Origin of the sequence: Pseudonocardia thermophila (assembly GCF_900142365.1) — a bacterium.
GTDB classification, from domain to species: Bacteria; Actinomycetota; Actinomycetes; order Mycobacteriales; family Pseudonocardiaceae; genus Pseudonocardia; species Pseudonocardia thermophila.
This window is the reverse complement of sequence record NZ_FRAP01000006.1, coordinates 1-224291: the sequence shown is the minus strand read 5'-3', so window position 1 is coordinate 224291 and position 224291 is coordinate 1. Positions and strand designations below refer to the sequence as shown.

At 72.9% G+C, this 224291-nt stretch carries 225 protein-coding genes, 4 tRNA genes, 1 other RNA gene and 1 pseudogene; 115 read left to right on the top strand and 116 right to left on the bottom strand.

Annotated elements, in window-relative coordinates:
• Nucleotides 1-13: 13 nt before the first annotated feature.
• Nucleotides 14-1075, bottom strand: a complete 1062-nt coding sequence (locus tag BUE41_RS10385) for an AraC family transcriptional regulator (RefSeq protein ID WP_073456811.1) — start codon at nt 1073-1075, stop codon at nt 14-16.
• A 211-nt stretch (nt 1076-1286) separates the two neighbouring features.
• Here BUE41_RS10385 and BUE41_RS10380 point away from each other — a divergent pair, with 211 nt between their 5' ends.
• The 16 genes from BUE41_RS10380 (at nt 1287) to BUE41_RS10305 (ending at nt 14854) form a co-directional block, all read left to right on the top strand.
• Nucleotides 1287-1814, top strand: coding sequence for a DUF1641 domain-containing protein (locus tag BUE41_RS10380; protein ID WP_073456810.1), 528 nt, complete (start codon nt 1287-1289; stop codon nt 1812-1814).
• A gap of 123 nt (nt 1815-1937) precedes the next feature.
• Complete coding sequence (locus BUE41_RS10375; protein WP_073456809.1) at nt 1938-2909, top strand: NADH-quinone oxidoreductase subunit B family protein; 972 nt, start codon at nt 1938-1940, stop codon at nt 2907-2909.
• Nucleotides 2910-2953: 44 nt separating this feature from the next.
• A complete protein-coding gene (locus BUE41_RS10370) occupies nt 2954-4561 on the top strand; it encodes a nickel-dependent hydrogenase large subunit (RefSeq protein ID WP_073456808.1) in 1608 nt (535 codons plus the stop codon).
• Complete coding sequence (locus tag BUE41_RS10365) at nt 4558-5403, top strand: hydrogenase maturation protease (RefSeq protein ID WP_084754703.1); 846 nt, start codon at nt 4558-4560, stop codon at nt 5401-5403. The genes BUE41_RS10370 and BUE41_RS10365 overlap by 4 nt, the downstream gene beginning before the upstream one ends.
• Nucleotides 5400-5651, top strand: coding sequence for a hypothetical protein (locus BUE41_RS10360; protein WP_200803843.1), 252 nt, complete (start codon nt 5400-5402; stop codon nt 5649-5651). The genes BUE41_RS10365 and BUE41_RS10360 overlap by 4 nt, the downstream gene beginning before the upstream one ends.
• Nucleotides 5644-6912 carry a hypothetical protein gene (locus BUE41_RS10355; protein WP_073456807.1) on the top strand — a complete coding sequence of 423 codons (1269 nt, stop codon included), beginning with the start codon at nt 5644-5646 and terminating at the stop codon, nt 6910-6912. Before BUE41_RS10360 ends, BUE41_RS10355 begins: the two co-directional genes overlap by 8 nt.
• Before the next feature lie 30 nt (nt 6913-6942).
• Entirely contained in the window at nt 6943-7881 is a 939-nt protein-coding gene (locus BUE41_RS10350) for a NifU family protein (protein WP_073456806.1), read from the top strand.
• Nucleotides 7878-9080 carry an NHL repeat-containing protein gene (locus BUE41_RS10345; protein WP_073456805.1) on the top strand — a complete coding sequence of 401 codons (1203 nt, stop codon included), beginning with the start codon at nt 7878-7880 and terminating at the stop codon, nt 9078-9080. Before BUE41_RS10350 ends, BUE41_RS10345 begins: the two co-directional genes overlap by 4 nt.
• A 5-nt stretch (nt 9081-9085) precedes the next feature.
• Entirely contained in the window at nt 9086-9337 is a 252-nt protein-coding gene (locus tag BUE41_RS10340; RefSeq protein ID WP_073456804.1) for a HypC/HybG/HupF family hydrogenase formation chaperone, read from the top strand.
• The gene (locus tag BUE41_RS10335) at nt 9334-10050 is read left to right on the top strand and encodes a HypC/HybG/HupF family hydrogenase formation chaperone (protein ID WP_073456803.1); all 717 of its coding nucleotides are present in this window, start codon (nt 9334-9336) and stop codon (nt 10048-10050) included. Before BUE41_RS10340 ends, BUE41_RS10335 begins: the two co-directional genes overlap by 4 nt.
• Nucleotides 10047-10700 carry a D-sedoheptulose-7-phosphate isomerase gene (locus BUE41_RS10330; protein WP_073456802.1) on the top strand — a complete coding sequence of 218 codons (654 nt, stop codon included), beginning with the start codon at nt 10047-10049 and terminating at the stop codon, nt 10698-10700. The genes BUE41_RS10335 and BUE41_RS10330 overlap by 4 nt, the downstream gene beginning before the upstream one ends.
• Nucleotides 10697-11824 (top strand): hydrogenase expression/formation protein HypE, encoded by a 1128-nt coding sequence (gene hypE, locus BUE41_RS10325; RefSeq protein WP_073456801.1) that lies wholly within the window; start codon nt 10697-10699, stop codon nt 11822-11824. The genes BUE41_RS10330 and hypE overlap by 4 nt, the downstream gene beginning before the upstream one ends.
• 14 nt (nt 11825-11838) lie before the next feature.
• On the top strand, nt 11839-12111 hold the full coding sequence (locus BUE41_RS10320) for a HypC/HybG/HupF family hydrogenase formation chaperone (protein WP_073456800.1): 273 nt from the start codon (nt 11839-11841) through the stop codon (nt 12109-12111).
• Nucleotides 12112-12126: 15 nt separating this feature from the next.
• Nucleotides 12127-13263: a hydrogenase formation protein HypD gene (gene hypD, locus BUE41_RS10315; RefSeq protein WP_073456799.1), complete on the top strand. Its 1137-nt coding sequence runs from the start codon at nt 12127-12129 to the stop codon at nt 13261-13263.
• Entirely contained in the window at nt 13260-14024 is a 765-nt protein-coding gene (locus BUE41_RS10310) for a DUF6390 family protein (protein WP_234997142.1), read from the top strand. Before hypD ends, BUE41_RS10310 begins: the two co-directional genes overlap by 4 nt.
• Nucleotides 14021-14854 carry a hypothetical protein gene (locus tag BUE41_RS10305; protein WP_073456798.1) on the top strand — a complete coding sequence of 278 codons (834 nt, stop codon included), beginning with the start codon at nt 14021-14023 and terminating at the stop codon, nt 14852-14854. The genes BUE41_RS10310 and BUE41_RS10305 overlap by 4 nt, the downstream gene beginning before the upstream one ends.
• 127 nt (nt 14855-14981) lie before the next feature.
• Here BUE41_RS10305 and hypF read toward each other — a convergent pair whose 3' ends face one another.
• Entirely contained in the window at nt 14982-17282 is a 2301-nt protein-coding gene (hypF, locus tag BUE41_RS10300; RefSeq protein ID WP_234997140.1) for a carbamoyltransferase HypF, read from the bottom strand.
• A 244-nt stretch (nt 17283-17526) separates the two neighbouring features.
• Here hypF and BUE41_RS10295 point away from each other — a divergent pair, with 244 nt between their 5' ends.
• Nucleotides 17527-18525, top strand: a complete 999-nt coding sequence (locus tag BUE41_RS10295) for a class I fructose-bisphosphate aldolase (RefSeq protein ID WP_073456797.1) — start codon at nt 17527-17529, stop codon at nt 18523-18525.
• Nucleotides 18526-18538: 13 nt separating this feature from the next.
• On the opposite strand, the gene BUE41_RS10290 is transcribed toward BUE41_RS10295, so the two are convergent.
• Entirely contained in the window at nt 18539-19204 is a 666-nt protein-coding gene (locus BUE41_RS10290; RefSeq protein ID WP_073456796.1) for a response regulator, read from the bottom strand.
• A gap of 62 nt (nt 19205-19266) precedes the next feature.
• Between BUE41_RS10290 and rpe the strand changes: the two genes are divergently transcribed.
• The 5 genes from rpe (at nt 19267) to BUE41_RS10265 (ending at nt 24397) form a co-directional block, all read left to right on the top strand.
• Nucleotides 19267-19953: a ribulose-phosphate 3-epimerase gene (gene rpe / locus BUE41_RS10285; protein WP_073456795.1), complete on the top strand. Its 687-nt coding sequence runs from the start codon at nt 19267-19269 to the stop codon at nt 19951-19953.
• On the top strand, nt 19950-21983 hold the full coding sequence (tkt, locus tag BUE41_RS10280) for a transketolase (RefSeq protein WP_073456794.1): 2034 nt from the start codon (nt 19950-19952) through the stop codon (nt 21981-21983). Before rpe ends, tkt begins: the two co-directional genes overlap by 4 nt.
• Nucleotides 21984-22000: 17 nt before the next feature.
• Complete coding sequence (locus tag BUE41_RS10275; RefSeq protein WP_073456868.1) at nt 22001-23074, top strand: class 1 fructose-bisphosphatase; 1074 nt, start codon at nt 22001-22003, stop codon at nt 23072-23074.
• A gap of 13 nt (nt 23075-23087) precedes the next feature.
• Nucleotides 23088-23993: a phosphoribulokinase gene (locus tag BUE41_RS10270; RefSeq protein WP_073456793.1), complete on the top strand. Its 906-nt coding sequence runs from the start codon at nt 23088-23090 to the stop codon at nt 23991-23993.
• A 197-nt stretch (nt 23994-24190) separates the two neighbouring features.
• Nucleotides 24191-24397 (top strand): hypothetical protein, encoded by a 207-nt coding sequence (locus tag BUE41_RS10265; protein WP_073456792.1) that lies wholly within the window; start codon nt 24191-24193, stop codon nt 24395-24397.
• Between the two features lie 86 nt (nt 24398-24483).
• Here BUE41_RS10265 and BUE41_RS10260 read toward each other — a convergent pair whose 3' ends face one another.
• From BUE41_RS10260 to BUE41_RS32870, 13 genes are all read right to left on the bottom strand, one after another.
• Complete coding sequence (locus tag BUE41_RS10260; RefSeq protein WP_073456791.1) at nt 24484-25347, bottom strand: LysR family transcriptional regulator; 864 nt, start codon at nt 25345-25347, stop codon at nt 24484-24486.
• Nucleotides 25344-26339: a CbbX protein gene (gene cbbX, locus BUE41_RS10255; RefSeq protein ID WP_073456790.1), complete on the bottom strand. Its 996-nt coding sequence runs from the start codon at nt 26337-26339 to the stop codon at nt 25344-25346. The genes BUE41_RS10260 and cbbX overlap by 4 nt, the downstream gene beginning before the upstream one ends.
• Nucleotides 26336-26761 (bottom strand): ribulose bisphosphate carboxylase small subunit, encoded by a 426-nt coding sequence (locus tag BUE41_RS10250; protein ID WP_073456789.1) that lies wholly within the window; start codon nt 26759-26761, stop codon nt 26336-26338. Before BUE41_RS10250 ends, cbbX begins: the two co-directional genes overlap by 4 nt.
• Before the next feature lie 11 nt (nt 26762-26772).
• Entirely contained in the window at nt 26773-28203 is a 1431-nt protein-coding gene (locus BUE41_RS10245; RefSeq protein WP_073456788.1) for a form I ribulose bisphosphate carboxylase large subunit, read from the bottom strand.
• Between the two features lie 64 nt (nt 28204-28267).
• Nucleotides 28268-29467 (bottom strand): GAF domain-containing sensor histidine kinase, encoded by a 1200-nt coding sequence (locus BUE41_RS10240; RefSeq protein WP_073456787.1) that lies wholly within the window; start codon nt 29465-29467, stop codon nt 28268-28270.
• Complete coding sequence (locus tag BUE41_RS10235; RefSeq protein WP_073456786.1) at nt 29464-30132, bottom strand: response regulator; 669 nt, start codon at nt 30130-30132, stop codon at nt 29464-29466. The genes BUE41_RS10240 and BUE41_RS10235 overlap by 4 nt, the downstream gene beginning before the upstream one ends.
• Nucleotides 30133-30354: 222 nt before the next feature.
• Nucleotides 30355-31260 (bottom strand): LysR family transcriptional regulator, encoded by a 906-nt coding sequence (locus BUE41_RS10230; RefSeq protein ID WP_200803842.1) that lies wholly within the window; start codon nt 31258-31260, stop codon nt 30355-30357.
• A 54-nt stretch (nt 31261-31314) separates the two neighbouring features.
• Nucleotides 31315-32118 carry an HpcH/HpaI aldolase/citrate lyase family protein gene (locus BUE41_RS10225; protein WP_234997138.1) on the bottom strand — a complete coding sequence of 268 codons (804 nt, stop codon included), beginning with the start codon at nt 32116-32118 and terminating at the stop codon, nt 31315-31317.
• Nucleotides 32115-33275, bottom strand: coding sequence for an acyl-CoA dehydrogenase family protein (locus tag BUE41_RS10220; protein ID WP_073456783.1), 1161 nt, complete (start codon nt 33273-33275; stop codon nt 32115-32117). Before BUE41_RS10220 ends, BUE41_RS10225 begins: the two co-directional genes overlap by 4 nt.
• Before the next feature lie 24 nt (nt 33276-33299).
• Nucleotides 33300-34478: a CaiB/BaiF CoA transferase family protein gene (locus tag BUE41_RS10215; protein ID WP_073456782.1), complete on the bottom strand. Its 1179-nt coding sequence runs from the start codon at nt 34476-34478 to the stop codon at nt 33300-33302.
• Nucleotides 34475-35362 carry an HTD2 family dehydratase gene (locus tag BUE41_RS10210; RefSeq protein ID WP_143172076.1) on the bottom strand — a complete coding sequence of 296 codons (888 nt, stop codon included), beginning with the start codon at nt 35360-35362 and terminating at the stop codon, nt 34475-34477. The genes BUE41_RS10215 and BUE41_RS10210 overlap by 4 nt, the downstream gene beginning before the upstream one ends.
• Before the next feature lie 511 nt (nt 35363-35873).
• A complete protein-coding gene (locus tag BUE41_RS10205) occupies nt 35874-36095 on the bottom strand; it encodes a hypothetical protein (RefSeq protein ID WP_143172075.1) in 222 nt (73 codons plus the stop codon).
• Between the two features lie 78 nt (nt 36096-36173).
• Nucleotides 36174-36440, bottom strand: coding sequence for a maleylpyruvate isomerase N-terminal domain-containing protein (locus BUE41_RS32870; protein WP_143172085.1), 267 nt, complete (start codon nt 36438-36440; stop codon nt 36174-36176).
• Between the two features lie 120 nt (nt 36441-36560).
• On the opposite strand from BUE41_RS32870, the gene BUE41_RS10195 reads away from it, so the two are divergent.
• Together BUE41_RS10195 and BUE41_RS10190 are read left to right on the top strand one after the other, a co-directional pair.
• Nucleotides 36561-37361 (top strand): MOSC domain-containing protein, encoded by an 801-nt coding sequence (locus BUE41_RS10195; protein ID WP_073456780.1) that lies wholly within the window; start codon nt 36561-36563, stop codon nt 37359-37361.
• 52 nt (nt 37362-37413) lie between these two features.
• A complete protein-coding gene (locus tag BUE41_RS10190; RefSeq protein WP_073456779.1) occupies nt 37414-38181 on the top strand; it encodes an SDR family NAD(P)-dependent oxidoreductase in 768 nt (255 codons plus the stop codon).
• Nucleotides 38182-38221: 40 nt separating this feature from the next.
• Here the strand turns inward: BUE41_RS10190 and BUE41_RS10185 are convergent, their stop codons facing one another.
• Nucleotides 38222-38947: a PaaX domain-containing protein, C- domain protein gene (locus BUE41_RS10185; RefSeq protein WP_200803840.1), complete on the bottom strand. Its 726-nt coding sequence runs from the start codon at nt 38945-38947 to the stop codon at nt 38222-38224.
• Nucleotides 38948-39020: 73 nt separating this feature from the next.
• Between BUE41_RS10185 and BUE41_RS10180 the strand changes: the two genes are divergently transcribed.
• On the top strand, nt 39021-40697 hold the full coding sequence (locus BUE41_RS10180) for an acyl-CoA dehydrogenase family protein (RefSeq protein ID WP_073456777.1): 1677 nt from the start codon (nt 39021-39023) through the stop codon (nt 40695-40697).
• Nucleotides 40698-40704: 7 nt separating this feature from the next.
• Here BUE41_RS10180 and BUE41_RS10175 read toward each other — a convergent pair whose 3' ends face one another.
• From BUE41_RS10175 to BUE41_RS10165, 3 genes are all read right to left on the bottom strand, one after another.
• Nucleotides 40705-41064: a winged helix-turn-helix transcriptional regulator gene (locus tag BUE41_RS10175; protein WP_073456776.1), complete on the bottom strand. Its 360-nt coding sequence runs from the start codon at nt 41062-41064 to the stop codon at nt 40705-40707.
• Nucleotides 41065-41074: 10 nt separating this feature from the next.
• The gene (locus BUE41_RS10170; protein WP_073456775.1) at nt 41075-41473 is read right to left on the bottom strand and encodes a RidA family protein; all 399 of its coding nucleotides are present in this window, start codon (nt 41471-41473) and stop codon (nt 41075-41077) included.
• Between the two features lie 81 nt (nt 41474-41554).
• Nucleotides 41555-42280 carry a GntR family transcriptional regulator gene (locus tag BUE41_RS10165; protein WP_073456866.1) on the bottom strand — a complete coding sequence of 242 codons (726 nt, stop codon included), beginning with the start codon at nt 42278-42280 and terminating at the stop codon, nt 41555-41557.
• Nucleotides 42281-42399: 119 nt separating this feature from the next.
• On the opposite strand from BUE41_RS10165, the gene BUE41_RS10160 reads away from it, so the two are divergent.
• Together BUE41_RS10160 and BUE41_RS10155 are read left to right on the top strand one after the other, a co-directional pair.
• Nucleotides 42400-43734 carry an MFS transporter gene (locus tag BUE41_RS10160; protein ID WP_073456774.1) on the top strand — a complete coding sequence of 445 codons (1335 nt, stop codon included), beginning with the start codon at nt 42400-42402 and terminating at the stop codon, nt 43732-43734.
• A complete protein-coding gene (locus tag BUE41_RS10155) occupies nt 43731-44000 on the top strand; it encodes a hypothetical protein (protein ID WP_073456773.1) in 270 nt (89 codons plus the stop codon). The genes BUE41_RS10160 and BUE41_RS10155 overlap by 4 nt, the downstream gene beginning before the upstream one ends.
• On the opposite strand, the gene BUE41_RS10150 is transcribed toward BUE41_RS10155, so the two are convergent.
• Complete coding sequence (locus BUE41_RS10150) at nt 43963-44493, bottom strand: CBS domain-containing protein (protein WP_073456772.1); 531 nt, start codon at nt 44491-44493, stop codon at nt 43963-43965. The genes BUE41_RS10155 and BUE41_RS10150 overlap by 38 nt on opposite strands.
• A gap of 157 nt (nt 44494-44650) precedes the next feature.
• Here BUE41_RS10150 and BUE41_RS10145 point away from each other — a divergent pair, with 157 nt between their 5' ends.
• The 3 genes from BUE41_RS10145 to BUE41_RS10135 all read left to right on the top strand — a co-directional run bounded on the left by BUE41_RS10145 (nt 44651) and on the right by BUE41_RS10135 (nt 47087).
• Nucleotides 44651-45295 (top strand): carboxymuconolactone decarboxylase family protein, encoded by a 645-nt coding sequence (locus tag BUE41_RS10145; RefSeq protein ID WP_073456771.1) that lies wholly within the window; start codon nt 44651-44653, stop codon nt 45293-45295.
• Entirely contained in the window at nt 45292-45657 is a 366-nt protein-coding gene (locus BUE41_RS10140; RefSeq protein WP_073456770.1) for a DsrE family protein, read from the top strand. The genes BUE41_RS10145 and BUE41_RS10140 overlap by 4 nt, the downstream gene beginning before the upstream one ends.
• A 206-nt stretch (nt 45658-45863) precedes the next feature.
• Nucleotides 45864-47087 carry a saccharopine dehydrogenase family protein gene (locus BUE41_RS10135; protein WP_073456769.1) on the top strand — a complete coding sequence of 408 codons (1224 nt, stop codon included), beginning with the start codon at nt 45864-45866 and terminating at the stop codon, nt 47085-47087.
• A 171-nt stretch (nt 47088-47258) separates the two neighbouring features.
• Here BUE41_RS10135 and BUE41_RS10130 read toward each other — a convergent pair whose 3' ends face one another.
• Complete coding sequence (locus tag BUE41_RS10130) at nt 47259-47885, bottom strand: GrpB family protein (RefSeq protein ID WP_073456768.1); 627 nt, start codon at nt 47883-47885, stop codon at nt 47259-47261.
• Between the two features lie 125 nt (nt 47886-48010).
• Between BUE41_RS10130 and BUE41_RS10125 the strand changes: the two genes are divergently transcribed.
• Complete coding sequence (locus BUE41_RS10125; RefSeq protein WP_200803839.1) at nt 48011-48949, top strand: ribose-phosphate diphosphokinase; 939 nt, start codon at nt 48011-48013, stop codon at nt 48947-48949.
• On the opposite strand, the gene pdxR is transcribed toward BUE41_RS10125, so the two are convergent.
• The 3 genes from pdxR to BUE41_RS10110 form a co-directional block, all read right to left on the bottom strand.
• Entirely contained in the window at nt 48930-50375 is a 1446-nt protein-coding gene (gene pdxR / locus BUE41_RS10120) for a MocR-like pyridoxine biosynthesis transcription factor PdxR (RefSeq protein WP_073456766.1), read from the bottom strand. The genes BUE41_RS10125 and pdxR overlap by 20 nt on opposite strands.
• A gap of 120 nt (nt 50376-50495) precedes the next feature.
• Nucleotides 50496-52151, bottom strand: coding sequence for a glycoside hydrolase family 13 protein (locus BUE41_RS10115; RefSeq protein ID WP_234997137.1), 1656 nt, complete (start codon nt 52149-52151; stop codon nt 50496-50498).
• Nucleotides 52152-52205: 54 nt separating this feature from the next.
• The gene (locus tag BUE41_RS10110; protein ID WP_073456764.1) at nt 52206-52730 is read right to left on the bottom strand and encodes a hypothetical protein; all 525 of its coding nucleotides are present in this window, start codon (nt 52728-52730) and stop codon (nt 52206-52208) included.
• 180 nt (nt 52731-52910) lie between these two features.
• Here BUE41_RS10110 and BUE41_RS10105 point away from each other — a divergent pair, with 180 nt between their 5' ends.
• Entirely contained in the window at nt 52911-54050 is a 1140-nt protein-coding gene (locus BUE41_RS10105) for an alpha/beta hydrolase (RefSeq protein ID WP_073456763.1), read from the top strand.
• A 309-nt stretch (nt 54051-54359) separates the two neighbouring features.
• The gene (locus BUE41_RS10100) at nt 54360-55076 is read left to right on the top strand and encodes a maleylpyruvate isomerase family mycothiol-dependent enzyme (RefSeq protein ID WP_084754691.1); all 717 of its coding nucleotides are present in this window, start codon (nt 54360-54362) and stop codon (nt 55074-55076) included.
• A gap of 4 nt (nt 55077-55080) precedes the next feature.
• Here the strand turns inward: BUE41_RS10100 and BUE41_RS10095 are convergent, their stop codons facing one another.
• Nucleotides 55081-55848, bottom strand: coding sequence for a nucleoside phosphorylase (locus BUE41_RS10095; protein WP_200803838.1), 768 nt, complete (start codon nt 55846-55848; stop codon nt 55081-55083).
• Nucleotides 55849-55931: 83 nt separating this feature from the next.
• Here BUE41_RS10095 and BUE41_RS10090 point away from each other — a divergent pair, with 83 nt between their 5' ends.
• On the top strand, nt 55932-56447 hold the full coding sequence (locus BUE41_RS10090; RefSeq protein ID WP_073456762.1) for a VOC family protein: 516 nt from the start codon (nt 55932-55934) through the stop codon (nt 56445-56447).
• Nucleotides 56448-56631: 184 nt separating this feature from the next.
• Nucleotides 56632-57651 carry an LCP family protein gene (locus BUE41_RS10085; protein ID WP_084754689.1) on the top strand — a complete coding sequence of 340 codons (1020 nt, stop codon included), beginning with the start codon at nt 56632-56634 and terminating at the stop codon, nt 57649-57651.
• A gap of 10 nt (nt 57652-57661) precedes the next feature.
• Here BUE41_RS10085 and BUE41_RS10080 read toward each other — a convergent pair whose 3' ends face one another.
• Both BUE41_RS10080 and ku read right to left on the bottom strand, forming a co-directional pair.
• Nucleotides 57662-57925 carry a hypothetical protein gene (locus tag BUE41_RS10080; protein ID WP_234997135.1) on the bottom strand — a complete coding sequence of 88 codons (264 nt, stop codon included), beginning with the start codon at nt 57923-57925 and terminating at the stop codon, nt 57662-57664.
• A gap of 54 nt (nt 57926-57979) precedes the next feature.
• Nucleotides 57980-58918, bottom strand: coding sequence for a non-homologous end joining protein Ku (gene ku, locus BUE41_RS10075; RefSeq protein WP_073456760.1), 939 nt, complete (start codon nt 58916-58918; stop codon nt 57980-57982).
• Between the two features lie 27 nt (nt 58919-58945).
• Here ku and BUE41_RS10070 point away from each other — a divergent pair, with 27 nt between their 5' ends.
• The 3 genes from BUE41_RS10070 to BUE41_RS10060 all read left to right on the top strand — a co-directional run bounded on the left by BUE41_RS10070 (nt 58946) and on the right by BUE41_RS10060 (nt 60772).
• Nucleotides 58946-59857, top strand: a complete 912-nt coding sequence (locus tag BUE41_RS10070) for an ATP-dependent DNA ligase (protein ID WP_200803837.1) — start codon at nt 58946-58948, stop codon at nt 59855-59857.
• Between the two features lie 31 nt (nt 59858-59888).
• Nucleotides 59889-60080 carry an antitoxin gene (locus BUE41_RS10065; RefSeq protein ID WP_073456758.1) on the top strand — a complete coding sequence of 64 codons (192 nt, stop codon included), beginning with the start codon at nt 59889-59891 and terminating at the stop codon, nt 60078-60080.
• Between the two features lie 125 nt (nt 60081-60205).
• Nucleotides 60206-60772: a putative glycolipid-binding domain-containing protein gene (locus BUE41_RS10060; RefSeq protein WP_073456862.1), complete on the top strand. Its 567-nt coding sequence runs from the start codon at nt 60206-60208 to the stop codon at nt 60770-60772.
• A gap of 5 nt (nt 60773-60777) precedes the next feature.
• On the opposite strand, the gene BUE41_RS10055 is transcribed toward BUE41_RS10060, so the two are convergent.
• From BUE41_RS10055 to BUE41_RS10045, 3 genes are read right to left on the bottom strand one after another with little or no spacing between them, the layout of a single operon-like run.
• Nucleotides 60778-61716, bottom strand: coding sequence for a prephenate dehydrogenase (locus BUE41_RS10055; RefSeq protein WP_073456757.1), 939 nt, complete (start codon nt 61714-61716; stop codon nt 60778-60780).
• 20 nt (nt 61717-61736) lie between these two features.
• Nucleotides 61737-62999 (bottom strand): amidase, encoded by a 1263-nt coding sequence (locus tag BUE41_RS10050; protein WP_073456756.1) that lies wholly within the window; start codon nt 62997-62999, stop codon nt 61737-61739.
• Nucleotides 63000-64196 carry a M20 metallopeptidase family protein gene (locus BUE41_RS10045; RefSeq protein WP_234997133.1) on the bottom strand — a complete coding sequence of 399 codons (1197 nt, stop codon included), beginning with the start codon at nt 64194-64196 and terminating at the stop codon, nt 63000-63002.
• A gap of 91 nt (nt 64197-64287) precedes the next feature.
• Between BUE41_RS10045 and BUE41_RS10040 the strand changes: the two genes are divergently transcribed.
• Nucleotides 64288-64806: a tRNA adenosine deaminase-associated protein gene (locus BUE41_RS10040; RefSeq protein WP_073456754.1), complete on the top strand. Its 519-nt coding sequence runs from the start codon at nt 64288-64290 to the stop codon at nt 64804-64806.
• A complete protein-coding gene (locus BUE41_RS10035) occupies nt 64803-65267 on the top strand; it encodes a nucleoside deaminase (RefSeq protein ID WP_327194753.1) in 465 nt (154 codons plus the stop codon). Before BUE41_RS10040 ends, BUE41_RS10035 begins: the two co-directional genes overlap by 4 nt.
• Nucleotides 65268-65390: 123 nt before the next feature.
• Here BUE41_RS10035 and BUE41_RS10030 read toward each other — a convergent pair whose 3' ends face one another.
• The 3 genes from BUE41_RS10030 to BUE41_RS10020 are packed head-to-tail and all read right to left on the bottom strand — an operon-like array spanning nt 65391 to nt 67901.
• Nucleotides 65391-66170 carry an amino acid ABC transporter ATP-binding protein gene (locus BUE41_RS10030; RefSeq protein ID WP_073456753.1) on the bottom strand — a complete coding sequence of 260 codons (780 nt, stop codon included), beginning with the start codon at nt 66168-66170 and terminating at the stop codon, nt 65391-65393.
• Nucleotides 66167-67012, bottom strand: coding sequence for an amino acid ABC transporter permease (locus tag BUE41_RS10025; RefSeq protein WP_073456752.1), 846 nt, complete (start codon nt 67010-67012; stop codon nt 66167-66169). Before BUE41_RS10025 ends, BUE41_RS10030 begins: the two co-directional genes overlap by 4 nt.
• Before the next feature lie 28 nt (nt 67013-67040).
• Entirely contained in the window at nt 67041-67901 is an 861-nt protein-coding gene (locus BUE41_RS10020; RefSeq protein ID WP_234997131.1) for an ABC transporter substrate-binding protein, read from the bottom strand.
• 64 nt (nt 67902-67965) lie between these two features.
• Between BUE41_RS10020 and BUE41_RS10015 the strand changes: the two genes are divergently transcribed.
• Together BUE41_RS10015 and BUE41_RS10010 are read left to right on the top strand one after the other, a co-directional pair.
• Nucleotides 67966-68053, top strand: a tRNA-Ser gene (locus BUE41_RS10015).
• Nucleotides 68054-68217: 164 nt separating this feature from the next.
• On the top strand, nt 68218-68532 hold the full coding sequence (locus BUE41_RS10010) for a hypothetical protein (protein WP_200803836.1): 315 nt from the start codon (nt 68218-68220) through the stop codon (nt 68530-68532).
• On the opposite strand, the gene BUE41_RS10005 is transcribed toward BUE41_RS10010, so the two are convergent.
• Nucleotides 68499-68723 (bottom strand): PLD nuclease N-terminal domain-containing protein, encoded by a 225-nt coding sequence (locus BUE41_RS10005; protein ID WP_073456749.1) that lies wholly within the window; start codon nt 68721-68723, stop codon nt 68499-68501. The two genes, BUE41_RS10010 and BUE41_RS10005, sit on opposite strands and share 34 nt — an antisense overlap.
• Nucleotides 68724-69301: 578 nt before the next feature.
• Nucleotides 69302-69526 carry an SGNH/GDSL hydrolase family protein gene (locus BUE41_RS09995; protein WP_143172074.1) on the bottom strand — a complete coding sequence of 75 codons (225 nt, stop codon included), beginning with the start codon at nt 69524-69526 and terminating at the stop codon, nt 69302-69304.
• Between the two features lie 43 nt (nt 69527-69569).
• Between BUE41_RS09995 and BUE41_RS09990 the strand changes: the two genes are divergently transcribed.
• Nucleotides 69570-70019, top strand: a complete 450-nt coding sequence (locus tag BUE41_RS09990; protein WP_073456746.1) for a phosphatase domain-containing protein — start codon at nt 69570-69572, stop codon at nt 70017-70019.
• Between the two features lie 10 nt (nt 70020-70029).
• Entirely contained in the window at nt 70030-70362 is a 333-nt protein-coding gene (locus tag BUE41_RS09985) for a YnfA family protein (RefSeq protein ID WP_073456745.1), read from the top strand.
• Between the two features lie 135 nt (nt 70363-70497).
• Here BUE41_RS09985 and BUE41_RS09980 read toward each other — a convergent pair whose 3' ends face one another.
• Together BUE41_RS09980 and BUE41_RS09975 are read right to left on the bottom strand one after the other, a co-directional pair.
• The gene (locus tag BUE41_RS09980; protein WP_073456744.1) at nt 70498-71538 is read right to left on the bottom strand and encodes an isopenicillin N synthase family dioxygenase; all 1041 of its coding nucleotides are present in this window, start codon (nt 71536-71538) and stop codon (nt 70498-70500) included.
• A gap of 233 nt (nt 71539-71771) precedes the next feature.
• Nucleotides 71772-71859: transfer RNA gene (locus BUE41_RS09975), tRNA-Ser, on the bottom strand.
• A 54-nt stretch (nt 71860-71913) separates the two neighbouring features.
• On the opposite strand from BUE41_RS09975, the gene ffs reads away from it, so the two are divergent.
• The 3 genes from ffs to BUE41_RS09960 all read left to right on the top strand — a co-directional run bounded on the left by ffs (nt 71914) and on the right by BUE41_RS09960 (nt 76622).
• Nucleotides 71914-72008, top strand: an RNA gene (ffs, locus tag BUE41_RS09970) — signal recognition particle sRNA small type.
• Between the two features lie 84 nt (nt 72009-72092).
• Nucleotides 72093-74480: a cation-translocating P-type ATPase gene (locus tag BUE41_RS09965; protein ID WP_073456743.1), complete on the top strand. Its 2388-nt coding sequence runs from the start codon at nt 72093-72095 to the stop codon at nt 74478-74480.
• 87 nt (nt 74481-74567) lie between these two features.
• Nucleotides 74568-76622, top strand: a complete 2055-nt coding sequence (locus BUE41_RS09960) for a DNA polymerase III subunit gamma and tau (RefSeq protein ID WP_073456742.1) — start codon at nt 74568-74570, stop codon at nt 76620-76622.
• Here the strand turns inward: BUE41_RS09960 and BUE41_RS09955 are convergent, their stop codons facing one another.
• Nucleotides 76623-77411 (bottom strand): N-acetylmuramoyl-L-alanine amidase, encoded by a 789-nt coding sequence (locus tag BUE41_RS09955; RefSeq protein WP_084754683.1) that lies wholly within the window; start codon nt 77409-77411, stop codon nt 76623-76625.
• A 103-nt stretch (nt 77412-77514) separates the two neighbouring features.
• On the opposite strand from BUE41_RS09955, the gene BUE41_RS09950 reads away from it, so the two are divergent.
• Entirely contained in the window at nt 77515-77823 is a 309-nt protein-coding gene (locus tag BUE41_RS09950) for a YbaB/EbfC family nucleoid-associated protein (protein ID WP_234997155.1), read from the top strand.
• A gap of 3 nt (nt 77824-77826) precedes the next feature.
• A complete protein-coding gene (gene recR, locus BUE41_RS09945; protein WP_073456740.1) occupies nt 77827-78444 on the top strand; it encodes a recombination mediator RecR in 618 nt (205 codons plus the stop codon).
• A 47-nt stretch (nt 78445-78491) separates the two neighbouring features.
• Here the strand turns inward: recR and BUE41_RS09940 are convergent, their stop codons facing one another.
• A complete protein-coding gene (locus BUE41_RS09940) occupies nt 78492-78701 on the bottom strand; it encodes a hypothetical protein (RefSeq protein WP_143172072.1) in 210 nt (69 codons plus the stop codon).
• Between the two features lie 180 nt (nt 78702-78881).
• Here BUE41_RS09940 and BUE41_RS09935 point away from each other — a divergent pair, with 180 nt between their 5' ends.
• From BUE41_RS09935 to BUE41_RS09925, 3 genes are read left to right on the top strand one after another with little or no spacing between them, the layout of a single operon-like run.
• On the top strand, nt 78882-79823 hold the full coding sequence (locus BUE41_RS09935; RefSeq protein WP_084754682.1) for a helix-turn-helix domain-containing protein: 942 nt from the start codon (nt 78882-78884) through the stop codon (nt 79821-79823).
• Entirely contained in the window at nt 79820-80011 is a 192-nt protein-coding gene (locus BUE41_RS09930) for a DUF397 domain-containing protein (protein WP_073456737.1), read from the top strand. The genes BUE41_RS09935 and BUE41_RS09930 overlap by 4 nt, the downstream gene beginning before the upstream one ends.
• A gap of 12 nt (nt 80012-80023) precedes the next feature.
• Nucleotides 80024-80644 carry a hypothetical protein gene (locus tag BUE41_RS09925; protein WP_143172071.1) on the top strand — a complete coding sequence of 207 codons (621 nt, stop codon included), beginning with the start codon at nt 80024-80026 and terminating at the stop codon, nt 80642-80644.
• A gap of 75 nt (nt 80645-80719) precedes the next feature.
• Here the strand turns inward: BUE41_RS09925 and leuA are convergent, their stop codons facing one another.
• Nucleotides 80720-82405: a 2-isopropylmalate synthase gene (leuA, locus tag BUE41_RS09920; protein WP_234997130.1), complete on the bottom strand. Its 1686-nt coding sequence runs from the start codon at nt 82403-82405 to the stop codon at nt 80720-80722.
• Nucleotides 82406-82792: 387 nt separating this feature from the next.
• On the opposite strand from leuA, the gene BUE41_RS09915 reads away from it, so the two are divergent.
• The 4 genes from BUE41_RS09915 (at nt 82793) to BUE41_RS09900 (ending at nt 86555) form a co-directional block, all read left to right on the top strand.
• On the top strand, nt 82793-83095 hold the full coding sequence (locus tag BUE41_RS09915; RefSeq protein WP_073456858.1) for a hypothetical protein: 303 nt from the start codon (nt 82793-82795) through the stop codon (nt 83093-83095).
• A 171-nt stretch (nt 83096-83266) separates the two neighbouring features.
• Nucleotides 83267-84532 carry an aspartate kinase gene (locus tag BUE41_RS09910; RefSeq protein ID WP_073456735.1) on the top strand — a complete coding sequence of 422 codons (1266 nt, stop codon included), beginning with the start codon at nt 83267-83269 and terminating at the stop codon, nt 84530-84532.
• On the top strand, nt 84529-85596 hold the full coding sequence (locus tag BUE41_RS09905; RefSeq protein ID WP_073456734.1) for an aspartate-semialdehyde dehydrogenase: 1068 nt from the start codon (nt 84529-84531) through the stop codon (nt 85594-85596). The genes BUE41_RS09910 and BUE41_RS09905 overlap by 4 nt, the downstream gene beginning before the upstream one ends.
• Nucleotides 85593-86555 (top strand): ketopantoate reductase family protein, encoded by a 963-nt coding sequence (locus BUE41_RS09900; RefSeq protein WP_073456733.1) that lies wholly within the window; start codon nt 85593-85595, stop codon nt 86553-86555. The genes BUE41_RS09905 and BUE41_RS09900 overlap by 4 nt, the downstream gene beginning before the upstream one ends.
• A gap of 109 nt (nt 86556-86664) precedes the next feature.
• On the opposite strand, the gene BUE41_RS09895 is transcribed toward BUE41_RS09900, so the two are convergent.
• Nucleotides 86665-87537: an aldo/keto reductase family oxidoreductase gene (locus tag BUE41_RS09895; protein WP_073456732.1), complete on the bottom strand. Its 873-nt coding sequence runs from the start codon at nt 87535-87537 to the stop codon at nt 86665-86667.
• A 103-nt stretch (nt 87538-87640) separates the two neighbouring features.
• Between BUE41_RS09895 and BUE41_RS09890 the strand changes: the two genes are divergently transcribed.
• A complete protein-coding gene (locus BUE41_RS09890; RefSeq protein WP_234997128.1) occupies nt 87641-88498 on the top strand; it encodes a helix-turn-helix transcriptional regulator in 858 nt (285 codons plus the stop codon).
• Nucleotides 88499-88555: 57 nt separating this feature from the next.
• A complete protein-coding gene (locus tag BUE41_RS09885; RefSeq protein ID WP_073456731.1) occupies nt 88556-88921 on the top strand; it encodes a hypothetical protein in 366 nt (121 codons plus the stop codon).
• Between the two features lie 23 nt (nt 88922-88944).
• On the opposite strand, the gene BUE41_RS09880 is transcribed toward BUE41_RS09885, so the two are convergent.
• The 3 genes from BUE41_RS09880 to arsC form a co-directional block, all read right to left on the bottom strand.
• A complete protein-coding gene (locus BUE41_RS09880; protein WP_073456730.1) occupies nt 88945-89931 on the bottom strand; it encodes an endonuclease/exonuclease/phosphatase family protein in 987 nt (328 codons plus the stop codon).
• Nucleotides 89932-89995: 64 nt separating this feature from the next.
• Nucleotides 89996-91435 carry an MDR family MFS transporter gene (locus BUE41_RS09875; RefSeq protein ID WP_073456729.1) on the bottom strand — a complete coding sequence of 480 codons (1440 nt, stop codon included), beginning with the start codon at nt 91433-91435 and terminating at the stop codon, nt 89996-89998.
• Between the two features lie 291 nt (nt 91436-91726).
• The gene (arsC, locus tag BUE41_RS09870; RefSeq protein ID WP_073456728.1) at nt 91727-92077 is read right to left on the bottom strand and encodes an arsenate reductase (glutaredoxin); all 351 of its coding nucleotides are present in this window, start codon (nt 92075-92077) and stop codon (nt 91727-91729) included.
• A 163-nt stretch (nt 92078-92240) separates the two neighbouring features.
• On the opposite strand from arsC, the gene BUE41_RS09865 reads away from it, so the two are divergent.
• Nucleotides 92241-93329 (top strand): ABC transporter ATP-binding protein, encoded by a 1089-nt coding sequence (locus BUE41_RS09865; protein WP_073456727.1) that lies wholly within the window; start codon nt 92241-92243, stop codon nt 93327-93329.
• An 86-nt stretch (nt 93330-93415) separates the two neighbouring features.
• Here BUE41_RS09865 and BUE41_RS09860 read toward each other — a convergent pair whose 3' ends face one another.
• Together BUE41_RS09860 and BUE41_RS09855 are read right to left on the bottom strand one after the other, a co-directional pair.
• The gene (locus BUE41_RS09860; protein WP_073456726.1) at nt 93416-94462 is read right to left on the bottom strand and encodes a GNAT family N-acetyltransferase; all 1047 of its coding nucleotides are present in this window, start codon (nt 94460-94462) and stop codon (nt 93416-93418) included.
• Nucleotides 94459-96330 carry a S9 family peptidase gene (locus BUE41_RS09855; RefSeq protein WP_073456725.1) on the bottom strand — a complete coding sequence of 624 codons (1872 nt, stop codon included), beginning with the start codon at nt 96328-96330 and terminating at the stop codon, nt 94459-94461. The genes BUE41_RS09860 and BUE41_RS09855 overlap by 4 nt, the downstream gene beginning before the upstream one ends.
• Nucleotides 96331-96356: 26 nt before the next feature.
• Here BUE41_RS09855 and BUE41_RS09850 point away from each other — a divergent pair, with 26 nt between their 5' ends.
• Both BUE41_RS09850 and BUE41_RS09845 read left to right on the top strand, forming a co-directional pair.
• Complete coding sequence (locus BUE41_RS09850) at nt 96357-96788, top strand: DUF1707 SHOCT-like domain-containing protein (protein ID WP_073456724.1); 432 nt, start codon at nt 96357-96359, stop codon at nt 96786-96788.
• Between the two features lie 43 nt (nt 96789-96831).
• Entirely contained in the window at nt 96832-97632 is an 801-nt protein-coding gene (locus BUE41_RS09845; RefSeq protein WP_073456723.1) for a PaaI family thioesterase, read from the top strand.
• 3 nt (nt 97633-97635) lie between these two features.
• On the opposite strand, the gene BUE41_RS09840 is transcribed toward BUE41_RS09845, so the two are convergent.
• Complete coding sequence (locus tag BUE41_RS09840) at nt 97636-97923, bottom strand: hypothetical protein (protein WP_073456722.1); 288 nt, start codon at nt 97921-97923, stop codon at nt 97636-97638.
• 210 nt (nt 97924-98133) lie between these two features.
• Between BUE41_RS09840 and BUE41_RS32660 the strand changes: the two genes are divergently transcribed.
• Entirely contained in the window at nt 98134-99042 is a 909-nt protein-coding gene (locus BUE41_RS32660; protein WP_407691656.1) for a sensor histidine kinase, read from the top strand.
• A gap of 154 nt (nt 99043-99196) precedes the next feature.
• Here the strand turns inward: BUE41_RS32660 and BUE41_RS09830 are convergent, their stop codons facing one another.
• The 11 genes from BUE41_RS09830 to BUE41_RS09780 all read right to left on the bottom strand — a co-directional run bounded on the left by BUE41_RS09830 (nt 99197) and on the right by BUE41_RS09780 (nt 113336).
• Nucleotides 99197-99589 (bottom strand): RidA family protein, encoded by a 393-nt coding sequence (locus tag BUE41_RS09830; RefSeq protein WP_073456720.1) that lies wholly within the window; start codon nt 99587-99589, stop codon nt 99197-99199.
• Nucleotides 99576-100769, bottom strand: coding sequence for a vWA domain-containing protein (locus BUE41_RS09825; protein ID WP_073456719.1), 1194 nt, complete (start codon nt 100767-100769; stop codon nt 99576-99578). The genes BUE41_RS09830 and BUE41_RS09825 overlap by 14 nt, the downstream gene beginning before the upstream one ends.
• Nucleotides 100766-101665, bottom strand: coding sequence for an AAA family ATPase (locus tag BUE41_RS09820; protein ID WP_073456718.1), 900 nt, complete (start codon nt 101663-101665; stop codon nt 100766-100768). Before BUE41_RS09820 ends, BUE41_RS09825 begins: the two co-directional genes overlap by 4 nt.
• Nucleotides 101658-102251, bottom strand: a complete 594-nt coding sequence (locus BUE41_RS09815) for a (2Fe-2S)-binding protein (RefSeq protein WP_073456717.1) — start codon at nt 102249-102251, stop codon at nt 101658-101660. Before BUE41_RS09815 ends, BUE41_RS09820 begins: the two co-directional genes overlap by 8 nt.
• A complete protein-coding gene (locus tag BUE41_RS09810; protein ID WP_073456716.1) occupies nt 102251-103087 on the bottom strand; it encodes an FAD binding domain-containing protein in 837 nt (278 codons plus the stop codon). The genes BUE41_RS09815 and BUE41_RS09810 overlap by 1 nt, the downstream gene beginning before the upstream one ends.
• A complete protein-coding gene (locus tag BUE41_RS09805; RefSeq protein WP_073456856.1) occupies nt 103087-105576 on the bottom strand; it encodes a xanthine dehydrogenase family protein molybdopterin-binding subunit in 2490 nt (829 codons plus the stop codon). The genes BUE41_RS09810 and BUE41_RS09805 overlap by 1 nt, the downstream gene beginning before the upstream one ends.
• A gap of 10 nt (nt 105577-105586) precedes the next feature.
• Nucleotides 105587-105991: a hypothetical protein gene (locus BUE41_RS09800; protein ID WP_073456715.1), complete on the bottom strand. Its 405-nt coding sequence runs from the start codon at nt 105989-105991 to the stop codon at nt 105587-105589.
• A gap of 9 nt (nt 105992-106000) precedes the next feature.
• On the bottom strand, nt 106001-107131 hold the full coding sequence (locus BUE41_RS09795; RefSeq protein WP_073456714.1) for an FAD-dependent oxidoreductase: 1131 nt from the start codon (nt 107129-107131) through the stop codon (nt 106001-106003).
• Nucleotides 107132-107180: 49 nt separating this feature from the next.
• Nucleotides 107181-108605 (bottom strand): APC family permease, encoded by a 1425-nt coding sequence (locus BUE41_RS09790; protein WP_234997126.1) that lies wholly within the window; start codon nt 108603-108605, stop codon nt 107181-107183.
• Nucleotides 108606-108669: 64 nt separating this feature from the next.
• A complete protein-coding gene (locus BUE41_RS09785; protein ID WP_073456712.1) occupies nt 108670-110109 on the bottom strand; it encodes an amidohydrolase family protein in 1440 nt (479 codons plus the stop codon).
• 191 nt (nt 110110-110300) lie between these two features.
• On the bottom strand, nt 110301-113336 hold the full coding sequence (locus BUE41_RS09780) for an AfsR/SARP family transcriptional regulator (protein WP_159444886.1): 3036 nt from the start codon (nt 113334-113336) through the stop codon (nt 110301-110303).
• Between the two features lie 99 nt (nt 113337-113435).
• Here BUE41_RS09780 and BUE41_RS09775 point away from each other — a divergent pair, with 99 nt between their 5' ends.
• A complete protein-coding gene (locus BUE41_RS09775; protein WP_073456711.1) occupies nt 113436-114266 on the top strand; it encodes an alpha/beta fold hydrolase in 831 nt (276 codons plus the stop codon).
• 18 nt (nt 114267-114284) lie between these two features.
• Here the strand turns inward: BUE41_RS09775 and BUE41_RS09770 are convergent, their stop codons facing one another.
• On the bottom strand, nt 114285-114866 hold the full coding sequence (locus BUE41_RS09770; RefSeq protein WP_073456710.1) for a TetR/AcrR family transcriptional regulator: 582 nt from the start codon (nt 114864-114866) through the stop codon (nt 114285-114287).
• 49 nt (nt 114867-114915) lie between these two features.
• Here BUE41_RS09770 and BUE41_RS09765 point away from each other — a divergent pair, with 49 nt between their 5' ends.
• Nucleotides 114916-115854, top strand: coding sequence for an NADP-dependent oxidoreductase (locus BUE41_RS09765; RefSeq protein ID WP_073456709.1), 939 nt, complete (start codon nt 114916-114918; stop codon nt 115852-115854).
• Between the two features lie 54 nt (nt 115855-115908).
• Here the strand turns inward: BUE41_RS09765 and BUE41_RS09760 are convergent, their stop codons facing one another.
• The 4 genes from BUE41_RS09760 to BUE41_RS09745 all read right to left on the bottom strand — a co-directional run bounded on the left by BUE41_RS09760 (nt 115909) and on the right by BUE41_RS09745 (nt 119474).
• Nucleotides 115909-117246 carry a DJ-1/PfpI family protein gene (locus tag BUE41_RS09760; protein ID WP_073456708.1) on the bottom strand — a complete coding sequence of 446 codons (1338 nt, stop codon included), beginning with the start codon at nt 117244-117246 and terminating at the stop codon, nt 115909-115911.
• The gene (locus tag BUE41_RS09755) at nt 117243-117647 is read right to left on the bottom strand and encodes a hypothetical protein (RefSeq protein ID WP_073456707.1); all 405 of its coding nucleotides are present in this window, start codon (nt 117645-117647) and stop codon (nt 117243-117245) included. Before BUE41_RS09755 ends, BUE41_RS09760 begins: the two co-directional genes overlap by 4 nt.
• 97 nt (nt 117648-117744) lie before the next feature.
• Complete coding sequence (locus tag BUE41_RS09750) at nt 117745-118293, bottom strand: hypothetical protein (RefSeq protein ID WP_073456854.1); 549 nt, start codon at nt 118291-118293, stop codon at nt 117745-117747.
• A gap of 35 nt (nt 118294-118328) precedes the next feature.
• Entirely contained in the window at nt 118329-119474 is a 1146-nt protein-coding gene (locus BUE41_RS09745; protein WP_073456706.1) for a CaiB/BaiF CoA transferase family protein, read from the bottom strand.
• A gap of 450 nt (nt 119475-119924) precedes the next feature.
• On the opposite strand from BUE41_RS09745, the gene BUE41_RS30720 reads away from it, so the two are divergent.
• Nucleotides 119925-120080, top strand: a complete 156-nt coding sequence (locus tag BUE41_RS30720) for a hypothetical protein (RefSeq protein ID WP_159444885.1) — start codon at nt 119925-119927, stop codon at nt 120078-120080.
• Between the two features lie 75 nt (nt 120081-120155).
• Here the strand turns inward: BUE41_RS30720 and BUE41_RS09740 are convergent.
• Nucleotides 120156-120232 (bottom strand) — tRNA-Pro (locus BUE41_RS09740).
• 34 nt (nt 120233-120266) lie between these two features.
• On the bottom strand, nt 120267-121202 hold the full coding sequence (locus tag BUE41_RS09735; protein WP_073456705.1) for a metallophosphoesterase: 936 nt from the start codon (nt 121200-121202) through the stop codon (nt 120267-120269).
• A 46-nt stretch (nt 121203-121248) separates the two neighbouring features.
• On the opposite strand from BUE41_RS09735, the gene BUE41_RS09730 reads away from it, so the two are divergent.
• The gene (locus BUE41_RS09730) at nt 121249-121719 is read left to right on the top strand and encodes a GatB/YqeY domain-containing protein (protein WP_073456704.1); all 471 of its coding nucleotides are present in this window, start codon (nt 121249-121251) and stop codon (nt 121717-121719) included.
• A 16-nt stretch (nt 121720-121735) separates the two neighbouring features.
• Here the strand turns inward: BUE41_RS09730 and topA are convergent, their stop codons facing one another.
• The 5 genes from topA to BUE41_RS09705 all read right to left on the bottom strand — a co-directional run bounded on the left by topA (nt 121736) and on the right by BUE41_RS09705 (nt 129094).
• A complete protein-coding gene (topA, locus tag BUE41_RS09725; RefSeq protein WP_073456703.1) occupies nt 121736-124498 on the bottom strand; it encodes a type I DNA topoisomerase in 2763 nt (920 codons plus the stop codon).
• Between the two features lie 294 nt (nt 124499-124792).
• On the bottom strand, nt 124793-125386 hold the full coding sequence (locus BUE41_RS09720) for a hypothetical protein (RefSeq protein WP_073456702.1): 594 nt from the start codon (nt 125384-125386) through the stop codon (nt 124793-124795).
• 59 nt (nt 125387-125445) lie between these two features.
• Nucleotides 125446-126030: a hypothetical protein gene (locus BUE41_RS09715; protein WP_143172069.1), complete on the bottom strand. Its 585-nt coding sequence runs from the start codon at nt 126028-126030 to the stop codon at nt 125446-125448.
• Nucleotides 126023-126628, bottom strand: a complete 606-nt coding sequence (locus tag BUE41_RS09710; RefSeq protein ID WP_073456700.1) for a hypothetical protein — start codon at nt 126626-126628, stop codon at nt 126023-126025. Before BUE41_RS09710 ends, BUE41_RS09715 begins: the two co-directional genes overlap by 8 nt.
• A gap of 150 nt (nt 126629-126778) precedes the next feature.
• A complete protein-coding gene (locus tag BUE41_RS09705; RefSeq protein WP_073456699.1) occupies nt 126779-129094 on the bottom strand; it encodes a sodium-translocating pyrophosphatase in 2316 nt (771 codons plus the stop codon).
• A 240-nt stretch (nt 129095-129334) separates the two neighbouring features.
• On the opposite strand from BUE41_RS09705, the gene BUE41_RS09700 reads away from it, so the two are divergent.
• Both BUE41_RS09700 and BUE41_RS09695 read left to right on the top strand, forming a co-directional pair.
• Complete coding sequence (locus tag BUE41_RS09700) at nt 129335-130342, top strand: hypothetical protein (RefSeq protein WP_143172068.1); 1008 nt, start codon at nt 129335-129337, stop codon at nt 130340-130342.
• 79 nt (nt 130343-130421) lie between these two features.
• Nucleotides 130422-132818, top strand: a complete 2397-nt coding sequence (locus tag BUE41_RS09695) for a DEAD/DEAH box helicase (RefSeq protein ID WP_234997154.1) — start codon at nt 130422-130424, stop codon at nt 132816-132818.
• Nucleotides 132819-133032: 214 nt separating this feature from the next.
• Here the strand turns inward: BUE41_RS09695 and BUE41_RS09690 are convergent, their stop codons facing one another.
• From BUE41_RS09690 to ssd, 7 genes are all read right to left on the bottom strand, one after another.
• Nucleotides 133033-133761 carry an Rv3654c family TadE-like protein gene (locus BUE41_RS09690; RefSeq protein WP_073456696.1) on the bottom strand — a complete coding sequence of 243 codons (729 nt, stop codon included), beginning with the start codon at nt 133759-133761 and terminating at the stop codon, nt 133033-133035.
• Nucleotides 133758-134159: a TadE family type IV pilus minor pilin gene (locus tag BUE41_RS09685; protein WP_073456695.1), complete on the bottom strand. Its 402-nt coding sequence runs from the start codon at nt 134157-134159 to the stop codon at nt 133758-133760. The genes BUE41_RS09690 and BUE41_RS09685 overlap by 4 nt, the downstream gene beginning before the upstream one ends.
• Before the next feature lie 26 nt (nt 134160-134185).
• Nucleotides 134186-134404 (bottom strand): DUF4244 domain-containing protein, encoded by a 219-nt coding sequence (locus BUE41_RS09680; RefSeq protein ID WP_073456694.1) that lies wholly within the window; start codon nt 134402-134404, stop codon nt 134186-134188.
• A gap of 94 nt (nt 134405-134498) precedes the next feature.
• Nucleotides 134499-135227: a type II secretion system F family protein gene (locus BUE41_RS09675; protein ID WP_200803835.1), complete on the bottom strand. Its 729-nt coding sequence runs from the start codon at nt 135225-135227 to the stop codon at nt 134499-134501.
• 37 nt (nt 135228-135264) lie between these two features.
• Entirely contained in the window at nt 135265-136065 is an 801-nt protein-coding gene (locus tag BUE41_RS09670; RefSeq protein ID WP_084754666.1) for a type II secretion system F family protein, read from the bottom strand.
• On the bottom strand, nt 136062-137282 hold the full coding sequence (locus tag BUE41_RS09665) for a TadA family conjugal transfer-associated ATPase (protein ID WP_073456693.1): 1221 nt from the start codon (nt 137280-137282) through the stop codon (nt 136062-136064). The genes BUE41_RS09670 and BUE41_RS09665 overlap by 4 nt, the downstream gene beginning before the upstream one ends.
• Nucleotides 137279-138418: a septum site-determining protein Ssd gene (ssd, locus tag BUE41_RS09660; RefSeq protein ID WP_073456692.1), complete on the bottom strand. Its 1140-nt coding sequence runs from the start codon at nt 138416-138418 to the stop codon at nt 137279-137281. Before ssd ends, BUE41_RS09665 begins: the two co-directional genes overlap by 4 nt.
• A 447-nt stretch (nt 138419-138865) precedes the next feature.
• On the opposite strand from ssd, the gene BUE41_RS09655 reads away from it, so the two are divergent.
• Nucleotides 138866-139693: an HAD family hydrolase gene (locus tag BUE41_RS09655; RefSeq protein ID WP_200803834.1), complete on the top strand. Its 828-nt coding sequence runs from the start codon at nt 138866-138868 to the stop codon at nt 139691-139693.
• Between the two features lie 345 nt (nt 139694-140038).
• Here the strand turns inward: BUE41_RS09655 and BUE41_RS09650 are convergent, their stop codons facing one another.
• Complete coding sequence (locus BUE41_RS09650) at nt 140039-140794, bottom strand: Fic family protein (protein ID WP_073456691.1); 756 nt, start codon at nt 140792-140794, stop codon at nt 140039-140041.
• Nucleotides 140795-140979: 185 nt separating this feature from the next.
• On the opposite strand from BUE41_RS09650, the gene acs reads away from it, so the two are divergent.
• From acs to BUE41_RS09615, 7 genes are all read left to right on the top strand, one after another.
• A complete protein-coding gene (acs, locus tag BUE41_RS09645; RefSeq protein WP_073456690.1) occupies nt 140980-142950 on the top strand; it encodes an acetate--CoA ligase in 1971 nt (656 codons plus the stop codon).
• A 28-nt stretch (nt 142951-142978) separates the two neighbouring features.
• A complete protein-coding gene (gene arfB, locus BUE41_RS09640) occupies nt 142979-143410 on the top strand; it encodes an alternative ribosome rescue aminoacyl-tRNA hydrolase ArfB (RefSeq protein ID WP_200803833.1) in 432 nt (143 codons plus the stop codon).
• Between the two features lie 120 nt (nt 143411-143530).
• Entirely contained in the window at nt 143531-144028 is a 498-nt protein-coding gene (locus BUE41_RS09635; RefSeq protein WP_073456689.1) for a phage holin family protein, read from the top strand.
• A 3-nt stretch (nt 144029-144031) separates the two neighbouring features.
• Nucleotides 144032-144934 carry an alpha/beta fold hydrolase gene (locus tag BUE41_RS09630; protein ID WP_073456688.1) on the top strand — a complete coding sequence of 301 codons (903 nt, stop codon included), beginning with the start codon at nt 144032-144034 and terminating at the stop codon, nt 144932-144934.
• A 67-nt stretch (nt 144935-145001) separates the two neighbouring features.
• Nucleotides 145002-146267, top strand: a complete 1266-nt coding sequence (gene purD, locus BUE41_RS09625; protein ID WP_073456687.1) for a phosphoribosylamine--glycine ligase — start codon at nt 145002-145004, stop codon at nt 146265-146267.
• A 186-nt stretch (nt 146268-146453) separates the two neighbouring features.
• Nucleotides 146454-147242 carry a hypothetical protein gene (locus BUE41_RS30715; protein WP_073456686.1) on the top strand — a complete coding sequence of 263 codons (789 nt, stop codon included), beginning with the start codon at nt 146454-146456 and terminating at the stop codon, nt 147240-147242.
• A gap of 162 nt (nt 147243-147404) precedes the next feature.
• Nucleotides 147405-148523: an aminotransferase class I/II-fold pyridoxal phosphate-dependent enzyme gene (locus BUE41_RS09615; protein WP_073456849.1), complete on the top strand. Its 1119-nt coding sequence runs from the start codon at nt 147405-147407 to the stop codon at nt 148521-148523.
• A gap of 3 nt (nt 148524-148526) precedes the next feature.
• Here the strand turns inward: BUE41_RS09615 and BUE41_RS09610 are convergent, their stop codons facing one another.
• Nucleotides 148527-149675, bottom strand: coding sequence for a threonine aldolase family protein (locus tag BUE41_RS09610; protein WP_084754661.1), 1149 nt, complete (start codon nt 149673-149675; stop codon nt 148527-148529).
• Between the two features lie 131 nt (nt 149676-149806).
• On the opposite strand from BUE41_RS09610, the gene BUE41_RS09605 reads away from it, so the two are divergent.
• From BUE41_RS09605 to BUE41_RS09585, 5 genes are read left to right on the top strand one after another with little or no spacing between them, the layout of a single operon-like run.
• Nucleotides 149807-150319, top strand: a complete 513-nt coding sequence (locus BUE41_RS09605; RefSeq protein ID WP_073456684.1) for a SigE family RNA polymerase sigma factor — start codon at nt 149807-149809, stop codon at nt 150317-150319.
• A gap of 25 nt (nt 150320-150344) precedes the next feature.
• Entirely contained in the window at nt 150345-151283 is a 939-nt protein-coding gene (locus BUE41_RS09600) for a hypothetical protein (RefSeq protein ID WP_143172067.1), read from the top strand.
• A gap of 14 nt (nt 151284-151297) precedes the next feature.
• Nucleotides 151298-151900 (top strand): TetR/AcrR family transcriptional regulator, encoded by a 603-nt coding sequence (locus BUE41_RS09595; protein ID WP_073456682.1) that lies wholly within the window; start codon nt 151298-151300, stop codon nt 151898-151900.
• Nucleotides 151901-151911: 11 nt separating this feature from the next.
• The gene (gene purB / locus BUE41_RS09590) at nt 151912-153324 is read left to right on the top strand and encodes an adenylosuccinate lyase (protein ID WP_073456681.1); all 1413 of its coding nucleotides are present in this window, start codon (nt 151912-151914) and stop codon (nt 153322-153324) included.
• 41 nt (nt 153325-153365) lie between these two features.
• Nucleotides 153366-154193: a phosphoribosylaminoimidazolesuccinocarboxamide synthase gene (locus BUE41_RS09585; RefSeq protein ID WP_073456680.1), complete on the top strand. Its 828-nt coding sequence runs from the start codon at nt 153366-153368 to the stop codon at nt 154191-154193.
• Nucleotides 154194-154227: 34 nt separating this feature from the next.
• Here BUE41_RS09585 and BUE41_RS09580 read toward each other — a convergent pair whose 3' ends face one another.
• Both BUE41_RS09580 and BUE41_RS09575 read right to left on the bottom strand, forming a co-directional pair.
• Nucleotides 154228-154851 (bottom strand): MBL fold metallo-hydrolase, encoded by a 624-nt coding sequence (locus tag BUE41_RS09580; protein WP_073456679.1) that lies wholly within the window; start codon nt 154849-154851, stop codon nt 154228-154230.
• A gap of 33 nt (nt 154852-154884) precedes the next feature.
• Nucleotides 154885-155835: an NAD-dependent epimerase/dehydratase family protein gene (locus tag BUE41_RS09575; protein WP_073456678.1), complete on the bottom strand. Its 951-nt coding sequence runs from the start codon at nt 155833-155835 to the stop codon at nt 154885-154887.
• 62 nt (nt 155836-155897) lie between these two features.
• Between BUE41_RS09575 and purS the strand changes: the two genes are divergently transcribed.
• From purS to purM, 7 genes are all read left to right on the top strand, one after another.
• Nucleotides 155898-156131 carry a phosphoribosylformylglycinamidine synthase subunit PurS gene (gene purS, locus BUE41_RS09570; RefSeq protein WP_073456677.1) on the top strand — a complete coding sequence of 78 codons (234 nt, stop codon included), beginning with the start codon at nt 155898-155900 and terminating at the stop codon, nt 156129-156131.
• The gene (purQ, locus tag BUE41_RS09565) at nt 156128-156802 is read left to right on the top strand and encodes a phosphoribosylformylglycinamidine synthase subunit PurQ (protein ID WP_073456676.1); all 675 of its coding nucleotides are present in this window, start codon (nt 156128-156130) and stop codon (nt 156800-156802) included. Before purS ends, purQ begins: the two co-directional genes overlap by 4 nt.
• Nucleotides 156803-156854: 52 nt before the next feature.
• Nucleotides 156855-159113: a phosphoribosylformylglycinamidine synthase subunit PurL gene (gene purL, locus BUE41_RS09560; RefSeq protein ID WP_073456675.1), complete on the top strand. Its 2259-nt coding sequence runs from the start codon at nt 156855-156857 to the stop codon at nt 159111-159113.
• Nucleotides 159110-159454: a sterol carrier family protein gene (locus BUE41_RS09555; protein ID WP_073456674.1), complete on the top strand. Its 345-nt coding sequence runs from the start codon at nt 159110-159112 to the stop codon at nt 159452-159454. Before purL ends, BUE41_RS09555 begins: the two co-directional genes overlap by 4 nt.
• 140 nt (nt 159455-159594) lie before the next feature.
• Nucleotides 159595-161715, top strand: a complete 2121-nt coding sequence (locus BUE41_RS09550; protein ID WP_084754658.1) for a putative bifunctional diguanylate cyclase/phosphodiesterase — start codon at nt 159595-159597, stop codon at nt 161713-161715.
• A 115-nt stretch (nt 161716-161830) separates the two neighbouring features.
• Nucleotides 161831-163360, top strand: coding sequence for an amidophosphoribosyltransferase (gene purF / locus BUE41_RS09545; protein WP_073456847.1), 1530 nt, complete (start codon nt 161831-161833; stop codon nt 163358-163360).
• Nucleotides 163361-163398: 38 nt separating this feature from the next.
• Nucleotides 163399-164493, top strand: coding sequence for a phosphoribosylformylglycinamidine cyclo-ligase (purM, locus tag BUE41_RS09540; protein ID WP_073456673.1), 1095 nt, complete (start codon nt 163399-163401; stop codon nt 164491-164493).
• Between the two features lie 52 nt (nt 164494-164545).
• Here purM and BUE41_RS09535 read toward each other — a convergent pair whose 3' ends face one another.
• From BUE41_RS09535 to BUE41_RS09520, 5 genes are all read right to left on the bottom strand, one after another.
• Nucleotides 164546-164974: a VOC family protein gene (locus tag BUE41_RS09535; protein ID WP_073456672.1), complete on the bottom strand. Its 429-nt coding sequence runs from the start codon at nt 164972-164974 to the stop codon at nt 164546-164548.
• Between the two features lie 10 nt (nt 164975-164984).
• Nucleotides 164985-165443 carry a helix-turn-helix transcriptional regulator gene (locus BUE41_RS09530; protein WP_073456671.1) on the bottom strand — a complete coding sequence of 153 codons (459 nt, stop codon included), beginning with the start codon at nt 165441-165443 and terminating at the stop codon, nt 164985-164987.
• A 20-nt stretch (nt 165444-165463) separates the two neighbouring features.
• Nucleotides 165464-166141 (bottom strand): NUDIX hydrolase, encoded by a 678-nt coding sequence (locus tag BUE41_RS09525; RefSeq protein ID WP_073456670.1) that lies wholly within the window; start codon nt 166139-166141, stop codon nt 165464-165466.
• A gap of 210 nt (nt 166142-166351) precedes the next feature.
• Nucleotides 166352-166513, bottom strand: coding sequence for a hypothetical protein (locus BUE41_RS30710; RefSeq protein WP_159444884.1), 162 nt, complete (start codon nt 166511-166513; stop codon nt 166352-166354).
• 205 nt (nt 166514-166718) lie between these two features.
• A complete protein-coding gene (locus tag BUE41_RS09520; protein ID WP_073456669.1) occupies nt 166719-166922 on the bottom strand; it encodes a DUF3073 domain-containing protein in 204 nt (67 codons plus the stop codon).
• 187 nt (nt 166923-167109) lie between these two features.
• Between BUE41_RS09520 and BUE41_RS09515 the strand changes: the two genes are divergently transcribed.
• Nucleotides 167110-167934 carry a DUF8083 family protein gene (locus BUE41_RS09515; protein WP_073456668.1) on the top strand — a complete coding sequence of 275 codons (825 nt, stop codon included), beginning with the start codon at nt 167110-167112 and terminating at the stop codon, nt 167932-167934.
• Here the strand turns inward: BUE41_RS09515 and BUE41_RS09510 are convergent.
• From BUE41_RS09510 to BUE41_RS09500, 3 genes are all read right to left on the bottom strand, one after another.
• The gene (locus BUE41_RS09510; RefSeq protein ID WP_234997122.1) at nt 167889-169097 is read right to left on the bottom strand and encodes an MFS transporter; all 1209 of its coding nucleotides are present in this window, start codon (nt 169095-169097) and stop codon (nt 167889-167891) included. The two genes, BUE41_RS09515 and BUE41_RS09510, sit on opposite strands and share 46 nt — an antisense overlap.
• 443 nt (nt 169098-169540) lie before the next feature.
• Nucleotides 169541-170590 (bottom strand): CAF17-like 4Fe-4S cluster assembly/insertion protein YgfZ, encoded by a 1050-nt coding sequence (gene ygfZ, locus BUE41_RS09505; RefSeq protein ID WP_073456666.1) that lies wholly within the window; start codon nt 170588-170590, stop codon nt 169541-169543.
• 17 nt (nt 170591-170607) lie between these two features.
• On the bottom strand, nt 170608-171033 hold the full coding sequence (locus BUE41_RS09500) for a Fur family transcriptional regulator (RefSeq protein ID WP_073456665.1): 426 nt from the start codon (nt 171031-171033) through the stop codon (nt 170608-170610).
• Nucleotides 171034-171141: 108 nt separating this feature from the next.
• Between BUE41_RS09500 and BUE41_RS09495 the strand changes: the two genes are divergently transcribed.
• Together BUE41_RS09495 and BUE41_RS09490 are read left to right on the top strand one after the other, a co-directional pair.
• Nucleotides 171142-172032, top strand: a complete 891-nt coding sequence (locus BUE41_RS09495) for a DivIVA domain-containing protein (RefSeq protein ID WP_073456664.1) — start codon at nt 171142-171144, stop codon at nt 172030-172032.
• A gap of 44 nt (nt 172033-172076) precedes the next feature.
• Nucleotides 172077-172601: a hypothetical protein gene (locus BUE41_RS09490; RefSeq protein WP_143172065.1), complete on the top strand. Its 525-nt coding sequence runs from the start codon at nt 172077-172079 to the stop codon at nt 172599-172601.
• Nucleotide 172602: 1 nt separating this feature from the next.
• Here BUE41_RS09490 and BUE41_RS09485 read toward each other — a convergent pair whose 3' ends face one another.
• Nucleotides 172603-174015, bottom strand: coding sequence for an FAD-dependent monooxygenase (locus tag BUE41_RS09485; RefSeq protein ID WP_073456662.1), 1413 nt, complete (start codon nt 174013-174015; stop codon nt 172603-172605).
• Nucleotides 174016-174102: 87 nt separating this feature from the next.
• Here BUE41_RS09485 and BUE41_RS09480 point away from each other — a divergent pair, with 87 nt between their 5' ends.
• Nucleotides 174103-174705 (top strand): TetR/AcrR family transcriptional regulator, encoded by a 603-nt coding sequence (locus BUE41_RS09480; protein WP_234997121.1) that lies wholly within the window; start codon nt 174103-174105, stop codon nt 174703-174705.
• An 83-nt stretch (nt 174706-174788) separates the two neighbouring features.
• Here the strand turns inward: BUE41_RS09480 and BUE41_RS09475 are convergent, their stop codons facing one another.
• The 6 genes from BUE41_RS09475 to BUE41_RS09455 all read right to left on the bottom strand — a co-directional run bounded on the left by BUE41_RS09475 (nt 174789) and on the right by BUE41_RS09455 (nt 181158).
• Nucleotides 174789-175409 carry a heme-binding beta-barrel domain-containing protein gene (locus BUE41_RS09475; protein ID WP_084754653.1) on the bottom strand — a complete coding sequence of 207 codons (621 nt, stop codon included), beginning with the start codon at nt 175407-175409 and terminating at the stop codon, nt 174789-174791.
• A complete protein-coding gene (locus BUE41_RS32400) occupies nt 175406-175537 on the bottom strand; it encodes a hypothetical protein (RefSeq protein WP_268794458.1) in 132 nt (43 codons plus the stop codon). Before BUE41_RS32400 ends, BUE41_RS09475 begins: the two co-directional genes overlap by 4 nt.
• A gap of 9 nt (nt 175538-175546) precedes the next feature.
• Nucleotides 175547-176284 (bottom strand): GNAT family N-acetyltransferase, encoded by a 738-nt coding sequence (locus BUE41_RS09470; protein WP_073456660.1) that lies wholly within the window; start codon nt 176282-176284, stop codon nt 175547-175549.
• The gene (locus BUE41_RS09465; RefSeq protein ID WP_073456659.1) at nt 176284-177345 is read right to left on the bottom strand and encodes a class I SAM-dependent methyltransferase; all 1062 of its coding nucleotides are present in this window, start codon (nt 177343-177345) and stop codon (nt 176284-176286) included. Before BUE41_RS09465 ends, BUE41_RS09470 begins: the two co-directional genes overlap by 1 nt.
• Nucleotides 177346-177408: 63 nt before the next feature.
• Nucleotides 177409-180327, bottom strand: a complete 2919-nt coding sequence (locus BUE41_RS32395) for an ATP-binding protein (protein ID WP_073456658.1) — start codon at nt 180325-180327, stop codon at nt 177409-177411.
• Nucleotides 180328-180375: 48 nt separating this feature from the next.
• The gene (locus BUE41_RS09455) at nt 180376-181158 is read right to left on the bottom strand and encodes an SAM-dependent methyltransferase (RefSeq protein WP_073456657.1); all 783 of its coding nucleotides are present in this window, start codon (nt 181156-181158) and stop codon (nt 180376-180378) included.
• 81 nt (nt 181159-181239) lie between these two features.
• Between BUE41_RS09455 and BUE41_RS09450 the strand changes: the two genes are divergently transcribed.
• The gene (locus BUE41_RS09450) at nt 181240-181986 is read left to right on the top strand and encodes a hypothetical protein (RefSeq protein ID WP_073456656.1); all 747 of its coding nucleotides are present in this window, start codon (nt 181240-181242) and stop codon (nt 181984-181986) included.
• Between the two features lie 58 nt (nt 181987-182044).
• Here the strand turns inward: BUE41_RS09450 and BUE41_RS09445 are convergent, their stop codons facing one another.
• The 5 genes from BUE41_RS09445 to BUE41_RS09425 all read right to left on the bottom strand — a co-directional run bounded on the left by BUE41_RS09445 (nt 182045) and on the right by BUE41_RS09425 (nt 185112).
• The gene (locus tag BUE41_RS09445; RefSeq protein ID WP_073456655.1) at nt 182045-182344 is read right to left on the bottom strand and encodes a DUF1416 domain-containing protein; all 300 of its coding nucleotides are present in this window, start codon (nt 182342-182344) and stop codon (nt 182045-182047) included.
• A complete protein-coding gene (locus BUE41_RS09440) occupies nt 182344-183180 on the bottom strand; it encodes a sulfurtransferase (RefSeq protein WP_073456654.1) in 837 nt (278 codons plus the stop codon). The genes BUE41_RS09445 and BUE41_RS09440 overlap by 1 nt, the downstream gene beginning before the upstream one ends.
• Nucleotides 183177-183623 carry a DUF4395 domain-containing protein gene (locus tag BUE41_RS09435; protein WP_073456653.1) on the bottom strand — a complete coding sequence of 149 codons (447 nt, stop codon included), beginning with the start codon at nt 183621-183623 and terminating at the stop codon, nt 183177-183179. The genes BUE41_RS09440 and BUE41_RS09435 overlap by 4 nt, the downstream gene beginning before the upstream one ends.
• 202 nt (nt 183624-183825) lie before the next feature.
• The gene (locus tag BUE41_RS09430) at nt 183826-184260 is read right to left on the bottom strand and encodes a thioredoxin family protein (protein ID WP_073456652.1); all 435 of its coding nucleotides are present in this window, start codon (nt 184258-184260) and stop codon (nt 183826-183828) included.
• Nucleotides 184261-184329: 69 nt separating this feature from the next.
• A complete protein-coding gene (locus tag BUE41_RS09425) occupies nt 184330-185112 on the bottom strand; it encodes an LmeA family phospholipid-binding protein (RefSeq protein ID WP_159444883.1) in 783 nt (260 codons plus the stop codon).
• A 243-nt stretch (nt 185113-185355) separates the two neighbouring features.
• Here BUE41_RS09425 and BUE41_RS09420 point away from each other — a divergent pair, with 243 nt between their 5' ends.
• From BUE41_RS09420 to pstB, 6 genes are all read left to right on the top strand, one after another.
• Nucleotides 185356-186102: a winged helix-turn-helix transcriptional regulator gene (locus tag BUE41_RS09420; protein WP_073456650.1), complete on the top strand. Its 747-nt coding sequence runs from the start codon at nt 185356-185358 to the stop codon at nt 186100-186102.
• A gap of 37 nt (nt 186103-186139) precedes the next feature.
• Nucleotides 186140-187012 (top strand): mycothiol synthase, encoded by an 873-nt coding sequence (gene mshD / locus BUE41_RS09415; RefSeq protein ID WP_073456649.1) that lies wholly within the window; start codon nt 186140-186142, stop codon nt 187010-187012.
• 182 nt (nt 187013-187194) lie between these two features.
• The gene (gene pstS, locus BUE41_RS09410) at nt 187195-188313 is read left to right on the top strand and encodes a phosphate ABC transporter substrate-binding protein PstS (protein WP_073456648.1); all 1119 of its coding nucleotides are present in this window, start codon (nt 187195-187197) and stop codon (nt 188311-188313) included.
• 37 nt (nt 188314-188350) lie between these two features.
• Complete coding sequence (pstC, locus tag BUE41_RS09405; protein WP_073456647.1) at nt 188351-189433, top strand: phosphate ABC transporter permease subunit PstC; 1083 nt, start codon at nt 188351-188353, stop codon at nt 189431-189433.
• The gene (pstA, locus tag BUE41_RS09400; RefSeq protein WP_073456646.1) at nt 189430-190341 is read left to right on the top strand and encodes a phosphate ABC transporter permease PstA; all 912 of its coding nucleotides are present in this window, start codon (nt 189430-189432) and stop codon (nt 190339-190341) included. Before pstC ends, pstA begins: the two co-directional genes overlap by 4 nt.
• 9 nt (nt 190342-190350) lie before the next feature.
• On the top strand, nt 190351-191127 hold the full coding sequence (pstB, locus tag BUE41_RS09395; protein WP_073456645.1) for a phosphate ABC transporter ATP-binding protein PstB: 777 nt from the start codon (nt 190351-190353) through the stop codon (nt 191125-191127).
• 108 nt (nt 191128-191235) lie between these two features.
• Here pstB and phoU read toward each other — a convergent pair whose 3' ends face one another.
• The 5 genes from phoU to BUE41_RS09370 form a co-directional block, all read right to left on the bottom strand.
• Entirely contained in the window at nt 191236-191892 is a 657-nt protein-coding gene (gene phoU, locus BUE41_RS09390; protein ID WP_073456644.1) for a phosphate signaling complex protein PhoU, read from the bottom strand.
• A gap of 79 nt (nt 191893-191971) precedes the next feature.
• On the bottom strand, nt 191972-194800 hold the full coding sequence (locus BUE41_RS09385; protein ID WP_073456643.1) for an LCP family protein: 2829 nt from the start codon (nt 194798-194800) through the stop codon (nt 191972-191974).
• 159 nt (nt 194801-194959) lie between these two features.
• The gene (locus tag BUE41_RS09380; RefSeq protein ID WP_084754650.1) at nt 194960-195733 is read right to left on the bottom strand and encodes a GGDEF domain-containing protein; all 774 of its coding nucleotides are present in this window, start codon (nt 195731-195733) and stop codon (nt 194960-194962) included.
• Nucleotides 195734-195847: 114 nt separating this feature from the next.
• Nucleotides 195848-196984 carry a tRNA dihydrouridine synthase DusB gene (dusB, locus tag BUE41_RS09375; RefSeq protein ID WP_073456641.1) on the bottom strand — a complete coding sequence of 379 codons (1137 nt, stop codon included), beginning with the start codon at nt 196982-196984 and terminating at the stop codon, nt 195848-195850.
• Nucleotides 196985-197031: 47 nt separating this feature from the next.
• Nucleotides 197032-197598, bottom strand: a complete 567-nt coding sequence (locus BUE41_RS09370; RefSeq protein WP_073456640.1) for a superoxide dismutase family protein — start codon at nt 197596-197598, stop codon at nt 197032-197034.
• A gap of 120 nt (nt 197599-197718) precedes the next feature.
• Between BUE41_RS09370 and BUE41_RS09365 the strand changes: the two genes are divergently transcribed.
• The 3 genes from BUE41_RS09365 to BUE41_RS09355 all read left to right on the top strand — a co-directional run bounded on the left by BUE41_RS09365 (nt 197719) and on the right by BUE41_RS09355 (nt 200150).
• Nucleotides 197719-197794: transfer RNA gene (locus BUE41_RS09365), tRNA-Lys, on the top strand.
• A gap of 380 nt (nt 197795-198174) precedes the next feature.
• Nucleotides 198175-199203: a helix-turn-helix domain-containing protein gene (locus tag BUE41_RS09360; protein WP_143172064.1), complete on the top strand. Its 1029-nt coding sequence runs from the start codon at nt 198175-198177 to the stop codon at nt 199201-199203.
• Between the two features lie 47 nt (nt 199204-199250).
• Nucleotides 199251-200150: an alpha/beta hydrolase gene (locus tag BUE41_RS09355; protein WP_073456638.1), complete on the top strand. Its 900-nt coding sequence runs from the start codon at nt 199251-199253 to the stop codon at nt 200148-200150.
• Between the two features lie 35 nt (nt 200151-200185).
• Here BUE41_RS09355 and BUE41_RS09350 read toward each other — a convergent pair whose 3' ends face one another.
• From BUE41_RS09350 to BUE41_RS09335, 4 genes are all read right to left on the bottom strand, one after another.
• Nucleotides 200186-200977: an enoyl-CoA hydratase/isomerase family protein gene (locus tag BUE41_RS09350; protein ID WP_073456637.1), complete on the bottom strand. Its 792-nt coding sequence runs from the start codon at nt 200975-200977 to the stop codon at nt 200186-200188.
• Complete coding sequence (locus BUE41_RS09345) at nt 200974-202353, bottom strand: phenylacetate--CoA ligase family protein (RefSeq protein WP_073456636.1); 1380 nt, start codon at nt 202351-202353, stop codon at nt 200974-200976. The genes BUE41_RS09350 and BUE41_RS09345 overlap by 4 nt, the downstream gene beginning before the upstream one ends.
• A 154-nt stretch (nt 202354-202507) precedes the next feature.
• Nucleotides 202508-203674, bottom strand: a complete 1167-nt coding sequence (locus BUE41_RS09340; RefSeq protein ID WP_073456635.1) for a CaiB/BaiF CoA transferase family protein — start codon at nt 203672-203674, stop codon at nt 202508-202510.
• Nucleotides 203675-203799: 125 nt separating this feature from the next.
• Nucleotides 203800-205509, bottom strand: coding sequence for a sigma-54-dependent Fis family transcriptional regulator (locus tag BUE41_RS09335; protein WP_143172063.1), 1710 nt, complete (start codon nt 205507-205509; stop codon nt 203800-203802).
• A gap of 245 nt (nt 205510-205754) precedes the next feature.
• Here BUE41_RS09335 and BUE41_RS09330 point away from each other — a divergent pair, with 245 nt between their 5' ends.
• The 10 genes from BUE41_RS09330 (at nt 205755) to BUE41_RS09285 (ending at nt 217838) form a co-directional block, all read left to right on the top strand.
• Entirely contained in the window at nt 205755-206906 is a 1152-nt protein-coding gene (locus tag BUE41_RS09330; protein ID WP_073456633.1) for an acyl-CoA dehydrogenase family protein, read from the top strand.
• Nucleotides 206903-207622: an SDR family oxidoreductase gene (locus BUE41_RS09325; RefSeq protein ID WP_073456632.1), complete on the top strand. Its 720-nt coding sequence runs from the start codon at nt 206903-206905 to the stop codon at nt 207620-207622. The genes BUE41_RS09330 and BUE41_RS09325 overlap by 4 nt, the downstream gene beginning before the upstream one ends.
• 19 nt (nt 207623-207641) lie before the next feature.
• On the top strand, nt 207642-208205 hold the full coding sequence (locus BUE41_RS30110) for an MFS transporter (RefSeq protein ID WP_143172062.1): 564 nt from the start codon (nt 207642-207644) through the stop codon (nt 208203-208205).
• The gene (locus tag BUE41_RS30105; RefSeq protein ID WP_073456630.1) at nt 208202-208951 is read left to right on the top strand and encodes an MFS transporter; all 750 of its coding nucleotides are present in this window, start codon (nt 208202-208204) and stop codon (nt 208949-208951) included. Before BUE41_RS30110 ends, BUE41_RS30105 begins: the two co-directional genes overlap by 4 nt.
• A gap of 135 nt (nt 208952-209086) precedes the next feature.
• The gene (locus tag BUE41_RS31225; RefSeq protein ID WP_073456629.1) at nt 209087-210265 is read left to right on the top strand and encodes a tyrosine-protein phosphatase; all 1179 of its coding nucleotides are present in this window, start codon (nt 209087-209089) and stop codon (nt 210263-210265) included.
• A gap of 419 nt (nt 210266-210684) precedes the next feature.
• A complete protein-coding gene (locus BUE41_RS09305; RefSeq protein WP_073456628.1) occupies nt 210685-213285 on the top strand; it encodes a Z1 domain-containing protein in 2601 nt (866 codons plus the stop codon).
• Nucleotides 213282-214277: a PD-(D/E)XK motif protein gene (locus BUE41_RS09300; protein ID WP_073456627.1), complete on the top strand. Its 996-nt coding sequence runs from the start codon at nt 213282-213284 to the stop codon at nt 214275-214277. The genes BUE41_RS09305 and BUE41_RS09300 overlap by 4 nt, the downstream gene beginning before the upstream one ends.
• Entirely contained in the window at nt 214274-216154 is a 1881-nt protein-coding gene (locus BUE41_RS31220; protein ID WP_073456626.1) for a hypothetical protein, read from the top strand. Before BUE41_RS09300 ends, BUE41_RS31220 begins: the two co-directional genes overlap by 4 nt.
• On the top strand, nt 216151-217044 hold the full coding sequence (locus tag BUE41_RS29595; protein ID WP_084754648.1) for a hypothetical protein: 894 nt from the start codon (nt 216151-216153) through the stop codon (nt 217042-217044). Before BUE41_RS31220 ends, BUE41_RS29595 begins: the two co-directional genes overlap by 4 nt.
• Entirely contained in the window at nt 217041-217838 is a 798-nt protein-coding gene (locus tag BUE41_RS09285) for a DUF6339 family protein (protein WP_073456625.1), read from the top strand. The genes BUE41_RS29595 and BUE41_RS09285 overlap by 4 nt, the downstream gene beginning before the upstream one ends.
• On the opposite strand, the gene BUE41_RS09280 is transcribed toward BUE41_RS09285, so the two are convergent.
• Nucleotides 217823-218248 carry a very short patch repair endonuclease gene (locus tag BUE41_RS09280; RefSeq protein WP_073456624.1) on the bottom strand — a complete coding sequence of 142 codons (426 nt, stop codon included), beginning with the start codon at nt 218246-218248 and terminating at the stop codon, nt 217823-217825. The genes BUE41_RS09285 and BUE41_RS09280 overlap by 16 nt on opposite strands.
• 115 nt (nt 218249-218363) lie before the next feature.
• Here BUE41_RS09280 and BUE41_RS09275 point away from each other — a divergent pair, with 115 nt between their 5' ends.
• From BUE41_RS09275 to BUE41_RS09270, 3 genes are all read left to right on the top strand, one after another.
• Nucleotides 218364-219458 carry a DNA cytosine methyltransferase gene (locus BUE41_RS09275; protein WP_073456623.1) on the top strand — a complete coding sequence of 365 codons (1095 nt, stop codon included), beginning with the start codon at nt 218364-218366 and terminating at the stop codon, nt 219456-219458.
• 60 nt (nt 219459-219518) lie between these two features.
• Complete coding sequence (locus tag BUE41_RS30705) at nt 219519-219668, top strand: hypothetical protein (RefSeq protein WP_159444882.1); 150 nt, start codon at nt 219519-219521, stop codon at nt 219666-219668.
• 434 nt (nt 219669-220102) lie between these two features.
• Nucleotides 220103-220678, top strand: coding sequence for a dihydrofolate reductase family protein (locus tag BUE41_RS09270; RefSeq protein ID WP_073456622.1), 576 nt, complete (start codon nt 220103-220105; stop codon nt 220676-220678).
• On the opposite strand, the gene BUE41_RS09265 is transcribed toward BUE41_RS09270, so the two are convergent.
• The 4 genes and pseudogenes from BUE41_RS09265 to BUE41_RS09250 all read right to left on the bottom strand — a co-directional run.
• Complete coding sequence (locus BUE41_RS09265) at nt 220663-221370, bottom strand: helix-turn-helix domain-containing protein (RefSeq protein ID WP_073456621.1); 708 nt, start codon at nt 221368-221370, stop codon at nt 220663-220665. The genes BUE41_RS09270 and BUE41_RS09265 overlap by 16 nt on opposite strands.
• A 19-nt stretch (nt 221371-221389) precedes the next feature.
• On the bottom strand, nt 221390-222175 hold the full coding sequence (locus tag BUE41_RS09260) for a maleylpyruvate isomerase family mycothiol-dependent enzyme (RefSeq protein ID WP_073456620.1): 786 nt from the start codon (nt 222173-222175) through the stop codon (nt 221390-221392).
• Between the two features lie 145 nt (nt 222176-222320).
• Nucleotides 222321-223976 carry a class I adenylate-forming enzyme family protein gene (locus BUE41_RS09255; protein WP_073456619.1) on the bottom strand — a complete coding sequence of 552 codons (1656 nt, stop codon included), beginning with the start codon at nt 223974-223976 and terminating at the stop codon, nt 222321-222323.
• A gap of 5 nt (nt 223977-223981) precedes the next feature.
• Nucleotides 223982-224291, bottom strand: a pseudogene (locus BUE41_RS09250) (cyclase family protein); the annotation flags it as partial.

Below are 224291 nucleotides of genomic sequence, written 5' to 3'. Positions count from 1 at the left end.
CTCGTGGCGGGGGTCAGCGGCGCAGGGTCTCCGACGGGGACTCCCCCCATCGCTTGCGGTACTCGACGGAGAAGCTGCCGAGGTGGTGGAACCCCCAGCGCTCCGCCACCGCCGTGACGGTGACCCCGTCGGAGGGCATGGCGTCGAGCAGCTCGTCGCGCACCCGGCTGAGCCGGCGCTCCTTGATGAACGCGATCGGGCTGATCCCCAGCTCGTCGTGGAAGGCCTGCTGGATCGCCCGCACCGACAGGTGCACGTTCTGCGAGATCATCTCCATCGTGATGCGCTCGCCGAGGTGTGCCTCGACGTAGTCGGCGACCTCGTTGATGATCCGCCGCGTGCGCGACGGCGCCGGCCGCGTGAGCTCCTCGTGGTAGTTCGACGGCTGCAGGTGCAGCAGGCTGCTCATGAGCAGCTCCTCGATCGCCCCGATGCCCTGGCCCCGCTGGACCAGCGAGCCCGGGTAGTACACCTCGGCGTGCAGCAGCTGCACGGCCGTGTTCCACCGCATGGCGGCCTCGGCGGTGAGGTCGAACTCCGGCTCGAACTCGATCGGCTGCGCCAGCCGCTTGCCCAGCAGCCGCGTCAGGTGCGCCACCATCGGCTGTTCCTCGATCCGCACGACGACCATCGGAGAGTCGTCGTCGAAGCGCAGCCGCAGCGCGGTGCCGGGGCTGGTGACCAGGGCACGCACCGTGTTGGCCTCCATCGGCTCGTTGTCTCCGGCGACGCACTGGACGCGCCCGTTGGTCGGCATGCAGACGGTGAAGTAGGAGCCGAGCTTCGGGATGACGATCTCGGCGGTCACCGTGAGGTCGAGGTAGAGCAGGCTCACGTCACGCAGAGCCACTCCGAACAGGCTGGCGGCGAAGCCCTGTTCGTCCTGCCGGAGCAGCCGCAGCGTACCCGGCGACAGGGCCTTGCCCACCATCGCGGCGGCGGCGCGCACCTCCTCGGTGTAGAAGAGCTCGTGGTCGGCCAGTGCCGGCGGTACGCCTCGTGAGCGGACCTTGCGCCGGACCGGTCCGCGGGTGCGCCGGGTGTCGATGAAGCGCAGACGGGACAGGCGGGACACTGGCTACGTCTTCTGAGGGTCGCTGGGTCGGGTAACGCGAGAAGTACTAGTTCCCCACGCGCAAGCCTGGCAACAAGAACAGCGCATAGCTGCCAGAAGATCTTCGCAATCCTGATAGTCCATGCGCAGAAACGATAGGCCGGGCGGCGCAGTGAGCCTAGGGTGCGGAGCGGGTCACACGGCGTGACCCCTTTCCACGGAGGAGGCTCATGTGTCGGTGAACGGACAGCTCGCCGTACGGTCGCCGGCCGACCAGCTCGTGGAGCGGCTCGAGGACCCCGCGGTCGCGACCGCGCTCGGGCAGATCCTCGACCACGCCGACCTGCTCGCGCTCATGGTCTCCGCGTTCGACGGCTTACTGCGGCGCAGCGACTCGATCGTGGAGGCCGTCTCCGACGGAGTTCGGGAGCTGGGCTCCATCGGCGACCGGCCCGCCGCGCTGGCCGAGGTCGATCTGCAGCAGCTCGCGTCCAGCCTCACGACCCTGTCGGTCCGCGTCGCGAAGGCGACCCCCGGCCTGACAGCGCTGCTCGAGTCCAGCTTCACCGACCCGCGCACGGTGTCGGCGCTGGAGATGGTCGGCTCGGCGCTCGTGGAGGGCCGAGAGGAGGCAGCGAAGAACCCGTCCGCGCCCACCGGCGTCTTCGGCGTCGTCCGCGCGCTGAAGGACGAGGACGTGGCGCGCGGGATCGGGCTCCTCATCCACGTCGCCCGCGCGCTCGGGCGCAAGGTGCGCTAGCTCGCCATCCTCGTCCGACCCCGAACCCACAGCTGGTCCCACCACCACCGACGACCACCGCGGCGGCCGCGCGCCGCCGCGGTCCGGCCCGCCGCGCGCGGTGCCGCATCGAGAGGAGTTCCCATGGCGTCCGTTCTGTGGTTCCAAGGCGGAGCGTGCAGCGGTAACACCATGTCGTTCCTCAACGCCGAGGAACCGAACGTCGTCGACCTGATCGTCGACTTCGGACTTGATCTCATCTGGCATCCGTCTCTGGGCCTGGAGCTCGGCAACAACGCGCAGAAGCTGTTCTGGGACTGCGCGAAGGGGGAGCGACCGCTCGACATCTTCGTGTTCGAGGGCACCGTCATCGAGGCGCCCGACGGCACCGGCCGGATGGACATGTTCGCCGGCCGGCCGATGAAGGACTGGGTCACCGACCTGGCCAACGCTGCGCAGATCGTGGTCGCGATCGGCGACTGCGCCTGCTTCGGCGGCATTCCCGCGATGGAGCCGAACCCCTCCGGCTCCACCGGCCTGCAGTTCCACAAGCGGCAGAAGGGCGGGTTCCTCGGCCCGGACTTCACCTCGCGCATGGGCCTGCCGGTGATCAACATCCCCGGTTGCCCGGCTCACCCGGACTGGATCACCCAGGTGCTCGTCGCGCTGGCCACCGGCCGCGCCGGTGACATCACCCTCGACGACCTGCACCGTCCCGAGACGTTCTTCAAGTCGTTCACCCAGACCGGCTGCACCCGGGTGCAGTTCTTCGAGTACAAGCAGTCCACCTACTCGTTCGGTGAGGGCACCCGCACCGGCTGCCTGTTCTACGAGCTGGGCTGCCGCGGCCCCATGACGCACTCGCCGTGCAACCGCATCCTGTGGAACCGGCAGTCGTCAAAGACCCGTGCCGGGATGCCGTGCCTCGGCTGCACGGAGCCGGAGTTCCCGCACTTCGACCTCGCGCCCGGCACCGTCTTCAAGACCCAGAAGGTGAGCGGGGCGATCCCGAAGGAGGTCCCGGAGGGCAGCGACCACCTGACCTACATGGCCCACGCGGCCGCGGCCCGGATCGCCGCACCGCAGTGGTCCAAGGAGGACATGTTCGTCGTCTGACCCTTCCCGCTCCCACCACACGGTCGTCCTGAAAGGACCCCACCATGACCGCGCTCGACCTGCACGTGAGCCCTCTGGGCCGTGTCGAGGGTGACCTCGACGTGCGAGTGACCATCGAGGACGGCGTCGTGACGTCGGCCTGGACGGAGGCCGCGATGTTCCGCGGCTTCGAGATCATCCTGCGGGGCAAGGACCCGCAGGCCGGGCTGATCGTCTGCCCGCGGATCTGCGGCATCTGCGGCGGTAGCCACCTCTACAAGTCCGCCTACGCCCTGGACACCGCGTGGCGGACGCACATGCCCCCGAACGCGACGCTCGTGCGCAACATCTGCCAGGCCGCCGAGACGCTGCAGTCGATCCCGCGCTACTTCTACGCGCTGTTCGCGATCGACCTGACCAACAAGAACTACGCCAAGTCGCCGCTCTACGCGGAGGCGGTGCGCCGGTTCGCCCCCTACGTCGGCACCAGCTACCAGCCCGGCGTGGTGCTCTCGGCGAAGCCGGTCGAGGTCTACGCGATCTTCGGTGGGCAGTGGCCGCACTCCAGCTTCATGGTCCCCGGCGGCGTGATGTGCGCGCCGACCCTGTCGGACGTGACCCGCTCGATCGCGATCCTCGAGCACTGGAAGGACAACTGGCTCGAGAAGCAGTGGCTGGGCTGCTCGATCGAGCGCTGGCTGGAGAACAAGACCTGGGACGACGTCCTCGCCTGGGTCGACGAGAACGAGTCGCAGCACAACAGCGACCTCGGCTTCTTCATCCGCTACTCGCTCGACATCGGGCTGCACAAGTACGGCGCCGGCCCGGGCACCTACATCTCCCCCGGCACGTACTTCGACCCGACCCTGTACGAGAACCCGACCATCGAGGGCCGCAACGCCGCACTGATCGGCCGGTCCGGGATCTTCGCCGACGGCAAGTGGTACGAGTTCGACCAGGCCAACGTCCGTGAGGACGTGACCCACTCGTTCTACAAGGGCACCGGCGCGCTGCACCCGTTCGACGGCGAGACCGTGCCGATCGACCCGGCCGAGGGTGCCAAGCAGGGCAAGTACAGCTGGGCGAAGTCGCCCCGCTACGAGGTGCCCGGCCTGGGCCACATCCCGCTCGAGGCCGGCCCGCTCGCCCGCCGCATGGCGGCGGCCGGTCCGAACGCTGCACCGCACCAGGACAACGACCCGCTGTTCCTGGACATCTTCCAGAAGCTCGGGCCGAGCGTCTTCGTGCGGCAGCTCGCCCGCGTCCACGAGGCGCCGAAGTACTACCAGTGGGCCCGGGCGTGGCTCGACCAGCTCGACCTGAAGGAGAGCTTCTACACCAAGCCCACCGAGTACGCGGAGGGCAAGGGCTTCGGGGCGACGGAGGCCGCGCGCGGCGCGCTGGCCGACTGGATCGTGATCGAGGACAACAAGATCAAGAACTACCAGGTGATCACCCCGACCGCCTGGAACATCGGTCCGCGCGACGCGTCGCAGGTGGCCGGCCCGATCGAGCAGGCGCTCGTCGGCACGCCGGTCGCTGACGTGGAGGACCCGGTCGAGCTCGGGCACGTCGCCCGCAGCTACGACTCGTGCCTGGTCTGCACCGTCCACGCCTACGACGGCAAGACCGGCCGTGAGCTGTCCAAGTTCGTGATCAACGGAATGGTGTGATCCCGACGTCCAGGGACGAACCCGAGCAGGCCGGGGCGGACCCGGCGGTCGACATCGAGCCGCCGGGCTGCTCCGTCCTGGTCGTCGGCTGCGGGAACCTGCTGCGCGGTGACGACGGAGTCGGCCCGATCCTCGTGCGGCACCTGTGGGAACGCGGGGCGCCGCCCGGGGCTCGGCTCGTCGACGGCGGCACCGCCGGCATGGACGTGGCCTTCCAGATGCGCGGGGCCGAGCGGGTCGTCATCATCGACGCCGCCGCGACCGGCTCGACCCCGGGCACCGTCTTCCGCGTCCCCGGTTCGGAGCTGGCGGAGCTGCCTCCGCTGGACGGGCTGCACTCCCACTCGTTCCGCTGGGACCACGCGATCGCCCTGGCCCGCTGGGCGCTGGGCGACGCGTGCCCCACGGACATCACGGTCTTCCTCATCGAGGTGGCCGGGGTGGAGCTGGGGGCGGAGCTGTCCGAACCGGTGACCACGGCGATGGAGCAGGTGCTCGAGATCGTGGAACGGGAGTTCCTCGCGCCGCTGCGGCCGAAGGCCGCCGACACCGCAGAGGTCGAGCTGACCGAGGACGGCCACCTGCGGCTGGGTGCGGAGCTCGCCGCGGCCCGGTTCCCCTCCGACGCCGCGGTCGCCGCGCTGCAGGACGAGGCGCTCTGGCTCATCCCGCTGCGCGGCCCGCGCAGCGGTGGGCTGCTGCTCAAGCAGCGCAACCCCGCGGGCGACCGCTCCGTGCTCGTGCGGGAGGTGCTCGGCGACAAGGGCGAACCCGGCGTGCGGACCGCACAATGGGACGCGGCGCAGGGAGCACTGCGCATCCCCTTGGAGCGGAAGACGTGATCGCCATGGCGGACGAGGCCACCCCCCGGCAGCTCCCCACCGAGTTCAACAACGAGCACGCACTGGACGTGCAGACGGTGGTGGTTCCGGAGAACGGCCGGTGGGCGGTCGAGATCGTCGTCGTCTTCGCCGACGGCGTCGTCCGCAAGCGGATCGACACCCACCACACCGAGGCCAGGGCGCAGCTGTCGGCTCAGCTGATCAAGCGCGCCGCCGAACGGGAGATCCAAGGACCACTGCATGGATGAGACAGCGCGGGATCAGACAGCGCAGCACCCCGCTCCTGCGCGCCCGCAACCGGTGGGCATGTTCGCGCTGCCCGCGGGCTACCTCCTCGTGCCCGCCGGTGGGCCAGAGGTGGCCGCGGCCCGTGAGCAGCTGCTGGCCGGTTGCACCCCGGTCCGGTGGCCGGAGGCGCTGGCCGCGCACGAGCGCGCGCTGGCGGGCGACCGGGAGGGGGCGCTCTCCGCGCTGGGCACCGCAGGCGATCCGGTGACCCGCTACAACCGCTTCGTCCTCGACCCCGACGGCGAGCCCGACCTGGCCGGGCTCCGCACCGAGCTGGGCGAGTTCGCCGTGCTCGTCGACCTGGTGCAGTTCGCGCTGGGCCGCAGCGACGACCCGCCGTCGGCCGACGGGCTCGACGGTGAGCTCGCCGCGCTCGCCTGCTCCGCGCAGGCCAGCGCCGCGGTGGCCGCAGGCGACCCGGCCACCGCGGTGGCGCTGCTCGACCAGGCCGTCGAGCACGCCCGCCCGGTCGTGCGGCCGCTGGCCGGGCTCATGCAGGGCGCCGCGGCGGCGATCCTGCGCGACCGGGACGAGCCCGGCGACAACGCCGTGGCGGTGACCCGGTTCGAGGCCGCGCTCAAGCTGCTCAAGGACGCCGACGGCCTGCGGGTCGGTCGCGCCGAGATCCACCTCGGGCTGGCCCAGACCCTGCACGAGCAGGCCGAGCAGCACCCGGAGGTGCTGGCCAAGGCCGTGCCGCAGTACCACTCGGCGCTGCAGTTGGTCCGCCGCGAGGACGCCCCGCTGACCTGGGCGGCTGCCCACGCCGGCGTCGCCACCGCGTACCTGACCATGCCGATGGTCGAGGCCTCCAGCCAGCTGCGCCTCGGCATCGCGGCGCAGTCGCTGCGCCAGGCGCTGACCGTCTACACCCGCGAGGAGCACCCCGCCGAGTGGGCGAGCCTGCAGCTCAACCTCGCCAACTCGCTCGTCTACGCACCCAGCAAGCACCGCGAGCAGAACCTCGTCGACGCCGCCGAGATCTACGAAGCCGTGCTCGCCACCCGCGACCGGGCGACCGACCCCGTCGGCCGGGCCCGGGTCCTGGCCAACCAGGGCAATGTCCTCGCCCACCTCGGCATGTTCGACCAGGCGAAGGCCAAGCTGTACGAGGCCCGGTTCCTGTTCGAGGAGCACGGCGACGAGGAGTCGGTCCGTGCGGTGCGCGGTGTGCTCGACGAGATAGCCCGACAGGTGGCGCTGGCCCGCACCGCCGACTGACCGCCGACCCCGACAACGGGAGGACCAGGGATGACCACCACCGTCCCGGCCACACCGACCAGACCCACCACCGCCCAGTCCACCACCTCGTCTCCCGAACCGACCTTCGAAGAGCTCGCCGCCCGCGTCGACGCCGCCTTCGCCGCCGTCGAGGCGCTGGAGCCCGCCGCGCGCAAGGTGGCCACCGAGCTGCGCTCCGCGCTGGAGGCCGTGCACCGCGCCGGGCTCGTCGCGATCGTGCGCCGCCTCAAGGGCGAGCAGGGCGACGACTCCACCCGTCAGGCGCTCTACGACCTGGTCGACGAGCCGGTCGTGCACATGCTGCTGTCGCTGCACGGGATCATCCGGCCCGATCCGCGCCGGGCCGCCGACCGCGCGCTGGCGGCTGTGCGCCCTCAGCTGCAGAGCCACGGCGGCGACGTCACGCTCGTCAAGCTCGAGGACGCCACCGCCTACGTGCGGCTGGAGGGTGCCTGCAACGGCTGCTCGATGTCGTCGGTGACGCTGCGCAACCTCGTGGAGAGCGCGCTGCTCGACGGCGTGCCGGGGCTGCGCGCCGTCGAGGTGCTGCCCAACGAGCCCGGCCCCGCGCTGATCCCGCTGGAGGCGCTGCGGATCGGCCGCGACCCCGAGGCCGAGGGTTGGGTCCGCGCCGGCGCCGCCGCCGAGTACGAGGCCGGCCGGCTGCACCGCGTCGAGCTGATCGTGCCGTCCGACGGCAGCACCGTCGAGGCGATCGTGGTCAACCTCGACAACCGGCTGTCGGCCTTCCGCAACGAGTGCGCCCACGAGGCGCTGCCGCTGGACGCCGCCGTGCTCGACGTCTCCAACGGCACCCTGACCTGCCCCTGGCACGGCTTCTGCTACGACGCCTCGTCGGGCGAGTGCCTCAGTGCGCCCGGCGCCCAGCTGGAACAACTGCCCATGCGGGTGGACGACGGCCAGGTGTGGATCCGGGTCGGGACATGAGCAGGCTGACCGTCCGCCGCGGCATCGCGCCCGTGGTGGGGACGCGCGCCGATCCCGTCGCCGAACCGGGCATCGCCGGTGGCTGGACACCCCGTGTCTGGCTCGGCTCGCCCGCGCCCGGCGGGCTCGCGCTGCCCCCCGCCGCCCCGACGCGCAGCGGCATGTACTCCCCGCGCGGGGTGTTCGTCGGCGACGCCCACGTCGTGGTCGCCGACTCCGGCAACCACCGCGTGCTGGTCTGGCACGGCCGCCCCGGCGCCGACGAGGCGCCCGCTGACGTGGTGCTCGGCCAGCCCGACGCCACCACGGAGGGCCGCGCCGCCGGTGGCCGCGGCCCCGAGCGCGGCATGAACCTGCCCACCGGGGTGCTCGTGCACGACGGCCGGCTGATCGTCGCCGACGCCTGGCACCACCGCATCCTCGTCTGGGACGAGGTCCCGCAGCGCGACGACGCCGCCCCCGACCACGTCCTCGGTCAGCCCGACGCGAGCTCGGTCGAGGCCAACCGGGGCGGGGAGTGCGACGCCGCGAGCATGTACTGGCCGTTCGGCATCGCCGTCGTCGACGGCGTGTTCTGGGTGGCCGACACCGGCAACCGCCGGGTGCTGGGCTGGACCGGCGGGGTGCCCGAACCGGGGCGGCCCGCCGACGTCGTGCTCGGCCAACCCGGGCCCGCCGAGCGCCAGGAGAACCGCGGCGAGGGCGTGGGTCCGGCGAGCTTCCGCTGGCCGCACGCGATCACCGGCCGGGAAGGGCTGCTGCTGGTCGCCGACGCCGGCAACCACCGTGTCCTCGGCTGGAGACCGGCGCCGGACGCCGACCGGCCCGCCGACCTGGTCGTCGGGCAGCCGGACTTCCACACCGCCGACGAGTTCCCGTACGCGCCGCAGACCGGCGACCGGTTCCGCTTCCCGTACGCGGCGTGCCTGACCGACGACGTGTTCGCCGTCGCCGACACCGCGAACAACCGGGTGCTGGTGTGGTCCGACGTCCCCGCGTCGGGCCGACCCGCAGAGCACGTTCTGGCCCAGCCGACCTTCGCCGCGAACGGTGAGAACCGCTGGTCCGCGGTCGCGCATGACACCCTGTGCTGGCCGTACGGGCTCTGGGTGCACGACGGTGTGATGGCGATCGCCGATTCCGGCAACAACCGAGTCGTGCTCTGGGAGCGCGACACGAGCTCGGGCGAGGAGGGCTGAGCAGCATGTGTCTGGGGGTTCCGGGACGGGTCCTGCGGGTGTGGGACGCGGAGTCGGGCGCGCGGATGGCCCGGGTGGCGTTCCCCGGCGAGGAGCGCGACATCTGCCTGGCCTACCTGCCGGACCTGGCCGTCGGCGACTACACGATCGCGCACGCCGGGTTCGCGCTCACCCGCATCGACGAGGACACTGCACGGGTCACGCTCGCCACGATGGCCGAGTACGGCGTGCTCGACGAGATGGGGGTGACGCCGTGACCGAGGCACCCACCGACGTCGGACTGTCGCAGGAGCTGGCCGCTGACCTGGCCGCCGCGTCCCTCGCGCTGGCCCGTCGCTTCGCCGCGGGCGCCACGATGTGGTGCGTCGCGCCGCAGTGGGAGCCGCACGCGCAGCACGTCGCGGTCGAGTTCGTGCACCCGGTGATCGTCGGGAAGCGGGCGTTGCCCGCCGTGGCACTGACCGGGCGCGACCTCGTCGACGCCGCGCGGCTGTCGGTGCGCTCCGGCGATATCGTCGTGGCCATCGCCGACGCCGCCGATCCCGAGGTCACCGCGATCACCGCGCGGGCGCCGGCGTGGGGCGCGACGACGGTGTGGATCGGGCACGGGCCGCGGCCGCCCGCCGGGGCCGCCGACCACGTGCTCTGGCTCGAGGACGCCGATCCCGCCACGCCGGCCACCGGCAAGTTCGTGCTGCTCTACCACCTGCTGTGGGAGCTCACGCACGTCTGCTTCGAGCACCCCGGCCTACTCACCGAGGACGCCGCGGAGTGCACCGACGAGGTGTGCGTGACGTGCAGCGACGAGGGCCGGCCCGCCGAGGTGCTGTCGGTGACCGCTGACGGCACCGCCGTCGTGCGCACCGCGAACGGCCGCGAGGAGGTGGCCACCCTGCTCGTCGGTCCCGTCGCACCGGGTGAGCTGCTGCTGGTGCACGCCGGCACCGCGATCACGAAGGTGGATCGATGAGCGACGACGGCACCGGGTTCCTCTACCCGTTCCTCGACGCCCGCGAGCGCGATCCCGGGCCGCTCCTGGCCGACCTGGCCGCGTCGGCGGTCGCGAAGGCCGCCGAGAGCGCCCGGCTGCGTCGCGAGACGCTGGCCGCGCACGCCGACGCGCTCGCCAGGGCTGCCGACGAGATGGCGCGCCGGTTCGCGGCGGGCGGGCGGCTGTTCACGTTCGGCAACGGCGGCAGCTCCACCGACGCCTCGACGCTCGCGGCGCTGTTCGCGCACCCACCGGTCGGGCCCGCGCTGCCGGCGTGGACGCTGACCGCCGACCAGGCCGTGCTCACCGCGCTCGGCAACGACGTGGGCTTCGAGCTGGTGTTCGCCCGCCAGCTGATCGCCCGGGGCGGCCCGGACGACATCGCGATCGCGATGTCCACCAGCGGTAGCTCGGCCGATCTCACCGCGGGCCTCGCGGAGGCCAAGCGCCGGGGCATGTTCACGATCGGGTTCGCCGGCTACGACGGCGGCGCCTTCGCCACGAGCCCCGACGTCGACGTGTGCTTCACGGTGGCGTCCCAGAGCGTGCACCGCATCCAGGAGTCGCAGGCGCTGCTCGGCCACGAGCTGTGGCGCGCCGTCCAGTCCCGCCGGACGGAGGCAGCATGACCGAGAGACACCACCGCACATCGGTCGAGGAGTACCGGGCGAGCGGCCCGAGCTTCGCCGAGGGCGAGGTCATCGAGCGGATCGAGGCGTTCCGCAAGCGGCGGCCGCGGCTGCGCGACGAGATCGTGACGCTCGCCCACGGCGCGGGCGGTAAGTCCTCCGCCGCGCTCGTCGACGCGGTGTTCGTCGAGGCCTTCCGCAACCCGCAGCTGGAGCTGCTCGGCGACGGCGCCGTGCTCTCCCCGCCGGGCGGCCCGCGGCTGGCGATGTCCACCGACTCGTTCGTCGTGCAGCCGCTGCGCTTCCCGGGCGGCTCGATCGGGCACCTCGCCGTGCACGGCACCGTGAACGACCTGGCCATGGCCGGGGCCACCCCCCAGTGGCTGTCCGCGGCGTTCGTGCTGGAGGAGGGCTTCCCGATCGCCGAGCTGCGCGCGATCGCCGAGGACATGGCGGCAGCGGCCACCGGGGCGGGCGTCACGATCGTCACCGGCGACACCAAGGTCGTGCCGCGCGGCGCGGCGGACGGGCTGTTCATCACCACCACCGGGGTGGGCGTGATCCCGGAGGGGCGCTCGCTGTCCGCGGGTGACGTGCGGCCCGGGGACCGGATCGTGCTGTCCGGCCCGATGGGCGACCACGGGATGGCGATCATGCTGGCCCGGGGCGACCTGGCCATCGAGGCCGACATCCGCTCCGACACCGCCGCCGTCGCATCCGCCGTGGCCGCCCTGCTGGAGGCGGCGCCCAACACCCGCTGGCTGCGCGACCCCACCCGCGGCGGCGTGGGCACCGTGTGCAACGAGCTCGCGCAGGACTGCGGGCTGGCCGTCGTGCTCGACGAGGAGGCGCTGCCCGTGCGCCCGGTCGTGGCCGGGGCGTGCGAGATGCTCGGCATCGACCCGCTCTACGTCGCGAACGAGGGCAAGTTCCTCGCGGTGCTGCCGCCCGACGAGGTCGACGCCGGCCTCGCCGCGCTGCGGGGGCACCCGCTGGGGGCCGAGGCCGCGGTGATCGGCACCGTCGCGGAGGAACCGGCCGCGACCGTCGTGCTGCGCACCGGCTTCGGCGGCACCCGCATCGTCGACATGCTCGTCGGGGACCCGCTGCCCCGGATCTGTTAGGGAAGGACCACCTCATGTGCCTCGGGATCCCGGGCCGGATCGTGGAGATCACCGACCCCGCCAACCACCTCGCGAAGGTGGACGTGAGCGGTGTGCAGCGCACGATCAGCGTGCGCCTGCTGGAGAAGGACATGCCCGAGCCCGACGACTGGGTGCTCGTGCACGTCGGCTTCGCCATGGCGAAGATCGACGAGGAGGAGGCGCGGCTGACGCTCGCCGCGGTCGCCCAGCTCGGTTCCGCCTACACCGACGAGATCGAGGCCTTCGACTCGTCACAGATCATCTGAGCGAGGAGCGACCGGATGCGTTTCGTCGACGAGTTCCGTGACCCCGCAGCCGCCCGCGCGCTGCTTGCCACCATCCGCAGGCTGGCCGACGAGTCGGGGGAGCACCACAAGTTCATGGAGGTGTGCGGCGGGCACACCCACACCATCTACCGGCACGGCATCGAGCACCTGCTGCCCGAGTCGGTGGAGCTCGTGCACGGGCCCGGCTGCCCGGTGTGCGTCATCCCGATGGGCCGCGTCGACGACGCGGTCTGGCTGGCCGAGCAGCCCGACGTGGTCTTCACGTGCTTCGGCGACATGATGCGCGTGCCCGGCAGCCGCGGCTCGCTGCTGGACGCCAAGGCCCGCGGCGCCGACGTGCGGTTCGTCTACTCGCCGCTGGACGCGCTCAAGATCGCCGTCGACAACCCGGCCAAGCAGGTCGTGTTCTTCGCGATCGGGTTCGAGACCACCGCGCCCTCCACCGCGGTGACGCTGGTCCGCGCCCGCGAGCTGGGCGTCGAGAACTTCAGCGTCTTCTGCAACCACGTCACGATCGTGCCGCCGATCAAGGCGATCCTGGACTCGCCCGACCTGCGGCTGTCCGGGTTCCTCGGCCCGGGGCACGTCTCGACGGTCGTCGGCACCCGGCCGTACCAGTTCGTGCCGAAGGTGTACGGCAAGCCGCTGGTGGTGGCCGGGTTCGAGCCGCTGGACATCCTCGCGTCGGTGGCGATGCTGCTCACGCAGCTGCGCGAGGGCCGCTGCGAGGTGGAGAACCAGTACTCCCGCGTCGTCGCGGAGGAGGGCAACCCGGCCGCGCTGTCGCTGATGGGTCAGGTGTTCGCGCTGCGCCCGCACTTCGAGTGGCGCGGGCTCGGCTTCATCTCGCAGAGCGCGCTGCGGCTGCACGACGACTTCGCCGCGTTCGACGCCGAGGCCCGGTTCGACATGCCGGGCGTGCGGGTCGCCGACCCGAAGGCGTGCCAGTGCGGCGAGGTGCTCAAGGGCGTGCTCAAGCCGTGGGAGTGCAAGGTGTTCGGCACCGCGTGCACCCCGGAGACCCCGATCGGCACCTGCATGGTGTCGCCGGAGGGCGCGTGCGCGGCGTACTACAACTTCGGCCGGATGCACCGCGACGCCGCCCAGCTCGTGGGGCAGCCCGCCCGGTGACCGCGGTGCCGCAGGCGGCCGTCGCGACGGGCGCTGTGATGTTCGCCCGCTACGCGTTCGCCCCGAACGACCTGGGCTTCTGCGGGCCGGCCGGGTCCACCGCGCTGCGCTCGGGCACCGAAGCGGAGATCCGGGCCGCCGCGCGGCGGTTCTCCGGCGCCTGGCCGTACCTGCAGGTGCTCGCTCGGCTGGCCGGCGTCGCCGATCCGCTCGACGAGCAGGTCGTGGCGTCGTACTGGCACGGGGGCGGCGTCGGCGCCCGGGTCGATCCGCGCGAGTTCGGTGCCGAGCTCTTGGCCGTCATCGGCCCGCAGGCCGGCCCGTACTGGGCGCACTTGACCGACGACCTGCTCGACGAAGCCGCACCTGATCACGCGTTCCACGTCTTCGGCGTGTACCCGTGGACGCGGCTGCTCGGCCGCGGCATGGACGAGCAGCCGATGCACGTCCTGGACTCCTGCCGGATCGGCTGGGGCACGGTCGTCGATCCGGGTGAGGAGACCGCGCGGGTCGAGACGCGGCCGCTCGTGCTCGCCGACGGCGTGCCGGCGCTCGGCGCGCCCGAGGTGCGCACGGTGGCCGTCGAGCACGAGGGGCACGCGCGGGTCCCTGACCTGGCCGAGGGCGACCTGGTGGCCCTGCACTGGGGACGCATCTGCGACCGGCTCACCCCCGAGCAGGTCGGCGACCTGGAACGAAGCACCGCCCGCCAGCTCGCGGCCACGGCCGCGCGGCTGCGGCGCACGAGGGACGGTTCATGAGACCGCGCATCCTGCAGACCGACGACCGGATCGGCTTCAGCTGGGCCACCCCCGACGGGATGCCGACGACGCTGCCGCAGCTGCTGCGCACCGACGACGAGCCGGACCGGCTGCTCGCCACCCACCTCTCCGCGCTCGACGACGCGCTGATCATCGCCGCGGAGCGGTTCGGCCAGCTGCTCGGCGGCGGCCGCGTCCCGGATGCGGGCGAGCGGGAGCACCTGGCCGAGCTGTACCAGGTGCTCGACCGGCTCTGCGCGGAGTACGCGACGGGCTGCGAGCTGACCGGCATCACCCCCGACGAACGCGCCGGGCAGATCGTCGGCACCGCCGCACTGTTCTCCATCCGGGCCCGCCAGCCGCTGGGCCTGCTCGGGCCCGCCCCGCTGGACGGGCAGCTCGACGAGCCCGGCATCGGTGTGGTCGCCGGGTTCGGCGAGCTGGTGCACGTCGATCCCGACCGGCCGTGGGCGGGCGGGCGCTGGGTGGTGCGGACCGAGGACGGCCGCCGCCTCCCGCTCACCCTGTCCACGCTGCTGTTCGACAGCTCGGGCACGAACAAGGACGCCGCGCGCGAGGAGCACCGCGAGATGCTGCGCGCCGTCGTGGCCGCCGCGGCGCGGCCGGAGGCGGACCCGTTCGAGGCGGCGTGCGCGCTGGACTGGCTGCTCTACGACTTCCTCATGGCGCACCGCGATGGGCCGGACAGCGCCGCGATCGTGTTCGGCAAGGCCGACGCCGACGCGGACGGGCGGCTGGTCGTGGAGGCGGTGGCCGCCTCCGTGGCCGTGCGGTCGGCGATCGATCCGGGGTTGATGCTGCGGGTCTGACGCGGGTCTGAGAGCTCCGGGGGGTTTCACGTGGTGGGTGGAACCTCCCGGTCCTGAATCCTACGAACGGCACTTTCGTAAGCACCATCGCTCACGCAAGTGCCGTTCGTAGCTCCTCGGGCCGGGATCAGGCTGAGCCCAGCTCCTCCGCAGGGCTGAGGGCCGCGATCACCGCCTGGCCGAGTGCCAGCCCGCCGTCGTTCGGCGGCACCACCCGGTGGGTGAGGACCTCGTACCCGGCCGCGGTGAGCCGATCGCGGGCCAGCCTCAGCAGCAGCACGTTCTGGAACACCCCGCCGGTGAGCCCGACGAGCCGGATCCCGTCCGCCACCCGGTCCGTGACCGCCACCACCGCGTCGGCGACCGCGTGGTGGAACGCCATCGCGAGCGCGGCGTCCGGGACCCCGGCGCGGCGGGCGGCGACGATGCCCGCGATCACCGGTGCGGGATCGAGCACGACCTCGCCGCTGTCCGCCGGGGCGATCGCGAACGACGGCAGCTGTGCGGGCTCCCCGGTGGCCAGGAGCTCCAGCTCGATCGCGGCCTGCCCCTCGTAGAAGACCTCGTGCCGCACGTCCAGGATCGACGCGACGGCGTCGAACAGCCGCCCGACCGAGGTGCACACCGCGCCGCGGCCAGCGCGCAAGAGCGACTCGACCAGCGCTGTCCCGGCGTCGCCCGCGGCGGCGACCGGCGGCAGGTCCGCCGCCCACGCCACGTCCGCCGCGTGCAGGTGGGCCAGCGCCGTCCGCCACGGTTGGCGCACCGCTGCGTCCCCGCCCACCAGGGGCACGGCGGCGAGCCGGCCGGCCCGGGTGAACCGGCGGGTGTCGGTGCCCAGCCGCAGCACCTCACCGCCCCACACGCCGCCGTCGGTGCCGTAGCCGGTGCCGTCGAACGCGATCCCGACGATCGGCTCGCCCAGCCGGCCGTGCTCGGCGAGCAGTGCGGCGACGTGGGCGTGGTGGTGCTGCACCAGCTCCAGGGGCGGCTCACCGGGCCCGCCCGCGCGGCGTTCCGCCCACGAGCGGGTCAGGTAGCCGGGGTGCAGGTCGGCGGCGACCCGGGCGGGTGCGGCGTCGGCGAGCGCGCTCAGCTGGCTCACCCCGCGTTCGAACGCCTGCATCGTCTCCCAGGAGCCCATGTCGCCGACGTGCGCGGACAGGTAGGCGCGGTCTCCGACGGTCAGGCAGAAGGTGTTCTTCAGCTCGCCGCCGACGGCCAGCACCGGCGCCACCTCGCGGCCCAGCGCCACCGGCAGCGGCGCGTACCCGCGGGATCGGCGGATCGGCAGCTCGCGGCCGTCGACCACCCGGACCACCGAGTCGTCGCACGGCACGTGGATCGGCCGGTCGTGGTTGAGCACCGCGTCGGCCAGCCGCGGCAGCCGGGTCGCGGCGTCGTCGTCGGTGTAGCAGATCGGCTCGTCGGACAGGTTCGCACTGGTCAGCACGATCACGTCGGGGACGGGCGCAGTGTGGCCCGGCACCGGCGCGAACAGGAGGTGGTGCACGGGGGAGTACGGCAGGAACACGCCCAGCAGCGGGTTGCCCGGCGCCACCTCGTCGGCGACCGGGGCCCCCGGTACGCGGGGCAGCAGGGTGACCGGCCGGGCCGGGGACGTCATCACCCGCGCCGCCAGGTCGTCGATCTCGACCAGCCGGCGAGCCGCGTCGAGGTCGCGCACCATCACCGCGAACGGCTTCCCGCCGCGGGCTTTTCGGGTGCGCAGGTGAGCCACCGCGGCCGCGTCGCCCGCCGCGCACGCCAGGTGGTAGCCGCCGATGCCCTTGATCGCGACGATCCGGCCGGCGGCGAGCGCTCGCTGGGCGGCGGCGATCGCGGCGTCGGTGTCGCTGATGCGGTCGCCGCCGGGGGAGGTCTCGAACCACAGCGACGGTCCGCAGTCCGGGCACGCCACCGGTTGGGCGTGGAAGCGCCGGTCGCCCGGGTCGTGGTACTCGGCGGCGCAGCGTTGGCACATCGGGAAGCCGGCCATCGTGGTGGCGGGTCGGTCGTAGGGCAGGTCCTTGATGATCGTGAACCGTGGCCCGCAGTTCGTGCAGGTCACGAACGGGTGCCGGTAACGGCGATCGGTCGGGTCGAACAGCTCGCGCACGCAGTCGGCGCACACCGCGACGTCCGGCGGGATCGGGGTGCGCCCGGTGTCGGCCTCCCGGCTCTCGACGATGTGGAACCCGGTCTCCTCGGCCAGCGGCAGCTCGCGGCACTGCACCGACGTGATCGTCGCCAGCGGCGGCGCCTGGGTCTCCAGCTGGTGGGCGAACTCGTCCAGCGCGGCAGGCGGGCCCTGGACCTCGACGAACACCGCCGCCGAGTCGTTGCCCACGAACCCGGAGAGTCCGAGTCCGCTCGCGATCCGGTAGACGAACGGGCGGAACCCCACGCCCTGAACGACCCCGGTCACGCGGTAACCGCGCCGTTGCACACCGCGAGCGTAGTGCGGGCCGAGGCGCACCGGCAGGGTAGGTGGTGGCCGCCCTGTCGAGCACGGACTCACGGTGATCAACGAGGCGAAATGATCACCACGAGTTCGTTCTCGACGCGGAGGACGCCCAGCCACACGGGAGATCTCACCCCCCTCCGATCCCCTCCCGCGCCCCCTGCGAGGGGGAGGTGGGCGGGCCCCGTGCTCCCTACCGTCTGGTGCCATGAGCAACTGCCGACGGACCGCCGCCGAGATGGTGTCCCCGGGCCGGGGCATCCTGGCCGCCGACGAGAGCATCAAGACCATGTCCTCGCGGCTGGAGAAGGTGGGGATCGCGCCGACCGCCGACGCCCGACGGGCGTACCGCGAGATGCTCGTGACCACGCCCGGCATCGCCGAGGGGATCTCCGGGATCATCTTCTGCGACGAGACGCTGAACCAGCAGCTCTCCGACGGACGCCCGTTCGCCCAGGCCACCCGCGAGGCGGGCATGCTGCCCGGGGTCAAGGTCGACACCGGGGCCAAGCCGCTGGCCGGTCGGCCCGGCGAGACCATCACCGAGGGCCTCGACGGCCTGTCCGCCCGCCTCGCCGGCTACGCCGCGCAGGGTGCGGCGTTCGCCAAGTGGCGGGCGGTGCTGCGGATCACCGACGACCTGCCCAGCACCACCGCGATCCGGGCCAACGCCCACGCCCTCGCCCGCTACGCCGCGGCGTGCCAGGAGGCCGGGCTCGTCCCGATCGTCGAGCCCGAGGTGCTGATGGACGGCGACCACACGCTGCGGCGCTGCGCCGAGGTCACCGCCCGCGTGCACGCCGCCGTGATGGCCGAGCTGGCCGCGTTCGGGGTCGACATGGCGGGAGTCGTCCTCAAGCCGAACATGGTGGTGGAGGGCGCCGACCACCCTCACCGGGCGACGCCCGAAGAGGTCGCCGAGGCCACCGTCGACGTGCTGCGCGCACTGCCCGGCGATCTCGCCGGCGTAGCGTTCCTGTCCGGCGGTCAGGACCCGGCGCGGGCCACGGCGAACCTCGCCGCGATACAGCTCCACCACACGCCGTGGCCGCTGACGTTCTCCTTCGGGCGGGCGCTGGTCGATCCCGCGCTCACGGCGTGGGCCGCGTCGGGCCGCAGCACGGTTGCCGGGCAGGAGGCGCTGGCCGACCGGGTCGCCGCCAACTCGGCCGCGGTGCGCACCCGCGAGCTGCAGGCGACGGCGTGAGACGAGGGCCCGGCTACTTGAAGATCCCTTCGCGCAGGGCGGTGGCCACCGCGCCGGTCCGGTCGTTGACGCCGAGCTTGCGGTAGATCGAGCGCAGGTGGCTCTTCACGGTCTCCTCGCCGACCACGAGTCGCTCCGCGATCTGCTTGTTGGACAGGCCGTTGACGACCAGCGAGAGCACCTCGCTCTCGCGCTGGGACAGACCGTGGCGGGCGCCCGGCCAGAACTCGTCGCGCTTCAGCCGCGCCGCGGTGTCGACGGCCCGCCCGGCCAGCACGGTGTCGATCACGGTGACCCCGGTGATCGCCAGCTCCAGCTGGCGCACCAGCTCGTCGCCGCTGACCTGCTTGAGGAGGTAGCCGGAGGCACCGGCGCGCAGCGCCTGGAACAGGTACTGCTCGTCGTCGTAGACGGAGAGCAGCACGACCCGGGTGTCCTCGAACCGCTCCCGGATGCTGCGGCACAGGTCGAGCCCGCTCACCCCCTGCATCCGCACGTCGCACAGCACGATGTCGGGCCGCAGTGCCTCGACCGCGTCGAGCACGCCGTCCGCCCCGACCGACTCGCCGACCACGCGGACCCGGCCCGAGAACTGGGCCAGCATCGCCTTCAGCCCGGCCAGCACCATCTCGTGGTCGTCCACCAGCAGGACGCGGATGGGCTCACCGGACGCCGCCATGGCGCGAATGTACGGCCGCCCGCTCACCGCCCCGAATCCCCCCGAGGAGTTGGAGCCAACCCATGCCGTTCACCCGGCCCGTCCCGCCGGAGCCGACGCTGGTCGCGTCGGTGCTCCCGGCGGACTTCGCACAGCTCGGCGCCGAGCTGCAGACCTTGGAGAAGGCCGGCGTCGACCGCGTCCAGTGGGACGTGATGGACGGGCGCTTCGTCCCCAACATGACGATCGGTCCGGACGTCATCGCCGCGACCCGCGGACACGTCACCATGGGCTTCGAGGCGCACCTGATGGTCGCCGACCCGGACCCGATGCTGCACCGCTGGGTCGAGGCCGGTTGCGAGCTCCTCATCGTGCACGCCGAGGCGGTCACCCACCTGCACCGCACGCTCGCCCGCATCCGCGAGCTGGGCGCGCGCACCGGTGTCGCGCTCAACCCGGCCACCCCGCTCACCGCCGTCGAGCACGTGTGGGACATCGTCGACCTGCTGCTGGTGATGACGGTGAACCCCGGCTTCGGCGGGCAGAGCTACCTGGCGTCGATGGAGCCCAAGCTCGCCGCGGCCCGTGCGGAGATCGACCGGCGCGGCCTCGACGTCGAGCTGGAGGTCGACGGCGGCATCGGCCCGGCGACGATCGGCGCCGCCGCCCGCGCCGGTGCGACGACGTTCTGCGTGGGCACGGCGCTGTTCACCGGTCCGGGCACGCTCGCCGACCGGGCCGCCGACCTGCGGAAGGCGGCTGCGACATGACCGCGGCACCGGCGATGGCGCACGACGGCGCCGAGACCGATCTCGACGAGCTCGCGATCACGACCCTGCGCTTCCTCGCGGTCGACGCCATCGAGGCCGCGCGCAGCGGCCACCCCGGGCTGCCGCTCGGTGCGGCGCCGCTGGCGTGGGTGCTGTGGTCGCGCCACCTCAAGCACGATCCCGCCCGCCCGGACTGGCCGGACCGCGACCGCTTCGTCCTGTCCGCGGGCCACGGGTCGATGCTGCTCTACGGGCTGCTCCACCTGTTCGGCTACGACCTGCCGCTCGACGAGCTGCGCCGGTTCCGACAGCTCGGCTCGCGCACCCCCGGTCACCCCGAGGCGGGGCACACCCCGGGCGTCGAGACGACGACCGGCCCCCTCGGGCAGGGCATCGCCACCGCCGTCGGGATGGCGCTGGCCGAGCGGATGCTCGCCGCCCGCTGCAACACCGCCGAGCACCGCGTCGTCGATCACCGCACCTGGGTGCTCGCCGGCGACGGCGACCTCATGGAGGGCATCAGCCACGAGGCGGCGTCGCTGGCCGGGCGCCTGCAGCTGGGCCGGCTCGTCGTCATCCACGACGACAACGACGTGACGATCGACGGCCCGGCCACCCGCAGCTGCGCCGACGACGCCGCGGCCCGCTTCGCTGCGTACGGCTGGCGGACGCTGTGGGTCGACGACGGTAACGACGTCGCCGCGATCGACCGCGCGCTGGCGGAGGCGGCGAGCATCGAGGACCGGCCCACGTTCATCTCGGTGCGCACGACGATCGGCTACGGCGCCGAGGGGGTCGAGGGCACCCCGGCCGCGCACGGCGCCCCGCTCGGCCCGGACGTGCTCGCCCGCATGCGGGAGCGCTTCGGGTGGCCGCAGACGCCGTTCCACGTGCCTGCTGCGGTGCGGCTGACCGCGGCCGACCGCGCCGCCGAGGGCGCGGCGGCCCGGGCCGAGTGGGAGCGGGTGCACGCCGACTGGGCCGCGGAGCACCCCGACCTGGCTGCGGCGTTCCCGCTGGACCGCGTGCCCGGCGGGCCGGCGCCCGGCGCGTTGGCCGCGCTCGCGGACGAGGTGCGGCCCGGCGGCCGGCAGGCGACGCGGGCGGCGTCCGGGGCGGCGCTGCGGGCGGCCGCGGAGGCCGTGCCGGCGCTGGTCGGCGGCTCGGCCGATCTCGCGGCGTCGACCAACACGAAGATCCCCGGCAGCGCCGTGGGCCCGCACGACTACGCGGGCCGCACGATCCACTTCGGGATCCGCGAGCACGCGATGGCCGCGGCGCTGAACGGGATCAGCCTGCACGGCGGCCTGCGCCCGTTCGGCAGCACGTTCCTGGTGTTCGCCGACTACCTGCGGCCCGCGCTGCGGCTCGCCGCGCTGATGAACCAGCCGGTGATCCACGTGTTCACGCACGACTCCGTGCACGTCGGCGAGGACGGGCCCACCCACCAGCCGGTCGAGCACATCGAGTCGCTGCGGATCATCCCGGGGCTCACGGTGCTGCGCCCAGCCGACGCCGCCGAGACCGCGGTGGCGTGGGAGCTGGCGCTGGCCAACACGTCCGGACCGACCGCGTTGGTGCTGAGCCGCCAGGAGCTGCCCGTGCTCGGCGGGGCCGATCTCGACGACGTGCGCGCGCACGGGGCCCGCACCGTCCGCGTCCCGCCCGACGGCGTCGACGTGGTGCTGGCCGCGACCGGGTCCGAGGTGGCGCTCTCGCTGCAGGCCGCTGAGCTGCTCGCCGCCCGCGGGGTGGCCGCGCAGGTGGTGTCCGTGCCGTGGCGGGAGCGGTTCACCGAGGCGGTGGCGCAGGGCAGGTTCGTCCTGCCCGACGTGCCGGTCGTGTGGGTCGAGGCCGGGGTGCGCACCGGATGGGCGGCGCTGGCGAAACCGCGCGACGCGGTGGTCGGGATCGAGCGGTTCGGGGTCAGCGGGCCGGGCCCGGAGGTGGCCGTCCACCTGGGCCTGTCCTGCGCGGACGTGGCCCGCGCGGCGATGGGTGTGCTGGCCCGCAGGACGAGCGAGCGGTGACGGAGGTGGCACGGAGCATGCTGACCAGGCACACGACCCTCACGCAGTTCCTCATCGAGGAGCGCCGCCGCCACCCCGGGGCGACCGGCGACCTGAACGGCCTGATCCTCGACATCGCCGTGGCGTGCAAGGCCATCGCCGAGCGGATCGCCGGTGGCGCCCTGCACGGGGCGCTGGGGGCCACCGCCGCCACCAACAGCCACGGCGAGACCCAGCAGGCGCTCGACGTCGCCGCCAACGAGATCTTCCTGCGCGCGACCGAGTGGGGCGGCCACGTCGCCGGCATGGTGTCGGAGGAGCTGGCCGAGCCGCACCAGATCCCCGCGCCGTACCCGCGCGGCAAGTACCTGCTGGTGTTCGACCCGCTCGACGGCTCGTCCAACATCGACGTGAACGTCTCGGTCGGCAGCATCTTCTCGATCCTGCGCGCGCCCACCACCACGGACGGCCCGGTCCCGACCGAAGCGTTCCTGCAACCGGGCAGCGAGCAGGTGTGCGCCGGGTACGCGATCTACGGCCCGGCCACCCTGCTCGTGATCTCGGTCGGGACCGGCGTCCACGAGTTCACGCTCGACCCGAACCTGGGCGAGTTCATCCTGACCCGGCCGGACATCCGCATCCCGACCGCCACGGCGGAGTTCGCGGTGAACGCGTCCAACAGGCGGTTCTGGGAGCCGGCCGTGGTCCGCTACGTCGACGAGTGCCTCGCCGGGCGCACCGGGCCGCGCGAGAAGGACTTCACCATGCGCTGGGTGGCCTCACTCGTCGCGGAGACCCACCGGATCCTCACCCGCGGCGGGGTCTTCCTCTACCCGCGCGACTCGAAGGACCCGGCCCGGCTCGGCCGGCTGCGGCTGCTCTACGAGGCCAACCCGGTCGCGTTCCTCGTCGAGCAGGCGGGCGGGCGGGCCTCCACCGGCCGGGCCCGCGTGCTCGACGTCGTGCCGGCCGATGTGCACGAGCGGGTCGCGCTGATCTTCGGCGCGGCCGAGGAGGTCGACCGGATCGACGCCTACCACCGCGAGGCGCTCGTCGAGGACCTCGACATCCCGCTGTACAGCACCCGCGGGCTGTTCCGCAGGGCCGGTTGAGAGGGGACGGATCGTGTCCGCCAGACATCCCATCATCGCCGTCACGGGCGCGTCCGGGGCCGGCACCACGTCGGTCATGCGGACGTTCCAGCAGATCTTCCGGCGCGAGGGGCTCAACACGGTCATGGTGGAGGGCGACAGCTTCCACCGCTACGACCGCGCCGAGATGCGCGAGCGGATGGCGAAGGCGCAGGCCGAGGGCGATCACAGCTTCAGCCACTTCGGACCGCAGGCCAACTTGTTCGAGGAGCTGGAGGGGCTCTTCCGCACCTACGGTGAGACCGGCGGCGGGCGGATCCGCCGCTACCTGCACGACGAGGCCGAGGCTGCCCCGTACGGGCAGCCGCCGGGCACGTTCACGCCCTGGACGGAGATCGAGCCCGGCTCGGATCTGCTGTTCTACGAGGGCCTGCACGGCGCAGTCGTCACCGAGGACGTCGACGTCGCCCAGCACGTCGACCTGCTGATCGGGGTCGTGCCGGTGATCAACCTGGAGTGGATCCAGAAGCTGCACCGGGACAAGGCCGAGCGCGGCTACTCCGCCGAGGCGATCACCGAGACGATCCTGCGCCGGATGCCGGACTACGTGACCTACATCTGCCCGCAGTTCTCGCGCACGCACGTGAACTTCCAGCGGGTGCCGATGGTCGACACGTCCAACCCGTTCATCGCGCGGTCGATCCCGACGGCCGACGAGTCGATGCTGATCATCCGGTTCGCCGATCCACGCGGGATCGACTTCCCGTACCTCCTGGCGATGCTGCACGACTCGTTCATGTCCCGGCCGAACACGATCGTGTGCCCCGGCGGGAAGATGGACCTGGCGATGCAGCTGATCTTCACGCCGATGATCTGGCGGCTGATGGAGCGGCGCCGCAAGGCGCTGGCGGGCTCGCCGCAGATCCCCGAGTTCGCATGAGCAGGTGCTGGACGGACCAGCCCGACGGACGTCGTCCCCGCATCGTCGACGCACGGGGACGACCTCCGGTGGTCCCGGGACGCACCAGCTGGTCGGCACGACGTCCCCGGGTTGTCGACCAGCGCGTCCCGGGCCACCGGACCTGCCCCGGATCCCCGGCCCATCGATCACCCTCGAGCGGGGGGAGTGGTGCACCAGTGAGCCCGATGACGGCGGAGGAGGTCGCCCGGGCGCGGGAGCGGTTCCGGCTCGACCAGGAGCACGCCGAGTACGTGGAGTACCTGCAGGCGCGTGCCCGGATCTCCCGGACCTGGAAGTTCCGGCGCGCGCTGCGCCGGTTCCTGCGTGATCACGGCTACCCCAGCGCGGCGGCCGGGGAGCTCTGGGAGCACTTCCCCAGCTGATCCGGCGCGGCCGGCGGGCGGTCATCGTGGTGGCTCGCATCCGTGGTCCCGCGCCGGATCCAGCGCCGGGTTTCAGCGCCCTCCTTTCAGGGGGCCGCCCGCCAGCCGAGTTCGGGAGTCGCGAGCACGTGCTCGACCAGCAGCTCGACGCTCGGGGCCGCCGACACCTGCGTCACGAGGTGCCACGGCCGATCCAGCGGCGTGCCGTCCACCGGCAGCTCGACCAGTGCCCCGGAGTCGAGGTGGTGCTGCACGGCCTGCCGGGACACGAGCGTGACCCCCAGCCCGGCGACGGCGGCGGCGACCACCGCGCCGTGCGAGCCGAGGGTCATCGTGGGCGGGTCGATCTCCAGTGCGGACAGCAGCGCGGTGGTGGTGGCGCGGTTGCCGGAGTGGCGTTCGCGCAGCAGCCACGTGTCCGTCGGCGAGGAACCGGGTGCCCCGACGACGACCAGCGTGTTGTCGCTGATCGCGCGGACCCGCCCGGCGAGCCCGTCCGGCGGGCGGCCGGCCACGACGAGATCGACCTCGTGGTGGGCCAGCATCGGCCACACGGTGCCGCGCGGCCCGACGTCGAGCCCGAGCCCGACGTGCGGATGGGCCGCCCGGAACGACGCCAGCATGCCCGGCAGCAGGTGCTCGCCCGCCGTGGTGACGGCGGCGATGCGGACGCTGCCGTGCTCGGGGTCGGCGGCGCCGCGGGCCGCCGCGATGGCCTCGTCGTGCAGCCCGAGGATCCGGCGGGCGTACTCCGCGTACGCCTCGCCGGCCGGGGTCAGGCGCACGCCGCGCCCGTCGCGGTCCACCAGCGGCACACCGACCTCGGCGGCGAGCAGCCCCACCGCCGACGACACCGACGACTCGGTGACGACGAGCCGGCGGGCGGCGGCCCGCACCGAGCCCGTGTCGGCCAGTTCGACGAACGCCCGCAGGCGCGCGTTGGTGGTCACCCCGCCAGGGTGCCCGCCCCTGGCCGCGGCGCCTCGGTGGGGTCGTCGTCGCCGAACACGCGGCTGGCGAGGATGTCCTCGCCCTCGATCGTGGTGAGCGCGTCGAGCCCCACGACCGGATCGGGCTGCTGCACGAGCCGCAGCGCCTGCCGCAGGCGGGCCCGCTCCACGGCGTTGCGCACGCTGCGGGCGTTGGCGAACCACGGCTGCCCGACCCGGCGGTCCAGGTAGGCACGCAGCGCGCGGCGGGCCGCGGGGGAGAACCGGTAGCCGAGCGACTCCGTCATCTGCACCCCGATCCGCTCCAGCTCCTCGGCGGTGAAGTCGGGGAACTCGATGTGGTGCGCGACGCGGCTCTGCATACCCGGGTTCGCGGCGAAGAACGTCCGCATCCGGTCGGCGTAGCCGGCGAGGATCACCACCAGGTCGTCGCGGTGGTTCTCCATCACCTGCAGCAGGATCTCGATGGACTCACCGCCGTAGTCCCGCTCGTTCTCCGGTTTGTGCAGGTAGTAGGCCTCGTCGATGAACAGTACGCCGCCCATCGCCCGGTTGACGACCTCCTTGGTCTTCGGGGCGGTGTGGCCGACGTACTGGCCGACGAGATCGTCGCGGGTGACCGCGACGAGGTGTCCGACGCGCAGGTGACCGAGCTTGTGCAGGAGCTCGGCCATCCGCACCGCGACGGTGGTCTTGCCGGTGCCGGGGCTGCCGGTGAAGCACATGTGCAGCGTCGGCGGCGCCGTGCGGATGCCGAAGCGGGCCCGCGCCCGGTCCACCAGCAGCAGCGCTGCGATCTCGGCGATCCGCCGCTTCACCGGGGCGAGCCCGACCAGCTCACGGTCGAGCGTCGCCAGCACCTCGTCGACGCCGGCCTCGGCGCGGATCCCGGCGAGATCGATCACCGCGTCCGGCGGGAGCGTTTCCGGCTCCGGGGGCGCCGGCCGGTCGACCGGTGCCCCGAACGCGAGCCGTGGCCGCGCCGCCGTCATGCCGACGGGTAGCGGGCCCCGGCCGGCCGCTCCGTGGCGTAGGAGTGCGTGGTGTAGCGGATGGTGCGGTCCGGGCCCTCCTGCCGGTCGAGCCGGAAGCCCGGCTCCTCGGTCGGCCGCTGCACGATGAACGACAGCGCGGTGGTCTGCCGGCCCAGCCGCGCGTCGTAGGCGTTAACCTTCACGTACGCGTTCGGGTGGGCCTCGCGGCAGGCGTTGACCTCCAGCAGCACCCCGGCCGGGTCCTTCAGGTCGAACATCGGCAGCCCCCACATCTCCCACAGCGAGTTGCGCGGGTGCGGGTCGTCGGTGTACTCGACCGAGATCGGCCAGCCGTTCGACAGCGCGTAGCGGATCTGGGCGAGGATCTCCTCGTCGGTGAGGTCGGGCAGGTAGGAGAAGGTCCCCTGGGTGATGCGCACGGCCGGCCTCCTCAGGCGGTCGTCGGCGTCGCGACGACGTCGGGGGTGTCGGTGGACTCGTAGTCGAAGGTGATGTCGCCCCACGTGGCGAGCGCGGTGTCGAGCGCCCGGTTGTGCTTGGCCGCGGCGCGCAGGATCGCCTCGCCCTCCGCGAGGTAGTCGCGGCCCTCGTTGCGGGCCTTGATCATCGCCTCCAGTGCGACGCGGTTGGCCTCCGCGCCCGCGGCGATGCCCATCGGGTGGCCGATGGTGCCCCCGCCGAACTGCAGGATCACGTCCTCGCCGAGGTGGTGCAGCAGCTGGTGCATCTGCCCGGCGTGGATGCCGCCCGACGCCACCGGCATGACGCCCGGCATCGACGCCCAGTCCTGCTCGAAGTACAGGCCCTTGACGGGATCGGCGGCCACCTTGTCCAACCGCAGCGTGTCGTAGAAGCCGGCGACCGAGTTGGGGTCGCCCTCCAGCTTCCCGACGACCGTGCCGGCGTGCAGGTGGTCCACACCGGCCAGGCGCAGCCACTTGGCGAGCACCCGGAAGCTCACGCCGTGGGTCTTCTGCCGGGTGAACGTGCTGTGCCCGGCGCGGTGCATGTGCAGCAGCACGCCGTTGCGGCGGGCCCACTTCGACATCGACTGGATCGCGGTGTGACCGACGGTCAGGTCGACCATGATCACGATGCTGCCGAGCTCCTTGGCGAACTCGGCTCGCTCGTACATCTCCTCCATGGTCGCGGCGGTGACGTTGAGGTAGTGGCCCTTGACCTCGCCGGTCGCGGCCTGTGCCCGGTTGACCGCCTCCATGCAGTAGAGGAACCGGTCGCGCCAGCGCATGAACGGCTGCGAGTTGATGTTCTCGTCGTCCTTGGTGAAGTCCAGGCCGCCGCGCAGCGCCTCGTAGACGACGCGGCCGTAGTTGCGCGCCGAGAGCCCGAGCTTGGGCTTGGTGGTGGCGCCCAGCAGCGGGCGACCGAACTTGTTCAGGTACTCCCGCTCCATCACCAGGCCGTGCGGCGGCCCTTGGAAGGTCTTCACGTAGTGCGGCGGGATGCGCATGTCCTCCAGCCGCAGCGCCTTGAGCGGCTTGAACCCGAAGACGTTGCCGATGATCGAGCTCGTCAGGTTCGCGATCGAGCCCTCCTCGAACAGATCGAGCTCGTAGGCGATCTTGGCGAGGTACTGCCCCGGCGTGCCGGGCACGGCCTCCACCGAGTAGCACTTGGCCTGGTAGTGGGCGTAGTCGGTGAGCCGGTCGGTCCACACGACCGTCCACGTCGCGGTGCTCGACTCACCGGCCACTGCGGCTCCGGCCTCCTCGGGCGGCACCCCGTCCTGCGGCGTGATGCGGAAGGCGCACAGCACGTCGGTGTCCTTCGGGACGTAGTCGGGCTGCCAGTAGCCCATCTCGGCGTACGGGATGACGCCGGCGTTCCAGCGGTCGCTCATGACTTCAGCGTGCGAGCCGAACGCTTCGGTGTCTATCGAGACTTTTCCCAGAAAAGTAAACCGATCACTCAATCGTTGAGGCCGTCAGCGGAACCGTCGCCGTCACCGTGGTGCCGTGCCCGGGCGCCGATGACACCCGCAGCGTTCCGCCGACCAGCTCGGCCCGCTCCGCCATCGACTGCATGCCGTAACCGCGCTCCGGGTCCCCCGGCGCGTCGGGGTCGATCCCCACGCCGATCCCGTCGTCGGCGATCTCCAGCTGCGCCGCGCCGTCGGCGAGCGCGAACCGCAGCCGGGCCCGGGTGGCCTTGGCGTGCTTGACGACGTTCTGCAGCGCCTCCTGCGCGATCCGGTACAGCGCGATCTCGATGTGCTCGGGCAGCCGGTCGTCGGCCAGGTCGAGGTCCACCTCCACCTGCGGCACGCCGCGGGCGAGGCTGGCCAGCCCGCCGGACAGACCCAGGTCGTCGAGCACCGGAGGGCGCAGCCCGCCGATCGCCGCGCGGGCCTCGTCCAGCGCGAGATCGACCAGCCCGCGGGCGTGGCGGAGCTGGTCGGCCGCGGCCGCCGGCTCGGTGGTGAGCAGGTGCCCGGCGGCGTCCAGGTGGTAGGAGAGGGTGACCAGCCGCTGCGAGATGCCGTCGTGGATGTCGGCGGCGACGCGGCGGCGCTCGGTCTCCTGCGCGGCGATCACCTGCTCGGCGAACCGCTCGTGCGCCCGTTCCCGCGCAGCCAGCCGCCGGTGCATGACGGCCTGGTGCATCGCGCCGGCCACCAGGCCGCCGATCGACATCAGCAGCCGCACGTCCCGGTCGCTGAACTCGCGTCGGTTCACCGTGTGCACGTTCAGCACGCCGACCAGCCCGGCCGCCCCGGACGCCATCGGCACCGAGGCCATCGAGGTGAAGTCGGTTCCGCGCAGCGCCGGGATCTGCACGTAGCGCGGATCGGCGTGCTTGTCCTCGACGAGCACGACCGGCTCGCGGTGGGCGGCGACCCAGCCGGTCACTCCCGTGCCCAGCGGCAGCCGCACCCGGCCCACCTCCTGGTCGAACGGCGGGGTCGCCCCGGTCAGCGTGAGCGAGCGGCCGGTGTCGTCGAGGACGTGCACGAAACACACGTCGGTGGCGGTGGCGTCGGTGATCAGCCGGGCCACCGCGGCGGCCAGCGGCTCGACGTCCGGCCCGCTGGACACGGCGTCGATGACGGCGTGGAGCAGGTCGTTCTCCCGCTCGGGATCGAGCGAGTCGATCCGCTCCGTCACCGGAAGGTCCCCTCGCGCAGCGCTGTCGCGACGGCCGAGTCGCGGTCGCCGACCCCGAGCTTGCGGTAGATCGAGCGCAGGTGGCTCTTCACCGTCTCGTCGCTCACGACCAGCCGGTTCGCGATGCCGCGGTTGGACAGGCCGGTGACCATCAGCGAGAGCACCTCGCTCTCCCGCTGGGTGAGCCCGCGCCGCGCGCCGGGCCAGCACTCCTCGCTCTGCATCCGGGCCGCGGTGCCGACCGCGCGACCGGCCAGCTCCGGGTCGATCACCGTGGTGCCGGTGAGCGCCAGCTCCAGCTGCCGCACCAGGTCCTCGCCGCTGATCTTCTTCAGCAGGTAGCCCGCCGCGCCCGCGCGCAGGGCCTGGAACAGGTACTGCTCGTCGTCGTAGACGGAGAGCAGCACCACCTTGACCGCCGGGTGGCGCTCGCGCAGCGTGCGGCACAGGTCCAGGCCGCTCATCTGCTGCATGCGCACGTCGCACAGCACGATGTCGGGCTGCAGCGCGGCGACCACGTCGAGGGCCTGCTCGGCGCCGACCGCGCTGCCGACCACCCGCACCCGGCCGCGGAACGACGCGAGCATCGCGGTGAGGCCGGCGATGACCATCTCGTGGTCGTCGACCAGGACGAGGCGGATCGGACCGGTCGCCGGTGCGCTCATCGATCTCCTTCACTGCAGGTCGGCCGGTCAGCTGCAGGCCTGGCGTCCGTGCTGGAACCTCCGTGCTGGGTCCGCTGCGCGGGACCGTCCGGGCAGGATCGCACCGCGTCCGGCCGGGCGCATCCGCCGGCCGGACGGGCTTCGCCGCAGACTGCGCGACCGATCATCACCACCGGGCGCAGCGCGCGCACCCCCGTCACGGGGGATCCCGCTGGGGAACGCTCAGCCGTCCCCGTCCGCCGCTGGCCGGCGGAAGCGCTCGGCGACGAAGGCGGCGAAGCGGGCCACCACGGGCGGCTGGGGGCGGTCCCCCTTCAACGCCAGCCCGATCGTGCGGTGCGCGGCGGCGTCCCGCAGCGGTAGGTACGTCACGCCGGGCTCGAGCCGGTCGGGGCGGGGTGCGGGCACGATCGCCACCCCGAGCCCGCCGGCGACGAAGCCCGCCATCGTCGCGATCTCCGAGCCCTCGAACGCGATCTGCGGGGTGAACCCGGCCCGCGCGCACAGCTCGTCGGTGATCCGGCGGAACCCGATGGGCGGGCGCAGCACCACGAACGGCTCGTCGCGGGCCTCGGCCAGGTCGATCTCGGCGCGGTCGCCCAGCGGGTGGTCGAACGGCACGGCCAGGCAGAGCCGCTCGCGGTGCAGGGCGGTCCACACGACGTCCGCGCCGGCCGGGCGGGGCGAGGTCAGCCCGACGTCGATGCGCCCGGCGTGCAGCAGCTCCTCGATCTCGTGCCCGACGGCCTGGGTCAGCTCGAACGTCACACCGGGGACGTCGGCGCGGAAGGCGCGCAGCACGTCGGGAACCAGCCAGGCGGCGATGGAGTGCAGGAACGCGAGCCGGACGGTGCCGCGGTCCGGGTCGCGCAGCGCGGCGATGCGCTGCTTGGCCGCGGTGATCTCGGCGAGGCTGCGCCGGGCGTGCTCCAGCATGATCTCGCCGTAGCGGTTGAGCTGCAGCCTGCGGTGGGTGCGGTCGAACAGCGGCGCGCCGACCTGGCGCTCGAGCCTGCCCAGTGCGCGCGACAGGGTCGGCTGGGCGACGTTGAGCCGTTCGGCGGCCTTCGTCATGTGCTGGGTCTCGGCGAGCACGACGAACCACTCCAGCTCGTCCAGTGTCGCCACCCGCCCATCATGCGTCACGCGCATGAGCGGGTCCACCGCACCCGCGCACGCGCATCAGGCGCGGCGGAGGATCTCGCGGGCGTGGGCCAGCACCGGGGCGTCGACCATGCGGCCGCGGAACCGGAAGACCGCGTCGTTGCCTTCCGCGGCGGCCAGCACCGCGCGCGCCCACTCCACCTCCTCGGCGTTCGGGCAGAACGCGGCGCGCACGACGTCCACCTGGCGGGGATGGATGCACGCTTTGGCGAAGAACCCCGCGCCGGAGGCCGCGATGCTGTCGGCCTCCAGCGTCCGCTCGTCCTCGATGTCGATCAGCACGGTGTCGACCGGCGAGATCCCGGCGGCCCGGGCGGCGTAGAGGATCCGCACCCGCGCCTCCTCCAGCACCGGCTGGTAGCCGCCGTCCAGGTTGCGCCGCCACCGGGCGCCCAGGTCGGCCATGAGGTCCTCGCTGCCCCACATGAGGCCCGCGCAGTTCGCGGCCCCGGCGATCTCGGGGGCCGCGAGCACCCCGCGCGCCGTCTCGCACAGCGCCACGACCGGGTGCGGTGCGAGTGCGGCGACGTCCTCGGGACGCTCGGCCTTCGGCAGCATCAGCACGAGGTCCGGGTGGGCGGAAAGCGCTGCGACGTCGGCGGCGTGCCACTCGGTGTCCGCGGCGTTGACCCGCACGAGTACGGCCGCCGGGTCCAGGCCGGCGAGCGCGTCCAGGACGGCCCCGCGGGCGGTGTCCTTGTCCTCCGGCGCGACCGCGTCCTCCAGGTCGAGGATCACCGCGTCGGCCGCGGCGGCGGCCTTCGCGAACCGGTCGGGCCGGTTGCCGGGGCAGAACAACCACGCCGGGCCGGGCAGGCTCACCACCTGTCCAGCCCGCCGCGCTTGACCAGCTGCGACACGATGACGTTGCGCTGGATCTCGTTGGTGCCCTCACCGACGATCATCAGCGGGGCGTCGCGGAAGTAGCGCTCGACGTCGAACTCGGTCGAGTAGCCGTAGCCGCCGTGGATGCGCACGGCGTTGAGCGCGATCTCCATCGCGACCTCGGAGGCGTAGAGCTTCGCCATGCCGGCCTCCATGTCGCAGCGCTGCCCGGACTCGAACTTCTCCGCGGCGTAGAGGATCAGCTGCTGGGCGGCGGTGAGCTTGGTGGCCATGTCGGCCAGGTAGTTGCCGATCGACTGGTGCTGCCAGATCGGCTTGCCGAACGTCTCGCGCTCCTGGGCGTAGCGCAGCGCGTCGTCGAACGCGGCCCGGCCGACCCCGAGTGCGCGGGAGGCGACCTGGATGCGCCCGGTCTCCAGCCCCTTCATCATCTGGGAGAAGCCCTTGCCCTCGACCCCGCCCAGCAGGGCGTCGACGGGCACCCGCATGTCCTGGAAGATCAGCTCGCAGGACTCCACACCCTTGTAGCCGAGCTTCGGCAAGTCCGTGGACACGGTCAGCCCCGGCCCCTGCTCGACCAGCAGGATGGAGATGCCCCTGTGCTTCGGCTGGGCATCCGGATCGGTCTTGCACAGCAGCGCGATCAGGCCGGAGCGGCGGGAGTTGGTGATCCACGTCTTGGCGCCGTTGATCACGTAGGAATCGCCGTCGCGGCGGGCGACGGTGGTCATCGCCTGCAGGTCCGAGCCACCTCCGGGCTCGGTGAGCGCCATCGTGGCGCGCAGCTCGCCGGTGGCCATCCGCGGCAGGTAGCGGTCCTGCTGCTCGCGGGTACCGAACTGCACCAAGAGCTTGGACACGACCGTGTGCCCGCCCATCGCGCCGGCCAGGCTCATCCAGCCGCGGGCCAGCTCCGCGGTGACCAGCGCGTAGCAGGGCATCGACACCGGCGCCTCGCCCCACGGCTCGGGGATCGCCAGCCCGAAGATCCCCATCTTCTTCATCTGCTCGATGAACGCCTCGGGATAGGTGTTGGCGTGCTCCAGCTCGCGCACCTGCGGGCGGACCTCGCGGTCCACGAACTCGCGGACGGTGTCGATGACGGCGCGTTCCTCGTCGCTCAGCGCAACCATTGCTCGATTCCTCCGGTGGTGGGGTCAGACGACGTTCCCGGCGCGCAGGTCGGCGATGCGGTCGCCGTGGCCCAGCTCGCGCAGGATGGTCTCGGTGTGCTCGCCCAGCGCCGGGACGGCCGCCATGACCGGCTCGATCCCAGCGAGGTCGACGGGCGGGCGCAGGGCCTGCATCGTGCCGCCCGGGACGGCGACGTCGTGCCAGCGCTTCCGCTCGGCGAGCACCGGGTGGTCGGCGAGCTCGGCGACGTCGCGGATGCCGGCGTTGGCGATACCGGCGCCGTCGAGCAGTGCGGTGGCCGCCTCACCGGTCAGCGTGCGCAGCCGCGCGCTGATGATCGCGTCCAGCTCGTCCCGGTGCGCGACCCGGGCGGACGTGGTGGCGAAGCGGGGATCGTCGGCGAGCGCCGCGTCGCCGAGGACGTCCGCGCACAGCCGCTGCCACTCGCGGTCGTTCTGCACCGCGAGCAGGACGGTCCCGTCGGCGACGGCGTAGGGGCCGTACGGCGCGATCGTGGCGTGCCGGGCGCCGGTGCGGGCCGGGGTGCGGCCGCTGCACGCGGCGTAGTAGGCGGGTGCGCCCATCCACTCGGCGAGCGCCTCGAAGAGGGAGACCTCGACGGGGGTCACCTCGCCGGTCGTGGCCCGCCGCAGCAGCGCGGTGAGGATGCCGGAGTAGGCGTACATCCCGGCGGCGATGTCGGCCACGGAGATGCCCGCCTTGACCATCTCCTCCGGGGTGCCCGTGACCGAGAGCAACCCGGCCTCGCACTGCACGAGCAGGTCGTAGGCCTTGCGGTGGGCCCATGGCCCGGTGCTGCCCCAGCCGGTGATCGAGCACGGGATCACCCGGGGGTGGCGCTGCGCGAGCGCCTCGGCGTCGAGGCCGAGCCGGCCCGCCGCGCCGGGGCCGAGGTTCTGCACGAACACGTCGGCGGTGTCGAGCAGCTCGGCGAGGATCGCGCGGCCCGCCGCCGACTTCACGTCGAGCGTCAACGACTCCTTGCCCCGGTTGAGCCAGGCGAAGTAGCTGGAGGTGCCGTGCACCGCCGTGTCGTAGTGGCGGGCGAAGTCGCCACCGTCCGGCCGCTCGATCTTCACCACGCGGGCGCCGAGATCGGCGAGCTGGCGCGTGGCGAACGGGGCCGCGACCGCCTGCTCGAGGCTGACGACGGTGATGCCGGTGAGCGGGGGCGTGCTCATGCGCCGTCCCGGGTCAGCCGTGCGGTGCCGATCAGCGACGGGGCGACGCCCTCCGCGGCGACGGCGAACTCCACCTGGCCACCGGAGCGCTTGCCGGCGGCGACGATCGTGGCCGGCTGGAACGCGGGGCGGGCGAGCCGGTAGGAGAACTCGGCGACGTGCTCGTCCGGGGCGTTGATCCGCGGCAGCTCCAGGGCCAGCAGCGCGAGCAGCGGGCCGTGCACGACCAGGTCCGGGTAGCCCTCGACGGCCGTCGCGTACGGGGCGTCGTAGTGGATGCGGTGGCCGTTGTAGGTGAGCGCGCTGAACCGGGCCAGCAGCACGGGATCGGTGGCCAGGCTGCGCCGCCACTCGCCCTCCGGCGCGGGCTCGTCGCCCTGCGGCCGGGCGATCGTGCGGCGCGGGGTGCCCTCGGGCTCGGACCGGTAGACGATGTCCTGCTCCTCGACGGCGACGGGCGCGCCGTCGACCGACAGCTCGTAGCGCACGGTCACGAAGAGCATCGCGCCGCTGCGCCCCGACTTCGGCGTCACGGACGCGACCGAGGCGCGGCTGTGCAGCAGTGACCCGTACGGGATGGGGGCGAGCCTGCGCAGGCGGCCGCCGGCGAACATCCGCCGCCGCCCGGGGATCGGGGGCAGGAACGGCCCGTTCGCGGGGTGACCGTCCTCGCCGAGCTCCGCGGTCGCGGGATGGTCGAGGAGAGTGAACCAGTGCCAGAGCGGGGGGAGCGGGTCACCCTCGTCGAGTGCTGGCGGATCGGCGTCGAGGAGCGCGGCGAACGCGGCCGACGCCCACGGGTCGACCCGGCGCGCGGTCTCCACGGTCGGTGGCCGCCAGGAGGACGCGATCTCCTCGAGCACGGTTGCTTCGGTCTCGGACACGGGCTCCCTCCGTCGTCACGGTGGTGGCCGGTCGGCCGGCCACGCGACGGGAACCAGCATCCGCCATGCGCAGCGATACGTGAAATGACAACTTTCGCAAGGATCGATGCGTCTCATACATGAGTGGAGCCGGCCGCCGGTCCGGCCGTGATCGTTCGGTGCCGTCGGGCGCTGCGGGCTCGGCGGTGCGGGCGCTCGCCTGCGTCGAGCCGCCGCCTTCTGCGGCGGAACGCGGTGGGTCGAGATCGACAGGACCCGCGGCGGGTGTGGGGGCGGCGGCGAGGTAGGTGCAGGCGCCCGTCGCCGGGTGGTTCGCCGCCGCCCCGACTCGATCAGCATCGACCGTGCGCCGCGATACGTGAAATAGCGGTTCATGGGTCGGGCGATGCCTGTGGCGCATCGAAGCGCCGATCGGGAACGGCGGCGGGCCGGTGATTGCCTGCCACTGGATCGCCGCCGTCCCGGGGCTCGGGGCCGGGATCGCCGACCGACCGGCACCGATCAGCATCGGTCATACGGGCGGATACGTGAAATGACGGTTTGTCGGTTGGCCGATGCGTCGTGTGCATCGATCGCCTCCGGTCGCGGCTGACCGGGTGCGCAGGACCTCGAGGCCCGGACCGGACAGCTGCGCCAGCGCCACCGGCCGGCCGGTCAGCACCAGGAGCAGCGCGGAGATCGAGCCGCGGACCTCGGGCCCGGCTCCGGCCGTCCACGTGACGTCGTCGGCCACCAGCCGGCCGCCGGCGCGCCTGCGCCGGGCGTGGAACATGCGGTCGTGCCGGCGCGCCGCCTGCCTGGATCGCGCCGTTCAACCCGCCGCGCCGAGCCGCGTCCACCACCGCGCGGGGCAACCCGCTCCAGCCGGTGTCTGCAGCGCGACGTGCGCGGCCACGTCGCGGACGGTCCAGCCGCTGCAGAGCGATGGCCTGGTCCAGTCCGCGGCGGAGAGCGTCGCCAGCAGCTGCACCAGGTCGCGGCGGTGGGCGTCGACAGCGGTCCAGGCGGCCTCGCGGCCCGTGGCAGCCCCTCGTCGAGGATCCGGACCCGGGTGCGGCGACCTGGAGGAGGATGGCAGGCAAGCCGCTCTCCGGCAATCCCCGAGGTGCGCCGCGGATCACCCTCACGGCCGCGGTGCGCCCGGTCGCACGTCGGCGATGATCAGCGCGAACACACGTGCGACGGAGAGTGGGACGGGATGCACATCGCGGAGCTGCGGCGCTACCCGGTGAAGTCGATGCTGGGCGAGGTGGTTCCGCAGGTGCGCCTGGATCCCGCGGGCCTCGACCGGGACCGCGCCCTCGCCGTGATCGACCACGAGACGGGGCTGGTCGCCTCGGCCAAGCAGGCACGGCTGTGGCGGGATCTGCTCCAGTTCTCCGCCGCGGTCCGCGACGGCCACGTGGTGATCGAGGGCCCGGGCTGGACCGCGACCAGCGACGATCCCCGGATCGACCACCTGCTGTCGGCGGCGCTCGGCCGCCGGGTACGGCTCACCGGCGACCGCCCGGCCGGCGCGACCGTGGAGCGGCCCGATCCGCAGGACGTGCTCACGCACGGCGTGGAGGCCGAGTTGCCGTCCGCGCCGCTCGAGCTCGCGCAGGGCACGCCGGGCGCGACGTTCGTCGACTACGCCCCGGTGCACCTGATCACCACCGCCACGCTCGCGGCGATCGGCGTCGAGGCCCTCCGCTACCGGCCCAACCTCGTCGTCGAGACCCCGGACGGGACACCGGCGTTCGTCGAGAACGACTGGCTCGGCCGCGAGCTGCGCATCGGGTCCGGCGTCGTGCTGCGGGTGGTGCTGCCGACCCCGCGCTGCGCCCTGCCCACGCTGGAGCACGGTTCGTTGCCCCGGGCGCCGCAGGCGCTGCGTGCGCTGCTGGACACGAACCGGATCGACGTACCCGGGTTCGGTGTGCTGCCGTGCGCCGGCTGCTACGCGGAGGTGGCCGGGCCGGGCGTCGTCCGCGTCGGTGATCAGGTCACGGCCGGGTGATCATCGCCGGTAACCTCCGTCCCGGACTCAGCCGTGCCGGAGAGGGACATCCGTGAGCGTTCTCGACCTGTTCCGCGTCGACGGCAGGGTCGCCGTCGTGACCGGGGCCTCCAGCGGCCTCGGCGTGGCGTTCGCGACCGCGCTGGCCGAGGCGGGCGCGGATCTCGTGCTGGGCGCCCGCCGCGAGGACAAGCTGGTGGAGACCCGCGAGCTGGTGGAGGCGACCGGGCGGCGCGCGATCGCCGTGCGCACCGACGTGACCCGGCCCGAGGACTGCCGGGCGCTCGTCGATGCGGCGATGGCCGAGTTCGGCCGGGTCGACATCCTGGTCAACAACGCGGGCGTCGGCAGCTCCGTCCCGGCCAGCCGGGAGACGCCCGAGCAGTTCCGCGCGGTAGTCGAGGTCAACCTCAACGGCTGCTACTGGATGGCGCAGGCCTGCGCCAGAGTGATGCAGCCGGGCAGTTCGATCGTCAACATCTCCAGCGTGCTCGGGCTGACCGGCAGCGGACTGCCGCTCGCGGCCTACTCGGCCACGAAGGCGGGGCTGATCGGGCTCACCCGCGATCTCGCCGGGCAGTGGACCGCGCGCAAGGGCATCCGCGTCAACGCGCTCGCGCCGGGCTTCGTCGCCTCCGAGATGGTCGACGAGGTCGAGGACGCGTACCTGGAGCAGAAGGTGCTGCCGCGGCTGCACGTCAAGCGGCTCGGCCGGACCGAGGAGATCGCGGCCGCGCTGCTCTTCCTCGTGAGCGACGCCGGTGGCTACATCACTGGCCAGACCCTGCCCGTCGAGGGCGGGATGCTGATCGGTTCCTGAGGTCTCCCGCGGTCTCGACGACCACCGACCCCGGCCGGGTTCAGACCAGCAACTGCCCGGGCAGCTCGGCGCGGAACCGCGCGTACCCGGCGCGCAGCCGGCGGCCCGGCCAGTCCTCGGGCTGCAGCGCGGGCGGCAGCACCGGGTCCGCGACGAGGTGGCGCACGATCGCGGCGGCCACGGTGATCCGGTCGGCGAGATCGGTGGCGGCGGCGAACCGCTCCTGCAGGCGCCGGGCCCGCTCTGCCCACGCGGGGAGGTCCCACAGCGTGGCGACCAGCTCGTGCGGATCGCCGTCGGGTCGGCCGACGAACCGCGTCGTCACGCCCGCCGGATCCGCCGGGAACTCGCGGCGCAGGTTCGCCGGACGCGTCCACACGCCGTCGCGCAGCTCGGCCAGTCGCAGCTCGGTGAGCTCCGCCCGCAGCTCCGCGCGCTCGGCCGCGGGCCGCCCGACCGCGGTGATGACCACGATCTCCCACTGCCCGCGCCACGGCCGGGTCGCGGGCTCCAGCGCGGCGTCCTGGCGCTGCTGGCGGCGCAGCAGTCGCTCGGTCAGCCGGTAGCCCGTCTCCGTGCGCACCAGATCGCCCGCGGCGACCATGCGGGTGAGCGCTACGCGCAGCGTCTGCTCGGCGATGCCCAGCCGCTCGGCGCCACGGACGAGCCCGCGCGCGGGCAGCTCGGGCGGATGGCTGCCGAGCAGCAGCGACAGGACGACCGACCGCGCGCTCAGCGGGCGCAGCCCGAGATCGTCCGCAGCCACGGGCACAGTCTGCCAACCTGCACCGGTCATTACATCGCTTGTACAACTGGTGGAGAAGTGTAATGCTCGGACGATGACGACCGGCATCACAGCTGCTGCCGCCTGGGCCACCCACGAGGTGACGAACCAGCCGCCGCCGCACGTCCCGTACGACGCCGCCGCCGATCCGGCGCTGCTCGAAGGCCTGCATCGGGAAGGGGCCGGCTGGCACGAAGCGGACCTGCGCCGTCTCGGGCAGCTGGCCGGTGGCGCCGAGGCCCAGCGCTGGGCCGAGGAGGCCGACACGAACCCGCCGGTGCTGCGCCCGGTCGACCGCTACGGCCACCGCATCGACGAGGTCGACTTCCACCCGAGCTGGCACGAGCTGGTGCGGGTCGCGGTCGCCGAGGGCTGCGCAGGCGCCGCGTGGGCCGACGACCGGCCCGGCGCGCACGTCGCCCGCTTCGCGACCTTCATGGTGTGGGGGCACACCGAAGCCGGCCACGCGTGCCCGATGTCCATGACGTACGCGGCCGTGCCCGCCCTGCGCCACCAGCCCGAGCTCGCCGCCGTCTACGAGCCGCTGCTCGCCAGCCGCGTCTACGACCCGGGCCTGCGGGTGCCCACCACCAAGCGCGGCATCCTCGCCGGGATGGGCATGACCGAGAAGCAGGGCGGCTCGGACGTGCGCACCAACTCCACCACCGCCACGCCCACCGGGGAACCCGGCGTCTACGCCCTGCGCGGGCACAAGTGGTTCACCTCGGCGCCGATGTGCGACGTGTTCTTGGTGCTGGCCCAGGCGCCCGGCGGCCTGTCGTGCTTCCTGGTCCCGCGGGTGCTGCCCGACGGCAGCCGCAACACCTTCCGCATCACGCGCCTGAAGGATAAGCTCGGCAACCGCTCCAACGCCTCCTCCGAGCCCGAGTTCGACGGCACGCTGGCCTGGCTGGTCGGACCGGAGGGCCGTGGGGTCAAGACGATCATCGAGATGGTCAGCTGCACACGGCTGGACTGCGTCGGCGGCTCGGCCGCGCTCATGCGCAAGGCGCTCGTCGAGGCCGGTCACCACGCCCGCCACCGCAGCGCCTTCGGCTCCCTGCTGATCGACGCGCCGCTGATGCGCAACGTGCTCGCCGATCTCGCCGTCGAGTCCGAAGCCGCCACCACGCTCGGCATGCGCCTGGCCGGAGCGGCCGACCGCGCCAACCGCGGCGACGCCGACGAACTGGCGTTCCGCAGGATCGCGACCGCGATCGGCAAGTACTGGGTCACCAAGCGCGCCCCGGCCTTCGCCGCCGAGGCGCTCGAGTGCCTCGGCGGCAACGGCTACGTCGAGGAGTCGGGGATGCCGCGGCTCTACCGCGAGGCCCCGCTGAACTCGGTGTGGGAGGGCGCGGGCAACGTCAACGCGCTCGACGTGCTGCGCGCACTCGCCCGCGAGCCGGAGTCCGGCCAGGCGCTGATGAGCGAGCTGGCCCGCGCGCACGGCGCCGATCGGCGGCTCGACGCGGCCGTGGACCGGCTCGCCGCCGATCTGGCGGGGATCGCCGCCGATCCCGACCGGGCGCAGGGCCAGGCCCGCAGGCTCGTCGAGCGGATGGCGCTCACGCTGCAGGGATCGCTGCTCGTGCGGTACGCCCCCGCCGCGGTCGCCGACGCGTTCTGCGCGTCCCGGCTGGCCGGCGACGGGGGGTTCGCGTTCGGAACGCTGCCGGCGAACGTCGACGTCGGCGCCATCCTGCAGCGCGCGCTCCCGGAGGGCTGCTGACGCGGCGTCAAGCGCGGGCCGGGCTCCCCGGCTCGGCGGCGAGCCCGGCCCGGTACTCCTCGCCCCACGCCCGCAGCTGCGCGATGATCGGCACCAGGGTCCGGCCGAGCTCACTCAGCGCGTACTCGACCCGCGGCGGCACCTCGGGGTGCACGGTGCGGGTGATGAGCCCGTCGGTCTCCAGCTCGCGCAGTTGGCGGGTGAGCATCCGGGCCGTCACGGCCCCCAGGCTGCGCTGCAGCTCGCCGAAGCGCATCGTGCGGGCGGCGAGGTGCTCGAGGATGACCACCTTCCACTTGCCGCCCACCACCTCCATGGCGAGCTCGGTGGGGCAGTTCCGCGCAGCCTGCCGGACGGTCTCGCGCACGGGACCCAGCCTACGGCCGCACCACCAGTCCGACGGCTTCGATCTCGACCAGCCACTCGGGCCGGGCCAGCGCGCTCACCTGGGCGATCGTGTCGGCCGGGTACGGCTCGGTGAAGTACTCCCGGCGCAGCGCGATCACCTGGTCGATCACGGACATGTCGGTGACGAAGATGGTCACCTTGACCACGTGCTCCAGGCCGGAGCCCGCGGCGCGCAGCACCCGGTCCAGGTTGGCGAACGCCTGCCGCGCCTGCCCCTCGAAGTCGCTCGCCACGGTGTGGCCGTGCTCGTCGATGCCGGCCTGCCCGGAGACGTGGACGAGGTCGCCGACGCGGATCGCCTGCGAGATGGCGTACGGCTCGTACCAGTCGGGATCCGTCCTGATCTGCTCTCGTAGCGCGGATGTCATGGCTGCAGCGTCGGTCGGTACCCGCGCCCCGACAAGTACGGTCTTTTTCCCGCGTTACTACACCTGCGTACACCGTGCTGGTCAGGGCGGCGCTGGTCTGGGTGGCGCTGGTCTGGGTGGCGGGGCGTGGTCGAGCACGGCGAGCAGCTGTCGTTCGGACGCGTCGAGGTAGCCGGTGAGCGCGGTGATCGCCGCGGTCCGGCGACCGGCGTCGAGCAGCTCGACGAGCTGGTCGTTGGCCGCGACGTACGGCTCGTGCAGGGCGCGTTCGTCGGGCATCTGCAGGAACGCCAGTCGCAGCTCCGCGATCAGCTGCTCGAACATCTCCGTGACGTGCACGCTGCCGCACCCGGACACCATCACCAGGTGGAACGCCATGTTGGCGGTACCCACCGCCGTCCAGTCACCTGCGCTGGCCGCGGCGCGGGCGGCCATCACCTGCGCTCGCAGCCGCTCACGCAACTCGGCGTCGCGCAGCGCGGCCTCCACCCCGAGCGGCTGGACGAGCCTGCGGGTCGCGAACAACTCGCGCACGTCGCCGGCCGAGACGGTGCGCACATGCACCCCGCGGTGCAGCGCGTGGCCGACGAGGCGCTGGTGGGCGAGCAGCCGGAACGCCTCGCGCACGGTGTTGCGGGAGACCCCGAGCGCCGTCGTCACGGCTTCCTCGCGCAGGCGGGTCCCCGGCGGCAGCGCCCCGTCGGTGATGCGGCGGCGCAGGGTCTCCGCCACCTGCTCGGCCGTCGTGGTGCGGTGGAGCGCGGCGGTGCCGGGTCCGAGCGCGTCGGCGAGATCGGCCCCCGACATCACTGTCCCCTCGAACTCGCCGGGAAGAAAGTTCAATCATCCCCTTGTCGGATTGTTCAACAATCCGTACTCTTCCCGCAACCACCCCGCTGGGGGGGCGAGGAGCGAGGGAGATCTCGATGTCAGCAGTGTCCGAGGTGCATGGGGGGTCGACGAGCTCGGTCCGGCGCGTCATCGTCGCCAGCCTCGTCGGCACCTCGCTCGAGTGGTACGACTTCTTCATCTACGGCACGGCCACCGCGCTCGTGTTCAACGTGCTGTTCTTCCCCGGTGTCGACCCGCTGCTGGGCACGATCCTCGGGTTCATCACCGCCGCGGTCGGGTTCGTCGCCCGCCCGCTCGGCGGGATCGTGTTCGGGCACTACGGCGACAAGGTGGGTCGCAAGACCGTCCTGGTCGTCACCCTGGTCCTGATGGGGGCGGCGACGTTCCTGATCGGCCTCGTGCCGACCACCGACGTCATCGGCGCCTGGGCGCCCGCGCTGCTCGTGCTGCTGCGGTTCCTGCAGGGCATCGGACTCGGCGGTGAGTGGGGTGGCGCGGTGCTCATGTCGCTGGAGTCCGGCGCGGCCGATCGCCGCGGCCTCAACGCCAGCTGGCCGCAGGTCGGCGTGCCCGTCGGGCTCCTCCTCGCGAACGGTGTCCTGGCGCTCATGCAGGCCGTCACCGACAAGGAAGCGTTCCTCGCCTGGGGCTGGCGGGTCCCGTTCCTGCTCAGCGGGCTGCTCGTGATCGTCGGTCTGTGGATCCGCATGACGATCGCCGAGAGCCCGCTCTACAAGAAGGTGGAGGCCTCGGACAAGAAGGCCAGCGCTCCGCTGATCGAGGTCGTTCGGCGCTTCCCGAAGCAGATCCTGCTCGCGCTGGGCGCCCGCGTGGGTGTCGACATCGCCTTCTACGTCTTCGTCCTGTTCATCACCACCTACATCACGACCTACCTGGAGCTGCCCGGCTCGCTCGCGCTGAACGCGGTGCTGATCGCCGCGGCGATCCAGGCGTTCGTCATCCCGCTGTTCGGTGCGCTCTCCGACACCTACGGCCGCCGGCCGATCTACATCGCCGGAGCCGTCGGCGCAGCGATCTGGGTGTTCGCGTTCTTCGCGCTGCTCGACACCGGGAGCTTCCCGCTGATCCTGCTCGCCGCGGTCGTCGCGCTCATCTTCCACGCGGCGATGTACGGGGTGCAGGCGTCGTTCATCGCGGAGATGTTCCCGACGGCCGTCCGCTACACCGGTGCCTCCATCGGCTACCAGCTCGCCGGGATCGCCGGCGGCGCCCTGGCCCCGATCATCGCGACCACTCTGCTGGCCGCCTACGGCTCCTCGATCGCGGTCTCGATCTACGTGGTCGTCGCGCTCGCCGTCACGACGCTGTGCGTGCTGCTCTCCCGGGAGACCGCGAAGATCGACATCGCCGCGGAGGACGTGGCCCTGACCGCCGGGTCGGCGTCGTGAGCCCCGACCGCGACGCCGACCCGGAGCCCGAACTCAGCCTCCGCGACCGCGCCATCCTGCGGGCGGTCGCGGAGGGACGGGCGGAGCTGGTCGGCCCGGGATGGAGCGACCTGGTCATCGACGGCAGGTGCTGCGCCGACCAGGCCGCAGCCCGGCGGCTGGTCCGTCGGGGCCTGATCGCCGTCGCCGACCGCGTGCGGCAGAACAGGAACCGCGCCGCCGCGTGCCTCACCAACCAGGGCCGTCGCCGGCTCGAGCCGGCGTAGGACCGCTGCGCCCCGAAGGGGGGTGGGGCGCAGCGGATGCGGAGGGGGTGGCCTCGGCCGCCCCCTCCGCTGCGTCCTGAGCACGATGCTCCACCCGGCGGGCCGCGCGCTCGGCCTCCCGCGCCGCGACGTCCTCGGCCGAGCAGAACCCCCGTCCGCTGCGCTTCAGGCACAGCAGGCCCAGCAGGGTGCCGTCGTGGTCGACGACGGCGAGCCGGCGCTGCCGCCGCGCCGCCATCGCCAGCCGCACGTCCTCGGCGTCACCGCCCGGACCGATCACCCGGCCGTCGAGGGCACCCACCGTGCTGACCGGCGCCTCGGGATCGGCCCCCTCGAGATCGGCCCGCTCCACCACCGACACCAGCGTCGGGCCGTCGACCACGAGCACCGCGTGGATGTGGTCGTCGGCGAACACCGCGCGGGCCTGCGCCACGGTCGTCTCCGGGCCGCACGTCCGTGGGGTGTGCAGCATCACGTCCTCGACGGTGGGCATGCGCGCATTGTCCACCGAACAGCGGCGTCCACCGCCCGGTCGCAGCAACCGAGTGGCGCCCGTCACTGACGAAGAGCGGCCGGCATGGGGAGAACACCCCATGTGTGCGGGTCGTTCCCGCCCTAGCGTCGGCGGCCATCGACAAGGGGGGCCGACGATGACGTTGATCGACACACCGGGGGAGGACACCGCCGAGGGCGAGGTCGCGCGGATGTACGGCGCGGAACGCGCCCGGCACGGCTACGTGCCCGAGTACGCGCGGATCTTCGCCCACGCCCCGCAGGTGTACGCCGACTGGGCCGCGCTGTCCCGCGACATCCGCGGGTCCATGACCCCGCTGCGGTACGTGCTGGTCACGCTCGCCGCGGCGCGGGCGCTGCGCTCGACGTACTGCAGCCTCGCCCACGGCAGGCTCCTGCGTGACCTGCTCGGCGGGCCGGACGCCGTGCTGGACGTGCTGGCCGGGCGCACGGACCGGTTCGATCCGGCCGACGTCGCAGCGATGGAGCTCGCCGCGCAGACCATCACCGACCCCAACGCGATCACCTCCGCCGACCTGCGCCGCGCCCGCGCGGCCGGGCTGACCGACGGCGAGATCGTCGCGGTCGTGCTGGCCGCCGCGGCGCGGTCGTTCTTCAGCACCGTGATCGGCGCGTTGGGCGCCGTCCCCGATCGCGAACTCGTCGGTCGGCTCGAACCCGCGCTGCGCGAGGCGCTGGTCGTCGGGCGCGCCACCGAAGACGTGACCGCGCCAGGCGCGGTCCGCAACCCCACCCTGGAAGAGATCGGAGCAACCGGATGAGCGCCAAGGCCGTGATCAACCTGACCACCGGGCTCGAGGACGCCGAGAAGGTCACCGTCGCGTTCCTCACCGCCGTCGCCGCAGCGGAGGCGGGCCGGCCCACGATGATGTTCCTGACGAAGGAGGCAGTCCGGCTCGCCGTACCCGGCGTCGCGGTCGCCACGGCGTGCGACGGATGTCCGCCGCTGCCGGACCTGCTCAAGCGCTACAGCGCCGCCGGCGGCCGCTATCTGGCCTGCCCGATCTGCATCAACGCGAAGGGCCTCGAGGACGTGGAGCTGATCGAGGGCGCCACGGTCGGCGGAACCGTTCCGCTGTGGGAATGGATCGGCGACGAGGGCGCCACGACGTTCAGCTTCTGATCCCGGACACCCCGGAGGTGTCCGCTTGCAGGAAAGCCGCTCTCCCGCCACGAAACGGCAGGAGAGCGGCTCTCCTGCCGTTTCCCCGCCTCCGGCCCCCGCTCGCCGCCCTCGGCGCCGGGGAGCGGCCGCCGGACTCCTGGTGAAACTCCCTGGACCCGGCACCGGGCTCCCGCAATGCTCGGGAAGACGGGGAGGAGCCGGGGATGACCGACCGTGAACACGACATCGTGGTGTTCGGCGCGACCGGGTTCGTGGGGGAGCTGGTCGCGGCGTACCTCGCCGACCACGCCCCCGCGGGCACTCGCTTCGCACTGGCGGGCCGATCGCCCGGCAAGCTCGCCGCGGTCCGCGACCGGTTGCCCGCCGCGGCCCGCGAGTGGCCGCTGATCACGGCCGACGCCACCGACGCGGCCACACTGGCCGGGCTCGCCGCGAGCGCCCGCGTCGTCGTCACCACCGTGGGGCCGTACGCGAAGCACGGGATGCCCCTGGTGGAGGCGTGCGCGGCCGCCGGCACCCACTACGCCGACCTCACCGGCGAGGTGCTGTTCGTACGCGCCGCCGCCGACAAGACCGACGCCGCGGCCCGCGCCACGGGCGCGCGGATCGTCCATTCCTGCGGCTACGACTCGATCCCGTCCGACATCGGGGTCCTGCTGCTGCACGAGCGGGCCGCGGCCGACGATGCGGGCGGGCTCATCGAGGTCCAGCTCGTGGCGACGGCGCGCGGCGGCTTCTCCGGCGGCACGATCGACACCGCGCGCGGCCAGCTCGACGCGATCCGCACCGACCGCGCCGCCCGCGAGATCGCCTTCGACCCGTACGGGTTGAGCCCGGACCGCGCCGGCGAACCGGAGATCGAGCAGCCGCCGGACGCCCCGCGGCCCGCGCGCCTGCCGGACGGCACGTGGACGGTGCCGTTCATGATGGCGGGCTACAACACGCGGATCGTGCGCCGCAGCAACGCGCTGCTCGGCTGGGCGTACGGGCGCGATCTGCGCTACGGGGAGGTCATGGGCTGCGGGACGGGTCTGAAAGGGCTCGCGACCGCCGCAGCCGTGATGGGCGGCATGGGCCTGATCGCGGGCGGGCTGGCGCTTCCGCCGACCAGGGCGCTGCTCGACCGGGTGCTGCCCGCGCCCGGCACCGGACCGAGCGAGGAGGCGCGCCGGCGCGGCTGGTTCCGCGACGTGCTGCACGCGCGCACCGAGAGCGGCCGGCGGTACCGGGGGGTCGTGGCCGGCCGCGGCGACCCGGGCTACGCGGCCACCGCGGTGATGCTGGGGGAGAGCGCGCTGGCGCTGGCCCTCGACACCGACCGGCTGCCTGACCGGGCCGGTTCGCTCACCCCCGCCACCGGGATCGGCTCGGTGCTGGCCGAGCGGCTGCGGGCGGCCGGGCACACGTACACGGTGGAACCGGCCTGATCACGCCGGTGTGCGGCGATCGTCACCTCGCGGTGAGTCCGCGGACGCGCGGCCGGCGGCGATCCTCGGCGCCGGACCGAGGAGCCTCGACGTCCTGGGGCCAGGTCGGCGAGTCCTGCGCCGCCCTGCTCGGGGCGATCGCGGGGGTGTTCGCTCCTGGTCCCCCTGATCTCACGTCCTGATCCCCCGGGGCCGCGGATCGTGCTCGGCCTGCGGGTCGGCGGTGAAGATCCGCTCGCAGACGTCGTAGATCAGCCCGGCCTTCGCGTTGTTGTAGTGCATCACATCGGTGAACCCCTGCCGGGCGAGCTCCCGTTTGAGCTCGGCGTAGGCGGCCCGGTCGTCGGCGTGGGTGCGCAGCCAGTCGCGGAACCGGCGCATGCGCTCGCCTTCCCTGGAACCGGGCGGGAACACGTGGACGTTGCTGGTCGGGTCGGCACCGCGGAAGAACCGGTGCTGCTCCGCGTCGGGTTCGCGCCCGCCCAGCACGAACCCGACCGCCTCCATGGCCGGGACGTAGGCCGCTTCGTCGTCCGGATCGGCCACCGCCACGAGGACGTCGATCACGGGCTTGGCCCACAGGCCGGGCACCGCGGTCGAGCCGACGTGCTCGATCTGCCGCGCGACCGGCCCGAGCGCTTCGGCGATGCGGGCGCGCACCCGCGCGAAGTCGGCGGGCCAGCGCGGGTCGGGCGCCACGACCTCCACCGGGGCCGGAACGTGCGGCCGGAGCCGGAAGCGGGCGATCTCCTCGTCGTCGGGCACGCGGAAGGGCCGCCAGAGCGGATGGGTGGGCACGCTCGGACCGTACGCGACAGTCCCGCAGCTGCGTCGAGGACCACGTCGTCGTGCTCTCGGATCGATTCATGTCGCAACGAGTTCGTTCTCGACGCAGTTCTCGGGCAGCGGCATACCCTCGCCGCGTGGACGACTTCGTGCTCCTCGCCGGGTCCGCCAACCCCGGGCTCGCCCGGGCCATCGCCGCCTACCTCGATCACCCGCTGCACCAGGGCGAGACGCTGCGGTTCAGCGACGGCAACCTGTTCGTCCGCGTCCCGACCAACGTCCGCGGCCGCGACGTGTTCCTCGTGCAGGGCACCGCGTTCCCCGTGAACGACAACCTGGTCGAGCTGCTGTTCTGGATCGACGCGCTCGAACGGGCGAGCGCGGCGTCGGTCACCGCCGTGATCCCGTACTTCTCCTACGCGAAGGGCGACAAGAAGGACGAGCCGCGGGTGTCGATCCGGGCTCGGGTGTGCGCCGACGCGATCGAAGCAGCCGGTGCCGACCGCGTCATCACGATGGATCTGCACGCCCCCCAGGTCCAGGGCTTCTTCACCATCCCGGTCGACGATCTCTACGCGCTGCCCGTGCTGTGCGACACGATCCGGGCCGCGGACGTGCCCGATCTCGTCGTCGTCTCCCCGGACGCCGGGTTCGCCAAGAAGGCCAAGCGCTACGCCCGTCGGCTGGGCGCGCCGCTCGCGATCGCCGACAAGGAGCGTTCCGACCACACCGAGTCCGCCACCGTCGTGGACCTGATCGGGGAGGTGCGCGGCCGCACCGCGCTGATCGTGGACGACTTCACGGTGTCGGCCGGCACCCTCACCGACGCCGCCCGCGTGCTGGTCGACCGCGGGGCCGCCGCCGTGCTCGCGCTGGTCACCCACGCCCCGCTCACGGAGCAGGCGGTGGAACGGCTCGCGGCCAGCCCGATCGAGCGCTTGTACGTCACCGACACCGTCGAGGCAGGGCCGGTCGAGCTGACCGACCGCATCGAGGTCGTGTCCGTGGCCGGGCTGTTCGGCGAGGCCATCCGACGGATCGCCCGCCGGGAGAGCGTCAGCGTCCTGTTCGACTGACCCCGCTCGATCGGGCACCGGCGAGCAGGTCGGCGATCCGGCGGACGCCGATGCGCACGGCCCGCTCGGTCATCGTCCCCAGGCCCAGGACGAGCTGCGGCGGCTCAGGGCTGCGGTCGGCCCGGTACGCACTCATCGGGGACACCCCGACCGACCGCGCGGCGGCCCCCGCCACCGCGTCGGCCTCGGACACCCCGGCCGGCAGGTGCGCGACCGCGTGGAAACCGGCGGCGAGCCCGCTGATCCCGACGGCCGGTGCCTGCGTGCGCAGCTCGTCGACCAGCGCTTCGCGGCGGGCCGCGTAGATCCCGCGCATCCGGCGCAGCTGCCGGTCGTAGCGGCCGGAGGAGATCATCGCCGCCAGCGCGACCTGGTCGATCACCGGCGATCCGCGGTCGGCCAGCAGCTTCTCGGTCACGAGCGCGTCGGTGAGCGCGGGCGGGCACACGAGCCAGGCCAGCCGCAGGCCGGGGGCCAGCGCCTTGCTCGTCGTCCCGATCATGATCACCCGCTGCGGGGCGAGACCCTGCACGACGCCGACCGGTTCCTTGTCGTAGCGGAACTCGGCGTCGTAGTCGTCCTCGACGATGTACGCGTCGTGGTCGCGCGCCCAGGCCACCAGCTCCCGCCGGCGCCGCGGGGAGAGCACGACCCCGGTCGGCCACTGGTGCGCGGGGGTGACCACGACCGCCTGGGCCCCGCTCGCGGCGAGCGCCGCCACGTCGATCCCGTCGTCGTCGACCGGCACCGGCACCGGCTCCATCCCTGCCCCGGACATGGCGGAGACGACCGTGTGGTCGGAGTAGCCGGGATCCTCGAACGCGATGCGCCGCACCCCCATGCCCTGCAGCACCCGTCGGGTCAGCTCGATCCCCTGCGCGAACCCCGCGCAGATCACGGTGCGCGCCGGATCGGCCGCCGCCGCCCGCACCCGGCGCAGGTAGCCGGCCAGCACGCGGCGCAGCTCGGGATGGCCGCGGGTGTCGAGGTAGCCGAGGTCGGCGTTGGGCAGGGTGCGCAGCGCCTCCCGCACCGCCCACGCCCAGTCGGCCCGCGGGAAGCTGCCCAGGTCGGGCACGCCCACGGCGAAGTCGTACTCGAACCGCGGTGCGGCGGGCGCCTCCGGTTCAACCCGGGCCTGCTCGACGTCGCTGTGCACCGCAGCGACCCGCGTGCCGGAGCCGGTCCGGCTCGTCAGGTAGCCCTCGGCCAGGAGCTGCTCGTAGGTCTCCTGCACCAGCCCGCGCGACACCTCGAGCTGGCGGGCCAGTTCCCGCGACGACGGCAGCCGCTCCCCGGCCCGCAGCCGTCCGCTGCGGATCGCGTCGCGCAGTGCGGCCAGCAGCTGGGTCCGCAGGGGTTCGGGCAGCGAGCGGTCCAGCCGCAGCAGCAGCTCCGGCCCGATGCCGCCCCAATCGACGGTCACGCGGGCTCCCCGGCCACCTGTACTCGCCTCACCGGCACCCGGCCGGACAACGCCGAGAGGTGGCGGTCGAGCCAGTGGCGCGGGAGCCGTGATCCGGCGACGGAGGAGCCGGGCGCGACGTCATTGCCGCACCCACACCGTCACGTCGGTGGGCACCTGGCCGTCTTCCAGCTCGCCGCTGCTCAGCAGCACCTCACCAGCGGGTGCCTTCACCGGTTCGCGGCCGAGGTTCGTCACCACGGCGACGCTGCCGCCGGGGGTCTCGGTGACGAACGAGACGGTCTCGTCGCTCGCATCGTCGACCCAGCTCAGGTCACCGCGGCCCAGGCGCAGCTCCTTCCGCAGCCGCAGCGCCGCCCGGTACATCTCCAGCGTCGAGCCGGGGACGCCGCGCTGGCGGTCCACGGCGTAGCGGCGGTACGACTCCGGCTGGGGCAGCCACGTGGCCCCGGTCTTGTTGAACCCCATCGCGGGCTCGTCGGCGGCCCACGGGAGCGGCACGCGGCAGCCGTCGCGGCCGGCGACCTCGCCGTTGTGCCGGAAGAACGTGGGGTCCTGGCGGGCCTCGTCGGGCAGCGTCGTGTGCTCGGGCAGGCCCAGCTCCTCGCCCTGGTAGAGGTACGCGGACCCGGGCAGGGCGAGCATGAGCAGGGTGGCCGCGCGGCCACGGCGCAGACCGAGCGCCTCGTCCGGCTGCGGATCGGTGGCCTTGATCCCGTTGGGGCGGCGGCCGACCTGGGGCAGGGCGAGCCGGGTCGGGTGGCGCACCACGTCGTGGTTGGACAGCACCCACGTCGTGGGGGCGCCGACGGCGGCGGTGGCGGCCAGCGAGCGGGTGATCGACTCGCGCAGGTCCGCGGCGATCCAGTGGGTCTCGAGGAAGTCGAAGTTGAACGCCGTGTGCATCTCGTCCGGGCGGACGTAGTCGGCCAGCCGCTCGGGCGTCGGCGCCCACGATTCCGCGACCAGCACCCGCTCGCCGGGGTACTCGTCGAGCACCTGCCGCCAGGTGCGGTAGATCTCGTGCACCCCGTCCTGGTCCCACATCGGCGCGACGGTGCCGTCGAGCAGGCCGTGCTCGCCCGCCCAGTCCGGCAGACCCTCCGCCTTGACCAGGCCGTGCGCCACGTCGACGCGGAACCCGGCCACGCCGCGGTCGAGCCAGAACCGCAGGACGTCGAGGAACTCGGCCCGCACCTGCGGATTCGTCCAGTCCAGGTCGGGCTGCTTGACGTCGAACAGATGCAGGTACCACTGGCCGGGTCGGCCGTCCGGCTCGGTCACCCGGGTCCAGCCGGGGCCGCCGAACACGCTCCTCCAGTTGTTCGGCGGCTCGCTGCCGTCCGGGCCGCGCCCGTCGCGGAACAGGTAGCGCGCTCGTTCCGGGCTGCCCGGCCCGGCCGCGAGCGCCTCCCGGAACCACACGTGCTCGTCGGAGGTGTGGTTGGGCACCAGATCGACGATGACCCGCAGTCCGAGCCGGCCGGCCTCCGCGATGAGGGCGTCGGCGTCGGCCAAGGTGCCGAACAAGGGGTCGACGTCGCGGTAGTCGGCGACGTCGTAGCCGGCGTCGGCCATCGGCGAGGTGTAGAAGGGCGACAGCCACACGGCGTCGACCCCGAGGTCGGCGACGTGGCGCAGCCGGGAGGTGATCCCGGGAAGGTCACCGACGCCGTCGCCGTCGGCGTCGGCGAACGATCGCGGATAGATCTGGTAGATCACCGCGTCCCGCCACCAGGCGTCGGCGGTCCGGGCAGGGTTCTGGGTCTGCGTCACCCACCCATGCTGCGCCATCCGGCGGAACCGGTCGAACCGGCCCGCGGTGACCGGTCAGCTGGCGCGGCGCGCCCGCTGCTGGCCGGTCGCGTTGTCGAACCAGGTGACGGGCCCGGCGACGGGCAGCTCCACGACCGTGGCGGGGCGCTCCTCGTTCGGCTCCAGCGGCTCCTCCACGGGAGCGGGCGCCTGCGGTGCGACGCGGGGTCGCGGGCGCGGCCGCGGTGACGGGCGGCGGACCTGGCCGCCGTCCACCCACTCGTAGACCCGCTCGGGCGCGAGCACGACCGGGAAGGCGTCGGTGGGCTCGGTCTGCTCGGCGGGTGAGGTGGGCTCCACGGGCTGCTCGGTGCGGCCCTCGAGCGCCTCGGCGGGGACCTCGGCGGACGCGGCCGGTGCGGGCTCGACCTGTTCGTCCCCCAGTGCCTGCGGGACCCGGAAGAACTCCGTGGCCAGTGCGTGGCCGATCGGCGTGTCGTCGGGATCGAACTGGGGCACGGCGCTGACGATCGCCGCGGTGAAGCGTCCGAGTGGATCGCTGCCGAAGACCGCGTCGAACGCCGTCGTGTGAACGGACATGACCAAACCCCCTTGGCCTAGTGCTCGACACGCTGCCGATAACCAACCGTGACGAGAGTGTTGCACACCGTACTAGAACTAGGCCATTTAGGCGAACTGGGCGTGTCGTGCGCCCTCGACGTGAGCGCCGACACCGGATTGGCAACCGCCGTCCGGCGTAGCGTCGAGATCGTGCTCGCAATGCTTCGCATCCGTCTTCTGCGGTGGTGCTTGCGGCTGATCTTCGGACTCCCGCGGTGGGCGAAACGCCTGCTCGCGGGCCCGGTCATCCGCAGGGAGGGGCAGGTCCTCGATCTCGATCTGCAGCTGATGGGCCGGATCATGGCGCTCACCGACGGGCACCGGCCCAACGGCGTCAAAGAGGCCGTGGCGACCGGTTCGCTCACCGGCGAGCCGGAGGGGGAGAGCCTGCGGCTGGCCGCGCTCGCCGAGCAGCGTCGCCAGGCCGACCTGGCCGCGCAGGTGGCGGCCGAGCCCGGCCTCGAACACATCCGCACCCGCGACCTGCAGGTGCCTGGGGCCGAGGGGCCCCTGAACGCCCGGCTCTACGTGCCGCCGGGGGCCCCCATCGGCTCGGGGCTCGTCGTCTTCTACCACGGCGGCGGGTTCGTCTTCGGCAGCCTCGTCACCGCCGACCCGCTGTGCCGGCTGCTCGCCGCGCAGTCCGGAGTGCGGGTGCTGTCGATCGACTACCGGCTCGCGCCCGAGTTCCCCTACCCCGCGGCGCTGGACGATGCGATCGCGAGCTTCCGCTGGGCGGTCGCCGAGGCGACCTCGCTGGGCGCCGATCCCGAACTGGTCGCGGTCGGCGGCGACAGCGCAGGCGCCAACCTCGCGCTCGTCGTCGCGCACCAGGCGGTCGTCAACGGGGAGCGGCCGCCGGCGTCGGTGCTGGCGATGTACCCGGTGGTGGAGCCGGAGCGCACCGGCGGCTCCCGCGAGACGTACGGCAGTGGGTTCGGCCTCACCGCCGAGCTGATCGCCGACCTGGAGCGGCTCTACCTGCCCGACGGTGTGCCCGCCGACGACGTCCGCGGCGACCTGACCCGTGCCGAGAGCTTGGCCGGCATGCCGCCGGTGTACCTGTCCACCGCGGGCTTCGATCCGCTGCGCGACGAGGGTGAGGAGCTGGCCGCCCGACTGCGCGCCGAGGGGGTGCCGGTGGTCGCGCGCCGCTTCGCCGGGCTGGTCCACGGTTACGGGAGCTTCACCGCGATCAGCGCCGCCGCCCGGGACGCCACGCTGGACGCCGCGAGCGCGCTGCGGGCCTCCCTGTCGCTGGTGGCCAGCCAGCAGACCCGGACGGCCGCCGCGGGTTGAGCGCGAGCACGGGCACCGCGAGTCCCGCGCTCCGCCCGACGAGTCCTGCGTGCGGTAGCGCGAGTCCCGCGGTGTGGTCGCGCGAGTCCTGCGTGTGGTCGGCCGAGTTCTGCGTCCGGGCCGCGGGCCCGGCGGCCGGACCGCGGCTGCACCCGGGCGAAGCGCACCACTCGGCGGACCGCGCGCACGACTCGCGCGCCGAGGTGCGCGACTCGCCAGGCCGCTTGCGAGACTCGCGCGACCGCGTGCGACTCGCCACTGCGGCACCGCGCCTGTCCCATCCCGCGTCCCACGGGCCAGAATGACGGCATGGACCGCGGCGACATCTCCGTGACGCTGCCGTGGATGGGCGCAGGCACGGAGTTCGTGTGCCGCCTCGTCGACGCGCTCCCCGACGACGTCCTGCGCGGCCCGAGCGGTCTACCGGGCTGGTCGCGAGCACACGTCGTCGCGCACCTGGCGCGCAACGCGGAAGGGCTGTGCCGGCTCGCTCGGTGGGCCCGCACGGGCGAGGAGACGCCGATGTACTCCAGCCCGGAGGCGCGCAACGCCGACATCGAGCGATCGGCGACCTATCCGATCGCGCAGCTGCGCTCGGACCTGATCCGCACCGCCGACGAGCTGGACGCCACGTTCGCCGCGCTCGACCTCATCGCGTGGCGGGCGACCGTGCGCAACGCGCAGGGCCTGGACATCTCGGCCAGTGAGCTGCCGTGGCTGCGGGTGCGGGAGGTGTGGCTGCACGCGGTCGACCTCGACGCGGGCGCGCGCATGGAGGACATCCCGGACGCGGTCGTCGACGCGCTGCTCGACGACGTCACCCGCACGCTCTCGGCCAAGGACGACTGCCCGGCCGCGGAGCTGATCCCCACCGACCGCGACCGCACCTGGCCGCTGGGCCTCGGCGGCGGCACCGCCATCCACGGTACCGCGGCGGGCCTGCTCGGCTGGCTCACCGGCCGCACCAGCAGCGCTGCCCTGCTCGCGATGCAGGGCGAGGTGCCGAAGGTCCCGCGCTGGCTGTAGCTCCCTACGCGAGCGCGGCCGCCGCTTGCGCGGCCACCTCGAACATGCCCTGACGGGCCGCGGCCGCCGTCGTCCAGCCGCGGTGCTCCCACTCCTCGCCGGCGAGCGAGTCAGCGGACAGCAGCAGCTGCGCGAACGAGACACCCCGGTAGCGGGCGACCGCGATCAGCGCGGCGGCCTCCATCTCCACCACCGCGCATCCCATGGCGCGGCGGCGCTCGACCCGGCTGCGGGTCTCCCGATACACCGCGTCGGTGGTCCACGTGCGTGCTCGCAGATAGGGCACGCCCGCGGCGTCGAGGGTCGTGCAGAGGGCCGCCACGCCGGCCGGATCGGCGTCGACGACCGCACCCGCGGGCAGGTAGTGGAACGACGTCCCCTCGTCGCGCACTGCGCTCTCCACGACGACCGCGTGCCCGAGGACCAGCTCGGGCAGCAGCGCCCCCGCCCCGCCCACCGCGACGAACCGGCGCACGCCGAGGGCGATCAGGTCCTCCATGAACACCGCTGCGAGCGGCGCACCGACCCCGGGTTGCAGCACCGCGATCCGCCGCCCGCCGACCTCGATCTCGTGGACGGGGGTGCGTCCGCTCTCCAGCTTGAACGAGCAGATCAGCCGGGCCCCGTCCGCGGCCAGCCGCTTGATCACCTCGGGGAAGAAGCAGAGCACGGCGGTGTCGGGCATCGCGTCGACGCGCATCCGGCGCACGATCGCGTCGGGCTCGATCACGCCGGGTTCGGCGAGGTCGTCCTCGAGCAGCGGCAGATCCATACTCGGGATCCTGCCCGGCCGTGGAATGTTGCGTGCGCAACCACCGTTGGACGGGCCACACCGCGACGAGAGGGACCGATCCGATGCCACAACCAGAGGGAGCCGAGCTCGAGGCCGTGCGTGCTCGCCGCGAACAGCTGCGCCAGAAGTACCTGCGCCCCAAGGACCAGCGCCCGCCCACGACAGTGCGCGGCGTCCACCACATCGCACTCGTCTGCCGCGACGTCGAGGAGACGATCACCTTCTACCAGGACCTGCTCGGGTTCCCCCTCGTCGAGCTGGTCGAGAACCGGGACTACCGCGGCTCCAGCCACTTCTTCTTCGACATCGGCAACCGCAACCTGCTCGGGTTCTTCGACTTCCCCGGCCACGACCACCCCGACTTCATCGAGACGATCGGCGCCGTCCAGCACATCGCCCTGTCCACCACCCAGGAGAACTTCGACGCCGCCAAGAAGCGCCTGGAGGCGGCCGGCATCCCCTACATCGGCCCGGACCGCGGCATCGAGAACTCCATCTACATCCGCGACCCCAACGGCGTCGGGATCGAGTTCTACGTCCAGGAGCTGGGGGTGTTCGAAGGTGAGGTCCTCGTCTGATGGGAACCTGATCGCAGGTTCGCTCGTCGTCATCAGGCGAAGGACTCGACGGACGGGGTGATGCATGCGAGGCGGGGGACAGGGATACGGCGGACCACCACCGCGGCGTCCCCCGGCCCCGAGGGGCGGGCCCGGCTGGGCGCAGCAGCGGCCTCCGCAGCGCCCGCTGCCGAAGACCGTCGTCATGCCGCGCGGGGCGCAGAGCGCCTACCGCCCCGCGCCACCGCCCAGTGCCCGCCCACCGGTGCGCCGCCCGCCGCAGGGCCGGGTGCGGCGCCCGCAGTGGGGGCGGCGCATCCGCATGGCGCTCGTCACGCTGCTGGTGCTGGTGATCGCCGGTGGCATCTGGGTCGACGTGTCGCTGAGCCGCACCGACGCGTTGCCGTCCGACAGCAAGACCACCTCGCGCGGCACGAACTGGCTCATCGTCGGCTCCGACAGCCGTCAGCAGCTCACCCCGGAGGAGCGGAAGCGCTACGCGACCGGTGACGAGACGTCGCAGCTCACCGACACGATCATGATCCTGCACACCGGCAGCGGCCCGACCACGCTGGTGAGCATCCCGCGCGACTCGTTGTTGAACATCCCCGGCCACGGCGTGGCGAAGGTCAACTCCGCCTACGCGCGCGGCGGCGGTCCCGACGGCGGCGGGCCCGAGCTGCTGGTCAAGAGCATCGAGAACGCCACCGGGCTGCACATCGACCACTACGCCGAGATCGGCTTCCTCGGCGTCGTCAAGGTGGTCGACGCGGTCGGCGGCGTCGAGCTCGACGTCCCCGAGTCGATCAAGGACCCGAAGGCGGCCCTGGACATCAAGGCGGGGCGGCAGACCCTCGACGGACCCACCGCGCTCGGCTACGTGCGCACCCGGGCCACTGCGTCATCGGACTTCGGCCGGGTCGAGCGGCAGCGCGCCCTGCTGTCCGCCCTCCTCGACAAGGTGACCGGCCCGTCGACGCTGCTCAACCCGTTCCGCATCGTGCCGTTGGCGAGCCAGCTCTCCGGCGCGATCACCGTCGACAACGGCGACCACGTGTGGGACCTCGCCCGGCTCGCGTTCGCCATGCGCGGCCTCAGCGACGGCATCTCCACCACGGTGCCCGTCGCCGACGGGGCGGTGCACTGGGACAAGACCCGGGCGAAGGCGCTGTTCGCCGCGCTGGCCAACGACGAGGCGCCGCCGAAGAACGCGCTGGGTCCCTGATCGGCCCTGATCAGCTGCGGCGGGCCCGCCACCGCCGGACGTGCGGCTGCGCGAGCAGGACCAGACCGCTGAGCGTGAGCAGCGCCAGCGGGAAGAGCGGCACGTAGGACATCCACAGGAGCGGCTCGGCCTGCGCCAGCGCCACGCTCGTCGCGATCACGGAGAGCACGAACAGGCTCGCCAGCACGCGGTGCGCGCGGCGGTACCAGGCCGGTCGGGTGGGGACGGTGTGCGTGCCTGCGTTCATCCCTGCGTTCATCTCTGCGGTGTTCATGCAGGTCACGCTAGGGAGTCCAGCCCGGGTGAGGCTTCTTGATTCCTGACCGGTTCAGGCGCCCTTGCGCTGCTTGGCAGGCTCAGCGTCCTTCGCTGTGTCCCGTTCGGTGTCCTTCGCTGTGTCCTTCTTCCTCGAACGCGACTTCTTCGGTTTCTCCTCGGCAGCCGGCTCGGCCGGTTCGGCAGCGGGCTCGGCGGTCTTGCCCGCCTTCGCCCGGGCCGCCTCCACGCTGGCCTGCAGGGCGGAGAGCAGGTCGGTCATGCTGTCGCCCTCGTCGGGCGGACGCTCCACCGCCGGGGCCGGTCGCGTCTCGCCCGTGGTGCGCTTGCGCTCGATCAGCTCGGCCACTGCGTCGCGGTACTCGTCGTGGAACTGGCTCGGATCGAAGTCGGCGCCCAGGCTCTCGATCAGCGACGCCGCCATCGTCAGTTCCTGCGGCCGCAGCTCCACTTCGGTCTCGAGGATGTCGAAGTCCGGTTCGCGCACTTCATCGGGCCACAGCATCGTCTGCAGCACGATCGCCTTGCCGCGCACCCGCAGCACCGCGATGCTCTCCCGCTGCCGCAGCGCCACCTTCACCACGGCCATCCGCTCGGTGCGGACCAGCGCCTCGCGCAGCAGTGCGTACGGCTTGGCCGCCTTCGCCTCTGGCTCCAGGTAGTAGGACTTCTCGAACAGGAGCGGATCGATCTGGTCGGCCGGCACGAACTCGATGACATCGATCTCGTGCCCGGTCGCCGTGGGCAACGAGTCGAGGTCCTCGTCGGTGAGCATGATCAGCTCGCCGTCCTCGGTCTCGTAGCCCTTGACGATGTCGGCGTACTCGACCTCCTCGCCGTCGATCGAGCAGACGCGCTTGTACCTGATCCGCCCCCCGTCGGTGGCGTGGACCTGGTGGAACCGGATGTCGTGGCTCTGGGTGGCCGAGTACGCCTTGACGGGCACACTGACCAGCCCGAACGACACCGCTCCACTCCACATCGCGCGCATGTTTGCCAGCATGGCCGGGTGCAGCCCATGCTCGCCACCCCTGGCGCCCTCCCAGTGGGGCCGGACTGGCTCTACGAGGTCATGTGGGACGGCATCCGCGTGCTCGCCGAGGTGCGCACCGAGAACGGCAGCAGCGAGGTGCGGCTCACGACCACGGACCGCCGCGACATCACCCTGTACTTCCCAGAGCTCGCCGACCTCGCCCAGGCGGTGCCCGACATCGTGCTCGACGGCGAGATCGTGGTGATCGAGCGCGGCGTGCCCAGCCACGCGGCGCTGACCGGCCGACTGCTGGCGCCGGTCCCCCCGGCCGTGGCGGCCGCGCGGCCCGCCACGTTCATGGCGTCGGACGTGCTGCGGCTCTACGGCGTCGACCTGACCGGGCGCACGTTGGAGGAACGCCGCGCCACGCTGGAGCGGATCGACCTCGGCGCCGCGTCGGCGGTCGCGGTCTCCCCGGCCTACACCGACGGCGCCGCGCTGATGACCGCCACCGCCCAGCAGGGCATGGCCGGGGTGATCGCCAAGCGGAGGTCCGACCCGTACGAAGCGGGCGCGCGCAGCCCCGGCTGGGTCGCCGTCGCGCACCGGCGGACCACGACCTGCGTCGTCGGCGGCTGGGTGCCCGATCGCGGCAAGATCCGTGCGCTGCTCGTCGGCGTCCCCGACGGGGACGGCCTGAGGTACCTCGGTCGGGTGGAAACCGGCCTCGCCGTGGACGCCGTGCAGCACGCGATCGGACTGCGGCTCGTGTCCGCGTCGGCCTCGCCGTTCCGCGATCCGCTGCCGCGCGGCAGCGCCACCGGGGCCCGCTGGTGCACTCCGCTGCTGGTCATCGAGGTCGCGCACGACGGTGTGCGACCCGACGGCACCCTGCGCGGACCGGTCCTGCGGCGCATCCGGGACGACGTGCCCCCGGAGGGGGCGGGGAGTGCATGATGTGCCTCTCCACGCCGAGGAAGGGGGCGCCATGGATCTGAACGACCTCGCCGGCAAGGCCGGTGAGCTGCTCAACCAGCACGGCGACAAGGTCGAGGACGCCGTCGACAAGGTGGCCGAGATCGCCAAGGAGAAGTTCGGCCACGAGGAGCAGATCGACATGGCCGCGGACAAGCTCAAGGAGATGATCCCGGACGGCCCGGGCGCCGGCCAGGCCCCGTAGTCCGCGCACCGGTTCGGTGGTCCGCCAGTAGTTGATCCAGTAGTTCACACGCCCGGCGGTGTCCCTTCGCAGGTGGAGGGGTACCGCCGGATCCGGCGTGGGCTACCGTGACCGAGGTGACGACCATGCTGACCTGGCAGGCCGACGACGGGCACGGCCTCGAAGGCGCCCGGGTGCTGCTCGGGCCGGGCCATACGCTCCGTGCGTTGAGCCGGCTCGTCCGGGTCGGGGAGTACACCGCCTCGTACCGGCTCGTCGTCCGCGAGGACGGCACCCTCAACCGGGTCTCGATCACGACCGCCACCGCCGACAAGGAACGCCACCTGACGCTCAACCGGCCGGAGGAGGGCTTCTGGCTCCTCGACACCGGCTCGGGCGGCGCCCGGACCGATTTCGGCGGTGCCCTCGACGTCGATCTCGAGACCAGCCCGATGTTCAACACGCTGCCGATCCGGCGGCTCGGCCTGCACAAGGAGCCGGGCACCCACACCATCCCGATGGTGTGGGTGTCGCTGCCCGGCCTCGAGGTGGAGCTGGTCGAGCAGACCTACCGCACGGTCTCCGTCGACGAGGACGGCGCGGTGATCGAGTTCTCCTCGGCCGGGTTCAGCGCGGAGATCTCCGTCGACGCCGACGGGTTCGTCGTCTCCTACCCGGGTATCGCGCGCCGACTGGCGCCCACCCCGGCGTAGGCTGGCTACTCCGCCCAGCCGGTGATCATCGCGCCGCGCCGGCCGATCTCGCGCAGCCGTGCCATCGGCGTCCCTCGGCGCACCCGCAGCAGCTCGGGGTTGCGCGCTGCCGCCCACCGCTGCCGGGCCTCGTAGCCGGCCTCGACGGTCTTCGCGAGCCCGCCGGTCGAGGCGAGTGCGCCGCGCATGGCGCCGAGGCGGCCCAGTGCGGAGTCGACGGCGCCGAGCAGCGCGTCCCGGTTGCCCTCGCACATCGCCAGCACCAGCTCGGGCCGGGTGCCGGCGACCCGGGTCCCGTCGGCGAACGAGCCGGCGGCCAGGGCGAGCGCGAGCTCGTCGCCCTCCGCGCCGACGGCGGCCAGCACGGCGGCGAACAGGTGCGGGAGGTGCGAGATCCGCGCGACGGCGAGGTCGTGCTCGTCGCTCGCTGCGGGCACGACCCTGGCGCCGCACGCCCAGGCCAGCTCGGCGACGTCGGTCCACACCTCGGGATCGGCGCCGTCGTCGGCGGCGACGACCCACGCGGCGTCGGCGAACAGCTCGCCGTTGCCGGCGGCCCAGCCGGACTCCGCCGTGCCCGCCATCGGGTGCCCGCCCACGAACCGGGCGCGCGGCGCGTGCTCGGCCACGAGATCGGCGACGGCGACCTTCACGCTCACGGCGTCGGTGAGCCGGCAGGTGGGCGCGTGCTCGGCGACCTGCTTCAGCACCCCCGCGAGCGCGGGCAGCGGGACGGCCAGCACCACCAGCGCATCGACGTCGGCGGCGCGGCGCAGCGCGGCCGCGGTGTCGACCGTGACGTCGAACCCGTCGGCGGTCGCCTCGGCCGCGGTCCGCTCGGACGCGGCGGTGCCCCACACGGTCCGTCCAGCCTTCTCCGCGGCCCGCATGAGCGAACCCCCGATCAGCCCGGTCCCGATCACGCACACTGCTCGATCCGCCACGGTCGGCAACGGTACGCGGGTCAGCGGGCCGTGATCCGCGCGGCCACCTGCAGCACGGCGTGTTCGTCCACACGCACGCCCACGACCTGCACCCCCGCCGGCAGCCCTCCGTCGGAGACCGGGCCCGGCACCGACACCGCGGGCCACCCGGCCAGGTTGAACGGCAGCGTGAGCGCCAGCAGCGACGTCCCGACCACGTGCCCGTCCACCACCTCGGCACCGATCGGGGTGGCCCGCAGCTGGGTGGTCGGCAGCACCAGCACGTCGACGTCCGCGCACGCCCTGGCCAGCTCGGCGACGAGCCGACGGCGGGCGCGCTGCGCCGCGATGTAGGAGGTGGCCTTGAGGTCGGCGAACGGCGCGAGCCGGGCCCGCGTGGCGGGCTGGTAGTCGTCGGGGTGCGCGGCGAGCCAGCGGCGGTGCGTCGCGTACGCCTCCGACCCGACGATCGTCGTGTACGTGGCGGCCAGTTCCTCGATCATCGGTGTCCGCAGCCGCACGACCTGCGCCCCGTCGTCCCGCAGCTGCGCGACCGCGATCGCTGCCGCGTCCTCGAGCACCGGGTCGTACGCCCACCAGTACTCGTCGACGGGCACCCCGACCCGAAGCCGGCCGAGCGGCACCGGGCGCTCCCCGCTGAACACCTCCCACGCGAACGCGGCCGAGTCGACGTCCGGGGTGAGCAGGCCGACGTGGTCGCAGCTCTCCGACAGCGGGAACACCCCGTCGGTGGGCAGCGCGCCGAAGCGCGGCTTGAGCCCCACCACCCCGCACAGCGCGGCCGGGGTGCGCACGCTCGCGCCGGTGTCGGTGCCGAGCGCGAGCGGCAGGTACCCGGCGGCGACGGCGGCCGCCGAACCCGACGACGAGCCGCCGGTGATCCGCGTCGGGTCGTGCGGGTTGCGGGCCGGGCCGGTCGCTGCGACGTCGCCGGTCGGGCCGTAGGCGAACTCGTGCGTGTGCAGCTTCGCGACGACGATCGCGCCCGCCGCGCGCAGCTTCGCCACGACGGGTGCGTCGGCAGCCGCGGGCGGAGCGTCGGCCAGGACGGCCGAGCCGCAGCGGGTCGGCAGGCCCGCGACGTCGATGAGGTCCTTCACCCCGACCGGTACCCCGGACAGCGGCCCGGGCCGGGGACGGGCCGCCTCGGCGAGCGCGCGATCGGCGTCCAGCGCGACGACCGCGTTGAACGGATCGGCGGCGAGCCGCTCCAGCACCTCCTGGACGTGCGCCACCGGATCCAGCTCGCCGGAGGCCAGCCGGGCGGCGAGGGAACGCAGCACCTACGGCGCCCCCTGCAGCGCGAGCGCCGCGTAGAGCGCCACCCCGGACGGCAGCGCGGCCTCGTCGAACACCACGCGGTTGGAGTGGTTGGGCGCGACCGTCGCGAGATCCGCGCCGGGGTGCGCCCCGCCGAGGAACGTCATCGCGCCGGGCACCTCCGCGAGCACGTACGAGAAGTCCTCGGCGCCCATGATCGGGGTGCGCATCTCGGTGACCTTCTCCGGGCCCAGCACGCTCGCGGCGACTTCGCCGACCCGGTCGGCCGCCCCCGGATCGTTGACCGTGACGGGGTAGCCCGCGCTGATCGTGACCTCGGCCGTGCACCCGTGGGCGAGCGCGACGTGTGTGCACACCCGGGTGATCTCCTCGTGCATCTGCGTGCGGGCCGCGGCCGAGAACGTCCGCAGCGTGCCCTCCATGTGCGCGGTCTCGGGGATGATGTTGTTCGTCGTGCCGGCGGTGATGCGGGAGATCGTGAGCACCACCGGATCGTGGGTGTCGACGCGCCGGGTGACCGCCGTCTGCAGCGCCCCCACCATCGCCGCTGCGGCCGGGATCGGGTCGAGCGCGTCGTGCGGGGCCGACGCGTGCCCGCCGCGGCCGTTCACCACGACCGTCACCACGTCGGCGGCCGCCATGATCGGCCCGGGGCGGGTCTGCACCTCGCCGCAGGGCAGCGTCGCGGAGATGTGCAGCGCGTAGGCCGCGTCCGGGCGCCCGGCCGGCCCGTCGGGATCGATCAGGCCCTCCTCCAGCATGTGACGGGCGCCGTGGAAGCCCTCCTCGCCGGGCTGGAACATGAACAGGACCCGCCCGGCCAGCTCACTGCGCAGCGCGGCCAGCACCCGCGCCGCCGACGCCAGCATCGCCGTGTGCGTGTCGTGGCCGCACGCGTGCATCGCCCCGTCCACCCGGGAGGCGAACGGCAGGTCCGTGTCCTCGTGCAGCGGCAGCGCGTCCATGTCGCCGCGCAGCAGCACCGTCGGGCCGGGCCGGGCCCCGTCGAGCACCGCGACCACGGAGGAGACGCCGCTGCCCAGGTGCACGCGCAGCGGCAGGTCGGCCAGCTCCGCCACGACCGCGTCCCGGGTCCGCGGCAGGCTCAGTCCGATCTCCGGCTGGCGGTGCAGCGCCCGCCGCAGCGCGACCGTGCGCGGCTGCACCGCCTGCGCGGCGGCGAGGAGGTCGGGAAGCACCCGCTGATCCTGGCACCTCCAACAGGTGACGGGCAGGGCGACTTCCGGGTGTGGTTTGGGCCACAGGGCGTTTCGGGCTTACCGTATCCGTATGGCCGTGCAGAGCGTCTCGTCTCCCGCCGACGTGCGGGCGGAGGCCCTGCCCGGATTCGCCGTCGCCGCGATCCGGGAGGAGGGCCGCTGGCGCTGCGCGCGCATCGACGAGGAGTCGCTCGTCGATCTCGACACGGCCATCACCGAGCTGCGCTCGCTGCGCTCCACCGGGGCCGTGGTCGGGATGCTCGACGTCGACGACGAGTTCTTCGTCCTGCTGCGCCCGATCCCCGGCGGGGTCTCGCTGATGATCAGCGACGCGGCCGCCGCGCTCGACTACGACGTGGCCGCCGATGTCCTCGACCTGCTGCGCGTCGAGCTGCCGCCCGACGAGGAACTGCTCGACGATCCCTGGCCGGAGGGGGATCTCGCGATCCTCGCCGACCTGGGGCTGCCCGCCGACGAGCTCGCCGTGCTGGCCGCGGAGCTGGATCTCTACCCCGACGAGCAGCTGCTCGCCATCGCCCGCCGCTGCGGGTTCGGCGACGCGTTCGCCGAGGTCGTCTCCGCGCGTTGACCCGCTGGACCGCCGCTGACGAGGCGCTGATGCGGCGCGCGCTCGACGTGGCCGCGACCGCTCCGCGCACCGGTGACGTCCCGATCGGAGCGGTGATCGTCGACGCCGAGGGGCAGGAGCTGGCCGCGGCGTGCAACGCCCGTGAGGCCCTCGCCGACCCCACCGCGCACGCCGAGATCCTCGCGCTGCGCACCGCCGCTGCCGTGACGGGGGAGTGGCGGCTGGAGGGCGCCACCCTCGTCGTCACCGTCGAACCCTGCACGATGTGCGCCGGCGCCATCGGCCTGGCCCGGATCGCCCGGGTCGTGTTCGGGGCGTGGGAGCCCAAGACCGGCGCGGCCGGCTCGCTGTGGGACGTGCTGCGCGACCGGCGCCTGACCCACCGCCCCGAGGTGGTGGCCGGCGTCCTCGCCGACGAGGCCGCGGCCCTGATGGAGGGCTTCTTCGCCGGTCACCGGTAGGCGGCGGCCGCTCTCTGGCGTGCGCGGGTCCGCACGCCCGCGATCATGCAACGAACGGCACTCTCGTCCACTCCGGGTGGACCAGAGTGCCGTTCGTCGCGGCCGAGGGGGCGGAGCGCGGGCTCAGCCCAGCCGCCCCGCCGCGATGATCCGCGCGAGGAACTGCCGGGTCCGCTCCTCCCGCGGCTCGCCCAGCACCTGCTCCGGCGGCCCCTCCTCCAGCAGCACGCCGCCGTCGAGGAAGCAGACGCGGTCGGCGACCTGCTTGGCGAACCCCATCTCGTGCGTGGCCATGAGGATCGTGGCGCCGCTGCGGGCGACGTCCCGCACGATCGCGAGCACCTCGCCGACCAGCTCGGGATCGAGCGCCGAGGTGATCTCGTCGAGCAGCAGCAGCCGCGGCTGCACGGCCAGCGCGCGGGCGATCGCGACCCGCTGCTGCTGCCCGCCGGACAGCCGATCGGGGTGGGCGTCGGCCAGGTCGGCGAGCCCCACCCGGGACAGCAGCTCCAGCGCCCGCTCGTCGGCCGCCCCCGCTGCCAGCCCGTGCACCACCCGCGGCGCCAGCGCGACGTTCTCCAGCGCCGTCATGTGGGGGAACAGGTTGAACGCCTGGAAGACGATGGCCATCGACTTCTGTGCAGCCACCGCGCCGCCCGGGCGGTTGCGCCGGCGGCGGGTGGCGGCCCGCGGATCGGAGACGTCGACGCCGTCGAGCAGGATGCGGCCGTCGTCGATCTCCTCGAGCAGGTCGATGCAGCGCAGCAGCGTCGACTTGCCGGAACCGGAAGCCCCGATGAGCGCCACCACCTCGTGCTCGGCGACGGCGAGATCGATCCCGCGCAGCACCGGCCGCCCACCGTACTGCTTGACCAGGCCCTCGACCTGCAGCACCGGGGTCATCGGCCGCTCCTGCGCCGGTTCCCCCGCGCGGCGACGGCGTCCGCGATGCGGCCGGTCGGCACCGACAGCAGCACGAACAGCAGCGCCGCCACCACGTACGGGGTGAAGTTGAACGAGCGGGCCTGTTCGATCTGGGCGGCCCGGATCGCGTCGACGGCACCGAGCACGGAGATCAGGCCGACGTCCTTCTGCAGCGCCACGAAGTCGTTGAGCAGCGGCGGCAGCACGTTGCGCACGGCCTGCGGCAGGATCACCAGCCGCAGCGCCTGCCCGTGGGACAGCCCCAGCGAGCGCGCCGCCGCCCGCTGCGACGGGTGCACCGACTCGATGCCGGCGCGGAACACCTCGGCCACGTACGCGGAGTAGGTGAGGATCAGCGCGCAGGTGCCGAGCACCACCACGTCGTTGGGCACGCCCTGCAGCCGCAGCGCCGGCACCCCGTACCCGATCAGGTAGAGCGCGATCAGCACCGGGATGCCGCGGAACAGGTCGACGTAGGCGGTGGCCAGCGCGCGCACCGGGAAGAACACCGGACCGCGCAGGGTCCGCAGCACCGCGACGACCAGGCCGACGACGAGCACCCCGAGCTCGGCGACGACGAGCACGCGGATGTTCAGCCACAGCCCCTCCAGGACGGCGGGCAGCGACTCCCAGGCCCTGGCCGGGTCGAAGAACGTCGCCTGCACCCGGGGCCAGCCGGGCGCGCTCGTCACCGCCCACCACAGAGCGACCGCGAACACGAGCGTGGAGACGAACGCGACCGCCGTGGAGCGGCGGGCCCGCGAGCGCCGGAACGCCGCACGTTCGGCGGCCAGCGGGCTGAGCGGGACGTCCTTGATCAATCCCGCTCCCTCGGTAGGCACTCCCGGGTCACCGCAGCTCGGGGGCCGTTCCTGCGGACGCCAGCCACTGCTTCTCCAGCGCGGCCAGCGCGCCGGACGTGCGCAGTCGGTCGACCGCGGCCGACACGCAGCCGGTGAGCGGGCTGCCCTTGTGCAGCACCGCGCCGAACTGCTCCGGCGTGCCCGGCGATGCGGGCAGCTGCCCGACGATCTTGCCGTTCTCCAGCTCCGCGGACGTGATGTAGAAGGCGGTCGGCAGGTCGACGACGATGCCGTCGATCTGCCCGTTCTGCAGGGCCAGCTTGGCGTCGTCGTTGGTGCTGTACACAGCGGGTTTGGTGGTCGGCGCGATCTGCTCGTTGAGCGCGTCCAGGCTCGTCGTGCCGACCTGTGCGCCCAGCCGCGCCCGCTTGAGCTCCGCGATCGTCGTCGCGTCCGCGACGGGGCTGCCGGCGATCGTGATCACGGTCTGCTTGACGTCGTAGTAGGGCGAGGAGAAGTCGACGGCCGCGCGCCGCTCCTCGCTGATCGAGAACTGGTTGAGGTTGAAGTCGAACGACTTCGGCCCCGGCTGGATCGCCGCGTTGAACGGCACCCGCACCCAGCTGACCCGGTCCTTGCCGTAGCCGAGCTCGTTCGCGATCGCGTAGGCCAGCGCGCTCTCGAAGCCCTTGCCCGTGGTCGGGTCGTCGTCGGTGAACCACGGCTCGTACGCCGGTTGATCGGTCGCGATGGTGAGCACACCCGGGGTGAGGGTGGGCAGGTCCCCCTTCGGGCAGCCGGCGGCGGAGTCGGCGGGCTCGGGCTCCGGGACGGGGGCGCAGGCGGCGAGCGCGGTGCCGAGCACGGCGGCGAGGAGGGCGACGACGAGGCGGGCGCGGCGGTTCACCAGCGCATTCTGGCGCGTCCGCCCGGGCGGAGGAGCGTGAGGGGCCTCTTGTAGACTTGTTGGCGGTAGCGTGTCCGAGCGGCCGAAGGAGCGCGCCTCGAAAGCGCGTGATGTGCAAGCATCCGTGGGTTCAAATCCCACCGCTACCGCCACTGGACGCCGGGTCTCCGTGTGGGGCCCGGCGTTCTGGCGTTCGGTCACTGTGACGTGGGCGACATCGAAACCCGGGCCCGGTGGGCGGGCCTAGCGTTGGTGGGATGGACGGACCTGGGTTCCTGCGGCCTGCCGGCTGCCGACCGCCGAGCAACCGCTGCGGGTGGCGGAGTTCGACGAACTGTTCCGGTCGGCGGTCGCGATCGACCGGCCGGCACCGACCCGGCTGCGGCTGGTGCTGGCCGAATCGGGCGGTGTCGCCGAGCGGGCCCGGGAGCTGGCCGCCCGGGAGAGCAGCTGCTGCTCGTTCTTCGCCTTCGACGTGTCCGCAGCAGACGGCCGGGTCGTCGTCGACGCGCAGGTCCCGCCGGGGCACACGGTGGTGCTCGACGGCCTCGCCGCGCAGGCTGCGGCGGTGGCCGGCGGGTGGCTCTCGGGGCGCGATCAGCTCGCGCGACGGCGGCCGCGCGCGAAGTAGAGGACCGGCCCCACGAAGTTCACCAGGCAGATCAGCGCCCAGCGCAGCTTCGAGCCGTTGATCTCCGCCGGGTCGCGACGGGCGATGTCGACCAGCGCCGCGGCCAGGAGCCCGAACTGCACCCCGGCGACGACGACCGCCGCGGCGCGCTGCCGTCCCGTCATGTCGGCCCAGCGAACCTTGCGTGTCATGGGCCGATCCTCCCACCGCGTCGACGGGGCGGACGCCGCTGATCAGCCGAACGTGCCGGCCGGCGCAGAGCGGCCGGAGCGGTGCACGGCATCCGGCAGGACTTCGACCACCAGGCGGCCGAGGACCACCGCACCCGAGGACGATCCGGCCGCGACGCCGGCCGCACGCTGATCGACGCTGCGCCCCGGGGTGGGCGGAGGTCTGCCCCGCGATCACGTACCGGCGCGGCGGGTGAGCTCGGCCGTCCGCGCTCGAGCCAGCTCCGCCAGGCCGGCAGCACCAGCCGGGCGTACGCGGCGCACCCCGCTGCGCCCCGTCGCCCGTGGCCACCTCGGCCGTCCAGGCGGGATCGGCGGCCAACCCGTCGACGACGTCGACGAACGGGACCTCGAGCGCCGCGCAGGCGGCCGCGTGCCGGCGCGTGCGCGCGACGTGGTCGGCCTCGGCCACCGGCGGCGATCGACGACCAGCGTCGTCAGTCCGGCCCGGGCGGCGCCGACGAGGATCGTGCGCAGGTGCGTGACGCTCTCCGCGGCGCCGACGCGGCACGCGTCGCCGACCATCGCGGTGTCGTTGATCACGACCGTGGGCACCAGCCGTCGTCGCAGCCGGGTGCCCGGCGCGCGACCTCCCGCGCCCAGCGGGCCGCTACGTCGGCACCGGTGTCGCCGCGGACGCCGAGGTTGTCGACGGTCACGGGCTGCGGCCCGGCCGCGGCGACCCGGCCCACCCAGCCGAGGTGCGCCGGATCACCCACCCCGGGGACGTAGGAATCGCCGAGCACCGTCACCCGTACGCCCACGGGGACATCATCTCCGGTTTGATATCTCCGGTTTGATGGAACCGTGAACGTCCTGGCCGGTGCGATCAGGCTCCCCGACGGAACGCCGGTGCGCGGTCGGGGCCGGCGGGAACCGCTGCCCGGTGGCCCGCTCCCCGAGCTGGGCCTGTTCCTGGGCGATCCCGGCCCACACCCGCTGCCCGACTGGCCGGTGGAGCGGATCGACTGGCCCGACTTCCGGGTACCGCGCGACCTCGACGCCGCCGTCGCCTCGATCCGCACCGCGTACGAGGCCGCGCGGGCCGGCCACCGCGTCGAGATCACCTGCGGTGGCGGCACGGGACGGACGGGCACCGCGATCGCCTGCATGGCCGTGCTCGCCGGGCATCCCGCCACCGACGCGGTGGCGTGGACCCGGGCGGTCTACCGCCGCCGCGCCGTCGAGACGCCGTTCCAGCGCCGCTGGGTGCTGCGGTTCGCGAAGGCCGTCGGCGCAGCTCCCTCGTCTCCGTAGGCTCCCGGCCGTGGACGTCGTCCGATCGGTCGCGCTGTTCGTGCTGGCCGCGCTCGCCGAGATCGGCGGCGCCTGGCTGGTGTGGCAGGGCGTGCGGGAGCACCGCGGGCTGCTGTGGATCGGCGCCGGGATCGTGGCGCTCGGCCTCTACGGCTTCGCCGCCACCCTGCAGCCGGACCCGAACTTCGGCCGCATCCTCGCCGCGTACGGCGGGGTGTTCGTGGCCGGCTCGCTGCTGTGGGGGATCGTCGTCGACGGCTTCGAGCCCGACCGGTTCGACTACATCGGCGCGCTGATCTGCCTCATCGGCGTCGCCGTGATCATGTACGCGCCCCGCGGCTGACGTGTGACGTGTGAGGTCGATCATGACTGACGTTCGGCGGGTGGTCCGCGGCGCTGGTGCAGCCAGTCGGCCGAGGATGCGCACGCGTCCGCCGGACGGGCTGCGCCGGCCGAGCGTCGCCGCCCGGGGAACCGGTCAGTGCCCGGCTGAGAGCACTCGGGCGGCCTCCCGCTCGGCCGCGGTGTTGAGCACGCCCGCACGGGACCCCGCCAGCTTGGCCGCGATGTGCTCGGCGACGGTGACGTCGGTGTAGAGGCGGGGATGCTCGTCGTCGACGAACGCGTCGAGGGGTCCGACGACGGCCTCGGCGTCGCCGTCGAAGAAGTACGCCGCCGAGCGCCGCCGCCGGATCGTGCCGCCCACGACGGGCGGCTTCACCCGGTGCAGCGTGGAGAGCCACTGCTCGTTGGTGAGCCGGGTGGTCAGGTCGCCGAGGTTGATCAGCAGCGCCCCGTCGACCGGGCTGACGTCGTGCCAGCGCTCGCGGTGCAGCACCTGCAGGCCCTTCTCCTGGTCGGCCCACAGGACCGTGACGATGCCGAAGTCGGTGTGCTCGCCCATGCCGGTGAGGTCCTCGCCGACCTCGACGCGGGTGCCCTCGGGCAGGGCGTAGTCGTTCATCCGCAGGACCTCGATCGGATGGGTGGCGAGGCCCGCGATCGTGCCGCGGGCCAGGCCGAGGGCGTCCTCGAAGATCGTGACCATCGTGCGGGCGACCCGCCCGGCCTCGGCCCGCCAGGCGTTCACCCGCTCGCGGAACCCGGGCACGTCGGGCCAGGTGTTCTCGGCGTAGTGGTGCGCCAGCAGGTCCACGCCCGGGTGGTCGGAGACCGCGGTGCCGACGTTGAACGCCTCGAAGAAGTCCTTCATCCGCGCCGCGGACGCGACGCCGGCGCTCAGCGCGAGGTCTTCGCTCTCGGGCGGGGTGTAGCCGCGGTTCTCCGCCGCTGGCCGGCGCCACCGCAGCTTGGTCTCGAGGGGCAGCGCGAAGAACGCGTCCATCGCCTCCGTGAGGCCCGTGACCCGCTCCGGCGGGATCCCGTGGCCGAGGACCTGGATGAACTCGACCTCACGGCAGGCGGCGTCCACGGCGGTGGCGACGGCCGCGCGCTCCTCAGCGGTGCCGCCGCGGGTGTAGGGGCTGATGTCGACGACGGGGACCTGGAACGTGGTCACGACGGCTCCTTCGGTGCAGACGGTGGTGCGCCCGGAGGTGTCCGCTCTCCCGGCCAGGAGCTGGCCGTGCTTCGTTGAACTCGGGCCGTGGCGACCGTACGCGCCGGAGGTTTCCGCGTGGTTTCGGCTCGGCGAGGGCCGACCAGCAGAGCCTGCGCCGACCGGGTGAACCTGGCGGGCTGGTCGAGAGGAGCCGACGGGCGGTGCCGCGATCCGCGGCACCCCGCCCGACCTGGCGGAGGATAGGGGATTCGAACCCCTGAGGGATTGCTCCCAACACGCTTTCCAAGCGTGCGCCCTAGGCCACTAGGCGAATCCTCCGCGGATGAGCATAGCCGGGTGCCTCGCGCGGCTTGCGACCCCACTACACTGAACCCCGGACCCCGCGCGGCGTCCATCCTGTGAACTCCCCCAGGGCCGGAAGGCAGCAAGGGTCAGCGGGCTCTGGCGGGTGCGCGGGGTCCCCTCACGTCCGGGGCCGATCCCACGGTCAGGTGTTCCTACCCCGATAGCGACTGACGGCCGTACACCCCGACTGCGTACCCTCCGGGGCCGTGGCCACAACTGAGCAGCGCGTCGACGTCCTCCGCGGGCTGACCGCGGCGGAGGTGGCGCAGCGGGTCGCCGCGGGGCAGACGAACGACGTACCCGCGCGCACCAGCCGCACCGTCGGCGAGATCGTCCGGGCCAACGTCCTGACCCGCTTCAACGCGATCGTCGGCGTCCTGTTCGCGATCATCCTCGTCGTCGGTGACATCCGCGACGGCCTGTTCGGCTTCGTCATCATCATCAACACGCTGATCGGCATCGTGCAGGAGCTGCGGGCCAAGCGGACCCTGGAGCGCCTGGCGATCGTCGGTGAGGCCCGCCCGCGGGTGCGCCGCGACGGCGAGGTGGTGGAGCTCGCCCCCAGCGGCGTCGTGCTCGACGACATCATCGACCTCGGCCCCGGCGACAAGATCGTCGTCGACGGGGTGGTGGTCGCCGCCGACGGCCTGGAGGTCGACGAATCGCTGCTCACCGGCGAGTCCGACCCGGTGCACAAGCAGGTCGGCGACCAGCTGCTCTCCGGCAGCTTCGTCACCGTCGGCACCGGCGCCCAGCGGGCCACGAAGGTCGGCCGCGAGGCCTACGCCGCGCAGCTGGCGGAGGAGGCCAGCCGGTTCACGTTGGTGAACTCCGAGCTGCGCAACGGCATCAACACGATCCTCAAGGTCATCCAGTACCTGCTGATCCCGGCCGCGATCCTGATCATCTGGAGCCAGATCCGCACCCAGGGGTCGGACATCAGGGAAGCCCTGGTCGGCATGGTCGCTGCGCTCGTGCCGATGGTGCCCGAGGGGCTGGTGCTGCTCACGAGCATCGCGTTCGCGGTCGGCGTCGTGCGGCTCGGCCGCCGCCAGTGCCTGGTGCAGGAGCTGCCCGCGATCGAGGGCCTCGCCCGCGTCGACGTGGTGTGCGCCGACAAGACCGGCACGCTCACCGAGAACGGCATGCGGCTGGCCGAGGTGCGCCCGTTCGGCGGCCACGACGAGGCGCAGCTGCGCTGTGTGCTCGGCGCCCTGTGCGCGGCCGATCCGCGGCCCAACGCCAGCCTCGCTGCCGTCGGGGAACGCTGCCCCGACCCGGGCTGGACGGTCACCGCGACCGTGCCGTTCTCCTCGGCGCGCAAGTGGAGCGGCGCGAGCTTCACCTCGCCCGACGGCCCGCAGCACTGGATCCTCGGCGCCCCCGACGTGCTGCTCCCCGACGACACCCCGGAGCGGCTGGCCGCCGAGGAGGCGGGCGCGGGCGGTCTGCGCGTGCTGCTCTTGGTGCGGGTCGCGGCCACCGTCGACCCCGCCATCGACCTGACCACCGCCGTCCCGGCCGCGCTCGTGGTGCTGGAGCAGCGGATCCGTCCCGAGGCGGCCGGCACGCTGGCCTTCTTCGCCGAGCAGGACGTCGAGGTCAAGGTGATCTCGGGTGACAACGCGCGCTCGGTCGGCGCGGTCGCGCAGTCGCTGCGCCTGCCGCGCGCCGACGCCCCCGTCGACGCCCGCAAGCTGCCCGCCGAGCGGGACGGGCTGGCCGACGCGCTGGAGAACGGCACGGTGTTCGGCCGCGTCACGCCCTCGCAGAAGCGCGACATGGTCGGAGCGCTGCAGGCACGCGGGCACACCGTCGCGATGACCGGCGACGGCGTCAACGACGTGCTCGCGCTCAAGGACGCCGACATCGGCGTGGCCATGGGCTCGGGCAGCCCGGCCACCCGCGCGGTGGCGCAGATCGTGCTGCTGGACAACTCGTTCGCGACGCTGCCGCACGTCGTCGCCGAGGGCCGGCGGGTCATCGGCAACATCGAGCGGGTCGCGAACCTGTTCCTCACCAAGACCGTCTACTCGGTGTTCCTGGCGATCGCGATCGGGCTCATCGCCGTGCCGTTCCCGTTCCTGCCGCGGCACCTGACGCTGATCGGCTCGCTCACCATCGGCATCCCGGCGTTCTTCCTGGCGCTCGCGCCCAACCACGAGCGGGCCCGCACCGGGTTCGTGCGCCGGGTGCTGCGGCTGGCCGTGCCGTCCGGGCTGGTCGCGGGCGCGGCCACGGTGACCACCTACCTGCTCGCCAGGGCCGACACCACGGCCACCCCGATCCAGCAGAGCACCGCTGCCGTCGTGACGCTCTACCTGGTGGCGGTGTGGGTGCTCGCGGTCGTGGCGCGCCCGTACGCCTGGTGGAAGATCGTGATGATCTGCGCCTCGATCGGCGCGTTCACCTGGGCGGCGACCGTGCCCCTGTTCTTCGGGCGCGACTTCTGGCAGCTCGACACCGGCCACGTCCCCACGGTGACGACCGCGCTCGTCGTGGCGGTGGTCGCGGCCGCGCTCGTCGAGGTGGCGTACTACCTCGTCGACCGCGGCGTCGGTCGTGGGGCCGACCGCGGGCTCGTCCGCAGGTAGCCGCGGGTGGGCGGACGCCGCCGCGCAGCCGGTGGGTAGCCTCCCGACAGGGCCGATGAGAAGACGCGGGAGACGGGGCGGACAGACATGGCGCTGGCGCTGTACCGCAAGTACCGCCCGGCGAAGTTCGCCGAGGTCGTCGGGCAGGAACACGTCACGGAACCGCTGCGCACCGCGCTGGAGTCCGGCCGCATCAACCACGCCTACCTGTTCAGCGGGCCACGCGGGTGCGGGAAGACCTCCAGCGCGCGGATCCTCGCGCGCTCGCTGAACTGCGAGCAGGGGCCCACCCCCGATCCGTGCGGGAAGTGCCGCTCGTGCATCTCGCTCGCGCCGGGCGGGCCGGGCAACATCGACGTCACCGAGCTCGACGCGGCCTCCCACGGCGGTGTCGACGACACCCGCGAGCTGCGCGACCGGGCGTTCTTCGCGCCGGCCGAGTCGCGCTACCGGGTGTTCATCGTCGACGAGGCCCACATGATCACCACGCAGGGCTTCAACGCCCTGCTGAAGATCGTGGAGGAGCCGCCGGAGCACCTGGTCTTCGTGTTCGCGACCACCGAGCCGGAGAAGGTGCTGCCCACCATCCGGTCGCGCACCCACCACTACCCGTTCCGGCTCATCCCGCCCGGCACGCTGCGCAGGCTCATGGAGCGCATCTGCGCCGAGGAGGGCGTGCAGGTCGAACCGACCGTCTACCCGCTGGTGGTGCGCGCGGGCGGCGGCTCCGCCCGCGACACGCTATCGGTGCTCGACCAGCTGGTCGCCGGTGCCGGCCCGGAGGGCGTCACCTACGAGCGGGCCGTGGCGCTGCTCGGTGTCACCGACCGGGCGCTCATCGACGACATCGTCGACGCGCTGGCGGCCGGCGACCGCGCCGCCGTGTTCGAGACCGTCGACCGGGTCGTCGAGGCCGGCCACGATCCCCGTCGGTTCGCCTCCGACCTCTTGCAGCGCCTGCGCGACGTGCTGCTGCTGCAATCCGTGCCGGACGCCGCCGCGCGCGGGCTGGTCGACGTCGCCGAGGACGAGCTGGCGCGCATGGTCGAGCAGGCCGACGCGCTCGGCACCGCCACGCTCACCCGCTACTGCGAGATCCTGCACACCGGCCTGATCGAGATGCGCGGGGCGACCGCGCCGCGGCTGCTGCTGGAGCTGCTCTGCGCCCGGATGCTGCTGCCCGCGGCGTCCCCGACCGAGGCTGGGCTGCTGGAGCGGATCGAGCGGTTGGAGCGGCGCAGCGTCGCTGCGGGCCCGGCCACCGCCGCGGACGCGGGCGCCGACGCCGGGGTGCCGGGCAAGCGGACCTTCCGCAGGTCGAGCCAGAGCGCACCCGAGCAGGCCGCACCGCCCCCCGCACCGGTCGCACCGCCGCCGGCCGAACCGACCGCGGCCGCGCCGCCGCGGGCACCGGAGCGACCGGCCGCGCCGCCGTCGTCCCGGCCTGCCGAGCGGCCCGTGGAGCGAACCGTCGCCGCACCCCCGCAGCGGCCGGCGGCTCCGCCTGCGGCGGTCGAGGCCGCGCCTGCTCAGCCCCCGGCGCCGGGTGGCGGCTCCGAACTCGACGCCGCCGCGGTGCGCCGCGCGTGGTCGCAGGTGCTGGCCGCCGCGCGCACCCGCAGCCGCAGCATCGAGGCGATGCTGGTCAACGCCACCGTGCGCGCGGTGAACGGTGACGAGCTGGTGCTCTCCATCGGGGCGCCGTCGCTCGCCCGGCGGCTGTCCGAGAGCCGCAACGCCGACATCGTCTCCGCGGCGCTGTACGAGGTGCTGGGCGTGCGCTGGCGGGTCCGCTGCGAGGCCGGGGACGGCCCGGCCGCGACGCGGTCGTCTGCCGCTGCGCGGCAGACGCCGCCGCGCTCCGAGCCGCCGCAGCACCGGCCGGTCCCGCCACCGGCTGCGTCGCAGCCGCAGCGCCCTGCCCCGCCGCCCCCGCCGCCGGAGCCCGTCGACGACGTGCCGCCCCCGCCGGAGCCCCCGGAGGACGAGGAGCCGCCGGAGGACGACGAGTACGCAGTCGATCCGCTGACCGACGAGGCCGCCCCGCCCGACATGCCCCCGCCGGAGCGCGACGGTCCGGAGGAGCAGGCGCTGCGGCTGCTGTCGAGCACCCTCGGCGCGCAGCCGATCGATCCGCGCTGATCAGCGGGGTAGGAAGGCCAGGATCCCGGTGGCGATGGCCGCGGCGTAGCGCTCGCGGCCTTCCGGCGTGGACAGCACCGCGGCCTCGGCCGGGTTGCGCATGTTCGCGCACTCCACCAGCGCGGCCGGGCGGCGGGCGAGGTTGAGCCCGGCGAGGTCGCCTCGCCCGATCAGCCCATCCGCGCCGAGGTAGGTCGACGTGGGGAACCCGGCGTCTCGTAGCGCGTCGCGCAGTGCGGTGGCCAGCGCCACCGATGGGCCGCCCAGCGCCGGGTCCGTCGGCGGATCGGCGTGGGCGACGTGGAAGCCGTGCCCGGCCGGGGCGGCCCCGTCGGCGTGCACCGACACGAGCAGGTCGGCGTCGGCCGCTTCGGCGGCGGCCGCCCGCTGGTCGACGCACGGCCCGACGCCGGTGTCGTCCTGCCGGGTCAGCACCACCGTGACCCCCGCGGCGACCAACCGGGCCTCGATGCGCTTCACGACGTCGAAGGTGAACGCGTGCTCGGGGTACCCGGCGTCGGTCTGGGTGCCCACGGTGTTGCACGCCTTGGTGCCGCCGCGGCCGTCAGGCACCTGCCGGCGGATCTCGGCGCGGGCGGCGTAGTTGCCCCCGTTGTGGCCGGGATCGAGCACGACCACCCGCTGCTCGGCGGGGGCGGGCGCGGCGGCGGTCGGTGTGAGCGCGGCCGGTGCACCGGCGGGCGCCGGGGCGGGTGCGGCGCCGGTGCACGCCACCGCACAGGTCACCGCGATCGCCGCCAGCAGCGGTCGGTGGGTGGTACGACGCACGTCACCACCCTCGCACGGCTACCCTGACGGCGGAGTCCGGTGCGCGCACGCGTCCCGGTGACGAGGGTGAGGGAGACCGCAGGTGCAACCGGGTGGGCCCGACATGCAGGCGATCCTGCAGCAGGCGCAGGTCATGCAGCAGCAGCTGCTGGCCGCTCAGGCGGAGCTGGCGGAGGCGGAGGTGACCGGGCAGGCGGGCAACGGGCTCGTCACGGTCACGATGACCGCTGCGCAGGAGGTGCGTTCGGTGGCGATCGACCCGAAGGTGGTCGATCCCGAGGACGTCGAGACGCTGCAGGACCTCGTCGTCGGCGCGTTCCAGGACGCGGCGCGCAAGGCGGCCGAGCTGCAGCAGCAGAAGATGGGACCGCTGGCCAGCGCACTCGGTGGTGGGTTCCCCGGTCTGGGCTGAGCGGTGTTCGAAGGACCGGTCCAGGATCTGATCGACGAGCTGGGGCGGCTGCCCGGTGTGGGACCGAAGAGCGCGCAGCGGATCGCGTTCCACCTCCTCGCCGCCGATCCGGCCGACGTGACGCGCCTGCAGGACGCGCTGCAGCGCGTGAAGCAGGGCGTGGTGTTCTGCGAGGTCTGCGGCAACGTCTCGGAGAAGCAGCGGTGCCGCTACTGCGCGGACCCGCGGCGCGACCCGACGATCCTGTGCGTCGTCGAGGAGCCCAAGGACGTCCTCGCGGTGGAGCGCACCCGTGAGTTCAAGGGCCGCTACCACGTGCTGGGCGGCGCGCTGGACCCGCTGGCTGGGATCGGCCCGGAGGCGCTGCGGATCAAGGAGTTGCTGTCCCGCCTCGGCGGTACCGGCCCGGCGGCGGACGAGACCGAGATCGCCGAAGTGATCATCGCGACCGATCCCAACACCGAGGGTGAGGCGACGGCGACCTACCTGGTGCGGCTGCTGCGCGATTTCCCCGGGCTGACGGTGACCCGGCTGGCGTCGGGCCTGCCGATGGGGGGCGACCTGGAGTTCGCCGACGAGCTCACGCTCGGGCGCGCCCTCTCCGGCCGCCGCGCCCTGTAGCGCTCAGGCGCGCGACGACCGGATCGGAGCGCTGAGGGGGCGAGGCATCAGTCCTCGTCCTCCTCGTCGTAGTCGTCGTACTCGGTGAACCCGGAGCGGCCGGAGTACGCGTGCAGGCGGCGCTGGCGGGCTTCCCAGCGCTCGCGCCGCTCGCGGGCGATCCGGCGCCAGCGAGCCGCCTGTGCCGCGTCGACGATCCCGACGACCACGGCGACGACGACCAGGAACCCGATCCCGATCGCGAAGTAGGTGATCATCTCGATCACCCTCCCTTCCCCCTGTTGCCGACCGGCGGTTGCCGGACGTCCGTGGTGCCCCGTTGTGGGCGAGCGGCGCCGGATGGGGTTGGCCCAGCGGCGCCGAGGCGAAGGCAGGTGCGGCGTGGTGACTTCCGTTACACCGCGCCTGGTGATGAGATTGCCTGACGCAGATGCATCATGCAATTGCAGAGCTGCCCGAGCGCCCCGGACGGAGCAATGCCCACTTCCCGGTCTCCCCTCGGTTCCCGGCGTCGGCTGGGTGCCGAGCTGCGTCGGTTGCGCACCCGCGCCGGACTGACGCTCGACGAGGTCGCGGCCCAGCTGACCTGCTCGACGTCGAAGATCTCGCGGTTGGAGACCGGCAAGGGCATCCCGAAGCTCCCCGACGTGCGGGAGTTGATCCGCATCTACGGGGTCACGTCCGACACCGAGCAGGAGATGCTGCTGCGGCTCGTGCACGACAGCCGGGAGCACGGCTGGTGGGAGCCGCTGCTGGACGGGCTGCCGCACGACACGGTCGTGGACCTGAGTGCCCGGCACGCCGCCCTGGAGTCCGACGCGCTGCGCGTGAGCGCGTTCGAGATCGTGTGGGTGCACGGCCTGCTCCAGACCCCCGACTACGCCAGGGCCGTGCTCGCCGCGACCGGCCGGGTCGAGCACGACGGGGAAATCGACCGGCTCGTCGAGCTGCGCAGGCGCCGGCAGGAGGCGCTGCTGCGCGCCGACTCGCCGCTGGAGCTGGTGCTCGTGCTGGACGAGTCGGTGCTGCACCGCGTGGTCGGGTCGCCCGCGATCATGGCCGAGCAGCTGCAGCACCTGTTGGTGATGGCGCGCCGGCCGAACGTCAGCGTGCGGGTCCTGCCCTTCGCCGGGGGTGCGCGGCGCGGGCACGCCGGCGCGTTCGGCGTGATCGAGTTCCTGCCCGGGGCCGGTAGCGACGTCGCCTACCTGGAGGGGCACACCGGGCTGACCCACCTCGACGGACCCGGCGATGTGGAGGAGTACCGCGCCGTGTTCGGCGAGCTGCTCCTCGCTTCGCTCGACGCGACCGCATCCTTGGCCGAGATCGATCGTTTCCGAGACATCCACGAGTCCTACGCGGAGGGTCGACCGGCGTGACCACGTACCGGGTCAGCAGCTTCTGCTGCAGCGGAGCATGTGTCGAGGTGGGTCTGCGCGACGACGGGTCCGCCGTCGTGCGCGACACCAAGGATCCCGCCCGGGCCGTGGAGCAGGAGTGCTCGGCGCAGGCGTGGGCAGCGTTCCTCGCCGGCGCCGCGGCGGGTGAGTTCGACCTGCCGAGCTGAGACCATCGCCCCGTGGACGACGCGCGGATCACACGCACTCGCCGGTCCCTGCACGCGGTGGCCGAACTGGTGATCGCCGGCCCGCAGTACCGCGCGGTCGGGACGATCCGGCTGCAGGCCACCCCCGGCGGCTTCGGCGCCGTCCGCTCGTCGCTGCGGGTGGAGGGCACCGACCTGGTCCGGCCCGGCGGGCGCAGTCCGCTGGCCGGCACCTGCCGCGCGCTCGCCGAGGCCGCTGGCGTCGAGGTCGGCGCACCCGAGGGGCTCTACCACGACGGCGCCGACCTCGGCCCGGACGACGAGCTCGTCGTCGAGGAGGCGGCCGCGGGCCTGATCGCCGAGTGGTTCGCCCGCGGCGACTCCGCGCTGCGCACGTTCGCGCCCGACATCAGCCCCGTGCTGTGGCCGGAGCACTTCGACCTGGCCATCTCGCTCGACGGCGTCAACTACGGCGTGTCGCCCGGCGACAGCGCGATCCCGCACCCGTACGCCTACGTGGGACCGTGGACGCCGCGCGAGGGGGAGTTCTGGAACGTGCCGTTCGGGGCGGTGCGCACGATGGAGCAGGTGGCCGACCACCGCGTGCTGGCCGCGTTCTTCGCCGAGGGCCGGGAACGGGCGGCTGAGGGCTGACCCCGGCCCGAGAGCAACGAACGGCACTCCCGTGAGCAATGGTGCTCACGAAAGTGCCGTTCGTCGACGAAGCCCTCAGCGCATCACGCGGTTCACGGCCGAGATGACGGCCTTCAAGCTCGCGGTCACGATCGAGGAGTCGACGCCCACGCCCCACAGCACGCGGTCCTCGATGGTGCACTCCACGTAGGCCGCGGCCCGGGCGTCGTCACCGGAGGACATCGCGTGCTCCTGGTAGTCGAGCACCCGGACGTCGTAGCCGATGCTGGCCAGCGCGTCGACGAACGCCGCGACCGGGCCGTTGCCGCTGCCGACGATCTCGTGCAGCTCGTTCTCCACCCGCACGGTGGCCACGATCTCGTCGGTGCCCTCGCCGTCGCTGGTCAGGCGGTGGCGGATCAGCTTGAGCGGGGTCTGGCGGGTCAGGTACTCCGTCTCGAAGATGTCCCGCATCTCCTTGGGCGTGACCTCGCCGCCTTCGCTGTCGGTGATCTCCTGGATCACCCGCGAGAACTCGATCTGCAGCCGGCGCGGCAGGTCGAACTGGTGCTCGGTCTTCATGACGTAGGCGACGCCGCCCTTGCCGGACTGCGAGTTCACCCGGATCACGGCCTCGTACGTGCGGCCGATGTCCTTCGGGTCGACCGGCAGGTACGGGACCTCCCACGGGAACTCGTCGACGTCGACGCCGGCTTCCTCGGCCGCCGCACGCATCGCGTCGAAGCCCTTGTTGATGGCGTCCTGGTGGCTACCGGAGAACGCGGTGTAGACCAGGTCGCCGCCCCACGGGTGACGCTCGTGGACGGGCAGCTGGTTGCAGTACTCGACCGTGCGCCGGATCTCGTCGATGTCGGAGAAGTCGATCTGCGGGTCGATGCCCTGGGTGAACAGGTTCATGCCCAGGGTCACCAGGTCGACGTTGCCGGTGCGCTCGCCGTTGCCGAACAGGCAGCCCTCGATGCGGTCCGCGCCGGCCATGTAGCCCAGCTCGGCCGCCGCGACCGCGGTGCCGCGGTCGTTGTGCGGGTGCAGCGACAGGATCAGCGCGTCGCGGCGCTCCAGATGCCGGCTCATCCACTCGATGGAGTCGGCGTACACGTTCGGTGTGGCCATCTCCACCGTCGCCGGCAGGTTCACGATCATCGGCGATTCGGGGGTCGGCTGCCAGATCGCGCTGACCGCGTTGCACACCTCGACGGCGTACTCCAGCTCCGTGCCCGTGTAGGACTCGGGCGAGTACTCGAACCGCCACTCGGTGTTCGGGTACTTCTCGCTGAACCGCAGCACGTCCTCCGCGCCGTCGGTCGCGATCTTGGTGATGCCCGGCTTGTCCTGCCGGAACACGACCCGCCGCTGCAGGATCGACGTCGAGTTGTACAGGTGGACGATCGCGCGCGGTGCGCCCTCGCAGGCCTCGAAGGTGCGCTCGATGAGCTCGGGGCGGGCCTGCGTCAGGACCTGGATCGTGACGTCGTCCGGGATCGCGTCGTCCTCGATGATCTCGCGGACGAAGTCGTAGTCGGTCTGGCTCGCCGCCGGGAAGCCGACCTCGATCTCCTTGAAGCCCATGCGCACCAGCAGGTCGAACATGCGCCGCTTGCGCGTCGGGCTCATCGGGTCGATCAGCGCCTGGTTGCCGTCACGCAGGTCGACCGCACACCACAGCGGCGCCGTGGTGATGCGCTTGTCCGGCCAGGTGCGGTCCGGCAGCGAGATCGGCTGGACCAGCTCGTGGAACGGCTTGTACCGGTGGATCGGCATATGGGAGCCGCGTTGGCGGTTCCACGCCGGCTGATCGGCCGGGACGGGGCCGGAGGGCTTGCGCAGACGGCTGTTGGCGGCGGATACGAATGCGTCGGGCGGGTTCACGGGGATTGGCTCCTTCTTGTGTGCCGATCAGGGACTTCGACCGGCGCACGCCTGAACCCGCGACGAGGGGCCGGTCGGTCAGACCCCGCCGCGGCGGCGAAGGAGAAGAGCACCCCAGATGTCGCGCACGGAGCCGAGGGTAGACCCATCCCCGCGCGGCCACGCAACCCACCCCCGCACGGACGTCACCCGATCAGCGGATGTGGCTTCGGTCGGCGTCCGTCCCGCGATCATGCCAGGATGGGCCTGACCAGGTCGTTGCGCCTCGAGGAGAACGTCATGGCAGTCGGCACCACGGCCAGGCGGGGCATCGACATGTTCGCCGGCCTCCTCCGCATCGTCGGCCTGCTGATCGTCGCGGTGCTCGTGGTGCACATCCTGCTCGTCGTGCTGGAGGCCAACCCGGCGAACACGTTCGCCCAGACCGTCGCGGAGCTGGCGGACACGTTCGACCTGGGACTGTCGAACCTGTTCCAGTACAGCGAGGCCAAGCTGTCGGTGATCCTCAACTACGGGATCGCCGCCGCGATCTGGTTCCTCATCACGGCGGTGGTCGTGCGGCTGGTGCGCCGGCTGGGCTGAGGTGGTCGGGGTGCGGTCGGCGGGGTGACGAAGCCCTGCGTGTGGTCTGGCTCAATCCGCACTGCGCCATCTGCTGTCCCGGGTAGGCTGACGACCCGACCAGCGCCTCACACGGCGCCCACGTAATCGACGGCGCACAACCCCACATCGCGCCAGTGCAGGAGGTCGGCGGTGGCCCTCGTCGTGCAGAAGTACGGCGGATCATCGGTCTCGGATGCGGATCGCATCAAGAAGGTCGCCGAACGGATCGTCCGCACGCACAAAGAGGGCCACGACGTCGTCGTGGTCGCCTCCGCGATGGGCGACACCACGGACGACTTGATCGATCTCGCCGAGCAGGTCTCCCCGTCCCCGCCGCCGCGCGAGCTGGACATGCTCCTCACCGCGGGGGAGCGGATCTCGAACGCGCTGCTGGCCATGGCCATCCACGCCCTCGGCGTGGAGGCGCGCTCGTTCACCGGCTCCCAGGCCGGGATGGTCACCACCGGCAAGCACGGCGACGCGCGGATCGTGCAGGTCAACCCGCACCGGCTGCGCGACGCCCTCGACGAGGGCTCGATCGTGCTGGTCGCCGGGTTCCAGGGCGTCTCGCAGGACACCAAGGACGTGACCACGCTCGGCCGCGGCGGCTCCGACACCACCGCGGTCGCGCTCGCCGCCGCGCTGGAGGCCGACGTCTGCGAGATCTACTCCGACGTCGACGGCGTCTACACGGCGGACCCGCGGATCGTGCCCGACGCGCAGCTGCTCGACACGATCACCTACGAGGAGATGCTCGAGATGGCCGCGTGCGGGGCGAAGATCCTGCACCTGCGCGCCGTCGAGTACGCCCGCCGCTACAACGTCCCGCTGCGCGTGCGCAGCTCGTACACCGACAAGCCGGGTTCGCTCGTCACCGGCTCGATCGAGGAGATCCCCTTGGAGAACGCGATCATCACCGGGGTCGCGCACGACCGGTCCGAGGCGAAGATCACCGTCACCGACGTCCCGGACACCCCGGGTATGGCGGCGCGCATCTTCCGCACGCTGGCCGACGCCGAGATCAACATCGACATGGTGCTGCAGAACGTCAGCCGCAGCTCGGAGCGGCGCACCGACATCACGTTCACGCTGCCCAAGGTCGACGGCCCGAAGGCGGTGGCGGCGCTCGAGGCGGTGCAGCCGGAGATCGGGTTCGGCGAGGTCATCCACGACGACCAGGTCGGCAAGGTCTCGCTGGTCGGCGCCGGGATGCGCAACCACCCCGGGGTCACCGCGACTTTCTGCGAGGCGCTCTCCAACGCCGGGATCAACATCGAGACGATGAACACCTCGGAGATCCGCATCTCGGTGATCTGCCGGGTCGAGCAGCTCGACACCGCGGTGAAGGCGCTGCACGACGCGTTCGAGCTGGGCGGCGACGAGCCGGCCGTCGTGCACGCGGGGACCGGGCGATGAGCGCCGGGCCGGTACTGGCGATCGTCGGGGCCACCGGTGCCGTCGGCACCACGATGATCGACATCATCAACGGGCGCGAGTCGGTGCCGTGGTCGGACATCCGGCTCATCGCCTCGCCCCGCTCGGCGGGCAAGGTGCTGCAGGTCCGCGGTCAGGACATCACGGTGCGGGCGCTGGCGCCGGAGGTCTTCGACGGCGTCGACATCGCGATGTTCGACGTGCCCGACGAGGTCAGCGCCGAATGGGCGCCGATCGCGGCCGCGCGCGGCGCCGTCGCCGTCGACAACTCGGGCGCGTTCCGCATGGACCCGGACGTGCCGCTGGTGGTGCCCGAGGTCAACGCGGAGAAGGTCACCGAGCGACCCAAGGGGATCATCGCGAACCCCAACTGCACGACGCTGTCGATGATGGCCGCGATGGGCGCGCTGCACCGCGAGTTCGGCCTGGAGGCGCTGGTCGTGGCGTCGTACCAGGCCGCGTCCGGGGCCGGGCAGGGCGGCGTCGACCGGCTTTACGCCGAGCTCGCCGCCGTCGCCGGCAAGCAGGTGGGCAACCGCGGCGGCGACGTCGCCGAGGCGCTCGCCGAGGCCGGGCTCGATCCGGCCGACTCGCCGTTCCCGGCGCCGCTGGCGCTCAACGTCGTGCCGTGGGCGGGCTCGCTCAAGGACGACGGCTGGTCGTCGGAGGAGCTGAAGGTCCGCAACGAGTCCCGCAAGATCCTCGGCATCCCGGACCTGAAGGTGTCCGCGACCTGCGTGCGCGTCCCGGTCGTCACCACGCACTCGCTGGCCGTGCACGCCACGTTCCAGCGCGAGGTCACCGTCGAGGCCGCGCACAAGGTGCTCGCCGCGCAGCCGACGATCGTGCTGCGCGACGACCCGGCCGCGGGGGAGTGGCCGACCCCGGCCGACGCGGTGGGCGGTGACCCGACGTGGGTGGGCCGGATCCGGCAGGCGCTGGACTTCCCGCGCACCCTCGACCTGTTCCTGTGCGGCGACAACCTGCGCAAGGGTGCCGCGCTGAACACGTACGAGATCGCCGAGGAAGTCGCGCGGACGCTGTGAGGTACGTCGTCGTGGGCGCCGGCGGGGTCGGTGCCACGATCGGCGGCCGGCTGTTCGAAGCGGGCTTCGACGTGCTGCTGGTCGCGCGCGGCGCGCACCTGGAGGCGCTGGTCGCGCGCGGCCTGCGGCTGGAGGAGCCGGGTCGGTCCCGCGCGATCCCGGTCCCGGCCGCGGCGGCCGCGGACTGGCGGCCCGGTGACGTCGCGCTGGTGTGCGTGAAGTCGCAGGACACCGCGGGCGCGCTCGCCGGCGTGCCGCGGGACGTGCCGGTGGTGTGCGCGCAGAACGGCGTCGCCAACGAGCGGTGGGCGCACGAGGCCGGGTTCACCGCCGTCTACGGCGTGTGCGTGGTGCTGCCCGGGGAGATCGTCGAGCCGGGCGTGGTGGTGGACGCGTTCACCCCGGCGCCGGGTCTGCTCGACGTGGGCCGCTGGCCGGAGGGAGTCGACGCGCGGGCCGAGCAGATCGCTGCCGACCTGCGGGCGGCCGGGTTCCGCAGCCGGGCCGTGCCGGACGTGATGCGGTGGAAGTACCGGAAGCTCATCCGCAACCTCACCAACGCCGCTGACGCGGCCTGCGCTCCCGACGATCCCGATCTGCGCGAGCTGCTGCGTGCGGCGTGCCGGGAGGGAGAACAGGTGATCGCGGCTGCCGGGATCCCGATCGTGAGCCGGGCCGAGGACGAACAGCACCGCGGGGACCTGCGGATCGTGCCGGTAGGCGGGCGCGAGCGCGAGGGCAGCTCGACCCGGCAGAGCCTCCGCCGCGGCTCCGGTTCGGTGGAGGTCGACCACCTCAACGGCGAGATCGTCCGCCTCGGCGCCCGGCACGGTGTGCCCACACCGGTGAACGCGGTGCTGCTGGCGACCGTGACCGAGATGGCCGCGGCCGGCGAACCGCCGGGCACCCGCCGCGCGGCGGACCTGCTCGCCGCGGCCGCCCGCGCGGTGGCCTCCTGATCGCGCTCAGGTCTGCGGAGGCCGGTTGCGTCGAGAATGAAGTCGTGGCGAATTCGAATCGATTCGCTCGACCACGACCTCGTTCTCGACGCGGAGGAGCCCGGGGAGCTCAGCGGCCGATCGTGTCCAGCTCCGCCAGGTCGTCCGGGGAGAGGGTGAGGCCGGCGCCGGCGATGTTCTCCCGCAGGTGCGCCACCGACGACGTGCCGGGGATCAGCAGGATGTTCGGCGACCGCTGCAGCAGCCACGCGAGCGCGACCCCCATCGGTGCCGCCCCGAGCCGCGCAGCCACGGCCTCGAGCGTCGCGGACTGCAGCGGTGTGAACCCGCCGAGCGGGAAGTACGGCACGTAGGCGATCCCCTGCTCGGCGAGCCGGTCGATCAGCTCGTCGTCCTCGCGGTGGGCGAGGTTGTAGTGGTTCTGCACGCACACGATCGGCGCGATCGACTGCGCCTCGGCGATCTGCGCCGGGGTCGCGTTGCTCATCCCGAGATGCCGGATGAGCCCGTGCTGCTGGAGCTCGGCCAGCGTCTCGAACGCCTCGGCGATCGGCTCCTCCCTGCGCCCGGCGACGTCGCCGACCCGGAGGTTGACCAGGTCGAGCACGTCGAGTCCGAGGTGGTCGAGGTTGTCGTGCACGGCCTTGCGCACGTCCTCGGGGCGCCGCGCGACCGGCCAGCCGCCCTGCGCGTCGCGGACCGCGCCGACCTTCGTCGCGATGACCAGGCCCTGCGGGTAAGGGTGCAGGGCCGCGCGGATCAGCTCGTTGGTGATCACCGGGCCGTAGGCGTCGGCCGTGTCGATGTGGGTGATGCCCAGGTCGGCGACCTCGCGCAGGACCGCGAGGGCGCCGTCGCGGTCGGCGGGCGGGCCCATGACGCCCGGGCCCGCGAGCTGCATCGCGCCGTACCCGAAGCGGGTGACGGCCAGGTCGCCCAGCGTCCACGTGCCGCCGGGGAGGGTGGTGGTCGACGTGCCCATGCCGCCACTGTGCGCGGCGCCCGAGCGCCTACCCAGGTCCCCGGCGTCACTGGTACTCGCAGGGACAGGAACACCCGCGCTGCCGCGGTTTACCGTGGTGGTCGTGCGCGAGGAGAACCGGCTCGGGGCGTATCTGCGGGCCCGCCGGGAGCTGGTGACGCCGGAGAGCGTCGGCCTGCCGGTGCACGGCGTCCGCCGGGTGCCGGGGCTGCGCCGCGAGGAGGTGGCCATGCTCGCCGGCATCAGCGCCGAGTACTACCTTCGGCTCGAACAGGGCCGCGACCGCAACCCGTCGCCGCAGGTCCTGGACGCGCTCGCCCGCGTGCTGCGGCTCGACGACACCGCCACCGCCTATCTGCACGAGCTGGCTGCGTCGCGGCCGCGCGCCCGGCGGCGCCGCCCACGTCGCCCGGTCGTGCCGCCGCAGACCGCGCAGCTGCTGGAGGTGATCGGCGTGCCCGCGATCGCGGTGGACACCCACCTCGACGTGCTCGCCGCCAACGCGCTCGCGACCGCGCTCGACCCGGCCATGCGGGTCGGCGAGAACCGGATGCGCTCGCTCTTCCTCGACCCCGCCCAGCACGCCCTCTACCCGGACTGGGTGCACTGCGCACCCCACCTGGTCGCGACCTACCGCAACAAGCTCGGGCCCGACGTCGACGATCCGCGCGCCGTGCAGCTCGTCGGCGAGCTCTCGCTGGCGAGCGAGGAGTTCCGCCGGTCCTGGGCCCGCCACGACGTGCGGCAGCCGCAGAGCAAGAGCGTCCGGGTCGTCCATCCACAGGTCGGGGAGATGCGGCTGTGGATGGCCAAGCTGCAGGTCGACGGGACCGACGGCATCGAGATCATCGCCCACCACGCCGAGCCGGGGACGGCGGACGCCGACCGGCTCGCCCTGCTCGGCTCGCTGGTCGCGGATCCGGCGCGGTCGCGTACCGCGGTGGAGTCCGGGCGGCACTGACGGCAGCGGCCCTCGTCCGCCCGTAACGACCTCGCGGTTCAACCAGACGTACCGGGCATGCCTCCCGCTTCCTCCGGCTCGGGCTACGAAAGCTCGGTCCCTCACCGGGCCCGCAGGCCGGAAGATCTCCCCACCGTCCCGTTCGCCGTTGTTCCGCAGCAGCGCTGGGCGCCACCGCCCGTCCCTGCGCCGGCAGCGCCGGAGCCAGCCGTCAACGTCGCGGCGTACATCGCTCTGGCCAGCGGGTTGTTGGCGATGGTGATCCTGCCGATCCTCCTGGGGCCGGTCGCGATCGTGGCCGGGCTGATCGGCGAGGCGCAGTCCCGCAAGGAGGGCCGAAGCGGTCAGAAACCGGGCTTGATCGGCCTCCTTCTGGGGATCGTTGCGGTCGTGATCATGCTTGGCCGGTGGGGACGGCTCTAGCGTTCGGGAGGCGGGCCGCCCGATCAGCGGACCAGCAGCCGCGCCACCACGATGCGGTGATCGCTGCCCGCTAGATCGCGCACCTCGAACGCGGCCGGGTCGATGCCGGCGGTCGCGAGGACGTGGTCGATCTGCGGGCCGAGGGCCCGGGCGGCGGCGCTCGGCCCCCACGTCGGGACGAGCCCTGCCCCCAGGGCCGCCGCAGCGTCCGTGCAGCCCGCGGCACCCGCGCGCAGCGCCGAGTGGTCGAGGGTGGCGTTCAGGTCGCCCAGGACGACGGCGCGCCCCTCGCCGCCGCACCAGCGCGACAGCATCGCGAGATCGGCTCGCCACGCCGCCATCCGCCCCCGCACCGGGGACGCCGCGTGGTACGCGACGACGGTGACGTCGCCGAGCCCCGCCCCGGAGAGGGCCACGGGCCGCTCCAGCCCGGCCTCGTCGCCCACCGCGACGGCGACGTCGCCGAGCCGCTCGTGCACCAGCACCCCGACCGTCCCGGCGGACTCGATCACGCGGTAGCCCAGCGGCGCCACCAGCGGGCGGATGCGCCGGCCGAAGCGCTCGCCCGCCTCCGGCAGCGCGACGACGTCCGGGCCGGTCTCGCGGATCGCGGCGGCGAGCGCCTGCGGATCGGCGTTGCCGCGCAGCACGTTCGCAGCCATCACGGTGAGCGGCCGGCCCTCGGTCGCGACCGGTCCGGCGATCGCCCGCGGCAGCACGCCGAACCCGGCGGTGAGGGCCACGACGAGCGTGCCGACGAGCACCGGCCATGCCCTGCGGCGGAACACCGTGATCACGCCGAGCAGCACCGCGAGCCCGGCCGTCGCGGCCGCCAGCCACGGCCGGAACGCCACGACCTGCGTGAACGGTGCGTAGCTGTCCAGGCTGCCGAACAGATCAGGAAGCACGACGACGGCCAGCGCGACCGTCCACACGACCGCGAGACCGAACCGTGGCCGTCGGCGCAGGGGGCGCTCGGTCGGCGCGGTCACCTCGGCCACGTCGGTCACGCCCGTGACGCTACGTGGCCCGCTCCCGGCCCGGCACCGATCGGGGCGAACCTCCACGAGACCTTCACACGCCGTCCGGGGTGCGGGGCTGTTCGACGATCCGCGCCGGGATCCGCGTCGCCGCGACCAGCATGACGACCGCGAGGAGCACCATCACCGCGGCGATGCGGACCATCGCGACGCTGAGCAGGTCCGGGTCGACGGCGGTCCCGGCGACCTCGCTGATCCGGGAACCGACCGTGGCGTTGGCGATCGCGCCGAACACGGCGACACCCACCGCGCTGCCGGTGGAGCGCAGGAACATGTTGGCGGCGGTGACGACACCGCGCTCGGACCAGCCGACGCTCGACTGCGACGCGATCACGGTCGGGGCCACGGTGAACCCCATGCCGAGCCCGATGAACGCGCAGAAGGCGGCGACGAGGAGCACCGGGGTCTCCTCGTCGAGGGTGAGCAGGAACGCCGAGCCGATCACGGCGAGCGAGGTGCCGAGCACCACGCAGACCCGGAAGCCGAAGCGCAGGAAGATCCGCCCGGACTGCGACGCAGCGGCCGGCCAGCCCAGCAGCAGCGCACCGACCGCCAGGCCCGCCACGAGCGGGCCGTGCCCGAGCACCACCTGCACGTAGGTGGGGACGTACGAGGAGAGCCCGAGCCAGATGGCCCCGGCGCCGACGGCGATGATCCCGCTGACGACGAGCAGCCGCCGCTTGAACACCCACAGCGGCAGCACCGGTTCCGCGGCCTTGCGCTCCACCAGCACGAACACCGTGAGCAGCACGACGGCGCCGCCGGTGATCGCGATCCCGGCGGGGGAGAGCCACGCCCAGGCCTGCCCACCCTCCAGGATCGCCAGCAGCGCCAGCGTCAGCCCCGCGGTGAGCAGCACCGATCCGCGGACGTCGATCCGCGGCCGCCCCCGCTGCACGCGCTCGGCGAACTTCTTCACGACCAGCGCCGCCGTGATCAAGCACAGCGGCACGTTGATCAGGAAGATCCACCGCCACGAGGCGTACTCCGACAGCAGGCCGCCGAGCGTCGGACCGACCACCGACGACATCGCCCACACACTCGCGATGTAGCCCTGCACGCGGGCCCGCTCGGCGGTCGTGTACAGGTCCCCGACGATCGTGACCGCCATCGGCTGGATCGCCCCGGCGCCTAGACCCTGCACCACCCGCGCGGCGATCAGCACCGGCATCGCCCAGGCCAGTCCGCACAGCACCGAGCCGACGAGGAACACCCCGATGCCGATCAGCAGGACCGGCCTGCGCCCGAACAGGTCGGCGAGCTTGCCGTACACCGGCACGGTGACCGCCTGCGCGAGCAGGTAGCACGAGAACAGCCAGGGGAACTCGGTGAACCCGCCGATGTCGGCGACGATCGAGGGCACCGCGGTCGAGATGATCGTGGAGTCGATCGCGATGAGCGCCGTGGCGAGCATGGCCGCCAGGAGCACCGGCCCCCGGTCCGAGCGCAGTCCGATGGAGGTCCCGGTCCTCACCGGCCCATTCTCGTCCGCCGCCGTTACGCGTGCGCAGTTCGTGGTGAACCCCACCCGGGCTCGCGCGACGCCGCGCATCGCTGCCGCTTCCCGGCGTGGCCGAGGCTCCCGCCGCAGCCGATCTGCCGCGACGGCGCCCGGGCTCACCACCCCGGACTGTCCCGCCTCACCTGGCCGAGCACGACCGGAAGGTGATCACGGCGCTCGTGCGAGCCCGCGCTCTGCGGCGACGGAGCGAAGCGCCGTCGACACAGCGGCGCTTCTGCCACGACTCCGGCGCGCGAGCCGGGCTCAGTCCAGCAGCTCGCGCACCTTCTCCGGCGGCCGGCCCACGACGGCCCGGTCCCCGGCCTGCACGATCGGTCGCTCGATCAGCGACGGCTCCTCCACCAGCGCGTCGAGCAGGGTGTCGCGGTCGGCCTCGGCGAGGCCGCGCTCGCGGTAGGCCTTCTCACCGGTGCGGATGATCGCGCGCGGGTCGTCGGTGCCCAGCTTGCGCAGCACATCCTCCAGCTCGACCCGGGTCGGCGGGGTCTCGAGGTAGCGCACCACGGTCGGCGTCACCCCGGCCTCGGTGAGCAGCTGCAGCGCGCCGCGGCTCTTCGAGCAGCGCGGGTTGTGCCAGATCGTCACGTCGTCCACGTACGGATCGTCGCATCCGCTACCCACCGTGCGTCCATCGTGCCTGCGTCGTGACGGTCGGTAGCAGGGTATGGCGCTGCTCCGGTCGGGCGTGCGAGAGTGCCACCGCCCTCACACTCGGATCGTCCGGCACGTTCCTGCCGGTGGAAGGGAAGGACCCGTCATGGCCGAAGTCGTCTACGACCACGCGTACCGCATCTATCCCGGTGCGACGAAGCCCGCGGTCGAGGATCTGAACCTGGAGATCGCTGACGGGGAATTCCTCGTCCTGGTCGGCCCGTCCGGTTGCGGCAAGTCCACGTCGCTGCGGATGCTCGCCGGCCTGGAGGACGTCGACAAGGGCTCGATCTACATCGGGGGCCGCGACGTCACGAACGTGCCGCCGAAGGACCGTGACATCGCGATGGTCTTCCAGAACTACGCGCTCTACCCGCACATGACCGTCGCGGAGAACATGGGCTTCGCGCTCAAGATCGCCGGCGAGTCGAAGGAGAACATCCGCAAGCGCGTCCTGGAGGCCGCGAAGATCCTCGATCTCGAGGAGTTCCTGGACCGCAAGCCGAAGGCGCTCTCCGGTGGTCAGCGCCAGCGCGTGGCGATGGGCCGCGCGATCGTGCGGCAGCCGCAGGTGTTCTGCATGGACGAGCCGCTGTCCAACCTCGACGCGAAGCTGCGCGTGTCCACCCGCACGCAGATCGCGTCGCTGCAGCGCCGGCTCGGCATCACCACCGTCTACGTCACCCACGACCAGGTCGAGGCCATGACGATGGGCGACCGCGTCGCCGTGCTCAAGGACGGGGTGCTGCAGCAGGTCGACACCCCGCGGCGGATGTACGACAAGCCCGCCAACGTCTTCGTGGCCGGCTTCATCGGCTCGCCCGCGATGAACCTGCTGCCCATCACCCTCGACGGTGACGTGCTGCACTTCGGCGGCACCGAGATCCGCGTGCCGCGGTCCGCGGCCGACGCCGCCGGGTCCACCCGCGACGTCACGATCGGCGTGCGGCCCGAGGACATGGACATCGTCGGGGCGGGCCAGGGCCTGGAGACCGAGGTGGACGTGGTCGAGGAGCTGGGCGCCGACGCGTACGTCTACGGCAGCACCGTGATCGGCGGTGTCCGCCACGCGATCATCGCGCGCGTGGACGGCCGCACCCCGCCCGCGAAGGGTTCAGTGCTGCACCTCGCCCCGCGCAAGGGCGGACTGCACATGTTCGCCGGTGACACGGGCGAGCGCATCGAGCTCGACTAGCACGCCACGTCGAGGACGGCGTCGCTGCGGACCGATTGATCGGAGGTCGCGGCGACGTCGTCCTCGGCACGTGCCGAACCCCGGGCTCAGCCGACCGGCACGGGCGCGAGGTGCGCATGCAGGTGCACCTCGTCTCCCACCATCTCCGCCGACGGCCGCAGCATCCCGGCCCGGCGCAGCAGGCGGGTGACGCCGACGCCGTCCGGCCGCACCACGCCGGTCAGCTCGGCCGCACCGGCGGCAGCGGCCCGCTCGGCCGCGCGCCGCATCAGCGCCGTACCGAGGCCGCGGCCCTGCCAGGCGTCCTCGACGAGCACCCCGAAGCGGCTCACGCCGAGGTCGGGATCGGACAGCGTCACGATGCCGACGGCGCTGCCGCCGTCCACCGTGACCGCGAGGATCGCCTGCCCGGAGCCGATCCCGAGCAGCTCGTCCAGCTCCTCCTGGCGCAGCTGCGGGGTGGGGCTGAGGAAGCGGGCGCGGCGGGTGGCCGGGGAGCAGCGGGCGTGCAGCGCAGCGACGAGCGGGCCGTCGGTGGGCGTGGCGGTGCGCAGCCGCACCTGCGAACCGTCCGGGAGCGCGACGATCTGCTGGTCCTCGCCGCCGGGCTGCTGGTCGCCGCGCAGGGACAGCTGCGCCGCCAGCTCCAGCAGCGCCGCCGCCCGGGACAGCTCGGTCGCGGTGAACGGCCACGCCCGCGAGAGCCGCAGTTGCTGGGTGCCGACCCGGAGGGTGTGCACGTGCCCGGGCTGATCGATCGCCGGATCGACCAGCTGCGCCCGCAGCATCGTGGCCACGGCGCGCGGGGCGCTGCCCGGGTCGGCCGCCACCATCCGCGCGAGCGCCAGCGCGGTGGTCGCCGGGTCCGCGAGTTCGGTGGCGTCCGCGCGCACCAGCAGGGTGCAGGGGATCCCGGCCTGCTCCACGGACGCGACGACCGCCGCCGGGTCGGTGCCCTCGGGCACCTTCACCAGCAGCTCGTCGGTGACCGCGCCGTCGTCAGTGGGTTCGCCGACCACGTGCAGGGACAGGATGTTGCAGCCCGCGCCACCGATCGCCGTGGCCAGCTCGCCGAGCCGTCCGGGTCGATCCTCGAGCTCGACATGCAGTCGCCACAGTGCCACGTCGTTCATGCTGACCACTCCATGTTGCCGCGGCGTGACCATCCCATGACGGCACGCCGAGCGAAGGAGATCTCCGTCGCAACGTGCGCGATGGTCTCCTCGACGACGAGCGATCCGTGCCCGGCGTCGAACCGGAACACCTGGTAGTCCTTGCCCTCCTCGGCGAGTGCGTCGAGGTAGTTCTCGATCTGGCGGATGGGGCAGCGCGGGTCGTTCTCCCCGGCGAGGATCAGCACCGGTGCGCGCACGGCGGCGACGTGCGTGATCGGTGACGCGGCGCGGTACAGCTCGGGCTTCTCCTCAGGAGATCCGCCGAACAGCGCCCGGTCGAACGCGCGCAGCTGCTCCATCTCGTCGGCGTAGGCGGTGAGGTAGTCGGCTACGGGCACCCCCGCGATGCAGGCCGCCCACCGTTCCGGCTGGATGCCGGCCGCGAGCAGCGCGAGGTAGCCACCCCACGACCAGCCCTCCACGACCAGTTTCGCGGGATCGGCCACCCCGTCGGCGACGAGCTGGTCCACGACGGCCGCCACGTCGGCCAGCTCCGTGGTGCCGGGGCGGCCCTCGATCGCGTCCCGCCACGCCGAGCCATAGCCGGTCGAGCCCCGGTAGTTGATCTCGACGTGGACGAACCCCGCGTCCACCCACGCCGCGCGGACCGCGCTGAACGCGTCCTCGTCGGCGGCGTGCGGCCCGCCGTGCAGGCTGACCACCGTCGGTGCGGGGAGCTCGGCGTCGTCGGGGCGGGCGACGAGCGCGTGGATCCGCCCGCCGTCCCCGGGCACCCACAGGTCCGTGACCGGAACCGATCCGGGGGCCCGCTCGCCGGGCGGGACGAGCAGGACGCGGTCGGTGCCGTCGGGGTGCAGCGCCCGGATCGTCGCCGGCTCGGCGGCCGACGAGCACACGTACTCGACGGTGCCGTCGGGTCGGGTGTCGGCGCTGGTCACGGTGCCCGGCGCAGTCGGCAGCTCGGTGAGCGCGCCGGTGGCGAGCTCGTAGCGGTACAGACGGGTGCGGGCGGCGTGGGTGTGCCAGACCAGCAGGGCCTCGGCGTCCGGGGTGAAGTCGGCGGCGAGCTCACCAGGCAGGTCGATGTCCAGTTCGGTGACGGTCCCCGCCACTGGGTCCCAGATCAGCAGCTCCTCGCGGCCGCGCCGCTCGTGCACGACCAGCGCCCGCTGGTCGCCGGCGACCGGGGAGAACGCGGTCACGTCCAGGCCCTTGCCCGGGCCGTCGGACAGCTCCGCGACCGTCGAGCCGTCGGCCACCCGGATCGCCCGCAGATCGGGATGGCGGGAGTCGCCGTGCTCGGAGTGGACGATGATCAGGAGCGTCTCGTCCTCCGACAGCGCGCCGACGCCGGCGTCCTCCCGGTGCTCGTAGATGAGCTCGGCGGGGCCGTCGCCCCGGCGCACCCAGATTCGGGTGCCGTCGTCGGTCGACGTCCCCACGGCCACCACGGAGCGACCGATCTCCAGGCCGGCGCCGTAGCCGTCCTCGACGCCGGGCACGGCCGGCCGGGGTTCCTCCGCGGCGGGTCGGCCGGCGAACGGTTCGGCGACCCAGTGCCCGAACTCGTCGCCGTCGGTGTCGTCGAACCACCACACCTGCTCCCCGTCGGGGGTGAGGGCGGCGTTGTAGGTGCCGGCGGGACGGTCGGTGACCTGGCGGTGGGTGTCGGTGGCGCGGTCCCACACGTACACCTCGACGGTCCCGCTGACGTTCGAGGTGTAGACGCAGCGGTCCGGCGCGTCCTTCGCCCAGTGCGGCCGCGACACCCGCGGCGCGGTGAACCGCGCCCGCCAGCGCGCTTCCCGTTCGTCGTCGTCGGGGAAGAGCCGTTCGGGCACGGTGGCGACGGGGTGGACGACCATGGCCATGATCGTGCCAGTATCGCCGGATGGCCGAGCCCGTCCGTCCGGAGGAACTGCGCGTGTCCGACGTCGAGCGCACCCGCGTGGAGGAGCGGCTGCGCCGCGCCCAGGAGGTCGGGCAGCTCGACCTCGCCGAGTTCGACGAGCGCGTGCGCGCCACCTGGGCCGCTCGCACCCGCGGCGAGCTGGAGAGGGTGATCGCCGACCTGCCGGAGCCGCCCCTTGCCGGCAGCGCCGTCGCGAAGCGGTCCCGGGTGTTCTCCGACACCGGCGGCGGCACCGCGATGCGGGTGCTCACGATCATCTGGACGTGCCTGGCCGTGGTGAACACGACGGCGTGGGGCATCCTCGCCCTGACCGGGATCGTCGTGCACCCGTGGCCGCTGTGGCTGCTCGTGCCCGGCGCCGCGCTCGCCGTCCTCTACGCCTTCGGGATCGGCCGCCCGCAGCGGGACTGACCGGGTCCTGCGCCCGGCCGAACGGAGTCCTACTGTCGGCAGCATGCTCCCCCGCGAACGGCTGCACGCGACCGTCGCCGGTGCCGCCCCCGTCGCCGCCGCGATCGCCACCGTCGGCGCCGAGCTGTGCCACGTCGAGCCGGGCCGGGTGACCGCGCGTCTGCTGGCCCCGCCGGCGTCCGGCGTGCGCGGCCCGGGCGCGGTGCTGGTGCTCGCCGACTACGCGGTGACGATGTCGGTGTTCTCCACGCTGACCGTCGACCGCAGGCTCTCGACGCTCACGCTGCAGTTCTGCGAGCTGAGCCCGCCGGTGGGGGCGGGCACCGAGGTGCTCGCGACCGCGAACGCCGTCACCGTCGGCGCGGACGCGGTGGTGAGCTCGGTCGAGTTCGTCCGCTCCGACGGGGTCCCGCTCGCCCGGGCCATCGGCCGCTGTGCGCTCATCGCCCCCACCCCGGGCACGGCGCTGCAGGTCGCGACCGGCGGCGAGCCGACCGGGTTCGCCGACCTGGCCGTGACGACCGCGCCCGACGGGCTGTCGACCCAGGGCATCGCCGCCTCCGCGTTCGCCAACCTGTACGGGCAGCTGCACGGCGGCGTCGTCGCGGCCGTGCTCGCCGACGCGCTGTCCGGTGGGCTCGACGCCGTCGCCCCACGGCTGGCCGGCGCGCCGACCGACTACGACGCCACGTTCCTGCGCACCGTGCCCGCGGACGGCAGCCGCTTCACGACCCGCACGTCGCCGGTGCGGGTGGGCGCTCGGTTCGCCGTGGTGCGCACCGAGCTGCACGACGCTGCGGGTCGGCTCGCCGCCGTCGGCACGGCGTCGCGCTGGCGCGGTTGACCTTCAGGCTCGCAGGCGGAGCACCTGGGAGCGGGCGATCGCCCGGACCCGGTCGTCCTCCAGCGCGAGGCGGCGCGGATCGGTGAGGTAGCCGTCCAGCCCGGCCTGGTCGCGGAACTCGAGGACGTGGATCTCGAGCGGATCGTCGGGGCTCGTCCGCGTGACCGTCTCCCGGGCGACCAGCGTGCCGCCGTGCTCGGTCAGCAGAGGGAGCACGGCGTCCTCGTAGCGGCGCAGCTCGGTGTCCTTCCCGTCGTGGGGCCACAGCAGCGCGCACAGTCGAACCGTCACGGGCGGAGTGTGGCAGTCGCCGGCTTTGAGCCACGTGTGGCGCGCTCTTAAGGCCCTCTTTCGGTGCTTGTCCCTACGCTTTCGCCCTGTCAGTGACGGCCATCACGTCCGAGGCGCCGTAGCCCGCGGGGGAGTCATGGCAGGTACCGATATCGACCATGTGTCGGTAAGGCGTACTCGGACGGGACGCGGCCCGTCACCGACCTCACCATCGACATCATGGGCGGCGAGTTCCTCGTGCTGGTGGGGCCGTCCGGATGCGGCAAGACCACGGCGCTGCGGATGGTCGCCGGGCTGGAGGAGATCAGCGCCGACCTGGGCTGGGCGAGCTGGTCGTCATGCTGCGCGAGGCCGGCAGGAGGTGCGGCCCCGCAGCGGCTGACCATGTCGACCCCGGAGACCGCGGCGCTCGCGGCCGGCGTGGAGTCGGTGGGGGTGCGGATCGAGAACGCGCGCACCCACGAGCGGCGGGTCGCCGCCGACCTGTCGCACCGGCTGCGCACCCCGCTCACCGCGCTGTCGCTGTACGTCGGCGCCATCGGCCCCGATCCCGCGGCCGATCGGGTGCGCAGTGCGGTCGACTCGCTCATCCGCGCCGTCCCGGCGACTCCGAGCGTGCTCGACGAGGCGGCGCGCTGCGACGCCGTCGAGGTCGTGTCGCGGCGGATGGCGTTCTGCTCGGCCCTCGGCCGTCACGGTGGCCGCAGCTGCAGCGTCGATCTGCCCCGCGGTCCGGCGACATTCCCGCTGCAAGCGGAGGACCTGGCCGCCGTCGTCGACGCCCTGATGGGCGGCATCTTCCGCTACGTCCCGGACGGGACCGCCTTCGGCGTGTCGGTGGTGCAGCACGCCGGGTGGGTGCGGCTCGACGTCGACGACGCCGGCCCGGGGTTCACCGACCCGGCAGCAGCCCTGCGCCGCGGCGTGAGCACGTCGGGCTCGACCGGCCTCGGGCTCGCTATCGCCCGCGACGCCGTCGAGGCCACGGGTGGGACGATCCACATCGAGCGGTCAGGCCTGGGCGGTGCGCGCGTGCGGCTGCGCTTCGCCCAGGCCGACGCTGCCCAGGCGCACGCGGGCGAGCCGCGGGCCTGGCGGCTGTGGCGGCGGTCCGGGTGAGGCGATCGACGTGCCGCGGGTGGACGTCGAGGTGGCGACCTCGTTCAGCCCGAGCCGTTCGGCCATCCCGACGACAGCGGCGTCGGCGGTGCACAGGGGTAGATTGTGAGATCGACGAGGGGGATGCCCCGGGTAGCCATCGAGCGTGCCGTGCTCACGACGGGATCCCGACGACCGCCTCGACCTCGACCAGCAGCTCCGGCAGCACGAGCGCACTGACCTCGACGAGGGTGGACGCCGGTTTCGCGGGCCCGAAGAACTCCTTGCGGACCTCGTTGACGGCCTGGCGGTCATTGATGTCGGTCAGGTAGACGGTCACCTTCAGCACATCGGCGAAGGACGCGCCGACCAGCTCGAACGTCTTGCTCATGAGCTCGTGGACGTACCGAGCCTGCGCTGTGACGTCGCCCTTCCCGATGACTTCCCCTTCGGGCGAGAGCGCGACCATCCCGGACACGTACAGGAGGTCGCCGAAGCGGACGGCGTCGGTGTAGTGGGACACGGCGGGCGGGCCGCCGGGGACGACGAGCTCTTCACGAACGGTCATGGGTCCTCCGTGGTTGGTGTGGGCGTTCGAAGTGATCGGCGATGCCGCGCAGGGCGGCGGGGCCGGAGAGGTCGAGGTGGTCGTCGACGTACGGCAACGCCACGCACAGCCCACGAACCTGCGGATCGAACCCGGTGGCGGCGGCGTGCGGGTCGCACCAGACGATCCGGCCGACGCGCTCGCGCAGCCGGCGCATCTGGGCGGCGAGGAGTTCCGGCTCCCCGACGTCCCAGCCGTCCGAGAGGATGAAAGCGATCGTCCGCGCGCTGAGGCGGAACTCGACGGCGTCGAGGAACTCCCGCAGGCAGTGACCGATCCGGGTGCCGCCCGACTCCGCACCGAGCCGTCGCACGGCTGCGCTCAGCGGGAGGCGCCGCAGCTGCTCCCCGATCAGGGTGAGGTCGACGTGGAAGATCCCGGCCTCGACGAGCCGGGCCTGCCGCGCCAGCGCATGGGTGACGGCCAGGAACAGGCCGGTCATGCCGGTCATCGACGAGCTGACGTCGCACAGGATGGCGATCTCGGCCCGGCTCGGCCGGAACCGGGTGCGCCGCAGCTCGACCAGCTCCCCGGCCTGCAGTCCGTGCCGGAGGCTGGTGCGCAGGTCCAGCCCGTCACCGGTCGGGGCCGCCCGGTGACGGTGGCCTGGGGCGCGGGCGAGCGCGCGGAGCATGCGGCGGACCTCGGCGTCGACGTCCTCCGCTCGGGCCGGCCCGGCCGGGGTCAGATCACCTGCGTGGTCGCTCGCCGTCGGCCGGGGTGCCCGACGGCTCCCCGTGCGTCGCTCGGCGGAGCCGGGGCTGCCGATCCCGGCCTGCTCGCCTTCGGCGAGCGCCGACGATGCGGCGTGGGCCGTGGGTCCGGTGGTGGTCGGGATGATGTCGGCGGGGCCCCAGAAGATCGGGAAGAGCAGGTCGAACAGCCGCGATGACGGGCGATCGGTCACCAGCGCCGCCCGCATCGCCCCGTGCACGTCGGCCCGCCGATCGAGGCGGACCGCGTTGAGGGCGTGCACGGCCCGGGCCGGTGCTCCGCCGGGGACCAGGGCGCCGCAGGACCGCATCAGGTCCGCGAAGAGCACGACGTCGTCCGTGATCCGTCCGGTCCGCCGGCGGCGGGCGGCCCGGGCCAGCGCGACGACGCTGTGTCGCGCGCTGGACGGGGTCTCTCGGCCGGTCACCCTGTGCCTACCACGCGCAGCAGATCGGCGCCCTCGCCGCGGCGGAATCGGGTGAGGTCGTCGGCGTCCTTCACCAGGCAACCTGCGCAGTCGCGGAGGGAGTCGGCGTCCAGTCGCCCGCCCATCGCGGTGAGTGCTCGCACCCAGTCGACGGTCTCGGAGATCCCTGGCGTCTTGCGGTAGGCGCGGTCGCGCATCTGGGCGACGAGGGCACAAGCGCGCTGCACCAGCTCCGTGGACGCCTCGGGAACGCGGGCCTCGACGATCCGCACCTCGCGGTCGACCGTCGGGTAGGGCAGCCAGTGGTAGAGGCAGCGGCGGCGCAATGCGTCGGAGAGCGCACGCGTCCGGTTCGCCGTGAGCACGACGCGGGGCTTCTTCGTCGCGACGATCGTGCCGAGTTCAGGCACGGTTACCTGGAATTGACCGAGCACCTCCAACAGGAGCGCCTCGAACTCCTGGTCGGCCCGGTCGACCTCGTCGACCAGCAGCACGACGGGCCGATCGTCCGGCGGATCGATGGCTTCCAGCAGCGGCCTGCGCAGCAGGAACTCGGGCGAGAACACCGCGGACCGCAGCTCGTCGCCCACCGAGCCGCGCGCCTCGGCCATGCGGATCTCCAGGAGTTGACGAGCGTAGTCCCACTCGTAGAGCGCGTGCTGGGCGCCGAGGCCCTCGTAGCACTGCAGCCGCACCAGGCGCGCTCCCTTCGCGGTCGCCAGCGCCTCCGCCACCGCGGTCTTGCCGACCCCGGGTTCGCCCTCCAGGAGAACGGGCAGTTCCAGGGTCTCCGCGAGGTGCAGCACCAGTGCGAGCTCGCGGTCCGCGATGTATCCGGTGCCGGCCAAGGACGTGATCAGCTCGGCGACCGGGTCAGGGGCGTCGGGCTCAGGCACCGTCGGTGGAGCCGTGCGTGGGGCGGTCCGGCACTCGCTCGCCGCGCATCTCGGCGGCGGCCTCCATCGCGGCGTCGACGATGTGCTGGTAGCCGGTGCAGCGGCAGAGATTGCCCGCGATCGCCCGCCGCACGTCGTCCCGCGTCGGCTCGGGGTTCTCCTCCAGGTAGTCCTTGAGGACCATCACCATCCCCGGGGTGCAGAACCCGCACTGCACGGCGTGGCAGCGGTGGAACGCCGCTTGAACCGGGTGGAGGTCCTCAGGCGTGCCACGCACCGCCTCGACCGGGCGGTACACGCCAGCGAGGCTCTGCGTCGTGATCTGGTCGACCGGCGCGAGCCGCTGCGGGGCCAGCCCCTCGATCGTCGTGATCTCGGCGCCGTCGACCTGCACGGCGAGGACGTTGCAGGACTTGACGACGTCCCCGTCGACCTCGACCACGCAGCATCCGCACCGGGCTTCGAGGCATCCGTTGTGCGTTCCGGTCAGCCCGGCGACGTCGCGGACGAACTCCAGCAACAGCGTCCGCTCGTCGATCTCGGCGCTGACCTCTCGGCCGTTGACGGTGAGGCAGACCTTCTGCATCAGACACTTCCCTGCTGGGCGTGAGCCCGGTCGACGACGCGGCGGACCAGGGTGTGGACCAGTTCCCGGCGGTAGCGGGTCGCCTCGTCCGACGAGTCGAGCCGGACGGCCGCCACCGCGGACTCCGCAGCGGCCGCACCGTCGGCCGCGGCGTCGACGAGAACCACGGTCGGGGTGGGGGTCGCGCCGGCGACCGTGATACGGAGCGAGGCCGGCACGCCGTGATCCTCCCGGCGCAGTGCGCAGACCGCTGACGCGATCGCCGCGTCGAAGACGCGGTGGCGGAACTTCTCGAAGACCACGACGTCCCACGTGGGCAGCGGCGGCAGCACCACCGCGGTGAGGATCTCGTCCTGTCCCAGTGCGGTGCGCCCGGCATCGACCAGGAACTCGTGCGCGGGCAGAGCCCGCTCGCCCGCCGCTCCGCTGATGCGCAGCTCCGCGTCGACGCCGACTGCGAACGCCGGCATGTCGAACCGAGGATCGGCCGCGCACAGCGCGCCGCCGATGGTTCCGCGGTTGCGCACGGGCCGGTCGGCGAGATCACCGGCGACCTCGGACAGCCGGCGTTGCCAGCCGGGCAGCTCGGCGCGGGTCAGGGCGGCGTAGGTCGTGGCGGCACCGACGACGAGCGCACCGTCCGGTTCGGTCGTGATCCCGGCCAGGTCGGTGATGCGGGCGAGGGAGACCAGGTGCGACGGTCCGACGAGACGTTCCTTCATCGCGAGGAGGAGGGTCTGGCCGCCTGCGATCACGCGGGCTCCCTCGCCGTGCGCCCGCAGCAGTGCGACCGCCTCCTCCGTGGTTTCGGGTGTCAGCCAGGTGAACGGCCGCATCAGTCGTCCTCCCAGTCGAAGTCGAGATCGAGGTCGGCGTCGCTCGCGACCGGGGACGGCCAGTCGGTGTGCTGACGAGGCCCGCGGAAGTCGGGCATGTCGTCGGGGTAGCGCAGCGTCTCGACGCCGCGCCGCTCCTTCTCCCGCAGCGCGACGAGCATGCGCTGGGGCGTGATCGGGAGGGTGGTGAACCGGATGCCGGTGGCGTCGAAGACGGCGTTGCCGATCGCGGCGGGGACCGGGCCCGTGCCGGATTCGCCGGCGCCCTTCTGCCCACCCGGGATCATCGTCGACGGTGCGGGGATCTCCACCGTCTTGGACAGCTCCGGCACGTCGGTTGCCGTCACCGCCAGGTAGTCCTTGAACGAGGCGTTCAGCAACCTGCCCTGCTCGTCGTAGACGTAGTCCTCGGACAGCACCATCCCCAGCCCCATCGCGAAGCCACCGTGGTGCTGTCCTTCGACGATCAAAGGGTTGATCACGGTGCCGGTGTCGTGCGCCATGGCGTAGTCGAGGACGGTGATCCGGCCTGTGTCGGGATCGACGCGGACGTGTGCGGCATGGGCGGCGCCGGAGTAGGTCACGCTGAGGTTCCCCCGCCCATCGGGTGCCTCCCGCTCGGTCGGGGTGTCGTACGTCGCGACCGCCTCCAGGGTCGGTTCGAAGCCCGGCGGCAGCTGGTGGGTCCGGTACGCCGCCGTCGCCGCGATGATCTCCAGGTAGATGCCCGTGTCGGGCAGGCCCTTGACGAAGACGCGGTCGTTGCCGGTGTCGAGATCCTCCGGTGCGACCTCGAGGACGTGCGCCGCGATCGCGAGGACCTTGTCCCGCAGCCGCTGCGTGGCGAGCCGGCACGCGGTGCCCAGCACGGCTGCGCCGCGGGACGCGTAGGTGCCCAAGCCGAACGGCGCGGTCATGCTGTCCGGCGGGGCCAGGCTCACCTTCTCGATCCCGACGCCGAGGCCGTCCGCGACGATCTGGGCGAGCATCGTCGCGTGGCCCTGGCCGTGGCTGACGTCGCTCGAGTAGATCGTGACCGTGCCGTCCGTCTCCAGGCGCAACCGCACCGCGGACAGATCGGTGTCGAGCGAGGGGTGCCGGGCGCTGGTGTACTTCATCGACACCGCGAGGCCTTTGCCCTCGTACGGGGCGCGCGGTGCGTCCCACCCGATCGCGTCGGCGCACGTCTGCAGGCACCGCTTGATCGAGGTCGAGTCGATGACGTGCCCCATCGGGGTGCGGTAGGGGAACTCGGCCGGGTCGATGACGTTGCGTTCCCGCACAGCGAGCGGGTCCAGCCCCAGCTCGCGCGCCGCCATGTCGACGAGCTGCTCCTTCACCCAGATCGCCTGCGGGATGCCGAAGCCGCGCAGGGGGCCGCCGGGTGCGGTCGTGGTGTGCACGATGTCGGAGTCGACGTGCACGTTCGGGATCGCGTACGGGAGCATCCCGACGTTGGTGCCGATGTGGACGACCTGGTTGCCCCACACCGACATGGCTCCGGTGTTGTGGACGATGTAGTCGCGGTAGCCGGTGATCGTCCCGTCGGCCGCCATGGCCAGCTCCGCGTAGTGCACCTGGGCGTTGCGGGTGGTTCCGGCCCGGAACACGTCCGCCCGGGGGAGCATCAGCTTCACCGGGCGACCGAGCCGCATCGAGAACAGCGATGCGATGACCTCGTGCGCGAAGATCTGCGCCTTCGAGCCGAACCCGGCGCCGACCGCGGGGACGAGCACCCGGACCTTCGTGCGCGGGATCTGCAGGACGTCGGCGAGGACGTCGCGGACCATGTAGATCGATTGCGTCGACGAGTAGAGGGTGAGCACCCCCGTGAACGAGTCGTAGTCGGCGACGCAGCCGTGCGGTTCGAGGGCCGCCCCGGCCTGCTTGTTGGTGGCGAACCGCTGGCGCACGACGACAGCGGCCTCCGCCTCGGCCGCGGCGAAGTCGCCGACCCGGACCTTGTACCGGTCGAAGACGTTGCCCTCGCCGAACTCGTAGAGGATCTGCTCCTGGATGAGCGGCGCGGTCGGGGACAGCGCCTCCTCCGGGTCGACGACCGCCGGGAGCTCCTCGAGCTCGACGCGGACGGCCTCGCAGCCGTCCCAGGCCTGGTGGGGAGTCTCGGCGACGACCGCGGCGAGCTCCTGGCCCTGGTAGAGCACCTTGTCGGTGGCGAAAGGGAAGTGGTCGCCGACGAGGAGGTCCTGCATCAGGTCGCCCCAGGGCTTCACCTTTCCGACGAGCTCGGCGCCGGCCATGGCGTCGAGCACACCGGGGACCTCCAGCGCGGGCGCGGTGTCGACGGTGCGCACCCGGGCGTGCGCGACGTCGCTGCGCAGGATGCGCGCGTGCACCATTCCCGGCAGCCGGATGTCGTCGACGAACCGCGCGGTGCCGGTGAGCAGGGCCAGGTCCTCCTTCCGCGGCACCGAGGTCCCGACCAACCGCGGTGCCACGCCGGTGGGGCGGGCTTGCGTCTCGGTCACCTCCACCCCCTCACCAGGTCAGGAAGGAGATCGCGGCGAGCAGCCTGCGCCGCTCGACCTCGTTGCCGCGGATCTTGATCCGCCCGGAGATGGACTCGATCGCGGCGGTCGTCTCGTCGTAGTAGATGCGCTGCATCGTCTCCGCGAGCATCACGGTGAGGATGCGCGGCCGTTCCGGCAGCCCGACGCTCACCTTCTGCACGACCCCGTTGTCGATCAGTACGGTGAAGTCCTGCTTGAGGTCGGGCATGCGCACGACGAGCGGCCAGTTCCGCCACGAGGACACGGCCGCGACCGTGTCGGGGTTGGCGTTCCACTTCTTCGCGTAGTACTCGTCGAGCACGTCCCGCATGTACTCCGCGGTGATCTTCTCCGGTCGCGGGAGGTAGTGGGTTCCCGTGCTGTTCTCACTCATCGTCGCTCCTCACCGGGTGCCGACCGGCCGGTGCCGGGCCGCCTTGTTCAACTGCCGGTCGACCCAGGGGATCCGGGTCACCACTTCCAGGAACTGGCTGCGGCGGTGGGCGAACCGGTCCGGCCACGCGCTCGCCACCCGGCCGTAGAGATCGGTCCAGCGCTGGATGTGGTCCGTCAGGGGGCGCTCGTTGCGCTCCCACTTCGTCAACGCCGTCGGGATGTCCGCGTCGCGCTCCAGGTACTCGGCCATGGCCAAGCAGTTCTGGAACGTCAGGTTCGCGCCTTGCCCGAGGTTCGGCGGCTGGCCGTGCGCGGCGTCGCCGACGATGGCGGCGACGCCGCGCGACCACGCCCGCGGGGTGACCCGCATGGCGCGGTCCCACCGGCCCGTGTCGTCGATCCGCTCGATGATCCCGCCGAGCGTGGGGAAGGATGCCAGCCAGGATTCCTTGTCGACGGGCACGCGCCGGCCGGGCTCGTCGTCGACCGGGCAGCACAGGCAGATGTAGTTGACCTCGTCGGTGCACGGGTCGTACAGCAGCCTGCGCGATCCGCTCCAGTACTCGGTCACCTCGGTGGCCGGGTCCTCGGGGCGGCACGGGATGAGCAGGCGGGTGTACCCCTCCTCCAGGTAGTCGATGCGCTTGGTCAGCAGCAGCGCCTCCCGGAGCCGGGAGAACACGCCGTCGGCCGCGACGACGAGATCGGCCTTGAACGTCTTGCCGCCCTCGATCTCCAGCTCACCGTGCGGGGTGATGCCGACGGCGGTCGATCCCACCTCCACGTCGACCCCGAGCTCCTCGACGCGGGCGATCAGTGCGTCGTAGAGGTCCGCCCGGGGAGGGAGGACCAGCCGGTCCTCGGTGCCGAAGTTGCGGCGAAGCAGGGCCCGGCCGTCCTGGTCCCGGGCGACCATGGTCGTGATCCGCCGCGCCCGGGCCGTAGCGGCCTCCTCGACGCCGAGCGCGGCGAGCGCACGCAACCCGTTCTCCCACAACCAGATGCCGGCGCCGAACATCCGCAGCTCGTCCGATCGTTCGTGGACGCGGACCGTCCACCCCTTCTGGGCGAGCGCGATCGCCAATGCAAGTCCGCCGAGGCCAGCACCCGCGATCTCCGCGTGCCTGGTCGTGGTCATGCAGGGTCCTTCCGTGGTACCGGGATTGTCGAGAGAGGTCGCACCGGGCCTAGAGCCGGGCGGCCGATGTCCGCTGGCGCAGCAGCTGCTGACGGTAGAGGGCGCCGCGCTTGGTGCGCGGAACCACGAACATGTCGTAGAGGACGACGACCACCACCAGCGCCGCCCAGGTCGCGACCGCGGACCAGTCGGCCGCCGCGATGGCGATACCGATGAGGGCTGTGACCACCAGCAGGAACACCGCGAGCGGGGTGCCGAGCTTGGCGACCAGCGGCCGGTCGAGGTCCTTGCGCCGCTTCATGAGCAGGTAGAACAGGGCGACGAAGAAGTACAGCGTGGTCGACCACGTCGAAAGCACGTGCGACACGAAGGTGAAGTCGCCGATGTAGGCGCCGATCAGCGCGAAGACGGCGAGGATCAGGATCGCGACCCAGGGAACCGAGCGGCGCGAGTAGCGGCCGATGATCCGCGGCAGAGCGCCCTGCTGGCTGTACAGGGCGAGGATCTTGCCCATGCCCATGAAGTAGACGGAGAGGGTCGTGTAGGTCGCGATCAGCATCGCGAACAGCGCGAGGAAGAACAGCGGGTTGTGCCCGAACTTCTCCTCGACGACGCCGATCGTCGGGACCGGCATGACCAGCAGCGTGGCGATGGGGAAGCTGCCCAGCACACCGAGCGCGAGCGGGATCTGGCGGATCCAGAGCTGCCACGCTGCGGACAGCAGCCCGATGTCGCGCGACTTGCGGAAGTCCCTCCACTCGTCCACGAGGACCTGCTGGACCTCCATGATCCCGGCCATGATCCCCAGCCAGAGCCCGACGATCGTGAAGAAGCCGAGGAAAGTGATCGGGGTCGGCGACGGCCAGTTCAGCGCCCACGCATCAGCGTTGGCGATCAGCGCGATCACGCAGATCGCGAGCACGACGTCGGCCACGAGCGTGATGAGCACGAGCACCGACTGGACCTTGCCGGTGATCTGGTGCCCCATCAGGTTCAGCACCAGGACCGGGACCAGCACGACGTACGGCCAGACGGCCTCGGGTACGTCCGGGAAGAGCAGCGCGAAGAGCTGTTCGGCGATCAACAGCTCCAGCCACATGAACGCTCCGTAGACCGGGGCGTACAGGACGAAGTAACTGGTGCCGAGCGGGAACACGCCGGCTTCCCTGGCGTAGGACTGCAGGGAGCCGGGCTCGGGGACGGCGGTGATCATCTCCCGGTACAGCCACCAGGCTGTGTGGATGACGATCACGCCCCCGATGAATCCCAGGATCGACCAGAAGATCCCGAACGACGAGGCGATGAACACGATCCACGCCCATCCGGCGGTGAACAGCATCTCGCCGGTGCCGATGGCGGAGACGTCGAACCAGGAAAGGGGCTTCTCGTCGACGAGCTCGATCTCGTCGAGACCGTCCTCGGACAGTGCGTCCGACCCGACGTCACTCAGTTCGTCTCTCGTGGACACGGGCATCCCTCTCTGGTGGGTGGGTGGGGGTGGGGATCTCGCGTGGAGGGGTGGCCGCAGCGTCGGCCGGTCAGGAGGTCTCGGCTGCACGCTCCCGGCGGGCCATGTCCGACACCAGGTCGGCGGCGTGTTCGTCGTCGAACCGGAACTCCTCGGGCGGGGTGAGGTCGCGGGGATCCGCCCCGTTGCCCAGTCCGTGCACGACGTCGTAGGTGAGATCGGTGACCGAGTAGCCGATCCCGCGCTCATGCGGCCAGCTGCGGGACAGAGCCTCCTCGTCGAACTCGACGACCCGGCCGTCCTGCACGACGGTCTCGATCGCCTCGCGGCGCTGCAGGACGGTGATGTCGGCGATCGGGTCGCCGTTCACGACGATGAGGTCGGCGATCATGCCGGGCGCGATCGTCCCGATCTTCCCGTCGAGACCGAGCATCATCGCGCCGTTGCTGGTGCCGGCCTGGATGGCCTCGAGCGCCGTCATCCCGGCGTAGCGCATCAGGAGCTCGAGTTCTCGGGCGTGCCAGACGCCGTAGGGGGTCAGGGAGAAGCCGGAGTCGGTGCCCAGGGCCATGCGGACGCCCGCAGCGTGCGCTCGGTGCAGCGAGTCGGCGGTCTTGTCGAGCATCCGCTTCATCCCGTCGCGCAGCTCGACGGGGGCGCCGACGAGGTGTCCCCAGTCCGCGGCGTTGGCCAGCAGGAGAAGGGTCGGGATGAGCGGCGTCCCGGATCCGGCGAGGTGCTCGATCGTCTCGTCGCTCATGACGTTGCCGTGCATGATCCAGTCCATGCCGGCGGTGACGGCGGCATCGACCTCGGCGGAGCCGCGGGCGTGGATCGTGATCTTCTTGCCGAGCTGGTGGGTGAGGTCGGCGAGCACCCTCATCTCGTCGGTGGTGAACGCCTGGTAGTCGCCGTAGGGGCTGTCCGCGAGCTTGATCAGGTCGACGCCGTTCTTCACCTGGTGGCGGACCTCGTCGATCATGTCGTCGAGCCTGTTGTGGACGATTCCGATGGAGCCCTCCGGCACCCCGACGGAGTCCGGGTACCAGTCGGTGAGCGAGTTGCTGGTGGACAGGTAGCGACCTGCCGACGTCATGCGCGGGCCCTGCACGATCCCGTCGCGGATCGCGTCGCGCAGCGCGACGCCGATGTAGTAGCTGCCGCCCGGCTGCGAGATCCCGGTGACGCCGGCTCGCAGCACCTTCTGGGCGTGGAACGCCGCCTTCAGGGTGCGCGTCTCGACGCTGGTGTAGAGATCGATCTCCTCCTCGGACCGCGATTCGCCGTAGGTCATGTGGCAGTGTGCGTCGATCAGGCCGGGCATGACGGTGCGGCCAGTCGCGTCGATCTCGTGCACGGTCTCCCCACGCGGGACCTGATCGCGGGACACGTCCGCCCCCACCGCGTGGATGATCCCGTCGTGGACCAGCACCGACGCGTTCGGGACGGGCGGATTGCCGGCGCCGTCGACGACGGTGCCGTGCGCGATCAGCAGCCAGGTGGACGCCATGCGCCGTGCTCCTCGTTCGTCCGGGCGGCCGATCGATCAGCGGCCGCGGTTGTGTTGCGGAACCGTGGCGCGCCGGTCCAGGAACGGGGAAGTGGCGGCGTGAACAAGGGCGAAACGACTTGACCCCCGGGTGTTCCGAAGTACCCGCGCACCGCCTGCCCGCCGGCCGTGACCCCGGCGAACGGCCTTGATCAGCGGCGGAGATCGCGCACCAGGGCGCACGTGGTCGCGGACGGGGTCGTTCCCAGCTCGCGGAGCGCCCCTTCACACGATCGGTACGCGGACAGGACGCGGTCGGAGTCACCCACCGCGTGCGCGAGCCGCATCTGCAACCGCCAGGCCGCCTCCCGTGTGGGATCTGCCCGCAGAACGGGGGCCAGTAGTTCCTCGGCCTTCTGGAACGATCCAGTCGCGTAGGCGGCCTCGGCCGCTTGGAACTGGACGTCCTTGAGGATCTCCGCTAGCTGAGCCCGTCGCTCGAGCGCCCACCGTGACCGGATGCCGGGCAGGTACTCGCCTCTCCCGGCGATCGCGAGTGCCTCGAGCAGCAGGTCGAGCCGTTCGGCCCCGGTGCGGACCTGGGCTTGTGCGAGGAGGGCGACCACCCGTTTCGACTCGGTCGTCACGCGTACCCGGGATGCGAGCCGCACGACACCGGGGCTGCCGTCGGTCTCCAGCACATCCGGGACGGCCTTGCGCAGGTGCAGGATCGCCTGGCGGAGGTAGGACGACGTGGACTCGTCGCGCCTGCCCTCGAACAGGGCGTCGAGCAGCTGCGGGCGGGTGACCTGTTCCCGTTCACCACGGTTGGCCAGGAACGCGAGCAGCTCGACGCTCTTGGCGAGCCGTGGTTTGACCTCCTGACCGTTGAGGATGACGGCGGTGCGGCCGAACTCCGCGACGTGCACTGCGGCCCCGATGACCTCCCGGAGGCCGCTGACCCGCGCGGTGAGGGCACGGCCCAGCTCGTGCCACTCCGAATCGGCCGTGAGCTCGAGGTCGAGCCGCCGCGCGAGCACGTCCGGGAACTCAGCGAGGGCGTTGAGCAGGATGTGCCGCGATCCCTGGCCCCTGGCCGCCTCCAGCGCGGCGTCCGCTGCAGCGTCCGCGGTGTCCTCATCGCCGGCCCGCCAGGCGGCCTCGGAGAGGTAGACGGCCGCGGCGGGCAGGTGCAGGAGTCGCCCGCCCCGCTGCATGCCCGACACGGCCGACCGCAGGTGGGTGACCGCGGTGGCCACGTCGTCCTGGGCGAGGGCGATGCGACCCTGCACGGTGGCCAAGTGTTCGGAAACGAGCGAGTAGCAGCGCCCGATGGGGTGAGACAGGAGCGGGCGCAAGGCTCTGGTCGCTGCGGCGGGATCGTCGTCGAGGCGCAGGGCGAGCTCCGCCTCGATCAACCGGCTGTAGGCGTCGAACAGCGCGGACCCGGTGCCGGCGATGCGCTCACGGCCTTCGCGCAGGAGCCGCCAGGCCGCTTCCTCCTCGCCGATCTCCGCCATCAGCCGCGGCCCGACCAGCGCCTGCAGCCACACACTGTGGTCGCTCGCGGAGTCGACGAGGCGGTGGTAGAGCTCGAACGCCTCGGCGGTGCGGCCGGTGGCCAGCAGGCCCGACACCATCCACGAATCGGCCGCCCGCTGTGCCCACGGAGACGCCGGACGCTTGTCCATCTCCCGCAGTCGTCCGAGATCGAAGTGGGCCCGCATGACCAGGGCGTCCAGCGGGCCGCCGCTGAGGGCGCCGAGGCCGGGGGCCGAGTCGCCGGGCGGGGCCTCGACGTCCACCATCCGCATGGCGTACCGGGCGGCGTCGATGTCGGGGCCCGGCGCCCCCGCCTGGATGACCTCCCGCATGCTGTCGGGCCGGCCGGCGTGCAGGTAGCACCACGCCATCAGGCCAGCCGCCCGGCCCGACGTCCTGGCCAACTCGGTGCGCAGGCCTGCGGCGGCGAGTTCGTCGGCCAGCCGCACGCCCGCGGCGAAGTCCTCCCGGACCACGGCGAGCATTAGCTCAGCGCCGGCGAGCGCGACGTCGTGGTCGCGGCGGACCGGTTGCAGTTGTTCCAACCAGCGCTCCGCCGTCGCGAAGTCGGTTCGCTCGATGGCCCGTTCCAGCACCGGCTGCACGATGGCCAGGGCGTCCTCGAGCGCACCTGCGGTGAGGAGCTCCTCGAGCGCCTCCTCGTCGTGCCCCGACTCGAGCAGCAACTTCGCGTAGGCCCGGCGCAGCCTGCGCTGCTCGTCAGCGCCGCGCCGCTCGAGCCGGCGGAGGAGGAACTCGCGGAACCGGGGATGGCAGCGCATCCGATCGCCGTCCCAGCTCACGGGGAGCCGGCGGCCGCGCAGCGCGTGCAGTCGTGCCGACGCCCCGGTCAACCCGAGGGCCTCGGCCGCGCGGGGTGTGATTTCCTGGAGCACCGCCGTCGTGATGAGGAAATCCTGGTCGGCCGGGCAGAGCTGGTCGAGGATCTGGGTCGCCAGGTAGCCGTGCAGGGGATCGGCCTCGCCGCCCAGGCCGATGACGTGGTCCGTCGAGCGCCACGCCTCGAACAGCACTCCGGTCAACCAGCCCCCGGTCTCGATCAAGGCCTCCACCGGATCGATGTCCGTGCGCCCGGACAGCCTCAGCGCCTCCGCGGCTTCCTCGACGGTGAGCGCGAGGTCCTCCTCGCCGACCGCGGCCACCCACGGTCCCCACGACGTGGTGGTGACGGCCAGCTCGACCCGGCTCAGCAGCACGATCCGGGCGGATGCCGGCAGGTAGTTGACGAATGCGGAGATCACGTTGAGCGCGGCCGGGGAATCCGCCAGTCGCTCAGCATCGTCCAGCACGATGAGGGGGTCGCTGTCCTCGACCGCCTCGGCGAGCAGGCCAGCGACCTCCGAGTGCGCCAGGTTCGCCGCGAGTGCTTCGCCGGCGACGCCGCGGATGCCCGGGATCACGCGCGCCAGCGCCGCTTCGAGGTAGACCAGCAGCCGGCCGGTGGCGACGTCGGTGGTGTCCAGGTCGAGCCAGGCCAACGGGCGATCGAGGCGCTCGGCGGCCTGCCGGACCGCCGTGGTCTTACCGGCACCCGCGGAGGCGTAGACGACCACTAGGCGATGCTGCTCGATCAGCCGTGTCAGCAGCTCCTCGACCCGCGGACGGCGGGCGACCGTCGGACCGAGAGGTGGGGGAGTGATCTTGCGCCGGATGATCCAGTTCGGGTTGTCCGGGCGTCCCGTCACGAATTCACCTCCGGGCGGTTTCGGCCGGGTTCACGCAATCGGGCTCCGGCGCCCGACGTTGTGGCTACGCTCCGTCCCCCGACCAGCGGAGGAGGGGACTTGCCCATCACAGTCTGCGGCTCGATCAGTGTCCACCACGAAGAGACGGGGAGCGGCCCCGCGATCGTGTGGATTCCCGGAACCGGTCTGCACGGCAGCAGTTGGTCGCCGCAAACCACCCACTTCAGTCGTCGTTATCGGTGCCTGAGCGTCGATCTGCGGGGTGCCGGCAGCGACGGGCCGCTCGAGAAGCTCACCGTCGCGGCACTGGCCGGGGACGTGGCCGCGTGGATGGACGCTGTCGGGGTCGCGCCTGCGGTCGTCGTCGGGCTGTCGCTCGGGTCCGCGGTGGCGCAGGAGCTCGCGCTCGCCCGTCCGGACCTCGTGCGTGCGCTCGGTCTCGTGGCGACCTGGTCGTCGACCGCTCGCGAGCACCACATCCGTCGGCACTTCGAGTCCCGGCTCTATGCGCTGGAGCACGGGCCGCTCGATGTGTTCGCCAAGTTCGCGTTCTGGATGTCGGCGCCTGCCGTCGTCGATCACGAACCGGATCTGCAGAGCGAGGTGGAGGGCCTGCTGGCGGAGCACACGTCCCGCAACGTCGCCGGAACCGCGGCGCACTTCCGGGCCGATCTCTCGCACGAGACCAGGGATCGCCTCGGGTCGATCTCCTGTCCCACCATCGTGGTCCACGGGGACCAAGACCTCATCACCCTGCCCTGGTACAACCGCGCGGTCGCCGAGGCCATCCCGGACGCCCGGTTACGGACCGTCCGCGACGCCGGGCACCTGGTCTGGCTGGAGCGCCCCGCGGAGCTCAACCGGTTGCTCGACGAGTTCCTCGCCGAGATCGGTGCTGACACGGCCCCCGACCCGCAGCGGACGGCCTGACACCGCGGATGCTCGGGCCTACGGGGAGCCCGGGACCGGTGCGCGGAAGGACTCGAACATCAGCGCGGCCAGGCGGCGGGCCGCCGCCACCCGCGCGTCCGGCGTCGCGGCGCGGATCCCGTCGGCGGCCATGATCGCGAGGGCGACGTCGTCGATGACGACGTCGGGGCGCAGGGCGCCCGCGTCCTTCGCTCGCCGGATCAGCTCGGCGAGCATCGGCAGCGCGCGGTCGCGGTCGGCGCTGCGGACGGTCCGGGGCAGCTGCGCCGCGTAGGCGCGGAAGGCGCGGTCGCGGGCGTGCATCTCCAGCAGTCGCTCGACGGTCCGGCGGAAACCGTGCCACGGATCGGGCGCCGCCAGACCCTCGGCGACGATCTCCGAGCAGGCGGCCATCCGGTCTGCGAACGCTTCGGCGAGCAGCGCCTCCTTGGACGGGAAGTGCCGGTAGACCGTCGCGAGTCCGACGCCCGCGGTGCGGGCGATCTCCCGGATCGGTACGCCGGCACCCCGCGCAGCGACCGCCAGTCGGGCGGCGGCGAGGATGCGTGCGCGGTTCTCGCGGGCGTCCGACCGCCGGCTCGTTCCCACTTCGACGGCCACTTCTCCCACATTAACCCTGCGGCGGCGCCGCGGACCTAGCGTCGATCACGTGAGAGCTGTCCAGTTCATCGAGTACGGGCGACCCGACGTCGTCCACGTCGCCGAGGTCGAGGAGCCGCACGCCGGGCCGGGCGAGATCCGGATCGCCGTCCGGGCGTCCGGCGTCTCGACGGGGGAAGTCCGCATCCGCGCGGGACGGATGCGCGACGTGGTGCCCGTCGTCTTCCCGTACCGGACGGGGTTCGACGCCGCCGGCGTCGTGGACGAGGTCGGGCAGGGGGTCGTGGGCGTCGCCGTCGGCGATGAGGTGTTCGGCATGGTCGCGCCGTCCCGGCGCGGCGCCAACGCAGATCATGCGGTCCTGATGGCGTGGGCGCCCAAACCGGGCTCCTGGAGCTGGGCCGAGGCCGGCGGGGCGGCCGGGTCCGTCGAGACGGCCACCCGGGTGCTCGACCGGCTCGCCGTCGCGGCCGGGCACACCCTGCTGGTGCAGGGCGCGTCCGGGAGCGTCGGAACGGTCGTGGTGCAGCTGGGGAAGGCGCGCGGCGCCCGCGTGATCGGGACGGCGAGCGAAGGCAACCACGAGTTCCTCCGCACCCTCGGCGCGGAGCCCACTTCCTACGGGCCCGGCCTGGTCGACCGGATCCGGGCACTGGCCCCGGGCGGGATCGATGCGGTGGTCGACTGCGCAGGCGGTGCCCTGCCCGATCTGATCGCCGCCGCCGGGGGCCCGGCCCGCGTCGTGACGATCGCCGATCCCGCGGCGGCTGTCCACGGGGTGCACATGTCGCACGGCGCCCCGGAGGGCGAAGGGATCGGTGCGGCAGATCCACTGGCCGTCCACGGCCTCGCCGACGCGGTCGCGCTCGCGGCCGAGCAGCGGCTGCGGGTGCCGGTCGCCGCGGTCTTCCCGCTGACCGAGGCTGCCGCCGCGCACGCGCTGAGCGAGACCCGCCACGCCCCCGGCCGGATCGTGCTGCTCCACTGATCCAGCACCGAGCCGCCAGCACCGAGCCGCCAGCACCGAGCCGCCAGCACCCAGTCAGCTGATCCGCGACGGCTCGGCCGCTGTCCGCCGGCGCCTGCGCACCGTCCCCACCACCACCGTCCCCACCACCACCACGGCTGCGCCGACGAGCGCCAGCAGGACCGGGCGCAGGATCAGCCCGGCGGGCCAGCCGGGGCCGGTGAGTTCGAGACCGGCGCCGGGGTACTCCAGCGCGCGGGCCACCCAGCGGGCGGTGGGCACGTCGACGGTCGCGGCGATGTCGTGCAGGACGGCGTCGAACGGGTCGACGCCGGCGGGCGGGAACTGCTCGGGCGCGACTCCGTCGGTGGCCGGGAGCGGGCCGTGCGGCACGAGCAGCCGGTCGACCGGGTGCTCGCCCACGGTGGCGCGGGGCAGCAGGACCAGGCCGTGCCGAGAGCGGACGAGCCGCCCGGGCTCCGTGCCCAGCGCGATCGTGCGGGTGACGAACACGTACGAGCCGTAGGTGTCGAACACCGCCGCCAGCTCGGTCTCGCCCACGCCGTCCTGCAGCAGGACACCGATGCGGGCCGGGTCCCAGCGGTAGCCGCCGTTGAGCACGACGATCGCGTCCGAGGGCTGCCAGGTGTGCTGCTCCTGGGCGACCGGGCGCGGTGCCCAGTCCAGCTCGGCGGCGGCCTGCGCAGCTGCGGCCGGGCCGAGCAGGCGGTCGATCACGTGCAGGGTGGCGTCGATGCCGGAGAGGATCCCGGCGGAGCTGATCAGGTCGCCGTCGTCGGTCCAGCGCACGCCGAGCTGCCAGTCCACCTGCGGGTAGGTGTTCTCGTAGGAGCCGATTCGGGTCCAGTGCGCGGTGGCGCTGCGGCCGTCGAACAGCCCGGCCGCGGCGAGCACGCCGGAGCCGTTGCAGACGCTCACCATCAGGGTGCGACCCATCTGCTTCGTGGCCCACTCCCCCAGCGGCCGGGATGACGACCGGCCCACGTCGGTGACGGCGGGCACCACGACGACCTCGGGTGCGGCACCGCCGAGGCGCTCGTCCAGCTCGGCGAAGCCCAGGTCGGGCAGGACGTCCAGGCCGCCGGTCAGCGGCACCGGCCGGCGTTCCGGCGCGACCAGGTAGACGTTGAACGCGCCGGTGGCGGAGAGCGCCTCGTACGGGCCGAGCGCGTCGGAGACCGTCGTGCCCTCGAGGCTCGCGAGGACCACGGCGGTGCGCTTGGCCGGGTCGTGCACGGGCGGGGCGGGCAGCTGCGCGGGCGCCGGGCCGGCCGGGGTGTACCAGCTGCCGAACGCGGCGCGGACGTCGAGGCCGGCGACGGCGGCCGGCAGGGCCAGCACGGCGATGAGCACGAGCACGATCCGGCCGACCCGGGCGGCGACGCGGCTCATCGACGGCTCCCGTGGTCGTGGGGGCGCACCAGCATCAGGACGAACATCGCGCCGAACATCAGGACGTGGCCCCACACCAGGACGAAGCCGGCGCCGGCCAGGCCGAGCCAGTAGGGTCCGAGGACCACGAGGAAGGCCGCGTACATCGCGGCGGACATCTCGCCGATCGAGCGCCACGAGTGCCGGCGCAGCAGCATCGGGACGAGCATCCCGATCACCATGTTCGTGGCCATGACGGCCAGGTGGATCTCGAACACCTCGGCGGAGGCGGGCCACACCAGCCGCCAGAGCGGGCCCAGCAGCACCATCCCGAGGGCCATGCCGATCGCCATCTCGCCGTAGTGCAGGGCGAACCGGAGGGCCGTGCGGGTGCGGGCGGGGGAAGGAGCGGTCGTCGTCATGGCGTCGAGAGTCGGGGATGACCGGCTGTGCCCTGGAGTGCCGAACGTCATGGCCGAGGTCATGACCCGGCCGTGACCCCGGCGGCTGATCGTCCGCTCAGGACGAGGCGACGACGGTCGCCGCGAGTGCCGTGCGGTGGTCCTTCGTCCACGGCGGTCCCCACGCCGCACGCGGGCCCTGCAGCACCTCGACGGCCCGGTCGCCGAGCAGCGCCGCGGCCTGCCGCTCGACCTGCCTCGGGTCGTAGGTGTGCACCGTCCAGCCGCGGGCGCGCGCGGCGTCGTCGAGCACCTGCAGGTACATGACGGAGTCGGCGCGGGCGTTGTACGGCGGGCGGCGCAGGACGGCGACGTCCTCGGGGAAGTCCAGCGGCCAGGCGCGCAAGCAGATCCCGGTGATCGGGGCGGGCACCGCCGCGGCGATCTCGGCGAGCGCCGCTCCGGCGGCCCGCGCGGCCGATGCCCGGACGGTGGCGACGAGCCGGGCCAACCCGGCGTCGTCGAGCGGCTGCCCGTCGTGCTCCACCGGTGCCACCGGCAGACCGGGCTCGATGAGCTCGATCCGGCGGCGATCGACGACCCGGTGATCGGTCGCCGCCGTCACCGCGACGGCCCAGCCGAGGTGGTGGGCGATGCCGATGCGCATCACAGCAGTGTCGCGTCCGACGCGAGGCCGGCCGATCACCCTCGTCCGGGATCGTCGAGCACCTCGGCCGTGTGCTGGCCGAGGGTCGGCGCCGGGGCCGGATCGGCGGGCGGGGCGCCGTCGATCAGGAACGGTGCCCGCACCTGCCGCACCCGGCCCTCCGTCGGGTGGTCGACGACGGCGAGGAGACCCGCCTGGGTCAGGTGGGGATCGGTGAGCAGGTCCGCGAACGTGTGCACGCGACTCGCCGGGACGTCGAGCTCGGCGAAGACCTTGAGCCACTCGTCCGTCGTGCGCGCGGTCAACTCGCCGGCCAGGAACGCGTAGACCTCGTCGATGTGCTGCGATCGGCCCGCCACGGTGGTGAAGCGCTCGTCGGCAGCCAGGTCGGCGCGCCCGAGCCACTCCAGGAACGTCCGCCAGTGCCGGTCGGTGTAGAGCATCACGGCGACGTAGCCGTCCGCGGTCGGGTACGGCCGCCGCGACGGCGACATCGTCCGCGGGTAGAGGGGCGGACCCTCCGGCGGGTCGAACGTCAGCCCGCCCAGCTGCTCGACCAGCGTGAACGCGGCCATCGTCTCGAACATCGGGATCCGCACCGTGCGAGTCGGGCGTCCCTTCTCGCGGCCCAGCAGCGCGGCGCAGATCGCCAGTGCCGCGTACAGGCCGGCGGTCTTGTCGGCGATCGCCGAACGCACGTACTCCGGGGTCTCGCCGCGGCCCTGCACCCAAGCCATCCCGGACACCGCCTGGGTCGTGTCGTCGTAGGCCGGCCGATCCTCGTACGGCCCCGGCCCGTACCCGACGATCTCGCACAGCAGCGCGGCCGATCCCGCCGCGGCCAGTCCCTCCTCGGTCAGCCCGATCCGGGCTGCCGCCGCGGGACGCATGTTGTGCACGACGGCGTCGTAGCGCGGCAGCAGCGCGGCGAGCCGCTCTCGGCCCTCGGGGGTCCGCAGGTCCAGCACGGCGCTGCGCTTGCCCGCGTTCAGGCCCAGGAAGATCGGGGTCATGCCGGGGTTGCGGCCGCGCATCAGCGAGCGGGTGATGTCCCCTTCTGGCGGCTCGATCTTGTCGACCGACGCGCCGAGCTGCGCCAGCAGGAGCGTGCAGTAGGGGCCGGACATCGTGCTGGTCAGGTCCAGCACCCGCAGTCCGCTCAACGGTCCGGTCGGGGTCATCGGTGCGCGTTCGGCTCCTCGATCAGTGGTCCAGCGGGGCTGCCGCACATCCTTCGCGTGCAGCACCCGCGGGAAGCGACCGGGCCTGTGGTCCGGTGCGCCGACGGTCCGGCCGTGGCGGACTCGATCGCCAGGTCGTCCGGTTCACCCGCAGCGGCCGGGCCGCGACGAACACCAGCGAATGGTGGCAGGGTTCGGTGGCGTGCAGGAAGACCGACGTCGTTCGATCCAGTCGGATTCCCGCAGCCCCAGCACGTCCGGGGGAAGTGCAGCGACGTCTCCATGTCGTTCACCGACACGGCCATGTGCAGGATCCGGTCGAACACCGTGCTCCGGGGTGGCGCGTGCAGACCGGGATGCGCGACGCAGGGGCAGGTCCGGAGGGTCATTGCCCACCGCCACCGTCGGTTGTTGATGTGCTCGCCGCACCTGCCGCGTCGGCGCCGAGGGATGGCCGTCGAGCGGGCCGTCCTGGCCGAGGCCACCATGGGGCCGAAGGCTCGGCCCGATGAGATCGCGGCGGTCGTCTCGTGGCTCGGGTGCGCCGAAGGGGTGCACGTGAACGGCGCGATCGTGACCGCGTACGGCGGCTGGTCCAGCGCGTGAGCAACGCCATCCCGAGGACTGCGAAAGGCCCTGATCCGGTCTCCCGCAGGAGGCTGTGATCAGGGCCTTTCGTTCTGGTCGGGGTGACAGGATTTGAACCTGCGGCCTCTTCGTCCCGAACGAAGCGCGCTACCAAGCTGCGCCACACCCCGAGCGGCCCCTCTTCCCGGCGGGCCGAGGAGAAGTCTAGCCGACGTCCGCAGCGGCTCGCGTCGGGGTCTCCTTCGTGGGTTCCGGCTCCACCGGGCGGGGCACGAGGGTCAGCAGGCTGGCCTCCGGCGGGCACGCGAAGCGCACCGGGGTGTACGGGGAGGTGCCCAGACCGGCGGACACGTGCAGCCAGGTGTGCGCACCCCAGCGGGACGCGCCGCGAGCGCGGGAGCGGTCCAGGCCGCAGTTGGTGACCAGCGCACCGAAGCCGGGGATGCGCAGCTGCCCGCCGTGCGTGTGCCCCGCCATGACGAGGTCGTAGCCGTCGGCCGCGAACCGGTCGAGCACCCGGGGCTCCGGCGAGTGCGTGAGGCCCAGCTTCAGGTCGGCGATGGGCCGGCCGGTGATCCTGCTGAATCGATCCCGACCGAGGTGCGGGTCATCCACGCCCGCGACGGCGACGCGGACGCCGTCGATGTCCAGGGAGAGGCGCTCGTGGGTGGCGTCCTGCCAGCCGCGCTCCACGAACGCGGCGCGCAGGTCCTGCCACGGCAGCGGGGCGCCGTAGATCCGCTTCTCGTTGCGGCCCAGGTAGCGGGCCGGGTTCTTCGGCTTCGGGGCGTAGTAGTCGTTGCTGCCGAACACGAACACCCCGGGCAGGTTCAGCAGCGGGTCCAGGGCCTGCACGACGGACGGCACGGCGTGCGGGTGAGCGAGGTTGTCGCCGGTGTTCACCACGAGATCGGGCTCCAGCTCGGCGAGCTCGGCCACCCAGCGCTGCTTCCCGTGCTGCCGGGGGAGCATGTGCATGTCTGACACGTGCAGGACCCGCAGCGACCGGGTGCCCGGCGCGAGCACGGGCAACCGGGCCTCGCGCAGCGTCCAGTGCCGCAGCTCCACCAGCGTCGAGTACGCCAGCGTGGCGGCGCCCGCCACGGCCGCGCCGAGGGCCGTCTTCACCCAGCCGTTCATGAAACCCAGCCTACGTCGCGGTGGCGGTGGACTACCGTCGACGCCCGTGACGACGTTGAAGGAGCGACTGCGGGCCGACCTCACGGCGGCCATGAAGTCGCGGGACGAGCTGGTGAAGGCCACCCTCCGCATGGCGCTCACGGCCGTCGGCAACGCCGAGGTGGCCGGGGAGCAGGCGCGGGAGCTGACCGACGACGAGGTGCTCGCCGTGCTCGCCAAGGAGGCCAAGAAGCGGGCCGAGGCCGCCGAGGCGTTCGCCGGGGCCGGCCGCACCGAGCTGGCGGAGAAGGAGCGCGCCGAGGGGGAGATCCTCGCCCGCTACCTGCCGACCCCCCTCACCGACGAGGAGCTGGCCGAGATCGCCCGCAAAGCCGTCGAGGAGGTCGCGGCCGAGCTGGGCGAGCAGCCCTCGATGAAGCAGATGGGGCACGTGATGAAGAAGGCCACCGCGGCCGCCGGCAAGCGGGCGGACGGTGGCCGTGTCGCCGCGGCCGTGAAGGCCCAGCTGCAGCGCTGACCGCGCCGTAGCCGGGCTACTTCGCGGCGGCCTTCTCCTTCGCCGTCGAGCGGCGGGTGGGGGTCTTCTTCGTGGTGGTCGTCTTCGCCGGCTCCTCCGCCGCGTCCTTCTTGGTCCTGGTGGTGGACCGCTTCGCCGTGCTCTTCTTCGCCGGGGCCTTCGCCCGCCGCTCGGCGAGCAGCTCGGCCGCTCGCTCATCGGTGAGCTCCTCGACCGTGTCGCCCTTGCGCAGCGAGGCGTTCGTCTCACCGTCGGTGACGTACGGGCCGAAGCGACCGTCCTTGATGACCATCGGCTTCTTCGTCACCGGGTCGAGGCCCAGCTCGCGCAGCGGCGCGGCGGACGCGGACGCGCGCCGCCCGCGCTGCTTCGGCTGCTTGTAGATCTCCAGTGCCTCGTCGAGGGTGATCGTGAACAGCTGCTCCTCGTTCTCCAAGGAGCGCGAGTCCGAGCCCTTCTTCAGGTACGGCCCGTAGCGGCCGTTCTGCGCGGTGATCTCCTCGCCGGTCTCCGGGTCCGTGCCGACCAGCCGCGGCAGCGACAGCAGCCGCAGCGCGTCCTCCAGGGTGACCGATTCCGTGGTCATGCCCTTGAACAGCGACGCGGTGCGCGGCTTCGCCTTGGCCGCCTTCTTCTTCGTGCCGTTCTCGGACTCGTCCGGCTCGGGCAGGACCTCGGTGACGTACGGGCCGAAGCGACCCTCCTTCACCACGATCTCGTGCCCGGTGACCGGGTCCACGCCGAGCGAGCGGCCCTCCTGCGGCACCGCGAAGAGCTGCTCGGCCACCTCGGGCGTCAACTCGTCCGGCGGCAGGTCCGGCGGCAGGTTGGCCCGCTGCGACACCCCGTCGCGCACGCGCTCGAGGTACGGTCCGTAGCGCCCGACGCGCACCACCACGTCGTCGAAGACCGGCACCGAGTTGATCTCGCGGGCGTCGATCTCCTCCAGGTTGACGCCGACGAGCTTCTTCAGCCCGCCCGCGCGCGCCACCGAGCGCTCGCTGCCCTGGTCGCCGCCGAAGTAGAAGCCCGAGAGCCAGCGCACGCGGTCGTCCTCACCGTTGGCGATGAGGTCGAGCTCGTCCTCCATCGCCGCGGTGAAGTCGTAGTCGACGAGCCGGCCGAAGTGGTGCTCCAGCAGCCCGACCACGGCGAACGCCACCCACGACGGGACCAGCGCCTGGCCCTTCTTCCACACGTAGCCGCGGTCCTGGATCGTTTTGACGATCGAGGCGTAGGTCGACGGGCGGCCGATCCCCAGCTCCTCCATCGCCTTGACCAGGCTCGGCTCCGTGTAGCGCGGCGGCGGACTCGTGGTGTGGCCCTCCGGGACCAGCTCGGCCGCGGTGAGCTCCTGGCCCTCGGTGAGCTCCGGCAGCCGTGACTCGGCGTCGTCGGCCTGTCCGCCCGCACCCTCGTCCAGGGCCTCCACGTACGCCTTGAGGAACCCGGGGAAGGTGATCGTGCGGCCGGAGGCGGTGAAGGTGACCTCCTCGCCGGTGGCCGCGGTCCCGTGCAGCCGCACGCTGACCGTGGTGCCGCGCGCGTCGGCCATCTGCGAGGCCACCGTGCGCTGCCAGATCAGCTCGTAGAGGCGGAAGTCGTCGCCCTCGAGCTCGTTCGCGACCTCGCCCGGGGTGCGGAACCGGTCGCCCGCCGGCCGGATGGCCTCGTGGGCCTCCTGGGCGTTCTTGACCTTGCGGTTGTACTGCCGGGGCTGGGCCGGCACGTACTCGTCCCCGTAGAGCTCCCTGGCCTGCTCCCGGGCCGCCTGGATCGCCGTGGGCGACAGGGTGATCGAGTCGGTGCGCAGGTAGGTGATGTAGCCGTTCTCGTACAGCCGCTGCGCGCTGCGCATCGTGCGGTCGGTGGAGAACCGGAGCTTGCGGCCCGCCTCCTGCTGCAGCGTCGAGGTCATGAACGGGGCGTACGGCTTGCGCGTGTACGGCTTCGCCTCGACCGACTCGACGACGAACGGCTGGTCGCGCAGCGCCTCCGCCAGCCGGCGGGCGCTCGCCTCGTCCAGCGCCAGCGCGGGGTTGGACTTGTTCTCCTTCAGCCGGCCGTCCGGGCCGAAGTCGCGGCCGGTGGCCACCCGGTTGCCGTCGATCGCCACCAGCCGGGCGGGGAACAGCCGCGGCGACGCGTCGGCGCCCGCGTCCATCTGCGCGGCGATGTCCCAGTAGCTCGCCGGGACGAACTTCATCCGCTCGCGCTCGCGCTCGACGATGATCCGGGTCGCCACCGACTGCACCCGGCCCGCCGAGAGCTTCGGCATGACCTTCTTCCACAGCACCGGGGAGATCTCGTAGCCGTAGAGCCGGTCGAGGATGCGGCGGGTCTCCTGGGCGTCGACCAGATCGAGATCCAGATCACGCAGGTTGTCGACCGCGGCGCGGATCGCGGGCTCGGAGATCTCGTGGAAGACCATCCGGCGCACGGGCACCTTCGGCTTGAGCGTCTCCAGCAGGTGCCAGGCGATCGCCTCGCCCTCCCGGTCGGGGTCGGTGGCGAGCAGGATCTCGTCGACGTCCTTCATCGCGGACTTCAGCTCCGCGACCTTGCTCTTCTTCTCCGGCTGCACGACGTACAGCGGGGTGAACTGGTTGTCGACGTCGACGCCGAGCCGTGCCCACGGCTCGCCCTTGTACTTCGCCGGCACATCGGCGGCCCCGCGCGGCAGATCCCGGATGTGGCCCACCGACGCCTCGACGATGTAGTCCTTGCCCAGGTACTGCTGGATCTTCTTGGCCTTCGTACCGGACTCGACGATCACCAACCGGCGTGTTCGACCCCCCGTGGTCGAGCCGGACGGTGTGTTGCGCCTACGACCTCCCGACGAGTTGCTGCGGCTCGTGCCGGTCGCGGGCGTCGAGCTCGTCGTTCCGATTGACACGTGGTCCTACTCCGTTGTCCGTACGCCGGCGGTCGACCACCGGCCATCCCCCGAGTATGCGGTGCACGTCTGGCGAGTCCTCGGCCGCACCTCAACGTTCCCACATGCCGCGCGAGTCGCGTGCGCCACACCGGATACGGCGATCGGGGTCGTGCCGCTGGAGCGTAACCAGACGTGTCAAGCCGATGCGCGGCCCCAGCACCTCGGCCAGAGCTCCACCGGCAGCCGCGCGGGCGGCGGGCCGACGAGCTCGACGAGGCGCTGCACACGCCGGGTGCCGCTGATCCGCAGCGCGTCGGACCGCGACATCCGCGCAGGTGGGAGACCGGCTCGAGTCAGCGCGCCGATCAACGGCAGATGGGTGTGCGGCGCTTGGGGATCCAGGCTGAGCAGGTAACCGCCGCGCTCGTCGGGCCGGCCCGCGGTCAGCACCCACATGCGTAACGCCGGACCGTCGATGTCCCATCCCGTCGGGACGTGCTTCACCGCGCCGCGGGTCCACTCCTTCGCCAGGCCCACGAGGTCGCAGCGGAACGCCGTGCGCACGGCGGTGGCCCCGTTCTCGGTGACGACGGCCTGCGCCGCCACCCCGACGGCGGCGAACGCTGCCGTGACCGCCGCGGCTCGTGCCGGGTCGGCGAGCACGACCGAGACCCGGGCCTGGTCGCCCTTGCCGAAGCGCACGATCTGGCCCGGTCCGCACAGCACGCCGGCGAGATCGGCGATGCCGGCCGGGCGCGCCTCCGCGGAGAACAGCGACAGCTGCAGCACGCCGCGTAGAGTAGAACACGTGTTCGATCGCTGTCGATCGACGCGCCGGATGGCTCCGCTCAGCCGGGGGCGGCCGCGGCGAGGGTGCGCACCGTGCGGCACGTCGGCGCCGTGCGCGTGGCGGCGGCCAGCTCCGGCACGGTGGCGAGCTCGGCGACCACGTCCGGCACCTCGATGGCGAGCACCGTCTGCTCCACCTGGCGCACCGCGGTGACGAAGCCGCGCGGATCGGCCGGATCGGCCCCGTCCACCATCGCCTGCGCGCCGGTCATGTCCTGCTCGAGCCGGATCAGCCCGGTGCGCACCCGGTCGGCCACCGCGTAGCCGTCCGGCACGGGTGGGTTGCCCGCGGCTGCCAGCGCCGAGCGGCCCTCCCGGACCCCGGCCACGAGCGCGCCCAGGTAGGCGCTGTAGCTGCGCTGCACCGCGGCCAGGTCGGTGGCCGCGGCGAAGTCCGGGGGAGCGGTGGCCGCGTTCGCGAACGCCAGCACCGAGCCGCAGACGGTGTCCGACCACGTCGTCGCCGGATCGGGCCGGGGAGCGCCGGCGACCTGGTTCGAGGGCGCGGCCGAGCAGGCCACGACCCCCGCGAGCAGCGCCGCCACGGCGGCGGCGCGACCCAGGACACGGCGCAGATCAGCCACCGGACGGGGCGGCACTCGGCGTCGCGGACTGCTTGCCCAACTCCTGCAGCGCCTGGCAGTTCTTCGCCGCCGTCGTCGCGCTGGTCAGCTCCGGCGTGGAGGGCACGTTGAACGCCGGCGGCGACTTCAGCACCTGCAGGGCGTTCGTCGCAGCCGTCACCGACGCCGGATCGCTCGCGTTGGCCTCGTCGAGGACGGCCTTGGTCTCCTCGAGCTTGGTCCGGTACTCCTTCAACGGATCGAGGATGCCCTTGAGCATCTCGTCGCCGCCCGCGATCGGCGACGGGCCCGCGGCCTCGGTCGTCTGGACGGCCTCGTCGATTCCGCTGATGTAGGAGCCGATGAACGCGCTGTAGCTCTTGAACGTCGCCTGCGGGCTGGAGGTGTCGACCTGCGGGTTGCGCACCGTGGTGCTCAGCTCGAGCATCGATCCGCACACCGTGTCGATCCATGCCACGCCCGCTTCCCCTCCGGCCGCGGCCGGTGCGCCGGCGTCCTGCGCGGTCGGCGCGCTGGACTCGGGACCTCCGCAACCGGCTCCGAGCAGCACGAGCCCGGCGGCGATCGCGGCGAGGAGGGAACGGTGGATGCGGTGCATGGGGGCCTGCTCCTTGGCGTGGTCGCACGGTCGGGGTGCCGTGCACGCGGCCTGACAGTCTGCCCCGCCGTGAGCGGACGAGGCCGCCCACCCCCTGGCCCGGGGGACGGGCGGCCTCGGTGGAAACGGTGTGTGGCGATCACGCCACGGTCAGGAGACCTTCGACTCCGTCGGGGTGTCGGTGATCGTGGTCGTGCGGCGCTTCGACGTCACGATCGCGGCGATGATGATCACGACCGCGACCAGCGCGATGATGACGCGCCACGTCGGGGAGGCCGAGGAGCCGACCGACAGCGTCACGACGGCGGGCGCGATCAGCACCGCGACCAGGTTCATCACCTTGATCAGCGGGTTGATCGCCGGGCCCGCGGTGTCCTTGAAGGGGTCACCCACCGTGTCGCCGATGACCGTGGCCGCGTGGGCCGGGGAGCCCTTGCCGCCGTGGTGGCCGTCCTCGACCAGCTTCTTGGCGTTGTCCCACGCGCCACCGGAGTTGGCGAGGAACACCGCCATCAGGGTGCCGCAGGCGATCGCCCCGGCCAGGTAGCCGGCCAGCGGGCCGACGCCGAGACCGAAGCCGACCGCGATCGGCGCGAAGATCGCCAGCAGGCCCGGAGTGGCCAGCTCGCGCAGCGAGTCCTTCGTGCAGATGTCGACGACGCGGCCGTACTCCGGCCGGACGGTGCCCTCCATGATCCCGGGGTTGTCGCGGAACTGGCGGCGCACCTCGAACACGATCGCGCCGGCCGCGCGGGACACGGCGTTGATCGCCAGGCCGGAGAACATGAACACCACGCTGGCGCCGATCACGACACCGACCAGCGTGCTCGGGGTGAACACGGCGTAGGCCAGGTCCTCGATCGCGGCGCCCGCCTTCTGCAGGGCCAGGTTGATCGCGTCGCGGTACGAGCCGAACAGCGCGGTGGCGGCGAGCACCGCCGTCGCGATCGCGATGCCCTTGGTGATCGCCTTGGTCGTGTTCCCCACCGCGTCGAGCTCGGTGAGGATGTCGACGCCCTTGCCCTCGACGTCGCCCGACATCTCGGCGATGCCCTGCGCGTTGTCGGAGACCGGGCCGAAGGTGTCCATCGCGACGATCACGCCGACGGTGGTCAGCAGCCCGGTGCCGGCCAGCGCCACCGCGAACAGCGACACCGTGACCGAGCCGGTGGCCAGCGCGAACGCGCCGAACACCGCCGCGCTGATGACCAGCGCGGTGTAGACCGCCGACTCGAAGCCGATCGAGATGCCGGCGAGGATCACCGTGGCCGGGCCGGTCAGCGACGACTCGCCGACCGTCTTGACGGGCTTGTGCTCGGTGCCGGTGAAGTAGCCGGTCAGCCACAGGATGATGCCGGCGAGCACGATGCCGATGAGCACCGCGGCGGAGGCGATGATCCGCGGGTCCGCCCCGCCCATCTCGGCCACCACGCCCGTGTCGGTCGGGTTGCCGAGCTCGGCGAAGGAGCTGGGCAGGTAGACGAACGCGGCGAAGACGCTCAGGACGGCCGAGATCAGCGCGGAGTAGTAGAAGCTGCGGTTGATCGTGGTCAGGCCGTTCTCGCCCTCGCGAGCCCGGGTGATGTACACGCCGATGATCGCGGTGATCACGCCGATGGCCGGCACGATCAGCGGGAACAGCAGGCCCTGCAGGCCGAACGCGGCCGTGCCCAGGATCAGCGCGGCGACCAGGGTGACCGCGTACGACTCGAACAGGTCGGCCGCCATACCTGCGCAGTCACCCACGTTGTCGCCGACGTTGTCGGCGATCGTCGCGGCGTTGCGCGGGTCGTCCTCGGGGATGTTCTGCTCGACCTTGCCGACGAGGTCCGCGCCGACGTCGGCGGCCTTGGTGAAGATGCCGCCGCCGACCCGCATGAACATCGCGAGCAGCGCGGCACCGAAACCGAAGCCCTCAAGCACCTTCGGCGCCTGGCCCGCGTAGACCAGCACGACGATCGTCGCGCCGAGCAGACCGAGGCCGACGGTGAACATGCCCACCACGCCGCCGGTGCGGAACGCGATGCGGGTGGCCTTCTCGCGGCCTCCCTCCTCGCGCGCGGCCGCGGCGACGCGGATGTTGGCGAACGTCGCCAGGCGCATGCCGAGGTAACCGATCGCAGCCGAGAACGCGGCGCCGACCAGGAAGAAGATCGACCGTCCGATCCGTTCCGCGAGGTCGTCCGCCGGTAGTGCGAACAGCAGGGCGAAGACGATCACCACGAATACGGCGAGGGTGCGGAACTGGCGGTTGAGGTACGCCACGGCGCCTTCCTGGACCGCCTGGCCGATCTCCTGCATCTTCTGGGTGCCCTCGCCCGCGGCGAGGACCTCCCTGCGCAGGATGAAGCCGACGGCCAGTGCGACGAGGGCGACCACCGCAACCACACCGACGACGATGCGATCGCCCCCGCCGAGCGTCAGCTGCGTCGCTGCGCCTTCGGCGAGAGTGGTGGACAGGTACATCCGTCCTCCTGGTTCAGGGGATCACGGTGAGCCAGGGACGGGTACGGAACTCGACCCCGGCGTCTGAGTCTGGCCCGTTGCCGCAGGTAAATCGCGGCTCAGGACGGATGCAGTCTAGGTGTGTGAGCCACACAACACGTCTGCGGAGGGTAGGCTGGGCCACACCCTAACGATCTCGTCACGAACTGGACAGATGTCTTCCGAGCAGCCACGTTGTGGTGAAGTGATCCCGGGGCGGTGGTGAGCGCCGCCCCGTCCGCCCGACGACGTGCGGCTGATCTCCTGCGACTCGCGATCGCCTTCGCCCTCGCCTACGCGGTGGTCGCGGTGACCGTCGTGCTGACCCGCGTGCCCGACGCGGTCGACGAGGACGCGGTCCGTCGGGCAGCCACCGTCCCTTCCCCGCTCCCCACGACCGCGCCGCCCACCCTCGCCCTCCCCCCGCCCACCGTCGGGCCGGTCCCGCGGCAGGGGCTCGCCGACGCCGCGGTGGCCGCCGCGGAGGCCGTCTCGGGCGGCGGCGGGTTCGCGGACGGCCCGGCGTCCGCGGCGCCGCCGGGCTCGACGATCGCCGTGCTGGACCGGCTGACCTCCGAGGTCGCCGTCGGCGCCGGTGCCGAGGCAGGGGTCCTCTCGGCGTCGCTGTCGAAGCTCGTGCTCGCCGTCGACATGGCCGACCGCCGCCGAGCCGAGGGGATCACCATCGGCGACGTCGACGTGCGGCTGCTGCAGCGCGCCCTCGGGCCGAGCGACGACGCGGCGATGAGCGCGCTGTGGAGCCGCTTCGACGGTCCCGGCGCGGCCGAGCGCGTGTCGGCCCGGCTCGATCTGGACGGGCTCGCCACCCCTCGCGATCCCTCCCAGTGGGGTGAGATGGTGGTGACCGCGAGCGCGATGCTGCAGGTGTGGGAGCACCTGCTCGACGACGTCGCGGAGGAGGACCGCGAGCTGCTCGTCGGCGCCATGGCGGCTGCGCCCGCTCGCGCCACGGACGGGTTCGACCAGGCCTTCGGGCTGCTCTCGCCCGACCTGTCGATCGAGGTGGGTGCCGCCAAGCAGGGCTGGATGTGCTGCATCGGCGGCCGCTACCACCTGCACTCCACGGGCATCGTGGGGTCGGACGACCGGTTCGTGCTCGCGGTTCTGACGACCACGCCCGCCGGGCGCGGCTGGGCGACGGCCCGGGACCTGATCGATCGGATGGTCGCGGCCGCGACCGAGGCGCTGGCACCGGCGACGGAAGGTTGATCCGTCGGCGCCCTGTGCGACCCTCCCTGACGGGCCGGAAGCGAAGCACGCAGAGCGCACAGGGAGAGCCGTCGTGACGGTGAGCCGGGTCGAGCGCGCAACTGTGCAGGCGTGTGCGCCGCACCTGCCCGATCGGGCCGTCCGCCTCCTGCGGCGGGTGGCCGGCGGTGCCCTCGACGAGGCCGATGGGCCGCTGCGGCACGTGGTGCACCTGCCGGGGCGGACGGGAGCAGTGTCGCCGTGGCCCGACTGGACCCCGCCCGCCCTCCGCGCCGCCTACGTCGACCGCGGCATCCCCGCCCCGTGGACCCACCAGGTGGAGGTCGCCGAGCTCGCGCGCGCGGGCACCGACGTCGTCGTCGCGACCGGCACCGCCTCGGGCAAGTCGCTCGCCTACCAGCTGCCCGTGCTGACCGCGCTCCTGGAGGACCCGCGGGCCACCGCCCTCTACCTCGCTCCGACCAAGGCACTGGCCGCCGACCAGCTGCGGGTGCTCGAGGAGCTGGGGCTGCCCGACGTCCGGCCGGCCGCGCTCGACGGCGACTCCTCGGCCGACGCCCGCGACTGGGCCTGCTGGCACGGCCGGTGGATCCTGAGCAACCCGGACATGCTGCACCGCAGCGTGCTGCCGAGGCACGGCCGATGGGCGCACTGGTTCCGCAGGCTGCGGTACGTCGTCGTCGACGAGTGCCACACCTACCGCGGGGTGTTCGGCTCCCACGTCGCACTCGTGCTGCGCCGCCTCATGCGGGTGTGCGCCCGCTACGGCGCCCGGCCGACCGTCGTGCTCGCCTCCGCCACGGTGGCCGACCCGGCCGCGTTCGCGTCCCGCCTCGTCGGCCGCCAGGTCGCGGCCGTGACCTGCGACGGCTCCCCGCAGGCCGCCCGCACGGTCGCGCTCTGGGAACCGCCGCTGCTGCCCGCGGACGACGGTGAGAACGGCGCGCCGGCGCGGCGCGGCGCCGGTGCCGAGGCCGCCCGCATGCTCGCGGACCTCGTCCTGGAGGGGGCCCGCACCATCGCCTTCCTCCGCTCCCGCAACGGCGCGGAGATCGCCGCGCTCGGCGCCCGCCGACGGGTGGCCGACGTCGACCCGGACCTCGCCGACCGGGTCGATGCCTACCGCGGCGGGTACCTGCCCGAGGACCGCAGGGCGCTGGAGGCCGCCCTCACCGACGGCCGGCTGCTCGGCCTGGCCAGCACCAACGCTCTGGAGCTCGGCGTGGACATCGTCGGGCTCGACGCGGTGATCGTGGCCGGGTTCCCCGGCACCCGGGCGTCCTTCTGGCAGCAGGCCGGCCGAGCCGGGCGCGACGCGCGCTCCGATTCGCTCGTCGTGCTCGTCGCGGCCGACGACCCGATGGACACCTACCTCGTCCACCACCCCGACGCGCTGCTCGGCGCGCCGGTGGAGGGGTGCGTGCTCGATCCCGCCAACCCGTACCTGCTCGGCCCGCACCTGGCCTGCGCCGCGGCGGAGCTGCCGATCACCGACGACGAGCTGGTGCCGCTGTTCGGTGAGCGCGCACCCGAGGTGCTCGACGAGCTCGTCGCCGACGGGGTGCTGCGTCGCAGGCCCACCGGCTGGTACTGGCCGAGCACGCAGGAGCAGCCCGCCGCCTACGTCGACATCCGCGGCTCCGGCGCAGGACAGGTCACGCTCGTCGAGGAGTCGACCGGGCGGGTGCTCGGCACGGTCGACCGGACCTCCGCGCCGGCCACCGTGCACGCCGGAGCCGTGCACCTGCTCCGCGGCGAGACCTACCTCGTCGAGCGGCTCGATCTCGACTCCGGCGTCGCCTTCGTGCAGTCGGGCGATCCCGGCTACCGCACCGTGGCCCGCTCGGTGACCCAGCTCGGCGTGCGCGAGGTCCGGTGCGCGCGTGAGCACGGCCCGGTGCGGATCTCCTTCGGCGACGTGGACGTGTGCACGCGGGTCGTCGCCTACCAGCGCCGCGGCCCCGACGGCGCAGTACTGGCCACGGTGCCCCTGGACCTGCCCGAACAGACCCTCACCACCCGTGCGGTCTGGTACGACCTCGATCCCGCCGCGCTGCGCGCCGCCGGGCTCGCCGCAGGGCGGGTGCCCGCAGCGCTGCACGCCGCCGAGCACGCCGCGATCGGGCTGCTGCCGCTGTTCGCCATCTGCGACCGCTGGGACGTCGGCGGGCTCTCCACTGCCACCCACCCCGACACCGGCCGGCCCACCGTGTTCGTCCACGACGGTCATCCCGGTGGCGCCGGCTTCGCCGAGCGGGGACACGCGGTGATCGCCGACTGGCTCACCGCCACGCGCCGGGCGATCGCGGAGTGCTCCTGCCGCGCAGGCTGCCCGTCCTGCGTGCAGTCGCCCAAGTGCGGCAACGGGAACGCGCCGCTGGACAAGGAGGGGGCGGCCGCGGTGCTGGACGTGGTCCTGGCGGCGATCCGGGAGCACCCGGGCCGCGACATCGCCGGTCCGTCTTCGCCGGAGTAGGGCGCCACCGGCCGGCCTGCTCGGGGGTGGGGCCAGCCGGCGGCGCCCTGATCGCGACGGAACCGGATCGGGGGTGAGCGTCGAAGACGCCCCGGTTCCACCGCAGCTGGGGGAGCGAAGGTCTCGAGTTGTACGCGGCGCCGCGGCGCGGGTTCCTGCCTTCCAGTAGGCGACAGACCACGCTGCGCCACCAGTGGTGGTCGCCGATCGGCCGTCACCCGACGCCGAGCGTCGGCCTCGCGAAGAGGGCCAGGACAGCGGCTGCGGGACGACCGTTCATCCGTTCCGTAACACCGTTGATCAGGCTCATCGCCGCGGAACGTGCGCGAACGCGCAGGTGGCGGAGACGGTGTCGACGAGGGCGGATCGGGAGGCCGGCGGTGGATCGAGCGGTCCGTCCTGCTCGCCCACCGCCGGCCGGGCGGTCAGTCGTCGGGCGTCGAGCAGCCCGACTTGCCGCATCCGCAGTTCGTCGACATCCAGGAACCTCCCCGTCGTGGTCGTGGAACCTCAGCTTCACCCGCGCCGAGGCAGACGGACCAGCGCCGGATCGGGTGAGCGGAGTAGCGGCTTCATCACTCTCGGAAACCGCCACCGCGGGGCCGGCCAGGGCACGGGCGCCGGCGGTCGCCAGCCCGGGCAGCGCGAGCGGGACGCCGCTCTCCACCTCGATCGCTGCGTTCCACCCGATCAGCGCGCACCGCACGAGCTCGGCGTCGTTGGCCGCGGCGATCTCGCGCGCCCGGGCGCACGCCGCCGGAGCGCCCTGCACGGCCAGCGCCGCGGCGGCGAGCGCAGCCAGGTCCGCGGCCGCCGCCGCCCGGTGCCGCGCGACGACGGCGCTCGCGATGTGCAGGGCGACGAGCAGCGCGGCCATCACCACGGCGACTCCCGCAGCCGCCCACACCGTCGCCACCCCGGCGTCCGGTTCCGGGCGGGTCACGGCGGTGCCCCCGGCTCCGCTGCCACCCCTGCCACCCCGGGCTCCAGGGCGCCCACCGAGCGCCCGGTGATGGCGATCGGCAGCAACGCCGCGGGGTGGACGCTCACCGTGCCCGTCGCCAGATCACCGGCGACCTCCAGCTCGATGCTCGCCCCTGCGGGTGCCAGCTCGGCGGCGACCGCACGGCCGCGGTCGGCCTCTCCCCGGGTGGCGAGCCGCACCAGCTCCCGGGCTGCATCCGCGCAGCGCACGGCTGCCCCGGCCGTCGCCACCGCACCCACGGCCACTGCGAGCACCACGGTCAGCGCAGCCATCGCCAGCGCGGCCTCCACCGTGACGGCGCCGCGGTCGCCGGGAGGGGCTCGCCGGGCCGCGGCGGTGTGCCGTGGTCGGTCCACCAGAACGGGCCATCGGGAACGCCCCATCAGAACGTCGCCGTGAGCGCGCGCTGGATGAGGTCGGTCAGCGCATCGACGATGGATTCACCGCTCACCACCGTGTAGAGGATGGCCGCGAACGCTGCCGCGGCGATCGTGCCGATGGCGTACTCCACGGTGCTCATGCCGCTGTCGTCGACACGCAGGCGGCGCAGCCGGGCGCGCAGCCGAGGCCAGGGCACGGCGGGACGGGGGATCGATTCCATGATTCCTCCTCTTTCCGAAGTACGGGCTTGCGAAGGACGGGGCTTTCCGAAGTACGGGCTTGCGACGGACGGGCGAAGCCACCCGTCACGCGTGTCACCACTGGGTGAGCACGGCGCCGGCGAGGCCGATCACCACCGGGCCGATGCCCAGGACCAGGAACGCCGGCAGGAAGCACAGGCCCAGCGGGCCCGTGATCAACACACCGGCGCGCTGTGCGCGGCCCGCAGCGGTGTCAGCGACCGCGGCCCGCAACCGGGCGGCCTCCGCGGCCGCGACCTCCGCCAGCCCGGCGCCGGTGCCGGCCGACCGGGCCGCGGCTCTGGCGAACACCGCCAGCGACGGCACCGCGGCGACCGTCTGCCAGGCGTTGGACGGATCGGCACCGAGGGCGAGCAACCCCGCCACCCGGCGCAGCCTGGCCCCGGCCGGCCCGTCGAGCGATTCCGCGGCGGCGGTGACCGCCGCGGCCACCGGCATCCCGGCGCGCAGGCAGACCGCCAGCAGTTCCCAGCAGCCGGACAGATCGATCTCGCTGTCGGCGGGCTCCCGGCTCGCCCGCCGGACGACGCCGACCGCGGCGGTCACTGCTGCCGTCCCGACCACGGCCGCGGCAGCGGCGCCGGCGGCCACCCAGCCCACCGCCGCACCGGCCAGCCCGGCGATCGCGATCCACGCCGGCCGGATCGGCGGATCGGGCGCTGCCGGGCCGGTGGCGGGTGCGGCGAGGTCGGCGAGCCGGCGCCCGCCCGGTGGTGGCCCGACGACCAGCACCGCGACCGCCAGCACCACCAGCCCGCAGGCACGCACGACGTCCGGGCTCACGACTGGTTCCGCACGCCCGGCCCGCGCATCTGGCGGGTCATCGAGGCACCGCCGCGTCGACGATGCGGTCGCTCCACAGCGCACCGGCCGCGGCCAGTCCCACGCCGACCACGACGAGCGCCTGCCCGGCGAGCCCGCCGCGCAGGACGGCGAGCGGATCTGCGCCGAGCAGCTGTCCCAGACCGAGGCCCAGCGCCGGAAGGCAGGTCAGCACGGTCGCCGTGGCCCTCGGGCCGGCGAGCTGGGCGCGCATCGACGCGCCGAACCGGACCCGCCACCGCATCTGCGCACGCACACCCCCCAGCAGCTCGGCGAGCGGCACCCCGTGGCGTTCGGCGAGCGTCCACGCGGCGGCCATGCGGTGCAGGTCGTCGGCCACCGCCGGGTGGGCCTCGGCGCCGCGCCGCAGTGCACCGGCCACGTCGTCGCCCAGTGCGGCGGCGGTGACGGGTGCGGTGAGCACGTCGCGGGCGAGCGGCCCGTCGGCCGCGACCCCGGCGAGCGCCGCGGCCGGATGACCACCGGCCCGCAGCTCCTCGCTGATGCGTCCGATCGACTCGGCCAGCTGCTCGGTGACCGCGGCAGCGGCGGTGTCGGCCCGGGCCGCGGCCCGCCGCCTGCGGACGACCGCCGCGACGACGGTGCCGGCGATCGCCCCGCCCGGTCCCGCCGCGACCAGCCCGGCGAGCGTCCCGGCGAGCACGGGTGTCAGACGGGCGAGCCGCAGATGCGGCCGACCGCGGGCGCGCTCGGTGGGGAGGACCGCCGCGAGTCGGCCCGGACCCGCGGGCAGGAGCAGCCCGGCCCCGGCCAGGCAGAGGAGAGCCACGGCGATCACGGCGCGCCCACCCCTCGCTCGCGCAGCAGCTCGTCCAGCGCGGTGCGGCCCTCCGCCCAGCCCACCCCGCGGATCCACACCGGGCGGACCACGGCGAGGCCACTGCGCTGATAGGTACTGCGGTGATCAGTACTGCGGTGATCAGTACTGCGGTGATCGGCCCGGTCGAACACCCCGACCACGTCCAGCACCCGCTTCCCGCCGGGCAGCCGCCGCATGTGCAGCACCACCTGCACCGCGGCCGCGAGCTGGCTGTGCAGCGCTGCGCGATCGAGTCCACCGGTGGCCGCGAGGGCCTCCATCCGGGACGGCACCTCGCGCGCGGAGTTGGCGTGGACCGTGCCGGCGCCGCCGTCGTGGCCCGTGTTCAGGGCGGCGAGCAGATCACACACCTCGGCGCCCCGCACCTCGCCGACGACGAGCCGATCGGGCCGCATGCGCAGGGCCTGCCGCACGAGATCGCGCAGCGATACCCCGCCCGCGCCCTCGATGTTGGCCGGCCGCGAGACGAGGCGCACGACGTGCGGATGCCGGGGTCGCAGCTCCTCCGCGTCCTCCACGACGAGCAGGCGCTCGGCCGGATCGACAGCCGATAGGAGGGCACCGAGGATGGTCGTCTTCCCGGATCCGGTGCCGCCCGACACCACGAACGCCAGCCGGGCGGCCAGCACCGCGCGGACGATCGCCTCGCTCGTGGCGTCGAGCGTGCCCAGCGACCGGAGCGTGGTCAGGTCGTGGGCGGCCGGGCGCAGGACGCGCAGCGACAGGCAGGTGCCGTCGACCGCGACCGGCGCGAGCACCGCGTGCAGCCGGACGCCGGCGTCGGCGAGCCAGCCGTCGACGAACGGGCTGGCGTCGTCGAGCCGGCGTCCGGCGGCGAGTGCGAGGCGCTGCGCGAGCCGGCGCACGGCCGCGTCGTCCGGGAAGCGGACGTCGGTGCGCTCCAGGCCCGATCCGCGGTCGACCCACACGGCGTCGGGGCCGGTGACCAGGACGTCGGTGGTGCGGGGATCGCGCAGCAGCTCGTCGAGCGGCCCCGCGCCGACGAACTCCTGGCGCAGCACCTGCAGCGCGGCCAGGACGTCGACGTCCGAGGCGATCCCGCCCGCCTCGGCACGGACGGCGGCCGCCACCGCGGCCGGGCTCGCCGCGTCACCGCTGCCGGCCAGCCGTGCGCGGACCCGGTCGACGAGCCCGGGTTCGGCGAGGGTGTTCATGCCGCCGCTCCGCCTCGGACGGCGAGCATCGTCGCCACCTCGACGAGGACCGCCCGCGCCGCCTTCTGCAGGGGACCCGTGGTGGCGCCCGGCACCCGGCCGAACTCGACCGCGCGGGCCAGGCGCGGCTCCGGCCGCATCGCTGCGATCAGTGGAAGGCCGAGCGCCGACGCGACCTCGTCCGGCTCCACGCCGCCCGGGGACGGCCCGCGCACCACGGCACCGGCGAGGATCCCCCGGCCGGCGAGCACCTCCGCGACCCGCGCTGCCGCCGCGCACGAGCGCAGATCGGCGGGCACGACCACGAGCGTCACGTCGGCGACGTCGAGCGCGGCCAGCGCCGCCTCGGTGGGGTAGCGGGGCAGGTCGCAGACGACGGTCTCCCCGGCGCGCCGCCCCGCTTCCAGCACCGCCACCACGGCTTCCGGAGCCGGTCCGCCCGCGGCGCGTTCGCAGGACAGGACGGCGAGCCGCCCCTCCCCGTGCCGGCCCACCCGGGGTGATGGCAGCGCCGCATGCAGGGCGGTGGCCGGGATGCGCCCGCCGCTCACGCCGATCCGGGACCAGCGCAGCCCCTCGGTCTGCTCGGCGCCGAGCAGGACGTCGATGCCGCCGCCGAGCGGGTCGCAGTCGACCAGCAGCGCCTGCTCGCCGGTGCCGACGGCGGCGACGGCCAGCGCGGTGGCGAACACCGATGCCCCCGCCCCGCCGCGGCCACCGATCACCGCGATCACCGCGCCGGAGCGGCGGGTGCCCTCGGCGGCCTCGGTGAGCGCTGCGACGAGCCACGGCTCCGCCTGGGGCACCGAGACGACGTGCTCGGCACCGACGGCGACGGCGCGTCGCCAGACATCCGGCGGTGGATCACCGGACACGGCCACGACCACCCCTGGCCGGCGCGGCAGCGCCGCCTCCGCGCACGCGCGGGCCGCGTCGGCGTCGAGCACCACGAGCGCGGCATCGGGCCAGTGGCGGCGCGCCTCGGCGGGATCGGCCGCGCGGACGACCTCGCAGCCGGCCGCCGCGGCGAGCCGGAACAGGGTGTCGAGCAGCTCGGGGTCGCTCGCCACGAGCAGGCCGCGGCGGGCCGCCTCGTCCGTGCGGCCCGGTCGTGCAGTGCCGTTGCCCGCGATCATCTCTGGCCTCCTCGTGCCGGTGCTCCGCGGTGGAGCGGGACGGGGACCAGCGTGCGGTGCGGGGGCCGAGTGCGGGGGCGGTGATCGAGAACTGTGGATGGCCGCAGGGGGATGGGGACAACTCGGCGGCCGTGCGGCCGAACGGTCCGAAAGAGTCGGTGGGATGGGGCAGGATGAGGCGGGCAGCTCGTGGTCGTCCGAGGCAGTGCACGGTCCTGGGCAGTGCACGCGAGCTGAGGGACCGGCCGCGGAGACGGGACGACCCCCGCCAGGGGGGATTGGCGGGGGCCGTCGGCGGTTCAGCTCCGGGGGGTCGAACTGAACCACGTGCCCGGTTGGTACCGGACCCCACAACTGTAGCTGTTGTGCGGGCACATCGCCCACGTCCGGACGGACCAGTTGGCGCGGCGTCCGACCAGCGCGGTGGTTCTGGCAAGCTCACCGACCGTGAGTCCGCCGCCCGACGAGGTGCCCGGCCGCTCGGGTGCGGCCGCGTTCTTCGACCTCGACAAGACGATCATCGCCGGGTCGAGTGCGCTGGCCTTCAGCAGGCCTTTCCTGCAACAGGGCCTGATCACGCGCCGTTCGGCGCTGCGCAGCGCCTACGCGCAGCTGCTGCTGCTCCTCTCGGGCGCCGACGCGGACACGATGGACGAGCTGCGCCGCCGGCTCACCGCATTGTGCACGGGCTGGGATGTGGCGCAGGTCAACGCGATCGTGTCGGAGACGCTGCACGAGGTCGTCCGGCCGATGGTGTACGCGGAGGCCGCGGAGCTGATCGCGCTGCACCGCGCGGCGGGCGACGAGGTCGTGGTGGTGTCCGCGTCGGGATCGGAGGTCGTCGGGCCGATCTCGGCGATGGTCGGCGCGGATCGGTACGTGGCGACCGAGATGGCGGTCGAGGACGGCCGCTACACCGGCGAGATCGCCTATTACTGCTACGGCGAGGAGAAGGCCGCGGCCGCGGCGGCGATCGCCCGCGAGCGCGGGTACCGGCTCGAGGACTGCTTCGCCTACACCGACTCGATCACCGACCTGCCTCTGCTCGAGGCGGTCGGGCACCCGGTCGTGGTGAACCCCGACCGCGGGCTGCGCCGCGTCGCCGTCGAACGCGGGTGGCCGGTGCGCCAGTTCGTGGCGCCCGTTCCGCTGCGGTCGAAGCTGCGCTCGCGCGGCCCGGCGACGGTGCTCGCGATCGGCGTCGGTGCGGCGATCGCGCTTGGCGGAGCGCTCGTGCTGGGCCGCCGCCGTCCCTCGTTCGCGCGATCCGCCTGACCTCTCGTGATTACGCTGCGTGCCTGAACCGGTGCACCTCGACCGGCCCCTTGCTGTTACTCCGGTCACGGACTACAAAGGCAGCACGGACTTCGGAACGACCAGGGACGGTGCGGCAGAGAAGCACCCGTCCCCCTCGGTCCGAACTCCGTACGTGAAGGCCGGGCACTCCACGCACAGCACGCCGCGGGAGGCATGTCGTCGTGGGCCTGCGTAACCGGTCCACCGGGCGCCGAGGCCGTGAGCACGACACGTAGTGCACGCCTGGACCCTGGTCTTCACGTCGGCGGGCGGTGCTCCACACGGGGCGCCGCCCGCTTTCACGTGCGCAGAGTCCTCTCCGCCTCAAGCGCGTGCGTCCGCGATCGAGTGCCCCTCGCGGATCCCCGTCCCCCACTGCGCGCAGCAGTGCAAGATCCACTTCGTGAGACCCTCGGGCGTGCCCGACGCGAACCCGGCGGCCGCTTCCCGATAAGCCGATCGGTTGCGCAGGTGCCCCACCTCCGGCACGGCCAGCCCCTTCTGGTCCAGCCCCGTGACGATGGCGGTGAGCCGGGCGGCGGCCCGCGCCACCACTCCGTTGGCGGACGGGAACGGCTCCAGAGTTAGTAACTCTCCGTGAACAACGGCGACGAGCACCGGGGCCGGGACGCGGGTACCGCCTGCGACGAGATCGGCCAGCAGCGCCAGCCGTGCAGACACCTCCGCCGAGGCGTTCGGCCGCCCGAGCTCACCGGTGCGCCGCTCGTCCGGGACGAGATCGGCCGCGGCCACCAGGTGCAGCCGGGCCAGCGCCTGCAGCGGGGCGCTGTGCCACGTGCCGAGCAGCTTGCCGATCTCCTCCGCGGCGCGCACCGCCCCCGCCAGGACCGGATCGGTGATCGGGTCGTCGACGGGGGTGTCGAGCCGGGCGCCGTCGAGCGCGGCCGACGCGCGGGCCGCCCGGATCTGCGCCTCGGCCGCCGTGGCTGCCCAGCCCCGCCGGTTGACCGGGTGGTTGTGCAGCTCGGCCAGGCCGCTGCGGACCTCGGCGACCGCGTCGCGCACCCCCGGCAGATCGAGCAGCGGGACCAGCGGATCGGACGTCGTCGGCGGGGCCATGCCCGCATCGTGTCAGGCTGCCGACCCGGCGGTCCGACCCGGCCCGACCTGGCCGGACCGGCGGGTGCGCATCGTCACTTCGTTGACTAGCGTTGGGCCCCGACGTATTCCGTGCCGGGAACCGCCCCGATCTGCGGTTGTCCGGCCGAGGTAGAGCAGTGGTGTCCCGAAGGAGTGCACGGTAGATGGCCGACGAACCCACGCTGAGCAATCTGTCGACCGAGACGCGCAGTTTCCCCCCGAGCGCGGAGTTCGCGGCACAGGCCAACGCCACCGAGGAGTGGTACGCGCGCGCCGAGGCGGACCGCGAGGCGTTCTGGGCCGAGCAAGCCGAGCGGCTGCACTGGAACCAGAAGTGGGAGAAGGTGCTGGACTGGCAGCCGCCGTTCGCGAAGTGGTTCGTCGGCGGCAAGTTGAACGTCGCCTACAACTGCGTCGACCGGCACGTCGAGGCGGGCTACGGCGATCAGGTCGCGTTCCACTGGGAGGGCGAGCCGGGGGACACCCGCACGATCACCTACGCCGACCTCAAGCGTGAGGTGTGCAAGACGGCGAACGCGCTGGCGTCGCTGGGGGTGAAGGCCGGGGACCGGGTGGCGATCCAGCTGCCGATGATCCCCGAGGCGGTGTTCTCCATGCTGGCGTGCGCGCGGCTCGGCGCGATGCACAGCGTGGTGTTCGGCGGGTTCTCGGCGAGCGCGCTGAAGGCCCGCATCGAGGACGCCGAGTGCAAGCTGCTCATCACCTCGGACGGGCAGTTCCGCCGCGGCAAGCCGGCGCCGATGAAGGAGAACGCCGACCAGGCGGTCGAGGGGACCACGATCGAGCACGTCCTGGTGGTCAAGCGCACCGAGGCGGACGTGCCGTGGACCGAGGGCCGCGACATCTGGTGGCACGACCTGGTCGACAAGCAGAGCGATGAGCACACGCCGGAGGCGTTCGACTCCGAGCACCCGCTGTTCATCCTCTACACGTCGGGCACGACGGGGAAGCCGAAGGGCATCCTGCACACCTCGGGCGGCTACCTGACGCAGGCCGCCTACACCCACCACGTGGTGTTCGACCACAAGCCGGGGGAGAGCGTCTACTGGTGCACCGCCGACATCGGGTGGGTCACCGGGCACAGCTACATCGTGTACGGGCCGCTGGCCAACCGGGCGACCTCCGTGATGTACGAGGGCACCCCGAACACGCCGCACGAGGGCCGGCACTGGGAGATCGTCCAGAAGTACGGGGTGACGATCTACTACACGGCGCCGACGCTGATCCGCACGTTCATGAAGTGGGGCTCGGACATCCCGGCGAAGTACGACCTGTCGTCGCTGCGGGTGCTCGGTTCGGTGGGCGAGCCGATCAACCCCGAGGCGTGGATGTGGTACCGCGAGCACGTCGGCCGCAACAACTGCCCGATCGTCGACACGTGGTGGCAGACCGAGACCGGCGCGATCATGATCTCGCCGCTGCCGGGTGTGACGGTGGCGAAGCCGGGTTCGGCGATGCGGCCGCTGCCGGGCATCAGCGCCGAGGTGGTCAACGACGACGGCAAGCCGGTCGGCAAGGGCAACGGCGGTTACCTCGTGCTGGACAAGCCGTGGCCGTCGATGCTGCGCGGCATCTGGGGCGACGAGCAGCGCTACCGCGAGACCTACTGGTCGCGGTTCGCCGAGCAGGGCTACTACTTCGCGGGCGACGGGGCGAAGTACGACGAGGACGGCGCGATCTGGCTGCTCGGCCGGGTCGACGACGTCATGAACGTCTCCGGCCACCGCATCTCGACCACAGAGGTGGAGTCGGCGCTGGTCAGCCACCCGGCGGTGGCCGAGGCGGCCGTGGTCGGCGCGTCCGACCCGACCACCGGGCAGGGCATCGTCGCGTTCGTGATCCTGCGCGGCAACGTGGCCCGGGACGAGGCCTCCGGCACCGAGATGATCAAGGAGCTGCGCGACCACGTCGCGAAGGAGATCGGCCCGATCGCCAAGCCGCGCCAGATCATGGTCGTCGAGGAGCTGCCGAAGACCCGCTCCGGCAAGATCATGCGGCGGCTGCTGCGCGACGTGGCGGAGAACCGCGAGATCGGTGACGTCACCACGCTCGCCGACTCGACGGTCATGGACCTCATCGCGAAGGGCCTCAAGGAGGGCACGTCGGAGGACTAGCCCGCTGGACAGGCCCTAGCCTGGGGACGTGCCCCAGGACGGCGATCTTCCCGTGCGAGGACCGCTGGTGCTGCCCGCTCGCGAGCTGCACTGGCGGTTCTCGCGCGCGTCCGGGCCGGGTGGCCAGGGCGTGAACACCACCGACTCGCGCGTGGAGCTGTCGTTCGACGTCGCGGGCTCGGCGGCGCTGACGGAAGAGCAGCGCAGGCGGGCGCTCGCGAACCTGTCCGGGCGGCTCGTCGGCGGGGTGCTGACGATCGTGGCGGCCGAGCACCGCAGCCAGCTGCGCAACCGCGAGGCCGCGCGCGAGCGGCTGGCGCAGACGCTGCGGGTCGCGCTCGCACCCCCACCGAAGCCGCGCCGGCCCACCCGCCCCACCGTCGGCGCGCAGCGTCGCCGCCTCGCGGCCAAGGCCCGCCGGGCCGCCGTGAAGAAGCTGCGCGGCCGGCCCGACGAGTGAGGGGCCGTCACCGGATCGGTGCGATCGACGCCCCTCCTCCCGGGCGCGACCAGGCAGGTCGTGCAAGGATGGCGACCCGATCACGACGCAGACGTGCACCGATCTCGCAGGAGGACCCCGGTGGCCAGCTCGACCAGCTCCAACGGCGCGGACGTCCCGCCCGTTCTGCCTTCGATCCCGCTCTCCCGCGAGCCGGTCGTCCCGGTCGGTCAGCAGTCCATCGGCGCCATCGTCAAGGACGCCACCACGCACCTGTCGACGCTGCTGCGCGCCGAGGTGGAACTGGCGAAGGCCGAGGTGACGGCCGAGGTCAAGAAGGGCCTGCAGGGCTCTGTCTTCTTCATCATCGCCCTGGTGATCCTGCTCTTCAGCCTCTTCTTCTTCTTCTTCGCGCTCGGTGAGACGCTGGCCATCTGGCTGCACCGGGCGGCCGCGTTCGCCATCGTCTTCGGGATCATGCTGGTGGCGGCGGGCCTGTTCGCCCTGTTCGGCTACCTGCGGGTGCGCAAGATCCGCGCACCCGAGCGCACCATCTCCACGCTGAAGGACTCCGCTGCCGTGCTGTCGGCTCGGGGACGCAGCCAGGCGCCGGAGCTGAACGGCCACGCAGCCGGCTGACCGATGCGGCTGCCGGGTCCGTGGCGCCAGCACTTCGTCTCGGCGAACGGGATCCGGTTGCACGTCGTCGAGCAGGGTGCGGGCCCGCTCGTCGTGCTGCTGCACGGGTTCCCCGAGTTCTGGTGGGCGTGGCGGCACCAGCTGCCGGGGCTGGCCGAGCGCGGCTTCCGCGTCGCCGCGATCGATCTGCGCGGTTACGGCGAGAGCGACAAGCCGCCACGCGGGTACGACCTGTGGACACTGGCCGGTGACGTCTCCGGCCTGATCGGGGCGCTGGGCGAGACCCGCGCCGCCGTCGTGGGCCACGGCTGGGGCGGGCTCATCGGCTGGACCCTCACCGCACTGCACCCCCGGCGGGTGCGGCGGCTGGTGTCGATCGGGTCGGCGCATCCGCTGGCGCTGCGCCGGGCGATGCGCGACGTGTTCGGGCAGGGAGCAGCGACCGCTCGGTACGCGGCCGGGTTCCAGGTGCCGCGCTGGCCGGAGCGGTCGCTGCGCGCCGACGGCGCCGTGCGCGTCGAGCGCATCATGCGCGCCTGGGCCGGGCCCGACTGGGCGGGCACCGACGACTTCGCGACCGCGGTCGCGCACTACCGCACCGCCATGGGCGTGCCCGGGGTGCCGCACTCCAGCATGGAGTACCACCGCTGGGCCGCACGGTCGCAGCTGCGCGGCGACGGGCGCCGGTTCGCCGCCGCCGTCGCGCGCCGCCCCGAGGTGCCGGTGCTGCAGCTGCACGGCGCCGACGATCCGTGCATCCTCCCCTCGACGGCGGCGGCGTCGCGGCCGTGGGCGGGCCCGGCGCACACCCTGATCGTGCTGGAGCGCTGCGGGCACTTCCCGCACGAGGAGCACCCGCAGAGGGTGACGCAGCTGGTCGCGGACTTCTTGATCGGCTGCCCGTAGGCGTCTCACCTGGGCATCGTTCGGCCGCGCGGGGTGGGTCGCGACGCCGCGACTACGATGCGAGCCCGTGCGCGTCCTGGTCGTCGGCTCCGGTGCCCGAGAGCACTCCATCGTCCTGGCTCTGTCCCAGGACCCCGAGGTGACGGCCTTGGCCTGCGCACCCGGCAACGCGGGTACGGCCACGATCGCCGAGCAGCACGGGCTCGACGTCACCGACCCAGCCGCCGGTGCCGAGCTGGCCCGCCGGTGGCGCGCCGACCTCGTGGTCATCGGCCCCGAGGTCCCGCTCGTCGCGGGCATGGCCGACGCGATCCGCGCGGCCGGCATCGACTGCTTCGGCCCGTCCGCCGCTGCGGCCCGCATCGAGGGCTCCAAGAGCTTCGCCAAAGACGTGATGGCCGCCGCCGGGGTGCGCACGGCCCGCAGCGAGGTCGTCGACAACCCGGCCCGGCTGGATGCCGCACTGGCCCGGTTCCGTCCGCCGTACGTCGTGAAGGACGACGGGCTCGCCGCGGGCAAGGGCGTGGTGGTGTCCGCCGATCTGGAGGTGGCCCGCGCTCACGCGAGCACCCTGCTCGAGGCCGGCCACCCGGTGCTGCTCGAGGACTACCTCGACGGGCCGGAAGCGTCGCTGTTCTGCCTGGTCGACGGCGAGACCGTGGTGCCGCTGCTGCCCGCGCAGGACTTCAAGCGCGTCGGCGACGGTGACACCGGCCCGAACACCGGCGGAATGGGCGCCTACGCGCCGTTGCCCTGGGCGCCGCCCGGGCTGACCCAGCAGCTCGTCGAGGAGATCGTCGCCCCCGTGGCCGCCGAGATGGTTCGCCGCGAGGTGCCGTTCCAGGGGCTGCTGTACGCGGGGCTCGCACTCACCTCGTCCGGCCCGGCCGTGATCGAGTTCAACTGCCGCTTCGGCGACCCGGAGACCCAGGTCGTGCTGGCCCTGCTGCGCACCCCGCTGGCGCGGCTGCTGCGCGCCACCGCCACCGGCAAGCTCGCCGGTGAGGGCCCGCTGGAGTGGGCGGACGGCTCCGCGGTGACCGTGGTCGTCGCCGCCGAGGGCTACCCGGGCACCCCGCGCGTCGGGGACGTCATCACCGGCGCGGACGGCGAGGGCGTGCTGCACGCCGGCACCCGCCGCCGCGAGGACGGTGCCGTCGTGTCCGCGGGCGGGCGGGTGCTGTCGATCGTCGGCACCGGACCTGATCTCGCGGCCGCGCGCGACGACGCCTACCGCCGGCTCGCCGGCGTGCACCTGGCGGGCTCGCACCACCGCACCGACATCGCCGCACGGGCGGTCGCCGGCGAGATCAGCATCCCCACCGCGGAGTGACCTCTTCCCGATCGTTCCGGTGACGCCGGTCGCCGATGATCACCACCCGTTCGTCTCGGCGTGCCCCGAACGGGTGGCGCGTTCGGGGCATGACCCTCTTTGATGTTCGGGCGTCGTCGCTCCCCGTGATGACCGACGCGTGTCGCCGCGGCGCGGCACCGCTCCCCGAGAACGAAGAGGACACGCATGACGAAGAAGTACCGGCCCCGGCACGCTGCCCCGAGCAAGGCGGGACGGATCGCCGGCCGAGCCGCCGTCGGAGCGCTCGGTGCGCCGCTCGCGATGGTCGGGGTCACCGGTCAGGCCGCCGCGGACCCGGCCGAGGTGCCCGACGAGTCACCGATCGAGGCCCTCGCCCGTGCCTCGTTCGGACTGCCCAGCCTTGCCCCCGAGATCGACGCCCTCCTCGGCACGAACGAGCTGCCCGCGCTCCCCGCGCCGATCTCCGTCACCGACGTCCTCGGCCACCTGAACCAGGTCGCCGAGCAGCTCGCGCCGCAGACGGCCGCCGTCGACGAGTCCGAATCCGACTCCGAAGCCGACTCGGACGACGCCGACGACGAGGACTGGGACTCGGACGGCTGGGATGACTGGGACGACTCGGATGACGACGATGACGCCGAGTGGTCCGACGATGACGATGACGATGACGATGACGACTGGTCCGACGAATGGGACGACGACGAGGACTGGTCGGCCGGCGACGGTGACGCCGAGTGGTCGGATGACGATGACGGGGACGACGACTCGGACGATGACGACGACGAGGACTGGGACGAGGACTGGGACGAGGACTGGGACGAGGCCTCGGACTCCGACGATGACGACTCCGACTGGTCGGACAGCGACGCCAGCGGTGACGACGACGGTGACGACGACGGGGACAGCTCGTCGGGTGGTGGCGAATCCGGGTCGCACAGCTCGTCCGGCTCGAGCGGCGGCCTGATCGGCGATCTGCTCTCTCCGCTGTTCTGACGAGCTCCCCCGCGGCCGCTCGCCCCGGCACTGGCCGGACGGCGAGCGGCCGGTGGGGCGACGGGGTCGGTGCCGCTTAGTCTCGGAGCCGTGCCGCTCTCGCCTTCCACCCCGCACCAGCTCACCGTCGCCGCCCGGGCCGGGATCCCGCCGTTCCACGTGATGGACGTGTGGGCGGCCGCCGGGGAGCGCCAGCGCACGCACGGCGACCTCGTCAACCTCTCTGCTGGTCAGCCCTCCACCCCGGCTCCGCGCCCTGTGCGGGCGGCTGCCGCGAAGGCGCTGGAGGGCGAGGTGCTCGGCTACACCGAGGCGCTCGGCATCCCGCCGCTGCGCGAGGCGATCGCCGCGCACTACGCGCAGCGCTACGGGGTGGAGGTGCCGGCCGAGCAGGTCGTCGTCACCACCGGGTCGTCCGGCGGGTTCCTGGTGGCGTTCCTGTCCGCGTTCGACGCCGGCGACCGCGTGGCGATGGTCCGCCCCGGCTACCCCTGCTACCGCAACATCCTCGCCGCGCTCGGCTGCGAGGTCGTCGAGCTGCCGTGCGGGCCGCAGACCCGCTACCAGCCGACTGTCGCGATGCTCGAGGCCCTCGACGAGCCGGTGCGCGGCCTGATCGTGGCCAGCCCGGCGAACCCCACGGGCACCGTGCTCGACCCGGCCGAACTAGCTGCCCTCGCCGAGTACTGCGAGACCAACGGCATCCAGCTGATCAGCGACGAGATCTACCACGGCATCACGTTCGCCGAATCACCCGCGACGTCCACGGCGTGGACGACGTCCCGCGAGGCGATCGTGGTGAACTCGTTCTCGAAGTACTTCTCGATGACCGGTTGGCGGCTGGGCTGGCTGCTGCTGCCGCCGCGGTTGCTGCCGGCCGCCACCGCGATCGCGGGCAACTTCACCGTGTGCCCGCCCGCGCTGCCCCAGCACGCCGCGCTCGCCGCGTTCGAGCCCGAGAGCATCGCCGAGGTCGACGGGCACGTCGCCGTCTACGAGCGCAACCGCGACCTGCTCCTGGCCGGGCTGGCGGAGCTGGGCATCACGAACGTGGCCCCGCCGGACGGCGCGTTCTACATCTACGCCGACGTGTCGCACCTCACGGACGACTCCATGGACCTCGTGTACGAGCTGCTCGCCGCGACCGGGGTCGCGGTGGCACCGGGGCTGGACTTCGACCCGGTCGACGGGCACCGCTGGATCCGGTTCTCCTGCGCCGGGTCCACGGCCGAGACCGAGGAGGCGCTGCGGCGACTGGAGCGCTGGCTCGCGACGAGGTGAAGCTCAGTTGCCGGCGGGCCGGACCGGGGTGGCCCGGACCGGCCTGCCGAGGAGACTGCGCCCGGGCGACGGCGGGCGGCCGCCGCGGTCGACGGCGCCGATCCGGTTGAGCGCCTCCTTCACGTCGCCGTCGGTCAGGTCGGCGTGGGTGACCAACCGCACCTTCCCGCCCATCGGGGCGACGAGCACCCCGGCCTCCGCGAACCGCTGCAGCGTGCCGCGCAGATCGGCGACGGACACCAGCACCGTGTTGGTCTCCGGGACGGACGCCTGCCAGCCGCGTTCGCGCAGGCCGGCAGCGAGGGTGCGGGCGCGTTCGTGGTCCTCGGCGAGGCGGTCGATGTTGTCCAGAGCCACCAGGCCGGCCGCGGCCAGCACGCCGCTCTGGCGCATCCCGCCCCCGAGCATCTTGCGCAGCCTGCGGGCTTGCTCGACGAACTCCACCGAGCCCGCGACCAGTGACCCCGCTGGGGCGCCGAGGCCCTTGCTCAGGCACACCGACACGGTGTCGACGCCCACGGTGAGCGCGGCGGGCGGTACCCCGAGCGCGACGGCGGCGTGCCAGAGCCGGGCGCCGTCGAGGTGCACCGCGAGCTTCGCGCCCCGGGCGGCGGCGACGACCGCGGCGTGCTGCTCCGGCGGCGTGATGACCCCGCCCGCGTGGTTGTGCGTGTTCTCCAGGCACAGCAGCTTCGTGCGCAGCGCGAAGTACGGGCCAGGATCACCGGCGGCGCGGCGGACGGCGGCAGGCGACACCCGGCCGGGGCCGGCGTCGTGCTCCAGCGGGCGCGGCATGCCGCCGGCGAGCCACGCGGCCGTGCCCAGCTCGTCGTCCAGCACGTGGCTGCCGGCCGGTGCGAGGAAGGCGTCGCCGCGGCCGACGTGGCTCATCAGGGCGATGAGGTTGGCCATGGTGCCGGAGGGCGTCCACAGCGCAGCGGGGGCCCCGACCAGGTCGGCGACGCGCTCCTCCAGCTCCCGCGTGGTGGGGTCACCGTCGAGGACGTCGTCGCCGACCTCGGCGGCCGCCATGGCCGCGCGCATCTGCTTCGTCGGTCGCGTGACGGTGTCGGACCGGAAGTCGATCGGGCGATCCGCGCTCGCTGCACGACGGGAGCGGGACGGAGTTCGCACAATCGCCGATTCAACCATCCAGAGACGAAGTGGTCGCGTCAGGGTCACGGAACGGTCACAGCGTTGACCCGTTCGACGTAGCCGGGTGCAGCCGTGCAACCGTAGGGCCGGACCTGCCGTCTCGGCACCGGGAAGGGGGAACGGGCCGCGTGGACGAGGCCAGCGAACGCGAGTTCGCCGACTACTTCCGCGCTCGACGTGACATGGTGCGACGGACGGCTTACATGATGTGCGGCGACTGGCACAAGGCCGACGACCACGCTCAGGCGGCGTTCGTGGCACTGCACCGGAACTGGCGCAAGATCCGGGACCGCGAGGCGATCGACAGCTGGATGCGGCGGACCCTCACCCGGGCGGTGATCGACGAGTCACGCAGGCCGTGGCGGCGGGAGAAGTCCACGGCCGATCACGTGGAGGTGGCCGTCCCGCCCGCCGCCGACACCATGGCCACCCGGCAGGTGCTGGTCGACGGGCTGCGGACCGTGCCCCCGCGCCAGCGCGCCGTGCTGGTGCTGCGGTTCTTCGAGGGCCTGGACGTCGCCGAGACGGCCAAGGTCATGGGATGTTCGGAGGGCACCGTGAAGAGCCAGACCGCGCGCGGCCTGGAGGCGCTGCGCGCCGCGCTCGGCGACGTGCTCGACGATCTGCGCACTGCCGGCTGACGGGAGGCGAGAGGAGGTGGTGGACGTGGACGACGACGGCGACGAGCTGGTGGCGCTGCTGCGCTCGACGGCGTCCGTGCACGACGCGCCGCCGCCCTCCTTCGGCTACGCCGATGTCCTCGAAGGGTCCCGCCGGATCACCCGGCGCAACCGCGTCATCGCCGCGAGCGTCGTGGGCGTGGTGCTGCTGGGTGGGGTGGGCACCAGCGTCGCGCTGCCGTTGGTGAACCGCGAGGCGTTCTCGACCACCATCGCCGAGGCACCGCTCACAGCGACCAGCGTTCCGCAGCCCGGTTCCGCGGTTCCGGGCCCGGTTGCGCCGGGATCCGGACCGGGATCCGCGCAGGAGTCCCTCCCCGCCGAGTCCGCGCCCGAGGCCGGGCCGGATCCCGGCCCGGCCTCGGGACCTGCGGACGCGGCGGCACCCGCGCAGCCGGCCCACCCCGCCCCGCAGCCACCCGCCGACCCGCCCGCCCCCGCCCCTGGTTCCCCGGCCCCCCAGCCCGCGCCGTCCCCAGTCGACCCGGCGCCGGACACCGGCACGGCGCCGAAACCGCACTCCGCGCCGTCCGCCGACCGGGGGACCCCGCGGGCCACTCCGCCCGGACGGCCGGGGCCGTCGGCGCTCGGCCCGCGCGACACGTGCGGCTCCCAGCAGGACCCCGAGCTCCGTGCGCTCGTCGACGAGGTGTTCGCCCCGGCCCGGGGCGCGCCCGCGGCGCCGGTGACGTACGTGTGCCGCCCGCAGGGGGAGCGGGCGGTGCACGTCGAGATCAGCGATGGATCGAAGAAGGGCGTGCTGACCGTGGTGTTCAGCTCGAAGGCCGGCGGGACGTCGGGCGACGCCACGGCGCGCACGGCCTCCGGCGGGCAGGTCTCGGTGAGCGTGCGCGGGGACGGCGGCCCAGCGCCGTACGCCGACCGCATGTCGCGCCTGGTCAAGGACCTGGCGCCGCGGCTGTAGGCCAGACTGTCGCCGTGGGCACCGCCAAGGGCGAACGACGGCGGCAGGAGCTGGTCACCGCGGCCGCCGCGCTGCTGCGCGCCGGCGGCTTCGACGCCGTCCGCCACCGGGCGGTCGCCGAGCGGGCCGGGCTGCCGCTGGCGTCCACGACGTACTACTTCGGCTCGCTGGAGGAGCTGGTCACCGCCGCTGTCGAACGCACCGGCCGCGACGAGCTGGACGAGGGCCGGGCACAGCTCGCGGCGCTGCCCGAGGGCGAGCTGGACGCGGCGACCGTCGCGGAGCTGGTGCTGGACCTGCTGCTGGGCCCCGAGTCGCGGGAGGGCGGGCTGAGCGCGGTGCTGCTGCGCTACGAGCGGCTCGTCGGCGCCGGGCGGCGGCCCTACCTCGCCCCGCTGATGCGCGAGCAGCGGGCCGAGCTCGACGCGCTGCTGGACGCGATCCTGCGGCGCGGCGGGCGGGTGCTCGACGAGACCGGGCTGCGCGATCTCGTGTCGTTGGTCGACGGGGCGGTGCTCTCGGCGCTGATCGAGTCCGACCCCGATCCGCGGGCCGCCGCCCGGGAGGTGCTGCTGCGCAGCTTGTCCGCGTCACAGGGAGAGGCGTCACAGCTGTAGCCTGTGCGGACGTGATCCCCAACGTGCTGGCCGCGCGCTACGCGAGCCCGGAGCTGGTCCACCTCTGGTCGCCGGAGCACAAGATCGTGCTCGAGCGACAGCTGTGGATCGCGGTGCTGAAGGCCCAGCGCGATCTCGGCATCGAGGTGCCCGACGGCGTCATCGAGGACTACGAGCGGGTCGTCGACCAGGTCGATCTCGAGTCGATCACCGCGCGGGAGCGCGTCACCCGGCACGACGTGAAGGCCCGCATCGAGGAGTTCTGCGCGCTGGCCGGGCACGAGCACATCCACAAGGGGATGACCAGCCGCGACCTCACCGAGAACGTCGAGCAACTGCAGATCCGGCTCTCGCTCGACCACGTCCGCGACCGCTCCGTCGCCGTGCTCGCCCGGCTCGCCCGCCGCGCCGCCGAGTACTCCGAGCTGGTCATGGCCGGGCGCAGCCACAACGTCGCCGCGCAGGCGACCACGCTGGGCAAGCGCTTCGCGTCGGCGGCGGAAGAGCTGATGATCGCCCTCCAGCGCCTCGACGACCTGCGCGCCCGCTACCCGCTGCGCGGCATCAAGGGCCCGATGGGCACCGCGCAGGACATGCTCGACCTGCTCGGCGGTGACTCCGCCAAGCTCGCCGAGCTGGAGCGCCGGGTCGCTGAGCACCTCGGCTTCTCCCACGTCTTCACCAGCGTCGGGCAGGTCTACCCGCGATCGCTCGATCTCGACGTCGTCACGGCGCTGCTGCAGCTCGCCGCCGGCCCGTCGTCGCTGGCCACGACCATCCGGCTGATGGCCGGGTTCGAGCTGGCCACCGAGGGGTTCCGGCCCGGCCAGGTGGGTTCGTCGGCCATGCCGCACAAGATGAACTCCCGCTCCACCGAACGCGTCAACGGGATGATGGTGCTGCTGCGCGGCTACGCCGGCATGGTCGGCGAGCTGGCCGGCGCGCAGTGGAACGAGGGCGACGTCTCCGACTCGGTGGTGCGCCGCGTCGCGCTGCCCGACGCGTTCCTCGCCCTGGACGGCATGTTCGAGACGATGCTCACGGTGCTCGACGACTTCGGCGCCTACCCCGCGGTGATCGCCCGTGAGCTGGACCGCTACCTGCCGTTCCTCGCCACCACCGCCGTGCTGATGGCCGCGGTGCGCAACGGCGTCGGCCGGGAGACCGCGCACGAAGTGATCAAGGAGCACGCGGTCGACGTCGCGCTGGCCATGCGGGAGAAGGGCCAGGCCGAGAACGACCTGCTGGCCCGCCTGGCCGCCGATGAGCGGCTCGGCAACCCGAACCTCGAGGGGCTGCTCTCCGATCCGCTCACGTTCACCGGGGCGGCCACCGCTCAGGTCGAGGACGTCGTGCGCCGCGCCGCCGAGATCGTCGACGCCTCGCCGGAGGCGGCCGCCTACACACCGGGAACCACACTGTAGGTGCTGGAAGCCGACGAAGGAGGCGGGGAGGGGATGGCACTGTGAAGCTCGTCCACCAGGGCAAGGTCCGCGACGTCTACGCCGACGGGGACGAGCTGATCCTCGTCGCGTCCGACCGGCTCTCGATCTACGACGTCATCCTGCCGACGCCGATCCCGGACAAGGGCAAACTGCTCACCCAGCTGTCGCTGTGGTGGTTCGAGCAGCTGTCCGACATCCCCAACCACGTCATCTCGGGCACCGACGTGCCGCAGGAGTGGGCCGGGCGGGCTGTGCGGTGCCGCAAGCTCGAGATGCTGCCGATCGAGTGCATCGCCCGCGGCTACCTCGCCGGGCTGGGGCTCAAGGAGTACGAGGAGCACGGCTCCGTCTCCGGCGTCGAGCTGCCGCCCGGGCTCGTCGAGGGCTCCAAGCTGCCCGAGCCGATCTTCACCCCGACCACCAAGGCCCCGGTGGGCGAGCACGACGAGTTCATGACCTTCGCCGACGCCGAGGCGCTGGTCGGCGCGCAGACCGCGGCGAAGCTGCGGGAGCTCACCCTCACCGTCTATTCGCGGGGCGCGGCGCTCGCGGCCGAGCGGGGCATCATCGTGGCCGACACGAAGCTGGAGTTCGGGCTCGCGCCGGACGGCACGATCGTGCTCGCCGACGAGGTGCTGACCTCGGACTCGTCACGGTTCTGGCCCGCTGACCGGTGGCAGCCCGGCGGCCCGCAGTACTCGTTCGACAAGCAGTACGTGCGCGACTGGTCGGCCACCCTCGACTGGGACCGCAACCCGCCCGGCCCGGAGATCCCGCCGGACGTGGTCGCGGCGACCCGGCAGCGCTACATCGAGGTCTACGAGCGGATCACCGGCCGCACCTGGTAGGCCCCGCGGCCGGTGAGTCCGGGCTCCGGGGCGCTCAGAGCGTGGTGGGGACCTCGCGCTCCAGCACCGTGAACGTGCTCTCCTCCGGCTTGAGGTTGTTCAGCAGGTTGTACGGCAGCTGGAGCATCGACCACACGGCCTCGTGGATCGGCACGATCGTGCGCGGCTTGACCGTCCGCGTGTACTCGACGGCCTCCGACATCTTCAGCCACGGCGCACCCGACGGCACGAACAGCACGTCGACCGGGTTCGGCGGCACCACGAACGCGTCACCGGGGTGCAGGTGCGTGCCGTCCACGAGGTAGGCGTTGTTGGGGATGATCGGGATGTCCGGGTGGATGACGGCGTGGTCGCCGCCGAGCACCTCCACCCGCGCCCCGGCGATCTCCAGCGTCGCCCCTGGTGCGGTGACCTCGTGCGGCACGTCCAGGCCGGCGGCGGTGCCGCTGTCGACGATCAGCCGCGCGTCCGGGTTGGCGTCGAGCAGCGGGCGCAGCCGCTCGGTGTCCAGGTGGTCGTAGTGCTGGTGGGTGACCAGGATCGCGTCGAGCCCGGTCAGCTCCTCGAACCCCGTGGCGAACGTGCCCGGGTCGATCAGCAGCCGGGCCGCGCCGGTGTCCAGCAGCAGGCATGCGTGGCCGTAGTGGGTGATCTGCACGGGTCAAGCGTGGCACCGGGGCTTCGGGTCGGCTCAGGCAGGCACCTGGGCGAGCAGCTCCACCTCGTCGTCCGCGGTGAGCCCGGCGCGGCGGTCCCGGTCCGGGCCCAGCGCCAGCTCGTGCTCCAGGGTTGCCCTGGCCGTCTCCGCGACCGGCCGGCAGACCAGTCCCGCGGCCGCGGCCGGGCCGGGGTCGTGCGAGGCGATGCCGAGGTGGCCGGGCGGCAGCCACAGCGGCAGCGACCGCGGCCCGGCCCAGTACTCGATCCCGGCCGCGCGCAGCACGTCCGGCGCGACCGGAACCCGCTCCAGATCGGGCGCCCCGACCGCGGCGGCGACCTCGTCGAGCACCGCGCCGAGCGTCGAGCGCGGGCCCACCCCGTCGACCGTGCCGCCGGTGCCGTCCTCGGCGCAGCGGACGATCCACTCGGCCAGATCGCGCACGTCGACGATCTGGCAGGGCTGGTCGGGCACGTCCGGCACGACGGCGCGGCCGCCGCGGGCGAACCGGGCCGGCCAGTAACCGAACCGGTCGCTGAGGTCCCCGGGCCCGCAGATCAACCCCGCTCGCACGATCAGCGCGTCCGGGCGGGCCGCGCGCACCGCGTCCTCGCTGGCCACCTTGACCTTGCCGTAGCCGTCCGGATCGGCCGGTTCGGCGTCCTCCTGGGGCGGCAGCAGCGCCCCGCCGGCGTCGTACACGCTCACCGACGACACGAACGTCCAGTGCCGAGCCGCGATCCCGGCCAGCGCGTCGCGCACCCAGCGGACGTTCATCCGCGCCACGTCGACGACGGCGTCGAACCGCTGGCCAACCAGGGGCCCGAGGCCCTGGTCCCGATCGACGGCGACGAGGGCGGCCCCGGCGGGCGCGGGTCCGGACTCGCCGCGGGCCGCGCACACCACCTCGTGGCCGCGGGCGAGCGCGGCGACCGCGACGGCGCGGGAGAGGAACCGGGTTCCGCCCAGGACGAGCACGCGCATGCAAGCAGCGTCACGGACTGCGGTGACCGGCGGCAACGGTGTTCGCCGTACGCTGAGGCACCGTGGCGAGAGTCGTGGTGGATGTGATGCCCAAGCCGGAGATCCTCGACGTGCAGGGCCAGGCGGTGCACCGAGCGCTGGTCCGGCTGGGCATCTCCGGCATCTCCGACGTGCGGCAGGGCAAGCACTTCGAGCTCGAGGTCGACGACACCGTCGACGACGAGACCCTGCACAAGGTGGCCGGCGAGCTGCTGGCCAACCCGGTGATCGAGGACTGGGTGGTGACGCGGGTATGACGCGCGTCGGTGTCATCACGTTCCCCGGTACGCTCGACGACGGCGACGCCGCCCGCGCGGTGCGCCGGGCAGGCGGCGAGCCCGTGGCGCTGTGGCACGCCGACTCCGACCTGCAGGGCGTGGCCGCGGTCATCGTGCCCGGCGGGTTCAGCTACGGCGACTACCTGCGCGCCGGGGCGATCGCCAGCATGGCGCCGATCATGCAGTCGGTGATCGACGCCGCCCGCGTCGGGATGCCGGTGCTGGGCATCTGCAACGGGTTCCAGATCCTCTGCGAGGCGGGCCTGCTGCCGGGTGCGCTGCTGCGCAACGCCGGGCTGCACTTCGTCTGCCGCGACCAGCGGCTGCGCATCGAGACCACCGCGACCCCGTGGACCCGCGACTTCTCCGTCGGCGACGAGATCGTCGTGCCGGTCAAGAACATCGACGGCCGCTACCACGCCGATGCCGCCACCCTGCAGCGGCTGGAGGCGGAGAACCGGGTGGTGTTCCGCTACGCCGGCGGCAACCCCAACGGCTCGCTCAACGACATCGCGGGCGTCTGCTCGGAGGACGGGCGGGTCGTCGGGCTCATGCCGCACCCCGAGCACGCCATCGACGAGCTGACCGGCCCCTCGACGGACGGGCTGGGGCTGTTCCGGTCACTGCTGGGTGTGCTGGCGGCCGCGTGAGTCGTCCGCCTCACCCCGTCGGGCTCTCCGAACAGGGACGTAGGCTCGTCGCGTGACGACCGTTGCGCCCGCCGACACCGTCGCGAACGCCGCCGCGACCCCCGACCAGCCGCAGCCCTACCGGGAGCTGGGCCTGAAGGACGACGAGTACGCCCGCATCCGGGAGATCCTCGGTCGCCGGCCCACCGACGCCGAGCTGGCGATGTACTCGGTGATGTGGAGCGAGCACTGCTCGTACAAGTCGTCGAAGGTGCACCTGCGCTACTTCGGCGAGACGACCACCGAGGAGATGCGGGCCCGGATGCTCGCGGGCATCGGTGAGAACGCCGGAGTGGTCGACATCGGTGACGGCTGGGCGGTCACGTTCAAGGTCGAGTCGCACAACCACCCCTCGTACGTGGAGCCGTACCAGGGCGCCGCGACCGGGATCGGCGGCATCGTGCGCGACATCCTGGCGATGGGGGCGCGCCCGATCGCCGTCGCCGACCCGCTGCGGTTCGGCCCGGCGGACGCCCCGGACACCCGGCGCGTGCTGCCCGGCGTGGTGGCCGGCATCGGCGGCTACGGCAACTCGCTCGGCCTGCCGAACATCGGTGGCGAGGTCGTCTTCGACCGCTGCTACGCGGGCAATCCGCTGGTCAACGCGCTGTGCGTGGGCGCGATGCGCAAGGAGGACCTGCACCTGGCGCACGCGTCCGGCGTCGGCAACAAGATCATCCTGTTCGGTGCCCGCACCGGCCTCGACGGCATCGGCGGCGTGTCCGTCCTGGCCAGCGAGACGTTCTCCGACGAGGGCGGACCCGGGCGCAAGAAGCTGCCGAGCGTGCAGGTCGGCGACCCGTTCACCGAGAAGGTGCTCATCGAGTGCTGCATGGAGCTCTACCGCGCCGGCCTCGTGGTGGGCATCCAGGACCTGGGCGGGGCGGGCCTGTCCTGCGCCACGTCCGAGCTGGCCAGCGCGGGCGACGGCGGCATGCACATCAACCTCGACGCCGTGCCGCTGCGGGCCGCGGGGATGACCCCGGCGGAGATCCTGTCCAGCGAGTCCCAGGAGCGCATGTGCGCCGTGGTCCGCCCCGAGCACGTGGACGAGTTCCTGGCCGTCTGCCGCAAGTGGGACACGCTCGCCACCGTCATCGGCGAGGTGACCGACGGCGACCGGCTCGTCATCACCTGGCACGGTGAGGTGGTCGTCGACGTGCCGCCGCGCACCGTCGCCCACGACGGCCCCGTCTACGAGCGGCCGATCGCCCGCAGCGCTGCGCAGGACGAGCTGGTGGCGAACGCCCCGGACGACCTGCCGCGGCCCGCCGACCTGCGCGCGGAGATCCTGCGCATGGCGGCCTCGCCGAACCTGTGCAGCCGGGCGTGGGTCACCGACCAGTACGACCGCTACGTGCGCGGCAACACCGCCGCCGCCCAGCCCGCCGACGCCGGCGTGGTCCGCGTCGACGAGGAGACCGGGCGCGGCATCGCCGTGTCGACCGACTGCAACGCCCGCTTCGTCGCGCTCGACCCGTACGCCGGTGCCCAGTTGGCGCTCGCCGAGGCCTACCGCAACGTCGCGACGTCCGGGGCCGTGCCGGTGGCCGTCACCGACTGCCTCAACTTCGGCTCGCCCGAGGACCCCCACGTCATGTGGCAGTTCCAGCAGGCCGTGCACGGGCTGGCCGACGGCTGCGCGCAGCTGGGCATCCCGGTGACCGGCGGCAACGTGAGCTTCTACAACCAGACCGGGGCCACCGCGATCCTGCCCACCCCGGTGGTCGGCGTGCTGGGTGTGCTCGACGACGTCGCGACGCGGATCCCCATCGGGTTCCGCCGGTCGGGCGACACCGTGATCCTGCTCGGCGAGACCCGCGCGGAGCTGGGCGGCAGCGAGTGGGCCCACGTGGCGCACGGTCACCTGGGCGGCCGCCCGCCCGCGGTCGACCTGGCGGCCGAGCAGCGGCTGGCCCGGCTGCTCGCCGGGGCCAAGGCGCTGTTCACCGGTTCCCACGACCTGTCCGACGGCGGGCTGGCCCAGGCTCTGGTCGAGTCCTGCCTCATCGGGGGGACAGGTGCATCCGTCACCCTGCCCGGTGACGATGCGTTCATCGCGCTGTTCTCGGAGTCCGCGGCCCGGGTGCTCGTCACCGTCGCCTCGGAGCAGGCCGAAGCGGCCCTCGCCGCGGCGGCGGAGGCCGGGGTGCCGGCCCGGGTGCTCGGCACGACCGGAGGCACCGCGCTGGTGATCGACGGCGTCGGCGAGCTGCCGCTCGACGAGCTGCGCACCGCGTGGGAGTCGACCCTCCCCGCGCTCTTCGGATGACGGCCGACTCGCTCGCCCCGGTGCTGGCCTGGCTCGACGGTGGACCGGAGCCGGAGCGGTCCGTGCTGCGTGCGGCGGTGAAGGAGAGCCTCGCGGCGCTCGCCGCCGCCGTCCCGGGGCGCAGTGTGGAAGTCCGGGTTCCGCCGTGGGGAGCAGTGCAGTGCGTCGAAGGGCCGCGGCACACCCGGGGGACTCCGCCGAACGTGGTCGAGACCGATCCACGGACCTGGCTCGCCCTCGCGACGGGCCGGATGAGCTGGTCCGATGCGCTCGCCCAGCGGAAGGTGTGGGCCTCCGGACCGCGGGCCGGGGAGGTCGCCGCTCACCTTCCGTTGCTGTGACATCACTCGATCCGACTACTGTGAGCCATCGGATGTAGCCACCCGGTAGAGTGAAGAGCCACTCGTCGAGGTGGCGTATCAGCATTCCCACGACCACACTTGGCCCTTTGGACCCCTCGATCGGGCGAGAGGCAGGTGGCGTGACGCACATCCACGACATGACCGACGCGCCGTCCTTCCGCATGCCGCAATCCCCGATGCCGCGCGTGGCCACCGAACGCCTCGCCCGGCTCGCGGCGCGGTGGGACGCCGTCCTCCCGGGTGAGCACTCCGCTCGGGCGAGTCGGTTGGAGTCGTTGCTGCGCCGGATCGCCGCAGCCGTCCGGACGGAGCCCTTCACATCTGCGAGGGGGCGCGCCATCGGCGCCGACCTGTTCGCCTACGGCGTCGTGGAGGGCATGGAGGATCCGGAGGACGTGCTCGCCACGAGCCTCACGCTGCTGCGCGCCGAGGAGTGGGTCCTGCTGGGCACCGTCGACCGGACCGGGAGCAGCCGGCTGGCCGCCGTGCTCGCCGAGGTCGCCGCCGGCTTCGCCCGCGCCTACGGCGAGGCGGGCGCCGACACCCCGAGCACCGATCCGCTCGCCGACGGGATCGACGAGTGGTGCTACCGCGCCGGGTTCGAGCAGGCCGCCCACTGCATCGGGCTGGTCTCCCTCGACGAGGGCACGCTCGTCGGCAACCCCGCGCTGCGCAAGCTGTTCGGGATCAACGGGACCGACGTCCCGTTCACCGACTTCGTGCACCCCGACGACCTCGCCGAGGTGCTGCGCCTGCACCAGCGGCTCATCAGCGGCGAGTCGGAGGTCGTACGGGCCGACGTGCGGCTGGTGCGCCCCGATCTGTCCGTGTTCTGGGCGCACGTCATCGCCTCGATGATCCGCCGTGAGGACGGCGCACCGGCCTACGTCCAGACGCTCGTCGAGGACATCACGGAGCGCCAGTCCCGGGTCGCGCGGCTCGTCCACGCAGCGGGCCGGGACCAGCTCACCCAGCTGCCCGGGGAGGCGCAGGCCGAGAAGTGGCTGCACCGCGCGTTCCACGGCGGGTCGCGGACGGTGGGGCTCTGCGTCGTCGATCTCGACGGGTTCTCCACGTTGGTCGACACGCTCGGCTCCGCGGGCGCCGACCGGCTGCTCATGGCCGTCGCCGGGCGGATGCAGCTGGTGGCGGGCCAGCACCTGCTCACCCGGGCGGGCGCCGACCAGTTCCTGGTGCTGATGGCCGATCCCGAGAACCGGTGCGAGCCGGTGCAGCTGGCCGACCGGCTCCTCGACGCGCTCTCGGTGCCGTTCATGATCGGAGACCGGCCGGTCGGCGTCACCGCCAGCATCGGTGTTGCGTACTCCGCCACGGCCAGCACCACCGCGGCCGAGCTGACCCGCGCCGCCGAGGTGGCCTGCTCCTGGGCCCGCTCGATGGGCGGCGGGCGGCGCGTCGAGTTCGACCATCGCCGCGACGCCGGGGAGGCCAAACGGTTCGCCCTGCTCTCCGGCCTGCGCGGGGCGATCGGCCGCGGCGAGTTCCGCCTCGCCTACCAGCCGCTGGTGTCGATGGACTCCCGGGTCCTGCGCGGGGCGGAGGCGCTGGTGCGCTGGCAGCACCCCGACGAAGGGCTGATCGGGCCGGGGCGGTTCATCGAGCTCGCCGAGCAGAGCGGCGCGATCGTCCCGCTCGGCCGGTGGGTGCTGGAGGAGGCCTGCGCCCAGGCCGCGCGCTGGTGGCACGAGCTGGGCGACGACGCGCCCTACGTCAGCGTGAACGTCTCCCCGGTGCAGCTCGCCTCCCCGGACTGGATCGACGACGTCATCGACATCCTGGCGACCACCGGGTTGCCGCCGGCGAAGCTGCAGCTGGAGATCACCGAGCAGGCCGTGCTCGTCGACGAGGCCACCGCGCTGGCGTCGTTGACCGCGCTCTCCGAGACCGGGGTCCGGGTCGCTCTCGACGACTTCGGCACCGGCTACTCGAGCTTCTCCTGGCTGCGCCGGCTGCCGGTGCACATGCTCAAGATCGACGGATCGTTCATCAAGGGGCTGCGCGAGCCCTCGCCCGACCGCGTCGACCGCTCGATCGTCAAAGCGCTGATCGACATGGCGCACGCGCTGGAGCTGGAGGTCACCGCCGAGTGGGTGGAGACGCCCGTCCAGGTGCGCCGGCTCACGGAGCTGGGATGTGACGTCGGCCAGGGCCGGTGGTTCGGTGACCCTGGTCCCGGTCAGTGGGTTCCGAGCGAGTTCCGGCGTAGGCTCAGCACGTGACGTGCGCCGACGACGCGCGCGGTCACTGACCAGCTGCCGTCTCCAGGAGCGTGTCGTGCGCCCGAGTTCCGACCGGAACCGCCACCTCGACGACGATCTCGACAGCAACCACGATCTGGATGTCTCAGCCGATCCCGGGCCACGGGAGGAGTGCGGGGTCTTCGGCGTGTGGGCGCCGGGTGAGGACGTGGCCAACCTCACCTACTACGGCTTGTACGCGCTGCAGCACCGCGGCCAGGAGTCGGCCGGCATCGCTGTGTCCGACGGCCGGCGCATCGTGGTGTTCAAGGAGCTCGGCCTGGTCAGCCAGGTCTTCGACGAGCAGACGCTCTCCTCGCTGCGCGGCCACCTCGCCGTCGGGCACTGCCGCTACTCCACCACCGGCTCGTCGGTGTGGGAGAACGCCCAGCCCACGTTCCGCACCACCGCGGCGGGCAGCGGCATCGCGCTCGGCCACAACGGCAACCTCGTCAACACCGCCGAGCTGCGCGACGAGGTCGCCCAGCTGGTGGCCTCCGGTGCCGCCCAGCAGTCGAAGATCGCCGCCACCACCGACTCCGATCTGCTCACCGAGATCCTCGCCGCCACCGCGGCAGACGTCGGCCTGGAGGAGGCAGCCACCCGCTTCCTGCCGCGGGTGCGCGGCGCCTACTCGTTGGTGTTCGCCGACGAGCAGACCCTCTACGCCGCCCGCGACCCGCACGGCGTGCGCCCGCTGGTGCTCGGCCGGCTGGAGCGCGGCTGGGTGGTCGCCAGCGAAACCGCGGCCCTCGACATCGTCGGCGCTTCGTTCGTGCGCGAGGTCGAGCCCGGCGAGCTGCTGGCCATCGACGAGGACGGGCTGCGCAGCACCCGCTTCGCGAGCCCCGAGCCGAAGGGCTGCGTCTTCGAGTACGTCTACCTGGCCCGCCCGGACACGACGATCGCCGGCCGCTCCGTGCACGCCGCCCGCGTCGAGATCGGCCGCAGGCTCGCCCAGGAGCACCCCGTCGACGCTGATCTCGTGATCCCCGTACCGGAGTCCGGCACCCCGGCCGCGATCGGCTACGCGCAGGGCTCCGGCATCCCCTACGGCCAGGGCCTGGTCAAGAACCAGTACGTCGGGCGCACCTTCATCCAGCCCAGCCAGACCATCCGCCAGCTCGGCATCCGGCTCAAGCTCAACCCGCTGCGCGAAATCATCCGCGGCAAGCGCCTGGTCGTCGTCGACGACTCGATCGTGCGCGGCAACACCCAGCGGGCGCTCGTGCGCATGCTCCGCGAGGCCGGCGCCGTCGAGGTGCACGTGCGGATCGCGTCCCCGCCGGTGCGCTGGCCCTGCTTCTACGGCATCGACTTCGCCACCCGCGCCGAGCTGATCGCGAACAACCTCGACGAGGAGGGCGTGCGGCGGTCGATCGGGTGTGACACGCTGGGCTACGTCTCCGTCGAGGGGATGGTGGCGGCGAGCGAGCAGCCGCGCAGCCGGCTGTGCGCCGCCTGCTTCGACGGCGACTACCCGATCCCGCTGCCCGACGCGGCCCGCCTCGGCAAGCACCTGCTGGAGCTGTCGCCGTCGGTGCCGACGGCGTCCGGGGCGGAGTCCGGCGATCCCGGACCGCTCTCGGTCGGCTCAGGCGCGGTCGACGCGCTGCGCCGGTCCTGACCCCCAGCTCCCCACACGCAAGGAGTGACCGCACCGCCATGTCACCGTCCACGCCGGAGGGCCCCGGGGCGAGCTACGCCGCCGCCGGGGTCGACATCGACGCCGGTGAACGCGCCGTCGACGCGCTGCGCCCGTACGCCGAGAAGGCGTCGCGGCCGGAGGTGCTCGGCGGCATCGGCGGGTTCGCCGGGCTCTTCGCCGTCAAGCTGAACAAGTACGTCGAGCCCGTCCTCGCCTCCTCCACCGACGGCGTGGGCACCAAGGTCGCGATCGCCCAGGCCATGGACAAGCACGACACGATCGGGCTCGACCTGGTCGCCATGGTCGTCGACGACCTCGTCGTCTGCGGTGCCGAACCGCTGTTCCTGCAGGACTACATCGCCATCGGCAAGGTCGTCCCGGAGAAGATCGCCGCGATCGTCAAGGGCATCGCGGAGGGTTGTCAGCAGGCCGGCTGCGCCCTGCTCGGCGGTGAGACGGCCGAGCACCCCGGGTTGATGGACGAGGGGGGCTACGACATCTCCGCCACCGGCGTCGGCATCGTCGAAGCGAGCAAGATGCTGCGCCCGGAGAACGTCCGCCCCGGCGACGTGCTCGTCGCGCTCGGCTCGTCCGGCCTGCACTCCAACGGCTACTCGCTCGCCCGGCACGTGCTGCTGGAGATCGCGCGGATGCCGCTCGGCGGACAGGTCGAGGAGTTCGGGCACACCCTCGGCGAGGAACTGCTCATCCCCACCCGCATCTACGCCAAGGACTGCCTCACGCTGGCCGCCGAGACCAGCGTGCGCACGTTCGCGCACATCACCGGGGGTGGGCTGGCCCGCAACCTCGAGCGCGTCCTCCCGCCCGGCCTGGAGGCCGTCGTGGAGCGCAGCTCCTGGACCCCGGCGCCCGTGTTCAAGCTCATCGCCGCCCGCGGCCGCGTGGAGCGCGCGGAGATGGAGAAGACGTTCAACATGGGCGTCGGTATGGTCGCGATCCTCCCGGCCGACGACGTCGACCGCGCCCTCGCCGTCCTCACTGCCCGCCACGTGCCCGCGTGGGTGCTGGGCGAGGTCCGCAGGGCGACGAAGGACACCGACGGCACGCCGGGGGCCCGGGTGCAGCTGGTGGGCGAACACCCGCGCTTCTGAGGCTCCCCGCCGGGCGAGTCCCGCGTCTCGCCCGGCGGGTCGCGCGTACGGCCTACTCGAAGTCGGCCGGGGTGAACGGCTTCGGCTCGACGAGGACCATCCAGTTGCCGGAGTTGTCACGGGCGACGGCCTCCACGCCGTACGGCCGGTCCTGCGGTGGCTGGATGAACTCCACGCCCTTCTCCCGCAGCTCCTCGTAGGTCTTGCGGCAGTCGTCGACGTGCATGCCCAAGCCGAACATGTCGCCGGCGTCCTGGGCGCGCTTGATCGCGGCGACCATGTCGTCCGGGATCGGCGGGCCGGGCTCGGTGAGGTGGACCTGCAGCTCCGGCTGGGTCGCCGAGCGCACGGTGCACCACCGGTACCCGTCGCCGAGGGTGATGTCGGTGTGCTCGGAGAACCCGAGGACGTCGGTGTAGAACTCCTTCGCGGCGTCGACGTCCTTCACGAACACGCTGACGATGGACACTGCGGTGATCATGCGTGGGACGCTACGGCTGCCGCGGCTCCGCCCGCTTCTCCGCACTTGCGCTGTTGCGGCGCTCCGCCAGCCCCCACATGAACACGAAGCAGCCCGGGATGCGCGGGGCGCCCGCGGCGGCCCAGCGACGCTGGAACTCGCTGGGGGACTCGCCGACCAGCTCCCGGAACCGACTGCTGAACGAGCCCAGGCTGGAGAACCCGACTGCGCAGCAGACCTCGGTCACCGTGAGGTTGGTGGCGCGCAGCAGGTCCTGGGCGCGCTCGATGCGCCTGCGGGTGAGGTGCGCCGCGGGGGAGACCCCGTAGGTGGCGGTGAAGAGCCGCTGGAAGTGGTACTTGCTGATCCCGGCGACGGCCGCGACCGACTCCAGGTCGAGCGGTTCGGTGTAGTGCCGGTCGATGTGGTCGCGGGCGCGTCGCAGGTGCACCAGGAGGTCGCCCGGGACCCTGCGGGTCGGAGCGCTCATCGCCCCGAGTGTAGGGCGGGTCAGCCGTCGGTGCGCAGCATCGGCGGGTGCAGGCTCGTGGCCGGTCCGCGCCGGAACAACTGAGCCGGGCGGCCGCGGCCGCTGCTGACCCGTTGCTGCGTCGGGATCAGGAAACCGGGCGTGCTGGTGACCTTGCGCTGGAAGTTGCGCGGGTCGATCGTCACGCCCCACACCGCCTCGTAGACCTTCCGCAGCTGCGAGACCGTGAACTCGGGCGGGCAGAACGCCGCGGCGAGCGTCGTGTACTCCAGCTTCGCGCGGGCCCGTTCCACGCCGGCGGCGAGGATCGTGTCGTGGTCGAACGCGAGCCCCTTCACGTCGGCCACCGGGTACCAGGCACTCGGTGCACCGCCCGGGCCAGCCTGTGGATCGGGCAGATCGGGGACGAGCGCGAGGTAGCCCACCGACAGCACTCGGCCGCGCGGATCGCGCCCCGGAGCGGCGAAGCTGGCGAGCTGCTCCAGGTGGTGCGAGGTGAGCGTCAGCCCGGTCTCTTCGACGAGCTCGCGCGTCGCGGTGTCCGTGAGGTCCTCGTGCGGCAGCACGAAGCCGCCCGGCAGCCCGAGCTGTCCCTCGAACGGTGGGACGGTGCGCTCGACCAGCAGTGTCACCAGTTCCCCCGCGCGGACCGTCAGCACCACCAGGTCGACGGCCACGGCGAAGAGGTTGCCTCGCATCCTCGTCATCCTGACGTCAGTCATATCGTCGGGATGACGATATACCGGACGGGTCCGCGGAGATCGACAGCGGTCCGCCGCTCGGGGCGGTCATCGGCCAGGCGGCGCCGCGCGGCGTGACGAACGTCTCATCGTCCTCTGCCGTCGACTGCCGACCGATGTGGACCGTCGACGACCGTGCAGCGCTCGACCCGGGTGCGACCCGCGCCGTCAGTTCGACGGGCGGGGCTGCTGCGCCCGGTGCGCCCCGGTCTGCCGGAGGTGCTCCGCCAGCGCGGCCTGGACCGCGGCGTGCACGGCGGCGGCGTTGACGTTGGGATCGATCGCCCGCGCAGCGGCGAGGGACCGCGACGACACGGCGATGCTGATCATCTCCACCTCCCGGGATGGGCCGCCGGAGCGTCAGTCGTGACGCTCCGTTCACGTGCGGGTAATCGAATCAACGAGTCGGAACGTGTCACCAGTGGGTGAGATCTGACTCACGTCCGTGCTCGTCGATGCGCTGCCGTTCGCTCGGATGAGCGAACGGCAGCGCACCACCCGTCACGAGAAGGTGGAGATGCCGGACTCGCCTCGACTACCGACGGTTGCTGTTGCTGTCGTCCTCGTAGTCAGCAGGCGCATAGGGGTCGTCGTACTCGTCCCCGGTCTCGTCCTGGCGGAGAACCGACCCGCTGCTGCTCAACTCCCGCTGAAGCGCGTCCAGGTCCATCTTGGGGGTGCTGTACTTGAGCTCGCGGGCCACCTTCGTCTGCTTGGCCTTGGCTCGTCCGCGCCCCATGGCTGGTCCCCCTTACACAGGGAAGGGGCGGCCGTAGTTATCGGCGGCCCCGTTCATCTCATCAATGTCCTGACACCACCGTACCTTGCGGACGGCCATGTGTGCGACGCGGCATCGGCACTACGGCCCCGTGGATTGCGACACGCGCCGATCGGGTGACGGGGGTGGGCTGGCACGATCGTCGACCGTGCCGGTGCCGATCCTGTCCTACCTGCGGGTCTACGAACCCCTGCGGGTCTTCCAGGGTGCCGCCGGCGACGCGGTGCGCGAGGCGTACGAGCGCGGGCCCGTCGACGCGACGGCGGCGGGCGCGCTGGAGCGGGAGCTCGCCCTGCGCGCCGTGCTGCGGGAGCGGGTGCTGCCCGAAGGGCGGGTCGAGGTGCTCGCCACCACGTGGCCGGACGGGGTGGCGCGCGTGTGCCCGCTGGATCTGCGCCCGCGGGCCGGTGCCGCGCTCATCGCGTTCCTCGACTCGGTCACACCGCTGCTGGCCGCGTCGGCGTTGCCGATCCCGGTGCGGACGGCGCGCCGGCTCGCCGAAGCCGCGATCGCCGAGATCGGCGACGGCGCCGCGCACGTGGTCTCGGCCGGCTGGACGGTGCCGCTGCCGTGGTTCGTGCTCGTCGAGCAGGACCAGCGCCAGGTGCAGCGGGAGCCCCGGCGGGTGTGGTGGACCGTGTCGATGACCGACGCGCGGGAACGCGTCGATCTCGCCGAGACGGTGATCCGCGAGACACTGGGCGAGTCCCCCACCGGTGACGGCCCCGCCGAGGTGCTCGCCGAGACGGGCAACTGGCTCGACCGGTTCGCCGACGACGCCGTCGTCGAGCTGGACTACGGCGGCATCGCGACCGTGCTGACCGACGAGGAGCTGGCGGCGGACCGGTCGGCCGAGCACGCCGCGGCGGCCCTGGAGGCTCTCGTCGACGGCGAGGCCGAGGCGGCCGCGGAGGCCTACGCGGCCCTTCAGGACTTCTGGACGGAGGTCGCGGCGCGCGAACGCGCGTCCTGACGCCCGCCGGCCAGCGCGAGGCGTGCGAGCAGGGCCACGACGGCCCCGCACGCGAGCATCGCCGGCCAGCCCGCGGCGTGCGCGATGACGCCGCCGACCATCGGCCCGACCGCGGCGGAGACGAACGCGGCCGTGTTCGACACGGCCATGGCGGTGGCCGCCCGCCCCGGCGGGGCGAGCTCGCCCGCGGCGGCGTACACCAGCCCGTTCCAGCTCGCCGAGATCGCCACGGCCGGCACGAGCACGATCACGAACAGCGCCGCGGGCCCGGGTTCGAGCGCGGCGGCGAGGGCGAACGCGGCGGCGACGACCACGGCGGTGATCCGCAGCGGGCCCAGGCGGCTGCCCACCTGGTCCGACCAGAGCCCGCTGCTCAGCCGGCCGACCACGCTGAGCGCCTGCACGCCGGCGAGGACCGCGGCCGCGACGGCGGGGCTGAACCCGGCGCTGTCGTGCAGCAGCTCCACGAGGAACGTCAAGCCCATGGACTGCGGGATCACCAGGGAGAACGCGGCCACGGAGAGCAGCAGCAGGCGCCGGTTGCGCAGCACCACGCTGAACCCCGCGCGCTCAGCCGTTCCGCGGGCAGGCGAGCCGGGCGGCTCGGTCACCCAGATCGCGACGGCAACGGCGGCGACCGCGCAGAAGCCCCCCAGCGCGGCGAACGCGGCCGGGACCCCGGCGGTGTCGGCCAGGCCCGGCAGGACGAGCGCCGCGAGTCCGCCGCCCACCGGCACCGCCGTCTGGCGGATCGACATCGCGAAGCCGCGGCGCTCGGCGGGGAACCACGTGAGCACGGCCCGGCCGCTGGCGGAGTTGACCGAGGCGCCGCTCGCGCCGGCCAGGGCGAGCAGCAGACCCACGGCCGCCGGGTTCGGCACGACGGCGGCGGCGCCGAGCGCGATCGCAGCACCGAGCAGGCCCACGGTCATCACGCCGCGCTCGCCGAACCGGTCCGCCGCGGAGCCCCACGCGATCAGCGTCAGGACCAGCCCGAGCGCGATCGTGCCGAGCAGGGTCCCGACCCCGGGCAGGTCCAGGCCGAAGTGCACGCGCAGGGCCGGGGTGATGGAGGCGAGGCCGAGGAAGTACGCGGAGGTCGCCGCCTGCGCGGCCGCCCCGACGGCGAGCACCACCCAGCGATAGCGATCCGGTCGGGGCATGTCCCGGACGCTACGCCGGGCTCCCGGCGTGCAGGTAGGTCTCCCGGATCATGAGAGACGGGCGTCGCACGGCCGCGGGTCGCATATCCCGGCCGGCGAGTCCAGCACGTCGTCGGGCGAGTCCCGCGACTGGGCCGGCGGGTCGCGCGACTGGGCAGGTGAGGCGTGCGTTCCTCGTCGTCGGGCGGGGCTCGGACTCGCCGAGCTCGACCTCCGTACTCGCGCACCGCGGGACCGAGCGCCCCGCCCTGCCGACCGGGGGCAGGACTCGCGCGGCTGCTCGCCGGACTCACCCGGCCGACTCACCTGGACGGGACGCGCGACTCGCCTGGACGGGACGCGCGACTCACCGCCCTGACGCGCGACTCACCGCCCTGACGCGCGACTCGCGCGGCCGTTCGCTGGACTTGCCCGGACGGGACGCGGGACTCGCTCGCCGGGCGTCAGCGCAGGCCGCCCCGCAGCTGAGCGGCGCGGCCGGGCGGGGGCTCGCCCGGGTCGGCGGGCATCGAGTCGGGGTCGATGCGGGCCGGGGCGGCCCGGTCGCCCTCGCCCGCGACGAGGTCCGCTTCGGCCGGGGTGTTCCGCTTGACCAGCGCTGACGCGATCGGGCCCAGCTCGTGGTGCTGCACCACGGTGCCGACGCGGCCGATCACCCGGCCATCGCGCAGCACCGGGTCGCCGGGCACCGGCAGCTCTTCGTCGCCTGCGTCGAGCAGCAGCAGCACCCGCATGCGCGGCGGGCGGCCGAGGTTCGCCACCCGGGCGACCGTCTCCTGGCCGCGGTAGCAGCCCTTCGACAGGTGCACCGCCGATCCGATCCAGCCGACCTCGTGCGGGATCGTTCGCTCGTCCGTGTCGAGGTGCACCCGCGGCTGCCCAGCCTCCACCCGCAGCGCCTCGAACGCGATCGTCCCGGCGGGGCGGGCGCCGGCGTCGGACAGCCGGATGAACCAGCTCTGCGCCTCCGCCCGCGGCACGACGATCTCGGCCGCGTCCGGGCCCGGCCACGGCATCCGCAGCACGAACCCGCCGCCGGACAGCCCGGTGGCGGCCAGCGGGCGCTCCGGCACGGGCAGGCCGGCCTCGCCGAGCACACCGGCGGTCTCCGGCCCGACGACGTCGAGCACAGCGAGCTCAGCGGTCGCGTCGCGCAGCTCGACCTTCGACCAGAAGACCATCTTGCGCAGGTAGTCGAGCAGCTCCGGCACGTCGCCCGCCTCGGTCACCAGCGCGACGGCCTCAGCCACGTGCGCCATGACCATGTGGTGCAGCACCCGTCCGTTGGCGTCGAGGATCAGCGCCTCGGTGCCCGTGTCGGCCGGCAGCTCCGCCACGTGCTGGGTGACGAGCAGGTGCAGCCAGGACAGCCGGTCTTCGCCAGAGACGAGAATCACACCGCGGTGACTGCGGTCGACGACGGCCGCCGAACGGGCCATCGCCCGCTGCTCCGCGAGCGGATCGCCGCGGTGCGCCGGGACACCGGCGTCCATGTCGTGTGCGGGCAGTGTCACGATTCCGACCTCGTTCCGTCCTGACAGTCGCGGCACGTGCCGGACAACGCGACGTGCGTGGCGTCCAGTTCGAACCCGGACGATTCGCGGAGCTGTTCGGCGAGCCCCGACAACAGCTCCGTGGGGACCTCGGTGACCTCGCCGCAGGCGTGACACACCAGGTGGACGTGCTGGTGCTCGCGTTCCGAGTAGGTCGGCGCCCCGTGCCCGAGGTGGGTGTGCCGGACCAGCCCGAGGCTCTCCAGGAGGTCCAGCGTGCGGTAGATCGTGGTGATGTTGACCGGTGCCTGTTCCTGCACCCGGCTGCAGATCTGCTCGGGTGTGGCGTGGCCGAGCACCCGGACCGCGTCGAGGACGAGCTGCCGCTGCGGGGTCATGCGCAGCCCTCGCTCCCGGAGGGTCGTGCGCAGCGAGGTGTCCACAAGGCGATGGTAGGCCCGGCACCGGAACCGGACGAACGGCGCGACGATCGGTATGCTCGCTACTCGCGACGGCGCGGCCCTGGTTCCCGCGATCATGGAGGGTAGTCGATGACGAACGACGGGGGCGGCTCCGGCGCGCCGCGGTTCGACGTCGTCCTCCGCGGTTACGACCGCCGTCAGGTCGACGAGCACGTGGCCCGGCTGCAGCGGATCATCGGCCGGCTGCGGGCGGACCTCGAGGCGGTGCGCAGCCAGCCGTTGCCGATCGTCTCGCCCGCGCAGGCCGGCATCCCCGCGAGCGACCCCAACGGCAACCCGTCGGCCGCCCGGCCCGGCGAGCCCGACGTCGTCGGGACGTTCAGCGACCGCATGCAGAGCATCCTGCAGGCCGCGGAGGAGGAGGCGGCCGAGATCCGCCGGAAGGCGCACGAGACCGCCCGCTCCGAGCTGCAGGCCGCACGCGCCGAGGTGGCCGACCTGGTCCGCCAGCGCGACATCATGATCACCGAGCTGAACCGGCTGCGCGGCCAGCTGGAGAACATGCTCAGCGCGCCGACGGCGAAGATGGCGCCCGTCATACGGAACGGCAGCCCGTCGCCGACCCGCCGGGACGGCAAGCCGCGCCCGTCGCCCACGCCGCGCTCGGCTCCGTCGCCGATCGCTCGGCAGGCGCCGACCGGCCCGCAGCAGGCCCCGGCCGACCCGAACGTCACGGCCGCCGCACCGGCGGTCCCCGAGCCCGTTCCCGCGAACGGTGCGGCGGTCCCGCACGGCACCAACGGCGCGCTCCGCAACGGTTCGGCGGATCCGGCTCCGCCGACGGCGGCCGTCACGGTCGCCGACACTGCCCCGCCGGCCGAGCAGAACCGGGCAGGCGGCAAGGAGGACCCGTCGAGCGTGGACGTCACGGTGAAGGTCGCCGCGGTGCGGCCCGAGGCCGAGCGCGCCGCCGAGAAGCCGAGCGAAGCCGAGGCTCACTCATCGTCACGATCCGGGTGAACCTGGTAGCACTGCGTCATCGCCGCTGAGTACGCTGCCAAGCCATGTCATGGCTTCCGTCGACGGGCGTGCTGGTCGCGCTCGCTGTCGGCGCCGCCGTCCTGCTGATCCTGGCCGGCGTGACCGTCGTGGTGCTGCGGCGGCGGGCTCGGCGGGACGCGGCACGGCCGACCGCGCAGGCCGTCGCGGCCTCCGCGCCGGCCACGCCCGAGCCGGTCCCCGAGGCCCGGGCCGAACCCGTCCCGGTAGCGCCCGACATCGCCGGATCCAGCGCCCCGCTGGCCGCTGCGCTGTCCCGAGCGCTCGCCAAGCGCCCCGCCCCGCGCGGCGACGCCCGTGACCGGCTGCTCGCCGTGCTCCTCGACGACCCGGTTCGCACCGTCGGCGCCGCGGCCGCGCTGGAGGCCAGCTCGGCGCAGCTGTCCCGGCTCAGCGAGGCCCTCTCGCACGAGCGCAGCGTGGTGCGCGAGCACCTCGCCAAGCTCGCCGCCGCCGGGCTGGAGCCTGATCAGCTGGCGTCGCTGTCCGGGCTGCCCGCCGCCGAGGTCCGGGCCCTGCTCTCCCGCTGACTCACGCCGCCGGCTCGGTCACCCGGTAGGCGCCGATGTAGCCGTCCGGGCGCACCTCGACGACCGTGCCCGGGGCGGCCCCGTAGGCGCGGTGCGCGTGGCCGTCGACGTCCACCAGCGCCCCGGGGACCGTGGCCCCGGCCGGCGCGATCGACCACGAGTGCGGCCCTGCCGGGGCAGCTACACCGAACGCCAGCGTGGTCGCGTGCGGCCCGCGGAACAGCTCGAACAGCCGCACCGGAGCGCCGTCCGCGGTCCGCAGCGGTGCGTCGGGCGCGCGGTCGCCGACGAAGACGGTTCCGGCCGACGCGGGCGCGGTGCGGTAGGTGATGCCGAGTTGGCTGGTCTCCGCGCCGCGCTCGTGCGCGTTCTCCGCGCCGTCGGTGTAACGGCGCATGATCCGCGTGGACAGCTCCAGCACTTCCTGCGCGACGCGCCGCCGCTCGGCCTCGTACGTGTCGAGCAGTGCGGAGTCGCCCGAGGCGAGCTTCCATCCGAGGTTGTACGCGTCCTGCACGCCCGTGTTGAGGCCCTGGCCGCCGGTCGGCGGGTGCACGTGCGCGGCGTCGCCGGCGAGGAACACCCGTCCGACGCGGAACTGCGCGGCGAGCCGCACGTTCGGCCGCCACACCGTGCACCAGGTGAGGTTGCGCAGCCGGATGTCGGTGCGCCCGGACGCGCGGTCGAGCAGCGCCTGCAGCCCCTCCAGGGTCGGCTCGCCATCGAGCGGCGCGGCGAACTGGAACTGGTCGGTGCCCGGTAGCGGGCTCAGTACGACGCCTTCCCGCGGTTTCGCCGGATCGCCGAACCAGTGCACGTGCTCGCGGTCCAGCGCGTCCGCGGACACGTCGCCGATCAGCATGCGGATCGACTCGTCCGTCACGCCGACGAACGGCACCCCGAGCGCCTTGCGGACGGTGCTGCGGCCGCCGTCGGCGCCGACGAGGTGATCCGCTCGCACGGTCTCGGTACCGCGAGCTGAGGTGAGGATGGCGGTGACGCCGTCGGTGTCCTGCTCGAAGGCGACCAGCGCCGTGCCGAACTCGACCGTGCCGCCCAGCTCGGCGAGTCGGGCGCGCAGGATCTCCTCGGTCCGGGACTGGCCCAGCATCAGTCCGTTCGGGTACGGCACGTCCGGCCGCGGCTCGCTGATCTCGCCCATGTGCTTCTCGAAGAGCACGTCGTGCCCGCGGTAGGCGCGGATCGGCTTGGGCAGCTCACCCGCGGCCAGCACGGCGTCGAGCACGCCGAGGTCCTCGAACACCTCCAGCGTGCGCGGCTGCAGGCCGTCGCCGCGGGAGCCGGTGAACGGTGTCTCGGCCTGGTCGACGAGGCGGACGTCGACGCCGCGGCGGAGGAGGTCGATGGCGAGGGTGAGCCCGGTCGGGCCGGCCCCGGCGATGAGCACCTGCATAGTGACGCTCCATTCAGTGAAAATAGATTCGGTGAATTGGAGTTCAGGATGCCGGTGGGTACGGTCTGCTGTCAAGGAGGTGCCGGGGTGACCACGAGCCGTAAGGAGCGCGCGGCCGAGACCGAGGCGGCGCTGAAGGCCGCGGCCCGCCGCGTCTTCGCCGAGCGCGGCTGGACCAACACCAAGATCACCGACATCACGTCGGCCGCCGGTCGGGCCGCCGGCTCGTTCTACAACCACTTCCCCAGCAAGGAGGCGCTGCTGCGGGCGCTGCTGACCGACGTGCTCGCCGAGGGCGACGCGATCTCCCAGGAGCCCGAGCACAGCACGGACTTCACCGACCGCGAGGCCGTGCGCTTCCACGTCGCGTCGTTCTGGCGGTTCTACCGCAAGCACCTGCCGGTGATGGTGGCGCTGCGCGAGGCCACGCAGTCGGATCCGGAGCTGCGCAGCCTGGTCCAGCAGCTCACCCGGGAGGACGGCCTGCACATGCAGGAGCACCTCGAGACCGTCCGCAACCTGCCCGGGGAGCCGCGCCTGGTGGTCTCGGCGATGAACGCGCTGCTCGAGCAGTTCGCGTGGACGTGGCTCGCCGCGGGCGGGGACGGCAGCGGCCCACCACCCAGCGACGAGGAAGCGATCGAGCTGCTCACCACCATGCTGCACAGCGGCATCGCGGGCAGGGGGTGAGAGCCAGCTGAACGCGACGAACGGCACTTTCGTGAGCAGCGGTGCTCACGGAAGTGCCGTTCGTGGGGATTCGGGGCGGGCTGTCACCCCGCGATGCGGCTCAGCCGCGCGGAGAGGTGCGGCTGCATGGTCTGGCCCATCATCGCCCGCTCGTCGACGTAGGCCAGGTCTCCGCCCTCGACGATGCCGTACAGCCGCTGCGACGCGGCGACCTCCTTCGCCGAGCCGGTGCGCAGCACTGCGTCGGAGGCGAACTCCCACGACGTGAGGTTGCGGGCCCTGCCGTAGAGGACCTCGGCGATGCCGGTGTTGTGGATGATCAGCACTTCCAGCTCGCCGTTCGGCTGCGGTCGCCAGAACCCGGACTCACGGGCTGCCGGACGCACGACCTCCCCGTCCGGGCCGAGGATCCACGAGCGGGACTCGTAGGCGATGAACGGCCGGCCGTCGTGGGAGAACACGATCTGCTGGCCGAACGTGAACGGCCCGTCGATCGTCGGGTAGACCGCCTCGCCCGCGCCGCGCCACACCCCGATGAGGGGCAGCAGGCCCACGCAGGCCTCGTGCAGGTCCGGTCCCTCTCGCAGGTTCGCCGTGTCGTCCGGGATCGGCAGGTCCTCGAAGCGCGGCCGGTTGCGCTGCGGGGCGTCCGGCGCGGCGTTCGTCGGCTTCGGCAGGGACCCGGGGGCGTCGGGATCGGTCATGCCTGCGGCTCCTCACCGGCGGGCGGAACGGCCGGTTCCAGGGTGAACAGCCGGCGCAGGAGGAAGCCCGTGTAGGCCGCCGTCCCGGCGCCGGCCACGATCAACAGACCGGTGTACAACCACTGCACGCAGGCACCCTACTGGCCGCGCCACCACGCGGTGCCGCGCACCAGCGCCAGGTAGCCCATGCGCCGGTAGATCCCCACCCCGTCGTCGCTGGCCAGCAGCACCGCGGGCAGCTCAGGTGCGGCCAGCGTCGCCGCCCACACGGCCGCCGTGCCGGCGCCGCGGCCGCGCAGGTGCGGCAGTGCGGCCACCGCTTCGACGTCGACGACGCCGTGACCGACGTGGGCCATCGCCGTCGCGGCCGGTTCCCCGTCCACGGTGGCTAGGAAGAACCGCGTCGGCCCACCGAGCAGATCCGCCGGCGTGGGGGAGTGGGGCACGGGATACCCGGCGGACAGCACGCGGTCGAACACCGCGAGGCCCGCGCCGTCCGGCACCTCGGTGACCGCCACCCCGGGCGCCGGGCGTGGAGCGCGCCCACCGGGCGGCCGCACCATCAGCGGCGGGTGCCCCATCAGCTCCAGGACCGGCAGCCGCGCCGCCGGCGCCGGGCTGATCAGCAGGAACACCCCGCCGAAGAACCCGGTGATCTCATCGACCGCCGCCGGGTCGACCGGCCCGATCACCGTCGCCACGTTGTGGAACGGGTTCGCCGCACCCGCGTCGGCCAGCACCAGCCCCGGCCCGCGGCGCACCTTCCCGCCCGCGGCCTCGGCGAGCGCGGCCGCGCGATCGGCCATCACCCGCATCGCGGCCAGCGCGATGGTGTCGGCCGACGGCGTGTCGTCCTCCCACCCGGTCCGCAGCATCAGCGCTCCAGCCGGTAGAAGCGGAACATCTCGTGCTCGATCGGCAGCACCGCGACCCCGGCGAACCCGGCCTCGGCGGCGTACCGGCGCACGGTGTCCGGGCGCATCACGGTGCCCGTCGCGGCCGAGTCCGGCTCGCCGCGGCCGGCGGGCAGGCAGTGCAGCACGCTCGCCGCGTAGCAGAACCGCTCGACGTCGTCGCCGGGCACGGTGAACTCCTCGGCCACCCGCTCGTCCATGACGACGACGGGGCCGGTCGTGATCCGGCGGGCTGCGGCGAGCGCGGCCACCGGGTGGGCGAGGTCGTGCAGCACCTCGAACGCGAACACGGCGTCGTAGCTGCCCTGCACCTCGGCCACGTCGGCGACGGTGAACCGGACCCGGTCGGCCACCCCGGCCGCCTCGGCGTGCCGGCGGGCCGCCTCGATCGACGGCGGATCGGCGTCGAAGCCCTCGACCCGCACGTCCGGGTACCCGGCGGCCAGCGCGATCGCCGCCCACCCCTCGCCGCAGCCGAACTCGGCGACGACGGCGCCCGCGCGCAGCCGCGCGTCCACGTCGGGCAGCTGCGGCAGCCATTCCTGCACCAGCAGGTTCGCGAACACCGGCCGGTTCAGCGCACCCTGCGCGTGCTGCACCCCGTAGTCACCGAACGGCACGCCCGCCCCGGTGCGGAACGCCTCCTGCAGGGCGGGCATCACGCGGCCGATCGCCTCGACGAACTCGCCGAGCCGCACCAGGTACGCCGGGCTCAGCTCGTCGATCAGCACGGCCTCGCTGCCCGGCAGCAGCGCGTACCGGCGCTCGTGCGGTGCCGCGGCGGCATCGTCGACGGCGATGAGCCCGGCAACGGCCTGCTGCTCGCACCACTCCCGCACGTAGCGCTCGTCGGTCCCGGTCGCGGCGGCCAGCCCGGTCGCGGTGACGGGGCCCTCGGCGAGCGCTCGGTACAGGCCGAGCCGGTCGCCGAGCAGCGCGGTCGTCAGCTCGAACGCCCCGATCCCGGCCGTGAACAGCCGCCCGGCGAGCTGCTCGGCCACGGACACGTCGGTGGTGGTCATGGGGACTCCTTCCCGAGGTTCGAATCGGTCACCCGGGAAGGCGCCACGGCGGCCGTAGCGGTGCTACAGGACCCAGTCGACGGGCCGTTCCGGGTCGTAGCGGCAGTGCGTCCCGGTGCGCACCGAGGCCCGCAGGTGGCGGCCCAGTTCGGGGTGCACGGCCGCGATCCGTTCACGGGCCAGCCGGATCCGGTTGCCGACGGCCTTGCGGACGCGCTCGTCGTCGGTTCCGGTGCTGCGGACCCGCCCGCCGCGGCCGGTCACCGCGGAGAGCTGCCGCAGGAGCGCGGCTCGCTCGGCCGCCGCGGCGGTGTCCCCGTCGTCGGCGGCGTCGGCAAGCGCGGCCAGGCGGCGCCGGTAGGCGTCGATCGCGGTGCGGTCGGCCAGCTCCAGCCGCACCGCGACCACCGGACGGGTCCCGGCCAGCTCGTGCGCCGCCACGTCGACGCCGGGTCGGGCGAGCAGCACGGCGAGATCGTGCATGCCCTTGCTGTCGCGCAGCACCACGGTGCGGCCGGCGAACCCGATCCGCCACCCCTCGCCGTCCCGCTGGAACACCGCTTCCGCCACGGGGACGGGCCGGGACCGCAGTGCGATCACCGCGCCGACCCCACTCCCGGCCACGGCGTCGGCGGCCGCCGCGGTCTCGCGGTGGGCGCGGGCCGCGCCGGGATCGCCGAGCAGGTCGGCGAGCGCAGCGAGGTGGCCCGCCACGCAGCCCCACGTGCCGGCGAGGATGCCCTCGATCGCGAACAGGTCGGCGTAGGGCTCCAGCACACGGCGGAGACGAGCGGCCGCCTGCCGGTCCCCGATCAGCACGGCCACCTGCGCGCTCTGCACCATCTCGGGCAGCCACTCGCTGTCGGCGGGCCCGTCTAGCCGGTGGTCGAGGTAGTCCGCCAGCAGCTCGGCGGCACCGGGTCGACCGCTCGCGGCCCACACGAGCGCCTGCGTGCACCGCGTCGCCGCATCCTCGGGAGCGAGCTCGAAGAACCGGGCGAGGCTCTCCTCGTCGGGCCGCCCCGCCAGGACCGAGAAGATGAACTGCTGCGTCAGCCGAAGCAGCTCGGCGTTGAGGCTGCCCGAGCGGGCGACCAGCGCCGTCAGCTCCGCGACGTGGTCCGCTGGGTCGCGGCCCTGCATGGCGGCGCGCGCGGCCCGCCACAGCGGCACGTACCAGGACAGCCCGGGGCGACGCAGCGGCGCGACGGCCGCGGCGTACGCGTCGATCTCCCGGTCGACGTCCGCCCAGCGCCCCGCCTCCGCCAGCGCGACGACCCGCAGCCGCCTGCCCAGCAGCTCCCGCGGCACGTCCCCGGCCTGCCGCGCTGCCGTCACGATCGCGGAGGCCGCCGCGCGCCGCTCCTCGACGTGCGCGGGCCCGGCGGTCGCGTCGCACAGCGCCGCCAGCGCAGTGGCCAGCGCTGCCGGGTCGGCCAGCCGGCGGGCGACGGCGACGGCCTGCTCAGCCAGCTCGCGCCGCCGTGGTTCGCCGTCGGTGAAGGTCAGCGCCACGGACAGCCGGGCGAGCACGGCGCACCGCAGCACCGAGTCGTGCGGCGGCAGCGCGGCGAGCGCCTCGTCGAGCACCGCGACCCGCCCGGGATCGGTGAGGTCCACCTCGAACCCGGCCGCGCCGCCGGTCAGGCCCAGCGCGGCGGCGGCGAGCAGCTCCGGGTCGCCCGCCCGGCGGGCGTGCTCAGCGGCCGTGGTGAACGCGGTGCGGGCCCGCGGCAGGTCTCCAGCGGCCAGTGCGGCCTCGCCGAGGCGGCACAGCAGCCCGGCCCGCGGCGCCCCGTCGGCGGCGAGGGGGAGCGCCCGGTCGAGGAGCTGGACCGCGTCCTCGTGCGCCGCGGCGGCCGTGGCCGCGTCGGCGGCCGCGACGGCCAGCTCGATCGCCGGACCGGCGTCGGCGGGCTCGCCGGACCGGCGCGCTGCCGTCAGCAGATGGGCCGCCGCCTGCGCGGCCGGCCCGTCCCCGGATCGCCACCGCCGCGTCAGCACGGTCCCGGCCCGCCGGTGCAGGTCCACCCGCTCGGCCGGCGGGGTCCGCGCGGCCAGCGCCTCGGCGACGAGCCCGTGGCAGAACCGGTGCTCGTCCTCCCCGCGGGCGACCAGACCGGCGTTCACGGCGGTGTCGAGCAGCTCGGCGAGCCGGGCGGGGGAGCACCCCACCACCTGGGCGAGCAGGTTGTCGTCGGCGCCGCTCGTGCCGGCCGGGTCGAGCGCCGCGAGCGCCCGCAGCGGCGTCTCCGCACCCTCCGGCAGCCCGTCGAGCCTGCGGTCGAGCACGGCCCGCACCCCGGGCGGGAGCTCACCCGCCGATCCCGTCCCGCGCAGCATGCGCACGATCTCGGCGGCGAAGAACGGGTTGCCGCCGGTCCGCCGGTGCACCGACGCCAGCACGTCGGCCGGCACCTCCTCGCCGGTCGCCTGCTCCAGCGCCGGGCCGAGCGCAGCCACGTCGAGACCGCGCAGCACCACCCGCCGATCGGCGGCCAGGGTGGCCGCGGGCCCCGGTTCCGTGTCCCGGTAGGTGCCCAGCACGACGACGGGCGCGGTGCCGGTGTGCGGCACCAGCGACTCCAGCAGCCGCAGCGACGGTCGGTCCACCCAGTGGAGGTCGTCGAGCACGAGCAGGATCGGCGCGGCCGCCGCCACCGCGGCCCCGACGGCCTCGTGCAACCGGAACCGCGCCAGAGCGGGATCGCCCGGCGGCGCGACGAGCGCGTCGCGGCGGCCCAGGGCGGCGAGCAGCTGCGCCCACGGCCAGTACGGCGCGGTGCCGTCGTCGGCCCGGCACACCGCCCACGCCACCCGCACCCCGCCGGCGCGCAGCGCGGAGGCGACCTCGTGGGCCAGTCGGGTCTTGCCGATGCCGGCGTCCCCGGTGATCAGCGCGACCAGGCCGCGCCCGTCGGCGAGCGCGGCGGCCACGGCCCCGGTGAGCTCCCGGAGCTCCGCGTCGCGCCCGTGCAGCACGCGGGGAGTATTCGACGTCCGCGGTGGCGTGTCGAGCCCTCGCGAGCGTCAGGGCTTGCGAGCCACCGCCGCCCACAGGGCGCGGTCCTGCGCGCCGTCGAGCACACCGTCGGGCCGCCACTCCTGCGGCCGCACGATCCCCGGCTCCAGCAGCTCCAGCCCGGCCAGCAGCTGCTCGACCTCCGCGCAGGTGCGGGCCCAGCCGGGGATCCCCGCCTTGGCGTACACCGCGTTGGTGCGGCGGACCTCGCCGTCGACGTCGTGGTCCTCGGTGCCGACGGTGATCGTGAGGTACGAGCCGGGCACCACCGCGTCCATGACGGTGGACAGCAGCCGGGAGACGGCCCCGTCGTCGAGGAAGTGGATGATCCCGATGACCGAGACCGACACCGGGCGGGACAGGTCCAGTGTCTGCTGCAGCTCCGGCGCCGCGAGCAGGGCCTGGGGGTCGCGAGCATCGGCCTGGACGTAGGCCACGGTGCCCGGCCCGGTCATCAGCGCCGCCGCGTGCGCGAGCACGATCGGGTCGTTGTCGACGTAGACGATGCGGGCGTCGGGCCGGACCGCGGTCACGACCTGGTGCAGGTTCGGCTCGGTCGGGATTCCGGTACCGATGTCGAGGAACTGGTCGATGCCCAGCTCGGCGATCGCCCGGCTGCTGCGGTGCATGAACGCCCGCTGCGCCCGCGCGGTGGTGCGGATCGACGGCATCGCCGCCAGTGCCGCGTCCCCCGCCTCGCGGTCGGCCTGGTAGTTCGTCTTCCCCCCGAGCAGGTAGTCGTAGATCCGGGCGGAATGCGCACGGTCGGTGCGCAGGTCGATGCCACTCACGTGCCCCCCACTGTCCGTTCCGCAACCGGAACCGTCGGTGATCGATACTACGGTCGGTCGAACTCGAGCGCAGGGAGAGAGATGATCGTCCGGCACGTCCTGCTCGCCGCGATCGCCGCGGCCGCCCTCGCGGGTTGCTCCGGCGCGGCGGGCACCGCCGTCCCCGTGCCCCCGACCGCCACGGTCGCGGCACCGACGTCCACGGCTGTGTCGGGCCAGGCCGTGCTCGCCCCGGAATCGGCCAGCACGACGATCACCAACGGCTCCGCGACCTGCGACTACGACGTCACCTGGCTGACCGTCCACGGCATCCCGGCCGATGCCGCCGCCACCGCGAACGCCGCGCTCGACCTCACCCCGGACCCGATCGACTGCGAGGAGAGCGCCGCGGTCTCCGGTGGCTACCGCGACGAGGCGCTGAACGAACGCGGAGTGCTGTCCACCGCCTACGTCATCACCCGCTCCGTGCCCGGCGCGGCGTACCCGGGCTCGACGATGCAGACGTTCGTGATCGATCTCGCCAGCGGCGAGGAGATCCCGCTGGCCGACGTGCTCACCGAGCGCGGTCGCGCCGCGTTCGTCGCCGGCTGCCGCGCCGGCCTGGATCCGCAGCTGGTCACCGGCGTCGATCTCTGCGCGAGCCTCTACGCCGAACCCGGCCCGGACGCGCCCTACACCGCCACCCGCGAGGGGCTGGTCGCGCACGTGTACAACGAGGTCCCGCACGCGGTCCAGGCGCTCGCCGAGCGGGGCGTGCTGGTGCCCTGGGCCGCGCTGGGCGACGGGCTGCGTCCCGGCACCCCGATCGCCGCGCTCGCCGGCCGCTGATCCCCCCTGCACGTCGAAGGCCGGGCCCGTCGACGACGGACCCGGCCTTCGGTCGTCCTCAGGCGACCGCGACCTCGGCCTCGTACAGGCCCGGGCCGGTCGGCCGCACCTCGGTCTGGCCGTTGCCCTGGCGCGACAGCGCCCGCACCGTCCACGTGCCCGGCGCGGCGAAGAACCGGTAGCCGCCCGTCGCCGAGGACACGACCTCGGCGGTGAACTCGCCGGTGCTGTCGAGCAGCCGCACGAACGCACCCGCGACCGGCTGGCCGTCGGCGACCACGCGCCCGGTCAGCACGGTCTCCTTGGTGAGGTCCGTGTTCGGCGGCAGAGCAGTCCCCTGGTCAGGGGCAGCGCACATCACTTGGCTCCCGTCTCGATCGGCACGCCGACAAGCGAACCGTACTCGGTCCAGCTGCCGTCGTAGTTCTTCACGTCGTCGTAGCCGAGCAGCTCGTGCAGCACCACCCACGTGTGGCTCGAGCGCTCGCCGATGCGGCAGTAGGCGATGGTGGGCTTGTTCGGGTCGTAGCCCGCCTCGGCGTAGAGCTGGCGCAGCTCCTCGTCCGACTTGAACGTACCGTCTTCGTTGGCCGCCTTGCTCCACGGGATGTTGATCGCCGTGGGCACGTGGCCGGGACGCTGCGACTGCTCCTGCGGCAGGTGCGCGGGAGCGAGGATCTTGCCGGAGAACTCGTCGGGGGAGCGGACGTCGACGAGGTTCTTGTTGCCGATGGCCTGCACGACCTCGTCGCGGAAGGCGCGGATCGCGTTGTCCGGGTCCTTCGCCTTGTAGGTGGTGGGCGTGCGCTCGACCACGTCGGTGGTCAGGGTGCGCCCGTCGAGCTCCCACTTCTTGCGGCCGCCGTCGAGCAGCTTCAGCTTCTCGTGGCCGTACAGCTTGAACTGCCAGTAGGCGTAGGCGGCGAACCAGTTGTTGTTGCCGCCGTAGAGCACGACGGTGTCGTCGTTCGAGATGCCCTTGGCGGAGAGCAGCTGCTCGAACTGCTCCTTGGTGAGGATGTCCCGGCGGACCTGGTCCTGGAGCTCGGTGGTCCAGTTGATCTTGATCGCGCCGGGGATGTGGCCACCGTCGTACGCGGTGGTGTCCTCGTCGACCTCGACGAAGACGATGCCGTCCGTTCCGAGGTTCTTCTCGGCCCAGTCTGCGGTGACTAGGACGTCCTGGCGACTCATGCGGTGGCTCCTTGGTTACGAGTACGGAGTCGTTGGATCAAGGCGTACATCTCGCAGCCGAGGCAGAAGCCCACGGCTGCGTTGAGCAGTGCCGCGGCCAGCGCGAGCGCGGTGGCCACGATGCCCAGGACGGTGAGGCCGGTCAAGTAGCCGATCGTGCCGACCAGGGCGAAGACGAACCCGACGAGCTGGGAGAACCGCACGGGAGCGGCCTCCTCCTTCTCGGCGGGCGGGTTCAACCGGGGTGCGACGACGAGCCGGTACAGCACCGAGTAGGGCGCGAACCGGAGTCCGAAGAAGGCGCCGAGCGCGAAGACGACGGTCTGAGCCGCCGCGAGCCAGCCGCTGCCGGAGAGCAGGACCAGTGCGAGCACGACGGTCGTCACACCGGCGGCGAACCGGACACCACGCGGATCGACAGGGGGTTCTGCGGGTGTGGCCATGAGTGGGCTCCTGAGAGAACCGAAAGGATGCGCCGACGATCAGCGGCGCGGGCGGATGCTCAGGAGACGCGACACAGGCAGCTGCCGACGCGGCACAGATCGACTGCGCGGCGACGGGTCAGCGGCCAGAACACGGCTGCCAGCGTAGCCGACGCTCCCGCCTTGCGGGAACGACCGTCCACGGTCCGGACAGTGGGCTCGGTCATGGGGCGAGTCGTCCGGACAACGCCGGCCGCACGCCGGCGAGCAGGTCCGCGGCGCGCGGCACCCCGGACACGCGCAGCAGCTCGGTGCCGTCCCGGTCGAACGCCACCACCGTCGGGGTGCGCAGGACCCCCAGCTCGCGGGCGGCGTCGGGGCGGTCGGCCACGTCCAGCTCGACGTGCACGAGCCCGACGGTGCGCCCGGCCAGCTCGGTCAGCACCGCCGCGGTCTGCCGGCACGGCGCGCACACCGGGGACGACAGCTGCAGCAGCAGCACCCGGTCCTGACCGGACGGGGAGCACCCGGCGAGTGCCCAGCCCCCGCTCGCCCCGGCCGCGGCGCGGACGCGTCCGTCGCGGGCGCGCAGGACCAGCGCCAGGACCAGCGCCACGACGACGGCGACGCCGAGCGCCACAGCGCCCCAGAGACTCACCCCTGCAGTATCACCCGGCGGCCGCGGTCGCCGCCGGGCTCGCGTGGTGCGGCTCGCAGCCCGCCCTGCTCACTCCGTGCTCGCGCCGCCGATCGTCAGGTTCCGCGCGGTGCCGCTGACCCGCAGGGCACCGCTCTCCGCGGTCAGCTCGGTCGGGGTGACCTGCAGCGGCAGCGAGCCCGGGTCGACGGTCACGGTGAACACCTCGGCCACGACGCGCTGGACCGCGGTGGGCAGCGCGTTGCCGCCGAAGCGCACGTCGCGCGGCACGATCCGGGCCTTGCCGTTGTCCAGCGACAGCTGCGCGATCACCGACACCTCGTTCTCCCCGAGCAGCGGCAGCACGGTGGTGGCGGTGAGCCGGACAGCGAGGTCAGGGTCGATGGACGTCAGCGACGTGTCGTCGCTCTCCTCGGCGGCGGCCTTCAGTCCGGCCTCGTCCACCGGATCGATGCGCAGGTCGTCGAGGGTGATGGCGCCGTTGCGGTTGAGCAGCTGCTCGACGTCGCGGGCCGGGATGCGCACCGAGCCCTCTGCCTCGCCGACCTTCAGCGTCTTCGGGCCGGAGCCGAGAACCGTCGACAGCGGGGCGTCGACGTCGCGCAGCTGCGCCTGCACGGACAGGTCCTCCAGCTCCGCCACGGTGATGTTGTTGGCCTGGACGTCGACGCTGCCGTAGCGGCCGGTCAGCGCCTGGGTGAGGAACGGGAAGCCGTTGATCCGCACGCTGGGGTCGTCGCGCAGGCCGATCTGCTGGCGCATCTGCCGCGAGACCACGGACTCGGCGAGCGCGGCGGCGCCGAAGTCGGCGGCCACGAACAGCCCGACGAGCACCAGCAGCACGATGATCACGCGCCTCAACCCGGACCTCCGATCCGTCGTGGGTGGGCACGACGGTAGAGGTGGGTCCGATGTGTCCGGACGCCCGGGTCACCTCCACGTAACGAACTGTGGTCAACAGCGCTTTCGTCGGAGGGGGTGAATCTGGTTATTCTGCATCGATCCGTGTGGTGGTGTGAGTACCGGGTCACGCGGACGTGAACGGTGAGTCAACGATGCCCGCCGCCCGGAAATCCCGGTGAGAGGAGGCACGTCGTGGAACTCCTGCTGCTGACCGCGGATCCGGACCCCGGATCCGTGCTTCCTGCGCTCGCCCTGCTCCCGCACGGTGTCCGCACGGCGGCACCGGAGGTTGCGGCCCTGCTCGACGCCGGACCCCATGACGCGGTGCTGGTGGACGCCCGCACCGATCTCGTCGCCGCGCGCAGCCTCTGCCGGCTCCTCGGCAGCACCGGGACCGACGTACCGGTGATCGCTGTGCTCACCGAAGGCGGGCTCGTCGCCGTCTCCGGGGAGTGGGTGGTCGACGAGATCCTGCTGCCGACCACGGGGCCCGCCGAGGTCGACGCGCGGCTGCGCCTGCTCAAGTCCCGCCGGGGCTCGGACAACGGCTCCGAGGGTGGTGCGCTCGTGCTCGGCGACCTCGTCATCGACGAGGCCACCTACGCGGCCCGGCTGCGCGGCCGGCTACTCGAGCTGACCTACAAGGAGTTCGAGCTGCTGAAGTACCTCGCGCAGCACGCCGGCCGGGTGTTCACCCGGGCTCAGCTGCTGCAGGAGGTGTGGGGCTACGACTTCTTCGGCGGCACCCGCACGGTCGACGTGCACGTGCGGCGGTTGCGCGCGAAGCTCGGCCCGGAGCACGAGCAGATGATCGGCACCGTGCGCAACGTCGGGTACAAGTTCGTCCGGCCCACCCGCGGGGGGCTGGGCATGGCGGCGTCGGGGAACGACGACGACGCGGACGAGGAGTCCGATCGATCGGTCGCCCACGCGCGCTGACCGGACCTGACCGCGCGAGGGGACTAGTCTCGGTGCGGTGGCCGAACTGATCTGGGCACCACCCACCGATCCCGCCGCCGTCACGTCGCTGATCGCCGCCGCCACCAAGGCCGACGGCGACGCGCCCATCGGGGAGAACGTGCTGCTGCACCTTTCCGAGGGCGACAACCTGCAGGTCCGCGAGGGGGACGAGCTCGTCGGGTTCGCCCATCTCGACCCCCCCGCCGCCGACGACAGCCGCACCGCGGAGCTCACCGTGCACCCCGACGCCCGCGGCCGCGGCCTCGGCGCGCAGATCGTGGCCGCGCTGATCGAGCGCACCGACGGGGTGCTGCGGGTGTGGGCACACGGCGACCACCCGGCGGCGGCTGCCCTGGCCGCCCGGTTCGGTTTCGCGCGCACCCGGGAGCTGTGGCGGATGCGCCGCCCGCTCGCGCCCACCGACGTCTTCGAGCCGCAGCTGCCCGACGGTGTGCGGCTGCGCGCGTTCGTCGTCGGGCAGGACGAGCAGGAGTTCCTGCGCGTCAACAACGCGGCCTTCGACTGGCATCCCGAGCAGGGCGGCTGGGACGTCGAGCAGGTGCGGCTGCGCGAGGCCGAGCCGTGGTTCGACCCGCAGGGGTTCCTGCTCGCCGTGGACGCCGAGGACCGGCTGCTCGGGTTCCACTGGACGAAGATCCACCACGACCAGGAGCCGCCCGTCGGAGAGGTCTACGTGCTCGGCGTGGACCCGTCGGCCCGCGGCCTGCACCTGGGCAGCGCGCTCACCCTGGCCGGCCTCGCGCACCTGCGCGACCGCGGCCTCGGTGAGGTGATGCTCTACGTCGAGTCGGACAACGCGCCGGCTATCCGCGTGTACTCCCAGCTGGGGTTCCGGCACACCGACACCGACGTGAACTACTCGCGCTGACGGCCCCGCGGTCACGCGCCGGCCCCCTCGTCACTCAGCCGAGTGGTCGAGCCCACGCCCGATCGCGGACCTGTTCATCCCCCGTTCACCTGAGCGGGGGGAGGCGTCCACCGTGCCTACCTAGCGTTCCCGGCGAGCGGCCACCCCGAGCCGCAGCGACCGAATCGTCGGAGGACCTTTCCGTGAAACTCCAGCGGCACGGCCTCGTCGCCGCCCTCCTGGCCGCGAGCGCACTGCTCCTCGCCGGTTGCGGCAGCGACCCGGTACCAGCAGGCGGTGGGGCAGGGGCGCCCGCCGCAGGCGGCCCGGCCGTCGACTGCGGCGGCAAGGAGAACCTGAGCGCCGAGGGCTCATCGGCGCAGAAGAACGCGATGGACGCGTTCGTCCAGGCCTACCAGGCGGCCTGCCCGGGCCACAACGTCGCCTACAACCCCACCGGCTCCGGCGCGGGCATCAAGCAGTTCAGCGCGGGACTCGTCGACTTCGGCGGCTCCGACTCGCCGCTCTCCCAGGAGAAGGGCGAGGTCGCCGCGGCGGCGGAGCGCTGCCAGGGCAACCCGGCGTGGAACCTCCCGCTGGTGTTCGGCCCGGTGGCGCTGGCGTACAAGATCGAGGGCGTCACGAACCTCGTGCTCACCGCTGAGGTCGCGGCGAAGCTGTTCAACGGCCAGATCACCACCTGGAACGACCCGGCGATCGCCGCGCTCAACCCGGGTGTGGACCTGCCGGACACCCCGGTCAAGGTGATCTACCGGTCCGACGAGTCCGGCACCACCGACAACGTGCAGCAGTACCTGGCTGCCGCATCGAAGGGCGCCTGGACGCAGGGCACCGGCAAGAAGTTCAACGGCGGCGTCGGCTCCGGCGCGGAGAAGTCGTCCGGTGTGGCGCAGGCGGTCGCGGCCACCGAGGGCTCGATCTCCTACGTCGAGCTGTCGTTCGCCCAGGACGCGAAGCTGTCGATCGCCCGGATCGACAGCGGCAGCGGCCCGGTGGAGCTGACCGCGGAGAACGTCGGCAAGGCCATCGAGGGCGCGAAGGTCATCGGCAGCGGCAACGATCTGGTGATCGACCTCAAGGGTGTCTACGCGGAACCGGCACCCGGCTCGTACCCGCTGATCCTGGCCACGTACGAGATCGTCTGCTCGCAGGGTTACGACGCGGACACCGCGAAGGCGGTCAAGGCGTTCCTCACCGTCGCGGCCACGACCGGCCAGGCCAACCTCGCCGACGCCGGCTACGCCCCGCTCCCGGCCTCGTTCCAGGAGAAACTGCTCACCGCCGTCACGGCGATCGCCTGATCCCCCCTTACGCTGAGTGGGCCTGCACGGAGGTTCGATGACCGACCTACCCGTGACGGGCGGCCCCGCCGGCGCCGGCGACACCGGTGTCGTGCGGGGCCTCCCCGTGACCGCGACCATCCCGGAGGGGCACGTCCGCATGCCCGACACGGGCCCGCCGCCCGCCCCGCCGCCCGACGAGCCCGCAGGGGCCACGTCCAGCCGGCGCGGCGACCGCCTCTTCCGCTGGCTCGTCACCGGCTCGGGTGCGTTCGTCGTAGCGCTGATCGGCGCAATCGGCCTGTTCCTGCTCGTCCAGGCCATCCCGTCGGTGCTCGTCGACCAGGACAACTTCCTGCTCAGCCGCAACTTCGACACCGAGGACCCGGCGAACCTGCGGTTCGGCATCCTCGACCTGCTGCTGGTCACCGTCGAGGTTTCGGTGTTCGCGCTGGTGCTGGCCATGCCGGTGGGGCTGGGCATCGCGCTGTTCCTCACCCAGTACGCGCCGCCGCGCCTCGCGCGGCCGTTCGGCTACCTGATCGACGTGCTGGCCGCCGTGCCGTCGATCATCTTCGGGCTCTGGGGCATCCTCGTGCTCGCTCCGGTGCTGGAGCCGGTCGCCGGCTGGCTGCAGGCCCACCTCGGCGGCTTCTTCCTGTTCGCCCCCGGCAACTCGGGGATCGCCGGGGCCACGGTGTTCACCGCGGGGATCGTGCTGGCCGTGATGATCCTGCCGATCATCACCTCGATCACCCGCGAGGTCTTCGAGCGCACGCCGCGGACGCACGTCGAGGCGGCGCTCGCGCTGGGCGCCACCCGGTGGGAGGTCATCCGCATCGCGGTGCTGCCGTTCGGGCGCTCCGGCTACATCAGCGCATCGATGCTGGGCCTGGGCCGGGCGCTGGGCGAGACGATCGCGCTGACGATCATCCTCGCCGGGGTGCAGACCCCGTTCTCCGGCAGCCTGTTCGACGGCGGGGCCACGTTCGCGTCGAAGATCGCGCTGTCGTTCGCCGAGTTGAACAACGACCTCTCCGCCGGCGCGTACATCGCGGCCGGCCTGGTGCTGTTCGTGCTCACGTTCGCGGTGAACGCACTGGCGCGGGCCGTCATCGCACGTTCGGGGGCCGTGGCATGAGCACCACGATCGATCTCGACGAGCCCGCGGTCGGCCCGACGTTCACCCCGATCAGCACCGGTCGCAAGATCCGCAACGGGATCGCCGCGGTGCTGGTCACGCTGGCGTTCCTGGTCGCCGTCGTCCCGCTGGTGTGGGTGCTGTGGACGGTGATCGCCGAGGGCCTTTCGGTCGTCCTGCGGCCGGGCTGGTGGACGCAGTCGCTGAACGGCCTGCTCGGTCGGCAGCAGGGCGGCGGTGCCTACCACGCGATCTACGGCACGCTCATGCAGAGCCTGATCGCCGCCGCGATCGCCACGCCGATCGGTATCCTCGTCGCGATCTACCTCGTCGAGTACGGGGCGAAGTCGCGGCTGGCCCGGGCCACCACGTTCATGGTGGACATCCTCACCGGCATCCCGTCGATCGTCGCGGCCCTGTTCGTCTACGCCGTGTGGATCGCGATCCTCGGCTTCGACCGCAGCGCGTTCGCCGTGTCGCTGGCGCTGGTGCTGCTCATGGTGCCGGTCGTGGTGCGCTCCACGGAGGAGATGCTGCGGATCGTCCCCGATGACCTGCGCGAGGCCGCCTACGCGCTGGGCGTGCCGAAGTGGAAGACGATCGTGAGGATCGTCATCCCGACGGCGCTGTCCGGCATGCTCACCGGCATCTCGCTCGCGCTGGCCCGGATCATGGGCGAAACCGCGCCGATGCTGATCCTCGTGGCCTACGCGCCGTTCATCAACTACAACGTCTTCGCGGGCAACATGGCCTCGCTGCCGCTGCTGATGACCGTCGAGCGGGCGAACCCGACCGAGGCCGGCAGTGACCGCATCTGGGGCGCGGCCATCACCCTGATCCTGATCATCACCGTCTTCCAGCTGATCGCGGCGCTGCTGTCGCGCGTCACGGCACCCAAGACCAAGTAGGGAGCCATCGTGGCCAAGCGTCTTGACCTCAAGGACGTCGACATCTACTACGGCTCCTTCCAGGCCGTCGACGGGGTGACCCTGTCGATCCCGCCGAACAGCGTCACCGCGTTCATCGGTCCGTCCGGCTGCGGCAAGTCCACCGTGCTGCGCGCGCTGAACCGGATGCACGAGGTCGTCCCCGGCGCCCGCGTCGAGGGCGAGGTGCTGCTCGACGGGGAGGACATCTACGCGCCGAACGTCGACCCGGTGAGCGTGCGCCGGACCATCGGCATGGTCTTCCAGCGGCCCAACCCGTTCCCCACGATGTCGATCCGCGACAACGTCGTGGCCGGGCTGAAGCTGCAGGGCGTCAAGAACAAGAAGGTGCTCGACGAGGTCGCGGAGCGTTCGCTGCGCGGCGCGAACCTGTGGAACGAGGTCAAGGACCGCCTGAACAAGCCGGGCGGCAGCCTCTCCGGCGGTCAGCAGCAGCGGTTGTGCATCGCGCGCGCCATCGCCGTGCAGCCCGAGGTGCTGCTCATGGACGAGCCGTGCTCGGCGCTCGACCCGATCTCCACGCTCGCGATCGAGGACCTGATCGCGAACCTGAAGAAGCAGTACACGATCGTCATCGTCACCCACAACATGCAGCAGGCGGCGCGGGTCAGCGACCAGACGGCGTTCTTCAACCTGCGCGCCACCGGCGAGCCGGGGCGGCTGGTCGAGATCGGCGACACGGAGAAGGTGTTCTCCACGCCGACCGAGAAGGCCACCGAGGACTACATCAGCGGCCGGTTCGGCTGAACCCTGCGCGGGTCTTGCCGTCGAGAATTCTCGCCGTCGAGAACGAACCTGTGGTGATCAAGAAGCCCTGTTGATCACCACAGGTTCGTTCTCGACGCAGGACCTTCCTCAGACCATCAGCGGGCCGGGCATCTGGCCGGTCACGATGAACACGATGCGCCGCCCGAGGGCGACGGCGTGGTCGGCGTAGCGCTCGTAGAACCGGCCCAGCAGGGTGATGTCCACCGCCGGGCCGACCCCGTGCGGCCAGCTGCGGTCCATCAGCACGGTGAACAGGTGCCGGTGCAGGTCGTCCATCGCGTCGTCCTCGGTCTCCATCGCGGTGGCCTGCTCGAGATCGCGGGTGCGGATCATCTCGCCGGCCTTGCGAGCCAGGTCGACGCCGATGCGGCCCATCTCGGCGAAGTACGGCGCCACCTCCGGCGGCAGCACGGGCCGCGGGTGGCGGCGGCGGGCGGCCTGCGCCACGTGCAGCGCGAGATCGCCCATGCGCTCGATGTCGCCCGCCCCGTGGATCGCGGAGACGACGATGCGCAGATCGGTCGCCACCGGGGCCTGCAGGGCGAGCAGGGCCAACGCCCGCTCCTCCGCCGTCGAGCGGGTCTCGTCGACCAGCGCATCGCCCGAGATGACCTCCTCGGCGAGCTGCAGGTCGGCCTCCAGCAGCGCTCGGGTGGCCTTCTCCAGCGCGTCGGCCACCTGGCCGCACATCACTGAGAGGATCTCGGCCAGCCCGTCGAGCTGTTCCTGGTAGGCGTCACGCATGGGTCGAGGGTAGTGGTGGCGACGGGCGTCTCGAGCCGTCGCGGATGAACCACCGGTGAACCCTCGGCGACGATCCCGGTCAGCGGCACTGCGTGCTGCTGAGGGTCGCGTCCGTGCCGGTCGGCGGGGCGCTGCTGGTCGGGGGCCGCACGACGTCGTCGAAGGAGCGGCCGAGCACGAGCTGCAGCACGCCGTGGCTGCCCGGGTCGGGCACCAGGTTCGCCGACGGCACGCTCGTGGCGACCAGGCGCGCGGCGGCCTCGCGGTCGGGGGAGTAGCGCACGATCGTCTGGGTGGTCCGCTGGGCGGCGTTGCCGGTCTCGCCGACGGCGAACCCGAGCTGGCGCAGCGTGTCGCCGACCTGGTTGGCCAGTCCGGGCCGGTCGGAGGCGTTGAGCACCTGGACGGGCGCGTCACCGGGCTGCGGCCCGGTCGCGGTGGCGGTGGTGGCCGACTCCGGCAGCGGCCGGTCGCCGCGGACGGCCGCGAACAGCTCGGCGGCCTCGGCGTCGCGCAGCACGACCCCGGACCCGGACGGTCCGGTCATCGTGGGCACGGTCACGAACCGGACCCCCTCGGCGTCGAGCTTGTGCAGCGAGCGTGCGGTGGCGTGCACCTGGTCGAGGTCCAGTTCGTCGACCGTGATCGCGCGGCCGACCACCGGGCGGGCGGCGGCGAGCCGGCCGATGTCGAGCAGCCCGGTCGTGGACAGCAGCGGGCCGAGGGCGGCCGCGAGCACGCCCTGCTGGCGCTCCACCCGGCCCGCGCCGGACGGCGGATCGCCGGTGACCTCGCGGGCCCGCAGGTAGTCGAGCGCGCGATCGCCACCGAGTTCCTGCTCGCCCGCGGCGGAGACGATCGGGCCCAGCGCGGCATCGACGACCGGACGGGTCAGGCAGATCCCGACGCCGCCGACGGTGTCCACCAGCTGGGCGAGCTCGTCGAGGTCGACGCCGACGTAGCCGGTGATCGCCAGACCGGTGAGCTGCTGGACCACGCGGGTGATGCAGCGCGGTCCGCCCACCGAGAGCGCGGAGACGAGCTGTGTGCGGGCCTCGGCCGGCACCAGCGACGTCGTGTACTGGCGGGAGATCGGGTCGTACCGCTCGCACGGCGGCCGGTTGATCTCCAGCTCGGCGGGCAGCGACAGCACGGTCATGTCACCGCCGTCGGCCGGTACGTGCGCGATCGCGAACGTCGCGCTGCTGCGCGGCGCGGTACCCGGCACCGTCTCGTGCTCGGCGGCCACGACCAGCACGTTCATGGCGTCCTTCTGCGCGGCCGCGTCGACGATCGCGCTGGACTTCAGGTCGAGTGCGGCCACGGTCGGCACAGCCGCGCTGAGCCAGGCGCGGGTCGCGTACCCGACGCCCGCGGCGCCGAGCACCACGACCGCCAGCGCCAGGCACAGCAGCCGCAGCGGGGTGAGCCGCGGCCGTGGCTCCTCCTCTTCCTCGTCGTCGGGATCGCTCGCCAGCTTGACGCCGGCGTGCGCCGCGGTCAGCCGGGTCAGCGTCTCGTCGATGTGCGCGATTCGCCGGACGCCCTCGTCCTGATCCTTCGGGGCTTCGTGCTCGTCCGGATCCTCCCGCTGCTGCGGTGCGCGCCCGTCCGCACGACCGTCTGCGGGGCGGGGGGGCGGCTCGGATCCGCCGCGCGCTCGCAGCGCCGTCGTCGGCCCGTCGACGGTCTCGCCGCGCCGGGGGCCGGGACGCAGCCCGGGGATGCGCAGGGGGACCTTCGCGGTGGGTGCGGTGTCGCGGCTGGTGCGGGCGCGCAGCTTGGTCGTGGCCTCGGCGCTGTGCTTGTCGTTGGCCCGCACCCAGCCCGGAGCCACTGCGCTCGTGCGCTCCAGCGCCCCGCTGGTCTCCAGCGCGGCCCGGCCCTGCGGGGTGGAGGCGTCCAGGAAGTTGCCGGTGCCGCCGGCGCTGCGGGCCCCGCGTTCGGCCCCGCGTTCGGCTCCGAGTTCGGCGACGTGCGGTCCGGGCGGAGAGTGCCGGCCGGGACGGTCGCCGGGCCGCGGTGCACGACCGCCTGGGGGCGGTTCGGGGGCCAGGCGGCCACCGGGCGGTGGCGCGTCGTCGGGCTCGGGCCGGTGACGACCTCCGCCGGGCGCGGGGGCCGGCGGAGGACCGGGACGGTGCCGGCGGCCGCTGGGGGTGGGACGCTCGGGCGCGGCGGCGCGGCGCCCGCCGGTGCTCGCGGCACCCGGGGGCGGGAGATCGGGGTCGGGTCGGTGGCGGCGGCCGCCGGGGGAGGCCGTGGGCGGCCCGGGCGGCTCCGGCCCCGCGTGGCGCCGTCCGGGGCTCGTGGCGGTCCACGACGTCCGGGCCGGGTCGGCCGGCGCGTCGGGCCGCGGCCACCCGTGCCGGCCGCTGCTGCTGGCGGCGGGTTCGTCGTCGGTCCGGTACCGCCGCCCGCCGGAGCCCGTGGGGCCGGGGACCGGGGGCCGCCACGGTTCACCGTCGGGCCGGCGGCGCCGGCCGCTGGACTCCGTGCCCGGGGCGGGCTCGTCGGGGTCCGGTCGGCGCCTGCGGCCGCCGGGCCGGTCGGGCGAGGTCGGGAAGGCGGGCGGCTGGTCGTCGGGGCGATGGCGCCGCCCTCCGGTCGGCGCTGGCCCGTGGGGGCCGCGGCGCGGCGGCGCCAGGTCGGAGCCGGACCGGCTGCCGTTGATGGCGTGGCCGTTCGTGGGTCGGAGCGCGCCGTTGCTGCGCGGCTCGGAGCGCCGCTGGTCGCGGCGGGGTTCGTCGTCGGTGTCGGGACGGCGGCGACGCCCACCGGTGGAGGGACCGCCGAGCAGGCCGTGGCGGGCGAGGACGTCGTCCACCTCGCTGTCGTGGAGGGCGGCGCGCCGGCCGTTGATCCTCCCGGCGGTGTCACGTCGAGCACGGTCCGTGCCGTCCTCCACGTCACCTCCCGGGTCCGAACCAGAGTCCCGGGCGGACGTCGGTCGCCGAGCGCTGCCCGGTCCGCCCCGCGGCCACTGTTCAGCTTACGGATCGAGAACGATGCGGGAACGATCAGGGTCACATGCGGGCCGGATCATGGCCGCGGCGGGTGCACCGCTCTACGCCGGCTGGACGATGGCTCGCCGCGCTGCGGCGGCTCCGGCGAGCCGGACGAGGCCGGTCCGCTCGTCCCGGTAGGCGACCGCGTTGCGCCCCGAGTGCTTCGCCGCGTACAGGAGTGTGTCGGCGGCGTCGACGAGCTGCTCGACGCTGGTCGTCGGGCCCACGCCGTGCGCCACACCGATGCTCACGGTCACGCGCAGCGCGGGGTCGAGCGCGGCCCAGTCGTGGACGTCGATGCGGTGGCGGACGGCCTCGCAGGTGCGCACGGCCGAGGCGATGTCGCAGCCGGGCAGGACCAGCGCGAACTCCTCGCCGCCGTAGCGGGCGCAGAAGCCGCCGGGCGGCAGGTCCAGTGCGAGCTGCTCGGCCAGGTGCTGCAGGACGCGGTCGCCGAAGCGGTGCCCGAACCGGTCGTTGATCTGCTTGAAGTGGTCGGCGTCGACGAAGGCGACCGAGACGCCCTTCGGGTTGTGCACCGTGCCGTCGCCGAGCAGGGCGGTGAGGTGCTCGTCGAGGTAGCGGCGGTTGTAGATGGAGGTCAAGCTGTCGCGGCGGCTCTGCTCGCGGGCCTCGGCGTGCTCGCGGCGCAGCCGCTCCAGCTCGTCGATGCCGGATGCGGTGAGCAGGCGCACGGCGGTGCGCAGGTGCTGGTAGGCCTGCTCGTAGCGGCCCTCGGCGGCCAGCTCGTCCGCGGCCTCGGCCAGCCGTGCCGCAGCTCCGGCCGATCCGGTACGCGTCTCCTCTCCCAGCATCGTCGTCGTCCCTGCCATCGTGCCCGCCCCGTCTCCACCGCCGTAACCGGCGGACTGCGCACCCCTGTTACAGGAGTTGTCGACGGGGCTCGTGTGACTCTTGAGGGTTACTACCCGGTCGTGGGTCCGCCGTCAGCCCCCGGAGTGCTCCAGCTCCGCACCCGCCGGGACCGTGAGGTCGTCGGGATCGTCGAGCCAGTGCTCCGGCAGGACGACCTTGCCCGGCGAGCCCTGCCGGCCGCGGGGACCGTCGGCGTCGGCGGGGAACGGGATGTCCGGGTCGAGCCCGGCGAGCAGCTCGTCGAGCTGGTCGAGGCTCTCCACCATGCCCAGCTCGCGGCGCAGCTCGCCGCCGACCGGGAAGCCCTTCAGGTACCACGCGACGTGCTTGCGCATGTCGCGGATGCCCTTGTAGTCGCCCATGTACTGGATCAGCAGCTCCGCGTGGCGGCGCATCATCGCCGTGACCTGACCCAGGTTCGGCGGCGCGGGCAGGTCACGGCCGGCGAAGGCGGCCTCCAGGTCGCCGAAGAGCCACGGCCTGCCCAGGCAGCCGCGCCCGACCACGACCCCGTCGCACCCGGTCGCCGCCACCATGGCCAGCGCGTCGGCGGCGCTGAAGATGTCGCCGTTGCCGAGCACCGCGACCTCGGCGGGCAGCGCGTCGCGCAGCCGGGCGATCGCCGACCAGTCCGCGGTGCCCGAGTAGCGCTGCGCGGCGGTGCGGGCGTGCAGCGCGACAGCCGCCACCCCGGCGTCTGCGGCGCGGCGGGCGGCGTCGAGGTAGGTCTGGCGCTCGTCGTCGATGCCGATGCGCATCTTGACGGTGACCGGAATCGGTCCGGCGTTGTCGACGGCGGCGCGCACGATCGCCTCGAACAGCCGCCGCTTGTACGGCAGGGCGGCCCCGCCGCCGCGGCGGGTCACCTTCGGCACCGGGCAGCCGAAGTTCAGGTCGACGTGGTCGGCGAGATCGCGCTCGCGGACCATCCGCACGGCCAGCCCGATCGTCGTCGGATCGACCCCGTAGAGCTGCATCGAGCGCGGGTGCTCGTCGGGATCCATCTCGATCATCTTCAGGGTGGTCGGGTTCTCCTCGACCAGCCCGCGCGAGGTGATCATCTCGCAGACGTAGAAGCCCGCCCCCTGCTCGCGGCACAGCCGCCGGAAGCCGGTGTTGGTGATGCCGGCCATCGGCGCGAGCACGACCGGGGTGGCCGACTCGTACGGGCCGATGCGCAGCGGCTTGTGGATGACGGGGGCGCTCACGACGACCCATTGTCCACGGCGCGTGCGCGCTGCGTCAGAACGGCGTGTCAGAACGGCACATCGAGGCAGGCGGCGCGGGCGCCGGCGGTCCCGGCCTTGCCCTCCTCGGTCGACGTCTTCATCGCGTGGACGACGACCGATCTGGGCCGCCGGTCGTCGGGGAACGTCTTGTTCAGCGTCGCGGTCGACGTGCCGGTGCCGGAGGCGTCGGTGGTGAGGTCCAGCCAGACCTCGTTCTGCGGGTTGGCCCAGCGCGGGTCGACGCTCGGCTGCACCGGGTCGACGTCGAACTGGAAGTGCGGCCCCGCTGCGTCGCCGGTCTCCCCGCACGCGTTGGTGTGCGCGTGCGCCCCGTACGTGCGGTCGGGCAGCACCCCGCGCAGGGTCAGCGTCACCACCTCCCCGCCGTCACGGGTCGTCGCGGTGACCACCGCACTCGCCCCGACCGGCACCAGCGCCGGGTCGTAGGTGATCCCGCCGGTGCCCAGCTGTGAGGAGAACTGCACCTCGGTCCGCACCTCCTCCGGGCTCGCCGCCCCCGCTGTGCTCCCACCGCAGGCGGTGAGACCAACGACGAGGACCGCTGCAGAAGCCAGCACGTGACGTCGGCGCATGCCACCACCATGGCGTGCTGACGAGGAGTGATCTACGGCACCCCCAGCTGTTACCCCGAGCGAGTGATGGCGACGGTCCGCGGCGCGGGTCGTAGGCTGGCGGTGCTGCACACGTGGCGAGGGCCTCTAGCTCAATTGGCAGAGCAGCGGACTTTTAATCCGCGGGTTCCGGGTTCGATCCCCGGGGGGCCCACCAGATCCGCAGGTCAGGGCGTTGCACCCCGCCTTGACCACGAGCATGGGAATCCACTGAGTCACTGTCGTGGTCGGGCTCACTCGCTGAACATCGGATCGAGCACGGAGCATCTCTGCCGCACGGCGAAGTGCTCGAACCGGTCGAGACTCGCGGGGACGTGCATCTCACCAGGGCGTATCGGAACGCATGGCCCAGGTGCCCCTGACGCAACGAACGGCACTTTCGTCCACGCCGAGTGGACGAAAGTGCCGTTCGTTGCTCATCGGGCCGTGCCGGCGAGCAGGCGTGGCGCGGCTGTTCTAGGTTCGCGGTGCCGGGGGCGCGGTGGACTGCGACCCTGGACAGTGCTCGACACCGCTGTCGGCGCGGAGGGGACGCGGATGACGCGCGACGAGGAGTTCTGGACCACGGGCGGACCGGCGGACACTGTCGCCGACCAGTGGCGGGAGATGCTGTCGGCCACGCATCTGCCCTGGTCCGTCGCCGTTCCGCCCGATCAGGGCCCGTTCACGGCGTGGGTGCGCCGGTGGTGGATCGACGATCTGGCGCTGGTCGACTGCGAGTGCGGCCCGTGCTCGGGCAGCCGCACCCGCCGCGAACTCGCCGCCACCGAGGGTGAGTTCGTCGTCGTCCTGACCACCCTCGCCGGGCGGGAGACCGTGTCCCAGAACGACGCCGATGTCGGCATGCGGCCCGGCGACGCGGTGGCGTGGGACAGCACCCGGCCCGCCCGGTTCGCGGTCCGGGAGCCCCTGGCCAAGCGCAGCCTGTTGATCCCGCGCGCGGCGCTGGAGGAGGTCGCCGGGCGCGCGCCGATCTCCGGCGGGGTGATGCTCGACGGCCGCAAGCCCGCGACCCGGTTGCTGACCTCGTACCTGGACACGCTGAGCCGGTCGCTCCCCGAACTCGACCAGAGCGCGATCATCGCTGCCCGCAACGCCACGCTGGAGTTGTTCATCGGTGCACTGCGCTCCGGGACCGACACGCCCGCGACCTCGATGGCGCAGCCCGCGCTGCGGGCCCAGATGGACCGCTACATCGAACGGCACCTGCTCGAAGCGGTCACGCCGAAGGACGTGGCGGCGGCGCACGGGGTGTCGGTGCGCACGGTCAACCGGATCTTCAACGCCACCGGCGAGACCGTCAGCGAGGTGATCCGGGTCCGCAGGCTCGCCCGCGCTCGCGAGGAGCTGGCCGAGAGCGACCGCTCGATCGCCACGATCGCCCACCGCTTCGGCTTCTCCGACACCAGCCACTTCAGCCGCTCGTTCAAGGCGCAGTACGGCATCTCCCCGAGCGCCTACCGCGCCGAGCGGGCCCGTGGCGCATCCGTTCAACGACCTGTCGCCGCAGTTCATCGCGCCGGGGTCCGGCGGAAAGAGACTGGGGTCACAGTGGCCCAGGGCTGAGCCGACCGGCGTCCTGGGCCGATCCCGTTCGACCCAGGAGGAGTCCGATGGCTCGACGTGACGTGGAGTTCGACGCCGAGGGCGTGACCCTGCGCGGCTGGTTCTACCGGGCCGAGGGCGTGTCCGGGCCGGCGCCGACGATCGTGATGGCGCACGGCTACTCGGCCGTGAAGGAGATGTACCTGGACAAGTACGCCGAGGTCTTCGCTGCGCACGGCCTCAACGCCCTGGTGTACGACAACCGCAACTTCGGCGACAGCGACGGCACCCCGCGCCAGGAGATCGACCCGATCGCGCAGGTCCGCGACTACCGGCACGCGATCACCTACGCGACCACGCTGGAGGAGACCGCCGCCGACCGGATCGGGATCTGGGGCTCGAGCTACTCCGGCGGGCACGTGCTCGTCGTCGGCGCGATCGACCGGCGCGTGAAGGCCGTCGTCAGTCAGGTCCCGCTGGTCAGCGGCTACCAGAACCTGCGCGCCCTGGTGCGTGCGGACTTCCTCGACGGGTTCCGCCAGCAGTTCGACCAGGACCGCATGGCGCGCTTCCGCGGTGACCCGCCGGCGATGGTCCCCGTGGTCGCCGAGGACCCGCTGGTGCCCTCGGCCCTGCCGACCGCGGACTCTTGGAAGTGGTTCACCGAGACCGCGAAGCTGCGCGCGCCGAACTGGAAGAACGAGGTGACGCTGCGCAGCGTGGAGATGCTGGCCGAGTACAACCCGGTCGACTACATCGCCCAGATCAGCCCGACGCCGCTGCTGATCATGCCGGCGCGAAACGATGTGCTGACCCCGACGCACCTGGCGATCGAGGCGTACGAGCGGGCGCGGGAGCCGAAGAAGCTGGTGATCCTGCCGGGTGGGCACTTCGACGCGTACGTGAACGGGTTCGAGGCGTCGAGCAAGCCGGCGGCGGAGTGGTTCGTGACCCACCTCGCCGGCTGACTCCCGGCGTCCCCGACGGAGATCGCCGTCGGCGCTCACGCGAACCTCGGCGCCCGCTTCTCCCGGTGCGCCGCCAGGCCCTCGACGACGTCCGGCCCGCCGAAGCCGTGGAACTCCATCCCGAGCGACGACTCGAACAGCGGCCACGCCTGCCGGTACCAGTTGTTGAGCGCCCGCTTGGTCCAGCGCAGCGCCGACGGCGAACCCGCCGCGAGCCTCGTCGCGATCTCCAGCGCCCGATCCTGAACCTCGGCGTCGTCGACGCAGACGGACACCAGCCCGATGCGTTCCGCCTCCTCGCCGGTGAGCACCTCGTTGGTGAGCAGGTGGTACTTCGCCTTGGCCATGCCGCACAGCAGCGGCCAGCAGATGGCGGCGTGGTCACCCGCCGCCACACCCAGCCGCACATGCCCGTCGACGATCTTGGCGCGGCGTCCGGCGACCGACACGTCCGCGAGCAGCGCGACCACCAGACCCGCACCGGCGGCCGGGCCGTTGATCGCGGAGACGATCGGTACCTCGCACTCGACGATGTTGCGGACGAGCTCCCGCGCCTCGCGCATGACCCGCGTCCGCGCACGCCAGTCCTCGATGATCGACTCGACCAGCGCGAAGCTGCCGCCCGCGGAGAACGCCCGCTCACCGGCCCCGCGCACGAGCACGGCGCGGACCGTGTCGTCGCGGTCGATCGCCGTCCAGACGACGGCGAGGTCGCGGTGCATCTCGGCGGTCACGGCGTGCAGGTCCGGTCCGTCGAGGACGATGCGCAGGACCCCGTCGGCGGGCCGGTCGATCGTGAGCGTGGGGAACCGGGCGTAGCTGTTCACGACGCCCTGCCTTCCGCACGAGGGACCCGCTCGATGAGGGCGACCTTGACGTGGTCGGGCCGCTTCAGGGTCCCCTCGGGCACCAGCACGACGCTGGTCTTGACGTTCAGCGCCGACCGGATCCGCTGTTCGATCGCGGTCCGCAGTTCCTCGTGCCGGTGGGGTTCGAGGTCGGCGGCGTGCTCGACGACCAGCGGGAGCGGCCGCTGGGTGGAGTGCCCGGGGAAGTCGACCCGGATCCGCACTTCGCCCGTCGTGGCCGGGGCGAGCCCGAGGACGAGGTCCTTGATCGCCGAGGGGAACACGTTGATCCCGCGGACGATGAGCATGTCGTCGGTGCGGCCGATGCAGCGGATCTTGTAGCCGGTGCGGCCGCAGCTGCAGTCGGTCCCCGTGACCACGACGTGGTCGCGGGTGCGGAACCGCAGCAGCGGGGAGGCCTCCCGACGCAGCGCGGTGTAGACGAGTTCGCCCTGCGCGCCGTCGACGGGCTCGATCCGCTCACCGGACTCCGGGTCGATCAGCTCGGCCACCATCAGGTCGGGAGACAGGAAGTGCATCCCGTCGCCGGCTTCGCACTCGCCCCAGTACGTGCAGGCGATGTCGGTGCCGCCGAGCATCTCCCGCACGGTGGCACCCCAGAGCGTCTCGAGGTTCTCCCGCACGCTCGGCAGCCCGCCGCCGGGTTCGCCGCCGACGCTGATCGACCGCACGCCCAGCTCGTGCGCCGGCCGCCCGACGGTCGAGGGTGCCTGCTCGCCGAGGTGGGCCAGGAAGTGCGGGGTGCCGATCAGGAGGTTCGGCCGCTGGTCGGCCTGGACGCGCAGCAGCCGGTCGGCTCCGGCCTCGGCGCCGATGGGGATGTCGACGATCCCCATGTACTGCAGGATCTGCACCACCGGCAGCCCGCCGACGAAGCCCTTGCTCATGCCGAACGCGTGCAGCGCCCGATCTCCGGGCCGGAAGCCGTTGGCGTACAGGGCGCGGGCGCCCAGCTCGCACCACGTCGCGACGTCCGACGCGGTCAGGCCGACGTACGACGGACTGCCGGTCGTGCCCGACGACGCCTGGACCTGCACGATCCGGCGCGGGTCCGCGGCGACGTGCCGGCCGAGCGGCGGCGCCTCGGCGAGGCTGTCGCGCAGCTCCTGCTTCTCGGTGAACGGCAGCTCGGCCAGGTCGTCGACGGAGCGGACGGCGTCCGGGTCGATGCCGTGCTCGGCGAACTTGGCCTGGTAGAAGGGGCTGTGCGCGGCCAGGTACGCGACCTGCTCGCGCAGCCGCTCGTCCTGCAGCGCACGGGTCCGGGCTGGGGGGAGGGTCTCGATCTCGCTCCAGTGCGAGGCTGAGTAGGGGGCGGCGGGGTGGACGTGCATCGAGGGCCTCTCGCGACGTTGCGGGTCGGAAGGTTCGGGTCGGAACCCGAGGGGCGCGGCCGGGCTCCGCGCGGAGGCCGGTGCCTGCGCCGGACGGGTCGATCGTGACGCGGCCCGGGCCAGGGGGATGTTCAGGCTTTGCACACCGCCGCGCTCAGTCGTCGGCGGACAGCAGACCGGCCCCGAACTCCGCGCGCACCACCCCGGTGTGCTCTCCGAGGGCTGGTACCCGACCGGACCGGATCCGCCAGTCCCGGCTGATCGGCGGCGGCAGCAGCGCCGGGATCGCACCTGCGGGCGTCTCGACCCGGCGCCATCGGTTCCGGTGCGTCAGTTGGGGGTGCGCGGCGAGATCGGTGACGTCGTTCAGCCGTGCGCTGCCGATCCCGGCGCGGTCGGCCAGCTCCTGGATCTCGGCGAGGTCGTGCTCGACGGTCCAGTCCGCGATGACGGCGTCGAGCTCGCTCCGTCGATGCACGCGGTCCTGGTTGCGGGTGTAGCGCGGATCGTCGGCGAGATCGGCGCGCCCGAGCAGGTCCCGGGCGAGGCGCTGCCATTCCCGATCGCTCGTGGTCCCCAGGACCACGGTCTCCCCGTCGCGGGTCGGGTAGGCACCGTACGGGGCGACCATCGGGGAACCCATCCTCACCGGCACGGGCACCGCACCGCCGTGCAGCACCTGGTTGAGGGCGAACCCCATCATCTCGGCGACGACGTCGAACATGGCCACCGACACGACCGTGCCGCGACCGGTGCGTTCCCGGTCGTACAGGGCGGTCAGCACGCTGGAGAGCGCGTACAGGGCGGTGCCGATGTCGGCGATCGGGATCCCGGACTTCACCGGGGTGTCGGGCTCACCGGTGATGAAGCACGCTCCGCCTTCGGCCTGGATCAGCAGGTCGTACGCGCGCCGGTGGTCCAGCGGACCGCCGACGCCGTACCCGGAGATGTCCACGACGACCAGCTGGGGGTGCTGCTCGGCCAGGCCGACCGGGGCGAGGCCGAGCCGGGCCAGCGCCCCCGGCGCGAGGTTGCTGACCAACACGTCCGCCTCGCGCAGCAGCGCGTCGAACAGCTGTCTGTCCACCGTGGACGTGAGGTCCAGCGCGACGGATTCCTTGCCGTGGTTGAGCCAGGCGAAGTGCGCGGCCATGCCGTGCACGACCTGGTCGTAGTGGCGCGTCGTGTCACCGCCTGCCGGATGCTCGACCTTGATCACGCGCGCGCCGAGGTCGGCCAGGTGGCGGGTGCACAGGGGCGCCGCGATGGCCTGCTCGAGTGCGACGACGATCAGTCCGTCGAGCGGTGCGTGCACGCTCATGCGTCCTCCCACGTCGGGTCCGGGCGGGAGCGCCACCGGAGCGAGTGGGGGCCCGGACGTCGTGGACCGCATGCTGCGGGGTCGCGGAGGGCGCAGACTGTTCAGGAATTGCACACCCGGCGCGATCAGGCCTCGATGCGCAGCGTCCGGATCCGGTTGTAGAGGGTGCCGCGGCTGATCCCGAGGTCCTTCGCCGCCTGCACCTTGTTGCCCCCGTTGCGCACCAGCGCGGCCTGGATCGCCTCGTACTCGGAGCGCTCCCACGGGCTCAGCCGCGCGAGGACGGGTCCGGTGCGGTACTCGGCGGGCAGATCGGTGACGAGCACGTCGCCTGCGCTGCGGCGGGCCGCGACCGTCTGCACCACGTGGTTCAGCTCGGTGAGGTTGCCCGGCCAGTCGAGCTCGGCGAGGCGGGCGAGCGCGGCGGGGGCGAACCGGGCCGCGCCGCCGGTGGCCGCCGCCAGCATCGACTTGGCGAGACCGGGGATCTCGCTGCGCCGCTCACGCAGCGGAACCAGCTCGATGCGGCCCAGGCAGCGGAACGCGAGGTTGCGGTGGTCCGGGCCGAGCCGGCGCAGCGGGGGGCTCGTCGCCGCGATCCAGGCCCCGGCCGCGACCCGATCGCCGACGACGCGCAGCAGGTGGTCGTCGAGCAGCTCGACGCCGTCGAGCACGGCGAGATCACCGGCGCTGGTCACCTGCCGCAGCCGCTCCACCCACGCGACCCGGCCCTGCCCGTCGACGTCGGTGCAGTCGAGGACGACGGCCGCCGCGTCCGTGCCGTCGGCGAGCGCCCGCGCGGTGGTCGAACGTCCCGTCCCCGGCTCGCCCACGACGAACGTGGAGAGGCGGTGGGCGCGGCAGCGCGCCAGCTCGCGATCGGCCGCAGATTCGGCCGGCTCCAGCAGACCGCGCCCCACCGCGCGCACCCGGGACCGGAACACCGGGGTGAACGACAGCAGCAGACTCCCGCGGCGCCGGTCGATCGGCTCGGCGACGACCTCCAGGCGCAGGCCGCGCGCAGTCGTCACGTCCAGCGTCCACGGCCCGTCTCCGCGCAGCCCGTCGAGCAGCTCCCGCAGCCGGGCGTGGTCCTCGGCGTCCATGTGCTCGGTAGCGAAGCGGTTGGCCAGCACGACGTCGCCGCCGTCGCCGAGCGCGAGCACAGCCCGCTCGCCGCGACCCGTCGCCGCGTCGAACGCGTCGAGCAACCGGCGTTCGGACTCCCGCGCCCCGGCGAGCAGGTTCCGCTCGATCTCCTGGGCCGCTCGCCGCAGGAACGGGGCGAACAGCGGGTTCTCCTCGCCGGCCCGCCCGCCCAGCGCGAGCACGCCCTCCAACCTGCGGGTGATCGGGTGGACGATCGGGTGGCCGTAGGCGCTGTAGCAGCGCAGCCGCTGCGCGTAGTGCTCCTCCCCGCGCACGACCACCCCACGGCGCAGCTCGTACGCCGCGGCGAGCGCGTTGGTCCCGGTGGTGTTCTCGGCGAACGGGCGTCCGAGGACGACGCCCGTGGTGTCCAGGACGTCGCGGATCCGCGGGGTGATGCGGCCGCGGTGGGTGATCCGGGCCGCGTGGTCGGTGAGGATCGTGAAGAACGAGGTGCCCTCCAGGTCGTCCGCCACCTGGTCGAGCACCGGGAGTGCGGCGTCGAGCAGCCGGCTGCTCGGGTCGATCTCCGAGACGGCGATGTGCTCGATCGGGGTGTCCGGGCGGACGCCGCTGCGCCACGACCGCTCCCAGGATGCCCGGATCTCCGGTGAGGCGTCGGCCGGCAACTCGGCGATGGCCGGAAGCTCTGATTCGTCGCGTGAACCGCTGGCACCCGGGCTCATGCTCATCCCTCCCGTACCCGGTTGCCGAGCACGGTACCAGCGCAAAGACGGCAGAGCAGCCGTCGTCACCGCGGCTGGACGGTCGAGGGCGGCGAATGCGGCACGGCGCATGGCTCCTCCTTCGGGGCTACCGCTCGCCACGACGATCGCCCGGCAGCGGGGCACCCCGGTGCCCAAACTTTGAACACCTCGACACCCGCCGCGATCCCTTCACTTCCGGGGAGCACAGCGAGCGGGAGGTCGATGTGGACACCGAATCCTTCGAGCAGATCGTCTCGGCGGTGCGCCGTCTCGTCCGGGACGTGGTCGTCCCGCGGGAGCAGGAGATCGAGGACACCGACGCGATCCCCGACGATCTGCGGGCCGCCGCCGCGGAGATGGGCCTGTTCGGCTACGCGCTGCCCACGGAGTACGGCGGGCTCGGCGTCACCATGTCCGAGGACGTCCGGCTGGCCTTCGAGCTCGGCTACACCGCACCCGCGTTCCGCAGCCTGTTCGGCACGAACAACGGGATCGCCGGCCAGATGATCGCGAAGTTCGCCGATCCCGACCTGCGGGCACTGTTCCTCCCGCCGATGGCCGAGGGGAAGCTCATCGCTTCGTTCGCCCTCACCGAGTCCGAGGCCGGGTCCGATCCGTCCGGCCTGCGCACGACCGCCCGGCGCGACGGCGCGCACTGGGTCCTCGACGGCACCAAGCGCTTCATCACGAACGCACCGCTGGCGGATCTGTTCGTCGTGTTCGCGCGGTCGGATCCGCAGGCGACGGGCAACCGCGGCATCTCCGCGTTCCTCGTGGACGCCGACGCGCCCGGGCTCGCCGTCGGGCCGAGGGACGCGAAGATGGGCCAGCACGGCGCCTGGACCGCGGAGCTCGTCCTCGACGGCGTGCGGGTGCCGGGGGATCGGCTCGTGGGACAGGAGGGCCGAGCTTTCCGGTCCGCGATGACCGTGCTCTCCCGCGGGCGCCTGCACATCGCCGCGCTGTGCGTCGGACTGTGCCAGCGCGTACTCGACGAATCGGTGGCGCACGCCGCGGCCAGCCGGCAGGGCGGGCGACCGATCGGGGAGTTCCAGCTGGTCCAGGGGATGCTCGCGGACTCGTACGCGGAGCTCGCCGCCGGCCGCGCGCTCGTGCTCGACACCGCCGCCCGCTACGACAGCGGCGAGGACACGGTCGTCGGACCGTCGGCGGCGAAGCTGTACTGCAGCGAGATGGCCTCGCGGATCACCGACCGCGGAGTCCAGGTGCACGGTGGCGTTGGCTACCTGCGCACCACCCCGGTCGAGCGGTTCTTCCGCGACGCTCGCCTCTACCGCATCTACGAGGGCACCAGCGAGGTGCAGAAGGTCGTCATCGGGCGGACGCTGCTCGCGGCTGCGGGTGGTGCCCGATGACCGGCCTCGCCGACGCCCGCGTGGTGATCATCGGCGGCACGTCCGGCATCGGGCTGGCGACGGCCCGCGCTGCGGTCGACGCGGGCGCGCGGGTCGTCGTCGGCGGGCGTGACCCCGACCGGCTGGAAAAAGCGATCCGGGAGCTGGGCCCGGCGGCCGAGGGCCACCGCGTCGACGCCGCGTCGGAGGTCGAGATCGAGGCGTTCCTGCGGCGCCTCGGCACGCTCGACCACCTGCTCGTCACGCCGTCCCGACTGGTCCCCGCACCGGTCGTGGACGCATCGACGGACCAGGTGCGGCCCGCGCTCGACCTGCGCTTCTGGGCTGCCTTCCACGCGAGCCGGTACGCGGCGCCGCACATGTCCGCCACCGGTTCCATCACGCTGCTCTCCGGAATCGCCGCGACCAGGCCGATCCCGGAGGAGGCGGTGGGCGGGGCGTCGTGCGCGGCCGTCGAGGCCCTCATGCGGTCACTCGTGACCGAGCTGGCCCCGATCCGCTGCAACGTGCTCTCCCCCGGCTACGTCGACACCCCGCTCCTCGACGACTTCTTCGGGCCAGCGCGCGACAGCCGGGTCGCCGCCATCTCCGCGGCCCTCCCCGGCCGACGCATCGGCACCCCGGCGGAGATCGCCGACGCGGCCCTGTTCCTCATGCGCAACGGCTACATGAACGGCCACGTCCTGACCATCGACGGCGCGCACACGCTCGTCTGACACCGCGAGGTCGACAACGATGTCCCGGTCAACTCCCGTCCTCCAGGCCGCCCCGGTGGCTGCTCCGTCCCGCAGACGGATCGCGTCCGTCGCGTTCGCCTCGTGGGCGGGCGCGAGCATCGAGTGGTACGACTTCTTCATCTACGGCACCGCCGCGGCGCTGGTGTTCCCCGAGCTGTTCTTCGCGGCGCAGGACCCGTTGACCGGCACCCTCCTGTCGTTCGCGACCTTCGGTGTCGCCTTCGTCGCCCGCCCGTTCGGCGGTGTGCTCTTCGGTCACCTCGGGGACACCATCGGCCGCAAGAACACGCTCGTGCTGGCGCTGATCACGATGGGCGTGTCCACCACGCTGATCGGGCTGCTGCCCACCTACGCGAGCATCGGGGCAGCCGCGCCGATCCTGCTGGTCCTGCTGCGCTTCGTCCAGGGCATCGCCGTGGGTGGCCAGCAAGGCGGCGTCATCCTCCTGGCCACCGAGAACGCGCCCGCGCGCCGCCGCGGCCTCTACGGCAGCTTCGCCTCCGCCGGCGCACCCGGCGGGGTCCTGCTGGCGAACGGCGCGTCCTGCTGGTCACTGCCGTGACCACGGAGGAGCAGTTCCGCAGCTGGGGCTGGCGGCTGCCGTTCGTCGCGAGCATCCTGCTCATCGCGCTCGCCGTCGTCATCCAGCTGCTCCTGGAGGAGACCGTCGAGTTCCGCGCTGCCGCGCGCCCGCAGCGGCGCCGCTCGCCCGTCGTCGATGCGGTGCGCGACCACCCGCGCCAGATCCTCCTGGCCGCCGGGTGCTACCTGGCCATCAACCTCACCTACTACGTCTTCATCACCTTCGTCGTCGCCTACGCCACCAACGACGCGATCCTCGGCCTGCCGAAGCACGAGGTCCTGACCGCCGTTCTGATCGCGTCGGCGATCGAGCTGTTCGCGCTGCCGGCGGCCGGCTGGCTGTCGGACCTGGTCGGGCGACGCACCGTGTTCGCCGTCGGGGCGCTGCTGCTCGGAGCGTGGTCGTTCGCCTTCTGGGCGCTGGTCGACACCGGCTCGATCGGGCTGCTCACCCTCGGCCTGGTCGTCGGCCTGTCCCTGCTGCACAGCCTGATGTACGGGCCGCAAGGAGCGCTGTTCTCCGAGGCGTTCTCCGCGCGGGTGCGGTACTCGGCCCTCTCGCTCGGCATCCAGGTGGGGTCCGTGGTCGGAGGTGCGTTCGCGCCGTTCCTCGCCACGGCGCTGCTGTCGGGGTTCGGGTCGTCGACGGCCATCGCGGCGTACATGGCGCTGGGGTGCGCGGTGAGTGCGGGCTGCACCGCCGCGTTGCGGCGGCGGGTGGGGTAGCTCTGGCAGGTGATCGGCGTCACCGAGCAGCCGGACCGGAAACGCCGGCCGGCGAACCGGTCCCCGCGACGGGTCGCGGAGTGTCCCCCTGCGTGGACTGGGCAGCCTGCGCCACGACTCGTACGGTCCGACGTCGTGACGGGGACCTACCGCGGCCTGCTCGGCTTCCGGGAGGTGGCGGGCCTGCGGACCGGGGACGGTCGGCGGGTGCGCCGTGGGCGGCTGTACCGCAGTGGGACCCCGCAGTTCCTGGATGAGGCCGAGGCGCGGCGGCTGGTGGCCGACACCGGGATCCGGTCGACGATCGATCTGCGGCTGCCCCACGAGATGGAGCAGGAGGGACGCGGCGGGTTCGACCTGATCGGGGTTCCCGCGCACCAGTACCCGATCCGCGTTGGGCAGCTCGTGTCGGAGACGTCGGCGGTCGCGCCGATGCGGGGTGACGATCCCGTGCTCGACCAGTACCTGCGGTACCTGGCGGTGGGGTCCGACGCCGTCGCCGGCGCGGTCGCCCGGATCGCGCAGCCCGGGACGACGCCGGTCCTCGTGCACTGCACCGTCGGGAAGGACCGCACGGGTGTGGTGGTGGCGCTCGCGCTGGCCGCCGTCGGGGTGGAGCGCGACGAGATCGCGGCCGAGTACGGCCTGCTCGCCGAGGACGTCAGCGCTTCGATGGAGCGGCTGCGCGGCATGGTGTCGTACGGCGACGACGTCGACCTGTACCCGCCGGAGACCTTCCGCGTCGAGCCCAGCACGATCCTGCGCTTCCTCGACGCCGTCGACCGGATCCACGGCGGACCGCGTGCCTTCCTCGTGGACAACGGCGTCATCCCGCAGACCCTGGAGGCACTCGCCGAGGTCCTCCTGGAGCCCAGCACCACCGCTCGACGAGGAGCAGCAGTGAACATCACCGAGACGAGGACCTACTCCGCCGACCCGGACGCGGCGTGGCGGGTGGTCGGGGACACCGGGAACATCGCCGCCTGGATCCCTGCCATCGAAGCTTCCCGCCTGGAGGGCGACGTCCGGCACGCCACGTTCGCCGACGGCGGTGGCGAGGCCATCGAGCGCATCGTCGAGCACGACGACGCCGGTCGCACCTACGTCTACGAGTACCTCTCCGGTCCGCTGCCGCTGAAGGAGTACCGCTCCCGCATCAGCGTGCGCGAGCACGCCGAGGGCTGCGAGGTCGTCTGGACCTCCGACTTCACCTCCGGCTCGGCCGAGACCGACGAGCAGCTGCGCGTCGCCATCAGCGGCATCTACCGCTCCGCCCTCGACCACCTCACCACGGTGCTGGGTGAGGGGAGCTGACTCGTTCCTACGGGACGTCGGTCCGACGAGAGCCTGCGGTCGCTCCCGGCGTGACCACCGGCGGCGCGCGAGCCGCCCATCGTGCGCCACCGGTGTCGTCCTGTCGAGCGACGACCGATGTCGCTGCGGCTCCGGTCGCCTGCCGAAAGGCGCAACTCACGAGAGGGTTCGTAGGTCGAACGGTCGCACGTGGGCAGGCGTCGGCAAGGTGCGCCGTGATGTTCGCCTCCCACGGCGCACGGGTGTCGCAACGGGGCTAACGCGACGATCTCGAACGCCGACAACGTGATCGCGTGGGCGTAGCCGAGAGCCGGGTTCGACGCACGTGGGTCGTCACTCGTCGGAGTGTCACGATCACGCACCGTCGAGGCATTGGCTAGTGTCCGCAACGGGTACGCGATCGTGCTGGGGGAGTACGAGTGGCAGTCGACGAGATCTCCGACGAGCAGGTGGAGCAGTTGTACAAGGTGTTCCTCCAGTTCACGGAGTCGATGACTCCACACGACGCGGTGAAGAACCTTCGCCTGTTCGGGGCCGATGCGGCGGTCATCGACCGGGTACGCGAGAGGCACGAGGCCGAGTGCATCCGCATCCGGGAGCTCGACGAGCCACCTTCTGTCTACCTGCACGGTCGGCAGACCTGGTACACGGGCCCGGACATGGCCAAGGACAAGAACTGGCCCGCGCTGGTCGAGGCCATGCGCCGGAAGAATTTCGGCGAGAGGAACATCGCCTCGGTCGACGAGTCGTCGACGAAGATCGTCGCCCTGCTCGACCACCCGAAGCAGGAGGAGTTCCGGACGAAGGGCCTGGTGGTCGGGTTCGTGCAGTCCGGGAAGACCACGAACTTCACCGCGGTGATGGCCAAGGCGGCCGACCGCGGCTACAAGCTGTTCATCGTCCTGTCCGGCATCCACAACTCGCTTCGGACGCAGACCCAGAAGCGCTTGGTCACGGATCTCGTCGACGCCAACCCGGGCCTGTGGCACCAGGTCACGAGCGAGAAGCAGGACTTCGTCCCGCCGCCGAACCCGAAGGCGTTCTTCGCGTCCAAGGGGCAGCACCTGTTGTTGGTCGTCAAGAAGAACGCGGTCGTGCTGCGCAAGCTGAGCAAGTGGCTCGGCTCGGCCGGCGAGTTCCTCGACAAGTGCCCCACGTTGATCATCGACGACGAGGCCGACCAGTCCACGGTCGCCACGGCGAAGATCAACCCGTTGCTCAACGAGCTTCTGAACAGGTTTCCCCAGGTCGCGTACGTCGGCTACACCGCGACTCCGTTCGCGAACCTCCTCATCGACCCGTCGGTCGACGAGGACTTCTATCCCCGCGACTTCATCGTCAACCTGCCCCAGCCCGAGGGCTACCACGGCACCGAGGTGTTGTTCGGGCGCAACCTGCTCGACGGCGAGGACCCGGAGGATCTCCCGGGCGGCTGGGACATGATCCGGCGGGTTCCCGATGCGGAGGAGAAGGAGCTCAAGCCCGCGAACAAGAAGGAGGCCGCCCACTTCCGGCCCGCGCTCACCCCGGCGCTGCGTGCGGCGGTCGAGTGGTTCTGGCTCGCGACCGCGGCGCGGCGGGTCCGCGGCGGCGGTAACCCGCACTCCACGATGCTCGTGCACACGACCACCGAGACGTTCGTGCACGAAGCGTTCAAGGAGCCACTGCTGGGCCTTCGCTCGCTCACGCTCCGCAAGCTCGACGACGGCGACACCGCTCTGCTCGATCGGTTGCGGGCGACCTGGGACGAGGAGACCGCGCGGGTACGCGCGGAGGACTTCGGCGAGAAGAAGGTGCCGTTCGACGACCTCCTCGGCGAGCTGCGCGGGGTCGTCCGGGACACCCGGGTGGTCATCGACAACTACCGCAGCTCCGACCGCCTGAACTACGACGCGGGGCCGGTCACCGCGATCGCGGTCGGTGGGAACACCCTCTCCCGGGGCCTGACGCTCGAGGGCCTGGTGTCGAGCCTGTTCGTCCGCGCCGTCTCCGCCTACGACACGTTGCTGCAGATGGGGCGCTGGTTCGGGTACCGGAACCGGTACGGGGATCTCCCGCGGATCTGGATGACCGACGAACTGACGGACTGGTTCAAGCACCTGGCCACGGTCGAGGCGGAGATGCGGCTGGACATCAACCGCTACATGACCTCGAACGAGACACCGCTGACCTTCGCAGTGCGGCTGCGTTCCCACCCGAAGATGAGCATCACCTCGAAGGCCAAGATGACCAGCGCGGTGCTGGCGCACGCGGCGTACGGCGGACAGCTGGTCGAGTCGCGGTTCTTCGACGTCTCGGAGGCCGGCCGGGACCGTCTGGAACGGAACGCCGCTGCAGCGCGCGCGTTGGTGGCGGCCGCGGCGAGGGACGGCGAACGGGCTACGCCGCGGGAGCAGACCGCGCTGTTCACCGACGTCCCCTACACCGACGTGGTGGACTTCCTCAGCGGCTACGAATTCCACGAGGACTCGTCCGACGGTGACCGGGACCGCCTCATCGGCTACATCACGAAACGGGTGAAGGCCGGGGCTCTCCAGCGCTGGAGCGTGGCCGTGATCGGCAATGGCCGGAACGAGACCGAGGTGTGCGATCTCGGGTCCGGGGTCGCCGTTCGGATGGTCAAACGTGCCCGACTCGGCCAGAAGGACGAACCGCTCGGCCCCGTCGCGGACATCAAGACCTTGAGCAGCCGCCGCGACGAGGCCATCGATCTCCGGCTCGACGGTCCGCTCCCGGTCAAGCGCGACGACATCCTGAAACTGCGCCAGGACCAGCGCCCCGATCAGGGTCTCCTGCTCGTCTATCCGATCGAACCCGAGTCCGACACCGGGGACAAGCTGGGCCGTCGTCCTCTCGACGCCCCGACGGACGACGTCGTGATCGGCGTGTCCATCCTCTTCCCGAACCCCCGGCAGGGGAGCAAGGACTCCGACGTCGAGTACTGGAGCGCCGACCTGTCCAACGTCGAGGTCGAGGTCGAGGACTACTCCGTCCTGGAGCAGGACGACGAGGTGGCATGACGACCGTCGACGGCAGCCTGCTCCAGAGCCTCTGGGCCGCGGTGGCCGCCCAACCTGCGACGACGGCGTTCCGCACCACGGAGGTGGCCGTCGAGTGCGCTCGCGGTCCGCTGCTCGCGGCGGTCGACCGCTCCGATCGCCGGGCGTTGCTCGTTCCGATCCTCGCCAAGCAGACGCTGGTGGAGGAGCTCGACGGGCGGGCCGTCGTGCTGCGCAGGAGGGCGCTGGAGGACGAGGACAGCTACCGGACGTACGCGTGCCTGGAGCTGGTCGACCCCGCCCAGGAGGACCTGTTCACCGCGCTGTGCGTCGAGGTGGTCGACCGGGTCGCGGCGATGCCGGACCGGGCCGTCGCCGCGCTGAAGAAGGTGCTGGCCGACTGGAAGGCCCTGCTCGCAGGTGCGCGTGAGGCGCTGTCGCCGTCCGCCCTCGCGGGCCTGTTCGGCGAGCTGTGGGTGTTGCGCGAACTGCTCCGCCACGACCCCGGCGCCGTCGCCCACTGGACCGGTCCGGAGCGGACCGCGCAGGACTTCCACCGCGGTGTCGACGCGATCGAGGTCAAGACGAGCGTGGCCGCCGAGGGCCGGAAGGCGCGGATCAACGGCAGCGAACAGCTCGACCTGGTGACGCCCGGCAGGCTCGTGCTCAGATGGTTCCGGCTCGGCACCGACGCCGGAGTCTCGGTGCCCGAACTCGTCGACGAGATCCACGACATGACGGACGATCCGCCGAGGTTCCGAAAGCTGCTCCTCGACTACGGCTACCAGGTGCGGGAGCGGGAGATCTACGCACGCCGCCGCTTCGAGGTCCTGGAGCACTCCGCCTACGAGGTCGGCCCGGGCTTCCCGCGGATCGTCCGCGCCAGCTTCGCGGGGGGAGCCGTCCCCCCGGGGGTGACGGAGGTCGACTACGTGATCGACCTGGACAGCGAGGCCGCCGCTGCGTGCCGGCTCGACGAGACCGCGCTCGCCGAGTTCATGGAGCGGAGATGACGACGCCGCGGTGGTGGTCGCAGCCCTTCCCGCCGACCGGGACGATCACCTCGGAGGGCATCCGCAACCAGCTCGGACGCCCACCGGTCGATCCGCTGACGGTGTTCGTACGGGAGACCGCGCAGAACTCGTGGGACGCGCGGCTGCCCGGGATCCCCACGACCTACCGCCTCGAACTGACGACCGTCGCGCCGTCGCACCGGCCGGCGTGGGAACGGCTGCTGACCCCACCCGCGCAGACTCAGCCCCATCTCCACGTCGGCAAGGTGGTGCGGACCCCGAACCTGCGGCTGCTCTCGGTCGTGGACCGGGGCACCAAGGGGCTCGGCGGACCGACCCGGGCCGACGAGCTCGCCGTGGACCGCCGGGACTGGGTCTCGTTCGTGCTGAACGTCGGCGAGAAGCGCGACACGTTCCAGGGCGGTGGCACCTACGGCTACGGCAAGGCCGTTCTCTACCGGCTCTCGCGGGTCGGCACGATCCTCGTGTACACGCGTACCGAGGTTCCCGATCAGGGGCTGACCTCCCGGCTCATCGGGATCGCGCTCGGGGAGTCCTACGACGGACGGCAGCCCGGGGACCCGGAGGCCCGGCCCTACACCGGCAGGCACTGGTGGGGCGACGTCCAGGGCGACCACGTCGAGCCGCTGGTCGGCGCCGAGGCCGACACCGTCGCGCGCATGCTCGGGCTGCGCCCCTTCGCCGCCCACGAATCGGGGACGACGCTGACGGTGCTCGATCCCGATCTCGACGAGTTCGAGGACGTCGACGAAGCGGCGAGGCACCTGGCCGACACCATCGCGTGGCAGCTGTGGCCGATCATGCTTCCGGAGCGGGGCGACCAGCGGCTGGTGCCGGAGGTCGTCGCCGGTGGTCGGACCTACGAGGTGCCCGATCCGGCCACGACCTACCCGCTCCGCATGTTCGTCACGGCGTACCGCCGCCTCCGTACCGACGAGGCGATCACGCTGGAGTGCGGGAACCCGCGCAAGGTCCTCGGCCGGTTCGCGCTCGAACGGGCCGTGGTGGTCCCGATGACCGCCGATGCGGTCACCCGGGCCGCGGAGTACGCCGGGGTCGCGGGCGATCCGCACCACGTCTGCCTGATGCGATCCCCGGAACTGGTGGTCCGCTACCACGAGGGACCCGAACCGGAGTCGGCGCACAAGGCCTACGCCGGGGTGTTCCGGGCCGACGACGAACTCGACGACGTCTACGCCGCAGCGGAGCCGCCCACGCACGACCACTGGGTGCACGAGCAGCTCACCGGTCACGCCAGGACGTTCGTCCGCGTCACGTTCACGAGGCTGCGCGAACAGCTGGCCGGCTTCCGAGCCGCGGCCTCGTCGACGGTCGCCACGTCGAGCGGTGTCCCGCTGGGGGCGGCGAGCAACTTCCTCGGCGGCCTCGTGGCGGCGGCGTTCGCGGAGCCCGGGGACTCGGAGGCCGGCTCGGCCGGGGGTGGGCGCGGAGGCGGCGGCTTCGGGGGAGGCGGATACGGAGGCGGAGGCCGAGCGGCTCGACCGTCGCCGCATCCGCGGGAGCGGGTCCGGGTGGCTCCGCAGGGCGAGCCGCGGGTCGAGGACAGGGACGGGGCGGTCGTCGTGGTGCAGCGCTATGCGATCAGCGGCCCGGGGCCGGTTCGACTCGACGCCCGCCTCGCCGTCGCGACTTGGGAGGGCCGGGAGGAGGAGGCGCCCGCCGGAGCGCCTCGGCCGACGGTCCGGTACTGGGTGACCCCGAGCGGCGAGCGGCCGGGGGACACCTGCGTCGTGGAGAGTCCGAGTGAGGTGGAGCTGGTCGTCGATCCCGTGCCGGACACCGTGACCGACATCGGGGTGGTCGCGACGACGGTCGCGGGGGACGACGCGGCATGAGCCGGGCCTTCCCGTTCATCCGGCCGCCCCGCGACGTCGTGCGCGTCGGTCCGTGGTCCCGCGCGGTCGCCGACGGCGTCGAGGAGCTACCGCGCGAGCTGCCGGACTGGGACTACGAGACGGTCCTGTCGCTCCGGCGGCCCGTGCAGGTGGACGGTCTCCGGGCCCGGCGGTCGAGCGGCCTTCCCGACGACGCCGAGCTCGACCTCACCGTGCGCTGGGGCTCGTCGACCTGTGCCCTGCGGGGCCGGGCCTGGCGTGCGCCCGTGCCGCCACGGGACGGCGCCGAGATCGGTATCGAGTTCGATCTCGACGGCGACCAGCTCGGCGGCGTCCTAGAACTCGACACCGTGCTGACCCTCCGACGCGCCACCGACGGGGCATCCCCGGCTGCCGCTCGCCGTCCGGGCAGCGTCCTGTGGAACGACCGGTTCTCGGTCCTTCTGCAGGGCGACGCGGTGCTGTTCCCGCTGGCGATCGCCGACTTCCAGGATCTCCCGTATCCCACGGGGGCGGGCTGGTTCCTCGAGATCGGCCACGATCTCGAGGCGGCCGCCCTCGGTTCGATCCTTCTGCTCGCGAACGAGCGCCGGAAGGTGGTGGTCGACGCACTCGCCGCTGCGGGCTCCCCGTCGGAGGCCGACGAGCGGGTCCTGTCCGCCCTGCGGACGGACGTTCAACGCGCTCTGATCGAACACGCCCTGGCCCACGAGGACTTCAGCGACGACGTGGAGTACCCCGGGGGTTCACTCGGTGCTCTCCTCGCCGCGGTCCTGCGCACGACCTTCCCGGCGTTCGGTGTGGAAGGCCTGCGGCGAGAGCGGAACGCCGATCCGATCCTGTTCACCGCTCGCATCCACGATGCGACCGACCTGCTGGCGTCGTCATGACGAGCGTGCTCTACCCCCGGCTGCTCGATCACGCCGCGCGTGAGCTGCACCGGGAATACATGGACTCGACGTTGGAGGAGCTGCAGGGCCGGGCCGCATTCCACCACCGGGCGGCGGTCTTCGCGGCGACCGGGGGCCGTCGGGTGACCGTCGACGAGCTGCAGGACCTGCGGGAGAGGATCGTCAGGGCAGCCGAGTACGCGGGCTACCCGGGCGAGGGTCGGCGGGCGGATCGTGCCAACTTCGACCTCGAGGTCGCGAAGCTGCTCCATCAGCGCTCCGGGCTGGTGGCGGCGGAGGCCGCGGTGCGCTCGATCTGGGCGTTCCTCGCCCTCGTGCTGCTGCCGGACGTCTCCTACTGGCGCTATCCGCGGCCACCCGCCGACCGGGTCATGGGCACGGACATCACCCGCCACGTCTGGGGCCGGCTGTGGTGGCGCGCCCACCTGCTCGCGCTGCCCCGGGAGGCCGACCGCTACCGCCTCCTCGACGTCTTCGGGGAGGCCGCGTTCGACCAGATCTTCGCCCGGCGCCGGTCCCTCGGCGGCAGCCGGGCCCTGGTCCGCGCATTGGCCGAGACGTGGCCGACCATCGACCGCGGCGGGGTGAACGATCGCCAGCTGCTCCGCGACGTGCTCAAGCGCCTCCTGCGCACGAGCGCGGTGGTGGAGTTCGAGGCGCTCGACGACGACGAGCTCCGGCGCCAGGTCGCCGAGGCCGCCGCGGAGTCGGTGGCCGTCCTCGCCGAGAGCGAGCCGCTCGCAGGCCGACGTCACGCTCAGGACGACGCATGACCGCGCACGATCCTCTCGACCGAGTCCACGACCGCGACGGGTTCCTCGTGCTCCCAGAACCGCAGCACGGTCCAGCCGAGCGCGCGCAGGTGCGCGTCGGTCTCGCGGTCCCGCTCGGTGTTCCTCCTGAGCTTCGCCATCCACCATTCGCGGTTCGCCCGCGGGATGCTCGTGTGCTCGGGACAGGAGTGCCAGAAGCAGCCGTCCACGAAGACGGCGACCTTGCGGCCGGGGAACACCATGTCGGCCCGGCGCCGCGGCATCCCGGGGAGCGGCGCGTCCACGCGGTACCGCAATCCTCGCCGGAAGGCCTCTCGACGGACCAACATCTCCGGCTCCGTGTCCCGCCGTCGTGCGCGGCTCATCCGCAACGACACGCCCTCGCTCGACGGAACCGGTCCGACCGTCATCGCTTCGTAGCCTCCGTGCCCCGTTCACCACTGCGCGTCGACACCCTACGAGTGGGCGTCGACACGCCGGCGGGGCGCCCGAGTCCTGTCAGGGGTGAGCCGTAGGTTGTCGACCATGACCCGCCGTTTGTGCTTGGTGGATCTCTTCGCGGGATGTGGCGGACTGACGAGGGGCTTCCTCGACGTCAACCTCGATCCCGACGTGCCCGTGGAGTACCACGTGATCGCCGCGGTCGAGGCCGACCGGACGGCCGCCGCCACGTACGCGGCGAACTTCGGTCGCGACCACGTGTACCCGATCAAGATCGAGGACTGGCACTCCGACGAGATCCCGAGCGCCGACGTCGTCATCGGCGGCCCGCCCTGCCAGGGGTTCTCGAACCTCGGCAGGCGCGACCCGAACGATCCACGCAACGTGCTCTGGCGGGAGTACGCCCGCACGCTCGAACGCATCCGCCCCGGCTACTTCGTGATCGAGAACGTCGCCGCGTTCTTCCGGTCACCCCAGTGGGACCTCCTGCAGGCCGAGGTGGAGAACGGAAAGCTCGGCGAGTACCGGCTCCAGCCGTACGTCCTGAACGCGGCGGAGTTCGGTGTTCCCCAGGTGCGCAAGCGTGCGGTCGTCATCGGCAGGCATCGCGACATGCCGCCGGTTCCCGACCCGGTGGGCGAACTCGCCGGACGCCCGGACCTCTGGGTGACGGTGAGCGAGGCGCTCGCCGACCTGCCCGCCTTCGTGCCACCGGATGCGATCGAGCTGCCGGGTGATCGGTTCGAGTTCGACGGCACCGAGATCCCCGGCGCGTTCAAGACGTCGCAGCTGCACCTGACGCGGACCATGACCGACATATCCCGTCGACGGATCGCCGCCGTCCCGCGCGGCGGGAACCGCTTCGACATCCCCTCGAACCTCTTGCCGAACTGCTGGCGCAACCACAAGACCGGCTCCATGGACGTCATGGGTCGCCTCCACGCGGACAGGCCGTCCGTCACCATCCGCACCGAGTTCCACAAGCCGGAGAAGGGTCGGTACCTGCACCCGACGGAGAACCGCCCCATCACGCACGCCGAGGCCGCGCTGCTGCAGACGTTCCCCCTCGACTTCCAGTGGTGCGGATCCAAGGTCTCCATCGCGCGGCAGATCGGCAACGCCGTGCCCGTCCGCCTCGCCCGGGCGCTCGGCAGTGCGATCGGGCGGATGTACGCCTGAGCGCGCCTCCGGTCCGAAGGGTACGGTCCCGGGGCACCCGTTCGTCACCGCGGTCGGCCCGTGATCGCGATGCCGCGCCTCTGCGACGACGGTCACGTGCGGCGGCTGAGCGCCTGGATGTCCGCCGTGGCGGACATGGTGCGGACGGTGAACGCGGCCGAACCGCTGGAAGATCTCCTCGCCCGCATCGCCGAGCGGGGCGGCGGCTGATCGGGTTCGACCACTGCGCTCGTGCTCGCCGCCGAGGCGGCGACGAACCTCGCGGTGCGCGGTCGGGCGGGCGGGCCCACGTGGAGGCGCTGAGCCACGAGCACACCCTGGTCGTCCACCCCGCGGCCCCGGAGGACGCGCCGGCCACGCGGGTCCACCGGGAGGGCGTGACGCCGCGGGTGTCCAGCCTGCGCACCACCGACCGGTGGGGTCGGCGCGGCGATGGGCGCAGCTGCGGGGGTTCGGTGCACCGGCGCTGGAGAGCGAGCTCACGTCGGCGCGGCGGTAGCCCCCTCCGCCGGCCGACCCGGCCGCCGGCGGCGCGCACCCGTCTCCTCCTCGCGCGCCGCCGGTGTGTCGGTTCTGTCCAAGACCGCCCGCCCGGCCTGCCCTAACGTGCTGTTCCGCAGGACGACCAAGAGGGGAACGGCAGCATGCGCGAGATCGTCTACACCGGCTTCATGTCGCTCGACGGCGTGGTGGATTCCCCGGGCGGTGGGGCCGGTGAGGACCATCGCAGCGCGGGTTGGGTGTTCAAGGACATCGAGTTCCGCCCGGAGGCGTTCGCGCTGAAGTCCGAGGAGCTGGCGGAGACATCGGCGCTGATGTTCGGCAAGCGCAGCTACGCGGCGTTCGCGCCGTACTGGCGCGAGTCGGACGACCACGCGGCGTACAAGGACCTGCCGAAGTACGTCGTCTCCTCGACGATCACCGAGGACGAGGTCCTCGACGGGTGGGGCGAGACGACGATCCTGCGCTCCACCGACGACGTCGCGAAGCTCAGGGAGTCGGACGGCGGAGCGATCTTCATCCACGGCAGCGCCGAGCTGGCCCGCAGGCTCTCCGACGCCGGCTTGATCGACCGCTACCACCTGCTGGTCTTCCCACTGCTGCTCGGGGCGGGCAAGAGCATCTTCAGCGACGCCGACCGGGACAAGCAGATGCTGCGCCTGCGGGAGTCGGCGGGCTACCCGAACGGGATCGTGAAGCTGATCTACGACGTGGTCTGAGGCAGGTCGAGCGCGAGCGCGCCGCCGGTGCCGGAGCGCAGCTCGTTCGCGGTGCGGCCGACGTAGCGGCGCAGCGCGCGGGCCAGGTGCGGCTGGTCGTAGAAGCCCAGCGCCGCGGCGACCTCCGCAGGCGGTTTGCCCGCGGCGATCAGGTGGGCGGCCGCGCGGGCCCGCTCGATCCGGTGCACCGCACCACGGGTCAGGCCGGTCGCCGCGCGGAACCGCCGTTCGAGCGTGCGCTCCGATGCCGGGGGACGGCCGCCGCGCAGCACCTCGGCCACCAGCGGGTCGCGGACGAGCACGCCGTCGCGGACGAGCCGATCGACCAGCGCCTCGGCGTCGTCGGGGCCCGGGATCTCCCAGCGGGAGCCGACCAGCCGGAACGACGTGCGCGTGGTGCCGGGGAGGTCGACTCCGCCGTCGACGAGCGCGGGCACCGGTAGGTCGCGCAGGAACGTGCCGATCGCGAACTCGATGCCGACGAACTGCGCCCACTGCGGTACCGGGGCGTGGCCGGTCGAGGTCTCCGGCCCGGTCACAGCCGCGAACCGGCGACCGTCCTGCTCCCAGAACACCAGGCCCCAGCGGGCGGTCGCCACCGACGTCATCTCGCGCACGTCGTCGCTCGTGGACGTCCACACCACGTCGATCCACGGCGAGTCCGACGCGCGGGTGGTGATCTGCAACCCCATGTCCGGCATTCTCCGCGGGTCACCCGGCGACGTGCGCGGTGTTGTCCACCCAGTGCACGAGCAGGTCGCGCTCGCCGTCGATCCTCAGATCACCCGCGTCGCCGACCGGCAGGCGCCGGGTCAGCACGCGCATGATCGTCGCGGCGGGACCGGAGACGGTGACGTCGGCGTCCGCTCCGCTGCCCGGCCGCCACGTCGCGCCCTCGGGGCGGCGCTCGACGCGCCACTCGCCGCCCTCCTCGGCGACCAACCGCAGCGTCTGGCCGGTGCCGCGCAGCGCCTCGGCGGACTGCGGCACCGCCGCGGCCCAGCCGGGGGAGGTGAGCATGTCCAGCTGATCGGTGACGACGGCGGCGGCCAGGTCGGCGTCCAGCTCGTACGGTTCGCCCGCGGTCGCGGTGGCGTCGGCGCGGTGGATGACGGTCTCGGCGACCGCGCGGTGCAACCAGAACCGAGTGCCGGAGCGGGAGTCTCCGGACGGGTTCCACACGTCGGCGTCGATGCCCGCGTCGGTGAACGCGGCGGCCAGCTGCTCGGCGCCGTCGCGCAGCCAACCGGCCCACGCGTCCTGTGCGGCGGGCAGCTCTGGGTAGGAGGTGGGCAGCTGCTCGGGCCCGGTGATCCGCCGGCCGACGATGGCGGTCGTGAACCGGTGGGTCTGGCCGATGTGCTCGACGAGCTGGGTCAGCGACCAGGCCGGGCAGGTCGGCACCGGGGCGTCGGCGGGTACGCCCGCCACCGTGCGGGCGAACCGGTCGGTCTGGTCCACCAGCGCCGCGCAGGATCGATCGATGGTCAGCTCCATGGCGGTTCCCCTCGCATCGCGTCGTCGTGGTGCAGGGGAGACCCGCGCGGCAGGCCGAACTCATCGGCGGGCCGTGGAGCCCGGTGCCGGGCCGCAGTGCGGGCTGCGGCCCGGCACCGGTGCGATCGGGTGCGTCCCGGGCGGATCAGCCGCGGGCACGCAGCTCGCGCCGGAGGATCTTCCCGGACGCGTTCTTCGGCACCTCGTCGATGATCTCGACGAGCCGCGGGTACTTGTAGGCGGCCATGCGTTCCTTGGTGAACGCGATGATCTCCTCGGGCGTGACCGAGGCGCCCTCCTTGAGGGAGACGAACGCCTTCACGGTCTCGCCGCGGTACTCGTCGGGCACCCCGACCACCGCGGCCTCGCGCACGGCCGGGTGCTCGTAGAGGACGTCCTCGACCTCACGCGGCCAGATCTTGTAGCCACCGGCGTTGATCTGGTCCTTCTTGCGGTCGACGATGTAGAACCAGCCGTTCTCGTCCATGTACCCGACGTCGCCGGTGTGCAGCCGCCCACCGGGCAGGGCCTTCTCGGTCTCCGCCGGCTTGTTCCAGTAGCCGGCGACGACCTGCGGGCCCTCGGTGACCAGCTCGCCGACCTCACCGGGCGGCAGCTCCTTGCCGTCTTCATCGACGATCCGCACGACCGTGTTGTAGATCGGCACACCCACCGACAGCGCCCCGGACGCCGGATCGACCGGAGCCTCTGCGGAGAGCGGCACCGCGTGCGACGGCGAGGTCGTCTCCGTGAGGCCGTAGATGTTGTGGATGTAGTGGCCGAACGTCGAACGGAACGCCTCGACCGTGCTCGGCGGGATCGGCGCACCACCGGAGTAGATCTTGGTGAGCGACGCGAGCTTGTCCTTCTCGGCGTTCTTCGCGTTCATCAGGGCGATGAACACCGTGATCGAGCCGACCGTGAACGTCGCCTTCTCCGCCGCGATCGTCTCGATCGTGAGCGCCGGGTCGAGCCGGTACATCAGCACGAGCGGCGCACCGGCCAGCAGCGAGATCGCGATGTGCCCGACCAGCCCCGTGATGTGGAACAGCGGGGCCACGCCCAGCACCACGTCGTCCGGGCCGATGCCGATCCAGTCGCGGTAGGACTGGGCGTTGAAGACCACGTTGCGGTGCGTGGTCATGGCGCCCTTCGGCGGCCCGGTGGTGCCGGAGGTGTAGGTCAGGAAGGCGACGTCCTCGGGCTTGAGGTCCACCGCCGGGGGCTTGCTGCCCTTGTGCTTCTCCAGCAGCTCGAGCATGTCGATGGTGCCCGGGCAGTCGATGCGCTCGACGCCGCTGAAGACGGCCGGCTCGTTGCGCGTCTGGAAGTCCAGCTCCGACGTCGTGATGACGGTGCGGACCGTGGACCCGGGTACCACCTTCGACGCCACGTCGCGGTGCAGCGACTGCAGCGCCACAAGGACCGTGGCCTCCGAGTCCTTCAGCAGCTCGGTGAGCTCACGCTCCTTGTTCATCGGGTTGATCGAGACCGCGATGCCGCCGGCCTTCCACGTGCCCAGCTGCGCGATGACGAACTGGGGCACGTTCTGCATGAACAGCGCGACGCGGTCGCCGCGCTGGAAGCCCTCGGCGATGAGCCCCGCCGCGAACGCGTCGGTCAGCTCGTCCAGCTCCGCGAAGCTGATCTTCCGGTCGAAGTAGCGGATCGCGTCGCCCGAGCCGTTCCGCGCCACGGTCGCGCGGAACAGCTCCAGCATGTTGGGGTACTCGGGCGTGATCTCGGCGGGCTGGCCCTGGTCGTAGCGGGCCAGCCACGGTTTCTCGTCGTAGACGGACATCTCGCTCAGCGGATGGCGATCGGGTTCACGGGTGCGCCGGTGCCGTCCACGACCTTCAGCGGAGCGGCGGCGTAGAGGAAGCTCCAGCGACCGTCGGCGGCGCAGGCGTCGGCGAGGTCGTCGAGCCAGGCGATCTCGGTGAGCGTGACGCCGAGGTTGCGCATCAGCGCGCAGTGCAGCGGCAGTGCGACGCCTGTGTTGGGCTCGTAGGTGACCTCGTTGGCGATGGTGTCCGTGACCAGGTTGGGGATCTCCTTGGTCTGGAACCACTCGACGAGCTCACGGGAGTAGGTCAGGCCGGGCTCGCAGAACCCG

What these genes read in the sequence shown, in the direction of transcription:
- BUE41_RS30715 (WP_073456686.1), top strand. Translation starts at nt 146,454, where the DNA reads ATGACGAAGAAGTACCGGCCCCGGCACGCTGCCCCGAGCAAGGCGGGA.
- BUE41_RS09535 (WP_073456672.1), bottom strand. Translation starts at nt 164,974, where the DNA reads ATGATCACCGCAGTGTCCATCGTCAGCGTGTTCGTGAAGGACGTCGAC.
- BUE41_RS09850 (WP_073456724.1), top strand. Translation starts at nt 96,357, where the DNA reads ATGGCCGAGCCCGTCCGTCCGGAGGAACTGCGCGTGTCCGACGTCGAG.
- BUE41_RS10245 (WP_073456788.1), bottom strand. Translation starts at nt 28,203, where the DNA reads ATGAGCGACCGCTGGAACGCCGGCGTCATCCCGTACGCCGAGATGGGC.
- BUE41_RS10220 (WP_073456783.1), bottom strand. Translation starts at nt 33,275, where the DNA reads ATGGTTGCGCTGAGCGACGAGGAACGCGCCGTCATCGACACCGTCCGC.
- BUE41_RS09475 (WP_084754653.1), bottom strand. Translation starts at nt 175,409, where the DNA reads ATGACCGATCCCGACGCCCCCGGGTCCCTGCCGAAGCCGACGAACGCC.
- BUE41_RS09785 (WP_073456712.1), bottom strand. Translation starts at nt 110,109, where the DNA reads ATGGCGTCCACCTGGCTGCTGATCGCGCACGGCACCGTCGTCGACGGC.
- BUE41_RS30110 (WP_143172062.1), top strand. Translation starts at nt 207,642, where the DNA reads ATGTCCCGGTCAACTCCCGTCCTCCAGGCCGCCCCGGTGGCTGCTCCG.
- BUE41_RS10095 (WP_200803838.1), bottom strand. Translation starts at nt 55,848, where the DNA reads ATGGATCTGCCGCTGCTCGAGGACGACCTCGCCGAACCCGGCGTGATC.
- pstA (WP_073456646.1), top strand. Translation starts at nt 189,430, where the DNA reads ATGAGCACCACGATCGATCTCGACGAGCCCGCGGTCGGCCCGACGTTC.
- BUE41_RS09345 (WP_073456636.1), bottom strand. Translation starts at nt 202,353, where the DNA reads ATGCACGTCCACCCCGCCGCCCCCTACTCAGCCTCGCACTGGAGCGAG.
- BUE41_RS10105 (WP_073456763.1), top strand. Translation starts at nt 52,911, where the DNA reads ATGCTTCGCATCCGTCTTCTGCGGTGGTGCTTGCGGCTGATCTTCGGA.
- BUE41_RS09665 (WP_073456693.1), bottom strand. Translation starts at nt 137,282, where the DNA reads ATGAACACCCTCGCCGAACCCGGGCTCGTCGACCGGGTCCGCGCACGG.
- BUE41_RS09860 (WP_073456726.1), bottom strand. Translation starts at nt 94,462, where the DNA reads ATGAACGACGTGGCACTGTGGCGACTGCATGTCGAGCTCGAGGATCGA.
- BUE41_RS09755 (WP_073456707.1), bottom strand. Translation starts at nt 117,647, where the DNA reads ATGACGACGACCGCTCCTTCCCCCGCCCGCACCCGCACGGCCCTCCGG.
- BUE41_RS09300 (WP_073456627.1), top strand. Translation starts at nt 213,282, where the DNA reads ATGACGACCGTCGACGGCAGCCTGCTCCAGAGCCTCTGGGCCGCGGTG.
- BUE41_RS09790 (WP_234997126.1), bottom strand. Translation starts at nt 108,605, where the DNA reads ATGCCCGTGTCCACGAGAGACGAACTGAGTGACGTCGGGTCGGACGCA.
- BUE41_RS10195 (WP_073456780.1), top strand. Translation starts at nt 36,561, where the DNA reads ATGCACATCGCGGAGCTGCGGCGCTACCCGGTGAAGTCGATGCTGGGC.
- BUE41_RS09335 (WP_143172063.1), bottom strand. Translation starts at nt 205,509, where the DNA reads ATGAGCCCGGGTGCCAGCGGTTCACGCGACGAATCAGAGCTTCCGGCC.
- BUE41_RS09610 (WP_084754661.1), bottom strand. Translation starts at nt 149,675, where the DNA reads ATGGTTGAATCGGCGATTGTGCGAACTCCGTCCCGCTCCCGTCGTGCA.
- BUE41_RS29595 (WP_084754648.1), top strand. Translation starts at nt 216,151, where the DNA reads ATGAGCCGGGCCTTCCCGTTCATCCGGCCGCCCCGCGACGTCGTGCGC.
- BUE41_RS09270 (WP_073456622.1), top strand. Translation starts at nt 220,103, where the DNA reads ATGCGCGAGATCGTCTACACCGGCTTCATGTCGCTCGACGGCGTGGTG.
- ku (WP_073456760.1), bottom strand. Translation starts at nt 58,918, where the DNA reads ATGCGCGCGATGTGGAGTGGAGCGGTGTCGTTCGGGCTGGTCAGTGTG.
- BUE41_RS09370 (WP_073456640.1), bottom strand. Translation starts at nt 197,598, where the DNA reads ATGCGCCGACGTCACGTGCTGGCTTCTGCAGCGGTCCTCGTCGTTGGT.
- BUE41_RS10170 (WP_073456775.1), bottom strand. Translation starts at nt 41,473, where the DNA reads ATGACATCCGCGCTACGAGAGCAGATCAGGACGGATCCCGACTGGTAC.
- BUE41_RS09465 (WP_073456659.1), bottom strand. Translation starts at nt 177,345, where the DNA reads ATGACCACCACCGACGTGTCCGTGGCCGAGCAGCTCGCCGGGCGGCTG.
- BUE41_RS10065 (WP_073456758.1), top strand. Translation starts at nt 59,889, where the DNA reads ATGGATCTGAACGACCTCGCCGGCAAGGCCGGTGAGCTGCTCAACCAG.
- BUE41_RS10070 (WP_200803837.1), top strand. Translation starts at nt 58,946, where the DNA reads ATGCTCGCCACCCCTGGCGCCCTCCCAGTGGGGCCGGACTGGCTCTAC.
- BUE41_RS09735 (WP_073456705.1), bottom strand. Translation starts at nt 121,202, where the DNA reads ATGAACGGCTGGGTGAAGACGGCCCTCGGCGCGGCCGTGGCGGGCGCC.
- BUE41_RS09520 (WP_073456669.1), bottom strand. Translation starts at nt 166,922, where the DNA reads ATGGGGCGCGGACGAGCCAAGGCCAAGCAGACGAAGGTGGCCCGCGAG.
- BUE41_RS09895 (WP_073456732.1), bottom strand. Translation starts at nt 87,537, where the DNA reads ATGGGCACGTCGACCACCACCCTCCCCGGCGGCACGTGGACGCTGGGC.
- ygfZ (WP_073456666.1), bottom strand. Translation starts at nt 170,590, where the DNA reads ATGGACGCCGGTGTCCCGGCGCACCGCGGCGATCCGCTCGCGGAGCAG.
- leuA (WP_234997130.1), bottom strand. Translation starts at nt 82,405, where the DNA reads ATGCCGATCCACCGGTACAAGCCGTTCCACGAGCTGGTCCAGCCGATC.
- BUE41_RS09275 (WP_073456623.1), top strand. Translation starts at nt 218,364, where the DNA reads ATGACCCGCCGTTTGTGCTTGGTGGATCTCTTCGCGGGATGTGGCGGA.
- BUE41_RS09845 (WP_073456723.1), top strand. Translation starts at nt 96,832, where the DNA reads ATGCTCCCCCGCGAACGGCTGCACGCGACCGTCGCCGGTGCCGCCCCC.
- BUE41_RS09750 (WP_073456854.1), bottom strand. Translation starts at nt 118,293, where the DNA reads ATGCGCATCGGCATCGCCCACCACCTCGGCTGGGCCGTCGCGGTGACG.
- BUE41_RS10305 (WP_073456798.1), top strand. Translation starts at nt 14,021, where the DNA reads ATGAGACCGCGCATCCTGCAGACCGACGACCGGATCGGCTTCAGCTGG.
- BUE41_RS10235 (WP_073456786.1), bottom strand. Translation starts at nt 30,132, where the DNA reads ATGAGCGCACCGGCGACCGGTCCGATCCGCCTCGTCCTGGTCGACGAC.
- BUE41_RS09555 (WP_073456674.1), top strand. Translation starts at nt 159,110, where the DNA reads ATGACGGCCGACTCGCTCGCCCCGGTGCTGGCCTGGCTCGACGGTGGA.
- cbbX (WP_073456790.1), bottom strand. Translation starts at nt 26,339, where the DNA reads ATGACGGCGGCGCGGCCACGGCTCGCGTTCGGGGCACCGGTCGACCGG.
- BUE41_RS10080 (WP_234997135.1), bottom strand. Translation starts at nt 57,925, where the DNA reads ATGAACACCGCAGAGATGAACGCAGGGATGAACGCAGGCACGCACACC.
- BUE41_RS10090 (WP_073456762.1), top strand. Translation starts at nt 55,932, where the DNA reads ATGCCACAACCAGAGGGAGCCGAGCTCGAGGCCGTGCGTGCTCGCCGC.
- BUE41_RS09340 (WP_073456635.1), bottom strand. Translation starts at nt 203,674, where the DNA reads ATGAGCGTGCACGCACCGCTCGACGGACTGATCGTCGTCGCACTCGAG.
- BUE41_RS10330 (WP_073456802.1), top strand. Translation starts at nt 10,047, where the DNA reads ATGAGCGACGACGGCACCGGGTTCCTCTACCCGTTCCTCGACGCCCGC.
- BUE41_RS10345 (WP_073456805.1), top strand. Translation starts at nt 7,878, where the DNA reads ATGAGCAGGCTGACCGTCCGCCGCGGCATCGCGCCCGTGGTGGGGACG.
- BUE41_RS09865 (WP_073456727.1), top strand. Translation starts at nt 92,241, where the DNA reads ATGGCCGAAGTCGTCTACGACCACGCGTACCGCATCTATCCCGGTGCG.
- BUE41_RS10060 (WP_073456862.1), top strand. Translation starts at nt 60,206, where the DNA reads ATGCTGACCTGGCAGGCCGACGACGGGCACGGCCTCGAAGGCGCCCGG.
- BUE41_RS09855 (WP_073456725.1), bottom strand. Translation starts at nt 96,330, where the DNA reads ATGGTCGTCCACCCCGTCGCCACCGTGCCCGAACGGCTCTTCCCCGAC.
- BUE41_RS09285 (WP_073456625.1), top strand. Translation starts at nt 217,041, where the DNA reads ATGACGAGCGTGCTCTACCCCCGGCTGCTCGATCACGCCGCGCGTGAG.
- BUE41_RS31220 (WP_073456626.1), top strand. Translation starts at nt 214,274, where the DNA reads ATGACGACGCCGCGGTGGTGGTCGCAGCCCTTCCCGCCGACCGGGACG.
- BUE41_RS10030 (WP_073456753.1), bottom strand. Translation starts at nt 66,170, where the DNA reads ATGACCCCGGTGCTGCAGGTCGAGGGCCTGGTCAAGCAGTACGGTGGG.
- BUE41_RS10350 (WP_073456806.1), top strand. Translation starts at nt 6,943, where the DNA reads ATGACCACCACCGTCCCGGCCACACCGACCAGACCCACCACCGCCCAG.
- BUE41_RS09525 (WP_073456670.1), bottom strand. Translation starts at nt 166,141, where the DNA reads ATGCGAGGCAACCTCTTCGCCGTGGCCGTCGACCTGGTGGTGCTGACG.
- BUE41_RS09760 (WP_073456708.1), bottom strand. Translation starts at nt 117,246, where the DNA reads ATGAGCCGCGTCGCCGCCCGGGTCGGCCGGATCGTGCTCGTGCTCATC.
- BUE41_RS09650 (WP_073456691.1), bottom strand. Translation starts at nt 140,794, where the DNA reads ATGGCCCCGCCGACGACGTCCGATCCGCTGGTCCCGCTGCTCGATCTG.
- tkt (WP_073456794.1), top strand. Translation starts at nt 19,950, where the DNA reads ATGACCGCGGCACCGGCGATGGCGCACGACGGCGCCGAGACCGATCTC.
- BUE41_RS10370 (WP_073456808.1), top strand. Translation starts at nt 2,954, where the DNA reads ATGACCGCGCTCGACCTGCACGTGAGCCCTCTGGGCCGTGTCGAGGGT.
- BUE41_RS09255 (WP_073456619.1), bottom strand. Translation starts at nt 223,976, where the DNA reads ATGTCCGTCTACGACGAGAAACCGTGGCTGGCCCGCTACGACCAGGGC.
- BUE41_RS10135 (WP_073456769.1), top strand. Translation starts at nt 45,864, where the DNA reads ATGACCGACCGTGAACACGACATCGTGGTGTTCGGCGCGACCGGGTTC.
- BUE41_RS09435 (WP_073456653.1), bottom strand. Translation starts at nt 183,623, where the DNA reads ATGGCCACACCCGCAGAACCCCCTGTCGATCCGCGTGGTGTCCGGTTC.
- BUE41_RS09440 (WP_073456654.1), bottom strand. Translation starts at nt 183,180, where the DNA reads ATGAGTCGCCAGGACGTCCTAGTCACCGCAGACTGGGCCGAGAAGAAC.
- BUE41_RS09265 (WP_073456621.1), bottom strand. Translation starts at nt 221,370, where the DNA reads ATGGGGTTGCAGATCACCACCCGCGCGTCGGACTCGCCGTGGATCGAC.
- BUE41_RS09680 (WP_073456694.1), bottom strand. Translation starts at nt 134,404, where the DNA reads ATGGAATCGATCCCCCGTCCCGCCGTGCCCTGGCCTCGGCTGCGCGCC.
- BUE41_RS09260 (WP_073456620.1), bottom strand. Translation starts at nt 222,175, where the DNA reads ATGGAGCTGACCATCGATCGATCCTGCGCGGCGCTGGTGGACCAGACC.
- BUE41_RS09630 (WP_073456688.1), top strand. Translation starts at nt 144,032, where the DNA reads ATGCGGCTGCCGGGTCCGTGGCGCCAGCACTTCGTCTCGGCGAACGGG.
- BUE41_RS09800 (WP_073456715.1), bottom strand. Translation starts at nt 105,991, where the DNA reads ATGAGTGAGAACAGCACGGGAACCCACTACCTCCCGCGACCGGAGAAG.
- BUE41_RS10275 (WP_073456868.1), top strand. Translation starts at nt 22,001, where the DNA reads ATGCTGACCAGGCACACGACCCTCACGCAGTTCCTCATCGAGGAGCGC.
- BUE41_RS09575 (WP_073456678.1), bottom strand. Translation starts at nt 155,835, where the DNA reads ATGCGCGTGCTCGTCCTGGGCGGAACCCGGTTCCTCTCCCGCGCCGTC.
- BUE41_RS09445 (WP_073456655.1), bottom strand. Translation starts at nt 182,344, where the DNA reads ATGTGCGCTGCCCCTGACCAGGGGACTGCTCTGCCGCCGAACACGGAC.
- BUE41_RS09325 (WP_073456632.1), top strand. Translation starts at nt 206,903, where the DNA reads ATGACCGGCCTCGCCGACGCCCGCGTGGTGATCATCGGCGGCACGTCC.
- BUE41_RS10150 (WP_073456772.1), bottom strand. Translation starts at nt 44,493, where the DNA reads ATGCCCACCGTCGAGGACGTGATGCTGCACACCCCACGGACGTGCGGC.
- BUE41_RS10165 (WP_073456866.1), bottom strand. Translation starts at nt 42,280, where the DNA reads ATGTCGGGGGCCGATCTCGCCGACGCGCTCGGACCCGGCACCGCCGCG.
- BUE41_RS09830 (WP_073456720.1), bottom strand. Translation starts at nt 99,589, where the DNA reads ATGACCGTTCGTGAAGAGCTCGTCGTCCCCGGCGGCCCGCCCGCCGTG.
- BUE41_RS10375 (WP_073456809.1), top strand. Translation starts at nt 1,938, where the DNA reads ATGGCGTCCGTTCTGTGGTTCCAAGGCGGAGCGTGCAGCGGTAACACC.
- BUE41_RS10355 (WP_073456807.1), top strand. Translation starts at nt 5,644, where the DNA reads ATGGATGAGACAGCGCGGGATCAGACAGCGCAGCACCCCGCTCCTGCG.
- BUE41_RS09530 (WP_073456671.1), bottom strand. Translation starts at nt 165,443, where the DNA reads ATGAGCGCTCCGACCCGCAGGGTCCCGGGCGACCTCCTGGTGCACCTG.
- BUE41_RS09355 (WP_073456638.1), top strand. Translation starts at nt 199,251, where the DNA reads ATGGCTCGACGTGACGTGGAGTTCGACGCCGAGGGCGTGACCCTGCGC.
- BUE41_RS09940 (WP_143172072.1), bottom strand. Translation starts at nt 78,701, where the DNA reads ATGATCACCTACTTCGCGATCGGGATCGGGTTCCTGGTCGTCGTCGCC.
- BUE41_RS09815 (WP_073456717.1), bottom strand. Translation starts at nt 102,251, where the DNA reads ATGCAGAAGGTCTGCCTCACCGTCAACGGCCGAGAGGTCAGCGCCGAG.
- BUE41_RS09915 (WP_073456858.1), top strand. Translation starts at nt 82,793, where the DNA reads ATGGCAGTCGGCACCACGGCCAGGCGGGGCATCGACATGTTCGCCGGC.
- BUE41_RS10180 (WP_073456777.1), top strand. Translation starts at nt 39,021, where the DNA reads ATGACGACCGGCATCACAGCTGCTGCCGCCTGGGCCACCCACGAGGTG.
- hypE (WP_073456801.1), top strand. Translation starts at nt 10,697, where the DNA reads ATGACCGAGAGACACCACCGCACATCGGTCGAGGAGTACCGGGCGAGC.
- BUE41_RS09810 (WP_073456716.1), bottom strand. Translation starts at nt 103,087, where the DNA reads ATGCGGCCGTTCACCTGGCTGACACCCGAAACCACGGAGGAGGCGGTC.
- BUE41_RS10085 (WP_084754689.1), top strand. Translation starts at nt 56,632, where the DNA reads ATGCCGCGCGGGGCGCAGAGCGCCTACCGCCCCGCGCCACCGCCCAGT.
- BUE41_RS30720 (WP_159444885.1), top strand. Translation starts at nt 119,925, where the DNA reads ATGGCCGTCGAGCGGGCCGTCCTGGCCGAGGCCACCATGGGGCCGAAG.
- BUE41_RS10100 (WP_084754691.1), top strand. Translation starts at nt 54,360, where the DNA reads ATGGACCGCGGCGACATCTCCGTGACGCTGCCGTGGATGGGCGCAGGC.
- hypD (WP_073456799.1), top strand. Translation starts at nt 12,127, where the DNA reads ATGCGTTTCGTCGACGAGTTCCGTGACCCCGCAGCCGCCCGCGCGCTG.
- BUE41_RS09905 (WP_073456734.1), top strand. Translation starts at nt 84,529, where the DNA reads ATGAGCGCCGGGCCGGTACTGGCGATCGTCGGGGCCACCGGTGCCGTC.
- BUE41_RS09795 (WP_073456714.1), bottom strand. Translation starts at nt 107,131, where the DNA reads ATGACCACGACCAGGCACGCGGAGATCGCGGGTGCTGGCCTCGGCGGA.
- BUE41_RS09485 (WP_073456662.1), bottom strand. Translation starts at nt 174,015, where the DNA reads ATGCAGGTGCTCATCGCCGGGGCCGGCCCGACCGGGCTCACCCTCGCC.
- purM (WP_073456673.1), top strand. Translation starts at nt 163,399, where the DNA reads ATGTCACCGTCCACGCCGGAGGGCCCCGGGGCGAGCTACGCCGCCGCC.
- BUE41_RS10110 (WP_073456764.1), bottom strand. Translation starts at nt 52,730, where the DNA reads ATGTCCGTTCACACGACGGCGTTCGACGCGGTCTTCGGCAGCGATCCA.
- acs (WP_073456690.1), top strand. Translation starts at nt 140,980, where the DNA reads ATGGCCGACGAACCCACGCTGAGCAATCTGTCGACCGAGACGCGCAGT.
- BUE41_RS09510 (WP_234997122.1), bottom strand. Translation starts at nt 169,097, where the DNA reads ATGCCCCGACCGGATCGCTATCGCTGGGTGGTGCTCGCCGTCGGGGCG.
- BUE41_RS09470 (WP_073456660.1), bottom strand. Translation starts at nt 176,284, where the DNA reads ATGCTGCGGACCGGGTGGGAGGACGACACGCCGTCGGCCGACACCATC.
- BUE41_RS09950 (WP_234997155.1), top strand. Translation starts at nt 77,515, where the DNA reads ATGCAGGCGATCCTGCAGCAGGCGCAGGTCATGCAGCAGCAGCTGCTG.
- BUE41_RS09495 (WP_073456664.1), top strand. Translation starts at nt 171,142, where the DNA reads ATGACGAACGACGGGGGCGGCTCCGGCGCGCCGCGGTTCGACGTCGTC.
- BUE41_RS10140 (WP_073456770.1), top strand. Translation starts at nt 45,292, where the DNA reads ATGAGCGCCAAGGCCGTGATCAACCTGACCACCGGGCTCGAGGACGCC.
- BUE41_RS10215 (WP_073456782.1), bottom strand. Translation starts at nt 34,478, where the DNA reads ATGAGCACGCCCCCGCTCACCGGCATCACCGTCGTCAGCCTCGAGCAG.
- BUE41_RS10145 (WP_073456771.1), top strand. Translation starts at nt 44,651, where the DNA reads ATGACGTTGATCGACACACCGGGGGAGGACACCGCCGAGGGCGAGGTC.
- BUE41_RS09935 (WP_084754682.1), top strand. Translation starts at nt 78,882, where the DNA reads ATGCAATTGCAGAGCTGCCCGAGCGCCCCGGACGGAGCAATGCCCACT.
- BUE41_RS10005 (WP_073456749.1), bottom strand. Translation starts at nt 68,723, where the DNA reads ATGACACGCAAGGTTCGCTGGGCCGACATGACGGGACGGCAGCGCGCC.
- BUE41_RS09745 (WP_073456706.1), bottom strand. Translation starts at nt 119,474, where the DNA reads ATGACCCCGACCGGACCGTTGAGCGGACTGCGGGTGCTGGACCTGACC.
- BUE41_RS10290 (WP_073456796.1), bottom strand. Translation starts at nt 19,204, where the DNA reads ATGGCGGCGTCCGGTGAGCCCATCCGCGTCCTGCTGGTGGACGACCAC.
- ssd (WP_073456692.1), bottom strand. Translation starts at nt 138,418, where the DNA reads ATGATCGCGGGCAACGGCACTGCACGACCGGGCCGCACGGACGAGGCG.
- BUE41_RS30710 (WP_159444884.1), bottom strand. Translation starts at nt 166,513, where the DNA reads ATGATCAGCATCGCCGTGTCGTCGCGGTCCCTCGCCGCTGCGCGGGCG.
- BUE41_RS09960 (WP_073456742.1), top strand. Translation starts at nt 74,568, where the DNA reads ATGGCGCTGGCGCTGTACCGCAAGTACCGCCCGGCGAAGTTCGCCGAG.
- BUE41_RS09380 (WP_084754650.1), bottom strand. Translation starts at nt 195,733, where the DNA reads ATGGCAGGGACGACGACGATGCTGGGAGAGGAGACGCGTACCGGATCG.
- rpe (WP_073456795.1), top strand. Translation starts at nt 19,267, where the DNA reads ATGCCGTTCACCCGGCCCGTCCCGCCGGAGCCGACGCTGGTCGCGTCG.
- BUE41_RS10295 (WP_073456797.1), top strand. Translation starts at nt 17,527, where the DNA reads ATGAGCAACTGCCGACGGACCGCCGCCGAGATGGTGTCCCCGGGCCGG.
- BUE41_RS09450 (WP_073456656.1), top strand. Translation starts at nt 181,240, where the DNA reads ATGATCGTCCGGCACGTCCTGCTCGCCGCGATCGCCGCGGCCGCCCTC.
- BUE41_RS09360 (WP_143172064.1), top strand. Translation starts at nt 198,175, where the DNA reads ATGACGCGCGACGAGGAGTTCTGGACCACGGGCGGACCGGCGGACACT.
- BUE41_RS09710 (WP_073456700.1), bottom strand. Translation starts at nt 126,628, where the DNA reads ATGCACCGCATCCACCGTTCCCTCCTCGCCGCGATCGCCGCCGGGCTC.
- BUE41_RS10340 (WP_073456804.1), top strand. Translation starts at nt 9,086, where the DNA reads ATGTGTCTGGGGGTTCCGGGACGGGTCCTGCGGGTGTGGGACGCGGAG.
- BUE41_RS09280 (WP_073456624.1), bottom strand. Translation starts at nt 218,248, where the DNA reads ATGACGGTCGGACCGGTTCCGTCGAGCGAGGGCGTGTCGTTGCGGATG.
- BUE41_RS10320 (WP_073456800.1), top strand. Translation starts at nt 11,839, where the DNA reads ATGTGCCTCGGGATCCCGGGCCGGATCGTGGAGATCACCGACCCCGCC.
- BUE41_RS10040 (WP_073456754.1), top strand. Translation starts at nt 64,288, where the DNA reads ATGGCCGTGCAGAGCGTCTCGTCTCCCGCCGACGTGCGGGCGGAGGCC.
- purQ (WP_073456676.1), top strand. Translation starts at nt 156,128, where the DNA reads ATGACGCGCGTCGGTGTCATCACGTTCCCCGGTACGCTCGACGACGGC.
- phoU (WP_073456644.1), bottom strand. Translation starts at nt 191,892, where the DNA reads ATGCGTGACGCCTACCAGGAACAGCTCGACGGGCTGGCCGAGATCCTC.
- BUE41_RS10160 (WP_073456774.1), top strand. Translation starts at nt 42,400, where the DNA reads ATGTCAGCAGTGTCCGAGGTGCATGGGGGGTCGACGAGCTCGGTCCGG.
- BUE41_RS09705 (WP_073456699.1), bottom strand. Translation starts at nt 129,094, where the DNA reads ATGTACCTGTCCACCACTCTCGCCGAAGGCGCAGCGACGCAGCTGACG.
- BUE41_RS09490 (WP_143172065.1), top strand. Translation starts at nt 172,077, where the DNA reads ATGTCATGGCTTCCGTCGACGGGCGTGCTGGTCGCGCTCGCTGTCGGC.
- BUE41_RS09615 (WP_073456849.1), top strand. Translation starts at nt 147,405, where the DNA reads ATGGACGTGTGGGCGGCCGCCGGGGAGCGCCAGCGCACGCACGGCGAC.
- BUE41_RS09885 (WP_073456731.1), top strand. Translation starts at nt 88,556, where the DNA reads ATGCCTCCCGCTTCCTCCGGCTCGGGCTACGAAAGCTCGGTCCCTCAC.
- pstC (WP_073456647.1), top strand. Translation starts at nt 188,351, where the DNA reads ATGACCGACCTACCCGTGACGGGCGGCCCCGCCGGCGCCGGCGACACC.